Genomic DNA, 230,686 nt, shown 5'->3' with positions numbered 1-230,686 from the left:
CTGACCGTCGTGACGGATCGCCACGCCACCCTCAAGCATGCCTTGCAAGTGCGGCGCACTGAGGAAGGCGATGCGGCCACCATTGATCATGTCTTCAAAAACCTTGCTGTCCCGCCGGCCCATGGCGGCGGTGCGGGCTTTTTCGGTGGCGATGTAGGCGGACAATGGCGAGGCCCCGTCCAGGCGCAACAGCCCCAAGGGATGCCCGCCATCGTCGACCACACAGACCGATACGGCCCATTGACGCTGGTGGGCCAGCTCTTTGGCTGCTACCAGCAACTGGGCAACGTCCTGTTCGGTGAGTACCGCTTTGGTTTTCATGAGTCACTCCGTGCTGTGCAGCGTGAGGCCCGTCAGCCGACGCTGCGGGCGATGGACACGGCGATGGTCATTCGCCATAGATATCAAAATCGAAGTACTTCTGGCGAATCCGCTCGTAGGTGCCGTTGGCGCGAAGGGTCGCCAGCGCCTGGTTGAAACGGCCCGCCAGCGGATCATTCTTGCGCACGGCGATTCCAATGCCCGTGCCGAAGTATTGTTCTTCGACGAAGTTTGGGCCAACAAATTCGAAATCCTTGCCTTCAGGACGCTTGAGCAGGCTTTCGTCGATGGCCACCGAACTGGCCATCGTCGCGTCCAGGCGTCCGCCCAGCAGGTCGAGGAAGACTTCGTTTTGCGAGCCATAACGGATCACCTCGGCCCCGGCCGGGGCAAATTTGTCGGTAACGTAACGATCGAAGTTGGTCGCCCGCTGCACGCCGATCCGCTTGCCTTTGAGCTGCGCGGGAATATCCTGGATGCCACTGCCCTTGCGAAACACCAGCCGCGCCGGAATCCGATAATAACGGTCGGTGAAGTCCACCGACTTCATCCGCTCCGGGGTGATCGACATGGAAGAAATCACCGCGTCGACTTTTTTCACCTTGAGCGCCGGGATCAAGCCGTCGAACTCCTGCTCCTGCCAGACGCAACGAACCTTCATCTCGGCGCAAAGCGCCTGGCCGATGTCATAGTCGAAGCCGACGATGGCGTTGTCCGGGGTTTTCGAGGCGAAGGGTGGGTATGCCGCCTCGATGCCGATGCGCAGCGAGGTTTCGGCGGCGTGCAGATTGGCGCCGAATGCCAGCAGCGAGACGAAGCCCAGCTTGAGTGCAATGCGTTTAACGTTCATTCATTAGCTCCGGATGCGATGTTATTGATTTCGGACGCTCCACGGGAAGTCGTCCGTTATGGCAGCAGCAATCTGAACAGGCGCGGGCGACCACTCTGGCGGTGGTCTTGCCCGATAGCGGCACAGCGGCGTCCGGCGGTCCTACACCGCCGCGGTCACGATCAGTTCCAGCAGGATCTGCGGGTCATCGAACGCCACCTGTGCGGTGGCTCGCGCCGGGGTGTGCGCGGCGTCGACCCAGTCGCTCCAGATCGCGTTCATCGCAGCGAAATCGCGGCCCATGTCTTTCATCCAGATCTGCACGCTGAGCAGGCGGCGCTTGTCGCTGCCCGACGCGGCGAGCAATTCGTCGATCCGCTGCAGCACCTGGCGGGTCTGGCCCTGGATGTCCTGGTTGCAATCGGCGGCGACAATGCCGCTGAGCCAGGCCACGCCGTTGTGCACGACGCTGCGGCTCAGGCGCGGGTTGCTTTCGATACGTTGAATGGTCATGACGGTTCCTCGACGCAGTGACGTTCGCCGGCCAGTTGGGCCAGCGTGATGGGTTTGAGGGGGGGACGGATGCGGTAGTAACCGACTTCAGCGGGCGAAACGCGGCGCTGGGCGGCGATGATCTGGGTGACGCTCAAGCCGCATTGGCGCCCTTGGCACGGACCCATGCCGCAACGGCTGAAGGCTTTGGTCTGGTTGGGACCCAGGCAGCCGAGGTCGACGTAACGGCGGATAGCGCCAGCCGTGACTTCTTCGCAGCGACACACGATGACGTCGTCGGGTGGGACGCAACTTTCTGCCGGGGGGCGATACAACGCATCGATCAAGGGCCGCGCAGCACGAGCACGACGCAGGCCTTTCTCAAGGCCGCGTGCTCCACGGGAAACACCGGCAATCGCCATCGCAGCGAGTCGCCCTTCCAGGCGCGCCACCTGCGCGCCGCCAATCGCAGCGCCGTCACCGGCGATGAAAATGCCCGGCGCACTGGTTTGGCCAAAGCCATCGCGCCGTGGAATCCAGCACAGTTGCGCCTCGCTCCAGTCATGCTCCAGGCGCAACGACCAACTGATCTGCGTGTGCGGCACCACGCCCTGGTGCAATAAAATCAATCCTGCGGGCACTCGCACGTGCTGCCCTCCACTGTCGAAGCTCAGTGCGCTGGCGCAGTCCTCACCGTCGACGCACAGATTGCGGGCACCGCGATAATGGCGGATGCCGCCACGCTTCAACTCAGCCAGCAGCCCCACGCCCTTGAACAAGTCGCGCCAGCCGCGCAACGCACCGGGAATCAGTCGCCAGGCCCGCAGCAGCTCGCGACGGTGGCTGGTATCGACCAGCGCCTCGACGGCAATGCCGGCGCGCAGGTACTGCGCCGCCAGCAGGTACAACAGCGGACCGCAACCCGCCAGGACCACCGGCCCAGCCGGTACCAGCGTCGCGCTCTTGAGCAGGATCTGCCCCGCACCGGCCGTCATGACCCCAGGCAAGGTCCAGCCGGGAATTGGCATCGGCCGTTCGAAGGCGCCCGTGGCGATCAGCAGATGGCGCCCGCGCAAAACCTCTGCGCAGCCGTCGATCAGGTAGTGCACCTCACGCTGGGGGGTGACTTGCCAGATCGCCGCGTTGGGCAGGTAACGAGCCCCGCATTGGAGAAAATCCGCCGCCAGCTGCGCACCGGCGCTGTAGTCTTCGCCCAGCACCGCGCGGCTGCGGGCATCGGCTTGAAGCACTTGGCGATAAATCTGCCCGCCAGGACTGGCCTGCTCATCCAGCACCACGACCGACAATCCATGGTCCCTGGCCTCGATGGCGGCGCTCATGCCGGCCGGTCCGGCACCGATGATGATCAAGTCGATCACGGCGTTACTCATCGGTCCCCTCCTCGTTCGGCGCCAGGCTGACGGCGCCGCGTTGGCGTTGCACACGCATGCCCGGGCGCACCGCCACCAGGCACGACTGGACGTTGGCCTGGCCGTCCACTTGCACCAGGCATTCGAAGCACACGCCCATCAGGCAGTACGGCGCAGCGGGCCTGCCGCTGACAGCGCTTTCACGGGTGTGCCGGACTCCGCTGGCGAGCAGCGCCGCCGCAAGGCAGACATCACCCGGCACGCTCAAGGGCTTGCCGTCGAACTCGATCAATACCTGGTTCTGCGAGACGGCCAAAGGCCGGAACAGGCTTTCAGCCGACATGACGCACCTCGGTTGGCGAATTGAAGCGCTGCAGGCCGAATGGCTTGACGGCTGGGTCATCGAACTCGCCGGCAATCCACGGGGCCAGGCGCAGGGCGTGAACAGCGGCCAAGGTCACGCCGCTGTGGCAACTGACGACCGCCAGGCCCGGGCAGCCTTGGGGCATTTCGTAAATCGGAAACCCGTCGGCGCTCATCACCCGCAACGCGCCCCAGGCCCGTACCAGGCGTACGTCACCCAGCAGTGGGAAACACTGCACGGCGCGTCGGGCGATCGCGGCCATGACCTGGCTGCCGGTGCTGTCGTCGAAGCCGGCCGACTCATGGGAGTCGCCCAGTTGCACGGTGCCCTCGTCGGTCTGGCGCACATACGTCGTGGGGTAATGGAGAAACGGCTTGAGTCGTTCGGTCACCAGGATCTGCCCGCGATTGGGTTGCACGGGCACGTCCAATCCGACCCTTTCGCCCAATGCTCGATTGCCCAGGCCCGCGGCCAGGACAACCTGCGCGGCAGACCAGCGCTGATCGGCGGCGCGCAGTTGCAAACCCGTGGCGTGCGGTTCGATGGCCTCGACGCGGTGACCATTGATCAACGTCACGCCACGCGCTTTGCAGGCCGCATGCAGCGAACGCAACAGCTTGAGCGGATTGACGTGACCATCCATGGGCGAGAAACAGCCGCCCACCACGTCGGGGCCGATACCCGGCAGACGGCCGCGCAGTTGTGCTCTGTCCAGCAGCTCATAGGGATAATCCCCGTCGAGGGCCTCGCGCAGCCAGGCCAGGCGCGCGGCCTCCTCGGTCATTTCCGCATCGCTCAGGCACAACTGGAAACCGCCCTGCTGGCGCAGATGGATATCGATACCCGTATCGGCTTGCAGCGCTTCGGCGAAGCGCGGCCACAGCGCCACCGAATCACGGGTCCATTGTGCATACGGGCTCATTCCATAGCCCTTGCCCTGGACCCAGAGCAAACCGAAGTTGCCACGGGCGGCGCGAATCGCGTCGTCGCCCTCGTCGAGCACGCTCACCTTGCGCCCGAGCAGGGCCAGGCCATAGGCAATGGACATACCCACCAGGCCGCCACCTACGATGATCACATCAGTTTTTTGCATGACTGCTATATCGCTGTTCCAAAGGCCTTGAAGTACGGCGAAGCGCCGATTCATGGCCGGGCAAGTTCATGCGATCGATCCTAGGACGCTGCCACGCTCATTAAAAATGCTTTATTTTTGATAGCTCATGTCTTTTTGTTATGGGTGAGCATCCTTATGAACCTCCGCCAGCTGGAAGCGTTTCGCGCGGTGATCCTCGGCCAGACGGTGACCCGCGCCGCTGAAATGCTGCACATCTCGCAACCCGCCGCGACCCGGCTGATTGCCAGCCTGGAAGAAGACATCGGCTTCAGCCTGTTCGACCGTATCAAGGGCCGGCTGCAACCGACCGCCGAGGCCATGACGCTGTATCAGGAGGTGCAGCGCTCGCTGCTGGGAGTGGAGCGGATCGCGCGCACGGCCCAGGACATCCGCAACCTCAAGCGCGGTTCACTGCACATTGCCTGCGCGCCGGCCATGGGCTTGTCGTTCCTGCCGCGGGCGATTGCCGCGTTCATGGCCGAGCATGAGCAGGTGCAGATCTCGCTGGTGGTGCATTCCTCGCGGGAAGTCGTCGACCTGGTGGTAGGCCAGCGCTGTGACCTGGGCCTGATCGTCCTGCCCAATACCTACCCGAGTCCCCGCGCCGAAAAGCTGCTGGCTACGCGCATGCTCTGCGCGCTGCCCGCCGGCCATCGGCTACAGGACCGCGCGTCCATCAAGCCGGAAGACCTGCAGGGCGAACGGTTCATTTCCTATCCGCAATCCATCGGCTCCCGGCAACACATCGACGCGATTTTCGCCGCTCACGGCGTCGAGCGTGAGCTGCGCCTGGAAACCCAATTGTCCCAACCGATGTGCACTTTTGTTGAGCAAGGCCTGGGCGTCGCCCTGGTGGACGCCATCAGTGCCGTTGAATACCGCGGCAACGGCATCGTCTTCCGTGCCTTCGAACCGGCCATTGAAATGGACTTCAGCATGCTGCTGCCGATCCATGGACCGCTGTCGAAACTGCAGGCGCGCTTCCTCGAACACATGCAGCGATTCATCGAGGCGCAAGTGCCGGCGGCCTATCGGTTTTAAAGCCGTCAATGGATCCATTGATAAACACCGATCATCTGCGCAACCACCAAAATCGTTGACAAGCAAATTAGTTAAGAGAGTTAATGGATCCACAGATAAAAACAAAACCAGCCTGGAGATCCCTCTCATGTACCCCAAGAACGCCTGGTACGTTGCCTGCACCCCGGACGAGATTGCCGACAAGCCGCTGGGTCGGCAGATCTGTGGCGAGAAAATGGTTTTCTACCGCGGGCAAGCCGGCAAAGCCGCCGCCGTCGAGGACTTCTGTCCCCATCGAGGCGCACCGCTCTCGCTCGGTTATGTCGAGAATGGCAACTTGGTCTGTGGCTACCATGGGCTGGTCATGGGCGACGATGGCAAGACTGTCGAGATGCCCGGGCAACGGGTTCGGGGATTTCCTTGCAACAAGACCTTTGCCGTGCAGGAGCGCTACGGGTTTATCTGGGTCTGGCCGGGTGAACAGGCATTGGCCGACCCCTCGCTGATCCATCCTCTGGAATGGGCGGAGAACCAGGAATGGGCGTATGGCGGCGGCCTCTTCCATATCCACTGCGACTATCGCCTGATGATCGACAACCTGATGGATTTGACCCACGAAACCTACGTGCATGCCTCGAGCATCGGCCAGAAGGAAATCGACGAGGCACCGCCAGTGACCACGGTCGAAGGCGACGAGGTAGTCACTGCCCGCCACATGGAAAACATCATGGCTCCGCCCTTCTGGCGCATGGCGCTGCGCGGCAACAACCTGGCCGACGACGTGCCGGTGGATCGCTGGCAGATCTGCCGATTCACCCCGCCCAGCCACGTAATGATCGAAGTCGGCGTGGCCCATGCCGGCCACGGTGGCTATCACGCCGCGCCGCAATACAAGGCGTCGAGCATCGTCGTCGATTTCATCACGCCGGAAACCGAGACCTCCATCTGGTACTTCTGGGGCATGGCCCGCCATTTCCAGCCTCAGGACGACGCGCTGACCGCGAGTATTCGCGAGGGCCAGGGCAAGATCTTCAGCGAAGACCTGGAGATGCTCGAACGCCAGCAGCGCAACCTGCTGGACCATCCGCAACGCAATCTGCTCAAGCTCAACATCGATGCCGGCGGCGTGCAGTCGCGTCGGGTACTGGAACGCTGGATCGCCCGCGAGCGTGAGCAAGAGGCCGCCCTGATCGCCAGTACCCGGCAGCCGCAACACGCGGAGCAACGGCCATGATCGAAGTCCAGGTCGCGGCACGCACTATTGAAACCCCGGACATCTGCAGCTACGAGCTGACCAGCATCGACGGTCAGCCACTGCCGGCGTTTACCGCCGGCGCCCATATCGACGTGCATTTGCCCGACGGGCTGGTTCGCCAGTACTCGCTGTGCAACCACCCGGAGGAACGGCATCGCTACCTCATCGGCGTGCTCAGGGATCCCTCGTCGCGAGGTGGCTCACGCAGCCTGCATGAACAGATCCAGCCGGGCGCACGGCTGCTGATCAGCGAACCGCGCAACCTGTTTGCCCTGGCACCTGCGGCCCGGGGCAGCCTGCTGTTTGCCGGCGGCATCGGCATCACGCCGATCCTGTGCATGGCCGAGCACCTGGCCCAGAGCGGCGCTGCGTTCGCATTGCACTACTGTGCCCGGTCCCGGGACCGCGCCGCTTTTGTCGAACGCCTGGAGCAGTCGCCTTACGCCGACCGGGTATTCCTGCATTTCGATGAAGAACCCGTCACGGCACTGGATGCCATTCGGGTACTGGCTTCGCCCAGCGCCGACCTGCACCTGTATGTCTGTGGTCCCGGCGGGTTCATGCAGCGCATCCTCGACACCGCCAAGGCCCAGGGCTGGCAGGAACCCAATCTGCACCGGGAATACTTCGCCGCGGCGCCGATCGACACCACGGCCGATGGCCGCTTCTCGGTGAAGCTTGCCAGCAGCGGCCAGGTTTTCGAGGTGCCGGCGGACCGCAGCGTGGTCCAGGTGTTGGAAAGCCATGGCATCGAGGTTCCGATTTCCTGCGAGCAAGGCGTCTGCGGCACCTGCCTGACCCGCGTGCTGGAAGGCGTGCCGGACCATCGGGACATGTTCCTGACCGAAGCCGAGCAAGCCTGCAACGACCAGTTCACGCCGTGCTGTTCGAGGTCGAGGACGCCGTTGTTGGTGCTGGATCTGTGAGTACCAATCCTATGCGGGGTCTCTAAAACACCCTAATACCTTGTGGGAGCGAGCCTGCTCGCGAAAGCGGTCTGTCAGAAAACAGTGATGTTTCTGAACTGACGCTTTCGCGAGCAGGCTCGCTCCCACATTAAAAGGTCATTCAGTTCTAAGGATCACCTTCATCCGATCATCCGCCAGCGTCGAGCCAAACACCTCGGCGTAGCGCAGGGTCGCGTTGGCGTGCTCGCGCATGATCGCCTCGGCCCGGGCGCCCTGGCGATTGACCAGCGCATCGAACACCGAATGATGCTGCATGTGGGCATAGTTGAAGCGCCGGTATTCGCCGGCCATGTTCTGGCGGTCGACCGCCAGGGCCGTGACCGAGGCGAACGGCAGGTGATCGTTGCGCGCCAGGGCGTCGGCGATGGCCGGGTTGTGGCTGCCCTCGACGATTACCTGGTGAAAACGCATGTTGAGGTCGTGATAGACCTCCAGGTCCTCTTCGGTCACATAACCTTTGGCGAACAGTTCATCGCCATCGACCAGACATTGCTCAAGCGCCCGGCGAGCCTCCTCGGACAAGCCGCGTTCGGCGGTTTGCCGGGCAGCCAGGCCCTCCAGCACCCCACGCACTTCCACCGCGCCGGCAATCTCCTCGGCGCTGACCGAGCGCACCTGGAAACCCCGCCCGCCAAAACGCACCAGCAGCCCTTCCTGCTCCAGGGTGCGAAACGCCATGCGCACCGGCATCCGCGAGACGCCGAACAATTGCGCCGTTGGAATTTCCATCAAGCGCTCCCCCGCCGCCAGTTCGCCTGAAGCGATCATTCGACGCAACGCGACCAGCACCGTTTGGCCGGGCTTACTCATTCAGGTGATATCCAGAGAAGAGAGAGCCGCCATAGTAATTGCAATCAAATGTGGGAGCGAGCCTGCTCGCGAAAGCGGTGGTTCAGCAATATCCAATTCTCGCTGATACACCGCATTCGCGAGCAGGCTCGCTCCCACAGGGTTTGGTGTTAATTGCCGGCGCGCAGGACCGTTGGGTCTTCTCCCCGATACAGCGCCTCGACCTTCGCCGCGCGCCATTGCAACACGGCGCGCTGGTTGATCGAGCCCTTGTCGGTGATTTCGCCACGGTCGATGGAAGCGGGTTCGTCGAGCAGTGCGATCCACTCCACACGACTGGCGTTGCCGTTGGCTTCGCGGTTCAGGCGCTGCAACCAGTCGGCAAACCACTGGCGCACCGGCGGGCTGGCCAGGACCTCGGCGTCGCTGGCGTCCTGCGCCAGGCCCGAGAGGCGCCGGCAGTCATTCAGGCGCGGGAATACCAGCGCACCCAGGTGCGGGCGGTCCGGCGCCGTCACCACCAGGTCCTGGACGTACGGCGTGCCCTCCAGCACCGCGCGGTTGCGCAACGGCCCGACGCTGACGAACACGCCGGAGGACAATTTGAAGTCTTCGGCGATGCGCCCGTCGAACATCAGCCCCAACTGCGGGTTGGCGGCATCGGCCAGCTTGATGGCGTCGCCCGAACAATAGAAACCGGCCTCGTCGAACACCTCGGCGGTCTGCTGCGGCGACCGCCAGTAGCCGGGCATGATGTGTGGCCCGCGAAAGCGCCCTTCGAACTTGCCGTCCACCGGCACCATCCGCACTTCGCAACCTGGCGCCGGCAAGCCGATGTAGCCGGCCATGGACAGCGGCCCGGTGGTGAAGGTGCAGGACGGCGACGCTTCGGTCATGCCCAGGCCGGCCATCATGCGGATGCGCTCGCCGCAATGCTGCTCGGCCACCTTGTCGAGGCGATCCCAGGTGCTCTGCGAAAGCCCCGCCGCAGCGAAGAAGAACAAACTGATGCGTTTGAAGAAGCGCTCGCGCAACTCAGCGTCCTGTTCCAGCGCGCTGACCAATTCTTCCCAGCCCTTGGGCACGGTCAGGTAAGCGGTTGGGGAAATTTCCTTGAGATTGCGCAGGGTTTCGGCGAAGCCCTGGACGGTGGGTTTGCCATCGTCCAGATAGAAGGTGCCGCCGTTGTACAGCACGATACCGACGTTATGGCTGCCACCAAACGTATGGTTCCAGGGCAGCCAATCCACCAGCACTGGTGGTTCCTCGCCAAACACCGGGAAGGTCTGCAAGAGCATCTGCTGGTTGGCGCAAAGCATGCGTTGGGTGGTGATCACCGCCTTCGGCAGCTTGGTGGAGCCGGAGGTGAACAGGAACTTGGCGATGCTGTCCGGGCCGGTGGTGGTGAAGGCCCGCTCGGCCTCGCTGCCGCCCGGCTGCGCCAGCAGGCTGGCGAAGCTTGTCCTGGCGCGGCCGGGTATTTCTCCGCGCACGCTGACCAGGGGGATATCCATAGGCAATACCGCATTGATCGCGCGCTCGAACGGCGCGGCCTCGCTGACAAATACCAGCCCCGGCTGCAACAGGTCGCAGACGTGCCGCAGCTTGGCGAAATCCTGGGACAGCAACGAATAGGCCGGCGACACCGGGCAATAGGGAATCCCGGCGTACATCGCGCCCAAGGCCATTTGCAAATGCTCGATGTCGTTACCCGAGAGCAGCGCCAGGGGTTTTTCGGCCGACAGGCCATAACGAAGCAGGCCTTGGGCAATGGCCCGCACGCTGTCGAGCATTTCGGCATAGCTGACGTGACGCCAATCGCCTTGGTTTTCGCGAGCGGCAATGAACGTCTGGTCCGGTCGCACCCGGGCCCAGTGCACCAGGCGATCGAGCAGGCGCGACGGCAACGGCGCCAAGGGCTCCAGGGAGCGCATCTGCAGGATGCCCTGCTCTTCCTTCACTTCAACGGCTGGATGCCCGATCGACACCTGGCGATAGCGCGCAGGTTCGGGCCGGGAGGATGATCTGAACTCGGAACTCACGGTGCATCTCCTCCATCAAGGCACACTCGGGTCGCTTGACGCGAGCGGAGCGTGGCAGCGTCTGGCTGCGGCCTTGTGATTGTCATGTCTGGCCTGCATCGGGCGATGGCTCGGGCGGCCCATCGCCGGCGATGCGACGGATTTTCAGATCGGGTAATGCCGTGGGCCGTTCTGCATCGTCACCCAGCGCAACTGGGTGAAATGCTCGATGGCGGCCTTGCCGCCAAAGCTGCCGTAGCCGCTGGACTTGACCCCGCCGAAGGGCATTTGCGCCTCGTCGTGCACGGTCGGGCCATTGATGTGGCAGATGCCGGATTCGATTCGTTGGGCCAGCGCCAGGGCGCGACTGGTATCGCGGCTGAAAATCGCCGCCGACAGGCCGAACTCGGAATCGTTGGCCAGGCGCAGCAACGCTTCGTCACCGTCGCCGCGCAGCAACACCGCTACCGGGCCGAAGGACTCTTCACGGTACAGGCGCATGTCCGGGGTGACCCCGTCGAGCAAGGTCGGCTGAAGGATGCTGCCGTCCAGTTGGCCGCCGGCGACTAGTCTGGCGCCTTTGGCCAGGGCATCGTCGATCAGGCCTTTGATGCGCAGTCCGGCGCTGGTGTCCACCAGCGAGCCCAGCACCGAATCACCCGCGGCAGGATCGCCGGCGCGCAGGGTCGCGATCTTCGCGGTCAGTCGGGCGACAAAGGCATCGGCCACGCTCGCGTCTACGATCAGGCGCTCGGTGGACATGCAGATCTGGCCCTGGTTGAAGTAGGCCCCAAACGCCGCCGCCTGCACCGCTGCGTCAAGATCGGCGTCAGCGAGCACCAGCAGCGGTGCCTTGCCGCCCAGCTCCAGCAATGCCGGCTTGAGATGACGCGCCGACAGTTCGCCGACGATGCGGCCGACGTGGGTCGAGCCCGTGAAGTTGACCCGCCGTACCGCCGGGTTGGCGATCAGGCGCTCGACAATGGCCGGCGCATCCGTGGGCGCATTGCAGATGACATTGACCACACCATCGCCCAGGCCGGCGTCCTGCAGCACCTGGCCGATCAGGCGGTGCACGGCCGGGCTGACTTCCGAGGCCTTGAGTACCACAGTGTTGCCGCACGCCAGGGGCATGGCGATTGCGCGGGTGGCGAGAATGACCGGGGCGTTCCACGGCGCGATGCCCAACACCACGCCACAGGGCTGACGCAAGGCCATGGCGAAGCTGCCGGGCACGTCCGAAGGGATGACTTCGCCATTGATTTGCGTGGTCATGGAGGCGGCTTCGCGCAGCATGTTTGCCGCCAGATGCACATTGAAGCCGTACCAGTTGGCCATGGCGCCGGTTTCGCCAGCGGCGGCAATGAATTCGCCGCTGCGCGCCTGCAACTGCTCGGCCGCGCGCAACAGGCGGTTGCGACGTTCATTGGGCGCCAGCGCGGCCCAGGCCGGGAAGGCAGCGTGTGCGGAGGCCACGGCGGCGTCGGCATCTTCCAGCGTGGCGGCGGCCACGCGGGACACCACTTCACCGGTCACCGGGTTGCAGCGCTCGAAGGTCCGGCCATCGCGGGCCGGGCACGACTGGCCGCCAATCAACAGGGGCACGTCCAGCATGGTGATTCCTCTTTATTGTCTTTATCGGGAACACGTTCACAGTAGCGCCGAGGGCCTTGGACGAACAACCTGCGGGCCCACGATGGCGCCCGCCGCGCTGTCGTCTCAGCGTTTGTAGGTTTGCAGGCCCGGCTTGATGCTCTTGTCGTCCAGGAACTGCTTCATGCCCTGCTCGCGGCCGCCCTCGGTGTCGAGCAGGCGCGACTGGTCCAGCTTGGCGTAGAGGTAGTCCTCGTTCTGCTCCCAGGTCAGCTCGCGGCAACGCTTGAAACCATGCTTGGCCGCGCGCAGCACCACCGGGTTTTTCTCCAGCAGGTTGCGCGCCAGCTCCACGGTGACCTCACGCAGCTGTGCCAGGGGTACGCTTTCATTGACCAGGCCCATCTCCGCGGCTTTTTTCCCGCCGAAGGTCTTGCCGGTCATGATGTAGTACAGGGATTGGCGATGGCCCACGGTATCGGCCATGGCTTTGCTCACGAGGTTGCCGGGCGGGATGCCCCAGTTGATTTCCGAAAGGCCGAAGGTGGCTTCGTCGGCGCAGATCGCCAGGTCGCACGCCACCAGCGGGCTGAAGCCGCCGCCGAAGCACCAGCCGTTGACCATGGCAATGGTCGGCTTGGCGTACATGCGCAGCAGTTTCCATTGCCATTGCGAGGCTTCGCGACGGATTTTTTCCTGGAGGATTTCCGGCCCGGCATCCACTTCGCGGAAATATTCCTTGAGGTCCATGCCGGCGGTCCAGGCCTCCCCCGCACCGGTCAGCACCAGCACGCCAGCGGCGGGATCCTGTTCCAGGGTCTCCAGCACATCGATCATCTCGCGGTTGAGGGTCGGGCTCATGGCGTTGCGTTTTTCCGGGCGATTGAGGGTTACCCAGGCGATGCCTTCCTCGATGTCGACCTTGACCGTTGTCCAGCGACCTTCGTAGTTGCTCATGGCGCGTGCTCTCTTGTTCTTGGCTGAAGATGGAGAAAAACTAACCTTGAATATTAGTTATGTCAATTAACTATTAATCGATTTATCTGTATTTTCCTGACGGCCCGGATCCAGAGCTGGAGAACAAAAATACCGGCGACCGTAGCCACCGCGCGGCAACCCCGGCAAACTGGATAGCCTTGTTAATCACTGACCTTGAGGATGCACCTTTCGATGGCCAAGTCTTCCAAGCTTGCCGAAGCCGCCGCCGCGCCCCTGGCCGACGGTACCGACACGCAGGCGCCGCTGGATTCCGCGCTGGATGACCTGATCGGTTACGCCTTGCGTCGCGCGCAGTTGAAACTGTTCCAGAACCTGATCAGCCGTCTTGCTGTCCACGACCTGCGACCGGCCCAGTTCTCGGCCCTGGCGATCATCGACCAGAACCCCGGCCTGATGCAGGCAGACCTCGCCAAGGCGCTGGCCATCGAGCCACCGCAAGTGGTGCCCTTGTTGAACAAACTGGAAAGCCGCGCCCTGGCCGTACGGGTGCGCTGCAAGCCGGACAAGCGCTCCTACGGGATTTTCCTGAGCAAGACCGGCGAAACCCTGCTCAAGGAGCTCAAGCAGATCGCCGCCCAGAGCGACCTGGACTCCACCGCCGCCCTCAATGGTGCCGAGCGCGAGGAACTGCTGCGGTTGCTGAAGAAGGTTTACCAGTAAGGAACCTCACTCCTCCCTGTGGCGAGGGAGCTTGCTCCCGCTGGGTTGCGCAGCGACCCCAACACAGTGGACGCGGTTTGCCTGAAGCGCCGCGGCCAATAGCTTGGGGCTGCTGCGCAGCCCAGCGGGAGCAAGCTCCCTCGCCACGAAAGCTCGTCAATGACGGCTTCACTGGCTTCACCAGATCGGCACGCTGTACGTCACCAGGAACCGGGTCTGGTTTTCATCGCGAAACGCCGCCGTTCCCGGAAAGTCGTTTCGGTAGATCGACTTGCGCGCCAGCAGGCCGACGTTTTTCAGCGGGCCGCTCTGGATCACATAACCCAACTCCATCTGGAACTCACGCTCCTTGCGATCCTCGGCATTGAGGGCCGCCAGCTCGATATGGTCGCCACGCACGTAACGCAACCGGGTCCGCAAGCCAGGCACGCCAACGGCGGCGAAGTCGTAATCGTGGATCGCTTGCCAGGTGCGCTCCTTGGCATTAAGAAAGTCCGAACTCATGGTCATTTCACTCAAACCCATCAGCTCGGTGCCGGACACATAGGGCGTGGCCGTATCGCCGCTCGAATGCATGTAGCCCAGGCTGACGCGATGCCCGCCCAGGCGATAACCGACCAGCGCCGAGACGTTGCGGTTATCCACCTTGCCAGCCTTGGCGGCGCCCTCCTCGCTGCTGAAAAAACTCCGTAGATCGGTGGTCAGCACGCCATCACCCAATGGCAGGTTGTGCAGCAATGCCAAGGTATTCTGCTGGTACAGATCGGCAACTTCGGCGTGGTAGATGCGCAGGCCCAGATCCTTGTTGACCTGATAATCGCCTCCCACGTACGCCATGTGCGACGAGGTCGCCGCGCCGTTGAAACGACGATTGGGCGAGGCGATGCTCATGGGCTGGTAATCGGTGGAATCGCGCCGGGCGATGCGATCGATGTAACCGGTGTTCAGCGTCAATCCGTCGATGTCCTTGGAGCTCAGGGTTGTCCCGCGAAAGGTCTGCGGCAATAGCCGCGACGGACTGGCGAAGGCAAACGGCAGGAAAATCGAGACATCGCCGGTCTTTACCGTGGTTTGGCCGAAACGCAACTTGCCGGTCACGCCCAGCCGCGAGTACTCATCCGCCGCGCGCTTGTCGCTGCTCGACACCGGCAACAGTTCGGTGCCGCTGCGGTCCGGCGAGGAGTCGAGCTTGATGCCCAGCAGCCCCCTCACATCCAGGCCAAATCCGAGCGTACCCGGGGTGAATCCCGACTCGACGTTCATGAACACGCCTTGGGCCCACTCCCGGGCCGCAGTCTTGGCGCCGTCGTCCTTGTAATCGCGATCCATGTAGTAATTTCGCAGGGTCAACGTGCCGTGGCTGTCGTCGATGAAACCTTCGGCCAGCGCCACGCTGCAAAGAAGACTCAGCCCGGTTCCGGCCAACCAGTGAACGAGCGGTGAAACAGGGATCGCCGCCTGGGCGTCCCGGATAATATCTGGCATGTTCGATGTCCGCTTTTTTGTTGTTGTTTTCTATCGAGGCAACCCCGAGTGGAGGGCTGTGCGGACAGAGAATGGAAACGGCCCGGTACTTCGTCAATCGACAATGTCCGATAATCGAACGTTAATATGATTAACCAATATGACGACTGTTTGTCCTATAGATACCAAACTGCTGAATTTCCAAGAGAAACCAAAGATTTCGCGGGTTTGCTCCTCGCGATTCATTTTTTAGTTAGCTTTGTTAATCTTAATCCCGCGCTGCGGGGTTCCCTTCGAGCCGCAGTCCCGACAAAAACAATAAGAGGATTCGCCATGAACCATCCGCCGCGTCGTGCGACGTTGACCATTGCCCTGTGTTTCATCGTCGCGCTGATCGAAGGCTTTGATCTTCAATCGGCCGGCACCGCCGCTGCCGGCTTGCGACAGACCTTCGCCCTGGACCCGAAGATGATGGGCTGGGTCTTCAGCGCGGGGATCATCGGCCTGCTGCCAGGTGCGTTTTTCGGCGGCTGGATTGCCGATCGCATCGGCCGCAAGAAAATCCTGATTGCCGCTGTCCTGCTGTTCGGCGTGTTTTCCCTCGGCACCGCGTTTGTCGAGCAATTCTCCAGCCTGCTGCTGGTGCGCTTCATGACCGGCCTGGGACTGGGCGCCGCCCTGCCCAACCTCATCGCCCTGTGCGCTGAAGCCGTGGGCGAACAACGCCGTGGTACCGCCATCAGTGTCATGTACGCCGGGGTTCCGCTGGGTGGCGCGCTGGCGGCAGTGGTCGCCATGACCTTTGGCGAGCACTGGCAAATGACGTTCTTCATCGGTGGCCTGGCGCCCTTGCTGGTAGTGCCGTTGATGCTGTTGTGGCTGCCGGAGTCCAGTGCTTTCAAGCAGATACGACACGTCGCGGGCGAAGTCCGTGGTTCGACCGGTCAGGCGCTGTTCGGCGAAGGCCGGGGGCTGACAACGTTGGGCCTCTGGTTGAGTTATTTTTTCACCCTGACGGTGATGTACATGCTGCTCAACTGGCTGCCTTCTTTGCTGGTGGAACAGGGTTTCAGCAAACCCCAGGCCGGCCTGGTGCAGATGCTATTCAACATCGGCGGGGCCCTGGGATCGTTGATCGGTGGGCTGTTGCTTGACCGTTTCAACGCCGTCAAGGTAGTGCTGTTTGTCTATGCCGGCCTGCTGAGCGCCCTGGCCGGGGTCGGTTTGTCGGTGGGCATCATGCCGATGGGCATCGCCGGGTTTGCCGCCGGGCTGTTTGTCATGGCGGCGCAACTGGTGCTTTATGCCTCGGCGCCGCCCTCCTACCCTACGGCGGTGCGCGCAACCGGCGTCGGTGCAGCCGTTGCCATCGGGCGCCTGGGCTCGGTGGCCGGGCCTTTGGCCGCCGGCCAGATCCTCGCGGCCGGCGGCGGGACCACTGCGGTATTGCTGGCGACCTCCCCTGGATTGGTGGTGGCGACGTTGGCCATCCTCAGCGTGATCCGCCGTTCGGCCGGGCCACGGTTGGCCACGGCAGAGCCGGTGGCGCAGGAATCCTGACGGGGCTATTGCTCCCACATCGGACTTTCGGCGGTCATGACAAAGGTCTACGCCAAGTTCCCTTGTGGGAGCGAGCCTGCTCGCGAAAGGGCCTGCACGCTCAGCCTGTTCACCGACTGACGCTCCGCTTTCGCGAGCAGGCTCGCTCCCACAGGATCACCGTTTCAGCCCCTCACCCAGCGCTCCCGCCGGCTCAGTTCAGGCTTCTTTTCAAACACCTTCCGCGGCAACAGCCACCATGCCAGGGCCGGCAGCAGGATCAGGGCGCCAAGCATGTTCACCAGGAACATGAAGGCCAGCAAAATCCCCATGTCGGCCTGGAACTTGATCGGCGAAAAAGCCCAGGTCGACACCGCCACCGCCAATGTCATGCCCGTCAGCAACACCACTTTGCCGGTGAACAACAGCGCCTGGTAGTACGCCTGGGCCAGGGTGTCGCCGGCACGCATGCGCGCCAGGATCACACTGAGCACATAGAGCGCGTAATCGACGCCGATGCCCACGCCCAGGGCGATGACCGGCAGCGTCGCGACTTTCACGCCCATGCCCAGCCCCACCATCAGCGCCTCGCACAGAATCGAGGTGAGCATCAGCGGCAGCATCGCGCAGAGGGTGGCGCGCCAGCTGCGGAACGTCAGCAGGCATAACAGGCTGACCGCGCCGTAGACCCAGAAGAGCATCTCGCGCATGGATTTCTTCACGACGATATTGGTCGCCGCTTCAATCCCCGCACTGCCGGCCGCCAGCATGAACTTGACCTCTGGCAGCTGATGTCCGGCGATGAACTGCTCGCTGGCCTCCACCACGCGGTTCAAGGTGTCAGCCTTGTGATCGGCCAGGTAGACGTACAGCGACAGCATCGAGCAGCCCTGGTTGAACAGCTCTCGCGGCGCGCGGGTTTGCACGGCGCCCAGCGCGCCGTCGTTGGGGATCAGTTCATACCATTTGAAATTGCCCTCGTTATACCCGGCCGTGGCGATCTTGCTCAGCGCCGCCATCGAGGTGGTCGATTCCACGCCGGGCAATTGCTCCAGTTGCCAGGCCAGCGCGTCGACCGCGGACAGGCTGGCGTAACGGGTGCACTGATCCTCCGGGGTCTTGATCATGACCACGAAGATGTCCGAGCTGGCCGCATAGTTTTGCGTCATGAACAGCGCATCGCGGTTGTAGCGCGAGTCGGCACGCAGCTCCGGAGCCCCGGGGTCCAGGTCGCCGATTTTCAGGTGCAGGCTCACGGCAAAACCAGACGCCGCCAGCAGCAAGCCAGCCAGCATGGCGCCAATGGCCCAGCGCCGCTGGGTGAACAGATCAAGCACGCGCCACAGCGGATGTTTGATCTGCGCTTGCTGTTCGGTGGTTTCCGCACTCAGGCTGCGTTGCGCCGCTGCCGGGCTGACGCCGATGTAGCTGAGCAGGATCGGCAAGAGGATCAGGTTGGTGAAGATCAGCACCGCCACCCCGAGGCTGGCGGTGACCGCCAGGTCCTGGATCACCCGGATGTTGATCAGCAGCAACACCGCAAAGCCCACCGCATCACAGAGCAAGGCGGTGATGCCGGCGGCGAACAGCCGGCGGAAGGTATAACGCGCGGCAACCACCCGGTGGGTGCCCCGGCCGATGTCCTGCATGATGCCGTTCATCTTCTGCGCGCCGTGGCTCATGCCGATGGCGAACACCAGGAACGGCACCAGTGCCGAGTATGGGTCCAGCTCGTAACCGAGCAGTGCCAGCAGCCCCAGTTGCCAAAGCACGGCGGCCAGCGAACAGGTCACCACCACCAGGGTGCTGCGCGCACAACGGGTGTAGCCAAACAGCACCATCACCGTCACCAGTACCGCCACCACGAAAAACAGCAGGACCTGGGTCATTCCCTCGATCAGGTCGCCGACGATCTTGGTAAAGCCGGTGATATGGATCCGCAGGTCGTCGGTCTGGTATTTGTCTCGCAACGCCTCCAGTTGCCGGGAAAACTCACCATAGTCCAGCGCCTTGCCCGTCTGCGGGTTGATCTCCAGCAGCGGCACGAAGATCACACTGGACTTGTAGTTGCCGGCGATCAACTGGCCGACTTCACCGGAACGGCCCACGTTGGTGCGCACCTGTTCGATGCTGCTGGCCGAGCCGTCGTAATCGTCAGGGATCACCGTGCCGCCATCGAGCCCCTCCTCCGTCACGGCGGTCCAGCGGGTGGTCGGGGTCCATAACGATTTCATATAGGGGCGGTCGACGCCCGGTAGCAGATAGAGCTCATCATTGAGCCTGGCCAGAGTATCGAGATAGTCCTTGGTGAAAATGCTGCCCTGCCTGACCTCCACGGCGATACGCAGCGAATTGCCCAGGCCACTCAACTCACTGCGATTCTCCAGGAAGTTGGCGACGTAGGGATGCCCGGTGGGAATGGTCTTCTCGTAACTGGCATTGATACCGATGCGCGTGGCTTGCCAGCCCAGCACCAGGGTCACCAGCAGGCACAGCAGGATTACCAGCGGCCGATGGTTAAAAATCGCCCGCTCGGCGAAATTGCCCGACGCCCGGTCGAAGTCTTCCTGGCGGCCGATCACGGTTTGGATTCTGTCGTCTTTCAAGTTTGACTCCTGTTGCACGAGCCGTGGCCCATAGCGCTACACCGTGAAGTTTCAAGGTTTACTGGAGCCTCGCGGATCCTGGTCGGCGGCCACGCCGCTCAAACCGACGCTGGCGAGGCTGCCATCGACCGCCTGTTGCACGGCGGCAACCGTGCCACCGCTGCGGCTCTGACGCTTGTCAAAGCTGCGGCCCTGGTCATGGCTGAATAAAAACTCACCGCCCTGGCTGGCCAACAACAGGCTGCCGTCGCGCAGCTCAAGCGCTGCCGCCAGCGTCGACTCGATAGCGGTCTCAAGGCGTCGCCAACTGTTGCCTCGATCGTCCGACCACCAGGCATTGCCACGCAGACCGTAGGCAATCAAGGCCCCATCGCGGGTGCCGAGCAGGCCAAAAAAACTGCCTTCATAAGGTGACTTCAAGGCGTGGAACGACTGTCCGCCATCGCTCGAACGCAACAGCAGGCCGCGCTCTCCCGCCAGCAGCAGGTCCTTGCCCACGCCGCGGACGCCATACAGATTCAAGCCCTGCGGGTTGTCGACATGACGCATCCACGGCTGCCAGCTACGCCCACCGTCGTCGGTACGGTAGATCTGGTTGTAGGCCCCCACGACGTAGCCGTGCAGGCGATCGATGAAGTACAGGTCAAGGAACGGTTTATCCGGCCCGTCGGCGAGCATATGCCGAGCCTGCGTCAACTGGCTGGCACCGCCGGGTTCATTGGCATCGCGCTCTGCAACCTGCATCGCGAGGGCGATCGCACGCTCACCGTCGAGTTGCTTTTCCCAGGTTTCGCCGCCGTCCCGGGTGTGCAGCACCACGCCCAGATGACCGACCGCCCAGCCCTGTTCGGCATCGACAAATTGCACCGCCGTCAGGCTGACGCTGACCGGCACCTTGGCCTGGCGCCAATTCATTCCGGCATCGTCGGAAAGCAGCACGATCCCGCGCTCACCGACCGCCACCAGGCGCTCACCGGCCCGGGCCAGCCCGAGCAATACCGCGCGCGGCGCCTTGGCCGTTGGCAGCGCCGGTTGCTGCAGTACGGCCAAGGTCGTGGCCTGCGCGACCCAAGGCACGCCCGCCCACAGGCAACTCACCAGGGCACAAACTGCCCATAGCGGACCGCGGTTCGCGAAGATTTTTTCAACGTTCATATCATCATCCCGCCTGGAAAATCGTCAATGGCCGCGCCGAACTCCCTCGTCACGGCCACCACTGGTTCAACGCATGTTTTCGTTGGCCATGGCATCCGGCGTGAAATAGGACGCTGAAGGCTTCGCGACCTTCTGGTATTGGACTGTCAGGTCGTTGCTCGACGAATTGAGGAAGTAGGCCCCGGTGTCGAGGTTGTAGCTGCCCCACATGACCTGTGCGGTAAGGGCCGGCAGGTCCGGTGCCAGCAGCGTCAGCGAATACATTTGCCGACCGAGCTTACCCTGGGCGTCATAACCGTCGGCCATCAGGATCTGCCAGGAGTCTTCGTCGACGTAGTAAGTGCGACGCGGCACGACATGGCGCTTGCCAGACTTGAGCGTGGCCTCGACGACCCAGACCCGATGTTTCTCCCAGCGCACCAGGTCAGGATTGAGGAAGCCGACCTTGACCAGCTCGTCGCTCTTGGCCAGCGCGGCGCGGTTATTGTTGTAGGGGACGATCAGTTCTTTTTTACCCACCAGCTTGAGGTCATAACGATCGGTGGGCCCGAACAGCATGAACGCCTCGTCGAACAGGCCGACGCCGGAGGTCACGAAGTCCGGTGTGTCGTAGGCAATGTTCGGTGCACGACGAACCCGGCGTTGACCGACCAGGTACTGCCAGGCCGCACGATTGGCCGGGTCCAGGTCCCAATGGGTCATCAGGCCCTCGCCAGCCTTGGACGATGGCAATTCGGTGAACAGCTTGCCCAGCAGGTACTTGCCCGAATAGTTTTCCAGGCTGCCGCCTTCGACGTAGTAGGGAAACTGATAGGTGTACTGGGCCCGGGTCGCCTGGACTTTCTTGCCACCGGCGGTCATCAGCCAGGTATCGAACGGCGAGCTGATGGTGTCGCCGCCCTGCCAGGACAACCGATAGTTCCACAGCACCTGCGCACCGTTCTCAGGGATCGGGAACGGGATGCCGCCATAGGCGTTGGAGACTTTTTCGCTGTCCACGTCCAGTGCGGCGCGCGTGGCATTCTTGCTGGTGTTGTCGTACACCCATTGCGGCGCGGCGGCCGAGCGATGAGTCGGGTACACATCCAGGCGATAGTCCGGATATTTTTTCAGCAGCAGCTGGGTGCCCTCGGCCAGTTGGCCGGCGTACTGCGTCATGTTCGAGGCCTTGATCGAGTACAGCGGTTTCTCGCCGGCGAATGGATCGGGGCGCTTGTCACCCGGTTTGTAGCCGGGCGCGACCTGGGTATAACCGCCCTGCCAGGCCGGGATGCTGCCATCGGCGTTGCCGGCGCGCTCACCACCGAAGGGGGTCAGATCGGTTTTCAAGCGCGCGGCCTGCTCAGGCGATACCGCCGCCTGCGCCAGGCTCATGCCGGCCAAGGCAAGGGCGAGGACGCAGGTGTTCAGGAATGCTGGGTTCTGCATGGCGAATCCACCTTGTTAGAATGAGGTTTTCACATAGAGCGAGACGAAGTCGCGGTCGGCCAACGACTGGCCGTAACTGAAATTGCCGTCCTCGCGCAGCCCGGCCTTGGGTGCGCCGAAGAAGTTCACGTAATTGAGGCCGACATCCCAGCGCTGCAGGTAGGTGGCTTTGAGGCCGACGCTCCAGTCGCCGGAATGGGTATTGCCGAAGCCGGATTTGTTCACTGCCGATGAACGTCCATCAAGCACGATCCCCATGCCGACCGGCACGGTGAGGTCGATCCCGTCGACGATCTGGAAGTACGCCGGTTCCATCAATACTCGCAACGCCGTGGCATCCCGGGTGGTATTGGAATCCAGCGCCGCTGCGTTCTCGGTCACGCTCAGGGTGCGGTTCCAGGCCAGCTCGGCCAGGGCCGAGCCGCCATCCCAGAAAGCGGTGGGCGACAACAGGTAGATCGCCGACAGATTGACGTGCGCGGTCTTGCCTCGGGCGAACAGCGCATCGTCGCCGCCATCGGCCTGCATACCGGGGGTCACTACTTGCAGGTTGCTCACCAGCGGCGCGTTCCAGCGCACCGACGATTCACCGGCAAAGTTGAACGGACCGTAAGCGGTAGAAAAGCTGACGCCGGCGGTCTTGATGTCTTCGGCGTAGACCTGGCGATAGGAGCCGAGGATCGGCAGTCCGCTGGCCGCAGCCGCCGGACCGTCCAGGTAGGCATACAACCCGATCGGCGCCTTGTCGTGATACTGGGCCGCGTAGAAACCCAGCTCCAGCTCTGTGCCGGCCGGCTTGAAGCGGATCTGCATACCGCCCTGCCCCGAATTGCGCGGTTTCAGGTCGCCGCCATTCACCGTGTCGTTGCCGAATACCTCACGCAGCGGACCGCTGCCGTAACCGATGGCGTCGGCGTCGCTCAGGTAGCTGCCAGCGCCGGGCAGGTTGGAACGTTCCCACTCGAACTGATAGTAGGCGCCCACCGACAGCTGCGGGTTGATCTGCAACTGCCCGGAAATCTGATTGACCGGACGCAGGATCTCCTTGAACTGTGTGCCCGGCACGCTGAGCAACTTGACCACATCGGTCGGCCCCTGGGCATTGGCAATGCCGTTGCCGCCGTAGAACAGGCTTTCGCCGTAGATCAGGCTGTGGCGTCCAAGACGCGCCACGCCTTGGGAGTTATCCCCGAGGTCTCCGCGCAGGAACACGAAGGCATCGAGAATCTCAGCGTCGCGTCCATGCAGCTCGCGGGTTTCGCTGAGGAAATGTGGCTGCTCGCTGCTGTCGGTGTCCTGGTTGTAGATATCGTCGTACCAGGCCGCGCCGCTGACCCGCAGCCCGTAGTTTTGCCGGCTGAGGTCCATTTCGGAAAACAGGTCGAGACGGTTGGAGACCAGGCCGCGACTGAAGTTCTTGTCGCCCTGGCTCTGGATCGAGGGGTACAGGCCATTGGCGGTCGGCGCGTTGACCAGACGGCTGTCCTGTCCGTGCAGGCGCCAGGCCTGGCTGTACTTGATGGTGTTGTCCCAGCGCAGTTTCCAGTCGGAGTCACCCAGGTCCATTTGCATGGCCTCGGCCCTCTCGCCCATCACACCGCTGCTGCAAAGCGCCAGGAATAGCGCGCAATGCTTGAAACCAAAGCTGTCTTTGAGGTTATCCATGGGGTGCTCTCATTATTGTTATTGTTTGGCATGGCTTTGCTGCAACCCGCTCGGGTGGCGGCTTGGGTTCTCACACGTAGGTGGAGGCCAATCCACCATCGACGGGCAGGTTGACGCCGTTGATCCAGCGCGACTCGTCGGCACACAGGAAGGCGATCACCGCCGCTACCTCATCGGCGTAGGCGGGACGTTTCATGCGATGGGCATCGGCCTGGGTCCGAGCCTCGCCGAGCATGCTCACGAAGTCGTCGAGGATGGGCGTGAAGACCGGCCCCGGCGCGACACAGTTCATGCGCACCGAATGCTCCAGGAACCAGGGTTGGGCCTGCAGGTAGGTCCAGACGATCAAGGCTTCCTTGAAATACTGGTAGCAGGTCTGGTCCGGCACCGGGTGGTCAGCCAGCCAGGCTTGCCCGGCGGCAAACCCTTCGCTGCGCGCCAGCGCCTTGTGCTGCTCTACGCGTAGCGGCCATTCGGCGCCAAGGATCGAGGCGATATTGACAATGCTGCCGCCCGCATTGATGCGTGGCAGCAACGCCTGGCTGAAGTGGCGCAATCCGAGGTAGTTGACCCGCGCCAGCAGTTGCGGATTGGCGGTGCCCGGCACCCCGGCAATATTGCACAGGCTATCGAACCGTGCGGGTAGCTGCGGCAGCAGGCGGTCGATGTTCTCGGCGCTGCTCAGGTCCCCCTGTACAAAACCGTCCAGGGTCTGGTGCGGCGCCTTGAGGTCCACGCCGATTACCTCGGCGCCGTGGGCACGCAGCAGGCTCGCCGTGGCGGCACCGATGCCCGACGAGACGCCGGTTACCAGTACAATCTTGTTGTCGAGTTTCATGTTGAGTCCTCTTGTTATTTTTATCTGCCCCGTTGAAACCGACCGGTCAGAACGGATAGACAGGCGCCTTGTCCTTGACCGTGACCCACTGCCACTGGGTGTACTCGTCCCAGTCCGCCGGGCCGCCGACGCTGCCGCCATTGCCCGAAGCGCCGCGCCCACCGAACGGGTTGATGCACTCGTCGGCGACAGTCTGGTCATTGATGTGCAGCATGCCGCACATCAACCGCTCCCCAATGGCCATGGCCCGGCCCACCGACGGTGAAATGACCGCCGCCGACAGGCCGTACTCGCTGCGATTGGCCAGCTCGATGGCTTCCTCGTCGCTGGCGAAACTGACCACGCTCGCCACCGGACCGAAGACTTCATCCTCGAAGGCACGCATGCCCGGCTTCACGCCGCTGAGCACGGTCGGTTGATAAAACAAACGGTCGTAGTTACCGCCGGTTTCCAGCCTCGCCCCGGCGCGCACGCTGTCATTGACGATGTCGTGCACGCGCTGCAACTGGCGTTGGTTGATCAACGGTCCGAGCGCGGCTTCCTCGCGGGCGGCGTTGCCGACGGTCAACGCCTGGGCTTTATCCACCAGTTTCTGAGTGAGGGCCTGAGCAATCGACTCATGGGCGAGGATCAACCCGGTGGCCATGCAGATCTGCCCCTGATGCAACCAGGCGCCCCAGGCCGCGTTGCGGGCCGCGAGGTCCAGGTCGGCGTCTTCGAGGACAATCAACGGGTTTTTGCCGCCCAGCTCCAGCGCGACTTTCTTGAGGTTGCGCCCGGCCACTTCGGCCACCTTGCGACCGGCGCCGGTGGAACCGGTGAAGGCGATCATCTTGACGTTGGGATCACGGCACAGCGCTTCCCCGGCGTCGGCCGCACCGGGCAATACCTGCAACAAGCCTTTGGGCAGGCCTGCGGCTTCGAAGAGACGGGCAATCAGAAAACCGCCACTGACCGGCGTTTGCGGATCCGGCTTGAGCACCACCGCATTGCCCGCCGCCAGGGCCGGCGCCACGGAGCGCATCGACAATACCAGGGGAAAGTTGAACGGCGAGATCACTCCGATCACACCATGGGGCAAGCGCCGCGCATAAGACAGGCGCCCTGCCTCGCTGGGCAGCACCACGCCATGGGCCTGAGACAGCATGCCGGCGGCCTGATGCAACAGGACGATCGCCTCGCGCACCTCGTGTTGGCCCTTGAACAATGCCGCGCCGGTTTCCCGTGCGACGTACAGCGCCAGTTCCGCGAAGGAGCGTTCGGCGACGTCAGCCGCCTTGCGAAAGATCGCCGCCCGTTCCCGTGGACCGAGGGCGGCCCAGGCCGGTTGCGCCAGGGCCGCATCGCGACTGGCCTTGGCGATATCGGCAGCATCGGCCGAAGCACTGCGCATCAGCGCCTCACCGGTGGCCGGCTCGATGATAGTCAGCAACGGGCCCGAGGCAGGCACCCAATTCCCGTTGAAGACACATTCGGACGCGATCACCTGGGCTAGCAGGTGGTTTTCGGATGCAGACATTTAAAGCTCCCGGCTCTTTGTTGTTGTCATCGTTTGCCACGCCTTGCCGACGCTGGCGCAAACGCCGTAGGAGTGGCTGAGCAAGCCGTGTGCCGAATTCACCCGCGGTCCTGCACAAACTTGGCGCAAGGCTCTGGATCAAGGCTCTCCGGCTGGCAAAGGGCAGCGTTGCTGGCGTCGAACCAGCCGCTGGCCGATCGCCACTTGTTCATTTGATAAAGTTATGCTTAATAACTATCTGACCAGGTGTTCATTTCGACTACCACCTCAGGGGCAATAACAATGAATAATCCCCACTGTCCGCTGCCGGAGCGGATCGCTGCCGAGCCTTTTCGTCCACGCGGCGATAGCAAGGAACTGAGCGACAGCAGCTCGCCAACCCCGGCAGAACTGACCAACTGCCTGTTTTTCTCTCCCGATGACGGGCGTATCTGGCTCAACGACCAACGCATGTTGTTGCTGCACAGTTCGTCCTTCGGCGCGTTGCGTCGGGAAATCATCGAGCGCCAGGGACTGGAGCAGGCCCGAGGCATGCTCACCCGCACCGGCTATTGCTCCGGCGCCCGGGACGCCCGGCTGATTCGTGAACGCTGGCCCCACGCCGACGCAGCCGCGGTGTTTCGCGCAGGCACGCACCTGCATACTCTCGAAGGCATGACCAAGGTCGAGCCGCTGCATTTCAAGTTCGATGCGGAATCGGGGTTTTACGAGGGGGAGTTTCTCTGGCACCACTCCTGCGAAGCCGACGAACATATCGCCGCCTATGGCACCGGGCAGGATCCGGTGTGCTGGACCGAGCTGGGTTACGCGATCGGCTTCGTCAGCGGGTTGTTCGGGCAACTGGTGGTCTTTCGCGAAGTGGAATGCCGGGGCATGGGGCATGAGCGCTGTCGTGTCGTCGGCAAGACCGCCGAGCAATGGGGCGATATCGAGCGCGACCTGAGCTACCTCAATGCCTCGCAACCGGCTGCGCCTTTACCGTCCGGCGCCAGGCCCGATCCCATGACTGCCAGCGACCCGCTGCCTGACAGCGAACAACCGCTGATTGGCGCCAGTGCGGCGTTCAACGCGGCGACGCTGGCTCTGCAGCGGGTCGCCCTGACACCGGCCACTGTACTGGTCACCGGCGAGTCTGGCGTGGGCAAGGAAATGTTCGCCCGTCAGTTGCACCAACTGAGCCGGCGCCGCCAAGGGCCGTTCATCGCCCTCAACTGCGCGGCAATACCGGACAACCTGATCGAAGCCGAACTGTTCGGCGTCGAGCGCGGTGCCTATACCGGCGCCACCCATTCACGCCCCGGCCGTTTCGAGCGGGCCGATGGCGGTACGTTGTTCCTCGATGAAATCACCTGCCTGAGCCTGGCCGGCCAAGGCAAGCTATTGCGCGCGTTGCAGGAGCGGGAAATCGAGCGGGTCGGTGGCGGCCATGCCATCAAGGTCGACGTGCGAGTGGTCGCGGCGACCAACCTCGACCTGCGCAAAGCCGTGGCCCAAGGCGAGTTTCGCGAGGACCTGTTCTATCGGCTCAATGTCTACCCCATCGCCCTCCCGCCCCTGCGCGATCGCCGCGATGACATACCGTTGCTGATCAATGCCTTCCTCAAGCGCTTCTGCCTGGAATACGGCCGTACACCGGTGGGCCTGACCATGCGCGCCTTGAAGATGCTGCTGCGCTACGACTTCCCTGGCAACGTGCGGGAACTGCAGAACCTCATCGAACGCGGCTTGATTGCCAGCGAAGAAGGCCAGGCCATTGACCTGGTGCATCTGTTTCGTGACGAGCGATTGCCGGCGGATGCGTATTCGGTGGACGGCAATGGCGGGCTCACGTCATTGGCGCCGGCCGCGAGCGACGCTACGGCGAAGGCGCCGTTGTTGCCGTCCCTGAGCCAATGGGACGCGGACTTCTCCATCGATGGCCTGGAGTCGCGCCTGATCAACGAAGCCCTGCAACTGAACAGCGGCAACCTGGCGGCGGCAGCCAGGTCGCTGGGCTTGAGCCGGGCGCAGTTCGCCTATCGGTTGAAGAAACACCAACGCAATATCGACGAATAAACACAGAACCCGTGGGAGCGAGCCTGCTCGCGAAGACCTCGGCCACCATAAACCCCGTGGCGAGGGAGCTTGCTCCCGCTGGCCTGCGCAGCAGGCCCCTGCATTTCTTCAGGCAGACCGCAGTAGCCTGTTTACGACTGCTGCGCAGCCGAGCGGGAGCAAGCTCCCTCGCCACGGGGGCTGCGTCCGCCTAATCCGTCGTGCTCGCCGCCAGCACACCCAGGGTCCGGCGCTCGGGATTCCAGATGCTCAGGCACCACACCCCCCACCACTCCAGGCCATCATCGAAATAGTCGCTCCAGGGATCCGGGGCGGGATCGGGCTCGTCGCTGGCCAATCCGTTGAAGTTGAAGTTGTCGACCCAGTCCAGCACCATCACGCCGCTATCCGGCACAAGTCCGAGCAGTTCAAGCCACTCTTTGAACAGCGCCTGGGGCGTGTCGTTGTTGAAGCGGGTGCTGTAGGGCGGCTCGCAAAACGCGTCGTACAAGGCATAGGCTTGCGGGTTGCGTTCAGTCTTTCCCGCGCGCATGAGGCGAATGACCTGATCCTGACTCAGCGCCTTGGGAACGGCCTTGCTCAGGTCCCAGCGCATGCTCGGTGGGGCGATATCGGCATAGCGCGGATCAAGGCGCAGTTGGCGATCTCGCTCAAGCCATTGTGCCTCGATGTGCTGGAACAGTCCGTCCACGGCCTGGCGGTGCAGCGACTGATCGACGATTACACCCGCCTCGGGAGCAAGTACCAGGAATTCGAAAGCACAACCGGCCGCCTCCATTCGCTGGCGCAACGCTTCACTGGCTGCCTGCTCGACAATGCTCAACATGCTGGCTCCGCTAACCTTTCACGCACACGACCTGACGCAGCGTATGCAGCACTTCGACAAGTTCACGTTGTGCATGCATTACCTTGTCTATGTCTTTGTATGCCATTGGAATTTCATCAATCACCGCAGCGTCTTTCCGGCATTCCACATGGGCAGTGGCGCGGACCTGATCCTCGACGCTGAAACGCTTTTTCGCCTCGGTCCGGCTCATGACCCGGCCGGCACCGTGGCTGCACGAACAAAACGATTGCTCGTTGCCCAGGCCGCGCACGATAAAACTCCTGGCGCCCATCGAACCGGGGATGATACCCAACTCGCCTTTCCTGGCCGACACCGCGCCCTTGCGTGTTACCAGTACGTCGTGTCCGAAGTGTCGCTCTTTCTGCACATAGTTGTGATGACAATTCACCGCTTCCAGCGCCACTTCGAACGGTTTGCCGATGACCTGCCGGGCGGCGCGTATCACCGCGTCCATCATCAAGGCCCGGTTCTGCCGGGCGAAATCCTGGGCCCAGCCCACCGCTTCGACATAGTCGTCGAAATGCCGGCTGCCCTCCTCGAAGTAGGCCAGGTCACGGTCTGGCAGATTGGCGAGGTGCTGGCGCATGTCGGCCTGGGCCAACTGGATGAACAGATTGCCGATGGCATTGCCCACGCCCCGGGAGCCGCTGTGCAACATGAACCAGACCCGGTTGGCCTCATCCAGGCACACTTCGATGAAATGATTGCCGCTGCCCAGCGTACCCAGATGCTGCCGGTTGTTGGTGCGGGCCAGCTTCGGGTATTTGTCGGTAATCGCCTTGAAGCGCGCGGCCAGCGCGACCCACGCCTGGTCAGCCTCGCGTGGGACATTGCTCCAGGCGCCCTTGTCGCGTCCGCCATGGCTGAGGCTGCGCCCATGGGGCACGGCTTTTTCGATAGCACTGCGCAGGGCCTGGAGGCTGTCCGGCAAATCGGCGGCATCGAGCGAAGTGCGCGCGGCGATCATGCCGCAACCAATATCCACCCCCACCGCCGCCGGAATGATCGCGCCTACGGTGGGGATGACACTGCCGATGGTCGACCCCTTGCCCAGGTGCACATCGGGCATCACCGCCAGGTATTTGAAAATGAACGGCATTTTTGCCGTGTTCAGCAATTGCTGGCGGGCTTCGGCCTCCACCGGCACGCCCTGGGTCCAGAGTTTGATGGGCTTGCCGTTGGCGACTTCCAGCAGTTCGTAGGTTTTCTCGTGCATGGTCGCGGTTCTGTTCAATGACGAGCCGCGCTTGATTGCCGGCTCACAATTTCGACACTGGGCATGAACGCAGATTCAGCGAGGATTTGTCGAATGCGGTTGCGTGTCTGGATGTGGCGAGCCGGAAATAACGCCCCGGCGATAGTCGCTGGGCGTCTGGTTCATCTCAATGCGGAAATGCCGATTGAAGTTGGACAGGTTGTTGTAGCCCACCTCAAAACAGATGTCAGTCACCGCCATTTCGCTCTGCGAAAGCAGCCGGCAGGCGCGCTGGACCCGGAGCTTGCGCATCAGGTCGATGAATCCGTGGCCGGTGATGCGCTTGAAGAAGCGCGAAAAACCAGGTTCGCTCATGCCCAGTTGCCGGGCGATCACCGACAGACGCAGGTCGCCGGTCAATTCGGCTTGCAAATATTCGAAGGCTTTCTGGATGCGCGCCGAGGTGCGCTCATCGAGCGTCGGCGCGTAGCAAGGGCTGGCCAGGCAGAAGACATCGCTTTCGCAGGCGCGGCCAAGGGTGTCGAGCAGTTGGAAAAACAGCGCCAGCCGCGCCAGCCCCTGGGCCGGGCCGATCGCTTCGAGCAGGTGCGCCGCGTGCCGCGCGGTGTCGCCGCTAAAGGCCAGGCCACGGCGTGCCTGGTCGAACAGGCGTTGCAGGTTTCCCAGTTCCGGCAGTGTCTGACGCAGGGCCATCAGGGTTGCTCCGTCAAACTGCAACACCACGTCGCGCCCAGCCAGATGCTCGCCAGGCGCCAGGTCGCCCATCCAGTCGTGGGGCAGGTCCGGACCGATCATCGCCACATGGCCGGGCCCAAACGGGCCGATGTAGTCACCCGCCAACAGCTTGCCACTGCCCCGACGGATCAAGTGAATTTCAAACTCCGGGTGGTGATTCCAGCGCGCCATGGGATAAGGATAGTCATGCTCGTACCAGCGGAAGCTGTTCTCCGGCTCCGGCAGGATGACTTCCAGCTCGGGCGGCTGCTGGCCGTAAAGGAGCGCTCGGTGATCAGGCATGTTGCGCCTCTCTTATCGTTATGGACCGCACCATACGCCGGCTGCCCAGCGGTCGCCAGCTTCGCCTTGACGCGCCACCGATACTTTTTTAACCGACCGGCTGGAAGGTTAAAAAAGTATCACGCGACGATCCTCTGCGTGTTTGTCGACCTTCGGTGGCACTGCTGTAATCCCCATCGACAACGACGGATCCGTCCTGCTGCCCAAGCAATGACGGTTCATCCAATACCCGTGGCGAGGGAGCTTGCTCCCGCTCGGCTGCGCAGCAGTCGTAAAACCGATGAATGCGGTTGACCTGACGAAACGCATTGGCCGTTTTTGGGGTTGCTGCGCAACCCAGCGGGAGCAAGCTCCCTCGCCACAAGGGTTCACCGAACCTCATTTTTATTATCAGAACAGGACCATCCCCCATGAAACGACTGCAAGGAAAAAGCGCACTGATAACCGGTGCCGCCCGTGGCATCGGCAGGACATTCGCCCAGGCCTATATCGACGAAGGCGCGACCGTGGCGATTGCCGATATCGATCTGGACCGGGCCCAGGCCACGGCCAGCGAACTGGGCGACAACGCTTACGCGATAAAAATGGACGTGACGGACCAGGTCTCGATCGACCAGGCGATCGACGCAGTCGTCGCCCGGACGGGAAAGCTGGACATCCTGATCAACAACGCGGCGCTGTTCGATCTGGCGCCCATCGTCGAAATCACCCGGCAGAGCTATGAGCGGCTGTTCTCCATCAACGTGGCCGGCGCCCTGTTCACGCTGCAAGCCGCCGCCCGGCAGATGATCCGCCAGGGCCACGGCGGCAGGATCATCAACATGGCGAGCCAGGCCGGCCGGCGTGGCGAGGCCTTGGTGGCGGTCTATTGCGCCTCGAAGGCGGCGGTGATCAGCCTGACCCAGTCCGCCGGGCTGGACTTGATCAAGCATCGGATAAACGTCAACGCCATCGCTCCTGGCGTGGTGGATGGCGAGCACTGGGACGGCGTCGACGCGCTGTTTGCGCGCCACGAGAACCTGCCCCTGGGGGAAAAGAAGCGTCAGGTCGCTCAGCAGGTCCCCTATGGCCGGATGGGTACTGCCCAGGACCTCGTCGGCATGGCGGTTTTCCTGGCCTCGGCTGACAGCGAATACGTGGTGGCGCAGACCTATAACGTCGACGGCGGTAACTGGATGAGCTGACGCATCGCAGGTTTTACGGCCTTGAGACGATGAAAATGGACCTATTCGCCTGAAAATTGATCCCACTACTTGAGGAGCGTCCCGAACGGTACCAAACGGTGCCGTCCCTGGGATTTCAAAAGAGCGTGAATACCGTTGCCCCAGCGGGGCAAAAATTGCGCATCATAGGCGCCGTCCGCTCAAGGGAGATTTACATGCGTGCGATTTTTTCCGTCATGCGTCTTGCCGCGCTGTCGCTGGGGCTGACGTTCGCCGTCAGTGCGGTAGCCACCGAAGAGACGAAACTGGTCGAGTCCATCAACCTCTACCGCAGCCAGTCCCAGAGCTGCGCCGGCCAGGCGTCCCTGGAGCTGCCGCCGCTGGCGATGGATTCGCGGTTGATCCTGTCGGCCAATGGCATCGGCGATCTGCAACAGGCGTTGGCCCGGGCGGCCTATCCGATGGTCAACGTGCAAGCGATCAGCCTGTCCGGGCCGCGCGACGCGCAAGCGGCGATGAAGGCCGTGCAGGAAAGTTTCTGCCAGGTCGTGCTGGACCCGCAGTTCATTGACGTCGGTGTCAGCCGACTGGACCGCGAATGGCGCATCGTCCTGGCTCGCCCGCTGTTGTCGGCGCGACTGGGCGATTGGCAAGCCGAGGGCCAGAAACTGCTCAAACTCATCAACAGCGCCCGCGCGCAACCGCGCCGCTGCGGCACCGAGGCCTACACCGCGACCACTCCGCTGGCCTGGAACGCCACCCTGGCCCTGGCGGCGGTGAATCACACCCGAGCCATGGCCAACAACAACTTCTTCGACCACAAGGACCGCGATGGCCGCACACCCGGCGACCGCGCCGAACTGGCCGGCTACCTGGGCCAGGCCATCGGCGAAAACATCGCCGCCGGGCAAGACACGGCTTTGAAAGTGGTGGACGGCTGGCTGGCCAGCCCCGGGCATTGCGCCAACCTGATGAACCCGCAATTTCGCGAACTGGGCGCCGGGTATGCGGTGGACCCGAAAAGTGATGCGGGGATCTACTGGACGGCGATGTTTGGTACGCAATGACCGGTGCTGACCGGGCTTGCGCCTTCGCGAGCAGGCTCGCTCGCACATTGATCGCGGCGTACCCTATGACGCTTCAGGGGCTCTTCTGTAGGAGCGAGCCTGCTCGCGAAGGCGGCAGACCGCCCCACATCAAGCGCCCGCCTCATCCTCCCGTAAAACCCGCCGCACATGTCCCATGAACTGGCTCAACGACGGCGATTGTGCCACCGGCTTGCGCTGCAACAGCCCGATCGAGCGCTTGGCCGGCTGATCGATTGGGGTTACAGCGCACTGTTCGCCGATGTTGAACACCGCCGTGCAACTGGCCGGCAATAAAGAGAATCCCAGCCCCTCCCGTACCAGCGCCGTGGCCGTGCTCATATGCGCCACCTCCCAGGCTGGGATTGCATCCACGTTCAAATAGCGCAGCGCCGCGTCAGCCAAGGGCCGGATGCTCGTGTCAGGCGTCAGGGCAATGTAGGGCTGCTGCGTCCACTCCTCCTGGCCGTCACCCTGCGAGGGCTTGTGGCTCAGCAGTACCAGATTGTCATCCAGCAGGCGCTCGAAGCTCAGCCCAGCCAGGTCGTCAGGCAGCGAACTGATGCCGGCGTCTACCTCGCCGCGCTGCACCCAGCCGAGGATTTCTCCGGCGCGGCCATCCAGCAGGCTCACCGTCACACCGGGGTTTTCACGCTGGAAAGCAGCCATGGCGATCGGCAGAAACGACGCGGCAGCCGTGGGCAAGGCCGCGAGCCGAAGCGTGCCGCGACTCAGGCTCAAGGTGTCGCGAGCATCGCGCACGGCATCGTCCATGTCCCGCAGCATGCGCCTGGCCTGGGGCAGGAAGTGCTCGCCGGCTGGCGTCAACTCGACGCTGCGGGTATTACGCGCAAGCAGCTGCAACCCCATGCTCTCTTCCAGTTTGCGGATGCTGTAGCTCAGCGCCGGTTGTGACAGATGCAGCTGTTCCGCGGTGCGGGTGAAGCTTGAAGTCTCGGCGATGAGGATGAAGGCTCGAAGCTGTCGGAAAGAAACGTTCATGACCGGCTCATAAAATTACTGGATCAATTGATTCTATCTTTAAAATTCACAGATTAATTCTGTCTCTCCACTATGGGGCCACCCTTCAGTGGAACACGAACATGACAAAAACAATTCTCGTCGGGTGTGGCGCAGGTTTTGCCAATGATCGGCCCGACGCCGCGCTACGCCTGGCCCAGGACCTGGCGCAACGCAGCGGCCAGCGCTACATCATGCTGGAGCTGCTGGCTGAACGGACCCTCGCCGAGGCGCAATTGCGCAAGCGCCTCGATCGACGGTCGGGCTATTCAGCGCGTCTGTTCGACTTCCTCGAACCCATGCTGGACATTTGCATCGAAGCCGGCATTGCGATCATCACCAACGGCGGCGCAGCCAACCCCAGGGCCGCCGCGCAACGGTTGCGCGACGAATTGGCCGGCCGTTTCCCGGCGCTGAAAATCGCCTGCGTACTGGGCGACGACCTGCTCGAAGAAACGCCTCCGCGCTATGAACGATGGCTGTCGTCGAGTGCCGATGAACAGCCTGTTTCGGTGAACGTCTACACCGGGGCCGACGGCATCGTCCAGGCATTGGCCGAGGGCGCTGGCATCGTGCTGTGTGGCCGGGTTGCGGATCCGTCCCTGGCGGTAGGCGCGATCCGCCATGGGTTGGGTTGGAAGGCCGACGATTGGCAAAAAATGGCCGTCGCGACCGCCGCCGGACACCTGCTGGAATGCTGTGCCCAGGTCACTGGCGGCTATTTCGCCCATCCCGGAATGAAAGACATCCCGGATCCGGCCAACCTCGGCTGCCCGATCGCCGAAATTCACCAGGACGGCCGCTTGATCATCGGCAAGACGCGCAACAGCGGCGGACGAGTCAGCGAGCAGACCGTCAAGGAGCAATTGCTTTACGAAGTCCATGACCCGCGACGTTATCTGACGCCGGACGTCGTGCTGGATCTGGGCGCCGCCCACGTACAGGACCTGGGGAACGACCGGGTGGAAGTCACTGGCGTGATCGGCCATCCGCGCCCCGACACCCTCAAGGGCTTGGCGGGGATGCGCGGACTCTGGTTCGGCGAGGCCGAGATTTCCTATGCAGGCCCCGGTGCCGTGGCGCGTGCCGCCCTGGCGCGCGACATCCTGCTGCAGCGTTTCGATCGTTTGGCGCCAGGTGTACAGCCCTGGATCGACCTGTCGGGAGTCGCCAGCCTGTTCAACGACCAGGGTGGCCGTTATCTGCAAAAACAACTGGCCCAGGCGCCTTTGCTGGAGGACGTGCGGGTGCGTATCGGCCTGACCCACACTGACCGATCGCTGCTCGAAACCCTCTTGGCAGAGGTCGAGTCGCTCTACACCAACGGACCGGCTGGCGGCGGTGGCGTCCGGCGCCACCTCGCAGAAACCGTTACCACCCGCAGCTTCCTGCTGCCGCGTGATGAAATCCATACAGCCCTGGAGTGGTACTGATGAGCCTGGTCACCCTCGCCGACTTCGCCCACGCCCGTGCCGGCGACAAAGGCAACATCCTCAGCATCGCGGTATTTCCCCACGACCCGGCCCATTATCCCTGGCTGCTTCGGGTGCTGACCTGCGAGCTCGTCGCCGAGCAGTTCGCGACGCGCCAGCCCTCCAGGGTGCATCGCTATGAACTGCCGAACCTGAATGCGTTGAACTTTGTGCTCGAGGACGCCCTGGAAGGCGGCGTGAATCGAAGCTGCGGTCTCGACCGCCATGGAAAAAGCCTGAGCTACCTGCTCCTGGCCTTGCGCCTGCCGGGACCGGAAGACTGACCGACTCGCCGCCTGCAACACCATCCGACAACAATAAAAAGAGAGGCTGCAACATGATTACAACCCTGGGTTTCCTGATGATGCTTGCCATTATCGGGCTGATATTGCTGCGCCGGATCAGTCCGGTGGTGGCGTTCACCACCCTTCCCGTGGTCGTCTGCCTGCTCGCCGGCTTCAACCTCGCGCAGATCGGCGAGTTCATCAAGGCCGGCCTGGTCACCGTCGCGCCGACCGCCGCGCTGTTTCTGTTTGCCATCCTGTTCTTCGGCATCATGCGCGACCGTGGGTTGTTCGATCCGCTGGTCAACCTGTTGATCCGCAGCACGGGCGGCAAGCCCCTGGCGGTGGCGCTGGTTACCGTTCTGGTGACTTCAGTGGTGCATCTGGATGGCGTCGGCGCCGCGACGTTCCTGCTGACGATCCCGGCACTGCTGCCCTTGTACAAGCGCCTGAACATGAGCCCGACGATGCTGTTGTGCCTGGTGGGCACCACGGCCGGGGTCATCAACATGGTGCCTTGGGGCGGAACGACTGCGCGGGCCGCTGCCGTGTCGGGGCTCGATGCCACCGAGCTGTGGCTGGGGTTGCTGCCGGTGCAGATGGTGGGCCTGGTGTGCATGCTCGGGGTGGCGACGATACTGGGGTCGCGCGCCCAGCGGCGCCAACCGATGTCGCTGGGTGCGGCCGCGACGCGTGACATGGACGACCTGCAAATGCAAAGCCGCGAATTCAGTCTCTCTCCCCGGCAGCTGCGCTACTGGCTGAATGTGGCCCTGACCGGCGGCATTCTGCTGTGCCTGTTTACCGGTATCTTTCCGCTGTACGCCTGTTTCATGGTCGGATTGGGCATCGCCCTGCCCTTGAACTTCCCATCCCTCGACGCCCAGGCCGAACGCCTCAAGGCCCATGCGTCCGATGCGTTGCAGATGGTTCTGGTGATGATGGCCGCCGCCGTGCTGCTGGGCGTGCTCTCCGGAGCGAAGATGTCAGACGGCATGGCCTTGGCGCTGATCGACATCCTGCCCGCCGGTGCTGCCCAATACCTGCATGTGATTGTCGGGTTCTTCGGCGTCCCGCTTGGAATGATCTTCTCGCCGGACGCCTACTATTTCGCCCTGCTGCCAGTGATCAAGGACGTCGCCATCGCCGCTGGCGTTCCTCTCGAAGCGGTGGCCCGGGCCATGCTGATCGGTGAGAACACCGGCTTCTCCATCAGCCCGGTGGTACCCAGCGTGTATCTGGCCCTGGCACTGTCCGGCGTAGAGTTGCGCAAGCACATGGCCTACACGTTTTTCTGGGCCTGGGGCGTCAGCCTGTTAATGCTCGCCTTTGCCGTGGCAACCGGGGCTGTTCAAGTGTGAAACTCAAGGGTGGGCTTGGAAGATCAGCGACCGATGTACCCCCGAGCCCGCCCTCACCCCATCGCCAACGGCCAGCGCGACCGAGCCGAACGGCATGGCCGCATCGCCGCAGGCAAATATGCCCGGCACGCTGGTTTCCCGGGTCATCGGGTCACTCTGGATGAACGCGCCAAGCGGACCCTCTTCAAACGCGCAGCCCAGGGCTGCCGCGAGTGGACTGGCAACCCGCGTACGCGGCAAGACGAACAGGCCGTCGATGGCGACCACCCGACCGTTGGCCAGTACCACGTCGGCCCGCTCGCCTTCGATACGCGCCACTCGCTCGGTCACTACGGTGACGCCACGCTGATCGAGGCTCGCCTGTTGCTCCGGATCAAGCGCCAGCACGCCATTGGTGAAGAACGTCGTCGGCCCCCAGTCGGGCAGCATCTGGGCGTGGTGCAGTGACATCGGCGAGGTTGCGAGAACGCCGATCGGCCCTTGGTCCAACTCGTAGCCATGGCAATACGGGCAATGGAAGACGCTTTTGCCCCAGCGCTCAGTCAGCCCGTGCACGTCGGGCAAGTCATCAATCACGCCTGTGGCCAGCAACAGCCGGCGAGAACGGTAACGCAGGCCGTTTGCGGTCTCGACAATAAAAGCCTCGGCATCCCTGCTGGCTTGGGTCGCGGTGTCGCGAACCCATTCAACCGTCGGGTACGCCATGAGCTGAACATGGGCGTCGCCGGCTATATCGCCTGGGGCACGACCGTCCTGCCCGAGAAAACCATGGGATGTCGCGGCGAAGCGGTTGCGACGCTCACCCGCGTCGATCACCAGCACCTTGCGCCGGGCGCGGGCCAGTTGCAAACCCGCGGACATACCGGCATAGCTGCCGCCTGTAATGATGACGTCGTATTCCATGGGCGATCTCCAAGAGTGGTTTCGATGGCACGGCAAGTCTCGACACATCGTAAGTTTCTTGAAAAGCCACTGTCAACAGTCTCGTAACTTTTGCGATTACGGGTAATACTCACCCCCGCCCCAGTCATGGAATCTGTCAGCCCGATGAGAAACGACACACGCCTGTCCCGCATGCTCCATGTATTGATCCACATGGACCGCCACCAGCAATCCGCCACCTCCGACACCCTCGCGCAGATGCTCGGCACCAACCCGGTGGTCGTGCGCCGGACCATGGCATTGCTCAAGGAACAGGGTTACGTCACATCGGAAAAGGGCCATCGCGGGGGTTGGGCCCTGGCCAAGCCACTCTCGGAGATGACGCTGCTGGATATTCATCAAGCGTTGGGCAGCACATCGATCTTTGCGCTTGGCCTGTCGACCGACCACCCGCAATGCCTGGTGGAACAAGCGGTGAATGCGGCGCTGACAGACGCCTTCGACGAGGCCCAGGCGTTGCTGCTCAAGCGTCTGGGCAGCATTACCCTGGCGCAGTTGGCCGAGGATTTTGATGCGCGGTTTCGGGGCGCCCACGAGGTCGAGCCTCACCACTGATCCCTGTGGGAGCGAGCCTGCTCGCGAAGACGGCAGCACATTCGACATTTAAGTAAACTGACACAACGCTTTCGCGAGCAGGCGCTCCCACAGGGAGGGCGAGCCTGCAAATGAAAACGCCGCTCAATGAGCGGCGTTTTTGTACCTCACCAGACAGCGTCCGGTTTACAGCGCCATGTCGGCCGCTGGGTTGGCCTCGCGAGGAGCAGCCGGTTGGGCCGGTGCTACCGCGGTGCCTGGCTTGCCGATAGCCGGAGGCGGATCCAGTTGCAGGAGTTCGCTGGTGTAGGCCCATTCCTGTGCGACGCGCTCAGGATTGTCGTTCAGCTTGGTGCCGTAGCTCGGTACGATCTGGCGCAGTTTTTCCTGCCAGGCCGGGGTGGCTACCTTGTCCTTGAAGACCTTCTCAAGCACGGTCAGCATGATCGGTGCAGCGGTCGAGGCGCCTGGCGAGGCACCCAGCAGACCGGCGATGCTGCCGTCCTGGGAAGCGACGACTTCGGTACCGAGTTTCAGCACGCCGCCCTTCTCTTCGTCACGCTTGATGATCTGCACGCGCTGGCCGGCTTGCCACAGGCGCCAGTCTTCCTGCTTGGCGTCCGGGAAGTATTCCTTCAGCGCGTTGAAGCGGTCGTCATCCGACAGCATCAGCTGGCCGGCAAGGTATTCAACCAGTGGGTACTGTTCGATACCGACCTTGGTCATCGGCCACACGTTGTGGGTCGTGGTGCTGGTCAGCAGGTCGAAGTACGAACCGTTCTTCAGGAACTTGGTGGAGAACGTGGCGAATGGGCCAAACAGGATCACGCGCTTGCCGTCGAGCACGCGGGTGTCCAGGTGCGGAACCGACATCGGTGGCGCGCCAACCGAAGCCTTGCCGTACGCCTTGGCCAGGTGCATCTGGGCGACGGTCGGGTTTTCGGTTACCAGGAACGAACCGCCCACCGGGAAACCGGCGTATTCACGGGCTTCCGGAATGTCCGACATCTGCAGCAGGTGCAGCGCGCCGCCACCGGCACCGATGAACACGAACTTGGCGTCGGTCTCGGTTTCGGTACCGTCTTTCAGGTTCTTGTACGAAACGCGCCAGGAGCCATCCTCGTTGCGAGTGATGTTTTCCACTTCGCTGGACAGCTTGAGCGAGAAGTTCGGCTTGGTTTGCAGGTGGGCAGCGAACTGGCGGGTGATTTCGCCGAAGTTCACGTCAGTACCCAGCGGGCTCCAGGTAGCCGCGACTTTCTGGCTCGGGTCACGCCCTTGCATCATCAGCGGAACCCACTTGCTGATCTGCGCAGGATCTTCGGAATACTGCATGCCGGCGAACAGCGGGCTGGCCTGGAGAGCGTCGTAACGCTTCTTCAGGAAGGCGATGTTCTCGTCACCCCACAGGAAACTCATGTGCGGGGTGGAGTTGATGAACGAGCGCGGGTTCTTCAGCACGCCGTTCTTGACCTGCCAGGACCAGAACTGACGGGAAATCTGGAAGGCTTCGTTGATTTCGATAGCCTTGGAGATGTCGACCTTGCCGTTCTTGTCTTCCGGCGTGTAGTTCAGCTCGGCCAGGGCGGAGTGCCCGGTACCGGCGTTGTTCCAGCCATTGGAGCTCTCTTCGGCAACACCGTCCAGGCGCTCGACCATTTCCATGGTCCAGCCCGGCTCCAGCTCATTGAGCCAGACGCCGAGGGTCGAACTCATGATGCCGCCGCCAATGAGCAAGACATCCACTTTTTTCGGCTCGGCGGCGTGCGTGGTCGCAAGACCCATCGCCATCGCCAGGCCCAGCAGCGCCGTATGTGTTTTCTTCAACATGTGTGTATCCCTAGGGTGGAACGCCATTCCGTCCCCCAATCCTGTTCGAGCAGAGTCCGCACCCATGCCGGCATGGCCAGCGGGCGGGGATCGATGGACTGGAGGAAGGACCTACAGGGGCCGAGCAATATCGGCCTCACATTTATGTCTCTCCGGCGCTGACTTCTTGTAGGTCTTGGCTTCAGCTGGGTGAGGGACACTGCAAAACGGTCTGGATCGGGCCTGCCAAGGCCGTGCCCGATTGTCGCAGCGGGGGGAGTTTACAGAAGGAAATAAGCAGACCGAAGCGCATTTTTGCATTCGAGGTAAAAACGCCGACCAAATGACGGCGTTTTAATGGCTCGGTTGCGCGCCGTGAATACGCGCTCCGCCCCGAAATCAGAGGTACTTGAGGATCGCGATGTCGCGCCGACGTTGTTTCAACGCTGCGAACCAACGCGTTGGAAAAAACAGGACGACACTCAACAACACGCTCCACAACCAGACCATCGGCAAGTGGTCGAAGCCGAAATAAGCGCCCTGATTGGTGCCCCAAATAAACACCGCCACCAGGTACATGGCCTTCAGCACGTACAGGTGCAGCAGGTAGAAGAACATCGGCGCGCCGCCATAGATGGCCAGAATCGCGATGCCGCCCTTCTCCTGGGCTTTTTCGAAAAGCGCCAGCAGGATCAGGCCCACCGCCAGCGTCGGCATCAGGAACATCAGTGACGGCGGGTACTTGGTCGCGCTCATGAAACTCATGAAGGTGCGCAGTGCATCTCCGGCCTGGACCCAGGGTTTGTCACCGTAGACGTTGAGATAACGGATAAACACGAACGCCACCAGCAAGCCGATGCCTACCTTGAGCAGGCGCCGCACTCGCGTGGCCGCTTCGATGTCCTTGCCGAACCATGGCCCGATCGCCCAACCCAGCAGGATCACGCCGATCCATGGCAACACCGGGTAGGTGGTGCGTGCCCGGGTGAACTCGGTGATCTCGATGAACGACCGCTGATGAAGAATCGACCACGGCACAAAAAACGGCGAGTCCGGCCCCAGCACCACACCATCCAACAGGTTATGCCCGGCAACGATGGCCACGCCCAGCACGATCAGCCAGCTGCGTTTGAAGTGCAGCAACGCCGCCAGGGCGATCATGCAGATGCCGATGCACCAGATGACCTGCAGCCACAAAGTCTTCGGCGGAAACTCGGCGTTCCAGGCGAAACAGACGAACGTGAGCTCCAGGAACACCAGGAACAGACCGCGCTTGAGCAGGAACACCGAAGTCTCGCTGGCGGTGTGTTTCTGGCTGTAGAGCCAGGCCGACAAACCGGTAAGGAAGATGAACACCGGCGCACAGAGCGTACTGAGCAGACGAGTGAAAAACAGGTCCGGGGTCACGCTCAATGCATCGATCGGGTCAGTGACCTGGCGGTGCAGCAGGAAGGTTTCGCGGACGTGGTCGACCAGCATCAGCAACATGACAAAACCCCGCAAGGCATCGATGGCGAGCAGGCGCGTCGCGGTTGTTGCGGTACTGGAGGCGAAGGTTGGAGCGATGACAGCGGACGGGCTTGTCGCGCTTGGGGATAGGCTCATGGCGATACTCAGGAGTCGGGGGCTTTGCAGGATCAGGAATGAGAATTCCTGCCAAAAGAAAGAGGATAACATAACACGATTGTTATCCATTCCGATGCCTTTGTGGGAGCGAGCTTGCTCGCGATGGCGGTGGGTCAACCGGAACATGTTTGCCTGACACTCCGCTATCGCGAGCAAGCTCGCTCCCACAGGTTTAATTGAAGACCGACTACCCCAACAACTGGCTCAACACCGCCCGCAACTTGCCCGGCTTGACCGGTTTGTTGAGCAGCGGCGCATTCAGCTTGCGCAAGGCACGGCGGCACTGGTCGCTGCGGTCGGCGGTGATGATCACAGCGGGGATCGCTTGCTGGAAATGTTCGCGCAGGTGCTTGACCACCTCGCAGCCGACCACCCCATGGTCGAGGTGAAAATCCGCCAGGATCAGCTCCGGTGCGCGGCCTTGCAGCACATCGAAGGCGCCCGCTTCGTCGGTGGCGGTCAGCACTTCGCACCCCCACTGCCCCAGTAGTGCCGCCATGCTCTGCAAAATGCTCAGCTCATTGTCGATGACCAGTAACCGGCGCCCAGGCAACGGGTTTCCGGCGACGGCCTGAGCAGGCGCGTGGGTCAGGGGCAGTGGCTTTTCGGCAGACAATGGCACCTCGATGCTGAACACCGAGCCGCGTCCCGGCCGCGAACGCACCCGCACCCGGTAGCCGAGGATATGAGCGATACGCTCGACGATCGCCAGCCCCAGGCCGACGCCCTTGCGGTCCGCCGCGCGGCCGACATCCAGTTGGTTGAACTCGAGGAAAATCGATTCCAGACAATCGGCGGCAATGCCTCTGCCCGTGTCCCAGACCTCCAGGCTCAAGCGCCCTCCCCGTCGCCGCGCCGCCAGGAGGATGCCGCCCTGGTCGGTGTAGCGACAGGCGTTGCTCAGCAGATTGCGCAGGATGCGGGTCATCAACCGCAGGTCGGTCAGCACCGCCTCATCGGCGAATCGCACGCGCAATTCCAGGCCCGCGGCGCCGGCCACCGATTGGAATTCCGAAACCAGCGGCGCGAGCAGCTCATCCAGCCGATACGGCGCCGGGTCGGGTTTTACGGCGGCCTGGTCGAGCCGGGAAATATCCAGCAGGTCGGTGAGCAGGTCCTCGGCGCCTTCGAGCGCCTGGTGCGTGCGTTCCACCAGCAGATGCTCGGCGGCTGGCATCTGGCGTTCACGCAATGTAGCAATCAGCAACCGAGCGGCGTTGAGCGGTTGCAGCAGATCGTGGCTGGCGGCGGCCAGGTATTTGTCCTTGCTGCGGTTCGCGGCCTGGGCGGCGTCCCGGGCATCGCGCAGCTGTTGCTCAACCAACTCGCGCTGGGCGATCTGCTGTTGCAGGTTGTGGTTGGCCTCCAGCAACGCATCGGTGCGCTCCGCCACCCGTTGCTCCAGTTGGTCGTTGAGTTGCTGCAGATGCTGGCGGGCCTGTTCCAGTTCGGCGAGACGCGCCGCCAGCTCCGGGTAATGGCTCTTGCGCGTCGAATGATTGCCCAGTCCAAGCAGCCCGGCGAGGGCCTTTTGCTGTTCGTCAGAGGGCTTCGCCATAGACGACCTCGACATCCCGCTGGCTCGACTCGCGTGGATTGGTGAGGATGCACGGGTCATGCATCGCGTGTTGCGACAGGAACGGGATATCCGAGGTACTCACCCCATGCAAGCCGAGGGTTTCGTGGAAACCGATGGTGTGCTTGAGGGCAATCAGGTGTTCCACCAGCCGCGTGCGGATCTGTCGATGGTTGAGCCCGCGACAATCAATGCCCAGGGTTTCGGCAATCACCTTGAAACGCTCCGGCGCCGAGTTGTAGTTGAACGCCACCACATGCTCCACCAGCACCGCGTTGCATAAGCCATGGGGCAGGTCGAGGAAGCCACCGAGGCTGTGGGACATGGCATGCACCGCGCCGAGGATCGCGTTGGAAAACGCCAGCCCGGCCTGCATGCTGCCGAGCATGATTTTCTCGCGCAGGGCGACGTCGGCCGGGTTGGCGATCATCTGCACCAGATGGGTGTTGATCAGGCGCATCGCCTCCAGCGCGTGAGGATCAGTCAACGGCCCGTGGCCGGTGGAGACGAACGCCTCGATGGCATGCACCAGCGCGTCGATACCGGTGCAGGCCGAGAGGAACGGGTCCATGCTCAAGGTCGTCTCCGGATCGATCAACGACACATCCGGCACCGCCGCCTTGCTGACAATGGAAAACTTCATGCGCTCCTGCTGGTTCGAGATGATCACGAACTGCGACACATCGGCCGAGGTGCCGGCCGTGGTCGGGATCAGGATCAGCGGCGGGCTGGGTACCTGCAGGGTGTCGACGCCTTCGAATTCGAGGATGCTGCGACCGTGGGCGACGACGATGCCGATCGCCTTGCCACAGTCCATCGGGCTGCCACCACCGACCGCGACGATCACGTCGCAGTGGTTTTCACGGTACGTCTCGGCGCCGAGCATGACTTCCTCGACCCGTGGGTTGGGCGAAACGTCGCTGTAGATGCAGTAATCGATGCCCAGGGCTTGCAGGCTGGCTTCGACATCACCGACCCAACCGGCGGCGATGACCCCGGGGTCAGTGACCACCAGCACCTTGCGGGCGCCGAAGGTCTTGGCGTAGTTGCCGACATTGTGCCGGCAGCCGGCACCGAACATGATTTCAGGAGAAACGAACTTGCGCAGCGGGCTGAGGCTCATTTTTTCAGGGGGGCTCATCGGTAAGCCTGTTGTTATTGTCGTGGGATACCTTGAGCCTAAAGCATCGCGCCGTGAATGCAATCCGACCAATGGGTAGCCCGGCCCGAACGCGTCAGGCCGGGCCGGCACTCATCGGTTGGCGAAGTACATCGTCACTTCAAAGCCGATACGCAGGTCGGTGTACGCGGGTTTAGTCCACATGGGTCTTTCCTCTTCTTGTACCGGGCGATTCCGGCAGGTTCATTAATGCACGGGGGCGGCCTGGGGCCGAATGCTACTTTCGAAGGAGTGCACGGGGTGCGTTGGTATTAGCAACAGCGATTGCCGTGGCGAGGGAGCTTGCTCCCGCTGGGCTGCGCAGCAGCCCCAAAAATAGCCGCTACACAGTCAATGCTTTGCCTTGAAGAAGGGGGCCGCTTCCGCGGCCCAGCGGGAGCAAGCTCCCTCGCCACAGGGCTCAGTCAATGGATGCGGCGAGGATCAGAAGAACCCCAACGGATTGACGTCATAGCTCACCAGCAGGTTCTTGGTCTGCTGATAATGGTCGAGCATCATCTTGTGCGTCTCACGCCCGACGCCGGACTTCTTGTAGCCACCAAACGCCGCATGCGCCGGGTACAGGTGGTAGCAGTTGGTCCAGACGCGTCCGGCCTTGATTGCCCGGCCCATGCGGTAGGCGCGGTTGATGTCGCGGGTCCAGAGGCCGGCGCCGAGGCCGAACTCGGTGTCGTTGGCGATGGCCAGGGCTTCGGCTTCGTCCTTGAAGGTGGTCACGCCCACCACCGGCCCGAAGATTTCTTCCTGGAACACGCGCATCTTGTTGTGGCCCTTGAGCAGGGTCGGCTGGATGTAATAGCCGCTCGACAGGTCGCCTTCAAGGCGTTCCGCCGCGCCGCCGGTGAGCAATTCGGCACCCTCTTCCCGGGCGATGTCCAGGTACGAAAGGATCTTGTCGTACTGCTGTTCGGACGCCTGGGCGCCGACCATGGTTTCGGTGTCCAGCGGGTTGCCGCGCTTGATCTGCTGGATCTTCTTCAGCACCACTTGCATGAATTCGTCGTAGATCGACTCCTGGACCAGCGCCCGGGATGGGCAGGTGCAGACTTCACCCTGGTTGAAGAACGCCAGCACCAGGCCTTCGGCAGCTTTTTCGATGAACGCCGGTTCGGCCTGCATGATGTCTTCGAAGAAGATGTTCGGCGACTTGCCTCCCAGTTCCACGGTGGACGGGATGATGTTTTCGGCGGCGCATTTCATGATGTGCGAGCCGACCGGGGTGGAACCGGTGAAGGCGATCTTGGCGATGCGTTTGCTGGTGGCCAGGGCTTCACCGGCTTCGCGGCCGAAGCCGTGGACGATGTTCAGGACGCCGGCTGGTAGCAGGTCGGCGATCAGCTCGGCGAACACGGTGATCGACAGCGGCGTCTGCTCCGCCGGCTTGAGCACGATGCAGTTGCCGGCGGCCAGGGCCGGGGCGAGTTTCCAGGCGGCCATCAACAACGGGAAGTTCCACGGGATGATCTGCCCGACCACGCCCAGCGGTTCATGGAAATGGTAGGCCGTGGTCAGTTCGTTGATTTCGGCGGCCCCGCCTTCCTGGGCGCGGATGCAGCCGGCGAAATAACGGAAATGGTCAGCCGCGAGCGGTACGTCGGCATTGAGGGTTTCGCGCACGGCCTTGCCGTTGTCCCAGGTCTCGCTGACCGCGAGGAGTTCCAGGTTCTGCTCGATACGGTCAGCGATTTTCAACAGCACCAGGGAGCGATCCTGGACCGAGGTTTTGCCCCAGGCGTCGGCAGCGGCATGGGCGGCGTCCAGGGCCTTGTCGATGTCGGTGGCGCTGGAGCGCGGAAACTCGCCGATGACTTCGCCGTTGACCGGCGACGTGTTGGTGAAGTACTCAGCGTGGACCGGCGGAACGAATTCGCCGCCGATGAAATTGCCATAGCGCGGCTTGAAGGAAACGACGGCGCCTGGGGTTCCGGGTTGTGCGTAAATCATGATGGGCCTCTGCCTGGTCGATGCCTGTCGCGGGACAGGCGATAGGCCGATGGTAGAGAGCCCCGCGCGGTGGACGAATGCGTCATTGGCAGGGGGCGCTCTCGTTATTTGGTCGTAGGTTTGTGGACTTTCCGAAAGAACGGGAACGAGCGCTGCTCTTGTGGCGAGGGGATTTATCCCCGCTCGAGTGCGCAGCACTCGCAGAAGTTTTGGAGCCGCTTCGCAGCCCAGCGGGGATAAATCCCCTCGCCACAAAGGCAGCACTTTACTCAATGACAACTCAGCGCTTGGCCACCAGCTCTTTCGGCAACTTGAACGTCCAGAGCATGCCGCCCTGGTTGAAGTCCTTCACGCGCTTGGCCACTTCGCCGCCCCACAGCGGTACCGCGCCGCCCCAGCCGGAGACCACCGAGACGTACTGCTCGCCGTCCATCTCCCAGGTAATCGGCGAGCCGAGCACGCCGGAACCGGTCTGGAACTCCCAGACTTTTTCCCCGGTCTTCGCGTTGAAGGCTTGCAGGAAACCTTCAGGCGTACCGGTGAATACCAGGTTGCCCTTGGTGGTCAGCACCCCGCCCCACAGCGGCGCGAAGTTCTTGTGGCGCCAGACTTCCTTGCCGGTCTTCGGGTCGATGGCCCGCAGCACGCCGATGTAATCCTCGTTCAGTGGCTTGATGGTGAACCCGGCCCCGAGAAACGCCGCGCCTTTCTTGTAGGCGATGCCCTCGTTCCAGATGTCCATGCCCCACTCGTTGGACGGCACGTAGAACAGACCGGTGTCCTGGTTATAGGCCATCGGCATCCAGTTCTTCGCGCCGAGGAACGCCGGGGCGACAAACACCGAACTCCCCTTGGCTTCGCTACCCGGTGCGCCCGGACGGCTCGACTCCACGTAGATCGGTCGCCCGTCCTTGTCCAGGCCGGAGGCCCAGGTGATTTTGTCCACGAACGGGAAACCACGGATGAACTTGCCGTTGGTGCGGTCGAGGACGTAGAAGAAACCATTACGGTCGGCCGTCGCCGCCGCCTTGATCTCCTTGCCACCCTCTTTGTAGTTGAACGAGATCAGCTCATTGACGCCGTCGTAGTCCCAACCATCATGTGGCGTGCTCTGGAAGTGCCACTTGATGGTGCCGTCGTCCGGGTTCAACGCCAGGCGCGACGAGGAATAGAGGTTGTCGCCAGGGCGCAGGTGGGAGTTCCACGGTGCCGGGTTGCCGGTACCGAACAATAGGAGATTGGTTTCCGGATCGTAGTAACCGCCCAGCCAAGGCGCGGCACCGCCGGTTTTCCATAGATCGCCGGGCCAGGTCTTGCCGGCCTCGCCGCCGGAGATACCATTCTCCACGGCCTTGCCGTCCTTGTAGACGTAGCCCATGTGGCCTTCCACGGTAGGCCGGGTCCAGAGCAGTTCGCCGTTTTTCGGGTCGAAGGCGCTGATCTGCCCAACCACGCCGAACTCGCCGCCCGCCACGCCGGTGATGAGCTTGCCATTGACGACCATGGGCGCGGCGCTGATGGAATAACCTTCCTTGTGGTCGGCAACTTTCTTGCTCCACACCACCTTGCCGGTGTCCTTGTTCAAGGCCACCAGCTTGGCGTCCAGCGTGCCGAAGAACACCAGGTCGCCGTACAGCGCCACGCCACGGTTGATCACGTCGCAGCAGGGACGGATGTCATCGGGCAAGCGCGCATCGTATTGCCAGAGTTTCTTGCCGGTGCGTGCGTCCACCGCGAACACCCGTGAATAGGAGCCGGTGAGGTACATCACCCCGTCCTTGATCATCGGCTGGGCTTGCTGGCCGCGCTGTTTTTCGCCGCCGAAGGAAAACGCCCAGACCGGCCGCAGGTCCTTGACGTTGTTCACGTTGAGGGTGTCGAGCGGGCTATAGCGCTGGCCCTGCACACCGAGGCCGTTGGTCACGATTTGCTGTGGGTTTTTCGGGTCCTGGAGAATTTCCTGGTCGGTCACGGCGGCCAAGGCCGAGCCGGACAGCAGCATGGCACTGAGCAGCAGGCTCGCGGCGAAGGATTGGCGACGTGCGGGATGAGTCATGACGGCTACCTCTGCGGTTATTGTTATACCCGGGAAATTTTCCCGGTCTGCCACAGATTCTTGGGCTCGGCGCCGTCGCCAACAATTGCCCGCAATGTTGAGTTTTCTAGTTCCTTGGTACATGTGGAGTAAACAAATACCCCCGTGGCGAGGGAGCTTGCTCCCGCTGGGGCGCGCAGCGGCCCTAAGATAGCCGGTCAACATTGATAACCAGGGTGACAACAGAAGGGCTGCTGCGCAGCCCAGCGGGAGCAAGCTCCCTCGCCACGGGGATGAGTGATCAGTCAGGGTTTTGGGTGTCCACCCGCCTCATCCCCGCCCGCTCGTAACGCGGGTAAAGATGGCTGACGCTGCGAATCAATTCATACCGGCTCAGGCTGATCGCGGCGAAGCGCTCGGGGATAGGGCTGCGGATCATCTCGGCCATGTCGTCGCCCCGGGCCGCGCCGTCGCGCATCAGTTGGTCGAGCCAGCCGAGGTAGTCGCGCATCTGCGCGAATGGCCGGGCATCCGCCGCCAGCGGACCATGTCCGGGCACGATCTGCTTCCACGGCAGCCCCTCCAACATATCCAGATCCTTGAGCCATACCTCCAGGCCGGGGCTGTTCGGGGTGGTCAGCGCTCGCTCATAAAACACCAGGTCGCCGGCAAACAGCACGCCCGTGGTTTCATCAAGGATCGCCAGGTCCGCCCTGGTATGCCCGGCCAGCGCCAGCAAGCGCAACGAATGCTCACCCACCTGCAGCGTGCCGGGGCTCAACGCCTGCGTCGGCAGCACCACCTCGGTGCCGCGCATCCAGTCGCCCACCAGCCGGTACATGTTTTCCGCCATCGCGTCGCCCTGCTGTCGCAGCAGATCGGTGGTGCCGGGCAGCGCCCCGATGGGCACATCGCTGAAGGCCTGGTTGCCCAATACATGGTCAGGGTGATGATGAGTCAGCAGCACCTGAGCCACCGGCTTGTCAGTCGTTGCGGCGATGGCCTGGCGCAGCGCCTCGCCGTAGCGCTTCGACGGTCCGGTGTCGATGACCACCACGCCGGCCTCGGTGACGATGAACGCGGTATTGACGATATTGCCGCCGTTGGCCTTGGCAAAATTATCCGTGCTGCCTTCCAGCAGCCACGTGCCCTCGGCGATCTGCCGTGGCTTGAGCGAATACTCGGTGTCGGACCAGGCCGGCAGGCACAGCCCAAGACAGATCAGCAACAACCAGCGCATGGCGTGCTCCTTGTGGTCAGGGAATGGCAGCTTCGAACTCGTTGCCGCTGTTGTCGCGCAGCAACAGGCGGGTCTGTCCCGGGCCCTGGATGTCGAAGCCCAGGGAGGGGTTTTCGCTGACCGCCGGAAACAGCTCCAGGCGCGCCAACAGCTTGCCGTCGGCATCCAGCAGCCGAGCCTGGTTGATGAAAAACTCCGGGATGCCGCTGACCAGGCCGTTGTCCATGGGGTGGGCAACCTGCAGACGCAGGCGACTCGAATCGCCCCGCGGGTAGCGACCGCCCAGCACTTCGCCCAAGTGCTCCTCCCAACCCGGTTGGGTGCGCACGACGCTGGGCGCGGTGCAGCCGCCACCCGCCGCGTCGATCAGCGTCGAACCGACGTGCCACAGCCCGTCGCGGGTCTGCACCGCCGCACGCAATGGAGTGGCTTGCTCGATGCGAATACGGATCGACAGCCAGGGCAGCACCCGTTCCGAGGGCTGGAAGTCGACAATCTTCGGCAGCGGGTTCAATTCGGCCCAGGCCAATATACGCACGACGTCACCGGTAAAGGCGCGGGCATCGATTTCCAGCGGCACCTGGCGCGCGTCTTCGGCAAACGGTGGCGCCAGCAGCCGGACTCGCTCGTCGAACACGAACGGCGCGTCCGCCAGCAGTTGCTTGTGATAGAAAGCCCACATCACGGAAGGCACCGGGTCCTTTCCCGGCTCGATAGCGCTCGCCATCAACGGCAGGCAACACCACAGCAGGCCCCACGCTCGCCAGTTCATCGCTGCGCTCCTATTGATACATGTCCGGCACTTCGTAGCGCAGGCCATAGCGGGCATACACGGCCTTGAGGCTGCCGTCGCGGATCAACGCTTCCAAGGCTTCCTCCACCGCATAGGCCAGTTGCCGGTTGCTTTCGTGCACGGCCATGCCGATTTCCCAGCGCTGCTTGCCCATGTTCGGATAAGCGTTCTCCGCCAGGGCCAATTGCGGATCAGCCGTCCGGTGCACTTGCCAGTCGATTTCCCCGCGCATCGCCATGACCGCATCGACCGCCCCGGCCTGCATGGCGCCGAAGGCCTTGGCAACGCTGGGGTAATGGCGGGTCTTGGCACTGAGCATGCCGTTGAACACGGACGTCAGGTAGAACGACGGCACGCTGTCGACTTCAACGCCAATGGGGTGTTGCTGGAACACCGCAACGCTGCCCACCGAGTCCAGTCGACGCCGGTCGTACGCCACTTGCCAGCATTCCTGCTGATACGGACCGAACATCACGACCTGGGCGTTCTCCAGCTCGCCAACGTCGTTGCGCCTTTGCACATAGTCATGGTCATAAGGCACTCGCATCATCAGATCGGCCAGTTGTCGATCGTGCAGCGGACTGCTGCGCCAGATGTAGTCGCGCAAGTCGTCGTCGAGCTTTTCGCCGGGCGGTGCCCAGAGCAATTTCAGCCGTACCCCCAGGGCCTTGGCCAGGGCCTGCGCCAGCTCCACGTCAACGCCCCGCGGCTGGCCCTGGTCTTCAAAGCTGTAGGGGGCAAAATCCTTGTAGACCGCGACCTTCAATTCACCGGCGGCAATCATCTGGTCATAGCTGCGCACCTGCGCCTGCACCGCCTGGCCACATAACAGCAGGCTGCACATCACCCACGCGAACAGGCGCATGACAATCACTCCTCGACGTGCACGCTGTCCAGGTAGGTACGCACCGCCCACAGCGCTTCCTGGCTCAGGTAATCGGCCATTTTTGGCATATACACCCGGCCATCGCGCACCGCGCCATGGCGCACGCGTTCGACAAACCATTCATCGCCAGCCTCGGCGGCGTCAAGCATGCGCAAATCCGGGGCGATACCGCCGGACTTGGCCTCAAGGCCATGGCAGGCCGCGCAGTTCTGGTTGTAGGCCGAGGCGCCGATCTCCACGGCTTTTTCGCGTTCGGGAGAATTGCGATACGGGTTCTGTGCCGCCCAGCCGTCGGCATCCAACGGCAGGTTGGTGTCCTTGATCGGCGTCAGCCCTTGGGTTTCCACTGCCTGGGGCACTACGTTGCCATGGGCCCATGCCGAGCCTGCGCCAGTCAGCCCTATCAGCAATGCGCTAGCGATGATGGCGTTGCGTTTTGTTGTCATTGTTATGCCCTCGAAATTGCACGCAAGACCTCTTCACAGAGGCCGTGCCGTCATCTTAGGAAGCGCCCGCCGCCGGCCGAATGCTGCTTTGGTGGCCGGGGTCTAGTTCCTTGGTAGCGGGCCATACGACGCAAGTCGCAAAGACAGGCGCTTTGGGAAGTCTTCCCGGCAAGGGCGGGACTTTTTCCGTATCGGACAAAGCTTGCGAGACCGACCCTAGTCAGGCCAAAACCTCACTGGGAAATCCCACCATGACAATAAAAACGCTACCTGCCCTCTCCTCCCTGAGCGTTGCCTTGCTGCTCGCCGGCGGCCTGTCCCTGGGGCCGCAGGCGCACGCCGCCGTGACCTGGGAAGACATTGCCAACGATCACCTGACGACGAAGGACGTGCTGCAATACGGCATGGGCACCAACGCCCAGCGCTGGAGTCCGCTAGCCCAGGTCAACGACAAGAACGTGTTCAAGCTCACCCCGGCCTGGTCCTACTCGTTCGGTGACGAAAAACAACGCGGCCAGGAATCCCAGGCGATCGTCAGCGACGGCGTGGTGTATGTCACCGGCTCCTACTCCCGGGTGTTCGCCCTCGACGCCCGGACCGGCAAACGCCTGTGGACCTACAACCACCGCCTGCCGGACAACATCCGGCCCTGCTGCGATGTGGTGAACCGTGGTGCGGCCATTTATGGCGACAAGATCTACTTCGGGACTCTGGACGCACGGGTGGTTGCCCTGGACAAGAACACCGGCAAGGTGGTCTGGAACAAGAAATTCGGCGACCACGCCGGCGGCTACACCATGACCGGCGCCCCGGTGCTGATCAAAGACAAGGCCAGCGGCAAGGTCCTGCTGATCCACGGCAGCTCCGGCGACGAGTTCGGTGTCGTCGGGCAACTGTTCGCCCGCGACCCGGACACTGGTGAAGAAGTCTGGATGCGGCCGTTTGTCGAAGGCCACATGGGCCGCCTCAACGGCAAGGACAGCACGCCGACCGGCGACGTCAAGGCGCCCTCCTGGCCTGACGACAAAACCACCGAGACCGGCAAGGTCGAGGCCTGGAGCCACGGTGGCGGCGCGCCTTGGCAGAGCGCCAGTTTCGACCCCGAGACCAACACCATCATCGTTGGCGCGGGCAACCCCGGCCCGTGGAACACCTGGGCGCGCACCGCCAAGGACGGCAACCCGCATGACTACGACAGTCTCTACACTTCGGGCCAGGTGGGAGTCGATCCAAGCACTGGCGAAGTGAAGTGGTTCTACCAGCACACGCCCAACGATGCCTGGGACTTCTCCGGCAACAACGAGCTGGTGCTGTTCGACTACAAGGACAAGGACGGCAAACAGGTGAAGGCCACCGCCCACGCCGACCGCAACGGGTTTTTCTACGTGGTGGATCGCAACAACGGCAAGCTGCAGAACGCTTTCCCCTTCGTCGACAACATCACCTGGGCCAGCCACATCGACCTGAAGACCGGTCGGCCCGTGGAAAACCCCGGCCAACGTCCGGCCAAGCCGTTGCCAGGCGAAACCAAGGGTAAACCGGTGGAGGTTTCGCCGCCGTTCCTGGGTGGGAAAAACTGGAACCCCATGGCGTACAGCCAGGACACCGGGCTGTTCTATGTGCCAGGCAACCAGTGGAAGGAGGAGTACTGGACCGAGGAGGTCAGCTACAAAAAAGGCTCGGCCTACCTGGGCATGGGTTTTCGCATCAAGCGCATGTACGACGATCACGTCGGCAGCCTGCGGGCGATGAACCCCACCACCGGCAAGGTGGTGTGGGAGCACAAGGAGCCGCTGCCGTTGTGGGCCGGTGTGCTGGCAACCAAGGGCAACCTGGTGTTCACCGGCACTGGTGACGGTTTCTTCAAGGCCTTCGACGCGAAAACCGGCAAGGAGCTGTGGAAGTTCCAGACCGGCAGCGGCATCGTCTCCCCGCCCATCACCTGGGAACAGGACGGCGAGCAGTACATCGGCGTGACCGTCGGTTATGGCGGCGCCGTGCCGTTGTGGGGCGGCGACATGGCCGAACTGACCAAACCGGTGGCCCAGGGCGGGTCGTTCTGGGTGTTCAAGATTCCGAGTTGGGATAAAGCGACGGCGCAGAAATAACCCTGACCCAACCTGAGCCCTGCCCCCACCACAACCCCTGTGGGAGCGAGCTTGCTCGCGATGGCGGTCGTTCAGTCGATATTTATGTTGACTGACACTGCGCTATCGCGAGCAAGCTCGCTCCCACACTTGCCCGAGTGTAGGCCATGAAACCACTGCCCTTGCTGCTTCTGCTCCTCGCCGCCGGTGCCAACGCCGACGACACCCCTCTGACCATCAACGGCTGCCTCATCGCCGAATCCAGTCAATGCCCTGGCGCTAACCTGCGGGGCGCCAACCTGGCGAGCCAGGACCTGCGCAAGATGAATCTCGCCGGTGCCGACTTGCGCGAGGCCGACCTGCGTCATGCGCGGCTGGACCTGGCCAACCTTGAAAAGGCGCAGCTCCAGGGCGCCAACCTGAACCGTGCCAGCCTGCAACAGAGCAACCTGCGCCTGGCGGATTTCAGCGGCGCCACGCTCAAGGCAATCCAGGGATGGGGGCTGTTCGCCCAGGGCGCACAGTTCCAGCGGGCCGACCTGAGCGGTGCCTACCTACAGTTCGCCCGTTTGTCCGGGGCTCGCCTGCACGAGGCCAACCTGCAAGCCGCCGACCTGGAGATGGCCTGGCTGAGCAAGGCCGACCTCAAGGGCGCCGACCTGCGCGATGCCAACCTGCAAGAGGTCAAGCTCGCTGAAAGCAACCTGGAACAGGCCAACCTGAATGGCTCGCGCCAGCATTACGGGAATTTCCAGGATGCGAATATGCAGGACTGCATCGATTGCCCCACAAGTTGGGATCACTGAGACCGTGGCGAGGGAGCTTGCTCCCGCTGGGGTGCGAAGCGCCCCCAAAACCAGACACCTCGGAATGTCAGGCCCGTTGAATGGATCTTGTTAGGGCCGCTTCGCAGCCCAGCGGGAGCAAGCTCCCTCGCCACGGGGACCAGCATTTCACCCAGCCACGCGCACCACGCCCATATCGATTCCCAGGTGGACCAGTTCGGCATGGGAGCTGACCTGCAGCTTGCTCTTGAGCAGCGTCAGATGGTTGGACACGGTCTTGGCGCTGATGCACAGCTGTTCGGCGATGGTCCGCGCCGGGGTGCCCCTGGCGAGCATGACGAAGATCTCCAGTTCGCGCTGGGTCATCGATTGCAGGCGCGGGTCCGCATCGGGCCGGGTGCTGGCGCAGGCCAGTTGGGTCGCCAGGGTCTGCTCGATATAGGCATGGCCGGCCAGCACCCGGCGCACCGCCTCCAGCAATATCTGCGGTGCCGAGTTTTTGGTCAGGTAACCCGCTGCGCCGGCGTCCAGCGCCTGGCGCACGAATGGCAGTTCGTCGTGCATGCTGAAAAACAGCACGCGCAGTTGCGGCAAGCGTTGACGCAGGCGGCGGGTGGTTTCCAGGCCGCTGATGCCCGGCAGGCTGAAGTCCATGATCACCAGGTTCGGCACCTGTTCCTGCACCTGGCTCAACGCTTCTTCGCCCGAGGCCGCTTCGCGCACCAGCAGTTCCGGCATCAACGCTCGCAACAGGCTGGCGTAACCTTGCCGAACCACAGCGTGATCGTCCACCAACAAGATGTTCATGAAGCCTCCAGGGGAATGTTCAAGGCCAGCGCCCACCCGGCGCCGGGCTGGCTGATGATGCGCAGCTCACCACCAAGGCTGCGGGCCCGTTCGGCCATCGAATGCAGGCCGACACCCGCCCGGGCCGGTTGCTGCGCGCCACGTCCGTTATCGCGCACCAGCAGGCGCAGGCGGCCGCTGCGGTGCTGCAAGCGAATCCGTACCTGACTGGCGTTGGCGTGCCGGGCGATGTTGGTCAGTGCTTCCTGCAACAGGCGATAAAGGTGGGCCTTGTCAGGCCCGGTTATCGACGGCGACGCTCCATCGACTCGCAACTGACAGGCGATCCCGTGTCTGTCCTGCCACTGCCTCGCGAGCAGCCCGATTGCCTCGCACAACGGCAGGTGCTGCAGCACCACGGGATACAAGTCGTGGACCAACGCGCGAAAGCCTTGTTGCAGGTGATCGCAGTGTTCTTCCAGTTCGTTTGCCGTCTGCTCCAAGGCTGGCGGCTGATGGATGAGCAGGCGCAGCAGACAGGCCCGTGCGCGAATACCGGCCACGTATTGGCCAAGGTCATCATGCAGTGTCTGCGCCAGGCGCGTGCGCTCCTGTTCCTGCACGGCCAGCAGTGCCTGGGTCAGCCGGGTGTTGTCCGCGCGGGTCTGGGCCAGGGCGGCGGTCATCCGATTGAAATGCTCCGCCAACTGCTGGGCTTCCGAAACGCCTTCGGTGCGCAGGCTGACCTGCAAGTCCCCGGCGGATACCTGGCGCATTGCGTGGAGCAATTCATCCAGCAAACACACGCCCCGGCGCACCGCCCAGCGAATCACCAGCAAACTGACGAGGAGTGCCATCAGGCAGACGCCGAACAGTTGCGCCAGGGAATCGAGGATCTCGTCGATTTCATCCCATGGGTCGACAGCGATCCAGGCCCGACGTCCATCCTGCAGGACCACCATCTGCGCAGCCGGGCCTTCGGCCAACAGTTGGCGACCCAGCCAGGCCTGCAATCCGGGATCGTTCGCCGGGGCATTCTCCCCAGGCGCCAGCCAATGCACCCGCACGTGACGCAGGCTGCCGGTGAGCCGCGATTGAAGGCTGGTCGGGTCGCGCTCGGCGGTTTCGCGCAGGTAATGCACCACCGACTCGGCCGATTGCAGTTCGCGCTGCACATCGGCGGTGGCCTGGTGCAGCAGCAGCGTCGCGCAGGCCACGGCGACCAGGGCAAAGAACACCGTGACCCAGAGGTTGATTCGCCAGAGGGCGGACATGGCTAGCGCCCCGATCCCTGGTCTACACCGGGCCCCTGTGGGACACCGGACCTCTGTGGGACACCGACACCCTGTGGGAGCGAGCTTGCTCGCGATAGCGGCGGCGCATCCAACATCAAGGTCGGCTGAACCACCGCTATCGCGAGCAAGCTCGCTCCCACAGGGATGGTCTTATGCCTGTCAACCCCGATCAGGCTCAGGATCAGCAACAACGGCAACAGCAGCGTCTTGAGTATCCGCACGATCCGTCCGCTCCCTGATGAATCACGATATCGCCATCCTAAAACCCCGACGCCCGCGCCGAGCTACTACCTTGGTACTGCCCCGGCGGTACTTTCTGCATATTTCCCCGCAACCCTGGCCTTCCTATGCTGGCGCTACCTGCAATGGAGGATGTCATGCGCCGGCTCGCACGTTTTGCCCTGGTTTATCTGCTGGCTACGACCACCGCTCAGGCCGGCGATGCCGTGGCGTTGCAAGTGCGCATCGGCTACCTGGGTTATCGTCCCGATCCCGGCCCGCTGCTGTCCAATGTGATTGCCGAACCCACCGATGCCGGGCTGCGCGGCGCCGAGCTGGCGATTGTCGACAGCAACAGCACCGGACGTTTTCTCAAGCACGACTACCGCCTCGAAAGCGCCACCGTAGACAGCCCCGAAGCGCTGCTCCAGGCCGCCCGCGCCCAGCACGATCGGGGCCTGCGGCTGTTCGTGGTGAATGCACCCGCTACCAGCCTGCGCCAGCTCAGCGCCGCCCTGCCCGACAGCCTGCTGTTCAACGCCGGCAGCCCCGACGACAGCCTGCGCACCAGCGACTGCCTGGGCAACGTGCTGCACACCCTGCCTGATCGGGCGACACTCGCCGATGCGCTGATCCAGTTCAGCGTCGTCCGCAAATGGCAGCGCGCCTTGCTGATCGTCGGCCAGACACCCGCAGACCAGGCCTACGCCGCCGCACTGCGCCGGGCGATGAAGCGTTTCGGCATGAAGATCGTCGCCGAGAAACCCTGGCAGTTCGACAACGACCAGCGCCGCAGTGCCCAGGCCGACATGCCGCTGTTCACCCAGACCGCCGAATACGACGTGGTGCTGGTGGCCGACGAGCGCGGCGATTTTGGCGAGTACGTGCCCTACCAGACGTGGTACCCGCGCCCCGTAGCCGGCACCCAGGGACTGACCCCGACCGGCTGGCACAAGACCGTCGAGACCTACGGTGCGGCGCAGTTGCAAAAGCGCTTCGAAGCCTTGGCCGGGCGCTGGATGAACGACCGCGACTTCGCCGCCTGGATCGCCGTGCGCAGCATCGCCGCCGCCGTCGGCAAACTGCGTCGGGATGACCCGTTCGCCATCCGCCAACTGGCCCTCGGCGACCAACTGCCGCTCGACGGTTTCAAGGGCCGCAAGCTCAGCTATCGCCCCTGGAACGGCCAATTGCGTCAACCGATTGCGCTGGTCCAGCCACGCGCCCTGGTCAGTACCTCGCCCCAGGACGGGTTCCTGCACCCCAGCAATGAAATGGACAGCCTGGGCTACGACCGGCCCGAAGTCAGCTGCCGCTACCCCTGATCAATAACAACAACAAGGAAAACGCCATGCGCCGCTCCCTGCTTTGCCAGATCCTAGCCTTCGGCGCTGCGTTGATCGCGGCGGGCCCTGCCGTCGCCGCCATCGCCTGGGTCTCCAACGAGAAAGACAACAGTCTGAGCCTGATCGATATGCAGAGCCTGGAAGTCGTCGACACCCTGCCGGTGGGCCAGCGCCCTCGGGGCTTGCTGCTGTCCCATGACAATCGCCTGCTGTACATCTGCGCCAGCGATTCGGATCGCGTCCAGGTGATGGACGTTGCCACCCGCAAGATCATCAAGGAGTTGCCCTCCGGCAAGGACCCGGAACAGTTCGCTCTGCACCCCAACGATCGCTGGCTCTATGTCTCCAACGAAGACGATGCCCTGGTCACGGTGATCGACACCGAAACCTCCGAAGTACTCGGCCAGATCGCTGTGGGCGTCGAGCCCGAAGGCATGGCCGTCAGTCCCGATGGCAAGTGGGCGGTCAATACCAGCGAGACCACCAACATGCTGCACTGGATCGACACCAGCACCCAGACATTGGCCGACAACACCCTCGTGGACCAGCGGCCGCGCTTCGTCGAATTCAACCGCGACGGTACGCAGCTCTGGACCTCGGCCGAGATCGGCGGCACCTTGAGCATTCTCGACGTCGCCACCCGCCAGGTACTCAAGACCCTGACCTTCCAGATCAAGGGCGTGCACCCGGATAAGGTCCAACCGGTGGGCATCAAGCTCAGCGCCGACGGCAAGCTGGCATTCGTCGCCCTGGGCCCGGCCAACCATGTCGCGGTGATCGACGCGCAAACCTTCGAAGTGCTGGATTACCTGCTGGTGGGTCGACGGGTCTGGCAGTTGGCATTCACCCCGGACCAGAAGCAACTGCTGGCGACCAATGGCGTCAGCGGCGATGTCTCGGTGATCGACGTGCAGAGCCGCAAGGTGCTCAAGTCGGTGAAAGTCGGACGTTATCCGTGGGGCGTGGTGGTCACGCCATGAACGCCTTGGAGGTCAGCGACCTGAGCTTTGCCTACGGCGCGCGCGAAGCCCTGCGCCAGATCAGCTTCAGCCTGCCCGCCGGACGCTTCGCCGCGCTGCTCGGGCCCAACGGTGCCGGCAAGTCGACGCTGATTGCCTTGCTGACGCGCCTGTACGACGTGCAACGCGGCGAGATCCGGGTCGGCGGTCACTCGTTGCAGGGTGCGCCACGCCAGGCCTTGCGCCAGTTGGGGGTGGTGTTCCAGCAAAGCACCCTGGACCTGGACCTGAGCGTCGAACAGAACCTGCGTTATCACCTCGCGCTGCACGGCTTTGCCCGGCGCCAGGCCGACGTCCGGATTGAGCTCGAACTGGCTCGCCAGCACCTGACCGAACGGCGTCACGAGCGGGTGCGCAACCTCAACGGCGGGCATCGGCGCCGGGTGGAAATTGCCCGCGCGCTGCTCCATGAGCCGCGCCTGTTATTGCTCGATGAGCCGAGTGTCGGCCTCGATCCGGCCAGCCGTCAGGCCCTTGGAGAGCATATCCGCCAACTGTGCCGCGAACAGAGCATCAGTGTGCTCTGGACCACGCACCTGCTGGACGAAGTGCAGCCTCGCGATGACTTGCTGATCGTGCATGAAGGGCGGCTGGTCGCCAGCGGTCGCGCCGAGACGGTGAGCCTGGAACATGGCGGCAGCCTCGGCTCGGCCTTCCATCGATTGACCACCCCGGGGGTGGCCGCATGAATGCGTATTGGCAATGTTTCAGCGGCATGGTGATGCGCGAATGGCTGCGCTTCGTGTTGCAACGCACGCGGTTGCTCAGTGCCCTGGTACGGCCGTTGTTATGGCTGCTGGTGTTCGCCGCCGGCTTCCGGGCCGCCCTGGGCATTGCGATCATCGCGCCCTACGACACCTACATTCCTTATGAGGTGTACATCGTGCCGGGGCTGGCCTGCATGATCCTGCTGTTCAACGGCATGCAGGGCTCACTGTCGATGGTCTATGACCGGGAAATGGGCAGCATGCGCGTACTGCTCACCAGCCCCCTGCCCCGGGCCTTCCTGTTGGCGAGCAAGTTGCTCGCGACTTCGCTGATCTCGCTGTTGCAGGTCTATGCCTTTCTCGCTATCGCCTGGTTGTATGGCGTCCAGCCTCCGGCCACGGGCCTGCTGCTGGCGCTTCCGGCGTTGCTGCTGGTGGCCTTGATGCTCAGTGCCCTCGGCTTGTTGCTGTCCAATGCGATCCGCCAGTTGGAGAACTTCGCCGGGGTGATGAACTTCGTCATCTTCCCGATGTTTTTCCTGTCTTCGGCGCTGTACCCGCTGTGGAAAATGCTCGAGGCCAGTCCGTGGTTGTACTGGCTGTGCGCGGTGAACCCGTTCACCCACGGCGTGGAGCTGGTGCGCTTCGCCCTGTATGGGCAATTCAACCTGCTGGCAATGTCGGTGTGCGTGGGTCTGAGCCTGGTGTTTGCGTTGCTGGCGGCGTGGACGTTCAATCCGCAGCATGCGGCATTACGCAAGGCGAGTTGAGCAGCCGATACGCACGACCCCTTGTGGGAGCGAGCTTGCTCGCGATGGCGACGGTTCATTCAATAACGACATTGACTGATAAACCGCTATCGCGAGCAAGCTCGCTCCCACAGGGTCTGGGTGGGTACATCCGTTGGAAATTACTACTTTAGTACCGGTTTTCCTGTCTATGGTCGCATTCACAAGACCTCGACCGTGACATGTAATGGGCGCATAACAAGAAGGATAAAACCTATGCCCCGTTTGCTCGCGATCGTCTTGCTGGGCCTGTCGCTGAATGTCGCGCAGGCCGACACCTCGCTGTTTTCCCCGCAGGGCTTTCGCATCACTCAATACCGCAGCCCGACGCCCGCCTCCGCAGACAGCGCGCAAACCGTCGACACCGAAGCCTTGCAGCGCCTGCTAAAGCAAACGCCCGCGCCAGTGCTGATCGACGTCTACCGCCGGCCCTGGGTCCAGGGCCGGTTCATCGACACCGAACCCCATGCCAACCTGCCCGGCAGCTTGTGGCTGGCCAACACCGGCGACGGCGAACTGGACGCGACCTGGCAGGACTACTTCACGTTTTACCTGCGCAAAGCCACCGCCGGCCAGGCCGATCAACCGCTGGTCTTTTACTGCCGCTCCGATTGCTGGTTGAGCTGGAACGCGGTAAAACGCGCCGCCGCCTTGGGCTATAAACATCTGTATTGGTACCGCGACGGCCTGGATGCCTGGGAGGCGGCCAACCTGCCCCTGCAAGCGGCCCGCCCCGAACCCTTGCCCTGAATGGCCGAGAGCCGTGCAACTGCCCCAACACGACAATAACGAGGTGAATGGCCATGTATAAAATCCTGATAGCCGACGATCACCCACTGTTTCGCGAAGCCATCCACAACGTCATCAGCGACGGTTTCGCCGGGAGCGAGGTGATGGAAACCGCTGACCTGGACAGCGCCCTGGCGCTGACTCGCGAACACGATGACCTCGACCTGATCCTGCTCGACCTGAACATGCCCGGCATGCACGGCCTCAATGGCCTGATCAACTTGCGCAACGAGGCACCGACCATCCCGGTGGTGATCGTGTCCGCCGAGCAGGACAAGCAGATCGTCCTGCAGGCCATCACCTATGGCGCGGTGGGTTTTATCACCAAGTCGTCGCCGCGCGCGCAGATGACCGACGCCATCGAGCAGATCCTCAATGGCAACGTGTACCTGCCGCCAGACATCATCCGCACCCAGAAGAGCCCGACGGGCCGGCGCCTGAACGAGACCCCGGCGTTCCCGCCGGAACTGCTCCAGGCCTTGACCCGCAAGCAATTGCTGGTGCTCGAACGCATGACCAAAGGCGAGTCGAACAAGCAGATCGCCTACACGCTGGACATCGCCGAAACCACGGTCAAGGCCCACGTCTCGGCGATCCTGCGCAAGCTCAACGTGCATAACCGGGTGCAGGCGATTCTCAGTGCGGGGGATATCGATTTCGGGGCTTACCTGCGGCGTTGAACCGCGCTCTGGAGAAGATCGCCCGTGGCGAGGGAGCTTGCTCCCGCTGGGCTGCGCAGCGGCCCCAAACCCAGGCAACGCGGTGTGTCAGTCTGGTTGATTTGAATGGATGGGAGCTGCTGCGCAGCCCAGCGGGAGCAAGCTCCCTCGCCACAAAAAGCGGTTCTTCTCAACGGCTGGTTGCCTGGCCCAACAAATGACTCATCGCAATCTTCAGCTTCATCGGCCGCACCGGCTTGTGCATCAGCGTGTGCCCGCGCTCGCGGATCTGCTGCTTGAGTTCGTTGCTGTAGTTGGCCGTGATCATCATGGCCGGGATCGGTGAGGTGCGGCAGGCGTTGATCCGGGCCACCGCGTCCATGCCATTCTGATCGTGGTCCAGGTGATAGTCGGCAATCAGCAAATCCGCCTCGGCGCGGCAATCGTCCACCTGGCGTGCCAGGTCCTGTTCCGACAGTGCAGTCACCACGCGGCAGCCCCAACCTTCGAGCAAGGTGCGCATGCCGGCACAGATCGCCGCGTCGTTATCCAGCACCCAGACCCGCGCGCCACGCAGGCGTTCGAGCATCGGCTCGCTCATATCCAGGCACGCCAGCGGCTTGGGCGCGGTGGCGCTGAGCGGAACCTCGATGGCAAACACCGAGCCCTGGCCCGGCCAGGAGCGGACCTTGATCGGATGCCCGAGGATCCCGGCGATCTTCTCGACAATCGCCAACCCCAGGCCGAGTCCGCGATCCTGGTCCGGGCGCTGGACGTCCCCACGCTTGAACTCCTGGAAGATTTCCTCCAGCCGATCCTGGGCAATGCCGATACCGGAATCCCAGACTTCGATCGAGACACGGTTACCGTGACGTCGGCAACCCAGGACCACCCGCCCGTTGGGGGTGTAGCGAATGGCGTTGCTCAACAGGTTGCGCAGGATCCGCGCCAGCAACTGGATGTCGCTGCGCACCAGCACCGAACAAGGCACGAAGCGCAACGCCAGGCCCTCGCTACGCGCAACCTGAAGGTATTCCGCGGCCAGGGTGTCGAGCAGCTCACTGAGGGCGAACGGCGCCACGTCGGCCTTGATCACCCCGGCATCCAGCTTGGAAATATCGACCAGGGTGCCCAACAGGTTTTCCACGTCCTGCAGCGAATTGCTGACGTTGCGCACCAGTTGCGCGTTCGCCACCGGTTCGCGGCGTTCGAGCAAGGCGCTGGTGAACAGCCGCGCCGCGTTCAACGGTTGCAGCAGGTCATGGCTGACCGCGGCGAGGAATTTGGTTTTCGACAGGTTGGCCCGCTCGGCCTCGCGCTTGGCTTCGCGCAGGCGCAGCTCGACCCGGCTGCGTTCGTCGATCTCGCGTAGCAACTGGTCGTTGAGCGTGGTCAGCTCGACCGTGCGCTCCTGCACGCGCTGCTCCAGGTTCTGGTAGGCCTGATGCAGGGCCTCGGCGGTGCGGCGACGTTCGGTGATGTCGCGGATCAGCACGAAGATGCCCACCACCTCGCCGTTGGCCAGCCGATTGGGCACGTAGGAGCGCAGCATGTAGCGCTCCTGGTTGTTGATGTTGGTCTCGGCGAATTCGAAGGTCACGCTCTCCCCGGCCAACGCTCGGGCCACGTAGGCTTCCAGGCGCTGGTAATGCTGCTCGCTGTGGGCTTCGCGCAGGCTTTGGCCGAGCATCACTCCCCGCGGCCAGCAATACCACTGCTCATAGACCTTGTTGGTGAATTCGTAGACCAGGTCGGCGTTGAGGTAGGCGATCAGTGCCGGTACGTGATCCGTGATCAAGCGGATCCAGCGCTCGCTTTCGCTCAGTGCCTCGGCATGCTGGTAGCGCTCGGTAATGTCAGTGAAGGTATTGACGTAGCCGCCGGTCGGCAGCGGATGGGTCCGGATCTCCAGGACCCGGCCATCGGACAGGCGCTGTTCGCACTCCTGGATCAACCGCCCATTGCCGTCGCGACTGGCCGGCGTCAGCAGTTGCAGCTCACTGTCGGCGATCACCTCGTTGAATGGCCGATGAGCCGCCACCGGCGCCAGGCCGCTGAGTTCCAGGAAGCGCCGGTTCCACAATTCCAATACGCCCTGGGCATTGACCATCGCTACGCCCTGGGACAGGTTGTCCACCGCGCGCTGCAGCAAGTGGGATTTCTGCGCGATGGCTTGCTCACGGCGTACGGTTTCGCTGAGTTTGACGTCAGTGATATCGGTAAACAGGAACACCCGTCCGCCCTCCTGGGTCGGCCGTTCGCTGACCTGCAGCCAGCGGCCGTTCTGTAATCGGTACAGCACCGGCTCATCGGGCTGGCCGCGGGTTTCTTCGCTGAACAGGCCATTGGCGGTCATCAGGCGCTTGACCTCGCCAAGGCGCATCCCCGCGATGATCCGCACCCGGCTGTGGGCCCAGAACGCCTTGAAACGGCTGTTGAAGAGGACAATGCGTTGCTGTTCGTCGAACAGCACGAACGCATCGGAAATGCTCTCGATCGCATCGATCAGATGGCGATGGGCGGTTTCCGCCCGCAGCCGGGCTTCGCCCAGCAGATGGTTGCCGGCCTTGAGCTCGGCCATCGCCTGGTTCAAGGCGTCGGTGCGCTCGCGGACCTGTTCGGCCAGCACCACCGAATGCTGGAACGCTGCGTACGGGTCGCTGCCACGGGTCACGCCGGATTCGACCCGCTCGATCAGCGCCGCGTTGATGCGCCGCAGCTTGTGGTTGTCGTGTTGCAGGGCGGCGATCTGTGCCTGCAGTTCAGCGATGACCGGGGACGCGATGACGGGCAATGGCAACTCCGGTGAAGGTCTGGTTGATGTGCATGCCATTGAACTGTTCTCCATAGGTGTTGAACCCCATCACCCGTTGTTCGCGCAGGAACTGGCCGATCTGCTCCAGGCCAGCGCTGTCTTCCAGCTCAAGGCGCCTGAGGAAGCAGTCGCAGCCGATGGTCAATAACAAGTCACCCAGGCGCTCCTGCAAGCCGTCAAACAGCGCTTGCAGGTTTTGCAGCAGAGGCCCCGGGCGCATGGCCGTGAGCACGATGCCGTTCTCTACGGCGCAATAAAAACTCAGGCTCAGGTCCGAGTGGACTTGCTGGATCGCCCGCACGTAGTACTGATCGTTGATGCGCACGGCCAATGGGTGGGCGGCAAATATCCGGTAATTCAGCGCGCTGACCGGCACACCGATATGCCGGGCGTATTCTTCGGCGGCGGGTTCGGCATTGAGCTCGTAGACCCGCCGCGAGGCGCTGTCGGCGCCGGTCACCACCAGCTTCTCCTGGCGAGGCAGGATGTGATGGGTGGTGAACACCTCGAACTCCAGCCAGGTATTGATCAGCACCACCACGGCGGCGCCGCTGTGGAACTGGCCTTCAAAGTAGACGTGGGTGTGGGTCAGGTAATTGTCATCGCCGGCCGAGCCACCGAAATGCGGGATGTCGCCCAAGGCTGCGCTCAACGCGGCCAGTACCATTTCCTCGCGACTGGACAGGCCGTCGAGCAAGGTCAAGGCAAAACTGTGGCCCTTGATCGGCGCCAGGACGTTGCTGCGACAGCCACCGGCCAGTCGCTCGACCATCTGCTGGGCGTCGATCAGGCTGAAGTGCTCCATCTCGCCGATCAGCTCGGCGGCAATGGAAAAATGCCGATGATCGAACCCCACCGCCGTCACGCAGTTACGACCGTAGCCCTGCGGGGTGATTTCCCCGGCGCTGGTGCAACCGACCAGGCGAATCCCGCCGAAACTGCGAGACAGCGCCTGGCCCAGGGCCGGCAAGTTGTATTCGGCGGAACAGAAAAACAGCACGAAACCCAGGTACGGGTGCAACAGCTGTCGCGCCAGTTCCTGGGCCACTTGCTCGACATCCGTTGCCTGGGACATGGCGCTGACCACACCTTCGCTCTGGGCCTGCTGCATCTGCGCCTCCGACGGTGCGTGATAGAGCCCTGAGTGTACGAACCCGCGCCCGGCGGACGAATGCTACTTGGGTAGCGGGTGGACACTTCCATGGGAGGAGAACCGTGGCGGCCCCGACCGCGATGCGCACGGCAGGGGCTGCCACGAAAACCTGGATTGATGCTTTTGTGGCGAGGGAGCTTGCTCCCGCTGGGGTGCGAAGCAGCCCCGAAAATCTGACTGAATGAGCCTGATATACCTCAATCCCAGTTCAAGGGGCTGCTGCGCACCCCAGCGGGAGCAAGCTCCCTCGCCACGTGCCTTACCAGGTCAGCACGGCCCCCACCGCAAAGGTGTCGGTGTCTTCGTTCTGCGCGCTGGTGTCGTGGCCGTTGATTTCGAACTGGTTGTATTCGGCGACGAGCTTGAGGTTGTCGTTGATGTCATGAAACAGCGCGACACCGCGAGTCTCGTAGTCGGCACCGCTGCCGACCACTCCGTTGCCGTCGTCCTCGGTCTTGCCGTAGGACAGCGCCAGGCGATTCTTGCCGAGCTTGTAGGAGCCTTGCAGCAGGTAGCCCTTGCTGTCGACGTTGCGCAGCGTGGCCTCGCCGGCGTTATTGGTGAAAAACGGGTTGATGCCCTTGGCCTGGAACCCGGAGCCGGTGAGCGAGAGCCCGCCCATCTTCGCTTGCACGCCATAACCCAGGCCTTTGGAGGTGACCGATTCGACACTGGTATCGGTGTTATCCGAGGTCTGGTAACTGCCGTTCAGCCAGCTGTAGATTTTCGCCCCGCCGAGATCGAACTGATAGGTGACCTCGCTCTCGGTACGCGGGTTTTCCTGGTAGGCCTTGCCGGTGGCGCTGCTGTCGTTGGTGTCCACCGGGTCCATGATGCCCACCGCCACACGCAACCCGTCCATCACCGGAGTACGATAGGTGATCTGCGAAGTCGGGAACGGGTATGGGTAGCCGCTGCCGATATTGCCGAACGACACCCCGCCGCCGTCCACCAGGCCGAGGGTGTCGCTGACCTGGCCGTAACCGGCGAGCAACTCATCAAGCAAGATGTTGGAACGGGCAAACAGGCCGAAGTCCTTGCCGATCAGCACCTCGCCCCACTCCGGATTGGCGACGGTGCCGTAGAACTGCCGCACGTCGATGGCGGTGTCGGTGCCGTTGGTTTCGCTGTCGTTGATGGTTACCCAGAACGAGGCACGGGCGCCGAGCTTGAGGTCTTCGACCTGCTTGCCCATGTTGAAGCCCAGGTAGTTGGGCAAAAAGCCCATCTTGACCCGCGACTGGCGTCGGTCGAACTGCTCCCCCGCCCGGTCCACGTCGCTGTTGACGTAGAAGGCGTTGATGTAGCCATCGGTGGAGAAAGTGGTCTGGTCCTTGTCGTACAGCATGATTTCGGCTTGCGCCCAGGGCGTCAGGCCCAGGCTCGACAGGCCGGCGATGACCGCAGGCAAAAAACGCAGGCAGGTATTCTTATTGTTGTGCATGGCGCGCTCCGCAACAGGGGACGGGATGTCGGAGGCGATTATCGAAAGGCACCCGGGCGGGTCATACGCTGCCTTGGAGGGGATTGCCGGCTGCTTTGGCAGCGCCGGCACGGCGCAGCAGTTTGGGTGTAAGACGGCGAGGCTGGCGGGCGCGGTACTTTGGGTGGGGGCCGCTGGGTGGTCTGAGCGATCAGTTCATTGGGCAATGGTACCGAGTTGTCTGGTCTAGGGGCTGCTACGCAGCCCAGCGGGAGCAAGCTCCCTCGCCACGGGATTGCGCCCGTCCTCAAGCTTGAAGCCATACCCAGCTCTTGTGGCGAGGGAGCTTGCTCCCGCTGGCCTGCGCAGCAGGCCCCCCTTGGGAAATGTTAGAACCGCGGTTTGACCGTGGTCCAGTCCGGCCGGTAGCGCCGCATCTGCCGCACATCGTCGCGCTGGCGAATGCCGCAACTGAGGAACTGCTCATGCAGCTTGCCCAGTTGATCGCGGTCCAGCTCCAGGCCAAGGCCCGGCGCCCGGGTGATCTTCACGCAACCGTCGACAAATGCCAGCTTGCCGCCCTTGATCACTTCTTCATCCGGTTCCTGCCAGGGGTAATGGGTATCGCAGGCGTAGTCCAGGTTCGGCACCGAAGCCGCCACGTGGGCCATGGCCATGAGGCTGATGCCCAGGTGCGAGTTGGAGTGCATCGACACGCCCAGACCAAAGGTCTCGCACATCTTCGCGAGCATCTGGGTATCGCGCAGCCCGCCCCAGTAATGGTGGTCAGCCAGGACAATCTGCACGCTGTCCTGCGCCACGCTGCGGCGGAATTCGTCGAAGTCGGTGACCACCATATTCGTCGCCAGCGGCAGGCCCGTGCGCTTGTGCAGCGCGGCCATCCCTTCGAGCCCGGGCGTGGGGTCTTCGTAATATTGCAGGTCATCACCGAGCAGCTCGGCCATGCGGATAGAGGTCTCCAGCGACCAGTTGCCATTGGGATCGATGCGCAGCGGCAAGCCAGGAAAAGCCTGTTTCAAGGCCTTGATGCAGGCCACTTCATGCTCCGGCTCCAATGCCCCGGCCTTGAGCTTGATGCTCTTGAAACCGTACTCCTCGATCATCCGTCGGGCCTGGGCGACGATCTGCTGCTCGTTCAGCGCTTCACCCCAACTGTCCGCGGGATACGGTGAATCGATGTGCTCGGCGTATTTGAAAAACAGGTAGGCGCTGAACGGCACTTCGTCGCGGATCGCACCGCCCAGCAAATCCACCAGCGGCACATTCAGGTAATGCGCCTGCAAGTCCAGGCAAGCGACTTCGAAAGCGGAATAGGCATTGCTCACTGCCTTGCTCGCATGGGAGCCCGGCGCCAGTTCCGCCCCGGCGATGCTCGCCGGTTTGTGGGCAGCCACGGTGGCCTGGACGATAGCGCGCAACTGGTTGAGATTGAACGGGTCGAGGCCGATCAACTGGTTCTGTACCTGCTGCTGGATCGCCAGGGCCGGCGCATCGCCGTAGCTCTCGCCGAGGCCAATGTAACCGTTGTCGCTTTCGATCTCGATGATCGAGCGCAGCGCGAACGGCTCATGAATGCCGCTGGCGTTGAGCAAAGGTGGGTCGCGAAAAGCGATGGGGGTCACGGTAACGCGTTTGATCTTCATGCAGCGGCTCCCGATGGGCCAGGTTTCAGGGCTTGAGATTTGTTCAGCAGGTCAGCTTCGATCGAGTCTTCAAGCTGGCCGGACAGCGCGCCAGGTTTGCCGCGCCCCGGTTGGGTCCGGGCGAAAAAGATCACCACGGCGGCAACCAGCGAGGTGATCGCCAACCCATACAGGCCGCCTTCGATGGAACCGGTGGTCTGCTCCAGGAATCCGAAGGCCGTCGGGGCGACGAAGCCGCCGAGGTTGCCGATGGAATTGATCAGGGCAATCACCGCCGCCGCGATGCGGGCGTCGAGATAGCCTTGGGGGATCGGCCAGAACAGCGCCGAGGCGGCCTTGAAGCCAATGGCCGCGAAACAGATGGCGACGAAGGCAAAGATCGGCCCGCCGGTGGTGGACATGAACATGCCGAACGCGGCGATCACCAGCGTCACCGCGACCCAGGCCTGCTGGAACTTCCACTTGCCGGCCAGGGCAGCGAAGCCGTACATCGCGACGATGGAGATGATCCACGGAATCGAGTTGAGCAAGCCGACCTGGAAATCCCCCAGGTTGCCCATCTTCTTGATCATGCTCGGCAGCCAGAACGTGGCGCCATAAATGGTCAGGGCAATGGAAAAATAAATGAAGCAGAACAGCACGATCTGCCGGTCGGCGAGCAATTTGAACATTGAAGGCTTGATGACCTGGGCGGCTTCCCGCGCCCGCTGCTCTTCGGCGATGGCGGCGATCAACACGGTTTTTTCTTCAGCGGTCAGCCATTTGGCCTGGCTGGGGTGCGATTGCAGCCAGAACCAGACAAACCCGCACAGCACGATGGACGCGCCCCCTTCGATCAGGAACATCCATTGCCAGCCATGCAGGCCCAGCCCGCTGATGTGCAGCAAGGCGCCGGATACCGGCCCGGAAATCACCGAGGCGATCGCCGAACCGCTGAGGAAGATCGCCATCGCCTTGCCGCGCTCGTTGGCCGGCAACCATTGGGTGAAGTAATAGATGATGCCGGGGAAGAAGCCCGCCTCCGCCGCGCCCAGAATGAAGCGCAACACATAAAAACTGGTTTCGCCACGCACGAACGCCATGGCCATGGCCGCCGCGCCCCAGGTGAACATGATTCGCGTCAGCCAGGCCCGGGCGCCGTAGCGCTGCAAGAGCATGTTGGACGGCACCTCGAACAGCGCGTAGCCGATGAAGAACAGCCCGGCACCGAGGCCATAGGCTGCTGCGCCAATGCCCAGGTCGGTTTCCAGATGGCTGCGGACGAAGCCGATGTTGACGCGGTCGATGTAGTTGACGATGAACATCACCACCACCAACGGCAGGACGTGACGTTTGACCTTGGCCGCGGCGGTGGCCAGGGTCGAGTCCGATACGTGATTCAAGGGTGCCTCCCAATCTTGTTTTTGTGGGGCTTTGTGCTTTTGCGAGGAGCGGATTGATGATGGACGCGAGGGATTGTTCCCGTCTAATCTAACTTGGCACTTGATTGATACCAGGATTGAATCAATGTTTGAACTGGCCCAACTGCGCTGCTTCACCACAGTGGCAACCGAACTGAATTTCCGCAGGGCCGCCGAACGCCTGAACATGACCCAGCCGCCCTTGAGTCGACAGATCCAGTTGCTGGAGCATCACCTCGGCGTCGAGCTGTTTACCCGCAGCACCCGCAGCGTCGCCCTCACCGCAGCCGGCCGGGCATTTTTCATCGAAGCGCAGAACCTGCTGCAACAGGCGCAACAAGCCGCCGAGGCCGCCAAGCGTTTTGCCCAGGGCGATATCGGCTCGGTCACCATCAGCTTCGTCGGCAGCGCGGTGTATGAATTCCTGCCCAAAGTCATTGCCGAGGCGCGGCTCAAACAGCCACAGGTCAAGATCGTCCTCGCGGAGATGAACACCTACCAGCAGCACGAAGCCTTGCGCGCCCGGCGCATCGACCTCGGCATCGTTCGTTCGCCGTTGCTGGAAACCGGCTACGCGACCGAATGCCTGGTACGCGAGCCGTTCGTCCTGGCCGTGCCGGCCGGCCATCCGCTGGCCAGCGCCGAGTCTGTCAGCGTGCAGGATCTGGACGGGCAACCGTTCCTCATGTACTCCCACTCCGCCTACCCACCCTTCAACGAACTGCTCACCGGCATGCTGCGCTCGGCCCGCGTCGCCCCGCAGTTCGTGCAATGGCTCGGTTCATCGCTGACCATCCTGGCACTGGTCAACGCCGGCATGGGCGTGGCGCTGGTGCCCCGGTGCGCGACCAGCGTGGTGTTCAAGCAAGTGGTGTTTCGCGAGATCGACCTGGGCGAAGGCGTGCAAAGCGAACTGCATCTGGTGTGGCGGGAGGATAACGACAATCCGGCGTTCACGATGCTGTTGGAGGGGATTCGCGGGGCGGTTCGGGAGGGGTTGTAAGAACATTTACGGGACCACGTGGCTATTCCAGTCTTTCCTGACAAGTTGTACGATGACCGACGAGAGCTCACGCCTCGTTCCTGCATACCTACAACAACAAGGAAATTCTCATGAAAAAAGCGCTATCGGTCATCGGCTTCCTGTGCCTGTTCAGCGGCTACGCCGCAGCCGCCCCCGCCTCGGCTGAAAAAGAGGTTGCCGAAGCGGTCGACCACCTGACCCAGGCCATGCTGCACAAGGACATTCCCCAGCTTCAGGCGCTCGCCGGCGAGAACCTGACCTACGGCCATTCCAGCGGCAACATCCAGGACAAGAAAGCCTTCATCGCCGACATCGAAACCGGAAAAAGCGCGTTCAAGACCCTGGAGATGAAGAATCAGAAAATCACCCTGTCAGGCGATGTGGCCCTGGTGCGCAATCATTTTTCCGCGCAAGCACTCAAGGGCACCGAAGTGATCCCGACGGAAATCGAGAACTTCCAGATCTGGCAGAAGCAGAATGGGAAGTGGCTGCTGATCGGGCGTCAGGCGTTTCGGTTCTGATCGCGAGTAGCGTTATTTGAAATATTGGTGATCCATCGTGGCGAGGGAGCCCGCTCCCTCGCCACGGGGAATCCGGCCAGGCCGGGCGCCTGCTTCAGCCCTCGGCCCATTGCTGCCGATACCCCAACAGAAAATCCACAAACGCCCGCACTCGCTGCGGCACGTAACGGCCGTGGGGGTACAGCAAGGTGAACGGGCGCGAGCGTCCCGCGAACGGCGCCAGCACCTCCACCAGTTGCCCGTTCGCCAATTCCTTTTCCACGATGAATCTGTAGGTCTGGAACAATCCCGCGCCATGCCTGGCCAGCGTTACGCCGCCCAGCACATCATCGGAGCAGCAATACCCGCCCTGCCCGAACACCTCCTTCTCCTTGCCCTCGACATTGAACAGCCAGGAGATACGCCGCCCGCTGCTGGGCAGTTCGAACTGGATGCATTCGTGTAAGTCGAGGTCTTCCAGGGTGAGCGGCGTGCCGGCCCGTTGCAGGTACTCCGGGGACGCAACCACCACCAACCCGGCGTCCTCCAGCAACCGGGCGATCATCGAAGAATCCGGCTGGGCGCGTACCCGTATCGCCAGGTCATAACCTTCGGCAACGAAGTCAATGTTGCGGTTGCTCAGGTGGACATCCACGCTGACCTGCGGGTACAACGCGCGAAATGCCGGCAGCAGCGGCAGGATGCGATGATGACCGTAAGTCGTGGGCACGCTGATGCGCAGTTGCCCGGACGGCACCGTTTGCGCGCCCATCACTTCCTGTTGCGCCTCGACCAGTTGCGTCAACGCCTGGCGACATTGCTCAAAAAAGGTCCGGCCGGCATCGGTCAGCCGGATGCTTCGAGTGGTACGCACGAACAGCCGCGAACCCAGGCGCTCCTCCAGGCGAAAGATTGACCGGCTCACCGCCGCCGGAGTCACCCCGGCCACCTGGGCGGCCGCCGTGAAGCTGCCCGCCTCGGCCGCCAGGCAGAACAATTCGATGCTGCCCAACTGCAAATCTTCGAAATGCCGCTTCATGATTCATTACACCGCGTATCAACAGAAGATTCCCGATGCCTGTTTATCAGCCCGTGACGTATAAATACAGTGGTCATCGATTGCGCGGCATCTGCTGCGCACGTTCCTCAACTGGAGTGCATCATGCCTTTCGTCAATGTTCGTATCACCCGCGACGGCGTTACCCGCGAGCAGAAAGCCCAGGTCATCAGCGAAATCACCGAGACCCTGCAGCGCGTGCTGGGCAAGGACCCGCACCTGACCCATATCGTGATCGAGGAAGTCGACACGGATAACTGGGGTTACGCGGGCATGACGACAACCGAGTATCGAAGCAAGCCCAAGGAATGACGCTTCATCCCTGACGAGCCCGGTCCGAATGACCGGGCTTTTTTCTGCCCACAAATATCCAATTGTGGGAGCGGGCTTGCTCGCGAAAGCGGTGGGTCTGTCAAAGCGATGTTGGATGTACCGCCGCCTTCGCGGGCAAGCCCGCTCCCACACAGGCTCGCTCCCACAGGGAAAGTTGCGCCAATCGCGGCCATTGATTACACCAAGTATCAACTCAAGTACCAGAACCCCCATTTATCAAACCCGAGCGCATCAATAACCTGATCTCAACCCCCGCCAACCCAGGCGCAGCGGTTCTAACCCAACGTGATCAGGAGTCAACATCATGAGCAATCGGAAAACCGTCATCATCACCGGCGCGTCCAGCGGCATCGGCCTTGGCCTGGTCAAGGCGTTCCTCGCTCGCGGCTATAACGTGGTGGGCAATGCCCGCTCGCAATCGGGCCTGGACGACGCGGCCGGCCAGCTCGGTCACCCGGCGGGCTTCATCGGCGTGGCCGGTGACATTGCCGCCCCGGCAACCTCTACCGCCCTCGTCGGCAAAGCCATCGAAGTCTTCGGCGCGGTGGACGGGCTGGTGAACAATGCCGGGTTCTTCCTGCCAAAACCCTTCATCGAATACAGCCCCCAAGACCTCGAATCGCTGTTGGACACCAACCTCAAGGGGCTCGTCTACGCCAGCCAGGCTGCTGCCGCACACATGATCAGTCGCCGCCAGGGTTTCATCATCAACATCTCCGCCTCGGTGGCCCTGCAACCGAACATCCAGGTGCCGGCAGCGCTGCCGGTGCTGATCAAGGGCGGCGTCAACCAGATGACCCGTGCCCTGGCGCTCGAACTGTCGCCACACAACATCAAGGTCAACGCGGTAGCGCCTGGCATCATCGACACGCCGATGCATGACCCGGCCAATCGTGACTTCCTCAACAACCTGGCCCCGGCCGGTCGGGTAGGCACCATCGACGAGATTGCCGAAGCGGTCCTGTACCTGGCCGGTGCCGATTTCACCACTGGCGCGATCCTGCCGGTGGACGGTGGGATGAGCACCGGCAAGTGGTAAAAAACAAAACCCCGAAGGCGAAACCTTCGGGGTTTTTCGTGCAGCTTGGCCTGGTCGCTACAGCGTGTAGGAAATACCTGCCTGCACGGTGCGCGGCGCGCCCGGATAGGCGTACACACCACCAAACGCGCCCTCCTCGTAATCCGCATCGAACAGGTTCTTGAGGTCGAGGTTGAGGCGAATGCGCTCGTTGACCTTGTAGTAGCCGAGCAGGTCAACCACCGTGTAATCGTCCATGGTGAAGGTGGTGGCCGCGGTGTTGCCGGCCCGCTCGTCGACGTACCTGGCGCCCAGGCCAAGGCCCAGTCCCTTGAGGCCGCCGTCCTGGAACTCGTAGACGTTCAACAGGCTGACGGAGTTCTTCGGCACGTTGAGCAAGCGCGTCCCCGTCGGGATGCTGACGTCCTTGGTCACTTCGGCATCCACATAGGCGTAGCCGCCAATCACGCGCCACTCCGGCGTCAGGTTGCCCGCCACGTTCAGGTCGAAACCACGGCTGCGCACCTCGCCGGCCGCCACGCTGAAGGTCGAATCCAGCGGATCGGGTGTCAGCACGTTGCGTTTTTCGATCTGGTATATCGCCGCATCGACGCTCAACTGACGATCCAGCGCCTCCCATTTGATGCCCATTTCGTAAGACTTGCCTTCCTCCGGCTTGAACCCGCCCCCTTCGCGGCTGGCGCCGTTGTTGGGTTTGAACGAACGGGCGGTGTTGGCATAGACGGCGACCGTGTCGGTCAGGTCATAGATCACGCCCAGGCGTGGGGTGACGGCGTTGTCGGTGACGTCCCAGTTGCGGCTGCCGGGACGCGCCTGGGGAACGAAGGTTTCGTACTCATGCTCGAACCGCTCGAACCGCGCACCGGCCAGCATCTTGAGACGCTCGGTCAACGCCACTTGGTCCTGGATGAAAAAGCCGAAGGTCTTGAGGTTTTCCTGGTCATTGGTGGGCGTGCGGGTCAATGCCGGGCGCGGCTGCCCATACACCGGATCGAAGATGTCGATCGGATACGCACCGGCACCGGCAGCAGAGCGCTGGATGATCGACTTATAGTCGTAGTCTTCATACTCGACGCCGGTCAACAGCGTGTGCTCGAACCCGCCGGTGGAGAAATGCCCGGTGAGATTGAGCTGCGTATCGCGGTCAGTCCATTCCAGTTTGCGATAGTTGAAGTTGCGCCCCAGGGTCCGCCCATCGGCGCCGATGCCGTTGGCTTCGACGGCGTTGCCCTGCAACGTGCCGTCGAGCCACTGGGTGCCGCCGGCGAGGGTCCAGTCGTCGTTGAGCATGTGCTCGAAACGCACCTGCAGCATGCTGTTGTCATTGTGCAGCTTGCCGGCGTCTTTCTCACCGAAGAAGGTATCGCGGGACGCCGTGCCGCGCTGGCCGGGATAATGGGTCAAGCCACGGTCCAGCGGATGATTGTTGCGCATGAAATCGCCTTCGAACGTCAGGCGCGTGGTGTCGTTGACCTGCCAGGTGACCACCGGGGCGATGCCATAACGCTCGGTCTCGACGTGATCGCGAAACGTATCGCCGCCCTCGCCGATCACGTTCAGGCGATAAGCCAGGCGCCCTTCTTCATCCAGCGGCCCCGACGCATCCAGGGTGCCGCGACGCATGCCCTGGTCAGTGACCTGGCTGCCCAGGGTCACCGTGCGCTCGGCCAGCGGTTGCTTGGATACGATATTGAACGTGCCACCCGGGTCGCCACGGCCATAGAGCATCGTCGCCGGGCCGCGCAGTACCTCCAGCCGCTCGATGGTGTTGGCATCCGGCATGTTCGGATAGCCGCGGTTGATCGGAAAACCGTTACGGTAGAACTCGCCCGTGGTAAAGCCGCGCACCGTAAAGGTGGTCAGGCCCTGGCCGCCGAAGTTGTTGGCCCTGCCGACGCCACCGGCGTAATCAAGGGCATCCTGAAGACGCGTGGCGCTGAGGTCCTCCACCACATCGCGGGATACGACGGAGATCGATTGTGGGGTTTCATGAATCGCGGTGTCGGTACGCGTGGCACTGGCCGAACGGGTCGCGTGGTAGCCCTTCACCGGCCCCTGCGCGGTCTCGAAGTCCGAGGTGCCGACGATATCGGTGGCTTGCAGCTCCAAAGGCGCCCTGTCCGTCGTGCCGGGTTCTTCTGCCCAGGTGGAAATGGAATAAGCCTGAAGCACACACAGAGAAACGAGTATCCGACGCATCGACACACAATCCTAACGAAAGAACGCCAGCCTGGAGACCGGCAGGAATAGGTCGCGAAAGATACAGCAACTCATTCCTATTTGACATCTATTCCCATTAGCACTGCCGTTCCAACAGTCGATTCCTGTTCAATTTCGCGGAAAAAAGCCTGGGCACGAGCATCCTGGGTATACGCCACGTTCAGGCGCAACCAGTCACTGCCCTCCCCGTTCGGCAAGAACGTCGCCCCCTGGGACAACTGCACCTGTAATTGCTCGGCGATCCGTTGCACGCGCGCCGCCGGCACATGCCGGGGTCGCGCCCAGATGAACAGGCCACCCGAGGGCTCGGCAAACACTTCCCAAAGGGCCGGCTCAAGCTGGCGCAACGTGCTTGCCATCTGCTTGTTCAAACGCAGGCGCAAGCGCTGGATCAACTTGCGATAAGCGCCGTTGGCCAACAGCGTCGCCACGACGTTTTCCGCCAGCAATGAACAGCCGATGCCGGTCACCATCTTGATTTCAGCCAGGCGGTTGATGATTTCCGGCTGGGCCACTACGTAGCCGACGCGTAATGAACTGGACAAGGTCTTGGAAAAACTCGCCAAGTAGATCACCCGGTCCAGGGCATCGAGGGAAGCCAGGCGTGAGGTCGGACCGTTCTGGAAGTCGGCGTAGATGTCGTCCTCGATGATGCGAAAGTCATGCAGCGTCGCCAGTTGCAGCAGGCGATAAGCAACGCTCGGCGCCAGGCTGGTGCCGGTGGGGTTCTGGTACATGCTGTTGACGAAGAAGTACTTCGGCTCATGCGCGCCGAGCAAGCGCTCCAGGCTCGCGACGTCCGGGCCCTGCGCGGTCCTCCGCACCGCCAACGTCTTGACCCCGTGCAGCTTCAGCAGGTTGAACAGGTTGTAGTAACCGGGGCTTTCCACCAGTACCAGGTCGCCGGGTTTGAGCAACGTGCGCACCAGCAGGTCGAGGCCATGACTGGCGCCCTGGGTCGTGATGATTTGCGCCTGGTCGACGTGAATATCGATCAGGCCCAGGCGCTTCTGGATCTGCAGGCGCAGAGGAGCGGAGCCCAGCGGGGTGCTGTAGTTGAACAACGCATGACTGTCGCAGCGCACCACCTGGCGGATCGCCTGGCCCAGGTCGCTGTCGTCGCGCCAGGCGTCCGGCAGCCAGCCGCACCCCAGCTTGAGTTGGGTCGATGGGTTATCGAACAGTTTCCAGGCGACAGCCTCCTCGGCTTCCGGGGCCAACGCCTCGGGGCGGCGTTGCGCCACGAAAAACCCTGACCCATGCCGGGATTCCAGTACACCGCTGGCGACCAGTTGGTCGTAGGCCTTGATCACGCTCGACAGGCTCAAGCCATTTTCCGTCGCCAGTTGGCGAATCGAAGGCATGCGGGCGCCAGGGCGAATGCCGTGGACGTTTATCCAGTCGCTGACGCTGGCGACGAGTTGCCGGACCAGGGACCCCGTAGCGTTGCGATTGATGTTCAGGTCCATGACACGGGCTCTCTGCAAGTGTTCTTGAATTTCGCGAAAACAGTTAAACATAAAAGGCCTCCGTCTGTTCCTTGTTTGCCTGCGGGACGGCCGCGATAGTTCGCCGAGACTCCGCACTCTCAAGGAACGCTCTTGAACGCATCGCAACGACACTCATGGGGCCTGGCATTCGGACTGTGCCTGATCACCCTGGCGGTCAATCTCCAGGCGCCGCTATACACCACCTATGCGCAGCTTTCCGGCTATGGAGCCGGCGCCACGGCGGTGGCGTTCTCCGGTTATGTGCTGGGGGTGTTGCCGGTGCTGCTGGCCTTCGGCGGCTTGGCCGACCGGGTGGGCCGCAAACCGTTGATCATCGCGGCGCTTGCCCTGTCGATGCTGGCGACGCTGGTCACCGTGTTCTGGCCCAACCTGATCGCCCTGGGTGTGGCGCGCCTGATGATGGGGGTCGGGACCGGGCTGGCCTCGGCGACCGCGACCGCCTATATGACGGAACTGCTGGCAACCGCCGACAGCCGTTCACCGGCCAACCGGGTCACGGCCAGCACCTCCCTGGGTTTTGGCCTGGGCGCGGCGCTGACCAGCCTGTTTCTTTTCGCCTGTCCCAGCGTTACCCCTGGCAGTTTCTGGCTGCAGTTGGTGCTGGCTGGCCTGGCGCTGATCGTGGTCTGGCGGCTGCCCGACCCCGCCGTGCGAATCGAGCAGGCGCCGCTGCTGCGCCTGCCGCTGTTTCCCGCCGGCAGCCTGCCCTACAGCTTTTCCATGCTGCTGGCCTGGGCCACTTCCGGGCTGGTGATCGCGATCCTGCCGTCGGTGCTCGCCAGCCACGATTTGCAGCGTTGGTCGGGATTGTCGACGTTTACCGTCATCAGCTGCGGCCTGCTCTTCCAGCCCTGGGTGCGACGCATGCAACCGGCCAGAGCTACCGGCTTGGGCTTGTTGGTCTTGCCGTTGAGCTATGCATTGCTCGCCTGGGGCGCGAGCATCGGCTCCCTGGCCGCGGTGCTGTTCGGGGCCCTGGGCGCCAGTAGTGCGTGCTACGGCTTTTTGTACCTCGGCGGGTTGTCGGCCGTGACCGCCATGGCCGGTGCGCAGAAAGCCCGGGGCAGCGCCGGTTTTTTCCTGTTCGCCTACGTCGGATTCAGCATCCCGGTGGTGGTGACCGGGTTGCTGGCCGATCGTTTCGGCGCTGACATGGCGCTGCTGGTGTTCGGCCTGGCACTGCTGGCGGGCGCAGCGGTCACCGGGTTGCTGATCGTTCGCAGCGAAGCTTTCATCGCTCAGCCATGCCATGGCTGATCTCGCCACACCAGCGCTCGACATCGCCGCAGGCAAAGTCGTATACCATATCCCCAAATCAGCCCGAACGACCTGCCGCCGTGACATTATCCAAGTTCAACCTGCCCGACCTGGGCAACACCCCTTCCACTTCGGAAATCATCACCCGTCACCTGCGCGATGCCATTGTGGCCGGGCATTTTGCCGAAGACGAGCCGATTCGCCAGGACGACATCGCCCGGCAGTTCAATGTCAGCAAGATCCCCGTGCGCGAGGCCCTCAAGCGCCTGGAGGCCGAAGGCCTGGTGATGTTCCAGCGCAACCGCGGGGCGATGGTCACGCGGATTTCCGAAGCGGAACTGGCGCAGATGTTCGAGGTGCGGATGCTGCTCGAAGATAAGGTCCTGCGCCTGGCCATTCCCAACATGACCGAAGCGACCTTTGCCCGCGCCGACAGCATCTGTCGCGAGTTCATCGGCGAAGATGACGTCGGCCGCTGGGCCGAGCTCAACTGGCAACTGCACGCCTGCCTCTACGAACCGGCGCAACGGCCGTTCATGGTCGGGCTGATCCGCTCGGTCCACGACAAGCTGGAACGTTACCTGCGCATGCAGATGAGCCTGTCGGCGGGCAAGGAGCGCGCCGACCACGAGCACCGGGAAATACTCGACGCCTGCCGGGCCGGTGATGTCGAACGCGCGGTGAAGCTGCTGGACGAACACATCGCCGGAGTCTGCCAGACCCTGTTCGAATTCCTGCCGTCGAGCCGATGATGCCTTCGCGCTGTGCCGATTTCGTCACGAGCGACAGATAAAACCCTCAAGCCGCCAACCCTCGGCGCGGGCCACGCTTGCGTTCACTCACCTGAACGGACGTGGCGCCATGAAACGCATCACTGTGATCGACTCCCACACCGGCGGCGAACCGACCCGATTGGTCACCGCCGGTTTCCCTGACCTGGGCCAGGGCAGCATGGCCGAGCGCAGGCAGCGCCTGGCCGAACAGCATGATGCCTGGCGCACCGCGTGCGTGCTGGAACCCAGGGGCAGCGATGTGCTGGTGGGCGCCCTGCTGTGTGAACCGGTGGACCCGACGGCCTGTGCCGGAGTGATCTTTTTCAACAACAGCGGTTACCTGGGCATGTGCGGCCACGGCACCATCGGCCTGGTGGTGTCATTGGCGCACCTGGGCCGGATCGGCCCCGGCGTGCATAACATCGAGACGCCGGTGGGCACGGTGCAGGCCACTCTGCACGAAGATCGTTCGGTCAGCGTGCGCAACGTGCCGGCCTACCGTTATCGCCAGGCGTTGCGCCTGGAAGTGCCCGGCATCGGTCCGGTGGTGGGCGACGTGGCCTGGGGCGGCAATTGGTTTTTCCTGATCGCCGACCACGGCCAGCGGGTGGCGGGCGACAATCTCGATGCCTTGACCGCCTACACGTTCGCGGTCCAGCAGGCTCTGGAACAGCAGGGCTTTCGGGGCGAGGACGGCGGGCTGATCGATCACATCGAACTGTTCGCCGATGATCCCGATGCCGACAGTCGCAACTTCGTGCTCTGCCCCGGCAAGGCCTATGACCGCTCCCCTTGCGGCACCGGCACCAGCGCCAAACTGGCGTGCCTGGCCGCCGACGGCAAGTTGCAACCGGGACAGATCTGGCGTCAGGCCAGTGTCATCGGCAGTGAATTCGAAGGCTCCTACGAGCGTTCAGGCGAGCGCATCGTCCCGACCATCCGCGGCCGCGCCTACATCAGCGCCGAAACTACGTTGATCATCGATCCGGACGACCCGTTCGCCTGGGGCATTCGTCCGTGAGCGAGGGTCCTGTCGCCGATGTCATCGTCATTGGCGCCGGCATCATCGGCGCGGCCTGCGCCCGGAGCTTGGCCCTGCGTGGCTTGCGGGTGCTGGTGCTGGACGCCGGCTGGCACGGCGCCACGGCGGCCGGCATGGGGCATCTGCTGGTGCTCGACGACAACCCGGCGGAGCTGGCCCTGAGTCAATATTCCCTGCGGAGATGGCGCGAGTTGGCCCCCGCCTTGCCTGAGGGCTGCGCCTGGCGCAATAACGGCACACTGTGGCTGGCCGCCAACGCCGAAGAGATGGCCGTGGCCCACGACAAGTACCTGAATCTGATGGCCCACGGCGAAGCCTGCGAACTGCTTGGCCGGGCCGCTTTGCAGCAGCGCGAACCGGAACTGCGGACGGGACTGGAAGGCGGGCTGCTGATCAAGGGCGACGGCATTCTCTATGCGCCCGCCGCCGCCCGCTGGATGCTCGATCACGACAACATTCGCCAGCAACGTGCCGAGGTCAGCGAAGTGGACGGCCTCCGCGTACGACTCAGTGACGGTCATTGGCTGAGTGCCGAAGCGGTGGTGCTCGCCAACGGCATCCAGGCCACCGACTTGTGCCCGGAGCTCCCGATCGAACCCAAGAAAGGCCACCTGTTGATTACCGATCGCTACCCCGCCACTGTCACCCACACCCTGGTCGAACTGGGTTATGTCACCAGCGCCCACAACGCCAGCGGGCCATCGGTGGCCTGCAACATCCAGCCGCGCCCGACCGGACAACTGTTCATTGGCGCCTCTCGGCAATTTGGCAACATCGATCCGCAGGTCGAGGGCTGGATGCTGGCGAAAATGCTCAAGCGCGCCGTCGATTACATGCCTGGCCTGGCGCATCTCAACGGCATCCGCGCCTGGACCGGTTTTCGCGCGGCGAGCCCCGACGGCCTGCCGCTGGTGGGCCAGCATCCGCAACGCAAGGGCTTGTGGCTGGCGGTGGGTCACGAAGGACTCGGCGTCACCACCGCGCCGGCGACGGCCGACCTGCTGGTCGCGCAACTGTTCAACGAAACCGCGCCGCTGGCCGCACAACCTTATCTGCCGCAACGTTTCCTGGGAGAAGCTGCCCATGCCTGAAGCCCTGAACCTCTCTCCCGTGGCGAGGGAGCTTGCTCCCGCTGGACTGCGCAGCGGTCCCAATACGTTGCTAGCAGGTTACCCAGGCACACCGCGTGTACTGGTTTTGCGGCGGCTACGCCACCGAGCGGGAGCAAGTTCCCTCGCCACGGTGGGTTGCTCCAGGCTCTATCTGGCTGAAGGGTAAGAGACCATGCTTGAACTCTGCATTGATGGACGCAAACTCTCGATCGCTGAAGGCTCCACCGTCGCCGCGGCTTTGGCCTTGGGCTCCGATGGCTGCAGCCGAACCTCGGTGACCGGCCAGCGACGCGCGCCCTTGTGCGGCATGGGCATCTGCCAGGAATGCCGGGTGCTGATCGACAGTCGTCGGCGCCTGGCCTGCCAGACGCTGTGCCGTGATGGCATGCAAGTGGACACCCGGGCATGAATGAATCCACTGACATTCTGATCATCGGTGCCGGCCCTGCCGGAATGGCGGCGGCGCTGGCGGCGTCCAGCAGCGGCGCGCGCATTGTGCTGCTCGACGACAACCCGGTCCCCGGCGGACAGATCTGGCGCGACGGGCCCCAGGCCAACCTGCCCAAGCAGGCACGGCGCTTGCGGGAACGTGTGCGCGCTTGCACCAATGTGTCCTGGCGCATGGGCGCCCGAGTGATCGCCAGCGCCGCCGATAAAACCCTGCTGGTAGAAGACGCCGAGCAGGGTTGGCTGATCGCTTATGACCGCTTGATCCTGTGCACCGGAGCCCGTGAACTGCTGCTGCCCTTCCCTGGCTGGACGCTGCCCGGTGTCACCGGCGCCGGCGGCCTGCAGGCGTTGATCAAGGGCGGCCTGCCGGTGCGTGGCGAACGTTTGGTGATCGCCGGCAGCGGGCCGCTGCTACTTGCCAGTGCGGCCACGGCGAAACATCACGGGGCGCAACTGCTGCGAATCGCCGAGCAAGCCAACCGCGCCGCCGTGGCGGGTTTCGCCGCGAATCTGCCGCGCTGGCCGGGCAAATTGTTGCAGGCGTTCAGCCTGTTTGATGCGCACTACCGCACCGGCAGCCACATGTTGGAGGCATTGGGGAAGGACAGACTCGAAGGCGTGCGGCTGTTGCAACACGGCAAAACCGTTGAGCTGGCCTGCGACCGGTTGGCCTGTGGCTTCGGCCTTATTCCCAATACCCAGCTGGGCCAGGCTTTAGGCTGTGGCCTTGATGGACAAGCGCTTGCGGTCGATGCCTGGCAAGCCACGACTCGCGTTGATCATTACGCCGCAGGTGAATGCACCGGTTTCGGCGGCAGCGAACTGGCCCTGGTGGAAGGCGCCATCGCTGGCCACGCCGCTGTCGGCGATACCCCGGCCGCCGAGCGTCTGTGGCCTGGTCGTGCACGCTGGCAAGGTTTTGCCCGGGCCTTGAACACTGCCTTTGCCCTTGATGCCCATTTGAAGAACCTGCCCCAACGCGACACCTTGGTCTGCCGTTGTGAAGACGTGGCCTATGGTGAGCTGAGCGATTTTGAGAACTGGCGTGAGGCAAAACTGGCGAGTCGTTGCGGCATGGGGGCGTGTCAGGGCCGGGTCTGCGGTGCGGCGCTGGAGCATCTGCTTGGCTGGACGCCGCCTGCTCCTCGCCCGCCTTTCAGTCCGGCGCGGATTGAAACGTTGCTGAGGTTGGAAGATCTCCCGTTCAGTCGAGAACGGCCCTGTGCTTGAAAAAAAAGAATTCCACGCCCGTGCCAAGGTCTGTAGAGCATCAACGGCAAGAGGAAGAAATGCGTGGATTATCTGGGATGGGTCCAATGGCCCGCGATGGCGGTAACGGTATTGGCCGCATGGCTGATCGGCTCACGCCAACCCCGCCGGCGGGTCGCTGGGTTCAGTTGTTTTATCGTCAGTAACATTCTCTGGGTGGTGTGGGGTCTGCACACCGATGCCTATGCGCTGATCGTCCTGCAGTTCTGCCTGTGTGCGATGAACCTGCGGGGCTTCAAGAAAAATACCCAGTAGCTGCGCAAGTCGTTTTGCTGGCGAGGGAGCTTGCTCGCGATGGGTTGCGCAGCGACCCCAAGACGGTTTATTTCATCGTCTGCCCAATCACCTGCACCAGATCAATCTGCTTGAACGGCTTGGTCAGCCGTGGCAACTGCGTGGCGAAGCCTTCCAGGCGCTCGGCGTAGCCAGTCGCCAGGATGATCGGCAGCGTCGGCTGACGGTCGCGCAGCAGTTTCGCCAACTGCGCACCGTCCATCTGGGGCATGGCCATGTCGGTGATCACCAGGTCGATATCCGGGTTGCGCTCATACAACTCCAGCGCCTGGGGGCCCGACAGCGCGCAAAGCACCCGGTGGCCCAGGTCTTCGATCAGCAACCGCGTGCTGGTCATCACCAGGCTGTCATCGTCGACCACCAATACCAGCAGCGCGTGGACAGGTGGCGTAGCTGTCTCTACTGCGGGCGGCTTGTCCGTGGTCGACTCATCAGCCACCGGCAACCACAGCTCGGCGGTGGTACCGACGCCTTTTTCGCTCTTGAGGATCAGCCGTCCGCCCAGTTGCTCGGCCAGACCATGCACCATGGACAATCCCAGGCCGGTGCCCTTGCCCACGCCCTTGGTAGTGAAAAAAGGATCCACGGCCGAGGCCAGCGTCATTTCGTCCATGCCATCGCCTTCGTCGGTGAGCGACAGGCAAATGTATCGCTCGTTGCCCAACGGCCTTCCTGGACCACCGGCCTGGCTACCCAGCCGCTCCTGCGCCTCGATCAAGATCCTGCCGCCCTGGGGCATGGCATCCCGGGCATTGGTCGCCAGGTTGAGGATCGCCAGTTCGAGCTGGTTGACGTCGGCCAGCACCGGCGACAACGCCTCGGCAAATCGGGTCTGGATATGAATCGACGGGCCCATCGAGCTTTGCAGCAGGCCGCTGATGCCTTGCACCAGCGTCGCCAGCTCCACTGGTTCGGAGCTGAGCTTCTGCCGACGGGCGAACGCCAGCATGCGCTGGGTCAGGGAAACACCGCGAAGCGCCCCCTGGACGGCGTTGTCCAGCAGTTGGGTGAGTTTTGGTTCGCTGGGCATGCGCTTGCGCATGATTTCCAGGTTGCCGAGGATCACTGTCAGCAGATTGTTGAAATCGTGGGCGATGCCGCCGGTGAGCTGGCCGATCGCTTGCAGTTTCTGCGCTTGAAACAGTGCCTCGCGAGCCTGCTCCAAGGCCTGTTGCGCCTGCGTGGCATCGGTAATGTCGCGGGTGATCTTGGCAAATCCCAGGAGTGTGCCGGTATCGCTGCGAATCGCATCGATAACCACATGAGCCATGAAGCGCGTGCCATCCCTGCGCACGCGCCACCCCTTCTTTTCAAAACGGCCGACGCTGGCGGCGATGCTCAGGGCCCGCTGCGGCTCACCGGCCTCCCGGTCTTCGGGGGTGTAAAACATCGAGAAGTGCTGGCCGATCGCTTGGGCCGGCAGGTAGCCCTTGATCCGCTGCGCACCCTGGTTCCAGTTGGTCACCTGCCCGTCCGGATCAAGCATGTAGATGGCGTAGTCGGTGACGCTTTGCACCAGCAGGCGGAACTGTTGCTCGCTCTGCTTGAGGGTTTCCTCGGCCATCTTGCGATCGGTCAGGTCCCGGGTGATCTTGGCGAAACCGAGCAGTTCGCCGCTCTGGCTGTCGATGATCGGGTCGATGACCACATGGGACCAGAACAGCGTGCCGTCCTTGCGCACCCGCCAGCCTTCGCCTTCGAAACGCCCCTCGCGCACCGCCGTATCGAGGGCTAGTTGCGGCAGCCCGGCGGCACGGTCCTGATCGGTGTAGAACCGGGAAAAGTGCTGGCCGAGGATCTCGGATTCCTCGTAGCCCTTGAAGCGTCGAGCGCCAGAGTTCCAGCTGGTGATGATGCCGGACGGGTCGGTCATGTAAATGGCGTAGTCGACCACGGCATCGATAAGCAGCCGAAAGCGCTGTTCTTCGTTGATGCGGGTAGTCTTTGGGTTGTTCTCAAGCATGTTGGCCGAGGGATCAGAGGGATTTGTGCGGAGTATGGAACAACTGCAGCCCGAGTAAAAACCTGATTTATGTGGGGCTATGCAGACCCTTGTGGGAGCGAGCCTGCTCGCGAAGCGGTTGAGCCAGCCTGCGAAGGTGCAAGAGGGTCCGACGCCTTCGCGAGCAGGCTCGCTCCCACAGCTGGAGTATCTCGTTCCTGCCTGACGGTCCACCACTGCGGCAATAATCGTTGCACCTTGGCCTCGCCAAAGCGGTCGTCGATCAGCATCACCACGCCGCGATCCTGCTGGGTTCGGATGACCCGGCCAGCGGCCTGCACGACTTTTTGCAGGCCGGGATACAGGTAGGTGTAGTCATAGCCGTCGCCAAAGATCGTCGCCATGCGCTGCTTGATCTGTTCATTGACCGGGTTGAACTGCGCCAGCCCGAGGGTGGCGATGAACGCTCCGATCAGCCGCGAGCCTGGCAGGTCGATGCCCTCGCCGAACGCGCCGCCCAGCACCGCGAAGCCAATGCCCTGGCTGTGCTCCATGAAGCGTTCGAGGAACGCCTGCCGCGGCGCCTCGCCCATGCCGCGCGATTGCGTCCAGGTCGCAATATGCGGATGTCGCTCGGCCAACAATCCGGCCACCTGTTGCAAGTAATCGAAGCTGCTGAAGAACGCCAGGTAGTTGCCGGGACGCTCGGCGAACTGGCGAGCCATCAGCGCGACGATCGGTTCAAGGGAGCCCTGGCGATGGGCGAAGCGGGTGGAGATCCGGCTGACCACCTGGACATCCAGCTGTTCGGCCTGGAACGGCGACTCGACATCGATCCATACCGTGTCCGCGGGTGTCCCCAGCAAATCGGCGTAATAGCGCCGCGGGCTCAGCGTCGCGGAGAACAGTACGCTGCTGCGCGACGCCGTGAACCTGGGTCGCAGGAAACCGGCCGGCACCACGTTGCGCAGGCACAGCGTCGACAGGCTGCGCTGGCGGCTGGATTCGCGCTTGTGAATATCGAACAGGAAATGCTCATCAAATGCCTCCGCCACGCGACCGAACTGCAACGCATCGAAATAAAACGCTTGCAGCTGACTGTCCAGCCCTTGGGGATGGTCATTGAGGTAATCGCCGATGGCGCTGGTGCACGTTCCCAGTGCCTGAAGCAGTTTCTCCGGTGGTTTTTCATACGCCTGGTAGGCGGCAATTTGCGGCTCGTGCAAGGCGTTCCACTGACGGCTGACCTTGCGCAACGCTTTCTTCAAAGGCTCCGGCGCCGTTTTCAGCACCGTCGCCAGCGCAAGCTGGTCCAGGCTCGCGCTGTACATCTGGCGCCCTCGCTCCACCAGGTTGTGGGCTTCGTCCACCAGGGTCGCGACGGTCCAGCCATTGGCCTGGGCGAGGCCGAAGAGCAAGGCGCTGAAATCGAAGTAGTAGTTGTAATCCGCCACCACCACGTCGGCCCAACGGGCCATCTCCTGGCTCAGATAGTACGGACAGACTTCGTGGCTCAAGGCGATGTCGCGCAACGCCGCCTGGTCGAGCAGCGTGACCTGGCTCGCCGCAGCCCGGGCCTGCGGCAGGCGATCATAAAACCCCCGGGCCAGCGGGCATGATTCGCCGTGGCAGGCTTTGTCCGGATGTTCGCAGGCCTTGTCCCGCGCGATCATTTCCAATACCCGCAGCGGCATCGCCGGGGCGTTGTTGGTGATCAGCCGGGCCGCATCCAGGGCCAGCCTGCGTCCGGGGGTTTTTGCCGTGAGAAAGAACACCTTGTCCAGACGCTGCGGCGCCAAGGCCTTGAGCATGGGGAACAAGGTGCCGACGGTCTTGCCGATGCCGGTGGGCGCCTGGGCCATCAGGCAGCGCCCGGTGCTGACCGCCTTGAATACCGATTCAGCCAGGTGCCGTTGCCCTGGCCGAAAGCCGGCGTGGGGAAACGTCAGCGCCTGGGCGCCCAGGTTACGCGCCTGGCGATGGCGCATTTCCTGTTCGGCCCACGCCAGGAACCGAGCACACTGCTGCTCGAAGAACGCCTGGAGCTGCGAAGCTTCGCAGCTTTGGGTCAGGCAGGTCTCCTTTTCACTGACGATGTCGAAATAGACCAAGGCAACGTCTATGCGCGGCAACTGCAACTTGTCGCACAGCAGCCAGCCATAGATTTTCGCCTGGGCCCAATGCAATTGGCGGTGGTTGTCCGGTTGCTTGCTCAGGTCGCCCCGATAGGTCTTCACTTCCTCCAGGCGATTGCGGGCCGGGTCGTAGCCGTCGGCCCGCCCCTTGACCTTCAAGGTCTGGTAGACGCCTTCCAGGCTGACTTCGGCCTGATAGCCCTCCTGGCGCCGTGATGCCACGGTACGGTGGCCGACGATACCTTCCAGGGCGGTGGGTGACGGCGTGAAACGCAGGTCGAGATCGCCGACCTTCGCGGTGAACTCGCATAACGCCCGCACGGCAATACTGTAGCCCGGCATCTCGGTCACGCGCCCTGCTCCGCCCATTGAACATAACAGACGGCGACGGGCATCCGGTGTTCGTGGCAGAACTCCAGCCAGCGCAGTTGGTTATCCTGCAGGCGATCGCCGGGGCCTTTGACTTCGATCATGCGGTAGGTCTTGTGCTGCGGCCAGAACTGGATCAGGTCGGGCATGCCGGCGCGATTGGCCTTGATGTCCAGCAGCAGACGGCCGAACCAGTGCTTGAGGTGTTCGGCCGGCAGACAGTCAAGCGCCTGGTCCAGCAGGTCTTCGGACAGTGCGCCCCAGAACACGAACGGTGACTGCACGCCCCATTTTTCCGCGTAACGTTGACGGATGGTCTGCCGATAGCGCCCGTCGTCCAGCTCGGCGAAACAGGCCGCGAACAGTTCGGCGCGACGGTCATGGAAATCTTCGTTCAGCAGGTCCACCGGCCCGCGCTGGAACGGGTGGAAAAAAGCCCCCGGCAGCGGCGCGAAAATCGCCGGCCAGCACAACAGGCCGAACAGCGAATTGACCAGGCTGTTCTCGACGTAATGCACCGGGGCGGCTTCGTCATGCAGATGAGCCTGGACGTAATATTCCACCGACAACGTCGGGTCGACACGCGGCAGATGCAAGTCCAGTCGCTCGACCTCCCTGGCCACGGCACGGGCCACCGGCGGCCCGCCCAGTTTGCGCCGCAACCGGGGCACGATCCGCAGCAAGGCCTGGCGCTCGGCAGCGCTTTGGGGCGCCTGTGCCGCGGCTTCACCCAGTTCGAGGGCCAGGGCATATTCGCCGATGCGCTCCAGCACGCGGATCATTCGCAGTCGCGCGCCGGGGTAAGTACAGCCGCGATAAAGACTCAGGGCCTGGGCAAAATCACCGATGCGTTCGCAATGCTGGCCGATCTGGAACAACAGCTTGCCCCGGCGCCGCTCAAGCCAGGGATTGTCCAGCTCCAGGGCATTGACCCGGGCGATGATCGGTTCGAGCGGTTCGCCGGCGTCGAAGCGTTGCTGGCATTCATGCAGGAAGACACAGGCATCGATGTCCTCGCGGCTGCGCAGCCCCCGGGACTCGGCGCTGAACTCAACGGCTTCATAGACAAAGATACCCAGGTCCGCCAGCACGAACTCCGACCAGTCCTGATAGAGATTGCCGAAGAACATCAACCGCAAACGGTCGCACAGCCCCATCACCGTGAGGCTGTACAGCCGCTCTTCGAGCTGCGGGCACCAGGCGCGAAACGGCTGCGGCTGGCCGTCCTGATCACTCAGGGTCTGCAGCCATTCGGATTTGCGTGCCTTGGGTTGCTCGATCAGATGCCCCAGGCACAGAAGTATTTCCGGCTTGAGCAGCACCTCGAACAGTTCGACAAAGCTCAGGCACGCCTGCTCTTCGACCCAGCCCAGCGCCAACAACGGCGCCACGGCGTCGGCGATGTCGCCAATTTCCGCGTAGCGCAGTTTGGTGTGACGAAAGTGCAGGCCCTTGCGCATCACCATCCGCACCAGCAAGCCTTGGGCCGGACGCGGCAAAGCGATGAAATCATCGATAAACCGCTGCTCTTCGACACTCAATACGTCGGCATAGCGTTGCGTCAACCAGGCGAGGACCCGCTGGAAGTTGTTCAGGTAATAAAAGGGGTCGTCAAGGGGATTGGCTGTCACGAAAAAAAGCGCCACGCATGCTGAAACACTGGTTATGCGTACAGATATCAGCTACTCGCGGCCCAGGCAACTGCAAAAGATGAGCGGTCGCCTATATTTAAAGGAGAAATCCTTCCCTGTGCGATGAACTTTCCTACAACAAGCGAGACCAATGGCGGTTAACTCAGTGATGGCCCGGTCGAATCAGCCGGGCTGCGTCCTTTCGAAAGAGGTTATGGATATGAACATCAGGTTTCTCGGCCTGCCCTTGGTCGTCACCGCGCTGCTGGCGCTGGCCGGCTGCGCCTCTCCGACCGTGGTGACCTTGCAGAACGGTACCCAGTATTTGACCGAGGACACGCCGAACACCCGCACCGCCGATGGCTTCTACGAATTCGAAGACATTTCTGGCCGCAAAGTCCGGGTCCGCGCCGATGAAGTGGCGACGATTCGCAAGGAAGACTGAACCGTTTCCTCCAGGCTTATTGCCCCCCAGGTTTTTTGCGCGCGTATTGATCCGCGCAAACCTCTCTCATGCAACCTCTTAACCAGCGATGCACCGGATCGGCATCCATACGCGGGTGCCAGAGCATCGCGATAGTGAACCCCGGCAGCGCAAACGGCAGCGCGAAACTGTGCATGCCGGTGCGCAAGCGGGTGGTGTAGCGCTCCGGCACGCTGGCGATGAGGTCGCTGGACCGGGCGAGCCCCAGCGCAGCGGAAAACCCCGGGACGCTGGTGATGATTTCACGGGACAGACCCAATGCCCCCAATGCCTGATCCATCGGTCCATGATCGAGGTCGTGCAGGGACACGCCGATGTGCGCGCCCATCGCATAATCGGCAGCGCTCACCTCGATCTGGCTCAGCGGATGCCCCGGGCGAACCACGCCGATGAGGCGGTCTCGAAACAACGCCTGCGTGCGCAACTCCGGACGGGTGCGCTCATCCACCACGGCGGTTTCCAGATCCACACTGCCCTCGCGCAGCGCGGCGCTGTCCTTATCGGCCTTGTCGACGAAACACAGCCGAACCCCTGGCGCCTGTTCGCTGACTCGGGCAATCAGCTCCAGCGCGAAATTCTCCACGAAGCCTTGCCGGGTACCCAGCGTGAAGGTTCGGTTCACTCGACGCAGATCCGGCGCCTGCTCCGGGCGCAGCGCGGCCTGGGCGTCCTGGACCAGTTGACTGACCTGCTCGCGCAACGCCAGCGCGCGCGGAGTTGGCACCAGACCCCGCCCGGCACGCACCAGCAACGGGTCGCCAGTGGCCTGGCGCAACCGCGCCAATGCCCGGCTCATGGCCGAAGGACTGAGGCGCAGCCGGCGCGCCGCACCAGCCACGCTGCCTTCGGACAGCAGCACATCCAGGGTGAGGAGCAAATTCAAATCGGGTGCGGACATTGACGGGACTCGATCACAGGTGGCGTTGTGTGCAGCTATAACATGCAACTGCTGCGTCTTCCGCCATGTTATGCCTCGGCGTACCGTTCTGACAGCTGCGCCGAAGGAGCCGCAGACAGAGAGGACACGATGAAACCCGTTACTGCAGATCAGCCGTCAACAAATGCCGACAATCCACCGCAGCGCAAGGCACATGGGGCCATGGCCAGCCTTGCACTGGCAACGCTGCTCGCATCCCTGGGCGCCAGCGTCGCCAGCGTCGGCTTGCCGGTGCTGGCCCAGGCATTCGATGCGTCCTTCCAACTGGTCCAGTGGGTGGTCCTCGCCTATCTGCTGGCGATCACCACGCTGATCGTCAGCCTCGGACGCTTGGGCGACCTGATCGGGCGCCGCAAGCTGCTGCTGGCGGGCATCGCGCTGTTCACGCTGGCTTCGGCCCTGTGTGGCCTGGCGCCGTCGTTGTGGCTGCTGATCGCTGCCAGGGCCCTGCAAGGCGTGGGCGCGGCCATCATGATGACGTTGACCCTGGCCCTCGTCGGCGAAACGGTCGACAAAGCCAGGACCGGCAGCGCCATGGGTCTGCTCGCCACGCTGTCAGCGGTCGGCACCGCCCTCGGGCCGACCCTTGGCGGCATATTGATCAGCGGGTTCGGCTGGCAGGCGTTGTTTCTGATCAACGTTCCTCTCGGGTTACTGACGCTGTTGCTGGCCTGGCGCTTTTTGCCTGCCGGATACCCGGCGCAAAAGACCGGGCGCGTGGGTTTCGATGGCCTGGGCACGCTCCTGCTGGCTTTCACACTGGGCGCTTATGCCCTGGCCATGACACTCGGACGTGGGAGCTTTGGCGCACTGAATATCGGCCTGTTGCTGGCGGCGGTCCTGAGCGGCGGATGGTTCGTCCGGACGCAGCAACGACTCGCGTCGCCGCTGATCCCGCTGCCGATGTTTCGCGACCGCCTGCTCGTCTCGAGCCTGGCTGCAAGCGCGCTGGTCGCCGCGATCATGATGGCGACCCTGCTGGTCGGCCCGTTCTATCTCGCCATCGCCCTCGGGTTGCCTCCGACAACGGTGGGCCTGGTGTTGGCGGCAGGGCCGTGTGTCGCCGCCCTCGCCGGCATGCCCGCCGGGCGGCTGACGGACCGTTTCGGCGTGCGCCTCTTGCGTCTTGTCGGGCTGACGACCCTGGTGTTCGGCTGTCTGCTGCTGTCGCTGGTTCCTCCCGCCTTGGGCATAGCCGGTTATGCCGCGGCCATTGTAGTCACGACACTTGGCTATGCGATGTTCCAGACGGCCAACAATACATCGGTCATGGCCGAGCTCCCCGCCCATCAGCGGGGGGCCATTGCCGGCTTGCTCAACTTGTCGCGCAACCTGGGATTCCTTACTGGCGCATCGGTGCTAGGTGCAGTCTTCGCCAGCGCTTTGCCGACGAACGGTATCGGCGCTACAACACCCGAGACTGCGGCCCACGGCTTGCACGTCACCTTCGCCATTGCCCTCGCAATAGCGGGCCTGGCACTGCTGATAGCGCTGAAATACCGCGATCCAGAGCCGTCGTCCCAACGGCAATAAACTTCACGCAACCGATGATGGCATTCTGAACATTCCCGGTTAAGTCATGATCCAGATCAAAAAAACTGAACCAATCGCCAAACGGACTGAAAAAATCCACATCAGCTTCATTTTCCGGTGCTATTTTAATTCTCACTGGTAGGGCCATGATGGCTCTTCCTTCCTGACATGAGCAAACGGAAGCGCTTGATGAAGAAGGCGGGCTACAGATGAATAAAGGATCTTTCAGCAAGGTTACGTTCCCCAACGCCTGCCAATTGATGCGCTGGCATTTCCATCCCATGGGCTTCGAGGCCAGCATGGATGCGCCGGGCAGCATGGTTGCCCGGCTGTTCGACCGTGCCAGCGGCGAAACCATGATCGCGATTGCAGGCATCCCCTGCGCCACCGTGATGAACGCGCCCGATGTGGAGCGGATCATCGAAGCGGTGGAAGCCGAGCTTGAAGCCTTCGTACCGCCGGTTGGCTTGCGACGATTCGCTTCCTGAACAAAAAGCCCACATTCACTGATGCGGTTCATTCAAGGCAATCGACAAACCCGTGGCGAGGGAGCTTGCTCCCGCTGGGCTGCAAAGCGGCCCCAAAACCTGCCAATGCGGAGTATCAGGCACACCGCACCCGTAGGTTTACGACTGCTCCGCAGCCGAGCGGGAGCAAGCTCCCTCGCCACGGGCTTTTTTGTGGCTATCGGGCAACTGACACGTATCAGCCGCGCGCACGGCGATGATCGACAAAGAATGGCTTGCCCGCCGCGACACGGTCCGAGGCTCTGGGCGCGTTGGCGGCTTGACTGTCCTGGCCGTCCACATACCAGTAGCAATGCTGCACCGCCCGCGTGATCCCCACGTATGCCAAGCGCAGAATCTCATCTTTTTGCGCCGTGTCGTACGGTTCGGTGTCGCCGTCCTGGCCCAGCCCGGCCATCCGGTAGACCTGGTTCTTGTACGGCGAACTGGTTAGATGCTGGCAGTCACCCAGCAGGAATACCGCATCCGCCTCAAGGCCTTTCGCGCTGTGATAAGTCATTTGCCTGAAGCGCCTCATTGGCATCGGCAAGCTAGAATCAACATTAACTATTGGCTGAATATGCTTTTCCAACAGTGACTTATCGCTACTTCTTCGATACAGCATCAAGATCGAATCACCCTTCCGGTAATGCTCATCAAGCCGCCGCGCCAACCCCTCGTCATCCCGATCCAGCACATTGACCGGACTTGGCGTTCGTGACACGCCGCTGGCCTTGGCTTTTTTGCCAGGCATGGCCTCCGCCGCGCGCACGACATGCTCGGCGGCGTCGATGATGTATTGATGGCTGCGGTAGTTTTCGGTGAGCATCACCCGCGTGCTGGCCGGGGACGGGAATTGCTTGTTGAAAGCCATGAAAAAACTTGGCGAACTGCCGCGCCAGCCATAGATCGATTGCCAGTCGTCACCCACGCACAACAGCGAAGAACGCTGGGCGGCGCGCCCCACGTGCAGGGCAGTACCGCGCCTGCGCACTTCGCGCAGGCTCGCTCGGATCCAGGAGACGATCTGCGGCGAAACATCCTGGAACTCGTCGATCATCAAGTGGGCCATCGGCCGCAACAGCGCGTCATCGAGCAGCTTGAAGTTTTCCTCTGAATGCTCGCTGAACAGCGCAAACATGCGGTTGTAGGTCATGACCGGCGGCGACTGGTCGAGCAGATGATCCTCGAAAGCGCGCCAGAAGCGGCTCAACGCTTCGAAGAAATACCGATCGGGATCGTCATGGGAGAAACTCATCTGGCCCACGGCATCAGGGACATCCAGGCCGAGATTCTCGATGAACCCTGCCGCCGCGACAAAACAGTCCAGCAAAGGGGCGGAGCCCAGCTCTCCCTTGACCTTGTAATCGAACCCCGGACCGGCACTGGCCTCCCCGGCCAACGAGGCCAATACGCGCCTGGACTCCTCATAACTATCTAGCCATATCAAAGGTTTACGGCAGAAAGCTTGAAACAGGGTCCGCTTTACAGCCCATTCCGCGCGCAGGCTCAGCTTGGCGCCGGGCCGGCTGAGCTGAGAATCCTCACGTGGATCGAAACCCAGCATTACCCAGGCGTCCAGCGACGGAACGTAACCGTGGCAATGAAACCTGGAACCATTGACTTCGAAGGCCTGGCGTTTCGGCTCGATCCCCTTGAGTGGCCAGGCGCCCGCCTTGAACCAGAGATCCTCGATCGCGTCGCACAGTGCTTCGTCGCGCTGGGCCGCCAGTTCAGTCACGGCTATCCGCTTCTGCACATCCGGGTGATCGCGCTCCAGCGTCTTGAGCTGCAAGGCGTGCCGGGAAAGCGGCTTGATCAGCTCGCGGAAACGCTCGTCACGCTTGTAGAGGCTGTGATAACAGGCGTTGAGGTGCTGGCGCTGGACCTCGTTGATGCGCAAGTCGAATGGGCTGGCCAAGGCGCCATCGTCATTTGGCCCGGCGCGAAGGCTCAGCGCCTCGAAGGCCTGGAGCCGTTCGAATCCAGGCAGGCTGCGCACCATGGGCAGGATTCGTGAGTGGAACGTGCGCACCAGCTCGCGTGCCTGCGCCAGGCTGATCGCATGCCCCCAAAGCGCAAACATGTCGATGAGCTTCTGCATGAAGTCCTTGCGCGATTCGCGAGTAAACGTGACCACGGTCATCGAATCCAGCTCGAACCCCAAGTAATGACAGAGCAGCACGATGCGCAGTACCAGCGTTGTGGACTTGCCTGCGCCTGCTCCCGCGACGACCGACGTCGCCGGGGTATCGCTGAAAATCATCTTCCACTGCGCGCTGCTGGGTTGCGCGTGCGCCGGTAGCAGGCGCGCGACGTCGGCCTTGATGCGCTTTTTCAGTTCGGCGGTAAGCGGCAGGCGCCAGTCATCGAACAACAGATCGTCGACTTTAGGCTCCGGATGCTCGGTGCTGCGCGAATCCCTGATGAGCAGGACCTGACGCCCCTCTTCCAGGCCTTCGGCCTTGCCTTCCTTGAAACCATAATCAAAACCCGCGGTGTGCCCGCTACGAAAGCCATCGGCTTGGCCATGCAACCAGGACGCCCGATGCTGGGCGCGCAGGCGCGTCAGGCCATGACCAAAAAATCGCGCAGCCAGGCGCTTGAGCCAGGGCATCTGGGCCAGTGGCAGGAGTTCGGGAGGAAGATCGGGAGTGTGTTGCGACACGCTGAAGGACTCCGGTGTTCAGAACCATGAGGGCTATGGTGTCTGGATTTGCAGCCGGATTCCAGCCAAAAGCTTTGCTGTCAGCCATTTAGACGATGAAATGAAAGTGATATGGCAGGTTGGTATTGCGCTATTTCAGGGGACTATGCCCTTCGCGAGCAGGCTCGCTCCCACAGTCAGATTACCTGTGGGAGCGAGCCTGCTCGCGAAAAGGACTCGATCACTGCCCGGAAATCGCGCCATCCACGAGCGCCTGGGCCTCGACCACCAGCTGTTTCAGGTGCTCGTCGCCAATAAAGCTTTCGGCGTAGATTTTGTAGATGTCCTCGGTGCCGGACGGACGCGCGGCAAACCAGCCATTTTCGGTCATGACTTTCAGGCCGCCGATGGCCTGGTCGTTACCCGGGGCGTGGCTGAGGATGCTCTGGATCGTTTCGCCCGCCAGTTCAGTGGACTGGACCTGATCCGGCGACAGCTTGCTCAGCAGCGCTTTCTGCTGCGGGCTGGCCTTGGCATCGACACGTACCGAGAACGGCTCGCCCAGCTCGTCCGTCAGGGCGCGATAGGCCTGGCTTGGGTCGCGACCGGTGCGAGCCGTCATTTCAGCGGCCAACAAGGCCGGGATCAGCCCATCCTTGTCGGTGCTCCATACGCCGCCATCCTTGCGCAGGAACGAGGCTCCGGCGCTTTCTTCGCCGCCAAAGCCAAGGGAACCATCGAACAGGCCGTCGGCGAACCACTTGAAGCCCACCGGCACCTCATAGAGGCGGCGGCCCAGGCGCTTGGCCACGCGGTCGATCAGGCCGCTGCTGACCACGGTCTTGCCGACCGCCGCATCGGCACGCCATTGCGGCCGATTCTGGAACAGGTAATCGATGGAGACCGCCAGGTAATTGTTCGGCGCCAGCAAGCCGCCACTCGGCGTCACGATGCCGTGGCGGTCATGGTCCGGGTCGCAGGCGAAGGCCACGTCGAAGCGCTCCTTCAAACCGATCAACCCTTGCATGGCGTGGCTGGAGGACGGGTCCATGCGGATCTGCCCGTCCCAATCGACCGTCATGAAGCGGAAGGTGGAATCCACCTGGGTGTTGACCACTTCCAGGTCCAGTCGATAGTGCTCGGCGATGGCGGGCCAGTAGCGCACGCCAGCGCCGCCCAGCGGGTCTACGCCCAGGCGCAGCCCTGCACCACGGATCGCGTCGAAATCGATGACGTTGCCGAGGTCTGCCACGTAGGTATTGAGGTAATCGTGACGGTGAGTGGTTTGGGCCTTGAGTGCCTGTTCGTAGCTGATGCGCTTGACGCCGGCCAACTGGTTGGCCAACAGCTCGTTGGCCTTGGCTTCAATCCATTTGGTGATATGGGTATCGGCCGGACCGCCATTGGTGGGGTTGTATTTGTAGCCGCCACTTTGTGGCGGATTGTGCGACGGCGTAATGACGATGCCGTCAGCCAGCCCAGTGGTCCGGCCACGGTTGTAGCACAGGATGGCGTGGGAAATCGCTGGCGTCGGGGTGTACTCGTCACCCTCGGCGATCATCACGGTCACGCCATTGGCGGCCAGCACTTCCAACGCGCTGGCTCCCGCCGGAGTCGACAGTGCATGAGTGTCGATACCGACAAACAGCGGTCCGTCGATGCCCTGGGCTTCACGGTACAGGCAGATCGCCTGACTGATGGCCAGTACGTGCCATTCGTTGAACCCCAGATCGAACGAACTGCCACGATGCCCGGAAGTGCCGAACGCGACACGCTGGGTCGCAATCGAGGCGTCGGGCCGGCCGGTGTAATACGCCGTCACCAGTCGCGGGATATCGATCAACAACTCTGCCGGCGCCGGCTTGCCCGCAAATGGACTGACTGTCATGCAAAACCTCGGAATGGAGTGGCTCGGAAAAATGAAGGCAGTTTACTGACAGTTCGACCATCACGCGACGGGTTCGATCCATCGCCCCGCGATCAGGATTGTTCGAGCCTCAAGGCCTCGGCCAATGCGCTGAAGGCCGCTTCCCGGCCGCCCACGCCGTCGAGAGCATGAGCCAACCGAAAATGCTGGTCATATCGTCCTTGGGTGCTGAACAGCTCTCCCGGCGCGATGACGATTCGCCGGGCGAGCAGCCGTTGGAAAACCCGCCGCAGATCGACCTGGCGTGAAGAGCGTACCCAGATTGTTGCGCCGCCCTCGGGCTCCTCCCATTGCAGGCAGTCTCCGACTCGCTCGCGCAACAGTTGCGTCGCCGACGCGGCGCTTTCGCGTAGCAGGCGTCGCAATACCAGTAGATGCTGGTCGATCCGGCCATTGTTGTATAAACGCGCAATCGCTTTCTGGCGAATCGGCGAAAGACGAAATGCGCGCAACAGGAAATGACGCTGCAACATCAGCGTCAGCTGGCGCGACAGCACATAACCGTAGGGCGCCTCGGGCCCTATGGTTGTCTCGAAGGTGGAATACACGATCAGCCGGTCCGGGTCGAGCCACTCTCGAAAAGGCAACGCGCCGGGCTCGAATACCAACTCCGTATGGCTGTCGTTCTCCAGTACCCACGTGCCGTACTGCTCCAGCAGACGCGCCAGTGCCCGCCGGTCGGCTGCACTTTTCAACCTGCCCCTGGGCATGCTCAACACCGAAGACACCACCATCAGGCATACCGTTTCATTCGCCAGCAACCGCTCCAACTGTTCAATATCGATTTCCCCCTCGGCCAGCAAGGGCAGCTCGATAACGCGGATATCGGCCGCTTGCAACAAACGCAGGACGGTCCATTCGCAGGGCGACTCCACGAGCACCGTGTTGCCCTTGAGTGCCAGCACCGCAATCAGGATTTCCAGAACGCCGCGCAAGTCAGCGCCGATGTAGACGTCATCGGCACTCCAGCATCGCGACGGTGAAGAGGTGTAGCGTGCCGCCAGTGCGGTTCGCAACTCCTGCTCTCCCCAGGGCTGCAGGGGATGTTGTGAAGCGCGCGGGTACTGGCGCAGGAGCTCGCGTTCAAGCAACAGAAGCGGACTGTCGAGCGGCTGCAACGAAGCCGGTTCATCACCGCTGAGCACCAGCATGCCTGGGCGACGCGCGTTGACGTACAGGGTCTCCAGCAAATCATCGCCATCGCCAAGAGTGGACACGCTGACCATCGGCAATGCGTAGTATCCGGACTTGGCAATCGAATAGACCCGCCCTTCCTTTTCCAGCAGGGAATAAGCGTACTGGATGGTGGATATGGAGACATTGAGGCGCTCGGCCAACTGCCGCAGTGACGGCAGACGCACCCGAGCATCAGCGCCCAGCTCATTGATCAGGTTCGTCAGGTACCGATAAACCGCCTGGTAGGTGAAGTCTGTTTCACGGTGGCCCTTCATAAGACCGGTCCACCGAACCGAACCCTCACCAACCGGGCCTGGGTGTTCACGACAAAATACGTCAAACCCCGTCCCTCAGCGCCGCGCTGCACGTTCGCCGGGATCATCGGCGCCTTGCCCGCCCTGGTCCGTATCAGCGCGTTCCATGGCCGTTTGCAGGTCCGCCCGGATGATCTCCGGCTCCGGCGTGGTGATTCGGGCCCGGTACAACTTGCACAGCATCGCAACGGGCAGGCCACTGACATCGACCATCCAATGCGCCACCTGATCCGTGACCGGGCCGCCCCGCAACGCCCTGTGCAGGTCGGGCATGCCCACCAGCATGCCGGGATGACAGCACCGCAGAAAATGCTCCAGGCCGGCGCCCTTTTCAACGAAGGGCGCAAACAGCATGCACACCAGTTGCGTTTCGTTCAGATTCAGATTTTTTTCCGTTTCCAGGGCGATCACGGTTCGACGCTCGGGAATCTCCGACGGTGAACCCAACAGCCCCTGGACCTGCTGGCAGACGGGCTCCGGCATACGCTTGCGGTGCATGACCATGATCATGCGTTGCACGTAATCGGTGTAGCCAGCCGCATAGCCGCGCTCCTGCTGATGACAGGCCTGCAAGCCACATAGATGGGCCGAGAGGTACGGGCTCAGGTATTCATGCTCGAGCGATGGCGCAACCAGCTCATCGGAGCTGACGCCGAGGAATTCGCTGAACAACGCCCAGTTGCTCTCCTCCAGCCGCTCGGTGATCAGATCATCAATACGGATGTGCCCTACTTGCCGGCAGGCCTCCAGCCGCCCTTCGGGTTGCCAGACACCCAGGTGCTCCTGGCCATAAAAACGCCGGAACAGGTCACTGCCCAGGAAATCGAGTTGGGCAAACAGGCCGTCGAATCCACCCACGGGCTCAAACACCAGACCGATCTTGCGGGTCGCCCGGCGCAACCCGGACAGGAACTGCTTTTGCTGGCGTGGCGTGTCGCAACTGACCCATGAATCCACGCCCGCATCCCAGCGAGCCATGTTCTTGTAGAACTCCGCCATCGCCAGGTAGCCTTCGTCGCCCACGCCCAGGAGACTGTCGGAGGAACGCAGGTGCCCAAGCATCAGCATGTCAGTGCGATTGGCCTCGCGCCCTTGCGCCGATAACGGCTTGGAGCGATCAAACGGCACCACCTCTCGATTGTCCGCCATCAGCAGCTCTACCCGTGGATCGTCGTAGAGGAACAGAGCGCTGTAGCAACAGTGAATATTCTCCAGGGTGGCCTGGGTCATCTCGCCCAGGCGTGGCGTGGCGACGCGCAGGTCGAAAGTCGTCGGATGCCGGCCAGCAATGCTCAACTGCGCGGCGCGCAGGGCCGTCAGCGCATAGAACCCCTCCCGACTGCCATCCTGGGCCACCAGCACCCGATAGGTGCCAATTCGTTCAATACCGCCAGCGGCGACGATCAATCGCTGGACCAGAAGCTGCAGTGCGGTCCGTTCCGCACGGGAATAAAATTCCAACAAGCGTTGCAATACCTGTTGATATACGTAAGTCATTGCTTGTTGATGAATTGCACTCATAACTTTTACCTAAAATCCGTTTATCGACGTCGCACCCACACCACGTTGATTGCTCGACGCGCCAGTCGGGTGAATGCCTTTGCCATTTATTAAGAGTATTGACGATACACTTTGCTTTCGCGCGATGTAATTAATCTACACAAGTATGGATCGTGCCCCCTGTTTTTTTCTTCTCGCCAAAAGCACCCGTATTCATTGGTCTTAGCCCACCTATCAAACCGTCCTAGGAGATTTCTTACAGCGTCCCACAGACAATGGAGACAGAAAATAAGGAACATGCCGAGCCAAGATATCTTCTTCAAGTCAGCAGGCGACCAAGAGTAAACAACACCCCGGACACTTTAAATAGGAACAAGAAACAGCAGACGGCCGCGCAAACGAGTGCTGCGCAGCAATTCCTCCTTGAGTTCGAAAGTCAGTATTCAATTATCAAGACTTGAGTAATGATTAAAAGATACAGATTGGCGGCAAAAACCAGTTCAGTTGCTTTTTGCAAGATGCCGCCTTTCGACAGCCGGGAGTAAACGGCGTCGTTGATTCGTGCGCAGCCATGCGCAGGCCTGCTGAAGGACAGACACACAGAACGGTCAAGAAGACTGGCCAGGGCGGCCGAAAACAGCGCAAGAGTCGAAACGATGACTCTTGCGCAAGAGAGGAAATCAGGCGGGATCGACTACCTGGAGGGCAACGCGTTCACGGCAAGGGCATTCGCCCATGTAACGATGGGCCTCGACGAACTCGGAGAACGGGAACACCCGAGTCTTGAGGGGCAACAGGACACGGTCGGCGGTCAATTGGTTGATATCACGCAACGCCCGCTGCAACGCGACCTGGTCCTGAAGAATACCCAGCTCCGGCTTGCCGGTGAAATTGCCGATGCAGTGGACAAAGAACTGGATGTTCTTCTGGAACGCCGCGCAGGCTGGAAACGGCGTCTGGTTGCCGCCCTGCAAGCCATACAGCACCAGGCTGCCACGGGGCGCCAGGACATCGCCAAGCAGCGACATCTGTGGCCCGCCCAAGCCGTCGAACACCACATCGACGCCACGGCTGTCGGTGAGCTTGTTGATTTGCATCAACAAGTCCTGCTCTTCGGTGACGATGACTTTTTCGGCGCCCAGCGACAGCAGGTATTCACGCTCTTCAGCCGTCTTGGTGGCGGCGATCACCCGCACGCCCAACGCCTTGCCAAGTTGCACGAAGGAAGGACCGGCGCAATGGCTGGCATCGGTCACCAGCGCAAACTGCCCGGGCTTGACCCTTGCCAGGTCCATGTAGGCGAAATAGGCGATCAGCAGCGGCGTGTAATGGACCGCGGCCTCGATCGGGCTGAGCACGTCGGGATAGCGGGTCAAAGCGGTGCGCGGCAGGACGATGACCTCACCGTACACCGGATAATCGTTCGGGCTCTCGGCGGGGAAGCTGGCGACTTTGTCGCCCACGGCCAAGTCATCGATCCCGTCGCCGACGGCTGTCACCACGCCGGCCATTTCATGGCCCAGGCCTGAAGGCAGGCGCGCCTGGGACGATGCCAGGTTCTGGCGCCACAGGGTGTCGTACCAACTGATGCCGATCGCTTCGACGCGGACCTGCACTTCTCCTGGCGCAGGAAGAGCCGCCGCATGCTCTTCGCATTTGAGCACCTCGGCACCACCAAACTTGTGAAAACGGATCGTGCGGGACATCGCAAACCTCGTCAAAGTAACCTCTAATGCCATGAACTCTATCCGGGCTTTGTAGCCAAGACCATCAGTGGCTATTAATAGTCGACATGCCTGTCATTGATTCCGCAGCAAGAAAACTGAACCGGCCCTGTAGGACCCCGCCCTGAAAAATGCAATTAGCCGGTGCAGAGTACCAGCCTTTCCCCGTAAGATTCATGCCGGCCATTGTTCCCATCTGGCCGCCCACGTCAAGCTTGCCGAATCTGCCAGGACCCCAGATGAATCGTAATGACCTGCGTCGTGTCGACCTGAACCTGTTGATCGTGTTCGAAACATTGATGCATGAGCGCAGTGTGACCCGCGCCGCCGAGAAATTGTTCCTCGGCCAACCGGCCATCAGCGCCGCGCTATCGCGCCTGCGCAGCCTGTTCGACGATCCGCTGTTCGTGCGCACCGGGCGCAGCATGGAGCCCACCGCGCGGGCGGTGGAAATCTTCGCCCTGCTCTCTCCGGCCCTGGATTCGATTTCCACGGCGGTCAGCCGGGCGGCGGAATTCGATCCGGCCACCAGCACCTCGGTCTTTCGCATCGGCCTGTCGGATGACGCCGAGTTCGCCCTGCTGCCGATGCTGCTCAAGCGCCTGCGGGCCGAAGCGCCAGGCATCGTGCTGGTGGTGCGCCGGGTCAATTACATCCTGATGCCGGGCTTGCTGGCCTCTGGCGAAATCTCCATCGGCGTCAGCTACACCGACGACCTGCCGGCCAACGCCAAGCGCAAGGTCTTGCGGCGCAGCTCGCCGAAAGTGCTGCGCGCCGACACCGCACCGGGACGTCTGACGATAGACGAATTCTGCGCCCGCCCCCATGCGTTGGTGTCCTTTGCCGGCGACTTGAGCGGGTTCATTGATGAAGAGTTGGAAAAGCTCGACCGCAAGCGCCATGTGGTATTGGCCGTACCGCAGTTCAACGGCCTGAGCACGCTGTTGTCGGGCACCGACATCATCGCCACCGTGCCCGACTACACCGCCGAAGCACTGACCGCTGCCGGCGGCGTGCGCGCCGAAGACCCACCGATCCCGGTGCGCAGCTTCGAACTGCACATGGCCTGGCGCGGCTCCCAGGACAACGACCCGGGCGAACGCTGGTTGAGATCGCGGATTCAGATGTTTTTCGGCGACCCTGACAGTCTTTAGCTTTCGTCAGGCAGGCTGTTCATCTGATCATTTCCGCCTTTCCACACACCATGGAGCTCCATTCACTTCCAGTTGATTGCTTCGTTGGGGGCACATCTGAGGGCATGCTTTGGATGTTTGAAAAGGATGCCCCCAGCCCCGAGATGGCCCAGCTCCGCGAACAATTGGGCTTCTTGGTAATTCTGACGTGTGCCTGGCGGTGTCCTTTTGGTTTTCCGCGATATCACGGAACCGAAACATAAGAAATCAAGAGGCCACCCGCCTCAACGGCTGACCTTACAAGTTTTATGGCGACAGACTTGGACGTTGGTGTGAAGGTTCGATGCCCGTAACTGTCCAATGGGACAAGTGGGTTGGTCTCGGGATAATAAGCAGCGGCCTGGCCTGGAGGTATGTCGTATGCGATGAGTGTAAAACCGGTCACCCGACGCTCTCGCTTATCCGGCCACAGCGAGACAATATCGACCTGTTCTCCCGGTTCAAATCCTAGCCGAGTGATATCTTCAGCGTTTACGAATATGACTTGTCGAGTACCGTGAACACCGCGATAACGGTCATCGAGCCCATAAACAGTCGTGTTGTATTGGTCGTGAGAACGAAGGGTTTGCAGAAGAAGGTCTGCCCGATCGCCGGTTTTTTCTGCGAGAGAAATAATCTGGTCGCCCGGCAACCGGTTCGAAATGAAGCGCGCCCTGGATGTCGAAGTGCGCCAGATACGCAGAGCAACGTCGTTGCCTAAGTGAAATCCGCCACGCGCTTTAAGTCGCTCGTTGAAACCAACGAACCCGGGAATGACGTCGGTAATCAGCGCACGAATCCGACCGTAATCCTCTATCACCCAACTCCAATCTATTGGATGCGTGCCTAATACCGCTTTCGCCAGTCCCGCAACTATCGCCGGTTCGGACTTGAGTTCAGACGACTGGGGGCGCAAAGGACCGTGAGATAGATGAACCATGCTGAACGTATCTTCGACCGTGACGCCCTGTGGACCCGATGCCTGCATGTCGGTTTCAGTCCGCCCCAGGCAAGGCAGGATAAAAGCGTGTTTGCCAGTAACCAGATGACTGCGATTGAGCTTTGTGGAGATGTGCACGGTTAATTCGCAGCGCCTGAGCGCTGCATGAGTACGAGGCGTGTCCGGCGTTGCCTGCGCAAAATTTCCGCCCAGACCAATAAAGACTTTCGACTTGCCTTCCTCGAACGCCTTGATGGCGGCCACCGTGTTATGCCCTGAATGACGCGGTACCTTGAAATGAAAGCGAGCTTCAATGGCATCCAGCAGCCATTCAGGTGGAAGCTCATTGATCCCCATCGTGCGATCGCCCTGGACGTTGCTATGGCCACGCACAGGACATACGCCAGCGCCTGGGCGTCCCATGTTCCCGGTCAGCAGTTGCAGGTTGATCACCTCCTGGATGATGGCGACCGAATGGGCATGCTGCGTCAAGCCCATGGCCCAACAAACGATCACATTGCTCGCCTTCCGGTAGACGCGCGCAGCCGCCTCTATGTCCTCCAGCGTCATGCCCGACAACGCTAGAATCTCGTCCCACTGCGTCGACTCTACGGTCTCCACATACTCTTCCAGACCCGAGGTATGTTCTTCGATGAAGCGCTGATCAAACACCGGCTCTGCGCCGTTCGCTTGCGCTAACCTTTCCCACTGCAAAAGGAATTTCGCCATCCCGCGCATAGCCGCCATATCACCGCCCAAGGCTGGACGAAAATACGCTGTACTGGTCGGCTTCGATCCATTACTCAACATTTCCAGCGGATGCTGAGGATGCTGGAATCGTTCGAGGCCGCGCTCCTTCAGGGGATTGAACACGACAACCTGAGCACCTCGATTAACCGCTTCGCGCAGGGTCTCCAGCATCCGCGGGTGATTGGTTCCGGGATTCTGCCCCATCACGATAATCGCATCGGCCTTGGCGAAGTCCTCTAGGGTCACCGTCCCCTTCCCCACGCCCAAAGATTCATACATTCCAATGGCGCTGGCTTCATGGCACATGTTGGAGCAGTCCGGGAAGTTGTTCGTGCCATAGGCCCGGACGAACAGCTGGTACAGAAATGCGGCTTCATTACTGGCCCGGCCCGACGTATAAAACTCGGCCTGGTCTGGGGACTCCAGCTGATTTAGCTGTTGGGCGATGAAGGCAAACGCCTCATCCCAGCTCACTTCAACGTAGTGACCGGAAGCCGCATCGAACTGCATCGGGTGCGTCAAGCGCCCTTGGTGCTCCAGCCAGTAATCGCTTTGGCCGGATAACCAGGAAACGCTATACCTTCTGAAAAATGCCGGTCCCGCGTGCCGGGTTGTTGCCTCCCAGTTCACCGCCTTCGCACCGTTTTCGCAGAATTTGACTGGGCCCTTTTCAGGGCTCTCGCCCCAGGCGCAACCGGGGCAATCAAAACCGTTTCCTTGATTGACCTTCAGAAGCGCGCGGACATTCCTCATCGCGTTACCGCTTCGCACCCAGTATTTCGCAACGGATACCAGTGCTCCCCATCCTGCTGCGGGGCCGAGGTAAGGTTGATAGCGCTTTTCGAGGCTCATGCCATTTTTCCTCCCGGATGTGTGACGCTCAGATGTTCTCTGTCTCGGGGTGCAAAATCTGCCCTTCGCTGCAGATGATCAATGAGGCACTTTGCTGAATAAGGCATTTGAAAAGAACTTGAATTTGCTCACCGCAGTAATGACGATTGCGGTCTTCCTCATTAGTCCATACACCGGCAATGGACCATTGAAATGCATTTTGCTGCCAATACGTTAAAGCGTAATCAATGCATCCGGGAAGCAATGCGAGGCGATCAAGGGCACCTTGTACTTCCAGGCAAGGCAGAGATGGGCACACATGGAAGTGCACCCTGATTTGATTGTAACTTTCGAAACCTTGCTCTTCCGATGGCTGACTCATTAAACACCTCACAGATTTTCTCAACGCATTCAATTGACAATAAGCCGCTGCAGAAGGATCACTCTGCAGGTTGGTCAGTGAGTGAACCCTTTCGTCGTTGAATCATATTTGCGCGTCGCCGAAAAGAGAACGCACGCCGACATTTAGGACTTACACGAATTTAGCGCGAATACCGCCGGCCCTTCAAAACCGGGGCGCTAATTGATTTGCATCCTTGGGGTGTAGGTCCTAATCCGCAGCGCACCTGTATTTTCAACTTCGACTAGTTGATGCTCATTACAGGCCTGCAACCGGTGCAGTGACTGACAGGTAAAGGCGATAGCCCATCTGCACCTGTTTCTTATCCGACATCTCTAATTAGCCGCGTTGCCAGGATCCACTATGAAAAATTTAGCGATCATTATTCCGCCAAGACGGATTGACGCGCCGATGCTCATGTCGTGTCTGGGTGTATGGCGCAAAGAATACAACCTGAGGATCTTTTCCGTCGACGTCCGTAATACGGACGGAATGGCCTTTGAAAACATTAAGGCGCATGACCTCGAAGAAATGCATAGCGAATGTTTCGATGCCATCGCTGTTATGGACGGAGCTGGAACTAAAGAGTACCTATGGGACAACATCGATGTTATCGCCCAGCTACAGAAATTCGATAAAGCCCGCAAGTTGGTTGCCGGGATTGGTCTGGGCTCGATAGTGCTCGCACAAGCAGGAGTTCTGGTTGGCAAAGAGGCAACCACCGGCAATTCGGTGGAATTGGTGATTAAGCTGAAAAGCTACGGCACGATATTTATTCCCGATGATGTTGTGACATTGAAATGGGTCATTACCGGTAACGGAAAAGATGTGGCAGCTTTTGCACACGCCGTATCGATCTGGCTCCGAACGTCCCTTCGGCAGACTATTAAGTAGCGTCGGCCAGACTTCAAAACATACACCACCCGCAATCAGCATGAGGATTGAGACATGAGCTCTATTATATCTACGCAGGGCGCCATAACCGGAGATTTAGCAGGCAAGAACATTGTTGTCTTTGGCGGGACCTCCGGCATTGGCTTGGCTGCAGCGACTCAGGCCAAGGCCCGCGGTGCAAAAGTCATTGTCCTGGGTATCGATCCGCAGCGCGCAGAGCAAGCCGCCCAGACCCATGAGTTCGACGGCTGGCGTTCGGCAGATATCACCCAACCCGAACAAATCCGCGCCGCTCTGGCAGACATCCCGAAGGTCGATCACCTGGTGCTGTTGGCCGGTACCTTCGTCGCCGGCAAAGTGCTTGAAGCGGACATCCCGTATTTGCAGCGCGCTTTTGACGAGCGAATCTGGGCATCGATCCATGCCTTGCGGGCGCTCGGTGATCGCCTTTCCAAACAGGGTTCCGTGACGTTCATTTCAGGTGCATTAGCCGATCGACCAAACGCTTACGGCACCGCGGTGCTCGCTGCTGCATCAGCGGCCATGGAAGCACTAGCCCGCGGCCTCGCTTTGGAACTGGCGCCCATTCGGGTCAATACCCTGTCTCCGGGTCCGACAAACACGCCGATTCTCACGAAAACCTTGGGCGATGCCCGCGATGGCTATGTCGCCGCGTTGGAACAAGCCCTGCCGCTGCATCGCCTCGGCACGGCGGACGAAGCAGGTGCAGCCGTTGTGTTTTTGATGAGCAACGGCTTTATGAACGGCGCCACGATCAATGTCGATGGCGGTTCGCGGTTGGTTTGACGTCGAGAGACCCCACGCGCTGCGTCGTGCTGACGTCGCCATGTCGTATTAGAAAGAGGAAACCATGATGAGTAATGTCGTTCTTGTGACCGGAGCATTAACCGGAATTGGTCGAGCCGTCTGCCTCGCATTCGCCCGCAACGGTGCATCAATCGTGGCGACCGGCAGGCGAGCCGAAGCTGGCGAATCGTTGCGTAAAGAACTGCTCGAGGCAGGGGCGGCAGATGCTGACTTCGTTAACGTCGATGTTCGATTCGAGAACAACGTGGTGACGGCTGTGGAATTTGTAGACGCCAAATACGGGCGCCTGGATGTTGCCGTAAACAACGCTGGCATCGAAGGTACGTTCACTGACATCGACCAGATCACCACAGAGATCTACCGCGAGGTGTTCGATACCAATGTGCTGGGGCTGGCGCTCAGCATGAAGCACGAGTTGATCGCCATGAAACGGCAGGGCTTTGGCAGCGTCGTCAACTTGTCGTCAATCGGCGGAAGTGTCGGCTTTCCCGGCAGCGCCCTCTATGCAGCCAGCAAACACGCAGTGGAGGGACTGACCAAGTCTGCCGCGCTGGAGGTCGCCGCGACCGGCATTCGAGTCAACTGCGTAGCTCCCGGCCCTACGAACACGCCAATGCTTCACAGGTTGGCCGAGGTGGGTCTCACCGAAGAAGCATTGAGCGGCCTGATACCTGCCAAACGTCTTGGGACCACTGAGGAGGTGGCTCAGACGATCCTGTTCCTCGCCTCCGGCGCAGCCAGCTTCGTAACGGGACAGAGTCTAGCCGTAGATGGCGGCTATCTCGCCCAGTAACCCATCCACATAAGACTGAGTGGGCGACGCCGATAGCCGCCCTCCTCCTTACACACTTCATATAAACCAATAGCTTCAGGAGGCAACATGAAACACGTAGCGAAAGCAGTGCCGGCGATGATCGCCCTATCGGTTGGGTCCGCAATGGCCGCTGTAACCCCAGTACCGGAACATCAAACCCAAGCCTTTCTGAATGCACTGGCGGCAGGAGGAGGAAAACCTCTGGAGCAGTTGAGCCCCAAAGAAGCCCGCGCGGTTCTTACGGGAGCACAAAACTCGGTAAAGGTCGATATGTCGGGCGTTGAGGTGAGTGACAAGACCATCACCGCCGATGGCAAAACCATCAAACTGACGGTGGTGCGGCCTGAAAAAGTAAAAGGCGAGCTTCCAGCCTTCATGTTCTTTCATGGTGGAGGCTGGGTTCTGGGGGATTACCCAACGCATGCGCGTCTGATTCGTGATCTGGTCGTCTCTTCCGGCGCCGTTGCGGTGTACGTCGATTACACACCGTCCCCTGAAGCACATTATCCTACTGCCATTAACCAGGCTTACGCCGCCACCAAGTGGGTGGCCGAAAACGGCAAACAGATCAACGTGGATGGCAAGCGCCTGGCGGTGGCCGGCAACAGTGTCGGCGGTAACATGGCCGCCGTCGTGAGCCTGATGGCTAAAGAAAAAGCCACCCCAAAAATTCGGTTCCAGTTGCTCCTCTGGCCGGTCACCGACTCCAACTTCGAGACGGACACCTACAAGCAGTTCGCTGAAGGCCATTTTCTGACCAAGAACATGATGACCTGGTTCTGGGACAGCTACACAACCGACCTGAATGCCCGGGCCGAGATTCATGCCTCCCCGCTTAGGGCCAGCATCGATCAGTTGAAAGGACTTCCACCTGCCCTGGTGCAAACCGCGGGACTGGATGTCCTGCGCGACGAAGGCGAAGCCTACGCGCAGAAGCTGGACGCGGCCGGAGTCGATGTCACGGCGGTTCGCTACAACGGCATGATCCATGACTATGGCCTGCTGAACCCATTGAGCCAGGTGCCTGAAGTCAAGGCGGCCATGAGGCAGGCGGGTACAGAACTCAAGGCTCATCTGAACTAAGCCTCCGGCATGTCGCTCACCCTGATGGGTGCGGCATGCATCAAATTGCAAACCCGCCCTGTCCTAGACCCGAAAGGCCTCTGGCAGGACGGGACAAAAAAGGCACTCGCCATGACAAACCTGACGCACAAACGCGCCACCGTTAACGGTGTACGACTTAACTACGTTGTTGCCGGAAAAGGCCCGGTAGTCCTCTGCATGCATGGGTGGCCACAAAACCATAGAGAGTTCATGCCTGTCATCGACAGGCTTGCCCAACATTACACGTTCATCGCCCCTGATCTGCGTGGTTTCGCCGACAGCGATAAGCCTTACCAGGGTTACGACCCCATCAATATCGCCAAAGATATGCTCGGCCTGCTGGACGTCGAAAAGGTCAATAGCTTCCACATTCTGAGTCACGACCTGGGAGGTCCACCCTCGGTCGCCCTGGCCTACCTGGCGTCTGAACGTGCCTTGTCACTGGCAACCATCGAGACACCTTTTTTCGGCCTGGATTTTCCAGGGTATGTCGATCCTCGGGTGCCTTATTGGCATCTGAGCATGCACATGAACATGGACATCACCCGGGCGCTTATTGAAGGCCGGGAAGATATCTATCTGCGGCATTTTTTCAGGGATTTTGCCTACAACCCAACGGCGATGCCCGAGAGCGACATTGACTATTACGTTATGCAGATGCGGCAGCCGGGCAATCTCCGCGCGAGCCTGAACCATTATGGGTATATCCCCGAAATGGCAGAACAGACCGCGCAATTGACCCGGGAAAAACTGAAGATTCCGATGTTGGCCTGGGGTGGCGAAGTCTCTTTTGGTGACCATTGCCATACCTGCGCTCAACACATCGCTTCCTCTGCAAAAGGTGGCGTTATAGAGAAGTGCGGACATTGGGTATTCGAAGAGCAGCCTGAATTTATCAGCGCCGAGCTCCACCAATTCTGGCGGGGCGTAGCCACTTGACCACCTGTTTCACAGCGCAGGTGAAAGCGCGAATACACCACCGGCCTGGAGGACCACGTCGTGAACATTGAATGGCTGTGCGCCCTCCTCGGGGCGATATTAATCGCGGATATCATTGGTTGGTGGGTTGTTCCCCGAAGGCTGCCCGGTCTGCGCGTGGGCATTGGCATTTGTCTCTACACCGGTTACAGCGCATCCATCCTTCTTTCAGGCTACTCACCGCTGCAACCGGTACGCGACGCTGATTCCGGCTCCTGGCAGTTAACTGCTTCACTGTTGATGATCGCCTGGTGGTTTTTAAGCGCCCGGATGCTGACGCAATTGCTCGGTGCAATTCTGATATCCAGGACCGAAGGCGGAGGGCGCCTAATCAGGGAAGTGCTCGGCGCCCTGATTTTCCTGGTCGCCACCGTTGCGGCTGCAGCCTATGTACTGGAATTACCCGTAAAAGGGCTGCTGGCCACTTCTGGTGCGCTGGCCATTATTGTCGGCCTGGCGTTACAAAGCACACTCAGCGATGTGTTTAGCGGGATCGTCCTGAATGCCACTCGGCCCTATCAAGTGGGCGACTGGATTCAAATCGATGGCATGGAAGGCCGGGTCACCGATATCGATTGGCGGGCGACGTTGTTGCTGACCTCCCAAGGCAGCACCGTAGTCATCCCAAACTCGGTTGCGGCGAAAACCAAAATACAAAACATGAGCCGGCCTGAAGACCAACACGGGGTGACGATAAGCCTGCATCTGCCCCTTCGATTTCGGCCTGAGCGCATCCAGGACATATTGGAGCAGGCGCTGCTGGGTTATTCCGCGCTACTGCCAGCTCCTGCGCCAAAGGTAATCCTCAAAGGCATCACCGAAGGCTTACTGGAGTATGAAGTCATCGGTTTTGTCGGCACGCCTGCCGAAAAAATCACCGCACGCAATCGCCTTTACGACATCACTTATAGGCATTTGCGTGCATCCGGAATTGATATTGCCGACGCCACGGAGATCCCTGCACCCAAGATCACGCGCTTCGTCCTGGACGACGTGCGCATCTTCGCAAGCTTCACGACAGAGGACAAAGATCGTCTGGCAATGAACCTGCAATCATCTCATCTGGCGGCCGGCGATTTTGTGTTGAAAGCCGATGAGATCAGTGAACAGCTATTGGTCATCGGCAGTGGTGTGGTGTCCGTCCAGTTACGCAGTGGGAACAACTGGGTCGAAGTCGCGCGAATGGGACCAGGAGAAGTATTGGGTGAAGAAGGCGTCATGGATAACAAGCCAAACGGAGCCCAGTTCATCGCGCTCTCAGTCGTCAAGGTCCTTCAACTGCATCGGGATGAGGTGCGTCAGTGCATGGGTGAGAGATCGCAACTACGCACGTCTCTGACCCGCCTGCAAATGGTACGTCATCAGCATGCCCGCTCCATTCTTTTGCAGAAAGCACCGACGGCGATGCCCGGAGGTTTTCTGAAATGGTTGAGGCTCCACTGAGCCATTTCGTGAGCGATGGAATAACAGGCGCCCTGCTACGTCTTCCTTATCGAGACTTAACTGGAGAAATCAACGTGTCGATGTTTGAAAAGAAACTGCTGTGTTGTCTCGCCCTGGCGTTTACTGGCTGCATTTTAAAAGTGCACGCCCATGAGCTCCACGAGCCGCTGCAGGACAGCGCAGTAACAGCTGAAGCCTCATTCATTGCAGAGAATAATACTGCCATGGAAAAGATGATGGCAGACATGGGCGCAACGCCCACTGGCAACATTGATCGTGACTTTGTCACCAGCATGTCTGCCCATCATCAAGGCGCCATCGACATGGCAGTGACCCTGCTCAAGTACGGCCAAAACGAACAACTCAAGCGCATGGCGCAGGAAATCATCGTCGACCAACAACAGGAAATTGCGGCGATGCGCCAGGCTTTGGGAGATCCCCTGCCACCTTCAGTGGCGTCGCCTACACAACCATTGGTTTCCAAACCGTAATCCTCTGTTAACGGCCATAAAGGTACTCACATGAGACTACCCACTGCGTTCATCGCCGGTGCATTGCTTACCGGCCCGGCATTCGTGTTTGCAGGCCAAGCCCCCGGCCAAGCATCTTCGAAAGACATTCCAATCAGCCATCAAGATCGCGTTTACGCAGCAGAGCAATTTTCCAACACGCTGTCGGTCACCGATCCAGTTGATAACAAGTTACTCGGGGTCATCAGCCTGGGTGATATGCAGCCAGGCAACTTAAGCCCGCTCTATCGCGGTGAAGTATTGGTACACGGCTTAGGGTTTTCGCCGGATCATAAAACGCTGGCGGTGGTATCCATCGGCACCAACTCAGTCTCGTTCATCGATACCCGCACCAACACCGTGAAGCACAAAACCTACGTAGGCCGGGCGCCGCACGAAGCCTTCTTTACACCAGATGGCAAGGAAGTCTGGGTGACCGTGCGCGGCGAAGACTATGTGGCGGTCCTGGACGCTCACACCTATAAAGAGAAACTGCGCATCCAGACGCCGGCCGGCCCCGGCATGCAGATTTTTTCGCCCGATGGTAAGTACGGCTATGTTTGCTCGTCATTCAATCCTGAAACAGTAGTGGTCTCGGTAGAGACTCACAAGATCGTCGGTCATGTCGAACAAGCAAGCCCGTTCTGCCCGAACATCGCGGCATCGCCGGACGGCAAGCAAGTCTGGTTCACGCTCAAGGATGTCGGCAAAGCGCAGGTATTCGAGGCAACACCACCGTTTCGGCTCATCAAGACATTGGACATCGGCCCAATCGCCAACCACGTCAACCTGGTGACGAATGCCAATGGATCCTTCGCTTACATCACCGTAGGCGGGCTGAACGAGGTGCAGGTATATCGCACCGACACCTTTGAAAAGGTCGCGACGATTGCAGTGGGAAATCTGCCTCACGGCATCTGGCCATCGGGGGATGGAACTCGCATCTATGTGGGGTTGGAGAACGCCGACGCATTCGCAGTTATCGATACGCTGCAAAACACTGTCATTGCGACCATCCCGATTGGCCAGGCGCCACAAGCCGTCGCCTATGTTCCGAATGCAGTGACGCAAGGTCAGGGCACGGACAATCTCAAGCCTTTGGGTACAGCCGGTCAGGCCACGCACCTGACGCTTGGTTCGGTGAGCAGCCCTGCAGACAAGGCGCCTACAAGTGTGACGCTGTTCAACCAGGGCCTGACCCAGGTATTGCAAGCAGCGGTGACAGGCCTTGAACCAAAACAACCCTATACCCTGGCGTTGGCTGAAAAGCCCGACGGTGGCGGCAGGCTGCAACCGCTCGCAATGTTCATGACCAATCTGGCTGGCTCCGCCATCGTGAACACCACCGGTCCTATTCGCCAGATCGTGCAGGACGATGCGCAAGAGCAGCGCCGCTTCCTGGTAATTCTGGCCGGCAAACCGGACCAACCTGGTCCATTGGCGCAAGTGCAAACCAGCGTCACTCAATAAACTTCCAGCGACCTGCATGCCGTTCCCACGGCAACGTCATGCAGTCGCAGATAGCGGCTTTCATATTGTCAGCAGCCATCACACCTGGACACTAACGCATCGAGAGAGCGACATGATAAAGCACCCATCCTGGCCGCCACTTACAGAGCTGCCGAAAAACACCATTACGCCGGTTGAATATAGCTACGAACAATTGAAGCGCAGCGATATCGAGCTTTTATGCGAACTGATCAAGTCGTGGTACCCGGACATCAGTGTGGGCTCGGGGAAAAAGTACATTGACCCCAAATTTTACGGAACAAAAGTCTACTTTCCAGGTGAAGAAACAAAGGACGTCATCGTCTACATCGGTCGACACGCCGAGGAAATTGTTTGTGCCTTGTGTCTGGAAGTGGATCGAGACGCGCTGACCCTGCATAGCCGCTATGGCGTGTGTGCTCCACAGCATCGGGGCACTGGCGCGACACTTTTTGCGGCTTACATTGTGGACGCCCTGGCTCAACCGATGGGAATCGCAATGGCGTATTCGTACGTAACAATGAAGTCAAAAGCGATGCAACAATTTACCGAGCGTGCAGGGTTCGAGCCTGTTGGCATCCTGCGATTTTCCGATGTCGAGCTGGATGAACGCGGCGAAACCCAGCATGTCACTGAAGCGGTTTACGCCAAATACTTCAAAGAAATCGAAACACTCCAGAGCGTATCTGAAGCGAACATGACGCCCAAGCTGAAACGGCTTTGGGATGTGCTTTATGCCTGAGCAAGCTCAAGGTCTTCGGCCTCCCCTTAACGCTGGGCATTGGCAGCTGATTCGACTATCAAATCCCAGGGAGCAGGCGTTGGAAACACGTCCTGGAGAAAGTCTACAAAGGCCTTCACGTTTGGATTGCCCCTTCGGCTTTCGGGCCAAAGAGCGGTGATCATGAACCTGTCCACCGCATATTCGGGAAACACAGGTACCAGCTCACCACGCTGCACATAAGGTGCGGCAACGTACGTCGGAGAGATACCAATACCGCCGCCTGCCGCGAGCGCCATTCCCACGGCATCGCTCACATCAATGGTCATGGTGGCGTCGGGGGTGATCTCGACGACTCGCTCCCCCACCTGGAACGGCCAGCGCAGCGCCTGCCCCGAACTCTGGTAACGAAAATTGATGCAATCATGGTTTACGAGATCATCGATGTTGCGAGGCTTACCCTTTCTGGCGAGGTACCCGGGCGATGCAAAGGCGCAAATTCGATGAGGTCCCAGAGGCTTGGAAACGAGTCGGGAGTCAGCCAGATTGCCGACCCTGATCGCAACATCTATCCCCTGCTCGATTATGTCGGAGAATTGATCGCCGAGTCGCAGGTCCACCACCACCTTCGGGTAACGCTCACGAAAGGCCGGAAGCGCCGGAGCGAGGATATTGACCCCTATGGGAAGCGGCGCAGTCACCTTCAAGGTTCCTGACGGCTCACCTCTGGACGCAACCGCAGCCTGCTCGATGTCCTCGATTTCCCGGATCACGCGCAACGCACGCTCGTACAGCTCGCGCCCCTCGGGGGTCAAGGTCAGCGAGCGGGTGGTACGACTGAAGAGGCGCAGGCCAAAATGCTCTTCCAGTCGCTGAACACTTTTGCTGACGGCCGACGGCGACACGGAGAGATCCCGTGCAGCGGCTGTATAGCTGCCTAGCGATGCCGTGCGGGCAAACGCAATAAGACCTGTCAGGCGGTCCAAGCCTATTTGTGCTTTCATGGCACAAGAGTAACCACTTAAGACCCTATTATCAACCTGAATGGATGCGCATACGCTGTTCTCCACAGCATCAATTCGATGCCCAGAGGAGCAACAGCGATGTCTGACATTTCCAGCACTGGCCCTATCGACGTACAACCCCACACCCTGCGCAATCGCACCGTGGTTATCGTCGGCGGCACATCCGGTATCGGCCTATCAACTGCCATTCAGGCCAAGGCGGCCGGTGCAAAGGTCTTCGTGATCGGTTCCAACCCGGAACGGGCGCGGCAAGCCGCCCATACCCATGAGCTGGATGGCTGGCGTGCGGCTGATGTCACCCAGCCCGAACACATCCAGGCTGCTCTGGCCGACATTCCAAAGGTCGACCACCTGGTGCTACTGGCCGGTACTTTCGTCGCCGGCAAAATCCTCGAAGCGGACGTTGCCTATTTGCATCGCGCGTTCGACGAGCGAATCTGGGCCTCGGTACATGCGTTGAGGGCCCTTGGCGACCGCCTTTCCAAAGACGGCTCCGTGACTTTTATTTCCGGTTCACTGGCAGACCGCCCCAATGCATATGGCACAGCGGTGCTCGCCGCCGCGTCAGCGGCCATGGAAGCGTTCGCCCGTGGCCTCGCCCTGGAATTGGCGCCTGTGCGGGTCAACACCCTGTCTCCAGGCCCTATCGACACGCCCATCCTCGCCAAAGCCATGGGTGAGGCGCGTGATGGTTTTGTCGCCGCACTTGAGCAAACCCTGCCGCTGCATCGCCTGGGCACCGCCGACGAAGCGGCTGCAGCGGTGCTTTTCCTGATGACCAACGGTTTCATGAACGGCGCCACGATTAACGTCGATGGCGGCGCACGCCTGGTTTAAACCCGACAATTTTCGTTAGCCAAAAGGAGGTCACATGACCACACTATTCGAGCCGCTTCGCCTGGGTGCTCTTACCCTGCCCAACCGCATCATCATGGCGCCGATGACCCGGGCCAGGGGAACCCAGAATCACGTTCCTACCCCCATCATGATCGACTACTACAGCCAGCGAGCGACTGCGGGCCTTATCATCAGCGAGGCGATAGGCATCAGCCAGCAAGGGCTGGGGTGGGCCTACGCAACGGGCATCTGGTCCGCCGAACAAATTGCCGGGTGGCGGCTCATCACTGACGCGGTGCACGCTGCCGGGGGCCGGATAATCGCTCAGCTGTGGCACATGGGCCGGGTGGTTCATCCCAGCTTCCTCGATGGTGCCCAACCCATAGCCCCCTCGGTGACAACAGCGCCTGGGCTGGCCCATACCTACGCAGGGAAACAACCGTACTCCCAGGCTCGAGCTTTACCGCTCGAAGAGATACCATCGCTGATTGGCGATTTCGCCCAGGCAGGCCGGAACGCCTTGCTGGCCGGGTTTGATGGCGTACAGATTCACGCCGCCAACGGCTATCTGATCGATCAGTTTTTACGCGACAGCGGCAACTTTCGCACCGACGCTTACGGAGGATCGATTGAAAACAGGGTCAGGCTGCTCAAGGAGGTCACGCAAGCGGTCGCCGACGTCGTAGGCGCAGATCGGACCGGCGTTCGATTGACGCCCAGCAGTCATGACCAGGGCGTGAGGGACAGTAATCCTGTGCCTCTGTTTATCCACGCCGCTGAAGTATTATCCGAGATTGGCATCGCCCATCTCGAGCTTCGCGAGCCGCCGGCTGACGGGAGTTTCGGTGTGTCGGAATACCCGCCAAGCGCCGCCGTCATTCGTAATGCCTTCAAAGGCTCGCTTATCCTTAACTCCGATTACGATTCGGCTCGTGCCCAGGCAGTTGTGGAAGCGGGTGTTGCCGATGCGGTCGCGTTCGGACGTCCATTTATCGCTAATCCCCAGCTGCCAGAGGTACTTCGCCGTCGCTTGCCACTGAGGCAAGAGGATCGTTCAACGTGGTTCAGCCAAGGGAAGGAAGGGTACACCGACTATCCCGGGCTTGGTGACTGGCCAAGTGGAGCATGACCAGGCGGCCATGGGGTATCGAGCGATTGCCGGCGCACGCCTAGGCGTGCGTCACTAGAAGTGCCTCGCACTTTTCTTTCAGGTACGCGTAAAGCAACCGAAGAGCCGGGGTAAACTGCTTCCTGTGTGGGCAGACGAAACTTAAAGGATAAAGCTCACCTGAAACCTCAGGGAGTAATACCTCCAAGTGGCCTGCCTTTACGTCTTCACATACGTCCATCCATGACTTATACAAGATCCCCTCACCGGCGATGGCGCAACGTCGAATGACATCTGCGTCATCACTGAGAACAGGACCGTTGACAATAACAACATCATTCTCCGGCACCTTGGGAAATATCCATCTGTCGTACAGTTTTCCATTCATATGGAAGCGAAGACACGCATGGTTTCTAAGGTCTTCCACGCACTCGGGGCGGCCGTGTAGCGCTATGTAAGCCGGCGAGGCAGCCAATACACGGCGATTGGTCGGCACCAATGGCAACGAAATGAAGTCGGCGTTTTGCACCGTGCCATACCTGACGGCCACGTCGATAGGATCGCGAAAGATGTCCGAGACGCTATCGGACAACATCACTCGGAGCACCAGACCAGGGTTGTCTCGTCGAAAATCGATCAGCCAGGGAAGCAACACATTTCTCCCGAAGTCCGAGGCACTGGCGATCTGCAAAACCCCATGGAGTTTCAGATCGTCCTGCTGTAACCCGGCTCTCCCCTCGCTGAGCGTATTCAGCACATCCCGAGCATAAGGCAGATAACGCTCGCCCTCTGCGGTAAGGCGCAGACTTCGTGTTGATCTCGCAAACAGGCGCGTATCAAGTTCGCACTCCAAGCGCTTGATAGCGGCGCTGATTTGAGCAGGAAAGAGATCCATCTCCCTGGCCACGGCGGAAAAACTGTCAACTGTTGCAACACGCACAAAAATGGCTAGGTCGTTAAATCTGATCATTACTGCGCTCTCTTAATATGAAACCTATAGACATTTAATTAAAAGTCCATATAAGACGGCAGAACAAAAATGGGTATTCCACGTGAGGCATAATTTTTTGATCATTTGCTTTAATCAATTCATGCACGTTAACCGGATATTCAATTTACGAGGCAGCGCGCAACGTCGTCACAGCCTGTATGCGCACTCCACATCCGGACGCCAAGCGTTTCGCAGGGTTGATCAACAGTAGTCGCGCGCTACTTGAAGAACATCTCTCTTCCATCAATCACATGCGTAGGCGTCTAAATTAGGGGTTTCTGGAAGCCAGGGAAATGCGACCAGATGGAATTTCAGACATGCCGCGATGGCACAAATGGGTTCGGTCACCGGTCCTGCCCGCCGCAGACGGTGTAAGCTATTTGGCACTAACGCTGATCTAACATGCCGAGGAATGCGGGTTCGGCTTCTGGAAAGCGCGTCGCCCACTGCGGCGAGCCACTTGTGTAAGTGCTTAAAAGCCTTGTCGGGGACCAAGGCAACAAGTAGGCATGGCTGCTAGCAAGCGCGCAGCGCCAGAGTTAGCAGCACGCTCGAACTTCCTTATCCAGAAGAGCTTCCATAGGCCAAACGTATCACCCCCTGGCTCTCAACTGGTTGACCAACGCTTCCACCAGCGGATTCGGACGCAGCGTATTCCAGGCCACGGCAGTCGTGACGACATTGAGTTTCTGGCTCAGCGGGCGCAATACCACGTTGCTGGGCGCCAGTTTTTTCAGCGACGCCGGTACCAACGCAATACCCTGGCCACAACTGACGAACGCGATTTGCGATGCCACCGAACGGACTTCGTGCAGGACTCGCGGAGAAAATCCGCTGGCGCGGCAGGTGGCAATCAGACTGTCGAAATACACCGGGCTGACCTTGCGAGAAAACATCACTAACGGTTCGGTAGCCAGGCTGGCCAGGCTGATTCGCTTGCGTGATGCCAATGGATGATCGACGGGCAGCGCGACCATCAGGCGATCTTCCGTTAATGGAAATGATTGGATCGACGCGCCAAAGTCACCGTCGAGGCGAGCAAAGGCCAGATCGATGTCTCCCGCTTCCAGCGCCGGAATCGCCTCGACGCTGTCGATTTCCCGAACGGATACGGTGAGCTGCGGATACTGGGTTTTCAGTTGCTCGATAACGCCAGGCAGAACATCGAACATCGCCGTGGAAATCGCGCCGATGGTCAGCATTGCGGACTGCCCCGCCACCGCCTCTTCCACCGCGAGCTCCAAACGCTGCAGTTGGTCGGCAAATTTGCGCACGGCTGGCAGAATCGCAGCGCCGACCGGGGTCAACCTGGCACCACGGCGCGAACGTTCGAACAGCGTGACTTTGAGTGCTTGTTCAAGGATCTGGATTTGCTCGCTCAACGGTGGCTGCGACATGCCAAGGCGTTTGGCGGCGCGGCCGAAATTCTGTTCCTCGGCCACTGCCAGAAACAACCACAGATGACGAATCAGGCGAAAGTTGATCATGGGATTCCATAGGTTCAACGTATGTAATACATCCGTGATTCGTAATATACCTATCAAATCCTCTCGCTGACACTGGGCTCCTCCGCTATCAAGGGGCTCCTCCATGAATCAAGCTCATTTACTCCAACGCCTGGCATTGCTGGACACCAACACCGTGTCCGATGCACTCGATTTCCTCGGTTTGCCCGGCGCCACCGTCGGGCTGCGCCCGCTCTGGAGCTGCCCGAAGATCGTCGGCCGCGCCAGCACCGTGCTGCTGGCGGCAAAGACCGACAACGCCCCGACGGTGCACCTGATCACCCCGGTTATCGAACGGATCGACAGCGAAGACCGGATTTTGGTGATCGCCGGCGGGCTTGACGGTGTGTCCTGCTGGGGCGACATCCTCGCCAACGCGGCGGTGGGCAAGCAGATACGCGGCACGGTGATCGATGGCTACAGCCGTGACATCGACGGCAGCGCGACGATTGGGTATCCGGTGTATGGCCGGGGCGTGACCATGGTCAGCGCGCGCAATCGGGTTATCCAGATCGATTCGGCCGTGACCCTCGACATCGCCGGCGTGCCTGTCAGCGAGGACGACTTTGTCATCGCCGACAGTTGCGGGACCGTCTTCGTGCCCCAGGCCCATATCGAAAAAGTGCTCGACCTGGGCGAACGCATCGCCCGCCGGCAGGACGGTATGGTCGAGGCCGTCCGGGGCGGCCGCTCGGTCGCCGAGGTCATGCATGACCGCCAGTTCGAAGCCATCCAGGTGGAGCACGCACGATGAATGTCACAAACGAGGCAGTCGACGTGAACATCGATATCCAACGCTTGAATCCACGTCTGGCGAGTGCCCAGCCTTCAGCGACCTACCGCATCATGGATCGGGTGGCGGAACGCCGGGCGCAAGGCGCGAACATTATCTCCCTGTGCGCCGGCGAGCCGGATTTCGATACGCCAGAGCACATTCGCCAAGCGGCGATCAAGGCAATTGAGCATGGCCACACTCGCTACACCCAGGTGGCCGGCGTACGCTCATTGCGTGAAGCGGTGGCCGCCAAGTTCCGCCGCGAAAATGGCTTGGACGTTGACTGGCAAGACACCCTGGTCTGCAACGGCGGCAAGCAGGTGATCTACAACGCGCTGGCCGCAACGCTGGACGAGGGCGATCAAGTCATCGTGCCGGCGCCCTATTGGGTCAGTTATCCCGAAATGGTCCAGTTGTGCGGTGGCGAGCCGCGGATCGTGACGTGCCACGCCGACAGCGGCTTCAAGCTGACGCCTGCGGCATTGGCCGAGGCGATCACGCCAAAGACGCGATGGCTGCTCCTCAATTCACCGTCCAACCCGACCGGGGCCGTGTACAGCCGCGACGAGTTGCTCGCCTTGGCGCAAGTGCTACTGGCCCATCCCCACGTACTGATACTCGCGGATGACATCTATGAGCACCTGATCTTCGACGATCAGGTCTTCCATACGCTGGCAGCGGTGGAACCGCGACTGGCCCCGCGAACCCTGACCATGAACGGCGTTTCCAAAGCCTACGCCATGACCGGCTGGCGCATCGGTTTTGTCACCGGGCCGCGCTGGCTGCTGCAAGCCATGGAGAAGCTCCAGGGCCAGCAAACCTCGGGGGCCTGCTCCATTTCCCAGCAAGCGGCACTGGCCGCGCTGACCGGCCCGAAGGATTTCATCCACCTAAGCCGCGCCGCGTTCCAGGGACGTCGCGACATGATGGTCGCGCTGCTCGATGCCACGCCGGGCCTGGAATGCGCCAGCCCTGGCGGCGCGTTTTATGCGTTCGCCTCCTGCGCCGGCCTGATTGGTCGCACCACGCCTGCAGGACGGCGGTTGGTCACGGATGAGGATGTCGCCCACGCCTTGCTCGATGAAGCGAACGTGGCGGTGGTCCATGGCAGCGCGTTCGGCCTCGGCCCCTACCTTCGCATCGCCTACGCCCTGGATGATGCGTCCTTGCGCCGGGCCTGCGAGGCGATCCGGTGCTTTTGCGAGGCCTTGCGCTGACAGGGCCGGACGAACAGACTCGGCGGATCGGCATCGAATCACTTCCAACGGGTCTGACTGCGCATGATTACCTTCAAACAACTGGAAGCGATCTATTGGATCGTCGAGCTGGGCAATTTCGAGTCGGCGGCCATGAAGCTGAACATGTCCCAGTCGGCCATCTCCAAGCGTATCCAGGAACTGGAGGAGGTTTTCGACATGCCCATCTTCGACCGTTCCAGGCGCAGCGCCCGGCTCACCGAGAAAGGCGCCGAGCTGTTCGAGGAAGCGTCGCAGATCCTGCGCCAGCGCGACTTTCTGCTTGAGCGCATCAGCGCCAAGGAAGTGCTGGTCAGGCGCTTTCGTATCGGCGTGACCGAACTGACCGCCATCACCTGGTTGCCGGCGCTGATCGAAGCCATTCGCAGCGCCTACCCGAAAGTGGTGCTGGAACCTTCGGTGGAGCTCAGCACTGAACTGGTGGCCAAGCTGGAGAACGATCAGCTCGACTTGATTATCGTGCCCGACATTTTCGCCGACGCGCGCTTCGTCAGCACGCCGCTCAGCTCGGTGGAAAACGCCTGGATGTGTGCGCCCTCGCTGCACCAGGGCGGCGCCAGCGTGAACATGCAGACCCTGTCGTCGTACACCGTGCTCACCCAAGGCGGCAGCTCCGGCACGGGATTGATCTACGATCGCTGGCTCGCCCAGAACGACGTGCGCCTGAACCGCACCCTCAAGAGCAACTACCTGATCGCCCAGTTGGGCCTGACCCTCTCCGGCGTCGGCATCAGCTATTTGCCGCGCCAATGCCTCTCGCCGCTGGTCGATCAGGGACGGTTGCAGGTGATCGAAACCGAGCCCGGGTTGCCGCCGATCCACTACATCGCCGCACACCGTGCCGACCGGCTCCAGGGCCTGAGCGTCGAAGTCGCGCGCCTGGCCGCCGAGCTCTGTGATTTCAGCAAGATGGTCTGGTAATCCCGCACCCGAAAGGAGAAAAAAAGTGATGGGGTTGCATAGATAAATATCGCTAATCCTGGCCAACGACCTTTCTTAAGATGCGCTTATCGCCCGCCAGGGTTATCCGTAAGTGAGGTCGCCATGTCATTGCCCGGTTCACGCATCCACCCTTCTCCACCCCAGGCTCCGGACTCGTTACTGGATGCCTTCCGGTCCGTTGTCACGCCCCATATCAGCGACAACCTGGGACGCCACATCGGCGCTCGGGGCCTGACGCGCTACAACCTCACCGGCAAGCTGGTGGGCACCGCGCTCACGGTGAAAACCCGCCCTGGCGACAACCTGTACATCTACAAGGCATTAACCCTGATCGAACCGGGCCATGTGCTGGTGATCGACGCCCAGGGAGACGCCACCAACGCCGTGATCGGTGAGCTGATCAAGCTCTACGCGCAGCAGCGCGGCTGTGTCGGCTTCGTCGTCGATGGCGCCATTCGCGACGTCGCCAGCTTCCAGGACACCCCTTGCTATGCGCGCAGCGTGGTGCATTGCGGCCCTTACAAAAGCGGCCCCGGCGAGATCAATGTGCCGGTCTCGATCGGCGGGATGATCGTCAACCCCGGCGACATCCTGGTCGGCGACGAAGACGGCCTGGTGGCGTTTTCTCCAGACGTCGCCGAGGAGCTCCTGCGCAAGGCCCATGAACACGACGCCCATGAACAGGAAGTCAAAGCCGAAATCGCCACCGGGGCGATCGATCAGTCCTGGCTGGACAAGGTGCTGGAAAAAGCCGGGCTGGCGAACTGACGCCCGGTTTACCGGTGCGCTGGCGATGACCCCAGCCGCACCAAGAACCGCTTGACCAGACAACCGATAAAAACAAGGTCCGCTTCCATGTCCATGCCCGAAGTCTTGAAGCCTGCGGTGCGCAGCAGATACCGCTGGGTCGTTGCCGCGCTGATTTTCCTGATCTACACCATTGCCGCCGCCGACCGCGCCAACCTCGGCGTGGCGCTGCCTTTCATCCGTAAGGAATTCGAGATGAGCAACGCCGAAGCGGGCGGCCTGATGAGCCTGTTCCTGCTGGCTTATGCCATGGCACAGATTCCTTCCGGTTTCGCCTTCGGACGGTTTGGCGTCAGCAAGATTCTCCCAGGCGCGATGATCCTGACCTCGGTGATGACCGGTCTGGTCGGCACCGCTGGTTCGTTGCTGGCGTTGAAACTGTATCGCCTGGGCCTCGGCCTGGCTGAAGGTCCATTGCCGATCAGCATGACGACCACCATCAACAACTGGTTCCCACCACGGGAAAAAGGCACGGCGTCGGGCATCTTCCTGTCTGCCGTCAAATTCGGCCCGGTGATCGTGCCGCCACTTTGCGCAGTGATCATCTCCGTCTGGGGCTGGCGAGAGATCTTCTACTTCTTCGCCATACCGGGCATCGTCCTCGCCGTGGTCTGGTATTTCATGGTGGCGGACCATCCGTCCCGCAGTCGCTTCGTCAACGAAGCCGAACTCAACTACATCGCCGACGACAAACCCGTCGCCCAGGCCGCCGAGGCCGTGCGGCCACCGGAACCGCCGGCGTGGGTCAAGAAACTCGATCGGTTCATTCGCACCCGTGATGTGGTTGCCCTTGAAACCAACCGGCAGGTGTTCAAGTCGTGGAATATCTGGGGCTGCGCCACCAGCTATTGTTTCCAGCTCGGCGTCTCGAGCGTGCTACTGGCCTGGATTCCGACCTACTTGATGACCGTCAAACAGTTCTCGATCATGAACATGGGACTGGTGTCGGCCGCACCGTGGGTAGGCGCCGTGCTAGGCAACCTGCTCGGCGGCCTCTGCTCGGACCGGTTGATGGGCGGTCGGCGCAAACCCGGCATGCTCCTGTCAGCGCTGGGCACCTCGGTGATGATGTACCTGCTGATCAACTCTCCCGCCGAGCCCCTGCCCTATGGGCTGCTGCTGATGCTGACCGGCGTGGTCCTCAGCCTCGGGTTTTCCTCCTACATGGTTTACCCGATGGGGCTTACCACCAAGAAAACGTTCCCCATTTCCAACGCCGTGGTGAACATGATCGGGCAACTGGGCGCGGCCGCGACGCCGTTCATTACCGGCCTGTTGCTGGACAACTATGGTTGGAACTATGTGTTCGCCTGGTTGGCGATCGGCTCGTTCATCAGCTTCATCATCCTGCTGACCATCGCCGAGCCAAGGCCCGCCGCCGCCCGTGCCGATTGACGCATCCAACCACCCGTGCGCAGCGCCTTGAGCTGCGCTGATTTGAAGAACAAGAGGAATTATTTATGTCTCCCGAAGACCAGGAACTGGTTGCCCTGTTTGAAGGCCTGGATACGCCCGGTGTGTCCGACGCCCTGGATAAACTCGATCTGCCCGGACAGTGTCTCGGGGTCATGCCGCTGGATAACTACCGTCAGGTGGTGATCGGCCCGGCATTCACCGTGCGCTACGTCAGCGCCAGTAGCCCGCCGGGAACGGTCGGCGACTTTATCGAGGATGTCGCCGAAGGCGATGTCGTGGTCATCGACAACGACGGGCGCACCGACTGCACAGTCTGGGGCGACATCATGACCCAATATGCCAGCAGCAAACGCATCGCCGCGACGGTGATCGATGGTGTGTGCCGGGACGTCAGCAAGGCTTTGGGCGACGGGTATCCGGTCTTCAGCAAAGGCCGGTTCATGCGCACCGGCAAGGATCGGGTCGAAGTCGCCTCGGTCAATCAGCCGGTGTCCATCGGCCAGGCCCGGGTCTGCGCCAGGGACATCGTAGTCGCCGACGCCAACGGCGTGGTGATCGTTCCTCGAGAAAGGGCCCGTGAAGTGGCCGCCTGCGCCCGCTCGATCGAAGAAGTGGAATCGCGTATTCGTGCCTTGCTCGCTGAAGGCAAATCTCTCAAGGACGCCAGAACAGCACTGAATTACCACACCTTGCAGCGCAAATCCTGACCCCGCCCGGACGTCTTCCCTGTTGCCCTCACGGCCTGCCCACGACAGTGCAGTGTGAGGGCTATTTATATTGCCGCCATATGACTCAATCTCGGAAAAAACGCAGAGCCTCCAGGGCATCAGCCAGGCGTGGTGGCCAACAACAAAGAGTCTCTGCGTTAAACCTAACCTAGTTCACGGCTGAGTTGCTCACGATCCAGAGCCCCATCCCAGCGGGCAATGAACAGCGTGGCGACACCGTTACCGATCACATTGATCAGCGCGCCGCCTTCGGAGATAAACCGGTAGACGCCTAGCACCAGTACCAGGCCTGCCGCCGGTATTACATCGATCGAACCGAGGGTTGCCGCCAGGGTGATGAACGCGCCTCCGGTCACACTCGCGGCGCCCTTGGACGTCAGCAACAGGATCAGTAACAGCGTTACTTGATGATAAAGAGACACGTCGATGTCCAGGGCCTGGGCAATGAAGATCGCCAGCACCGTCATGTTGATGCAACTGCCGTCAAGATTGAAGCAGTAGCCGGAAGGTACCACGAGGCCGACGGTGGACTTCTCGCAGCCGAGCTTCTCCAGCTTGCCCATCAGGCGCGGCAACGCCGACTCCGACGAGGAAGTGCCGAGCACCAGTACCAGCTCTTCGCGGATGTATTTGAGGAACTTCCACAGGCTGAAACCAGCCAGCCGCGCCACCAGATTCAGCACCACGAATACGAATACCAGCCCGGTAAGGTAGTAACACACCAGCAGGTTCACATAGGCCCCGAGCGATTGCACGCCGTACTTGCCCACCGTGAAAGCCATGCCGCCGAAGGCTCCCAGGGGAGCCAGGTACATGACGATCTTGAGCATGCGAAAGAACGCCTTGGCCACCAGGTCGATGGTATTGAGCAGCGGCTTGCCAGTCTCGCCCAACAATTGCAGGCCGAAGGCGAACAGCACCGAGATGAATAGCACTTGGAGGATATCGCCCTCAGTAAACGCGCCGAACACCGTGGTCGGCACAATGTGCGTGAGGAACCCGACCACGCTTTGATCATGGGCCGCCTTGGTGTAGCCCGCGATAGCCGAAGCGTCGAGGCTGGCCGGGTCGATGTGCATGCCGATACCTGGCTTGAGCAGGTTCACCCCGATCAAGCCGATCACCAGGGCTATGGTGGTCAGCACCTCAAAGTAAATCAGAGACTTGAAACCGATACGCCCGATGCGCTTAAGGTCCTGCATGCCGGCGATACCGCTGACCACCGTGCAAAATATGATCGGTGCTATCAGCATCTTGATCAGCTTGATGAACGTATCGCCCAAGGGTTTCATCTGCTCACCGAGACCGGGGCTGAAGTGACCGAGGATCACCCCCAGCACGATCGCTGCGAGGACTTGCACGTAGAGGTGCTGGTAAAACGCTTTGCGCCGTGGAAGCGGTTCATCCACGGATTCGACTGACGAGCTGATTATTTTTGTCATGGCTCTGCCTTATGGGGCTGTAATTGGGGGAGCTGAAGGTTCAAGTCACCACGTTGATCGGTTGATGGGCGGCGAACGCCGCTATATTGGCTGCCAGCACGGCTTTGAGCCGCTCGACACTGCTTTGGCTGGCCCAAGCGACGTGGGGCGTAACCAGCAAATTGGGATGTTCGCAGTGCAGCAAGGGATGGTCGGATTGGGGTGGTTCCACCTGGAGTACGTCCAGTGCAGCCCCGCCCAATCGGCCGCAGGCGAGCCCGTCGAGTACGGCGTTTTCATCTACCAGTGCACCGCGTGCGGTGTTGATGAGCAAGGCACCGGATTTCATCCGTGCGATCTCGGCGGAACCGATCAGATTACGGGTCTGCGGCGTCAATGGACAATGCAAGGTCAGCGCATCGGCGTTGGCCAATACCGTGTCGAACGCCGTGTAGCCTTCCCTCACCCGCGACGCGCCACGGTGTTCTGCAAACAGCACGGTGATGTCCAAGGCCTTGGCCAGGCGCGCCACGCGGCTGCCGATATCACCACGGCCGATGATACCCAGGGTCGAGCCTTGCAGGTCTTGGACCGGCGCTGCATGCACGCAGAAGTGGGACGACTGTGGCCACAACGTGGTCGACGCCGCACGATACGCCATGAGGTGACGACGTAGCGCAAACAGCGAACCGATCACCGCTTCAGCCACGCTGACCGCGCTGTATGCCGGCACGTTGCACACCGTCACGCCTTGATCACGGCAAGCGGCAATATCGATGCAGTCGTAGCCAGTCGCAGCCACACAGATTAGCTTCAAGCGTGGCAGTTGCCCCAGGGTAGCTCGGTCGATGCGTACCTTGTTGGTAATGGCCACATCGGCTTCGGCCAACGCTTGCACAACCTGGTCGGGAGTGGTTTTTTCTCGTTCAGTCCACGCGCTGGCCTGGGCCGGGCGCGCCAATGGCGACGGCAAGCTTGCACCGTCGAGAAACACGATATTCATACGAGCACCTGTTCAGAAATTTCGATGAGGTTCAGGTCCGGGTCGCGCACATACACCGAACGAATCGGCCCAGTGGCGCCTGTACGCGGCACCGGGCCTTCGATGATCGGCCAGGCCTGGGCCTGCAGATGGGAGATCACTTCCTCCAGCGAGGTGCTAGTGACAAAACACAGATCCAGCGCACCGGGCACCGGCAGATGGGCCTTGGGCTCGAATTCTTGTCCACGCTCATGCACATTGATTTTCTGGTTGCCGAAGCGGAACGCGAGTCGGCCGTTGCCAAAGCTCTCCAGGTGCATGCCCATGACGCGAATGTAAAAGTCTTTGCAGGCTGCTACGTCGATCGTGGTAAGAACCAGATGGTCTAGATGATCAATCATGGGGTGCGCTCCAGTTCAGCGTTGGCCACTTGCTTGCTTAGGCTGTGTACGTGATCGGGGATGGGATGCAGGTCCAGGCGTTTGCCGGCTTTGAGGATCTGGCTGGGGATGTCATGACCAATCAGACCGGGCAACTGGGCGGACGCCGCCAGTACGCGGTCCAGGTTCATGCCGGTGTCGTAACCCATCAGGTCCAGCATGTGCACCAGGTCCTCCATGCACACATTACCGCTGGCACCTGGGGTATACGGGCAACCGCCCAAGCCGCCCAGGGATGCATCAAAGCGGTCGATGCCGGCCTGCAACGCCGCCAGGGTATTGGCCAGGGCCATGCCACGCGTGTTATGAAAATGCAAAGTCAGTTGCAACTCAGGAAAGCGCTCGCGCACCTGGCGCGACAACGCCTCCACTTGCGAGGGATAGGCCATGCCGGTGGTGTCACACAAGGTGACGCCACGCACGCCCAATTCGGCGAAACGCCCGACCCAACCCAATACATCGTCGGCCGGCACGTCGCCCTGCATCGGGCAGCCAAATACCGTGGACAGCGACACGTTGACCGCCACCGGCCCGCGCCCAATTACCCCCACCACATCTCTGAGCTGGGCGAACGACTGTTCACGCGTCATGCGCAGGTTGGAGCGGTTATGCGGTTCGCTCACCGACATCACCAGGTTGGCTTCGTCGATTCCACACCCCAGCGCTCTTTCTGCCCCCCGAATGTTGGGCACTAGCACCGTGTATTCCACATCTTTATGCCGCTGAATCGCGGCCATCACGGCCTCGGCGTCGCGCAACGCGGGAATGGCCTTGGGCGAAGTGAAGGAAGTCACTTCGATCTTGGCGTAGCCGCACTGGCTCAGCGCATCGATCAAGGCGATTTTCTTTTCGGTGTCGATAAAGGTCTTTTCGTTCTGGAAGCCGTCACGAGTCGCGACTTCCTGCAGGTATAAGCGTTTCATTGAGGTACTCCTGGTTTCAGATGAGGCCGCGAGCACGCCAGGCTCTACGGGTCGGCGCATCGATACCGATGCTCTCAAGCACCGCATCTGTGTGTTGTCCAAGACTCGGCGCACGCGAACGCACACGGCCGGGCGTGGCCGTCAACTTGGGAACGATGCCGGGCAAGGTGACGGCAGTGCCGTCGTCCAACTGGCTGGCGAGTAGCATGTCGCGTGCCTGGTAATGGGAGTCGGAGGCAATGTCGGCGGCGTCATAGATCTTGCCGGAGGGGATGTTGGCGTCCTTCAACGCGGCGAGCGCATCATCAAGGTTCCGCTCGGCCGTCCACGTGGAAATTGCCGCATCAATGCGCGCCACATGGCGCACACGGCCATCGTTCTGCGCCAGTTCCGGGTCCTCGGCCAAGTCCGGGCGTTCGATCTTTTCCATCAGGCGGCGGTAGATGCTGTCGCCGTTGCCCGCGATCAATGCGTACTTTCCATCCTTGCAACGGTAGGCATTGGTAGGCGCAATACCCGGAAGGCTGCTACCGGCCGGCTCGCGCACCGTGCCAAACACCGAATACTCAGGAATCAGGCTTTCCATCATGTTGAAAACCGACTCATACAAAGCCACATCCACCTGCTGGCCAACACCGCGATTTTGTTCGCGATGGCGTAGTGCAAGCAGCACTCCGATCACACCATGGAGTGCGGACAACGAGTCGCCTATCGACACCCCGACCCGCACCGGGGTGCGTCCTAGCTCGCCGGATAGGTGACGCAAACCGCCCATGGCTTCTCCGATAACGCCGAAGCCTGGCAAGTCGCGATAAGGCCCGGTCTGGCCGTAGCCGGACACCCGCAGCATCACCAGGCCAGGGTTGATAGCGAACAGCTCATCCCAGCCCAACCCCCATTTTTCCAGTGTTCCAGGACGGAAGTTCTCGATCAGGATGTCGGCGCCCTTGACCAGCCGCTTGACCACCTCCCGGGCTTCGGCCTGACGAAGATCGAGGGTGACAGATTGCTTGTTGCGCGACTGGGCCGCCCACCAAACTGACGTACCGTTGTGCAGCAAGCGCCATTTGCGCAGGGGGTCGCCGGTGACCGGCGGTTCGATCTTGATAACTTCAGCGCCGAACTCGGCGAGGATCTTGGCGGCGAAAGGCCCGGCAATCAGTTGGCCCATTTCGACCACCTTGATGCCTTCTAGCGGTAGGCTCATGACGTTTTCCGTTCTTGTTGGAGGTGATGGTCGGATAATCCACTCAAACGCACGGCGTGAGAATTTCAAAGATTTCCACTACTCTTTCCAAACTGGAAACACAGAGGTGGATATGTTCAATTTGTTGCAGCTCGATTTGGTGTCGCTACGCCTGTTGGTATTGACCGCCAAGACGGAGAACCTGACCCAGGCCGCAAACAGTGCGCACATGACCGTTTCCGCAGCGAGCAAGCGGCTAGCTGAACTTGAAAGGGTGACCCACTGCACCTTGTTCACCCGCATGGCCCGAGGACTGCAGCTCACTCCCGCTGGGCGCGGCCTGGCAGAACATGCGCGGGCCATCCTCGACGTCGCACAGCAGATGGCCCACGACGCCACCGACTACGCGAATGGTGTTCGCGGCCATGTGCGGTTGTTTGCCAATACCTCGGCAGTGATCCAATTCCTGCCGCATGACCTGGCGATATTTCTGGCGGCCAACCCCCACGTACGTATCGAGCTTGCGGAAGCGCTCAGCGACAGCACCATCCATGCGGTGGAAAGCGGCCAGGCCGAGATAGGAATCTTTGCCGACAATGCGCCTGCTCCCGGGCTGCAAATGCAGCCCTATCGACGCGACCGCCTCGTGGTGCTGGTGCCCCAAGCCCACGAGTTGGCGCAGCGTGCCGCCGTGACCCTGGCTGACACGCTGGACTTTGATTACGTGGCTTTGAATCAGGGGAGCTCACTGCTGCGTCGCATCAACGACGCCGCTGCCAGCACTGGGAGGCTGCTGAAAGTACGGATTCAAGTCAGCAGTTTTGACGGTATCTGCCGCATGATCGAGGCTGGATTGGGCATTGGCATTCTGCCGCTCGGGTCGGTCCATCCCGAACTGCTCGAATCGAAGCTACGAGCGATACCGCTGGAGGGGGCCTGGGCGACGCGTACGTTATATGTCGGCGTGGCTGACGCCTCGCGTCTGTCACCGGAAGCAATGAACTTATATAACTACCTCGGGAGTCTGGAGTAGGAAATAGAGTTGACCGAAATCGGAGTTAAACGCTATCCCTTCTGGCGCCGTCTTGATTGACCATGCAGCGAGCTTGTGTCAGTTGCTTTTCCTTAGCGGTCTCCGCAGTCGGTAGCTGGCGCCTGGTTGCGTGGTGTCAATCATTGTCAGCGGCTTCAGGCGCAATACGATCTGGTTACTCAGGGCCTCAGCGGCAGGAGTCGTCACTCGCGATCACTCGCACACTCGGTTCGAATTGGGGCAAAACTGGGGGCACAAGTCGATTTTTTCAGGCTGTAACTACTAGAGCAAGTCAAAATGTTTTTTGGCTTGCCTGAGAGTCTTTAGACGTCGTCTGGCAGGCTGTTCGGCTGATCATTTCTGCCTTTCCACAAACCATGGAGCTCCATTCACTTCCAGTGGATGGCTACATTGGGGGCACATCTGAGGGCATGCTTTGGATGGTTTGAAAAGGATGCCCCCAGCCTAAGGCCAAGTGGGCTATTGATGAGGATACCTCCCACCGGACACTCTGCGATTCGATAGGCCGGCCTGAAGCTATCAGCGGAACGGCGGGCACTGATCTGCAGGTCGCTTTATTACGGGCGGATGACTTTGAACCTTGCTGATTGGCGCCGAGTCAGCCATCACCTGATCGCCGGATATCGGCCCCAAGCTATTCCCCTGAGCGAAGATGGCATAATATGCCAACAATCAAAAGTACCTGTTTGCATAGAACTGGAGCTAGTTATGGCGACGCGAAACGTTGTGCTCACCCCTCACCAGGAACAGGTTATCCATGACTTGGTGCAGTCCGGTCGTTATCAGAATGCCAGCGAAGTGATGCGAGAAGGTTTACGTTTATTGGAGCAGCGCGTCGCCGAAGACACCGCCAAAATTGAGGCCCTGCGTCAGGCGACCTCAATCGGCATCATGGATCTTGAGCACGGGCGCGTTACTCAGGTGAACGAAGGGGATCTGGAGCACTACCTCGAGGGCTTGAGCCTGGAGGCAACCCTCCCTGCGCGCGAGAAACACTGAGCATGCCGCAGTTTCGGATTTCCAACCCGGCGCGCGCCGACATTGTCGACATTCTCAGGCTTTCGCAGACGCAGTTCGGCGATCAAGCTCGTCAGCGCTACCAAGCGCTGATCCTCGCGGCGCTGCAAGCGCTTGCCGACACGCCTTATCGCATCGGCAGCCACGACCGCGATGAGCTTGCACCGGGCCTTCGCAGCTATCACCTCATCTATTCACGCCTGCAGGCCAAACAAACCCATGGAACGGTCAAAAGCCCACGCCATATCGTGTTCTATCGTGTGGCAAACGACGACGTGATCGAGGTCGTCAGGCTCCTTCATGACGCCATGGAAGTGCAGTTGCACTTGCCTAACGATTGATCAGCAACCTGGCCCAACGGCTTAACTGGCCGGGAATAGCGAACTATCCGGAAACCTGCGGTTTACTTGCCCAGAATGTTCTTCAACGCAGCGGTGTGGCCGGCCGGGTCGTTTACGCTGGACATCACTTCGATGATAGTGATGTTCTGATCGTTCATTGTCATCAACGAGGCCATCAGTAGTTTCAGGCCGTTGAAATCGTCGGTGCCGTCCAGGCGGTACATCTTCAAGCCGTTCACCTGAATGGTCTTCTCGCCAGTCATGCGAAAGTTGGCTGACGCGGCCTGCTGCTTTTCCTTCACGGTATCCACGGCAAGGCGAAACGCGGCGTCCGGGGTGGTGCCCGCAGTCGGCGCCGGACCTTCGGTAACGATGATGGCCCGCTCGCTTTTCGGATCGAAGTACATCGTGCCGCCGTTGTCGCTGTTCAAGGTACGGGCCTCGACGCCGTTCAGCACGAACTTCAGCTTGCCGCCTGCAAGGGACACCGCTTGCGTGTCCGATGCCGCCGTAGCGGTTTCTTCAGGCGAGGCAGCAACGGCCATGGTGGCCACGCCGCTCAAGGCAGCAAGCACGCACAAGGAACGGGTCCAGCCCAACAGCAAATGCTTCGACATTCATAGCGCCTTTGTTTTCAGGCCGTCGAATACCGACTACCTGTCGTGCGAACAGCCTAACTTACTTGCCTGCTCATTTGCCCAGGATGTCGCTCTCAGCCCTGGCTCATATCGCTCTACTGCTCAAGACTCGCCGGAGGCGCCAAGCGCGCCCTGCCATGTCGCATGCTGCAAGATACAGCGGTCCATCAGTCGAATTTGACCAGATCTTTGAAGATCAGTTTGCCCCAGCTATTTCCACGCGCTTGTACAAGCAGTCCTCCTTCCGAAAGCCCACCCAGCCTGATGGGGGCGAATCCGAGGTTTTCCGCAAGCGCACCCACCTCCTCCGCTGCGTCCTCATCGTCGCTGGCCAGGAACACGACTCTCCTGCCGCCCTGTACCGTCGGATTCTGCTCGAGGACAGTGGCGATCAAATGGTTGAATCCCTTCACCAGCCTGGCTCCCTCGAAGGCATGTTCGACCACCTTGGAAGAAGGCAGGCCCCCGAGTTCTTCAGGGGATACACCATAGGCATTCGTCACATCGATAATCGTCTTGCCCTCCCAGCTCGGCAGCGCCTTCGCAACGTCCCGGTGCGACTCGTAGCGAACAGCCAAAAAGATGATGTCCGCCTTGACTGCCTCCGCCAGTCGTTTGGGAATGATCCCCGGGCCAATCGCGGCCGCATCGGATGCAAAGCTTTCAGGGGCACGGGTGGTTGCAACAGAAACCTCGATGCCGCTTCGGGCGAATGCATTGGCAAGCGCCTGGCCGATCTTGCCGAAGCCGATAATTGCGTAGCTCATGGTTTTTCCTCAGGTGACTGCGCCCTGCGGGCTCCGAATCTGGAATGGAGCGACTGGCCGGGCGCGAACAATCAGATTTGCGCCAAGCCGCCGTCAACGGCAACTTCGCTGGCGGTCATGAAGCTGCTGTCTGCTGATGCCAGGAACGCAGCGGCTGCGCCGATTTCTGCTGGATCGGCCATGCGCTGGAGCGGATTCATCGAGGCGAAGACCTTCATGCCCTCCTCGCCCAACGCTTCCTCCGCCAGTTCGGTCGCCGTCGGCCCAGGCGACAGCACGTTGACCCGGATGCCAGTGCCCTTGAGGTCCTCCGCCCAGGTCCGAGCGAGGTTGCGCACGGCCGCCTTGCTCGCGCTGTAGACGCTGAATGCCGGAGCCCCGGTGGTGCCGGCGCTCGAGCCGGTCAGGATGATCGAGCCACCCTCGCCCATCAATGGCAGCGCCTTCTGGACCGTGAAGATCGCTCCCTTGACGTTGGTTTCGAAGATTTCGTCAATGTGCTCGGCGGTGATCTGGCCGAGAGCCTGTGGGCTTCCCGCCCCGGCATTGGCGAAGACGATGTCGAGGGTCCCGCGTTCGGCCTTCACTGTCGCGTAGAGTCGGTCGAGATCGGTCGGATCGGAAACCGACCCCTTGACTGCGCGGGCATTCGGGCCAAGCTCGGCCACGGCGGCGTCCAGCGCTGACTGGCGGCGGCCAAAGATGAAGACAAAGGCGCCCTCCTCAATGAAGCGCTTGGCGGCAGCTCGACCGATGCCGGTAGCGCCGCCGGTGATCACTGCGGTCTTTCCATTCAGTCTGGTCATGTCGTGTCTCCTCGTAGGCGTTGTACGCAAGCAGGAAAACTGATTGCTTGAGAACGAGGATGAAGCCCTGATAACCTAAGGACAAGTATGCACCTTTTGGTAAGTATCAAAAAATGACGACGTCTCCTGAAATCTGCGACACCGGATGCGGGCTCAATGCCACGCTACGCATCATCTCGGGCAAGTGGAAACCGCTGGTCCTGTTTTTTCTGCGCAACGGCCCGAAGCGCTACGGCGAACTCAAGCGCCTGATCCCAGGCGTCAGCGACAAAGTGCTGATCCAGCAATTGAAAGACCTGGAAGCCGACCGCGTCCTGGCACGGACCGACTACAAGGAAGTGCCGCCACGGGTGGACTACGCACTGACTCCGCTGGGTGGCAGCCTGGCCGAAGCAATCATCCCTCTGTGCACATGGGGGACCGAACATGCGGCGGAAATGGCAAGCATCTTCGCCGAACGCGACGCGTTACCTTCGCAAGAACCTCAGGAATCGCCAGATCGACAAACTGCCTGACAGCCATCATCTGCGGCTGTTCCAGGAGGCGTGGCGGTCGTTACTTCCCGATCCCCATCAACAGGTCGAAAAGCAATTGCGCCACCGGAGACAACGTTCGTCCACGACGCGATATCAGCCCCAGGGTTCGGCTGATCGCCGGATTCGTCAGCGGGCGCGTGACCAGGGTCGCATGCCCTTCCGCCGGCATGGCCAGCTTGGGCACCACACCCACGCCCAGCCCCGCCTCTACCAGGCTGACAAGCGCCGGAACGTGCTTCACCTCACAAAACGACCGGGGCCGGATATCGCGGTTGGCGAGCGCCTGGTCGATGAGGAAACGGTTGCCGCTGCCCTGCGCCAGGCTGATGTAGTCCACCGTTGTCAGGTCGTCCCAAGTCAGTGATTCGCGCTCGGTCAGCGGATGGCCGACTTGCAAGGCAACGACAAACGATTCCTCCAGCAACGGCTGGAACACCACGTCGGCATCCTGGGTACCTATGTAGGTCAGGCCAAAATCCGCCTCTCCCCTGGCCACCACCGTCAGGATCGCAGACGACGACTCATCGATGACCCGCACCCGGATTCCCGGGTATTTGGCGTGGTATTGCCGAATGACATCCGGCAGGAAATACGCCACCGCCGAGGGTACGCAGGCGATGGTGACTTCTCCGGAAAGTCGGTAGGCCAGGTCGTGAAAACCGATCAGCGCATTTTCCAGTTCGTTCAGCACATTCCGCGCGCGGGGCAGAAAACCACGGCCGATGGTAGAGAGTTCCACTCGACGGGTGGTGCGCTCGAACAACTGCACCCCCAGGGCCAATTCAAGTTTGTCGACCCGACGCGACAGTGCGGATTGCGACAAATGCAGCGCCTGGGCAGCCGCGCTGAAACTGCCCAGATCCGCTACAGCGAGAAAACCGCGCAGATCCGCGAGATCGAAATTCATGCGCTTCCCTCATAGATCGAACTTTTATTTGCATTTCTCTTTTTAATCAGCGACCGGCAACCTGTCAACTCAGTCGAATCCATGAGCCATTTCCATGCACAACAAAAACGAATCCACTGATGTTGCCCTTGCAGATCTCCGCCAATTGGGGCGCCTTGCCTTCCAAGGCCTGGGGCTTACGCCAGAAGCCGCCGAACAGGTCTGTGAGGTGTTGGTGCTTGCCGACTTGTTCGGTTTGACCACCCACGGCCTGAGCCGCATCGAGTCCTATGGCGAGCGCCTCGAGTCCGGCGGCATAAGCGCCGCAGCCGAGCCGACCGTGGAAGCGCTTGCCTCTGCGATCGCACGGGTCGACGGGCGCAATGCCGTCGGCCCGTTGGTCGGCATGACAGCGCTGGAGGCCGGAATGAAGATCGCCCGGCAGTTCGGCATTGGCCTGGTCCTGGCGCGAGGCAGTAATCATTTCGGCCCGGTCTCGCCCTACTCCTACATCGCGGCCGAGCAAGGCTTCGCCAGCATCATCGGCAGCAATGCGACCACCACGATCGCGCCTTCGGGCGGCAGCGATGCACGCCTGGGCAACAGTCCTCTGGGGTTCGGCGTACCAAATCCGGATGGCAATCATTTCATGCTGGACATGGCCATGAGCGTGGTCGCGCGGGCCAAGATCCGCAACGCCCTCACCCGCCAGGAAAGCATTCCGGACAACTGGGCAACGGACGTCAACGGCAGGCCCACCACTGATCCCCGCGCAGCCTTGGAAGGCTTCCTGTTACCCATCGGCGGCCACAAGGGCTACGGGCTCGCGTTGGTAGTTGACCTGCTGGCGGGGCTGCTCTCGAACGCGGCCTATCTGACCCATGTGAAATCCTGGGTCGATGCGCCGGATGAGCCACAGAACCTGGGGCACTTCTTCATCCTCATCGATACGGCACGCCTTGGCTCCGCTGACTGGCTGCAGGAGCGCATGAGCGACTTCGCATCGATCCTTCATCAAAGCCCCCCCATCGAACCCGCGTCGCCGGTCATCGTTCCCGGGGAGATCGAACTGAAGAAGATGCGGCGCCATTTGCAGGAGGGCGTCCCGGTGGATGCCGCCACCTGGCGGCTGTTGGATCAATACGCAAGTCGGGTGGCCTGAGATGACTTCATCAACGGACAACCTTGCGGCCATCTTCAGCCCCACTGGCGTGCTGCGCGCATCGATCAACGTGGGCAACCCCATCCTCGCGCGGCTGGACGAAGCCGGGAACGCGGTCGGTGTTTCGGTCGATCTGGCCGCAGCCTTCGCCGACGAGCTCGGGCTGCCGCTTGAGCTGCGCGTATTCAAAAGCGCGGGGGAATCCGTCGCGGCGGTTTCCGAGGGCCGAGCCGACTTCGGCTTCTTCGCGATCGACCCACTTCGCGCCGAACAACTGGCCTTTACCGAACCCTATGTGCTGATCGAGGGCTGCTACCTGGTCAGGGAAGACTCGCCTTTGAGCGACATCAACCAAGTGGACCAGCCAGGCCTGGCGCTGGTCGTCGGCAAAGGCAGCGCCTATGACCTGCACCTGACGCGGGAGCTCAAGCACGCCACGATTATCCGCTCACCGACTTCACCGACCGTGGTCGATATCTTCCTCGCCGAGCATGCCGATGTGGCGGCAGGCGTAAAGCAACAGCTTGAGTTCGATACCACACGCTTCCCCGGCCTGCGCCTGTTGTCGGGGCGTTTCATGGAGATTCGCCAGGCCATGGGAGTTCCCCATGCCTATGGCAAGGACGCCGCCGAATGCTTGCGACGATTTGTCGAGCGGGCCAAGGCCAGCGGCTTCGTGGCCGAGGCCATCAAGCGCCACGGCATCGTTGGCGCCACGGTCCCCGGCTGACTACCCCCCAAACGTCTTGCGTCCTATCCAATAAAAACAAGAGTAACTGACATGTTGGCATTCCTTGGCTTATCGATGGTCGTGGTATTTACCTACCTGATCATGGCGAAGCGACTTTCGCCCATCGTTGCGCTGATCGTCGTACCGGTGGTCTTTTCGATCCTCGCGGGGTTCGCGCTCACCACCGACAAGATGATGCTCGACGGCATCAAGATGGTTGCCCCATCGGCAGCGCTGTTACTGTTCGCGATCCTGTTCTTCGGCGTGTTGTTCGATGCCGGACTGTTCGACCCGATGATCAAGACGATCCTGCGTGTTGTGAATGGCAATCCGGTCAAGATTGCCGTCGGTACGGCCATTCTCTCGTTGACCACCGCACTGGATGGCGACGGCACGACCACCTACATGATCACTTGTGCAGCGATGCTGCCGTTGTACAAACGCATCCAGATGAACCCGATGATTCTCGCCAGTATCTGCGTGCTTTCGCTGAGCGTGATGGGCGGGATGACACCGTGGGGCGGGCCGGCGACTCGGGTCATCGCGGTGCTCGGGCTGGACGCCGCGGAGTTCTTCATTCCGCTGTTGCCGACCATGGCCATCGGCGCCGCCGGGGTGCTTTACATCGCGTATGTACTGGGACGGCGCGAGGTTCGGCGGATCGGTGTGGTGACGCTGGCCAGCGGTGGAGATGACTGTTACATAGATTCCATCGTCGGCCAGGGTGAGCATAAAAAACCGAAGAACGTGGTGCCCAACCTGATACTGGTATCGATGGTGATGGTCTGCCTGGTCACCGGACTGCTGAATTCGGTGATCAGTTTCCTGCTGGGATTCGTGATCGCCCTAGTCATGAATTACCCGAATCTGAACCTGCAAAAAGAGCGAATGCTCGCCCATGCTGGCAATGCCATGGTCGTTGTCTTGCTTGTATTCGCAGCGGGGGTGTTCGCGGGCATTTTCTCGGGCACAAAGATGGTCGATGCGATCGCACAGTTGATGGTGAACACCATCCCGGCTTCCTGGGCGCATCTGTTCCCGCTCGTGGTGGCGATTACCAGCATGCCGCTGACCTTTTTATTGTCCAACGACGCGTATTACTTTGGTGTCGTGCCCATTCTGGCCAACGCCGCAGCGGCATACGGCATCAGCCCCATGGAAATCGCCCGTGCTTCGGTACTGGGCCAACCTGTGCATCAGATCAGTCCGCTGGTGGCATCGACTTTATTGCTGGTCGGCATGATTGATCGGGACCTTGGAGACTTCCAAAAGAGCACCATCAAATGGGCGGTATTACTCTCGCTCCTGATGACATTCGCCTCATTACTGACGGGAGCGATCACGCTGTTTACTTGAGAGCAAGGGCAGCCTGCCAAGGAAGTCAACCACCGAGGCTCAAGATCCCGTCAGCAAATTTTCCTGGCGCCTCTTGAGGCACGTTGTGGCCAATGTCTTCCAGGATTTCCCGGCGATACGACCCGGTAAAATGACGGGCGAATGGGTCCTCCTCGGCAGGCGGATCAACCGCATCAGCGCCACCCTCCAGAACCAATGAAGGCACCCCGATCCCGGGTTGTGCGGCAAGCCGGGATTCTATGTCCCGATAGGCTGGATCTCCCTCGACCAATCCGAAACGATGACGGTACGAGTGTGTTACCACGTCAACAAAGTCGTCGTTCTCAAACGCTGCAGCGGTCGTTTCGAACGCCTCCTGGGTGAACCTCCAGGTGGGCGACCACATGCGCCATAACAAGCGGCAGAAATCCTTTCTGTTCGAGGTCAATCCAGCGCGACCACGGCTACCGTGAAGATAGTACTGATACCAGAGGAGGTGCTCAGCCTCGGGAGAAACAGGCTGGTGCGCTTCAGCGATATTCTGAATACTGTAGCCACCACAGCTGACCAAACCGCTTACCCGTTCCGGCCATAGCGCGGCGACGATGCAAGCCGCTCTTCCGCCCCAGTCATAACCCGCAAGTACAGCTTTTTCGATTTTCAGTGCGTCGAGAAAAGCCAACAGGTCGGCTCCTATTGCCGCCTGCTCTCCAGAGCGCATTGTCTGCTCATCCAGGAATCGGGTGGGGCCGTAGCCACGAAGGTAAGGCGTCAAGCATCGCTTTCCAGCTGAAGCCAGGATCCTGGCGACTTCATCGTAGGCATGCACGTCATAGGGGAAGCCGTGGAGCAACACCACGGGGGCCCCGTCGACCGGACCGACCTCCAGATAGGCGATTTCCAGAACACCGGCTTTAACAGTTTTCAACATTGCCTCCTGCGTGGCACCTGCGATCGAAAAATCGGACCAGGAAAAACACGCCCATGCTCAATGAATCGATAACCTCGCCTTCCATCAGAAGCGAGAAGCGTCCCGCCCGGAATCGACGCCAGCGCACCGCCGATTGCGCCAGGAGAACCTTCAGGCATGGGCGCAATCAGGAATGGCGGCGCGGGCAGTATGGGAGGGCAATTCCGCGAACAGCTCCTGATACTCCGCGGCAAAATGGCTGAGGTGATAAAAACCCCATTGGGCGGCGGCGTCGCCGATCGACAGATGGGACGCCCGGGTAGACATCAAGGTCCGGCGCACACCGTTGAGCCTGACGGAGCGCAGATAGTTGATTGGCGTGGTCTCGGCAACCGAGCGGAAGCTGTTCTGCACGGTACGCCGGCTCACCTGGAGGCGCTGGCAGAGGTCGTCCACGCTGGGCACGTTGTTCAGTTCCGCGGTCGCCAGACGGTGGCATTTTTCGACAATGTAACTGCGCGTCGAGCTTGGCGTGCGCTGCTGCTTGTCGCAGGCCGGATCGGTCATCAGTTGCAGCAACTCGCCGAGCATGGCCTGTTCCAGCGCCAGCTCGCGATCTTGCGTCGGGTCGAGCTCTTCGCTTGAGAGAGCCAGGGAGAATGCCGCCAGCATGCGACGGCGGGCGTCGGCATAACGTTGAGTGGGCAGCCTGATGACCGGCTGCCACAGCAATTGACCGATTTCCTTTGCCGAGGTGGTTTGTGCCAGCGCCTGCTCGAACCATTCGCGCTCGAAGGTAATGGCCAGCAGCTCCATGCCCATCGGCATATGGAACATGAACTCCTCGCCCCCGTGCAGGAAGAACAGGCTGCTGTCGTCGACCTCCCGCCCTTGCATCCGGATCGAACCCGGAACCGTGATGGGCACGGCGAAACACATCTTGCCCCGGGGCGCAACGCCGTGCTGCACGACACGCTGGTTGATCTTCTCGCGAAATACGTGGCAGCGCGCGGTGCTCAGCTGTATGAGCGAGCTCTCGGCCGAGCCGGCGGTCAGTTGGTTGTAATCCTGATTCCACTCCTGGACGGTAGCGGCGTGGACATGAATATCGCGGAAATGGCTGATGTTGTGGTTTTTCATGATGACAAAAGCCTCTGCCGATATTCTTGTTTTTGGGATCGTCTTTGTGCGCAATATTCTCACGATAGGAGAATTCTGCAAATTTATTTGATTAGCTGTCAGCACTCATGCCGGAACGCTTGTGGCGGCCAGCCAATGTGCCGATTCGGGCTACCGGCCGCGCACGGGCGACGGGGATGATCGGGACACTGAAACCGACATCCTGAGAGACCGTCATGAGTGAAGCCAAACTTGAATCCCTGCATTTTGCGGATGCCCCGCGGATCACCTCCGCCATTCCCGGCCCCAGGACCATCGAGGCCCTGGCGTTATCGGCGCGTACCGAGTCGATGGCGCGCGGCGGCGGACGCATGCCCGTGGCCATGGACCGGGCTTTTGGCGCGACCTTCAAGGACCCCGATGGCAACACCTATATCGATCTGTCCGCCGGCGTGGGCGTCAGCAGCGTAGGCCGCTGCCATCCGAAGGTGGTGCAAGCGATCCGTGAACAGTCCGAAGTGCTGATGCACGCCCTGGAAGTGAACAGTACCCGGCGCACCGAACTGGCGGCGAAGATTGCCGAAATCGGCCCTGACGGCTTGCGCGGCGATTGCATAACGTTCTTCACGCAAAGCGGCAGCGACGCGCTGGAAGCCGCGGTCAAGTTCGCCAAGCGCATTACCGGGCGGCATCAGATCATCGCTTTCCACGGTGGCTATCACGGCGTCTGGAACGCCTCGGGCGCGCTGACCACTGGCACGGCCTACCGCAAGGGCTACGGTGCCCAGATGGGCGGGGTCATTCATGCGCCCTACCCCTACGCCTATCGTTTTCCCTTCGACACCACGCACAAAAGCGCCGAGCAGATCGCCGGCGAATACGTGGATTACTTGCTGAACACCCCTTACACAGCGGCCGATGACGTGGCCGCGGTGATCGTCGAACCGGTCCAGGGCGAAGGCGGCTACGTGCCCCCGTCGCCAGAGTTTCTGCAATTGTTGCGCAAGGCCTGCGACCGCAGTGGCGCGTTGCTGATCGTCGATGAAGTGCAGTCCGGCGCGGGACGCACCGGCAAGATGTGGGCGGTCGAACATTCAGGCGTGAAGCCCGACATGCTCACCTTCGGCAAGGGCATCGGCAGCGACCTGCCGATGGCGGGCCTGATCATGCGCTCGGACCTGGCGGCGGCGATTCCTGACGGCTCGGTGCCCAATACCTTTGCCGCCAACTCACTCTCGGCGGCCGTGGCGCTGACCAATATCAGCATCCTCCAGGACCCCGAGCTCGACCTGCTCAACCGCGCCCACACGCTCGGGCTGGAAGCACAGGAACGCATCCGCGGTTTCGACAGCCCGTTCATCGGCGAGGTACGCGGTCGCGGCCTGATGATCGGCATCGAGCTGGTCGAGGACCCGGTCACCAAGGCGCCGCTGGCGCCGGCCAGGATCGGTCAACTGATGGGCTACCTGCTGAACCACGGCGTACTGATGATTCCCTGCGGTCGCTACAGCAACGTGATGCGGGTGATGCCGTCGCTGACGATCCCACGCTCGCTGTTCTTCAAGGCCCTGGACATTTTTGGCGACGCCCTGGCCACCCTCAAGGCATGACCGTCCACTTCACTTTATTACGGACTGCAAAATGACCCAGCACTTCAAACACTTCATCGAAGGCGCGGCCGTCGAAGCCTCCGACGGTCGCCGCATCCCCCTCGTCGACCCCGTGACGGAACAGGCCTACGGCAGCTCCGCACGCGGCACCGCCGAGGACGTCGACCGTGCGGTGAACGCTGCGCTCGACCAACTTGAGCGTGGCGCCTGGAGTCGGCTCGACGGCGCCCAGCGCGCGCGACTGCTGTCGAAACTGGCTGACCTGGTCGAGCGCGACACCGAACAGCTCGCCGACCTCGACGCCAATGCCATCGGCCGCTCCCCCCTCGAACCCCGCCGAATGGACATCCCCAACGCCGTTGCGAATCTGCGCGCCGCCGCCGGCTGGGCCAATCAGCTGGAGGGCCGGACCATCCCCTCCGGCGGCTATTTCGGCACCAGGACCCTGTCGTATACGGTGCGCGAGCCGGTGGGCGTGGTCGGCGCCATCGTCCCCTGGAACTCGCCGCTGATGATCACCGTCTGGAAGCTCGCCGCGTTACTCGCGGCAGGCTGCACGGTGGTCATCAAACCTTCGGAAGAAACCCCGCAATCGGCCCTGCACCTGGCGGCGCTGGCCCAGGAAGCGGGCTTCCCAGACGGGGTGATCAACGTGGTGACCGGTTACGGCGATGAAGTCGGCCGTGCCCTGTGCGAACATCCCCACGTCGCCAAGATCAGCTTCACCGGCAGCCCCGAAGCGGGTCGCGAGATCCAGCGCACCGCCGGTGTGCTGTTCAAGCGCGTCGCCCTGGAGCTGGGCGGCAAGAGTCCGCAGATTGTCTTCGATGACGCACCCTTCGACGATGCGCTGCATGGCTGCTCGCTCGGCCTGTTCGTCAACCAGGGACAGATCTGCGCGGCCGGCTCGCGCATCCTGGTCCAGCGCGGCATCGCCGAGCGCTTCGCCGCGGCGCTTGCCGATGCGGCACGAGCGGTCAAGGTCGGCGATCCTCGGCAAGCTGACATACAGATGGGCCCCGTGGCCAAAAAGGCCCAGTTCGAGCGCGTCAACCGGTACATCCAACTGGGCATCGAGCAAGGTGCCACGCTGTTGGCTGGCGGCGTATCGACGCCAGAACGGGGCTGGTTTGTCCAACCGACCATCTTTGCCAATGCACGCAATGACATGGCGATCGCCCGGGACGAGATCTTCGGCCCGGTCGGCACCGTGATCACTTTCGACAGCGAAGAAGAGGCTCTTGCCTTGGCCAACGATTCGGCCTACGGCCTCGCGGCGACGGTCTGGACCAACGACCTGGCAAAAGCGCATCGCGTGGCTGGCGCGGTGAAGGCCGGCGCCGTGGGCGTCAACTGCTGGAGCCCGCAGGACGCCAACCTGCCTTGGGGCGGGGTGAAAGCCAGCGGCATTGGCCGGGAAGGCGGATTTGCCGGCGCGTTGGCCTACACCGAAGAAAAAGTCATCACCGTATTGCTGCCCACCTGATAGCCATCCCTGCACTGACCGAGCGACCCTCGATGCGCTGATTACCCGAGGGTCGCTCAGGTGCATTTTTGTTACCGATGGAGAGACCGTGATGAATCCGGTAAATCAAACACCTGTTGATCGGTATCCTACGTCCCTGCGACTCCTGCATTGGGCGCGCGCCGTGCTCATAGCAGGCCTGCTCTGGGCAGGCTGGCACATGACCGGGCTGGATGACGAAGTCGCGAGCAAATACGAGCTTTATTATCCGTGGCACAAATCGTTCGGGGTGTTGGCATTCTTGCTGGTCCTGGTCCAGATCGTCTTGCGCGTGCGAACCCCCAGGCTGCCGCAGCCGCCGGAATCATTGGCGCGCTATGAACGGGTTTCCTCAAGACTCGCCCACCGTACCTTGTATGCGCTGCTGGTGATCGTGCCGTTGATGGGCTATTCGATGTCGAGCACCTACACGATGAGCGACGGGGTGTTCTTCTTTGGCGTGAACCTCCCGGAGCTGCTTGGAAAAAATGACGATTGGTTCGTCGTTTTCCAATGGCTGCACAAGGTGCTCGCCTACACGCTGCTCGGCCTGATCCTGCTGCACGTTGCCGGCGCGCTCAAGCACCGGTTCCTCGACCGCGATCCCCGAAGCGACGTGCTGCGCCGCATGCTCTGACGGCTTTCAAACCCTCGTCGGACACCGCGGGAGGCCTTGATTATGCGTTCACATCCACGACCGTACGCCCGCGCACCTTTCCTTCCAGCACTTGAGCGGCGACCTGCGGAACCTGCGCCAGGCCGACGACCTGGGTGGTCCGGGCGAGCTTGTTCACATCGAGATCCCGGGCCAGTCGCGACCATGCCTGCAGGCGTACGTCTTGCGGAGCGTTCACCGAATCGATACCGGCAAGGGTCACGTTGCGCAGGATGAAGGGCAGCACCGAGCCGGGCAGATCCGCCCCCTGCGCCAGGCCGAAAGCGGCGACAACGCCACGATATCGAGTCTGTGCCAAGGCATTGACCAGGGTATGGCTACCGACCGAATCGATGACGCCGGCCCAGCGCTCCTTGGCAACCGGAGCACCCGGCTCGGACAAGGTGTGGCGATCGATAATCTCGCAGGCGCCTAGATCGCGCAGATAATCGGCTTCTTCCGGGCGGCCGGTCGAGGCAATCACCCGATAGCCCAGGCCTGAGAGCAGCGCGATCGCCACCGAGCCCGCTCCACCATTGGCGCCGGTCACCAGAACGTCGCCACGCTCAGGCGTCAGGCCACCGTGCTCCAGGGCCAACACACTGAGCATCGCGGTGTAGCCGGCGGTGCCGATGGCCATGGCCTGGCGGGTCGAAAAAACCTCCGGAACCTTCACCAGCCAGTCGCCGCTCACGCGCGCCTTCTGGGCAAAGCCGCCGTGGTGGGTCTGGCTCAGCCCCCAGCCGTTGAGCAGCACCCGATCGCCAGCCTGGAAACCGGCATGACTGGAACTCTCGACAACGCCGGCAAAGTCGATGCCGGGAATCAGCGGAAATTGGCGGATCACTGGTGTGCGACCGCTAAGCGCCAAGGCGTCCTTGTAATTGACGGTGGAGTACTCGATCGCGACGGTGACGTCGCCGGCCATCAGGTCCTCATCCTTGAAGTCGACCAGGCTGGTGGAAATCACATCAGCGGTTTTGGTGCAAAGCAGCGCTTTGAAGGTCATTGTTGTTTTCCTCTTCATTCTGAGCGGGTCGGGGCCAACGCAGCGAATGCGGGCGCTGGCCCAGCTGGCAGTTCACGCGAGCTGCAGGGCCTTGCGGATGCCCGTGTCCAGCACGCCAGCCGGCGCGAAGCGACGCATGAACTGCAACTGCGCGGCTGTCTTGCCGGCGGTGTAACGCAGCTTCGGCCGCTCGGCGCGAGCAGCCTTGAGCACCACGTCAGCCACCACGTCGGGGCCCTCGGCGGTCGCCATTGCCTGGTTGACGACCTTCGTTACCTTAACCCGAATGTCCTCATACACGTCCAGCTTGGCGTCGGCCTGCAGGCTGTTGCTTTCGAATGCCGTGCGCGTATAGCCGGGCTCGATGACGACCACCCGGATGCCATGGGTGCGCAACTCGTGGTCCAGCGCTTGGGAATAGCCATCCACCGCATGTTTGCTGGCCACGTAGAGCGCCACATAAGGTACGGATACGACACCAAGAATGGAGCCGATGTTGATGATTCGACCGCTGCCCTGACGTCGCATGTGGGGCACAACGGCGCGGGTCATGCGCACGACACCGAGAAAATTGGTATCGAAGACGGCCTTGGCCTGCTCGATCGAGCTTTCTTCCGCCGCGGCCGGAGCAAGCCCGAAGCCGGCATTGTTGACCAGCAAATCGATACGCCCTTCCCGGCGCAGCAGCTCGGCGACAGCGGCGTGGACGCTGGCGTCGTCGGTCACGTCCAGCGCCAGCATCGAAAATGCCTGATGAAGCGCCGGTGTACCTCGCCGGCTAGTGCCATATACGGAGTAGCCAGCCGCCGCGAGTCTGTTCGCAATGGCCTCCCCGATGCCGGACGAAGCGCCGGTCACCAACGCTACGGGTTTAATGGTGGTCATACAGTGTTCCTCTGGCTGCCTGGCGGGATCCGGCATCAACGCGTGTCGGGAAACTCTATGATGATGATCATAATTATAGACGTCAATACTTTTGATTTCGACTGACATCTAATTTACGAGAGCGACAGGCGGGCATAATCACCAGCGGCAGATCGACGCGGTGCAGTGCGTTGAGGGAGAATCGTCGTCGGCCCGCGCCGCTAGGCGCTTGGAAACGCAGGGTGATGGTGAGGGGAGGACCGCTGGCTCGATGGAGAGGCATGCGCCCCTCCACCTCAGCCGTTTACTCTCGCGCTTGTATCAAGCCAGCAGATCGTTCGAGCTCAAGGAATTGACGCCTAGCAACTGAATCTCGAAATCCGCGTTCAGGTCGCCATTGACGTTGCCATAAAGCACATGGTCGACGAAGCGTAATTGCCCGGCCCCGGTAAAATCAGCCGAGTCGATAAAGCTGAACGTGTCGTTCAGCGCGGTCAGTGTGTCGGCATCCAATCCCGAAAGATCGATTTTATCGCCCTGCAGAGCGCTGAAATCAAAAATGACATCACGCGCGCTACCGCTGCCCAGGTCATCGAGCGCAGTGAAAACAAACTGGTCGGCTCCATCGCCACCGATGAGGGTGTCTGTTCCAATCCCGCCGATCAGTATGTCATTGCCAGCGCCGCCTTCGAGCTGGTCGTTGCCGGCACCACCTTCCAGGGTGTCCGCACCACCAAGGCCATCGAGTACGTTGGCTGCGCTGTTACCGGTCAGTCTGTTGTCCAGCCCGTTGCCGATAAGCGTGAGGGAGTCGGTATAGAGCAACTGGCCGTCTTCGATATTGGCTGACAAGGTGTAGTCCACGGAGGTGCGGATCAGGTCATGACCTTCGTCGGCAAGCTCGACGACCGTGTCGCCAGCATTGTCGACCACGTAGTTGTCATCCCCCAGGCCGCCTATCAGCGTGTCTTGCCCCGCCCCACCATTGACGACGTTGTTGCCGGCGTTGCCGGTCAGCACGTTGGACAGTTCGTTGCCGCCGGCATTGACGTTGGCGTTGCCGGTCAACGTCAGGTTTTCCAGGTTGTTGCCCAGTCGCCAGGCCACCGATGAAACGACCGTGTCGATTTCATCGGCCACGGTGCTCGCTTCATTGACGACATCCCCGACGTTGTCGACCACGTAAGTATCAGCACCGGCGCCCCCTTCCAGGGTATCCGCACCAGCAAGGCCATCGAGTACGTTGGCGGCGCTGTTACCGGTCAGCTTGTTGTCCAGCGCGTTGCCGATAAGCGTGAGGGAGTCGGTATAGAGCAACTGGCCGTCTTCGATATTGGCCGACAAGGTGTAGTTCACCGACGTACGGATCAGATCATGACCCTCGTCGGCAAGCTCGACGACCGTGTCGCCAGCATTGTCGACCACGTAATTGTCATCCCCCAGGCCGCCTATCAGCGTGTCCTGCCCCGTTCCACCGTTGACGACGTTGTTGCCGGCGTTGCCGGTCAGCACGTTGGACAGTTCGTTGCCGCCGGCGTTGACGTTGGCGTTGCCGATCAACGTCAGGTTTTCCAGGTTGTTGCCCAGTCGCCAGGCCACCGATGAACGAACGGTGTCGATTTCATCGGCCACGGTGCTGGCTTCGTTGATGACATCGCCAATGTCGTCGACGAGGTAGGTGTCACCACCAGCGCCGCCGGTCAGGGTATCCGCACCACTGCCGCCGTCGAGGATATTGGCCTCGGCGTTCCCGGTGATGCGGTTGTTCAGCGCGTTGCCGGTTGCATTCAGGTTGCCGCTGCCGATCAGCTTCAGGTTCTCGAAGTTGGCACCCAGGGTATAGCTGACGGTTGAAAGAACACTGTCGATCTCCGTGAGCGAAGCATCTCGCTCGATGATCGTGTCGGACAGGCTGTCGATGTAATAACTGTCGTTGCCGGCACCGCCGTCGAGGATGTCCGCACCGCCGAGGCCGTTGAGCACGTTGGCGGCACTGTTACCGGTCAGTCTGTTGTCCAGCGCGTTGCCGATAAGCGTGAGGGAATCGTTATAGAGCAACTGGCCGTCTTCGATATTGGCCGACAAGGTGTAGTTCACCGAGGTACGGATCAGGTCATGACCTTCGTCGGCAAGCTCGACGACCGTGTCGCCAGCATTGTCGACCACGTAGTTGTCGTCCCCCAGGCCGCCTATCAGCGTATCTTGCCCCGTTCCACCGTTGACGACGTTGTTGCCGGCGTTGCCGGTCAGCACGTTGGACAGTTCGTTGCCGGCGGCGTTGACGTTGGCGTCGCCGGTCAACGTCAGGTTTTCCAGGTTGTTGCCCAGTCGCCAGGCCACCGATGAACGAACGGTGTCGATTTCATCGGCCACGGTGCTGGCTTCGTTGATGACATCCCCGACGTTGTCGACGAGGTAGGTGTCACCACCAGCGCCGCCGGTCAGGGTATCCGCACCACTGCCGCCGTCGAGGATATTGGCCTCGGCGTTCCCGGTGATGCGGTTGTTCAGCGCGTTGCCGGTTGCATTCAGGTTGCCGCTGCCGATCAACTTCAGGTTTTCGAAGTTGGCACCCAGGGTATAGCTGACGGCTGAAAGGACACTGTCGATCTGCGTGAGCGAAGCATCTCGCTCGATGATCGTGTCGGACAGGCTGTCGATGTAATAACTGTCGTTACCGGCGCCGCCGTCGAGGGTGTCCGCACCACCTAGGCCGTTGAGTACGTTGCCCAGTTCGTTACCGATCAGCGTGTCATCGTAGGCTGAACCGACCGCATTCTCGATTTTTGCGCCATAGGCAATCGCCAACCCTTCGTTGAAGAGAGACAGTGTGTTGACGTTCAGGAACGCCTGGCCGATCTTGCTGAACGCGCCCTCATTCAGATTGATGCGTACCGCTGCCTCCTGATTACTCGCGTCGATGGTGTCATTGCCACCCGCATCCCAGATCGTCTCGAAAACCGACTGGCCAGCAGCCCAGCTATAGGTGTTATTCCCGGTCTGCCATTGGTTATTCGCCCCATAAAGGCTCTGTATGGCGGCGATGTCGAGCAGCATCGGCGTGGTCGGTTCATAGAGGTACGGGTCGTTGTAACTCATGACCGTGTAACGTACGTCGTCGAACTCGGTAGCAAGCACGGTGGGGTTGAAGCCGCTAGTGGAAAACGGATGTTTGAGGCCCAGCGCGTGCCCGATCTCATGCACAAAGGTCAAGTAGTCGTAGGAGCCTTTGACGGGCGCTGGATCATTCGTCGACGGGCCAATCCAGACATCGCCGGCAGTAGGGCTGGTGCCAGGCATATAAGCCCAGGCGGCGACGCCGTCATCCATCCCTTGGTAACCACCAAATCGCAAGTCACCGACATTGCTGAAGGATTCGCCAACCTGCGTGAACTGAATGTTGGCAACCGAACTCCACGCACCCAGCGCGCTGACGACGCTGTTCTGCTGGGCCGGGGTCAGGACATAGGTGGCCAGGTCCTCGTTGTTGTTGCTGTAATCGAAGGTGAAACGTGAATTATCGGTAATGAAGCTGTACGTCAATGAGGTAACGGGCATGCCATTGTTCGTTGAATTGCCTGACCAATAAGTGCCGTAAAGCAAACTATCGACTTGCGCATTGCCGGTCAGGCTGGCAGACGAAACAGATGAATAACCGAAAAATGGACTGGGCATGGGAGCTTCCTGTGGGCAATCTGCGGTCTATCCTGGATGCGACCGCTACAAAGGGATCATTTTGCATCAGAAACTGACGCATTAATATCATTTAGCCATTATTGTGCCGAACGGTCTGACCAAGGCGCAACCAGCCAGTCATTGGCCTTGCGGATATCCTCGTCTGCCAATCTTCCACTCCAGCGATGCAGCACGAGCAGACTGGTCACGAAGCGGTATTGGGACTGATAGAAATCGCGTCGTGCGCGAAACTCTTCCTGGATACTATCCAGCACGTCCACGGCATGCTTGACGCCGTAGTTGAAGGCTTTCTCGGTAGCTATTCTGGACTTTTCCGCGGACTCCAGGGCGCGTCGGGTCGCCTTGATACGGCTGAGTTCGGCCGTCATGCCCAGATAGGCAGTGCGAGTTTCCTTGATGACCTGGCGGCGCAAGGCCTCCAGTTCCTGCTGGGCGACCTCCTTGTCACTTTCCGAACTGGACACCCGCGCGCGGGTGGAGCCGCCACTGTAGAGGGGCACTTGCAAATCAAGGGAAGCGACCAGGTTATCCGTGCGGGGAGTCAAGGCACCTTCGTAGCCGATGTCACTGCGTTGCGCCGTGAGATTCAGGCCCAGCCTGGGCAGATGACCGGCCCTGGCTTCACCAACAGCCGCCTCGGCTGCAAGGATACTGTGTTCGCGGGCATGCAGTGCCGGGTTGCTATCGAGCGCTGCATGCACCCAATAGTCCTGTGCTTGCGCCGGCAGGCTGAAGGCAGGATTCTCTGCGATGCGCTTGAACGGCTCATGGACATCACGCCCCACCAGCTCGGAAATAGCCTCACGACTGATCGCGACCTTGTTGCTGGCTTCGATCTCGTCTGCCTTGAGCGTATCCACGCGGGCCTCGAGATCAAGCCTGTCGGTTACCATCGCCATCTGGCGCGCATACAAGGCATTTATTCGCTTGAGGTTGCGCTCGGTTGCGTCCAGTTCACTGCGCACCAGAGACAGTTCATCCTCGGCCGCGAGAACGGCAAAGTAGCGTTCAGACAAATCGATACTGGCCTGCACCTGGGTGTCGTCGGATTCGTATTCACTCTGCCGGGCCAACTCCACATATTTGCGGTAGCTGCGCCAGACCTGCGGATCGTAGATTACTTGGTTGAGCACCACGGCCATGCGCTTGCCGTTGTACTGGATGCGGCTGACATCATCGTCACGCCGGCTGCGATTGACGCTACCGCTGGCGTTGAGCTGCGGCAGCAGTTGGCCGAACGCGGCGCGCTCGTTGCCCTTCCCGCTGCGAATCAAGGCCTGTGCTCGCAGAACGCGTGGATCGGCGCCCTGTGCTTCCTGATGCAATTGCCACAGATCCACGTGGGAAGACGTTGGCGCGCTGTCCGCAAGGGCGCCGAGCGGCGCGAGGATCGCGCACAGGATGATCAGAGATCTCATGTCAATCCTCGATCATCGAACGGGCGAAAGCATTGCTGGCAGGCTGCATCAGGTACTCCAACAACGTCCGCGCCCCTGTGTTGATCAGCACTTCGACCGGCATCCCCGGCACCAGGGCACGATTGCCCAGCGCCTGGCGCCCCTTGTCGGTCAACGCTACACGCGCCAGGTAATAAGCAGTGCCGGTGTCCTGGTTGACCAGACGATCCGCCGATATCTGCACCAGTTGCCCTTCGATGACAGGCGTGGTGCTGCTCTTGAACGCGCTGAAGCGAATGTCCGCCAGCCTGCCCGGCGCGATACGGTCGATGTCCACGGTCGAAACCTGCGCCTCGACAATCAGCTCTTCATTGGCCGGGACAATGTCCAACAGGGCGGTCCCAGGGCTGACCACGGCGCCCAGGGTGTGCACGGTCATCCCTATGACCCGGCCTGACTCCGGGGCGAGGATGTCGGTGCGCTGGTCGCGATCCTGCAAGGTGGCCAGTCGTTCGCGCAACTCGTAGGCCTTGCTTCGCGCTTCACCCAGCAAACCTGCCACTTCACTGGCGAAGGTTTTTTTCAGCTGGAGAATCTTCAGTTGCGCTTCGTCCGCATGGACGCGCGCTCGTGCGCTCTCCGACTGGCTTTCGGCTATTTCGGCCTGCAAGCGCGACAGGCTGCGCTCCTGCTCGCGCAGACGTTGTTTATCCACGTAGCCTTCGGCCAACAATGCACGCAGGTCGGCAATCTCTTCTTCATAAGACGTGGCCAGCGCTTGCTTGCTCGCGACGATGGCCTTATAGCCTCGAATCTGCTCTTCGATCTGGCCGATGGACTTCTCCTGCAAGGCAATTTCGCCCTGCAGCGAGGTCCTTCGGGCCTGGAAGATCCGCGCTTCACTGTCGCGGGCTTCGTGAACGCGCGGGTCGGCGGGGTCGAGGGTGGACACGGCCAGCGGCTCCGGCAACGCGTCACGCTCCGCCACCAGTCGGGCTTCGAGTTCGAGCGCAGCAATCAATTGGCTGCGCATCGCCTCCATCTCCGAACGGGCCTGGGTATTGTCGAGCACCAGCAGCACATCGCCCGCTTTCACCAGGTCACCCTCACGCACACGTAGCTCGCGCACGATGCCGCCTTCCAGATGCTGCACAGTCTTGCGATAGCTTTTTACCGTGACCACACCCGGCGCGAGGGCCGCGCTGTCCAGCGGCGCCAGGGCCGCCCAGCCGCCAAACAGGCCAAAGGTGACCAGCAGCAAGGAGTAACCGATGCGCCGTACCGGCCTGTCATCTATGGCCAACCCGGCCACATCAACGGAAAACTGCTTACTGTTTTGCATAACGCTGCCCATCCGCATCCTGCGGCTCAATGGCTCCAGCCTGGCGAGCCGCAGGCGTAGCGCCCTGCAGCCGCGCCATGACACTGTCGCGAGGCCCGAACAGGCTCCTTTCGCCATGGTTGAGAACCAGTAATTTATCCACCTGGGCCAATATCCCGGATCGATGGGTAATGACAAACACCGTGGCCCGGCTCTGCCTGAGCTTTCGCAGCGCCTCGGCGAGCATCTTTTCTCCGGCGTCGTCCAGGTTGGAATTCGGCTCATCGAGCACTACCAGGCGCGGTTCGCCGTACAAGGCGCGGGCCAGCCCGACACGCTGGCGCTGCCCGCCGGACAGTCCACCGCCGTTGGCACCAATCAGCGTGTCGTAGCCATCGGGCAATTGCAGCACCATCTCATGCACCCCGGCCATGCGTGCGGCGGCGACCACCGCAGACGCGTCCATCGGGCCGAAACGCGAAATGTTCTGGCTGATGGTGCCTTCGAACAGTTCGATGTCCTGCGGCAAGTAACCGATATACGCACCCAGCTCCTCCCGGCGCCATTGGCTGATGTCCGCGCCGTCCAGGCGCACGGTGCCGGTCAGGCTTGGCCAGATTCCCAGCAACGCCCTGGCCAGCGTCGATTTGCCTGCCCCACTGGGGCCAATGATGCCCACTGCTTCTCCAGCAGCTACGTTGAAGTCCAGGCCACGGATAATCGGTTTACGACTGCCCGGAGAACCGACCGAAAGGCCCTCGACGCGGACCGTGCCCTCCGGCGCAGGCAGTGACATGCGCTCCGGATCCGCGGCGTGCCTGGCCAGCAACTCATGCAGTCGCGCGTATTGCGAGCGTGCGCCCAGGAAGTTTTTCCACACACCAATCAACTGGTCGATAGGGGCCAGCGCCCGGCCCAGCAAAATGGAGCCGGCGATCATCAGTCCGGGCGTGATTTCATGATTGATCGTCAAGTAAGCGCCCAGGCCCAACACCAGCGATTGCACAATCTGGCGGAACGTCCTGGATATCGCCGCAACGGTCGTGGCGCGGTCGCTGGCCAGGCTTTGCAGGGATAACACTGTATGGACCCGCCTGCTCCAGTGTTCGCGAAGGCTGGCAAGCATGCCCATCGACTCGACCACCTCGGCATTGCGCAAGCTTTTGTTGGTAAAAGCGGTGGCGGCCATCTGCTCGCGATTGGCATCCTGCAGCGGCACTTGCGTGAGCTTTTCGTTGACGAAGGCCAACGCCCCCAGCAGGACCGCGCTCAACAACCCCATCCAACCGTACCAGGGATGGAAGATGAACATGACGGCCAGATAGATTGGAATCCATGGCGTATCGAAAAACGCAAAGAGACCGTTGCCGGTCAGGAACTGGCGCAACGCGTTCAGGTCGCTCAATGGCTGTGCTGTGGCGTCCATGCCGCTGGTATTGAGTGCCTGCCTGAAACTGGCGTCGAACAGACGCTGCCCCAGCAGCGTGTCGAGGCGCGTGCTGATTCGTACCATGATCCGCGAACGAACCCATTCCAGGCCGCCCATCGTGCTCATCAACAGCAACATGATCAGCGTCAGCATCAACAGGGTGGACAGGCTGGCGCTGGCTACCGCGCGGTCATACACCTGCAACATGTAGAACGAGGGGACCAACATCAGCAAATTGACGAAAAAACTGAAAAAGGCCACGGAAAGAAAGCTGCCCTTGCATGCGGCAAGCGCGCCTTCCAACTCGGTCCGGGTGTGGGCTGACATGGTTCATTCCCTGAGGTCCGCTTATGTTCAAACCTGCGAGGATCGTAGGGAGTACAGATACACGAACGCCTTCAAAAACAGTCGCAGGACAGGTCGCAAAGGCCTGCGCGACAAAGATTATGTGCGCTGTATCGGCAAACACGAGCAGTTCTGTAGGGAAACTTTTCAGCTGCAACAACCGGCTATTAATTACGAGCCCGCAGGCTTTCGCCGGCAGGATGATCTATACCTACAGGTGTACGCACCCGGGCTACACGACAATAAAGACATGCCCGGGAAGCACGGCCGAACCGCAAGGGAAACACCGCCCTCCCCGGCACTGGCCTGAACGATAATGTTCCCTGCGCCGCGCATGTAGAATGGCGGCCCTTTTTTCAATGCCTGAAGTATCGACCATGAGCCGGATTCCACGCGTATTGAATGGTCGTCCCAAGGCACTCTGGCGGCTCTGCTTTGCGCTCTTGTCATTGGTTATCCTTCATGCGCACGGTGAGCCACAAGTCATCGAGCTGCACATCCCGGACGCACCTCCGCTGACGTTCATCAACGACCCCAGGGGGTACGGCATCGTCGGTGACGTCGCGGTGCAGGCGATTACCCGGGCCGGGTATACGCCAAAGATCCACCTGCTGCCTTGGGCAAGGGCACAAAAACATGTCAGCGAAGAACACGACTACCTGATAGCTCCCTTGTCGCGCATTCCTGTGCGCGAGGATCGCTTCACCTGGATCGCTTCGATCATGCCCATGGAGCGCGCCTTCTTCAGCCTCGACCGGCAGGTCACCAGTTTCGCCCAGGCGAAAGCAACCTACCGCAAGATCGGCGTCGGCCTGGGCAGTGCACAAGAGGACATCCTGCGCGCCGAAGGCTTCAGCGACGAACAGATCTATCCGCTGGCCATCGGTGACAACCCTGCCCAGATGCTGCTGATGGGGCGTATCGATGCCTGGTTCAACGGTGTTCCGGAGAGTCGCTATATCTGGCCGAAGGTGTCCAGCCGCACACTGCTGATGAGCCCGGTTGGCAGCAGCGCCGACCTCTATCTGGCGTGTTCCAGGCGCTGCTCCGAAAAAATCGTCGAAGACTTGCGTGGGGCCGTCGAGGCGCTGCGCAAGGACGGCACGATCAAGCGGATACGTGAGGTATATCTGCCTGACTAAGTAGCCGGCTGGCACCGATCCACTGCACAGTTGCCGTATGCCATGGCTCATCAATGACTTATATCATTCCGAATGATAGTTACCTTTGCTTCATTCGATTCGTTCCTTTCAGCCTTGCCACGCATCATCCGCCCATCTCAATACACTTGGCGGATGCTATCCATGGAACATTCACTTTCTAAATTGCGCTTTCCCCTGGCACTGTTGGCAGTGCTGGTGATCAGCGCGTGCGGCAAGACCCCCGACACGGCAGCTTCGATGCCGGCGGCCAAAGTCAGTGTGGCCAAGGTACTGGAGCAACCCGTCAACGAATGGGACGAGTTCACCGGGCGCCTCGAAGCGCCGGAAACCGTCGAGATCCGCCCGCGGGTTTCCGGGCAGATCGATGAAGTGGCCTTCACCGAAGGCGCGCTGGTCAAGAAAGGCGACCTGCTGTTCCAGATCGACCCGCGCCCGTTCCAGGCTGAAGTGCGTCGTCTCGAAGCCCAGCTGGCCCAGGCTCGCGCCACCGCGACGCGCAGCGAGAACGAGGCCCAGCGTGGCGAACGCCTGCGCTTGAGCAATGCGATTTCAGCTGAACTGGCGGATTCGCGCACCACCGCAGCCCAAGAAGCCCGCGCCGCCGTGGCCGGCATCCAGGCGCAACTGGACCTGGCCAAGCTGAACCTCAGCTTCACCCGGGTCACCTCGCCCATCAACGGCCGTGTCAGCCGGGCGGAAATCACCGCCGGCAACCTGGTGACCGCCGACGTCACGCCGCTGACCAGCGTGGTCTCCACCGACAAGGTCTACGCCTACTTCGACGCCGACGAGCGCGTCTTCCTCAAGTACACCCAACTCGCCCGCCAGGGCCAGCGCGGCCAGGCCACGCCGGTCTACATGGGCCTGTCCAACGAGGAAGGCAACCCGCACCTGGGCCAGATGAACTTCGTCGACAACCAGGTCAACCCGCAGACCGGCACCATCCGTGGCCGCGCGGTGTTCGACAACAAGGACGGCGCCTACACCCCTGGCCTGTACGCCCGACTGAAACTGGTGGGCAGCGGCACCTACTCCGCCGTGCTGATCAACGACGAAGCCGTCGGCACCGACCTGGGCAAGAAATTCGTGCTGGTGATGGACGCCGACAACAAGCCGGCGTACCGCGCCGTCGAGCTGGGGCCGAAGATCGAAGGCCTGCGTATCGTGCGCAACGGCCTGAGCAAGGACGACACCATTATCGTCAAGGGACTGCAACGGGCCCGTCCGGGTTCGCCGGTCACGCCTGAAACCGTGCCGATGGCCAGCGAGCAGACACTCGCCGCCCTGGCACAACAACGTAAAGCGCTCGAAGCCAGCAACCTGCCCCAGGTCGCGCCCAACAAGGCAGCGTCCGGCTCCGCAGGCAAACTGGCCTCTGCGTCCCCACGCGGCTAAGGGACTGAACTCAAGATGAAATTTTCCCAGTTCTTCATTTCGCGGCCGATCTTCGCAGCGGTGCTCTCGCTGCTGATCCTGATCGCCGGTGCGATCTCGTTGTTCCAGCTGCCGATCAGCGAATACCCCGAAGTCGTGCCGCCGACCGTGGTCGTGCGCGCCAACTTCCCCGGTGCCAACCCCAAGGTCATCGGTGAAACCGTAGCCGCGCCTCTGGAACAAGCCATCACCGGCGTCGAGAACATGCTCTACATGTCCTCGCAGTCCACCGCCGACGGCAAGATCACCCTGACCATCACCTTCGCCCTGGGCACCGACCTGGACAACGCCCAGGTGCAGGTACAGAACCGCGTCACCCGCACCGAGCCCAAGTTGCCGGAGGAAGTGACCCGGATCGGCATCACGGTGGACAAGGCGTCGCCCGACCTGACGATGGTCGTGCACTTGACCTCGCCGGACAAACGCTACGATATGCTTTATCTGTCCAACTACGCCTTGCTCAACATCAAGGATGAGCTGGCGCGCCTCGGCGGCGTCGGTGATGTGCAGTTGTTCGGCATGGGTGATTATTCGCTGCGGGTCTGGCTGGATCCGAACAAGACTGCGTCGCGCAACTTGACCGCTACCGACGTTGTCACGGCGATCCGCGAGCAGAACCGCCAGGTTGCCGCCGGTGCCCTGGGTGCGCCTCCAGCGCCGAATGCCCAGGCGTTCCAACTCTCGGTCAACACCCAGGGTCGCCTGGTCAGCGAGGAAGAGTTCGAGAACATCATCATCCGTTCCGGCGCCAATGGTGAAATCACTCGCCTGAAAGACATCGCACGGGTGGAGCTGGGCTCCAGCCAATACGCCCTGCGTTCGCTGCTCGACAACCAGCCGGCGGTGGCGATCCCGATCTTCCAGCGCCCGGGTTCCAACGCCATCCAGATTTCCAACGATGTGCGCGAGAAAATGGATGAGCTGAAAAAAGGCTTCCCGGCCGGCATGGACTACAGCATCGTCTACGACCCGACGATCTTTGTGCGCGGCTCCATCGAAGCGGTAGTGCATACCCTGTTCGAAGCGCTGATCCTCGTGGTGCTGGTGGTGATCCTGTTCCTGCAGACCTGGCGCGCCTCGATCATCCCGCTGGTGGCGGTGCCGGTGTCACTGATCGGTACATTCGCGGTCATGCACCTGTTCGGCTTCTCGCTCAACGCCCTGTCGCTGTTCGGGCTGGTACTGGCCATCGGTATCGTCGTGGATGACGCCATCGTGGTGGTGGAGAACGTCGAACGAAACATCGGCCTCGGGCTTACGCCGGTGGAAGCCACCAAGCGCGCCATGGGTGAAGTGACCGGCCCGATCATCGCCACGGCGCTGGTGCTCTGCGCGGTGTTCGTTCCCGCCGCCTTCATCAGTGGCTTGACCGGGCAGTTCTACAAGCAGTTTGCCTTGACCATTGCCATCTCGACGGTGATCTCGGCCTTCAACTCCTTGACCCTGTCGCCAGCCCTGGCCGCGGTATTGCTCAAGAGCCATGACGCGCCCAAGGACCGTTTCTCGCGGCTCCTCGACAAGATCTTCGGCGGCTGGCTGTTCCGTCCGTTCAACCGCTTCTTCGACCGTGCCAGCCACAGCTATGTAGGCGCCGTCGGCCGCGTGATCCGCAGCAGCGGCATTGCCCTGATCCTTTACGCAGGCTTGATGGTGCTGACCTTCTTCGGTTTCTCCAACACGCCAACCGGTTTCGTGCCTGGCCAGGACAAGCAATACCTGGTGGCCTTCGCGCAACTGCCGGACGCCGCCAGCCTGGACCGCACCGAAGACGTGATCAAGCGCATGTCCGAAATGGCCCTCAAGCAGCCGGGCGTTGAAAGCGCGGTGGCCTTCCCGGGCCTGTCGATCAACGGCTTCACCAACAGCCCGAACGCCGGCATCGTCTTCGTGACCCTCAAGCCTTTTGATGAGCGCAAGGACGCGAGTATGTCGGCCGGTGCCATCGCCGGTGCGTTGAACGGCCAGTATTCGGAGATCCAGGAAGCCTACATGGCGATCTTCCCGCCGCCGCCGGTACAGGGCCTGGGCACGATCGGTGGTTTCCGCCTGCAAATCGAAGACCGGGGCAACCTGGGCTACGACGAGCTGTACAAAGAGACGATGAACATCATCACCAAGAGCCACAACGTGCCGGAACTGGCCGGGTTGTTCACCAGCTACACGGTGAACGTGCCTCAGGTCGATGCCGCCATCGACCGTGAGAAAGCCAAGACCCACGGCGTAGCGGTCAGCGACATCTTCGACACCTTGCAGATCTACCTGGGCTCGCTGTATGCCAACGACTTCAACCGCTTCGGCCGTACCTACCAGGTCAACGTCCAGGCCGAGCAGCAGTTCCGCCTCGAGTCGGACCAGATTGGCCAGCTCAAGGTGCGCAACAACCGTGGCGAGATGATCCCGCTGGCGACCTTCATCAAGGTCAGCGACACCTCGGGGCCGGACCGCGTGATGCACTACAACGGCTTCATCACCGCTGAAATCAACGGTGCCGCCGCCCCGGGCTACAGCTCCGGCCAGGCTGAAAAAGCCATCGAGAAACTGCTCAAGGACGAATTGCCCAACGGCATGACGTACGAGTGGACCGACCTGACGTACCAGCAGATTCTTTCGGGCAACACCGCGTTGTTCGTGTTCCCGCTCTGCGTATTGCTGGCGTTCCTGGTGCTCGCGGCCCAATACGAAAGCTGGAGCCTGCCTCTGGCGGTGATCCTGATCGTACCGATGACGCTGCTGTCGGCGATTACCGGGGTGATTCTCTCCGGTGGCGACAACAACATCTTCACCCAGATCGGCTTGATCGTACTGGTCGGACTGGCCTGTAAGAACGCGATTCTGATCGTCGAGTTCGCCAAGGATAAACAGCTCGAAGGCATGACCCCGCTGGCTGCGGTACTGGAAGCTTGCCGCCTGCGTCTGCGGCCGATCCTGATGACCTCCTTCGCCTTCATCATGGGCGTGGTGCCCCTGGTGCTCTCCAGCGGCGCCGGTGCGGAAATGCGCCACGCCATGGGTGTCGCGGTGTTCTCGGGCATGCTTGGGGTAACCTTCTTCGGCCTGCTGCTGACCCCGGTGTTCTACGTATTGATCCGTAACTTCGTCGAGCGCAGCGAGGCCCGCAAAGCGGCCCGGGCCTTGAAACTGGAGGCGCAACAATGAGTTTGAAAGCGTTCGTGCCAAGCCTGCTGGTCCTGGCGTTAAGCGCCTGCGCCGTGGGCCCGGACTACCAGGCACCGAAAACGGAGGCGGCCAACATCACCGCCGCCACCGACGGCGCCGCCGGCCAGAAGAACTTCGACCGCGCGCGGTTCGAAGGTATCTGGTGGCAGCAGTTCGACGACCCGACCCTCAACGCGTTGGTGACTCGCTCCCTGGACGGCAACCGCGAGTTGCGCGTGGCCTTCGCCCGCCTGCGGGCCGCCCGGGCGATTCGCGACGACGCCAGCAATGATGCAATGCCGACCATCACCAGCCGCGCCAGTAGCGAGCTGGGCAAAGGCCAGAACCCGATGGGGCAGACCGACGACCGGGTCAACTCCGAGCGTTATGACCTGGGCCTGGACATGGCCTGGGAACTGGACCTGTTCGGCCGCATCCAGCGCAACCTGGAAGCGACCGATGCCGACCAGCAGGCCGCCGAGGCCGATCTCTATCAGTTGCAGGTGAGCATGATCGCCGAACTGGTGGACGCCTACGGCCAGCTGCGCGGCGCCCAACTGCGTGAAAAAATCGCCCTGGCCAACCTGCAGAACCAGCAGGAGTCGCGCAAGATCACCGAAAGCCTGCGTGATGCCGGCGTCGGCGATCAGCTCGACGTGGTGCGTGCCGACGCGCGCCTGGCCGCGGTGGAAGCCAGCGTGCCGCAACTGCAAGCCGAACAGGCGCGCCAGCGCAACCGCATCGCGACATTGCTGGGCGAGCGTCCGGACAAGCTGAGCGTGGACCTGAGCCCTAAACAGCTGCCGGCGATTGCCAAGGCACTGCCGATTGGCGACCCCGGTCAACTGCTGCAACGCCGTCCGGATGTCCTGAGTGCCGAGCGTCAACTGGCGGCTGCCACGGCGCGCATCGGCGTGGCCAAGGCCGACCTGTTCCCAAGGGTCAGCCTCAGCGGTTTCCTCGGTTTCACCGCCGGACGCGGTTCGCAGATCGGTTCCTCGGCGGCCAATGCCTGGGCGCTGGGTCCAAGCATTACCTGGGCTGCGTTCGACCTGGGCAGTGTGCGAGCGCGCTTGCGCGGTGCTAGCGCCGAGGCTGATGGCGCCCTGGCGAACTATGAACAGCAGGTGCTGCTGGCCCTGGAAGAGTCGGAAAACGCCTTCAGCGATTACGGCAAACGCCAACAGCGGCTGATCTCGCTGATCCGCCAGAGCGAATCGAGCCGCGCGGCCGCCGACTTGGCCGAGATCCGTTATCGCGAAGGCACCGAGGACTTCCTCGTGCTGCTCGACGCCCAGCGCGAACGCCTCGCTGCCGAGGACAGCCAGGCCCAGGCCGAAGTGGATCTGTATCGCGGCATCGTCGCGATCTACAAGGCCCTGGGCGGCGGCTGGCAACCGGAAACCGTCGCCAGCAACTGAGCCCTCCCCAACCGAGCTCCTTTGGTTGGCCGCAACCAACCAATCCCTTTGCCCCGCGTCTCATTCGGTCGCGGGGCTTTTTTGTTCATCGACCAGCGCTTTTGGAAAAGCCTGTTGTGGGAGCGAGCCTGCTCGCGATGAGGCCAGCCCAGATACCCCGTGGCGAGGGAGCTCGCTCCCGCTCGGCTGCGCAGCAGTCGCAAAACCGGCTGACGCGGTCTGCCTGAAGACAGCCAGGGCCGGCTTTGCCGGCCAGCGGGAGCAAGCTCCCTCGCCACAGGGTTGTCTGATATATCGGGTCCCTGGCGATGAAATGTCATTGCCTGTCCCACCGCCATCGCGAGCAGGCTCGCTCCCACAGATCCCCCACCGCTATTCAGGTTTGACTCAAGCCCGGACCTGACCGAAGCTTGCGACACTTCACGCTTCTGGTTACGGATTACCTGAATGTCCTCGTCTCGTCGCTACCTCCTTCTCAGCCTTGCCGTCGTCCTGGCCATCGGTCTCGTCGCGATATGGCTACGCAGCACCGCGCCGCAAATCCCCGAAGCAATCAAACGTGGTTACAGTGAGGCCCTGGACAACGCCCGCAACGGGCAGCCCGGCGCGGCGCGGATGCTTTACCAGCAACTGGGACGCCCGGACCTTTCACCCAAGCGCCGCGTACGCTTGCACGCCGAGCTGCCCAACTACCCGAGCCCCCAGGCCCTGAAACTGGCGCAAGCGGACTTGCACAGCGAATCGCCGCAGGTGCGCCGCGCGGCCATCGACAGCATCGTCGGGCTGGTGCCGAACGCTCAGCGCAGCCTGTTGCTCGGCCCGCTCCTGGAGGACAACGAGCCGGACGTCCGGTTTGCCGCCGTGAATGCCCTGCTGGGTCTTTCGCCAGATGAACTGGGCCTGTATTTCGGCGCGATGCAGATCGCCGCCGACACCTGGAAGCAAGTGCTCAACGACGCTCCACCCACCACCGAGTCCCTGTATCAGCTTGCCCGGCTGTACCTGCATAACGCTGATCTGGAAAAAGCCCAGCAGGCGCTGGAGCAGGCCCTGCGCCTGCAGCCGGACAACCTGCCGGCGCTGGTCATGCAGGTCGATGTGCTGGACCGACAAGGCCAGGCCGAAGCTGCACGCCAACTGCTCGCCCGGCAGTTGCAAACCCAGCCGGCATCGGCTTATCTGCAACATGCGCTGGGCATGTGGCTGCTCCAGCACGGGCAGACCGAATACGCCGTGCTTGGCCTGGCCAAGGCGGTGGAGCTTGAGCCTGAGAACCGGCACTACCGCTATGACCTGGCGACCACTTTGCACGCCGAGCAGGAGGTGGAAGCCGCGCAGAAACAGCTACAGGAAATCGTCCAGCGCTACCCCGCCGATCGCAAGGCGCGGGTATTGCTGATCAATTATTGGAAGGAGACCGGTCAGTTGCAGCATGTCCAGGTTTTATTGGCCCAACTGGAACAACTGAACCCCGACGACCCAGCGATACAACAAGGCCTGTAGGCCCATTCGCGCGGGTGGAAAGTTGTGCAGCAGTGCGCGTTTTGTCAAAGGAAGCGGAACCGCCATCACTGCCAAAGGTCAAGTGTTCAGGCAGTTCATTTTCAGGCGATACCCCGCCTGCTGCCCACTTCCCTAGTCATGAGAGGGTTATTTTTGATTACATCTAACGAGTCGATCAGCGCAAAAGCCGCCACCGGGATCGAAGGGCTGGACGATGTCCTTTCCGGTGGTTTGTCCCGGGGTCACGTGTTTCTCCTGGAGGGAGAGCCGGGCACCGGTAAAACCACGGTCGCGTTGCATTTCCTGATGGCCGGCGCCAAGGCCGGCGAACGCTCGTTGTATATCACGCTGTCGGAAACCGAGCGTGAATTGCGTCAGGGCGCGGCCTCCCATGGATGGACGCTCGATGAGAGCATCCACATCTTCGAGCTGACCCCGCCCGAGAGCCTGCTCAACGCCGATCAGCAGCAGAGCCTGCTGTATTCCTCCGACCTGGAACTGGGGGAAGCGACCCGGCAGATCTTCGAAGTGGTGGAGCGCATCAAGCCGACCCGGGTCGTGCTGGACAGTCTTTCGGAGATCCGCCTGCTGGCGCAAAGCTCTCTGCGCTACCGTCGGCAGATCCTCGCGATCAAACACTACTTCGTGCGTTATGACGCCACGGTCCTGCTCCTGGATGACCTGACCACTGAATCCCTGGACAAGACCGTGCACAGCGTGGCCCACGGCGTCATCCGCCTCGAGGAACTGACCCCCAACTACGGTGCCGAACGGCGCCGGCTGCGGGTGGTCAAGTATCGCGGGCAGAAATACCGTGGCGGCTACCACGATTTCACCATCATGAGCGACGGCCTGCACGTCTTCCCTCGCCTGGTGGCCGCCGAGCATCGCGGCCAGTACCTGCGTCAGCAGCTGTCCAGCGGCATCGGCGAAATGGACGCCCTGTTGGGCGGTGGCATCGAGACCGGCTCCAGCACGCTGATTCTCGGTCCGGCCGGTACCGGCAAATCGCTGATCTCGTTGATCTTTGCTGCAGCTGCCGTACGCCGCGGAGAAAAAGCCGCGCTGTTCATCTTCGACGAAGAGCTGGGGCTGCTGTTCGAGCGCATGAAAAACATCGGCATCGATCTGCACGAATTGCAAAAAACCGGCAACCTGCTGATCGAGCAGGTCGATGCCGCGGAGCTGTCTCCGGGTGAGTTTTCCCATCGTGTGCGGCGTTGCGTCAGTGACGGCAACATCAAAACCGTGGTGATCGACAGCATCAACGGCTACCAGGCCGCCATGCCGGAAGAAAATGCCCTGGTCTTGCATATGCATGAGCTGTTGCTCTACCTCAACCGCAAAGGCGCGGCGACCTTCATGACCGTCGCGCAGCATGGTCTGGTGGGCGACATGCAGGCGCCAGTGGACATTACCTACCTCGCCGACACCGTCATCCTGCTGCGTTACTTCGAAGCGCTGGGCAAGGTTCGCCGGGCGGTTTCCGTTATCAAGAAGCGCACCGGCGCCCATGAGTCGACTATCCGTGAATATCGCATCAGCAAGCTGGGCATGACCATCGGCCAACCGCTGGAAGCATTCCAGGGCGTGTTGCGTGGCGTACCGACCTATATGGGTGCGGACAACCCATTGCTTGAGGATGGCACTCCGTGACGTCGGCCGAGCCACTGTCCGAGCGGGCGCTGATTCTCGCGCCGCTCGGACGGGACAGCCAGATTGCCCTGATGATTCTGAAGGAAGCCGGTTTCAACGGCCTCGTTTGCAGTCATCTGGGCCATTTATGCGAAGAATTGGGGCAAGGCGCAGGCCTTTTGGTGATTTCATCGGAAGCCCTGGTCGGGCCGGATCTGGAAACCCTGTTCCAGCACATCGAACAGCAGCCGGCCTGGTCCGACTTGCCGATTGTCCTGCTGACTCATCACGGTGGCCCGGAGCAGAACCCGGTGGCACGCATCGGCGTCCAGCTGGGCAACGTGACGTTCCTGGAGCGTCCGTTCCATCCGGTGACGCTCGTCAGCCTGGTGACCACCGCGCTACGCGGACGCCGCAGGCAATACGAAGCGCGGGACCGGCTGATCGACCTGAGCAACAGCGAGCTGCGCCTGCAAACAACCCTCGAAACCCTGGAACAACAGGTCGAGGAGCGCACCGCCCAGCTGCGACATAACGAAGAAGCCCTGCGCCAGTCGCAGAAAATGGAAGCAGTCGGCCAATTGACCGGCGGCATTGCCCATGACTTCAACAACATGCTCACCGGCATCATCGGCAGCCTCGAATTGCTGCGCCGACGCCTGGCGCGCGGCCGCACCGAAGACCTGGACAGCCTGATCGACCTGGGCGTGACCTCGGCCAATCGCGCGGCAGGCCTGACGCATCGGCTCCTGGCCTTCTCCCGGCGGCAATCGCTGGACTCCAAGGCTGTGCAAATGAACACGCTCGTATTGTCCATGGGCGAGTTGCTGCAGCGTAGCCTCAACGAGAGCATCCGCCTGGAAATGCAACTGGACGAGCAACTCTGGATCGCCGAAGCCGACCCCAATCAACTTGAAAGCGCCCTGCTCAACCTGGTACTCAACGCCCGCGATGCAATGCCGGGTGGCGGCAAACTGCTGGTGCAGACGTTCAATCGATACCTGGACACCGGCTTCACCGACGCCTACACCAACCTGGAGCCCGGGGACTACGTGGTATTAAGCGTGCAGGATAGCGGATGCGGCATGCCGGAATCGGTGATGCACCGTGCGTTCGATCCGTTCTTCACGACCAAGCCGATCGGCCAGGGCACCGGCCTCGGCCTTTCGATGATCTATGGCTTCAGCAAGCAGTCCCGTGGCCACGTGACCATCGACAGCGAGGTCGACAAAGGCACCACCGTGAGCCTTTATCTGCCGCGCTTTGTGGGCGAGGAGATACACGAACCAGCCGCCGTCACCCAGCAGGCGCCTTACGCGCAGAATGGCGAAACCGTGCTCATCGTCGAAGATGATGCGGCGGTGCGGGTGTTGGTCAGCGCGGTGCTGAGCGAGTTGGGCTACGCCTTCGTCGAGGCCGGCGACGCAAACGCGGCGATGCCGATCCTGCAATCGAACCAGCGCATCGACTTGTTGATCAGCGATGTGGGCCTGCCCGGCATGAATGGGCGGCAACTGGCGGAAATCGGCCGGCAGATCCGCCCCGATCTGAAAGTGCTGTTCATCACCGGTTACGCCGAACACGCGGCGGTGCGCGGTGGTTTCCTCGACCCAGGCATGCAGATGATCACCAAGCCGTTCACGTTTGATCTGTTGACGGCGAAGGTGCGGGAGATGATCAAGGTTTGACCCCTTCGCGAGCAGGCTCGCTCCCACAGGGATTGCTGTGTGCCGTGAGGCCTGTGTCTGCCCGAAATCCAATGTGGGAGCGAGCCTGCTCGCGAAGACTGAGTGTCAGTCAATGCAGATGTTGGCTGGACTGGCCCCTTCGCGAGCAGGCTCGCTCCCACAGGGATTGCTGTGTGCCGTGAGGCCTGTGTCTGCCCAAAATCCAACGTGGGAGCGAGCCTGCTCGCGAAGACTGAGTGTCAGTCAATACAGATGTTGGATGGACTGGCCCCTTCGCGAGCAGGCTCGCTCCCACAGGTATTGCTGTGTGCCGTGAGGCCTGTGCCTGCCCAAAATCCAACGTGGGAGCGAGCCTGCTCGCGAAGACTGAGTGTCAGTCAATGCAGATGTTGGATGGACTGGACCCTTCGCGAGCAAGCTCGCTCCCACAGGTATTGCTGTGTGCCGTGAGGCCTGTGTCTGCCCAAAATCCAATGTGGGAGCGAGCCTGCTCGCGATAGCGGTGGGTCAGCTACGCAAATGCTTGCATGTGCCCGCTGTTGCTCTTGCTCTTGCTGTGCTTTTGATCTTGATCTCAGCGCCCCGTTAACCACGCTGGCCGAACGCAGGCATTGTGCAGTGGGCATCCCGGCATGGATGCCGGGATAGCCGCGCTGGGCCAGGGACGGCCCTTCGCGGCGGGCCCACGGAGCAATGCCGGAGTGAGGGCACACCGAGCCTGGGCGAGGTGCCGAGTGGTGGGGCAAAGCCTTTTTGGTTACTTTTTTGGCGTCTGAAAAAAGTGACCCGCCGTAAGGGCGGAACCCTAAGCGGCCGTCACGCAAAAAATGGATATACACCCAAGCCCAACAGCGAACCGCCCGGCTGAACTACGACAACATCCCCTGCATGATCTTCTGCAACACATCCAGATCAAACGGCTTGTCCAGAATCGGCGCCTTGCGCGTGATGGGGCTATCGGTCTCGCGCACTTCCTGAGCATACCCACTGATAAAGATGACCTTCAGGTCCGGACGCAACCTCACCGCAGGCTCAGCGATCTGCACCCCGGAAATCCCCCCCGGCAGACGGAAGTCGGTAATCATCATGTCCAGGTGAGGCTTGCTCGCCAGAATCTCGAACGCCTGCTCGCCGTTTTCAGCCTGGAGCACCCGGTACCCTTCGCCAGACAGGTAGGCCGACAGCACCATCAGGATCGACGGATCATCCTCGACAATCAGTACAACGTCTTGCGCATCTTCACTCATGAGAAGCCTTTGTTGGATCAATCGCTGCTGATACGACCTTGGGGCCACTCAGAGGTTGCGTCCGTTCGCCAGTTTTCTGAAAAGGCAGACAAACGCGAAACAACGCCCCTTCGTTGAGGCGGCTATTGACCGTGATGATACCGCCATGGGCGGTGACAATCTGCTCGGAGATGAACAAGCCCAGCCCCAGGCCAGCGGTGGCGGCCTTGGACGATACCCGCTCGAACTGCTGGAAGATGCGCTTCTGGTTCTCTTCGCTGATGCCGATACCGTGATCCTGCACTTCGATGCAGGCGTGGTCGGGCGTCTGGTAGACGCGCACTTCGATCGGGCTCTTGCTGCCATAACGCAACGCATTGGTCAGCAGGTTCGAGACCACCTGCTCGATGCGAAACTCATCCCAGTGCCCTTCCACCATAGGCTCGGCGGTACAACTCACGGAGCATTCGGCGGCAGCGATCTGCGGCTGGAAGTTGCGCAGCAGGTTCTCCACCAGCGCCGTCAGGTTGAAGCGGGTCGGACGGATGGACAACTTCCCGGTGCGAATCCGGGACACGTCCAGCATGTCCTCGATCAAGCGGATCAGGCTCTTGATCTGGCGCTCATCGCGTTCAACCATCGCCTTGATCTTGTCCAGGGTGAACGCCGAGGCGTTGTCGCGCGCCAAGTGCATCTTGCGCAACTGCGTTTCCAGGATCAGGCCGTTAAGCGGCGTGCGAACCTCATGGGCGACGATCGACATGAAATCGTCCCGCATGCGCACCGCCTGCTCGAGCTCGCCACGGGTGGCTTGCAACTGCTGGAGCAATTGCTCCTGCTCCCGGCGACTCTGCTCGAGAGCGAGCACCTGCTCCTTCATCGCCTTGCGCTGGCGATAGAGCTCGACGAACACGCTGACCTTGCTTTTGACCGCGTGGGTGTCCAGCGGCTTATGCAGGAAATCCACCGCGCCGCTTTCATAGCCGGTGAATGCATAGTTGCGCTCGCGGCCGGCGGCGCTGACAAAAATGATCGGGATGCTGCGGGTCTTTTCCGTGCCGCGCATCAGCTCGGCCAGTTCGAATCCGTTCATGCCCGGCATCTGCACATCAATGATCGCCAGGGCAAAGTCGTGTTGCAAAAGCAGCGACAGCGCTTCATCCGCCGACAAGGCCTTGAGGACCTCGCGGTCTTCGCGCTTGATCAGCGCTTCCAGGGCCAACAGATTCTCAGGCAGATCGTCGACGATCAGCAGTTTGGCTTGAATATCTCTTGGCATGTGGTTCATTCCAGCCCGGCCAGCAACTGGCCGATGCCCTGTAAAGTTAGGATATGGTCGGGCTCATGCAACGTAAGCGCCGCTTCGGGCATGGTGGAAACCTGTGCCTCCTTCGGGTCCTGGACGACGGTGATGCCGCCCAGCTCTTTCACTCTGGCCAGCCCCCTGGCGCCGTCACTGTTGGCACCGGTCAGGACCACTGCCAGCAGACCAGGACCATAGACATCGGCGGCCGACTCGAACAACACGTCGATCGATGGCCGCGAATGGTGCACCGGCGCTTCAAGGCTCAGTGACAGGCTGCGATCAGCCTCGATCGACAGGTGATAACCGGGCGTTGCGACATACAACGTGCCCGGGCGTATGTCCTGCTTGTCCTGGACTTCTTCGACGGGTATCGCCAGGCGATGACGAAACACCTGGGCCAACTGGCTGTTACGTTCGTCGGGCAAATGCAGCACCACGAGGACAGGCAGGCTGAAGCCCTTGCGCAGCGGCGTGAAGATGTTGAGCAGCGCCTCGACGCCTCCGGCGGAAGCGCCGACTACGATGGCCTCGATCAGGGGCCTGGATCTGTCCGTCATTGGGCTCATAACTTGCGATAGATCCGTTCCTGTTTGACCAACGGCTCGAACTGCTTGCCGAAAGCCGAAAAATCCAGTGTTTCCTTACTGCCCAGCACCAGGAAACCACGATGGCAGAGGGACTCATGAAACAATCCAAATGCGCGATCTTGCAGCTTTTTATTAAAATAAATCAATACGTTACGACAGGAAATCAATTGAGTTTCGGAAAACACACTGTCCGTCGCCAGGCTGTGATCGGCAAAGGTCACGTTCTGACGCAGGGTTTTGTCGAACATGGCGTAATCGTAGGCGGCCGTGTAGTAGTCGGCAAACGAACGCCGGCCTCCGGCGAGCTGGTAATTCTGGGTGTAGGCCCGGACATTCTCCAGGGAAAAAATGCCTTGCTTGGCTTTCTCCAGTGAACGCGGGTTGATATCCGTGGCGTAGATCAACGTGCGGTCCAACAGCCCTTCTTCGTGCAGCAGGATCGCCATCGAGTAGACCTCTTCACCGGTGCTGCAACCGGCGATCCAGATCTTGATCGAAGGATAGGTCTTGAGCAGCGGCACCACTTCCTCGCGAATGGCCAGGAAGTGCGCAGGGTCGCGAAACATCTCGCTGACCGGAATCGTCAGCAGTTGGAGCAATTGCATGAACGCGCTCGGGTCGTGCAGTACGCGCTCTTGCAGGGCCGAGATGGTCTTGCATTCGAACTGATTCAACGCATGCAGGACCCGGCGCTTGATGGAGGCGCCGGAATAGTCACGAAAGTCGTAGCTGTACTTCAAATAGATCGCTTCGATCAACAAACGAAGTTCGATGTCAGTGTTTCGTTCCACTAGATTCTTTCCATATTCGGCAACCACACGCGAATCAGTGAGAACAGGCGATCCAGGTCGATCGGCTTGGCCAGGTAATCGTTGGAGCCCGCCGCCAGGCAACGCTCCTGGTCATCCTTCATGGCCTTGGCGGTCACGGCGATGATCGGCAACTTGCGCCAGCGCGGGTCCTTGCGGATCAGCGCGGTGGCTTCAAAGCCGTCCATCTCGGGCATCATCACGTCCATCAGCACCAGATCGATATCCTCGACTTCGTTCAGGCGTTCGATCGCTTCGTAACCGTTACGGCCGATGACCACGACGGCGCCTTTCGCCTCCAGGGCGCTGGTCAGGGCGAAAATGTTGCGCACATCGTCGTCCACCAGCAGCACCTTGCGGCCTTCGAAAACCTTGTCGCGGCTGCGGGCGGTCTGCAGCATCCGCTGTCGTTCATGGGACAACCGCGATTCGACTTTGTGCAGAAAGAGTGTGACTTCGTCCAGCAAGCGTTCTGGCGAACGCGCGCCCTTGATGATGATCGAGCGCGAGTATTTGCGCAGTTCGGCTTCTTCATCACGGGTCAGGTTGCGCCCGGTGTAGACGATCACTGGCGGAAACGAGCAGATCTCCTCGCTGGACATGCGCTTGAGCAAGTCATTGCCGAGCATATCCGGCAGCTTGAGGTCGATGATCATGCAGTCATAGACATGCGTGCGCAGCAGGTCCAGCGCCTGCTGAGCCAGGCCGACCGCGGTGATCTCGATGTCATCGTCGCCGATCAGCCGGGTAATGCTGTCGCGCTGCAAGTCATCGTCTTCCACCAGCAGCACGCGCTTGACCTTCTGGGTCAGCTTGGCTTCCAGGCGCGCGAAAACGTCCTTGAGCTCTTCTCGGGTCGTCGGTTTGACGGCATAACCGATCGCGCCCATGTGCATCGCCGCTTCGACGCGGTCCTCGACGGAAATGACGTGCACCGGGATGTGCCGGGTCTGGGCCTGCTCCTTGAGCCGCTGCAACACAGTCAGCCCGGAATGGTCCGGCAAACGCATGTCCAGCAGGATCGCGTCCGGGCTCAGTTGCAAGGCCAGGTCAAAGCCTTCGTCAGCGCCATGGGCGACCAGGCACTGATAGCCCAGTTCATGGGCCAGATCGAACAGGATACGGGCGAACTTCGGTTCGTCTTCGATAACCAGAATGCAACGGGTAGCGAAAGGCGCCTTGTCCCGGTCATCGGCAAATTGCGGCACAGGGGTTTCCACCTCGGCGACCAGTGTCGGAGCCGGCACATGGGCCGGGGCAGTGGTCGTCGGGGTGAACGCCATCGGTTCGACAGGCGCCTCCCCTGGCTCGACATAACGCCCAGGCATCACCAGCACACTGCCCTGCCCCGGCTCGCTGGAGACCGAGATCGAGCCGCCGAGCAACGTCGCCAGGTCGCGGGAAATCGACAGCCCCAGGCCGGTGCCGCCGTAACGCCGATTGGTGGTGCCGTCGGCCTGGCGGAACGCCTCGAAAATACTCTGCTGCTGGTCGGCGGCAATGCCGATCCCCGAGTCGCGCACCATGAACGCGATACCCGCGCCGGGCTGGCCGGTGACAGTCAGGCAGACGGAACCCTGCTCGGTGAACTTCACCGCATTGGACAAAAGGTTCTTGAGTACCTGCTCCAGGCGCTGGCGATCGGTATACAGCATGGACGGAGCGTCAGGCTGCAACTGCACCTCGAAACTCAGGCCCTTGTCTGCCGCCAGCGGCTTGAACATGTCCCGCAGCCCTTCGACCAGGCGAGGCACGCTGGTGTTTTCCGGGCGCACCTCGAGTTTTCCGGCCTCGACCTTGGAAATGTCCAGGATGTCGTTGATCAGGTTCAGCAAGTCATTGCCGGCGGAGTAGATCGACTCGGCAAACTTGACCTGTTCGTCGCTGAGGTTCCTCTGCGGGTTTTCCGCCAGCAGCTTGGACAGGATCAACGAACTGTTCAACGGCGTGCGCAGCTCATGGGACATATTGGCGAGAAATTCGGACTTGTACTTGCTCGAACGCTGCAGCTCTTCGGCGCGCTCCTGCAATTGGATCTGGGCCAGGTTCAACTCGCTGTTCTTCTGGTCCATGGCGTCGCGCTGCTCGGCCAACTGCTCGTTGGTCTGCTCCAGTTCCTGCTGCTGGGCTTCCAGGTGGGCCTGGGATTCCTTGAGGATGCGCGACTGTTCCTCGAGTTCTTCGTTGGCTGTCTTGAGTTCTTCCTGCTGCACCTGCAACTCTTCGTTAAGCTGCTGGGTTTCGGCCAGTACTTCCTGCAGACGCTGACGGTAACGGGCCGCTTCGATGGAGGTGCCGATATTGCCGGCCACCAGTTCCAGCAACTCGATGTCCCGCCCGGTCAGGGGACGCAGGAAGCCCAGCTCGATGACACCATTGATGCGGTCGTCGTCACGGGTCGGCACCACCATCACGCAGTTGGGCAACCCTTGGCCCAGCCCTGAGCTGACCTTGAGGTAATCGCGTGGCACGTCATCCAGACGGATGAGCCGCCCTTGGCGCACGGCCTGCCCGACGATGCCTTCGCCGTCCATGACCATCTGGTGCTGTTCGTCGTCTTCCCGGGACATGCCATAGGTGGCGATGCGCTTGAGCACGCCGTTTTCTTCCCGCGCATACAGTGCGGCAACAACGCTGCCCAGGTACTGGGCGCAGAATTGCAGGATGTTGCGCCCCAACAGATTCAGCGTCAGTTGGCCGAGCACCTGCTCGGCCAGTTGAGTCTGGCCGTTGCGCAACCACGCCTGCTTTTCCAGATGCAGGGCGCTTTCTTGCTGGACTTTCAGGCTCGCGCTGTAGTTGCTCGACAGGGCCAACAGATCGCGCCGCCCCACGTAGGCCAGCAACCCGCTGATGGCCGCGACGAAGAGCAAATACAGGGCAATGCTCCAGAGCGTGGTGGTACGCACCTGCTCGTTGCGCTCGGCGCGCAACTGCTGCTCGGTTTCGACGATGTCTTCGAAGGTCGTGCGGATCTCGTCCGTCAACCGTTTGCCACGCCCCTTCTTCACCGCGCCGCGGTAATCACCGCTGCTGCGCTGCAGGTCGATCATGCCCTGGGCATAGTTGGCCCATTCTGTCTGCAGTGCCTGGACCTTACGCAGGCGATCGGTCTGGACGGGATTGTCGGCTGTCAGTTCCAACAATGTATCCAGGGCCACGGCGATGCGCGGCTTGGCCACCTCGTAAGGGTCGAGGAAATGCTCGTCGCCGCTCAGCAGGTAACCGCGCATGCCGGTTTCCAGATCAACGCTCAGCTTCAGCGCTTCATTGGCATTGTTGATGACGCGATCGGTGTGCCCGACCCACTGGATCACCGACAGCAAATAAGTGATCAACACGATGAAAAACACCGCGCTGAGTGCACCCATGCCCAGCGGCAGGCTGATATTGCGGCTCAGGAGCTTGCGAAAACTTTGTTCGTCGACCGAAGACGAAGGAGTCATGGAAAAGGCCTTGGTGGACAGTTGAAGACGATGGAGTTTGCCCAAAAATACGGGTTGGATCCACACATCTGACAAGGCAATGCCACAATTTCCTGACGGTACGACCGGGTCATAAGGATGCGACTATCCTTGTCAGCTCTTGTACTATAGATCCTTTCTTGTACAACCTCGGGAACTTGTACCGCTTCGCTACTTACTCATGCATACGGCTATTTTTTGCCGCGCCCCTACCGATTCCATCTTCCGAGAAGTCTATTATGTCCGTCCCCGCTTCTGGCACCCCCTCCACCATCCTGGTAGTCGAAGACGACAACATCGTGCGCATGTTGATTGTCGATGTGCTGGAAGAACTGGAATACAAGGTTTTGGAAGCTGACGGCTGCGAGCAGGCACTTGAGTTTCTGAACGATGACGCTCAGCCCATCGCCCTGATGATGACGGACGTCGGCCTGCCGGTCATGGACGGCCGCGAACTGGCGAAACGGGCCCAACTGGCCAGGCCAGGGCTGCCGATCCTGTTCGCCAGCGGTTATGCCGAAAGCATCGATGTGCCCGAAGGCATGAACGTGATCGGCAAACCCTTCTCCATCGACCAACTGCGCGACAAGGTGAAAAAGATTCTTTCTTGAGCCCAGGCGCATTCTTGGTCACTATCGGCGCCCCGCGCGCCGACCGCGCCTGACCCGCCTCAAGGAATGTCCCTCATGTCTCATCCCACCGCCACCAAAGTCCTGGTGATCGGCTATGTCTGGCCCGAGCCACGCTCATCGGCGGCCGGTGGGCATGTCATGCAGTTATTGGAGGCTTTTCTCGGGCAAGGCTGGGACATCACTTTCAGCAGCCCCGCCAGGCCCGGGGAAAACCGCGCCGACCTGATCGCCCTGGGCATCCGCGAGGTACCGATCGAGCTCAATAGCAGCAGTTTTGACGCATTCGTCAGCGAACTCGCGCCCGATGTCGTCCTGTTCGACCAGTACATGATGGAAGAACAGTTTGGCTGGCGAGTCGAGAAGCACTGCCCCGACGCCCTGCGCGTGCTGGAAACTTCCGATCTGCAAAGCCTGCGCCACGCGCGGCATCAGCGCTTGAAGGATCGCTTGAAAGCCGATGAAACCTGTGAGGATTTCAGCGACCTGTTCGCCCCCGCCCTGCGCGAAGAATTCGAGCTGATGGCCGACACCGACCTGGCCAAGCGCGAGATTGCCGCTCTGTATCGATGCGATCTGAACCTGATGGTGTCCGAAGTCGAGATCGAACTGTTGGTGGAGCACTTCAAGGTGCCCCGTGAGCTGTTGCTCTGGTGCCCATTGATGCTCGACCTGCATGAGCAAGCCTTCGTGCCTTTCGAAGAACGGGCGCACTTCCTCAGCATCGGCAATTTCCGCCATGCACCGAACTGGGACGCCGTACTCTGGATGAAAAATGCCGTGTGGCCGCTGATTCGCCAGCGACTGCCCGGTGCACAGCTGCACCTGTATGGCGCCTATACCCCGCCCAAGGCCGCAGCGCTGCATAACCCGGCCCAAGGCTTTTACATCATGAACTGGGCGGAGGATGCCTTGCAGGTCATGTCCGCGGCGCGCATCTGCCTGGCCCCCCTGCGTTTCGGCGCCGGTATCAAGGGCAAACTGATCGAAGCCATGCTCTGCGGCACGCCCAGCGTCACCACGCCCATCGGTGCCGAAGCCATGCACGCCGGCATGCCCTGGCCCGGTGTCATCGCGCAGAGCGCCGAGGACATCGCCAACGCCGCCGTACAGCTGTATAGCGATCAGGCACGCTGGGCCGATGCCCAGGACGCCGGGCTGGCTTTGCTGGCGGCGCGCTTTCGCCGGCAGGTGCACGGCCCGGCGCTGATCGAGAGCATCAATGCCTGTCGTGCCGATCTGGCGCGCCGGCGCCGGGACAACTTCACCGGCAGCATGCTGCGCCATCACCAGCACAAGAGCACCCAGTACATGTCGCAGTGGATCGAAGAGAAGAACCGCAACAGCTGACAGGCCTTCGTCCCGGGGCTGGAACCTGCGCGGCGAAGGGGGCATTATCCAGCGGCGATAACAATAAAAGCGCCAGGCCCATGACCCGAACAGCCAGAGTCACCGACCCTTCCTACGAGTTGATGGACGACCACAACGGGCTGTCCATCATCTATCGCCAGCACGGCTTTCCTTGCCCGCTGGTGCGCTGGCATTTCCACAAGGAATACGAGCTGCACCTGATCGTCGCCAGTTCGGGCAAAGTCTTCATCGGCGACTACATCGGCAATTTTTCTCCGCAGTCGCTGTTCCTTACCGGCCCCAACCTGCCCCACAACTGGATCAGCCAGGTGGCCGAGGACGAAGTGGTGCCCAAGCGCGACATGCTGGTGAATTTCACCGATGAGCTGTTTGAAAGCGGCAATCAGGTGTTCGCCGAGCTCAAGACCCTCGCACCGCTGCTGGAGCGTGCCCAGCACGGCATCGAATTTCGCTGTAAGCGCACCATCCGCCAGGCCATGACGTTGATGCAACGCATCGCCGACGCCCAGGGCATGAGCCGGCTGGGCTACTTTTTTATCCTGATGGAGCTGCTGGCGGCCTGCGACGACTTCCAGCTGCTTTCGGGCGCCACCACACCACACGCGGCGGACGAGCACAGCATCGACCGCACCAACCGCGCGGTGGATTACATCTTTGCCCATTACGCCAGGGAGTTGCCCCTGGAAGAAGTCGCCGAGCACCTGGGCATGAAACCCACCTACTTCAGCCGGGTTTTCAAGCAAGCCACGGGGCGTTGCTTCATCGAATTCGTCAATCGCCTGCGCATCAGCAAATCTTGCGAGCTACTGGCCGATGGCGACAAACCAGTGACCGATGTGTGCTTCGAGTCGGGCTTCAACAATATTTCCAACTTCAACCGACGCTTCCAGCAACTCAAGGGCATGACCCCGTCGCACTACCGGCGGCTGGCGGTGCAGCGGTTGACCGAGCAGAACCAGGCCTGATCTCTACCTTGCCTGCTCTTGAGTGCAAAAAAGTATCAGTAAAAGTGCGACGAATGATTTGTCATGCAATCCATTGAGGGCTGTAATCAGCGCACATTCTTCCTCTCATCTGGAAGACACAAAAACAATAACTGTCCTTCTGCAGCCCGTGGGCGCGGAAAAGGAGTGCGCGATGAAACCTTCGGTAAAAGCTCTGCTTGTCTCCACCTGCATGACCCTCAGCAGCGTCAGTTTCGGCGCGCAAACCCTGACCATTGCCACCGTCAACAACAGCGACATGATCCGCATGCAAAAGCTTTCGAAGACTTTCGAGGCCGAGCACCCGGACATCACGCTGAACTGGGTGGTGCTCGAAGAAAACGTCCTGCGCCAGCGCCTGACCACGGACATCGCCACCCAGGGTGGACAGTTCGACGTGCTGACCATTGGCATGTACGAAGCCGCACTGTGGGGAGCCAAGGGCTGGCTGGAGCCGATGAAGGACCTGCCGGCGTCCTACGACCTGGAAGACGTCTTCCCTTCCGTGCGCGATGGCTTGTCGGTCAAGGGCTCGTTGTACGCCCTGCCGTTCTATGCCGAAAGCTCGATCACCTATTACCGCACGGACCTGTTCAAGAACGCCGGGCTGAGCATGCCTGAGCACCCGACCTGGACCCAGATCGGTGAATTCGCGCAAAAGCTCACCGACAAGTCCAAGGAACAGTATGGCCTGTGCCTGCGGGGCAAGGCCGGTTGGGGCGAGAACATGGCGCTGATCACGACCCTGGCCAACGGTTTTGGCGCGCGCTGGTTCGATGAGAAGTGGCAGCCGGAGTTCAATGGGCCTGAGTGGAAGGATGCCCTGAACTTCTACGTCGACAACATGAAGAAATCCGGCCCGCCGGGCGCGTCCAGCAACGGCTTCAACGAGAACCTGGCCCTGTTCAACAGCGGCAAGTGCGCGATTTGGGTCGATGCCAGCGTCGCCGGCTCGTTCGTGACCGACAAGACCCAGAGCAAGGTGGCCGATCACGTCGGGTTCACCTTCGCCCCCCACGAAAAAACCGACAAGGGCACTTCGTGGATGTACTCCTGGTCGCTGGCCATCCCGACCAGTTCCAAAGCCAAGGACGCCGCCAAAGTCTTCACCACTTGGGCAACGTCCAAGGAATACGGCCAACTGGTCGCCAAGACCGACGGCATTGCCAACGTACCGCCAGGCACCCGCGCCTCGACCTACAGCGACGAGTACATGAAGGCCGCGCCGTTTGCCAAGGTGACGCTGGAGTCGTTGAAAGTCGCCGACCCGAAAGCACCGACGCTCAAGCCCGTGCCTTACATCGGCATCCAACTGGTGACCATTCCTGAATTCCAGGCCATCGGCACCCAGGTCGGCAAGTTCTTCTCCGGCGCGCTGACCGGCCAGCAGAGCGTGGACCAGGCATTGACCGCCGCGCAGTCCACCACCGAGCGCGAGATGAAACGCGCCGGGTATCCCAAGTAAAGACTTGTAAATATCCATTTGTGGCGAGGGAGCTTGCTCCCGCTGGCGGGCAAAGCCCGCCCTGGCGATCAGAAAGATTGCCTATCGGCATGGGCCCGCTGCGCGGTCCAGCGGGAGCAAGCTCCCTCGCCACAGGGAATGTGTCGCATAAGAGTAAGCGCTCATGAATAGCTCAACGACAACAGTCAAAGCTCCCATCGAAATAGCTCCGCCAGCCCGCAAGATCCGCCTGGCCAACCCCGGCTGGTTCCTGGTCAGCCCGTCGGTCGCCTTGTTACTGCTGTGGATGATCGTGCCGCTGGGCATGACCGTCTATTTCTCGATGATCCGTTACAACCTGCTCTACCCCGGTGAAAACGAATTCGTCGGGCTGGAGAACTTCACTTATTTCCTGACCGATTCGGGCTTCATGCCCGGCGCCACCAATACCCTGCTGCTGGTGGGCAGCGTGCTGCTGATCAGCATCGTGCTCGGCGTGTTGATCAGCGCGTTGCTGGAGGCCAGCGAGTTTTTCGGTCGCGGCATCGTGCGGGTGTTGCTGATCTCGCCGTTTTTCATCATGCCCACCGTCGGTGCGCTGATCTGGAAGAACCTGATCTTTCATCCGGTCTCCGGCATCCTCGCCTCGGTGTGGAAGCTCTTCGGTGCGCAGCCGGTGGACTGGCTGGCGCATTACCCGTTGCTGTCGATCATCATCATCGTGTCGTGGCAATGGCTGCCCTTCGCGATCCTGATCCTGATGACCGCCATGCAGTCCCTCGACCAGGAACAGAAAGAAGCCGCGCGCCTGGACGGTGCCGGACCGATCGCGATTTTCTGGCACCTGACCCTGCCACACCTGGCGCGTCCGATTGCCGTGGTGCTGATGATCGAGACGATTTTCCTGCTGTCGGTGTTCGCCGAGATCTTCACCACCACCAACGGTGGCCCTGGCTACGCCTCCACTAACCTCGCCTACCTGATCTACAACCAGGCGCTGGTGCAGTTCGACGTCGGCATGGCGTCAGCCGGTGGCCTGATCGCCGTGGTGATCGCCAACATCGCCGCCATCATCCTGGTCCGGATGATCGGCAAAAACCTCACCGACAAGCATTGAGGCCGTCGCCATGACTCTTCAACAATCCCGTCGCCTGCAAAGCCTGCTGCTGGGCACGTTGGCCTGGGCCATCGCGATCCTGATCTTCTTTCCGATCTTCTGGATGGTGCTGACCAGCTTCAAGACTGAAATCGACGCCTTCGCCACGCCGCCGCAGTTCATCTTCGCGCCGACGCTGGAGAACTACCTGCACATCAACGAGCGCAGCAACTACTTCAGCTTCGCCTGGAACTCGGTGGTGATTTCCTTCAGCGCCACCGCCCTGTGCCTGCTGATCGCGGTGCCGGCGGCCTACTCCATGGCGTTCTACGAAACCCAGCGCACCAAAGGCACGCTGCTGTGGATGCTCTCCACCAAAATGCTGCCGCCGGTGGGCGTGCTGATGCCGATCTATCTGCTGGCCAAGCAGTTCGGCCTGCTGGACACGCGCCTCGCGCTGATCATCATCTACACGCTGATCAACCTGCCCATCGTGGTCTGGATGATTTACACCTACTTCAAGGACATCCCGCGCGACATCCTAGAAGCCGCGCGCCTGGACGGTGCCACCCTGTGGCAGGAAATGGTCCGCGTGCTGCTGCCGATCGCCAAGGGCGGCCTCGCGTCAACGGTGCTGCTGTCGCTGATCCTGTGCTGGAACGAGGCGTTCTGGTCGCTCAACCTGACCTCATCCAAAGCCGCGCCGCTGACAGCACTGATCGCCTCGTATTCCAGCCCCGAGGGCCTGTTCTGGGCCAAGTTGTCCGCCGTCTCGACCCTGGCCTGCGCGCCGATCCTGATTTTCGGCTGGATCAGCCAGAAACAGCTGGTGCGCGGTTTGTCCTTCGGCGCGGTGAAGTAACGCGCCCTACACAGTCATCAGAAGTGGAGGCCCATCATCATGGCCAACCTGAAAATCAAGAATCTGCAAAAAGGCTTCGAAGGCTTTTCCATCATCAAGGGCATCGACCTTGAAGTGAACGACCGCGAATTCGTGGTCTTCGTCGGCCCCTCGGGCTGCGGCAAGTCCACGCTGCTGCGGCTGATCGCCGGCCTGGAAGAAGTCAGCGACGGCACCATCGAGCTGGACGGCCGTGACATCACCGAAGTCAGCCCGGCCAAGCGCGACCTGGCGATGGTGTTCCAGACCTATGCCCTGTACCCGCACATGAGCGTGCGCAAGAACATGTCCTTCGCCCTCGACCTCGCCGGTGTGCCCAAGGCCGAGGTGGAAAAGAAAGTCAACGAAGCGGCGCGCATCCTCGAACTGGGGCCGATGCTGGAGCGCAAGCCCAAGCAGCTGTCCGGCGGCCAGCGCCAGCGCGTGGCGATCGGCCGGGCCATCGTGCGCAACCCGAAAATCTTCCTCTTCGACGAGCCCTTGTCGAACCTCGACGCCGCCCTGCGCGTGCAGATGCGCCTGGAACTGGCGCGCCTGCATAAAGAGTTGCAAGCAACCATGATCTACGTGACCCACGACCAGGTCGAAGCCATGACCCTGGCCGACAAGGTGGTGGTGCTCAACGGCGGGCGCATCGAGCAGGTCGGCTCGCCGCTGGAGCTGTATCACCAGCCGGCCAACCTGTTCGTCGCCGGGTTCCTCGGCACGCCGAAGATGGGTTTTCTCAAGGGCAAGGTCACCGGCCTGGACGGCCAGGGTTGTGAAGTGCTGCTGGACGCCGGCACCCGCATCAGCCTGCCGCGCAGCGGTGCCAACCTGAGCGTCGGCGGCGCGGTAACCCTGGGGATTCGTCCGGAACACCTGAACCTGGCGCAACCGGGTGATTGCACGCTGCGGGTCACCGCCGATGTCAGCGAACGCCTGGGCAGCGACACCTTCTGCCATGTCGTCACCGCCTCCGGCGAAGCCCTGACCATGCGCGTGCGGGGTGACCTGGCGAGCCGTTTCGGCGAGCAGCTGGAGCTGCACCTGGACGCCGAACACTGCCACCTATTCGATGCCGAAGGCGTGGCGGTCTCCCGCGCGCTGCGCGCTGCCGCCTGATTGCCGAGATTTGCGATGAAACTCAACCGACAGAACCTGCACAACCTCAACGCCGAGGTCGCCCTGCCCGCTTACAACCTGGGCGACCGCCGCCAGGGCATCGCCCACATCGGCGTCGGCGGTTTCCACCGTGCGCACCAGGCGTATTACACCGATGCGTTGATGAACACCGGCGAAGGCCTCGACTGGGCGATCTGCGGCGTCGGCCTGCGGGCCGAAGATCGCCGGGCCCGGGATGATCTGGCTGGCCAGGACTACCTGTTCACCCTCTATGAACTGGGCGACACCGATGACACCGAAGTCCGGGTCATCGGCGCGATCGACGACATGCTGTTGGCCGAGGATGGCGCCCAGGCGTTGATCGACAAACTGGCCGACCCGCAGATCCGCATCGTCTCGCTGACGATCACCGAGGGTGGTTATTGCATTGACGACAGCAACGGCGAGTTCATGGCCCATCTGCCGCAGATCCAGCACGACCTGGCCCATCCGGACGAACCGCAGACCGTGTTCGGCTTCCTCTGCGCCGCGCTGGCCAAACGCCGGGCTACGGGGACGCCGGCGTTCACCCTGATGTCCTGCGATAACCTGCCCCACAACGGCGCCGTCACGCGCAAGGCGCTGCTGGCGTTTGCCGCGTTGCGAGACCCCGAACTGAGACATTGGATCGAGCAGAACGTGAGCTTTCCCAACGCCATGGTCGATCGCATCACCCCGATGACCAGCAGCGCCCACCGCTTGCAGCTGCACGACGAGCATGGCATCGACGACGCTTGGCCAGTGGTCTGCGAACCCTTTGTGCAATGGGTGCTGGAGGACAAGTTCGTCAATGGTCGCCCGGCCTGGGAGAAGGTCGGCGTGCAGTTCACCGATGACGTTTCGCCCTATGAAGAGATGAAGATCAAGCTGCTCAACGGCAGCCATCTCGCGTTGACGTACCTGGGTTTCCTCAAGGGGTATCGTTTCGTCCACGAAACCATGAACGACCCGTTGTTCGTGCGCTACATCCGCGCCTACATGGACCTGGACGTGACGCCACAACTGGCGCCCGTGCCGGGCATCGACCTGACGGAATACAAGGACACCCTGGTGGAGCGCTTCTCCAACCAGGCCATCGCCGACCAGTTGGAACGGGTGTGTTCGGATGGCTCGTCGAAATTTCCCAAATTCACCGTGCCGACCATCAACCGCCTGATCGCCGACGGCGGCCAGACCCGCCGCGCGGCGCTGGTGGTGGCGGCCTGGGCTGTTTACCTCAAAGGGGTAGATGAAAATGGCACGACCTATTCGATCCCCGATCCACGCGCGGCGTTCTCCCAGGCGCTGGTGGCTGACGACGCGCTGGTGACCCAGAGAATGCTTGCAGTGGAAGAAATTTTTGGCACGGCCATCCCCAGTTCGCCCGAGTTCGTGGCAGCATTCGAATGGTGCTGCAACAGCTTGCGCGAGCAAGGGGTGACACGAACACTAGAGCGGATTCTTGCTGACGCGGACTGAGCGGGCACACTCCGCTTTTGTGGCGAGGGAGCTTGCTCCCGCTGGGTTGCGAAGCGACCCCCTGAGTTTGTCAGGCTCACCGCGCTGCCAGGATTGGGGCTGCTGCGCAGCCCAGCGGGAGCAAGCTCCCTCGCCACAGGTACTCCATGATCCTGACCATATGTCCCTGACCATAACGTAATCAAGCTGCTGATCCGAGGATTTCCATGGCAAACCAACAGCTGTTCCTGGGCATCGACTGCGGCACCCAAGGCACCAAGGCGCTGATCCTCGACTCGATCAGCGGCCAGGTACTCGGCCAGGGCGCCGCCGCCCACGACATGATCAGCGGTGCCAACGGCCGCCGGGAACAAGACACCCGGCAATGGCTCGACGCGTTCACCCAGGCCACTCGCCAAGCGCTGGCGGATGCAAAGGTCGATGGCCAGTCGATTCTCGGCATCGGCGTCTCCGGCCAGCAGCACGGCCTGGTATTGCTCGATGAGCAGGGCCAGGTCCTGCGCCCGGCAAAACTGTGGTGCGATACCGAGACGACCGCGGAAAACGATCGTCTCCTGGCGCATCTCGGCGGTGAAGAAGGCAGCCTGGAACGCCTCGGCGTGGTGATTGCGCCGGGCTACACGGTGTCCAAACTGCTCTGGACCCGGGAACAGCACCCGCAGGTTTTCGAGCGGACCGCCAGCATCCTGCTGCCCCACGACTTCCTCAACTACTGGCTTACCGGGCGCCATTGCAGCGAGTATGGCGATGCCTCGGGCACCGGCTACTTCAACGTCCGTACCCGCCAATGGGATCGCGCGCTGCTGCGCCATATCGACCCCAGCGGCCGGCTGGAATCGGCCTTGCCCGAGCTGATCGAGGCCCATCAGCCAGTCGGCAGGATTCTGCCCGAGATCGCCGCACACCTGGGCCTCAACCCCGACGCGGTGGTCGCCAGTGGCGGCGGCGACAACATGATGGGCGCCATCGGCACCGGCAACATCCAGCCCGGCGTGATTACCATGAGCCTCGGTTCCTCCGGCACGGTGTATGCGTATGCCGCCGAGCCCGTGGTCAGCCCGCAAGCATCCGTGGCGACGTTCTGTTCGTCGAGCGGCGGCTGGCTGCCGTTGATTTGCACCATGAACCTGACCAACGCCACCGGAGCGCTGCGCGAGCTGCTGGAACTGGACATCGATACGTTCAATACCCTCGTGACCCAGGCACCGATCGGTGCCGAGGGCGTGTGCATGCTGCCGTTCCTCAATGGCGAACGCGTCCCCGCCCTGCCCCATGCCACCGGCAGCCTGCTGGGCCTGACGACCACCAACCTGACCCGGGCCAACCTCTGCCGCGCGGTGGTCGAAGGCACGACCTTCGGCCTGCGCTATGGCCTCGACCTGCTCCGTGCCAACGGGCTCAAGGCCCAGAGCATTCGCCTGATCGGCGGCGGCTCGAAGAGCCCGGTCTGGCGACAGATCGTCGCCGACAGCATGGACACCACCGTCATTTGCACCGAACAGAGCGAAGCCGCTGCCCTGGGCGGGGCGATCCAGGCGGCTTGGTGTCATGGCGCCGGGCAAACATCCCTGGCCGACCTGTGCGAGCGCTGCGTCAAACTCGACCCGGCCAGCGAAACCCGGCCCGTCGCCGCGCACGTCGCGGCGTCACAACAAGCCTACGAACGTTACCGGCAACACGTCGCAACCCTTTGAGAGCAGGCAATTATGTATCTGGTATGTGGTGAAGCGCTGTTTGATTTCTTCAGCGCAAACGAAGCGCAGACTCCGGCTTCGCAAGTGAACTTCAAGGCGCTCGCCGGTGGTTCACCGTTCAACGTGGCGGTGGGCTTGCGTCGACTGGGGATCGAGTCGGCGCTGTTTACCGGGCTGTCCACCGACTATCTGGGCCGGCGCTTGAAACAGGTGCTGGTGGACGAAGGCGTCAGCACTCAGTTTGCCCAGGACTTCGAGGCCCCCACCACCCTGGCCATGGTCGCTGTCGGCGCCAACGGCTCGCCCCACTACAGCTTCCGTGGCGAAAGCTGCGCAGACCGGCAATTGCGCGTGGAGCATTTGCCGACGCTGGGCCCGCAAGTGCGCGGCCTGCATGTGGGTTCGTTCTCATTGGTGGTGCAACCGGTGGGCGATACGCTGCTGGCACTGGTACAACGCGAAAGCGGCCGACGCCTGATCAGCCTCGACCCGAACGTGCGGCTCAATCCGCAGCCAGACATCGAGTTGTGGCGTTCACGCATCGCGACGCTGGTGGAATACGCCGACCTGATCAAGGTCAGCGATGAGGACCTGAGCCTGCTCTACCCTGACCAGGACCCACACGAAGTAATTGGGGGCTGGCTGGAGCACCGCTGTCAGTTGGCCTTCCTCACCCGTGGCGGCCAGGGCGCAACGGTGTTCAGCCGTCAGCATGGCGTATGGTCGCTTCCCGCCTGCCCGGTCCAGATTGCCGATACGGTGGGCGCGGGCGACACGTTCCAGGCTGCGCTGATCGCTTGGCTGACAGAGCAGCAGTTGGATGATGTGCAGGGTTTGCATTCGCTGAGCGCGGAGCAGATCGGGGAGATGCTCCATTTCGCCATGCGCGCCGCGGCACTGACGTGCGGTAAAGTCGGGCCAGACCTGCCCTATCGGCAGCAATTGGTCTGAGAAAAATCGAAAGCTGGACGCCGGGTTCGAACAACATCGGACCCGGTCGTCAGGTTTGCAAAGGTCGGGCGGTGCTTAACGCCCGCTCATCCGGTGTTGCTGGTGGAAATAGTTCCCGTGGCCGTGACCCTGGCCACGGTCGAGTTCGGTACGCAGTTCCGCAATCAGATCGTTGATGGCGCGGCAGCCGGTGAGCTTGGTGGCGTCAATATCGCTCTTGACCAACGCCACGCGGTCGGTCTGGTGGTCGTCGTAGATTTTAACGGTCATGGACAGATCAGGTGACAAGGTGCATTGCGAGCGTTTGGGCAGCAGGCTGCTTTCAATGATGTTTCGCATTTCGAGGGCAGATAAAAACATGGCAACTCTCTCCTTTTGAGGCAGCCAATTCATGTTCACGACGGCGGTATTTTCGTCCGATTCTTCCCTGCGGACAGGACTTCGAATGCCGTGCCGTTCGTTCATTTTGGCGTTTTCTGGTGTTGGAGCCCGTCATCGGACTCGGGTATCAACTCGCAAAAAATATGCCCGTAAATCAGTACAGCGACACCGTTACAAATCAATTACTTAGCAGTCAGGTCCAACGCAACGGCCATGCAAAATGCAAGGAAACGGTGTTTTATCCATGCAAACTGCATCGCGCCGCTCAACTTGCCAGGCTGGAGATTAGCCACTATTTCGACTTCACGGGCGGGCACCCGTCGGCTACTTCAAAAAACATGATGCGCGGGAGCACCTCAAGACGCAGCCACTGCCGCGCGCTCTGCCACGTGGCCCAAGCTGTCGAAGTTGATGTTTGCGCCAGAGTTGATCGCCACCAGTGTCTGGCCCTGCGCTCCGCTGTCCGTCACGTAGCGCTTGATCCCCGCCACCGCCAGGGCGCCGGACGGCTCGGTGATCGAGCGGGTGTCGTCATAGATATCCCGGATCGCGGCGCAGAGCTGGTCGTTGCTGACGGTGATCACTTCATCGACACAGAAACGACAGATATCGAAGCCATGGGCGCCGATCTGCGCGACGGCCACGCCGTCGGCGAACGTGCCGACGCTCGCTAGCGTCACCCGCTTCCCTGCTGCCAGTGCGGCCTGGAGGCATGCGGAGTGTTCCGACTCGACGCCAATGATGCGCACCTCCGGACGCAGGTATTTGACGTAAGCCGCCACCCCGGCAATCAAGCCGCCACCGCCGACCGGAACAAAGATGGCATCCAGCTGACCTGGATGCTGGCGCAGGATCTCCATCGCGACGGTTCCCTGCCCGGCGATGACTTGCGGGTCATCGAACGGCGAGACGAATTCCCGCCCGGTCTGCCGAGCCAGGTCCAGGGCGAATTCCAGGGCGAATGGAAAACTCTCACCGTGCAGCAACGCTTCGGCCCCGCGACTGCGCACGCCCAGTACTTTCAGTTGGGGCGTCGTGCGCGGCATGACGATGCACGCCGAGATACCCAACGCTTGAGCCGCCAGCGCCACGCCTTGGGCGTGGTTGCCCGCCGATGCGGTGATCACGCCACGGCTGCGTTGCTCGGGGGTCAGTTGCACGAGCTTGTTATAAGCGCCGCGGATCTTGAACGAGAACGTCGGTTGCAGGTCCTCGCGCTTGAGCAGAATTCGATTGCCCAAGGCCTGGGACAGCGCCGCAGCCGCTTGCAGCGGCGTGGGCACCGCCAGTTCGTACACCGCAGCGGCAAGGATCTTCTTGACGTAGTGCTCCAGCAGCGTCTGCTCGGGGCTGGTTGGGGTCATGGCTGTCTCCTGGTCGGGTAAGGCCCTGGAGACAGAAAGAAAAAACCCGCCTCTAGGGCGGGTTGGGTGCAGTCGTCAGCTAGCCCGCCAGATAAGGAATGGCGGTAATAATGCTTGGCTGGCTGCGCAGTGCGGTGGAAGTCATGGCTGGAAACTAGCCGCGAGGGGCCGGGAAGTCAATGGAAATCCCCGGCCTCCGTGATCCTTTGACGCTTTTGATCCTGTGGCGAGGGAGCTTGCTCCCGCTGGGTTGCGAAGCAACCCCAAGATCGGACACTCGGTGTGTCAGGCTCATCGCGTTGCCTGCATGGGGCTGCCACGCAGCCCAGCGGGAGCAAGCTCCCTTGCCACAAAAAGCTTCATAACATGCTTATTGCTTCAGCCCGACCTTGTACAGCGCACCGTCATCGTCGTCTGTCAGCACATAGAGGAAACCATCCGGCCCCTGGCGAACGTCGCGGATCCGCTCCTTGAGCTCGCCGAGCAAGCGTTCTTCATGGACAACCTTGTCGCCGTCGAACTCCAGGCGAATCAGGTCCCTGGAAACCAGCGCCCCGACAAACGCGTTGCGTTGCCAGGCCTTGAACCGGTCATTGTCGTAGAACGCCATGCCGCTGAGCCCTGGCGATACCTGCCAGACGTGATGGGGACCGACGGTACCCTTCGCGGTCTTGCCTTGGGCCTCGGGAATCGGCGCGCCGGAATAGTTGTCGCCATGAGTCGCCAACGGCCAGCCATAGTTCTTGCCGCGCTCGATGATGTTCAGCTCGTCACCGCCCTTGGGGCCATGCTCATTCTCCCAGAGCGTGCCATTCCAGGGATTGAGCGCGGCGCCTTGGGGATTGCGCAAGCCGTAGGACCAGATCTCGGGACGGACGTTTTTCTGCCCCACGAAGGGGTTGTCGTCCGGCACCTTGCCGTCGGGATAGATCCGCACGATCTTGCCTTGCAGCTTGTCAAGGTCCTGTGCGGTCGGACGGTCGTTGTTTTCGCCCAGGGTGATGAACAGATAGCCGTCCCGGTCAAATACCAGGCGCGAACCGAAATGGTTGCCCGTCGAGAGCTTGGGTTGCTGGCGGAAAATTACATCGAAGTTGTCCAGGCGCGTCATGTCGCTGGACAACTGGCCACGGCCCACCGCCGTGCCGGCCTTGCCATCCTCGCCCGCCTCGGCATACGACAGGTAGACGGTGCGATCCTGTTTGAAGTCTGGAGACAGCACAACATCCAGCAAACCACCCTGCCCCTTGGCCCAGACCTCGGGAACACCGCTCAACGGTGCAGACAATTTCCCGTCGGCCTTCACCCATCGCAGGTTACCGGGACGCTCCGTGACCAGCATGCCCTGCTGCTCCGGCAGGAACGCCACGGACCAGGGCCGCTCCAGCCCCCGGGTGACCGTGGTGACTTCGACGGTGCCATCCTCGGCCTTGAATTGCTGGACTGGCGCGGCAGAGGCCGGCGCTGAAAGGGCCAGGACAGCGCTGGCGCAAAGTGTTGCCAGGAATGTTTTACGCAACATGCACACTTCCTTCTGTGGTGGTGTTGATCGGCACGGTGTCTCAACGATTGCCGTTATTGGTGTGCCGGGGAGGCGTCGGCGCCTCGATGGTGGGGCGTGGCGAACCCGATGGCGGCCCGGAACGCGGGTAGCCGTTGCCGATGCCGCCATTCTCCAGGGTCGGCGGTCGGGGAACCGGAACCGTCGGGTTGTTCCGTATGCCTGGCACGTTGGGCTGGGTGCCCTGCATGCTGTTCGGGTTGGCCCGGCGAATCGGGCTGTTGTAGGGATTGTTGTTGCCCGGCAGGTTCTGCGCCACAAGTACTGGATCCGCACCGGGCGCAGCCGCTTGGGCAGTGGCCGCCGTCAGCAGCACCGAGATGGCGAGTATCAGCCTGTTCATCGAGACCTTCCTGATTTCATGGGTACGGCACCCGCATTTCGAAAACACGCTACGCCGCAGGTTCGCGGTTGTTAAGCAAAATATCCTCATGAAGATGTAACCAGGCGTCTCCAACTCAGCGCCCCTGGAGGACCCCAACCGCAGCCAGCCGGCGCCCGGTGGAAACTTTTCCAGAGACCCAAGGGTCACCAGAGAGACTATTCACCGGCAAGGAAACTCCACCATGGCACGGGCTATCTGGAAAGGCGCAATCAGTTTCGGGCTGGTCCACATTCCCGTGGCCCTGGTGTCAGCCACCGCGTCCCAAGGCGTGGATTTCGACTGGCTGGACAAACGCAGCATGGACCCGGTGGGCTACAAGCGGGTCAACAAGGTTACTGGCAAGGAGGTGACCAAGGACGACATCGTCAAAGGCGTGGAATACCAGAAAGGCCAATACGTGCTGATCAGCGAAGAGGAGATTCGCGCCGCCCACCCCAAGTCCACCCAGACCATCGACATCTTTTCCTTCGTCGACAGCGAGAAGATCCCGCTGCAGAACATCGAAAAGCCGTATTTCCTCGCACCTGACAAACGTGGTGGCAAAGTCTACGCCCTGCTGCGCGAAACCCTGCTCAAGACCAACAAGGTCGCGCTGGCGAATGTGGTGATGCACACCCGCCAGCACCTGGCGGCGCTGATGCCCCTGGAATCGGCGCTGGTGCTGGTGCTGCTGCGCTGGCCCGCCGAAGTCCGCGAACTCGACGTCCTGGAACTGGGCGACGAAGTCACCAACCCGACGCTGGCGAAGGGCGAACTGGACATGGCCAAACGGCTGGTGGAAGACATGAGTGGCGACTGGGAACCCCAGGCGTATCGCGACAGTTTCCAGGAAAAGATCATGGAACTGGTGGAGAAAAAAGCCACCGAAGGCCGGCTCGAAGCGGTGGAAACCGACCCCGGCGAAGAACAGCGCAAAACCGCCGACGTTATCGACCTCACCGAACTGCTCAAGCGCAGCCTCGGCGGCAAGGGCAAGACGGCGGAAAAGCCTGCCGAAAAGCCTGCGGCAAAATCGACCAAGACGCGCAAATCCGCTCCTGCTAAAAAAGCCACCAAGGCCTCCCGGGGCTAACCCCCGGGCGCCTGTAATACAAGGGAATCTGTCATGGCCAAGGCCGAGAGTGAATATGCCCGCCTGTCCGCCGTGGAGGCGGATGAACCAGCGACTCGTAGCCGTACCCGCCGGAATGCGCAGGCCGACACGGAGCGAATCCCCGAACGTCTGTCGCCGCAGTTGGCGACACCGGTGGAGCAACCGCCGGCCGGTGAGTGGCGCTATGAAGTGCAGTTTCATGGCTACCGGTTGATGGCGCGCATCCAGAACGGCGAGGTCCGGCTGTTCAATCGCCACCATGCAGACTGGACCGATCGCCTCGCGCTGCACGCCGATGCCCTGGCCCAGTTGAATCTGGGCGACAGCTGGCTCGACGGCGAACTGGTGCTGCTCGATGAGACCGGGCATTCCGACTTCCCTGCCCTGCGCCAGGCCTTCGAGATCGGCCGCAGCGTCGACATGCTGTATTTCCTTTTCGACGCACCGTTTCTCAATGGCGTCGACCTGCGCGACAAACCGGTTGAAGAACGCCGCGCAGCCTTGAAAAATGCGCTCAAGAGCAACCCCAGCAAGCGCCTGCGGTTCTCCGAGGCGTTTTCCGCCAGCCAGCATGACATCTTCGAAAGCGCCAGCGCCCTGTCACTGGACAGCGTGGTTGGCAAGCGTCTGGGCAGCCCTTATGCCTCGGGACGGAACGCCGATTGGGTCAAACTCAAATGTCGGCTGCGCCAATGCTTCGTCATCGTCGGGTTCACCCGCCCGCAAGGCACGCGCAACGGCTTCGGCGCACTGTTGCTAGCGGTCAACGGGCCGTCGGGGCTGGTCTATGCCGGCCGGGTCGGCACGGGCTTCAGCCAATCCCAACTCAAACAACTGCATGAACAGCTATGTGCCTTGGAACGTGAAACGTCGCCACTCGACCAGCCGCTCAAAGGCGCACCGGCGCGCGGCGTGCATTGGGTCGAGCCGACGCAGGTCTGCGAAATCGAATTTGCCGAATGGACCCGCGACGGGCTGGTGCGTCAGGCGGTGTTCCTCGATCTGCCCGGCGACCGGCAGGTCAGTCGGGTGACGCGTGAACAACCCATGCCCATCAAAGCCACACCGCCCAAGCCCAAACGCCGCGGCAAGGCCGACACCGCGAAAGTCGACGGCGTGGTCATCACCCACCCGGACCGCGTCGTCGACAGCGTCAGCGGTGTGCAGAAAGCCGAACTGGCCCAGTATTACCTGGACATCGCCCCCTGGATCCTGCCGCATCTCAAGTTGCGGCCGGTCTCCCTTGTGCGGGCGCCGGAAGGGATTGGCGAGGAGCTGTTTTTTCAGAAGCACGCCGATCGCCTGGAAATCCCCCATATCAGGCAACTCGATCCGGCGCTGGACCCGGGCCATGCCGCTTTGATGGAAATCGACAGCATCCATGCCTTGGTCGGCGCGGCGCAGATGGGCGCGGTGGAACTGCACACCTGGACGGCGACCCATGACCGGATCGAGACGCCCGATCTGTTTGTGCTGGACCTGGACCCGGATCCGTCATTGCCCTGGAACGCCATGCTCGACGCGACGCGCATGACCCTGTCAGTACTCGACGAACTGGGTTTGCAGGGGTTTCTCAAGACCAGCGGCGGCAAAGGCATGCACGTCATCGTGCCACTGGCGCGAAGCGAGGGGTGGGACGTCACCAAGGCCTTTGCCAAGGCCATATCGCAGTTCCTGACCCGGCAGATGCCGCAACGGATCACCGCGACCATGGGCCCGAAAAACCGCGTGGGCAAGGTCTTTATCGACTACCTGCGCAACGCCCGTGGTGCCAGTACCGTCGCCGCTTATTCGGTGCGTGCCCGGCCGGGCCTGCCGGTTTCGGTACCGATCGCCCGGGACGAACTCGCCGGCCTGCGCAACGCGCAGCAATGGGATATCCATACCGCGCTGGAACGGGCCAAGGGCCTGGGCGTCGATCCGTGGGAAGGCTACAACCATCGCCAACGGATCACGGCGAAGATGTGGGAACAGTTGGAGGCTGAAAAACCGGGCGGCTGAACCGTTCAGATCCAGATGAAGATCGCCAGCAGGCCGCCAAAGAACGCCCATTTCTGCAGGTAATACAGCTTGCGATTGCGCTTTTTCAGCGCTTTGCCTTGCAGGCGGATCTTGTACAGCCGGGAAAACGCCCGGTTCAGGCCACCGGTCCGGTCCCCGGCGTCATTCGGCGCGCCAGCAGCGGCCATCACGGTACGGCTGAACCAGCGATTGAAGGCGGTGGCCCAACGAAATCTCATCGGCCGCTCCACGTCGCAGAACAGGATGATGCGGTTCTGTGCCGTGGTGTTCTCGGCGTAATGGATGAATGTTTCGTCGAACACCACCGCCTCGCCGTCGCGCCAGTGATAGGCCTCGCCGTCGACATTGATGTAGCAGCCGGCGTCGTTGGGTGTCTGCAGGCCCAGGTGGTAGCGATAAGACCCGGCATACGGATCACGATGACGCACCAGCTTCGAACCCGGCGGCAGCTCGGCGAACATCGCGGCCTTGATCGAGCCGATGCTCTGCACCAGTTCGGTGGTGCGCGGGCACAGCTTCATCGCCGAGGGATGGCTGTCGCCATACCACTTCAGGTAGAAGCGCTTCCAGCCAGTCTTGAAAAACGAGTTGAAGCCCACGTCGTCATATTGATCGGAGCGCTTGATCTCCCCCGCTTGCAGCAGGCTCTGGCCTTCGGCGCGGATCTCTTCCCAATGGGCCTGCAAGGGGCTCAGGTCGGGAAATTGGGCCGGGCTCAGGAAAGGCCTGTTGGGCAGTTTCGAACACAGGTAGAGCAGGCAATTGATCGGCGCAAGGAAGGATGAGTGATCGCTCAACTGGCGCCCGAATTTATGCCGCACGCGCCCGCGCAGGTGCACATAGCCAATGGAAAGTACGTAGATTGCGACAATAATGAGCTTCACGGATTCGGTCAGGGTCCAGAAGTGAACAGGCTGCTTCTCCGGGGCCAGCCAAGCGGCAAGGGAGATGGCGTCGAGTGAGATGGCATTTTAGCCACAGTTGCCGATTTAAAGTTATCCCTGCGTTGTGAAAAACTGTCTTGCCTGGGTTACACCCTATCGTTAACGCGGCCAGATCAGTACAATCGCCGCCAACTATCAAGCGCCCCCTCTGGCTGACACCGGCAATCCCGGCTTCGGCGCATATCCACTCGGGCCAGGCGCTCCGTATGCAGCTGTCCTCTATATGCCGGATGGACCCTTGCGCCAGTGACCGCCAAGCTGCTTGAGCGGTCGGGACTTGCGCAAACAGGTACTGAACAGGTACTGCCGCACCCTTAGCTACTCTGAATGTTCCGCAGGATAAACCTTTGATCTCTACAGCTAACATCACGATGCAGTTCGGCGCCAAGCCACTGTTCGAAAACGTCTCTGTCAAATTTGGCGCGGGTAACCGCTACGGCCTGATCGGCGCCAACGGTTGCGGCAAGTCGACCTTCATGAAAATCCTCGGCGGCGACCTCGAGCCGTCCGGCGGCCAAGTGATGCTCGAACCGAACGTGCGCCTGGGTAAACTTCGCCAGGATCAGTTCGCCTACGAAGAATTCACCGTGATCGACACCGTGATCATGGGTCACGAAGAGCTGTGGAAGGTCAAGGCCGAGCGCGACCGCATCTATTCGCTGCCGGAAATGACCGAAGAAGACGGCATGGCCGTGGCTGAGCTGGAAACCGAATTTGCCGAGATGGACGGCTACACCGCCGAATCTCGCGCCGGTGAACTGCTGTTGGGCCTGGGGATTGGCATCGAGCAGCATTTCGGTCCGATGAGCGAAGTGTCGCCAGGCTGGAAACTGCGTGTGCTGCTGGCCCAGGCGCTGTTCTCCGACCCGGAAGTGCTGCTGCTCGACGAGCCGACCAACCACTTGGATATCAACACCATCCGCTGGCTGGAAAACGTGCTGACCCAGCGTTCGAGCCTGATGATCATCATCTCCCACGACCGTCACTTCCTGAACAGTGTCTGCACCCACATGGCGGACCTGGACTACGGCGAGCTGCGCCTGTTCCCGGGCAACTACGACGAATACATGACCGTGGCGACCCAGTCCCGCGAGCAACTGCTGTCGGACAACGCCAAGAAGAAAGCACAGATTTCCGAACTGCAATCGTTCGTCAGCCGCTTCTCGGCCAACGCCTCGAAAGCCAAGCAGGCCACCTCGCGCGCCAAGCAGATCGACAAGATCCAGCTGGCCGAGGTCAAGCCATCGAGCCGCGTCAGTCCGTTCATCCGTTTCGAGCAGACCAAGAAGCTGCACCGCCAGGCGGTCATCGTCGAACGCATGGCCAAGGGCTTCGACGGCAAGCCGCTGTTCAAGGATTTCAGCTTCACCGTCGAAGCCGGCGAGCGCGTGGCGATCATTGGCCCGAACGGCATCGGCAAGACCACCTTGCTGCGCACCCTGGTCAATGAACTGGAACCGGATGCCGGTACCGTGAAATGGACCGACGCCGCGGAACTGGGCTACTACGCCCAGGACCACGCCCATGACTTCGAAGATGACGTCAACCTGTTCGACTGGATGGGCCAGTGGACCCAGGGTGGCGAGCAGTTGGTTCGTGGCACCTTGGGCCGCATGCTGTTTTCCAACGACGAGATCCTCAAGTCGGTCAAGGTCATCTCCGGTGGTGAACAAGGCCGCATGCTGTTCGGCAAGCTGATCCTGCAAAAGCCGAACGTGCTGGTGATGGACGAACCGACCAACCACCTGGACATGGAATCCATCGAAGCGCTGAACCTGGCGCTGGAAAACTATCCGGGCACGTTGATCTTCGTCAGCCACGACCGTGAGTTCGTATCGTCCCTGGCAACCCGCATCATCGAGCTCAGCGCCGACGGCGTGGTCGATTTCAGCGGCACCTATGACGACTACCTGCGCAGCCAGGGCGTGTTGTTCTAAAACAACTGCAAGCTGAAAGTAAAAGCCCTGTCCATGTGATGGGGCTTTTTCATTCCAACGGCACAGAACCGGATGCCCCTGTGGCGAGGGAGCTTGCTCCCGCTTGAGTGCGAAGCGCTCACCAAAAGGGCCGCTACGCAGCCCAGCGGGAGCAAGCTCCCTCGCCACGGGAACCACAACACACGAGAACCGTTAGCCTGCTTCCTTTTCTCCCCCGCACGCGCCATGATGAAGCACTCTTACCGCTGCCCGCGAACGAGCCGCCATGCCAACGCCCCAGCCCGCTCCCAGTTCCCTGTCGATCACCTTGCAGATCGTCTCCATCGTTTTTTATACCTTCATCGCCTTCCTCTGCATCGGCCTGCCGATTGCCGTGTTGCCTGGGTATGTCCATGAGCAACTGGGCTTCAGCGCGGTGGTGGCCGGGCTGACCATTGGCTCGCAGTATCTGGCGACCTTGCTCAGCCGGCCCATGGCCGGGCGACTGTCGGACAATGTCGGCACCAAGCGGGCGATCGTCTACGGTCTGGTGGGCATCCTGCTCAGTGGCGTGCTGACGCTGTTGTCGACGCTGCTGCAAAGCTTTCCGTTGCCCAGCCTGTTGATCCTGATTGCCGGGCGTTTGCTGCTCGGGGTCGCCCAAGGCTTGATCGGGGTCGGCACCATCAGTTGGTGCATGGGACAGGTCGGCGTGGAGCACACCGCCCGTTCGATCTCCTGGAACGGCATCGCTTCCTATGGCGCCATCGCCATCGGCGCACCGCTGGGCGTGGTCATGGTCGGCGGCCTGGGCTTCGCCAGCCTGGGCATCGCCTTGTCGTTATTGGCCGGCGGCGCATTGCTGCTGATTCGCAACAAACCCTCGGTGCCGGTCGTTCGCGGCGAGCGCCTGCCCTTCTGGGCCGTGTTCGGACGCATTGCACCGTTCGGGACAAGCCTGTGCCTGGCCTCGATCGGCTATGGCACCCTGACCACCTTCATCACCCTGTTCTACCTCAGCCGAGGCTGGACCGGCGCCGCCTGGTGCCTGACCGTTTTCGGCGTTTGCTTCATCCTGTCACGGTTGCTGTTCATCTCCAGCATTGCCCGTTTCGGTGGCTTCAATTCGGCCATCGTCTGCATGAGCATCGAGACCCTGGGCCTGGTGCTGCTGTGGCTGGCGCCGTCCACCGCATTCGCCTTGCTCGGCGCGGGGCTGGCGGGCTTCGGGTTGTCGCTGGTGTACCCGGCGCTGGGCGTGGAGGCCATCAAGCAGGTGCCCAACAGCAGCCGCGGCGCCGGCTTGAGTGCCTATGCGGTGTTCTTTGACCTGGCACTGGCGATTGCCGGACCGTTGATGGGCGCGGTGGCATTGAACCTGGGCTACTCGTCGATATTTTTCTTCGCCGCCTTGCTGTCGATCATCGGCCTGGGCCTGACGCTCGTGTTGCGTCGGCGAGCCGAAAGCCCGCATCACTGATCGGCTGTCCGCAGGCCCGCGCGGGTCGGTTTTCCCAGCGCCTGGCTGAAGAAGCGACTGGCTTCGGTAATCATCGTGCGGTGGATGTCCTTGCGATCAACGCCGTCGGCATCGGTGCACAGCGCCGGCATCGCCGCGATCTGCTCGTCCGTACAGGGCGCCATGAAAACAAAGTGCCCGGCCCCGGCCAACGTCTTGAAATCCGGCGCGGTAGGCAGCTTGCGCGCCAAGGCCGCGGCGTTCTTGTCGAAAGCCACCAGTTTGTCGCCGTCGCCGCTGTAGAGCAGCACCGGCACATGGACATCGGCCAACGTGTGCCGACCGAACTTCAAACTCAACGGCGCCATCAGCAACAGCGCGCGGACCCTGGGATCGGCCACCGGATACAGGTCATCACGGTCGGCAATCAGCTCACCCTGGGTATTGCAGGCGTCACGGTCATCCGGTCGCTCCTGGCAATAACGGCGCAGGCGATTGAGGTCCGGCGTGGCGCCAGACAGGATCAGCGCGGTTTCGCCACCGGCCGAATAGCCGATCACGCCGACCTGCCCGGCGTTGACGAAGGGCGCCAGCATCGGGTCGTTCAGCGTCGCGGTGATGGCTTCGGAGATCTGGATCGGCCGCCCGTACAAGTTACTCAGCGTACCGAGCCGGCTGTGATCCTGGGCGTTATCGCCGGGATGAATCACCGCCACCACGACGAAGCCCTTGCGGGCCAGCGACGTGGCCAGATCGTGCAGGGCCAGCGGCGTGCCGGTATTGCCATGGGACAGCATCAGCAGCGGAAACCGCCCGATGGCGATCTGTGCATCCGCCGCCGCATCGATCTGGTAGCCGCCCAACAGACTGGATTGCTCCTTCGCGGTGGAGGGGTAAAAGGCGATGGCATGCATCGGCTGGTGGTCCAGCGGATCAGGAAAATCCAGCTCATGAAAGCCCGCGCTCCAATGCGGATGTGGCGCCGGCGCGGCCTGCACCGAACCGAGACCGCTCACCCAGCAAAACAGCAGCAGCGCACCAAGACGCATCATCGAATAGTCCACCTTCACCCACCCACCAGGAGCCACGTCGCTCGCCGCTCCGGCCATGCACGACCTGCGCCATGTTTCCCAGCGCCAAATGCAGGAAAACCCTGCACCCCAGCCATCCGATGACGACGAGAATACAGGGTTTTCCGGAGGTTGCCCGTAGAGCTTGATGCCTCGATGCAAGCCTTACGCAGCGGCGAACTGCTGGCTGATCTGCAGCTTGGCCTCGCTGATGGCCTTGGTGCGCATGTCGTCACCGTAGGCCAGGCCTTCGGCGCGAACAAATTCGATGTCGGTGATGCCGAGGAAACCGAACATCAACCTCAGGTATTGTTCATGCCCCACGCTGCTCGGTTGACCGGCGTGCAGGCCGCCCGAGGTGGAAACGATGACCAGCTTCTTGTCGCCACACAGGCCTTCCGGGCCGGCTTCGGTGTAGCGGAAGGTCTGGCCGGCCACGGCGATACGGTCGATCCAGGCTTTGAGTTGGGTCGGGATGCTGAAGTTGTACATCGGTGCTGCGATCACCACCGCGTCGGCGGCGAGGAACTCGGCCAGGGTCGACGCGCTGAGGTCAGCTTCGTGCTGTTGAGCGGCATCGCGCAATTCGGCGCTGGTGCCGGCAGCGACCAGGGTCTGCGCAGAAAAGTGGCTGATGGCGTCAGCGGCCAGGTCACGATAGGTGACGTTGATAGCTGGCTCGGCGGTTTTCCAGGCTTGCACCAGTTCACGGCTCAGTTGGCGCGAAGCGGAGTTATCGCCGAGGATGCTCGAATCGATGTGCAACAGTTTCATGTGAATGCTCTCCAAGTGAGGATCGCAACCAGGCGATCAATTGAGAACAATCCTATCGATGAAGCCAATCCGAGATAAGTCTGCAAGAATGTGATGGTTCGTTCCACTGACAGGACAATCGATTCGCCATGCAAGACCTTAATAACCTGTATTACTTTGCCAAGGTGGTTGAAGCCGGTGGCTTCGCGGCCGCCGGGCGCTTGCTGGGCATCCCCAAGTCACGCTTGTCACGGCGAATCGCCGAGCTCGAAGAGCGCCTTGACGCCCGACTGCTGCAACGCACCACCCGCCAGTTGAAGCTGACCGCCGTGGGTGAACGTTACCTGCGTCATTGCCAGGCCATGTTGCTGGAAGCGGAAATGGCCGACGAAGCGGTGGCGAGCATGTCCAGCGAGCCCCGTGGGCGTTTGCGGGTGTCGAGCCCGGTGGGCCTGGCGCACCAGTTCCTGCCGGTGATCATCGAAAGCTTCCTGGCGAAATACCCCCAGGTGCAGTTGGAAATGATCCTGCTCAACCGGCGCGTGGATCTGATCAGCGAGGGCATCGACGTGGCGTTGCGCGTCCGTGACCTGGGCGACGAAGACCCGCTGCTGATGACTCGGCGCTTGCGCCAGGCGCGCCTTACCCTGGTTGCCAGCCCGGTGCTCATTGAAGGGCGGCGGATCGAAACTCCGGACGACCTCAGGCAATTGCCGGTGCTGGGAGCGCTGGAGGCGGACCGTCTGGTGCATGTGCGCTTGCTCAGTACCGCAGGGCAAAGCGTCGAGCTGGCCTTGGAGGCGCGCCTGGGCATCGACGACTTTATCGTGCGGCGCGCCTGCACCCTGACGGGTCTGGGCTTTACCCTGTTGCCGAGCATGTATTGCGAAGAAGAACTGCGCGACGGTCGACTGGTGGAGCTGTTGCCAGGATGGTCATCACCGGATGGCTGGCTCCAGGCGGTCTATCCTCACCGGCGCGGCATGCTGCCGGCGGTGCGCGCGTGGATCGATCATCTGGTGGAAGCTTTTGCACAATGTGGAGACAGGACGATATGAGCTTGAGCGAAGAGGACGTCGCGCAATTCTGCCTGGGCTTGCCGGGCGCCCGGGAAGACTATAAATGGGGCGGCGTGCGGGTATTCTCGATCGCCGGCAACAAGATGTTCGCCTTGCAGAACCTGCGGGGGAATTCGTTGGCGTTCAAGGTCGACAAGGACCTGTTTCTCGGCCATTGCGACCGCCCCGGCATTCATCCGGCGCCGTACCTGGCCAGGGCCCAATGGGTCATCATGCAAGTGCCCTACCCGCTGGGCGAGGAGGAGCTGCGCAGTTTGTTGCGACGTTCCCATCAGTTGGTGGTCAGCAAGTTGCCCAAGCGCACGCAGGTTGGGTTGTTGCTGTAGCGGCTCAGCCGGGGTGCAGCCGCTGCATACCAATGTGGGAGCGAGCTTGCTCGCGATAGCGGTGCCACAGCCAGTGAAGATGTTGGATGTACCGGCGTCATCGCGAGCAAGCTCGCTCCCACAGGGAACGCATACCGATCAGAACAACGCCAACAGACGGCCACCCAGGAACAACTGGTCGATCCAGAATCCCTGGTGCAACACCACGATGAACCAGAACACCACTTGAAACGACACTTTGCGGGTCTTGTGGCGAAACACCTGCTGGGCCAGCAGTGCGCCCGGCCAGCCACCGGCGAGTTCGACCGCGTGCAGGATGTTTTCCGGCGTGCGCCAGGCATCGGCGCGTGCCTTGCGCTTGTCGCTCCAGTAAAGCAGGAACGCCACGGCACTGACGACTCCGTAAGCCGTCATGGGCACCCACGACTCGCCCCGCAATCCGAGCAGCAGCGAGCCAAACAGCGGCAACGCGCACAGAATCGCAAATACCGTCAACTTGAGGCGCAGGTTCTGCACGGCCCCGCCGGTGTTACGTGCGACTCGCCTGGCCGATTCGTTCAAGGCCGGGCAGCCGTCCAGTCGACCCAGCCGAATTGCCAGGTCGCCAGGATCAACAGGCCGAACGCAATCCGGTACCAGGCGAACACCGCATAACTGTGGCTGGCGATGAAGCGCAGCAGGCCCTTGACCGCGATCATGGCGAAGATGAACGCGGTGCTGAAACCGATGGCAAACACCGGGAAATCCGCCGGGACAAACAGCTCGCGGTATTTATAACCCGAGTAGACCGCCGCGCCGACCATGGTTGGCATGGCCAGGAAGAACGAGAATTCGGTGGCGGTCTTGCGCGACAGGCCGAACAGCAGGCCGCCAATGATGGTTGCACCGGAGCGAGAGGTGCCGGGAATCATCGCGATGCACTGGGCCAGGCCGACTTTCAGCGCATCCTTCCAGGTCATGTCATCCACGGTTTCGGCGTGCACCGTGTGCTGGCGCCTCTCGGCCCAGAGCATCACCAGACCACCCAATACCAGCGCGGTGGCGACCGTGATCGGGTTGAACAGGTAATGGTGGATCCAGTCGGCCAGCAGTACGCCCAGTATCACCGCAGGGAAAAACGCGATCAGCAGGTTGGCGGTGAAGCGGCGAGCGCCGGGCTGGGTCGGCAGGCCCAGCACCACGTCGAAGATCTTGCGCCGAAACTCCCAGACCACCGCCAGGATCGCACCGAGCTGGATGATGATGTTGAACGCCATCGAGCGCTCCCCACCGAATTCGAGCAAGTCGGCGACGACGATCTGGTGCCCCGTACTGGAAATCGGCAGGAACTCCGTCAGCCCTTCTACCACGCCAAGAATCAATGCCGAAAAGGCCGTCCACAAATCCATTCATCCCCCAAAAAAGCCTGTCGTTTCAGGCCTTGTCGCTATTCAAATGTTACGCAGGTGCACGCAGCGGCTGCACGATAACCGCGACCTTGCAAAAAAAACCAATGAAAAATCAGAAGCGACTCAGGTTTTGCGCTGCGGGGCCGAAATCCTATCAGACAAGCCCTGATAACGCTGCCGCGTTATGACCCAGGTCAATCGCGCGTAGACGTCGAGCGTTAAAGTGCCGCCGTCGTTAATGACAAGAATAAAAACCGGAGTGACAGCGTATGAATAGCTTGCGCAGTGTATCGATCAGCCGACGCCTGTGGCTCATCCTGGTCGTGGCCATCGTGATGTTGTTCACGCTGGGCGCGTTCATGCTAAAGCAGATCCACATCGATCTGTATCAGGCCAAGGTGCAGAAAACCCAACATGTGGTGCAGACCGCCAGCGGCGTACTGAGCTATTACCATGGCCTGGAGACCGCCGGTACCCTGACGCGCGAGGCGGCGCAGAAGCAGGCGCTCAGCGCGGTGCGCGGCCTGCGTTATGACCACAATGACTACTTCTGGATCAATGACCTGGCGCCGGTCATGGTCATGCACCCGACCAACCCGAAACTTGAAGGGCAGAACCTCTCGGCCATTCGCGATCCGAACGGTTTTGCGCTGTTCAACGAAATGGTCGCCATTGCCAAGGCCAAGGGTGCGGGCATGGTCGATTACCTTTGGCCCAAGCCCGGCGCCGAGGCACCGGTGGGGAAAACGTCCTATGTGAAGCTGTTCGAGCCTTGGGGCTGGATCATCGGTTCGGGCGTGTACGTGGATGATGTACAGGCGGAATTCCAGTCCCAGTTGATCAAGGCTTGCTTGATCGGCTTGGCGATCACCTTGTTCATGGGCCTGCTGTTGACCCTGATCGTCCGCAGCATCGTCCGGCCCTTGCAGGAGACAGTCAATGCCATGGCCAACATCGCCAGCGGCGAGAGCGACCTGACCCGCACCCTCGATACCCATGGCCAGGACGAAGTCACGCAATTGGCCAGGCACTTCAATGCCTTCACCGCCAAGCTGCGCCAGGTGGTGGGTCAGTTGCAGGTCTCAGCCAGTGAGTTGGGGCAATCGTCCAGCGACCTGGGCAACGACGCCGCCCAGGCCCAGCAGCGCAGCCAGCAGCAATCGCAACAGATGGAACTGGTAGCGACCGCCATCAACGAAGTGACTTATGGCGTGCAGGATGTGGCGAAGAATGCCGAACACGCCGCCAGCGAAATGCGCGACGCCGAATCCCAGGCCCAGCAGGGCCAGGTGAACATCGACGGCAGCCTGCAGCAGATCGACCGGCTCTCCCAGACCATCGACCAGGCCGTGGAAGTGATCCGCACCCTGGCCAGCGAAAGCACCCAGATCGGCAGCGTGCTGGAAGTGATCCGTTCGATTGCCGAGCAGACCAACCTGCTGGCCCTCAACGCCGCCATTGAAGCCGCCCGCGCCGGCGAGCAAGGTCGCGGTTTTGCCGTTGTGGCCGACGAGGTGCGCCTGCTGGCCCAGCGTACGCAGAAGTCCACCGCTGAAATCCAGGCGATGATCGAGCGCCTGCAAAATCATTCCGAAGCCGCGGTGAAAGTCATCAGCGACAGCAGCCGTGCCTCGCAGCTGACCATCGAGCAGGCCGGACTGGCCGGCGCCAGCCTCAATGCCATCGGCCAGGCCCTGCGCAACCTCAACAGCCTGAACGCCTCCATCGCCAGCGCCACCCTGCAACAGGCGCATGTGGTGGAAGACATCAACCAGAACGTCACCCAGGCCGCTGGCCTGTCCCACAGCACCGCCATGGCCGCGGAACAGTCCAGCGTGGCAAGCGCCCGCCTCAAAGGCCTGAGCGAACAACTGAACGGCCTGCTCAAGCAGTTTCGAGTCTGAGGCTGGTGGTCCCACAGTGGTTTTGTGTTGGCCCCAGATTTGGTGCCCACCACAAAATTCCCTGTGGGAGCGAGCCTGCTCGCGAATGCAATAGCATATTCAGCACTGATGCAAGCTGACCCGCCACCTTCGCGAGCAGGCTCGCTCCCACATTGGTTTTTGTGTTGGCCCTGGATTTAGTGCCCACCGCAAATCCCCTGTGGGAGCGAGCCTGCTCGCGAAGGCGATAGCACAGCCAGCACCAGGATTGGAGCTCCGCCCGCCATAACGTTTACAATCCCTGCCCCCTTCGTCTTCCCCAAGGAACCGCCATGTCCGGGCTTGAACTGTTTGCCGCAGCCCTCGGCGTGATCGCTGTCTGGTTGACCGTCAAGCAGAATCCCTGGTGCTGGCCGATCGGCCTGGTCATGGTGCTGCTGTACAGCTGGTTCTTCTTCGACGTGAAGTTGTACTCCGACATGCTCTTGCAGATGGTCTACGCCGTCCTGCAACTGTATGGCTGGTGGCAGTGGACCCGCGCCGGACACAATCACCATGGTCGGCAGGTGACGTATCTGGGTACGCCGTCAGTACTGTTCAGCCTCGCCATCGGTGCGACGGGCAGTCTGATGCTCGGGGCGGCCATGGCGCATTGGACCGACGCCGCCCAACCCTGGCTCGACGCGGCGCTGACCGGTTTCAGCCTGGTGGCCCAGTGGTGGATGGCGCAAAAGCGTGTGCAGTGCTGGCCGCTGTGGATCGTCCTGGATGTGATTTTCGTCGGCCTGTTCGTCTACAAGGGCCTGTACCTGACCGCCGCGCTTTATGCGCTGTTCACTCTGCTGGCGGTGCAAGGCTGGCGGGAATGGCGCGCCGACCCGGCCCTGCGCACATGAAAGTAGTGGTACTGACCGGCCCGGAATCCAGCGGCAAAAGCTGGCTGGCCGGGCAACTGCAGGCGCATTTTGGTGGTTTGCGGGTGGACGAATACGTGCGCCACTTCATGGAGCAAACCCAGCGTGATACCTGCCTGGCCGACATCACCCATATCGCTACCGGGCAACTCGCCTGGGAAGACGCGACTCGCGCCCGGCAGCCGGCGCTGCTGATCCTCGATACCCATCTGTTGAGCAATATCCTCTGGAGCCAGACCCTGTTCGATGATTGCCCGGATTGGCTCGAACCCGCCTTACTGGCGCGCCATTACGATTTGCATCTGCTGCTCAGCCCCGAGCAGGTCGAATGGGTCGGCGATGGCCTGCGCTGCCAGCCAGCGCTGACGGAACGGCTGGCGTTTTTCGAGGCGATCGAGCACTGGCTGATGCGCCATCGGCAAGCGTTCCTCAAAGTCGAGGGCGACTGGGCGCAGCGGCGCGAGCAGGTGTTTGCAGCGGTTTCGCAGCTCCTCCAGGCTCGATGATGTTTCATCCCTGAAACATCACGACTGCCTCAAACCCGGATCCAGGGCCACCTCGCGGCGTTCCGGCCCTGACTGTCAAGTCACTGAAACACCGTGCCCCAGGGCTCAAATCATAGCCAAACGACAGCAGATGGCCCTTTGCAGCCCATGAGGCTGTCTCAACGATGAAACAGGTTTCGCGATGGAAACCTTACCCATCAGCCAAGCCATTGAATCCATTGGTTTTCCAGAATCCGGCACAACACCTGCTCTTTCCCTTCGCAACGCTGACTAGGGCCAGCGTCCAGTGAACAAGGAAATGATGTCATGGGGACTTTCAACAGAAGCTTGACCTGTCTGTTAGTGATTGGCTGCGCCGCCGGTGCGACGCTCAGCTTACCGGCCCAGGCCGAGGGTAACGGCGTCATCGTACTCGACCGCGACGTGCAACCGGTTCATTTCGGTCGCAATGGCGGCAAAGACCCCTACCCGACCACCGTCAATGCCAATCCGTCCGTCCGGATCAACCAGGCGACCGCCAGTACCGAGCTCAGCGACGGCGAATTTGCCGGTGTCGCCAGCGGCTCGACAATCCGCAACACCATCACCCCGAACACCGGCGTGCAGGGCGTCAATGTCGTGACCAACCCCAACGGCATGCCGGGCATGAGTGCCGGCCACGGTGGCGGCAGCGGTGGCGGCAGCGGTGGCGCCATCTCGGGCACCATCAACCGCTCGCTGAGTTCCGGCCTGGCCCCTCTGGGTCGGTTGGCGGGAGGCCAGTGAGATGAATCCAACCTGGCTCATGGTTGCCCTGCTCGGCAGCTCCACCGTGCTCGCCGCCCCGGGCGTGGCGGTGGTCAACCAGGCCGACCTGGAAAATTCCGGCGGTCGTTACACCGGTAATTTCAACGTCAACCAGGCGGCCGGCGACCAGACCCAGCAGACCAACACCCGCGCCATCGCCATCGGCACCGATGCCCACGCAAGCACCGTCGTGCACCAGCGCCTCGATACGCCGGCCAAGCCGGGGATGAACGCGAGCGCGCGTATCGGCGGCAATTCTTTCACCAATGGCAACGGCGTACTGGGCGTCAACCAGTCCGCCGGGGCCAACAACCAGATGGCCAATGTCATGCGAGTGGGCATCAGCGCCCACCCGCAGAGCATGGACGACAGTGCCCTTTCCCAACAGAACGTGGCGCTGGTACCGAACTCGGGAGCAACTGACACCCCAACCGGCAGTCGCCAGGTCGCCACCAGCGACCAGGCCTTCACCGGCAGCCGAGGGGTGATCCAGGTGAACCAGAGTGCCGGGGTGGGGAACCGCATGGCCAACACCCTGAGCATCCGGGTCGCAGACTGATCCGGCGCAGTGGATAAGAACGTACCGACACTTAACCAACGACACGCAAGGAGAAACACCATGAAACCTACAATGGCGCTCAAACCATTGGTTTTCGCTCTCGCCGCTGTCATGGCAATGGCTGCGCAGGCCGGCGGAAACGGCCACGGCAACGGTCATGGCAACCACGGCCCTCAAGGGCCAACGCTGGATCAATTGCTTTCCATCAGCGCCGGCGCTGGGGCCACGGTGCTGGACGAGCAGAACAGCGATGGCAACGTGGTAACCAACCAGGCCACCCGCAACACCGCTGAAGCCACTGATTCGCTCAACGGCAGCAACGGCAACATGGGCGCCAACATCGCCGCCGGCGACGGCAACCAGCAAGACAATGCCGCCGCCCTGGCCACCGCCGACGAGAGCTTCATCTTCGGCGCGGCTGTCGCAGCGTCCAGCGCCACACAAGTCAATAACAACAACTATGTGAAGAACAACTCGACGCAGAACAACGCCTCGCTCACCAGCGCGGGCAACAACGGCTCCGGCAACATCGGCATCAACGTGACCGCCGGCAACTTCAACCAGCAGAAAAACAACCTGGCCATCGCCGTATCGGGCGGCCGCGTCGCCCAGGCTTCCGCCGCGGCCGACCAGTCCTCCACCGGCCTTGTCGTCGACAACAAAGGCGTGCGGACCTACAAGACCGACACCCTCACCAGCACCTCCGAGGCTTCCGGCACCTTCAAGGCCAAAGGCACCGGTACCGTCGAGGATGACGGCGGCTGGGGCAACAAGGGCGGCTACGGTGGTGGTCACGATGACGACAAGTTCAAGTTCTCCGCCGTGGGCACTTTCGAACTGGCCGGCAGCAATACCCAACAGGTGCTGACTCGCGACGGTTGGAAAAATCCGGTCTACAACAACGCCACCATGACCAACTCCATGAACGGCTTCTCCGGTAACGGCGGCGCCAACGTGTCGGCGGGCGTGGGCAACCAGCAAAGCAACTCGCTGTCGATTGCTGCCGGCTGCAAGGCTTGCATGTAAAAAAGTACCACTGTGGGAGCGAGCCCTGCTCGCGAAGGCATTGGATCAGTGACCTTGGTGTTGCCTGACACACTGCTATCGCGAGCAGGCTCGCTCCCACAGGGGCTTTTCCCTGGGTATCACTAGGCGTATCGACCATGCGTGCGACTGCCCTTTGCCTGTTGGTTTTGCTTGCCGGCGTGACCGAAGCCGCGCAGATGCCGGTCGCCGCCCTGCTTGGCGGCATGCTGGTCTACAAACCCGTGCAAAGCGTACGCGAGCGCAAGTTCAGCGACATCGTCGAGCAGAAGACCGATTTCAGTTGTGGCGCCGCGGCGCTGGCCACTGTGTTGCGCCAGGCCTATTGGCTGGACGTCGACGAAGAGCATGTCATCAAGGGCATGCTGGTTAATGCCGACCAGGATCTGGTCCGCACCCAGGGTTTCTCCATGCTGGACATGAAGCGCTACGTGGAAACCATCGGCATGCGCGCCCGCGGCTATCGGATACCACCGGAAAAACTCGCCGCGGTGACGATCCCGGTCGTGGTCCTGATGGAAATTCGCGGCTACAAGCACTTCGTGGTATTGCAGCGAGCGGACAAGCGATGGGTGTATATCGCCGACCCGGTGCTTGGCCACAAACGCTACGCCCATGACGAATTCGTTAAAGGCTGGAACGGCATTGTCTTCGCCATCGTCGGCCCCGGCTATGACAAGACCAACGCCTTGCGCAGCCCTCCGCAACCTCTGACAGCGCGCAACAAGCTGGACGGTTTTAATCCGGTCAAGGACGCGGAACTGATGGATTTCGGCTTCATCCAGAGCGACTTTTTCTAATCGCCGAACAACTGCCAATAAAAAACAAAAGGAGCAGGACGCTCCGGGAGCAACAGATGAAACGCTCATACTGGCTCACGCTGGCCTGCCTGGCCGCAACGACGTCGGGTCTTGCCCACGCCGGTTTCAAACCGATCGAAGTCCAGGACCAGGAGCTCGCCGAGCTGCGCGGTCGCTACGTCATGCCCGGACGAGTCATCAGTTTTGGCATCGTCATGAGCAGCACCTGGCGCAACGCCAGTGGCGACCTGATCGGCGCTTCCAGTTCCATGCAGATCCAGGCTGCAACGGTCAAACCGCAGTTCTACGTCTCCACGATCAAGCAGACCGGCAACGGCAGCGCCCCGGAACAGGGTGGCGGCACAATCACCGGCGGCGCCGGTCTCGGCTCGGGCCAGGGCGTAACCCAGAGCGTGCGCGCCGCCGGCGACAGCAACAGCGCGTACAACAATGTCAGCATCAACGTAAAAGAAAGCAGCCAGGCACCTGCCCTGGCGCCCGCCCAAGGCCAATTGCTCGACAAGGGCCAGACCATCAGCGGCAGCAACGCCGCCGGCAGCGTGGCGGTCACCGCCACCGGCAGCGGTGTGCAGATGGCAATCCAGGCCAACCACAACCAGGGCAGCACCCTGCAACAGGTTGCCCAGGGCGGCTTGCTGCAAAACACCCGCCTGCTGGGCAACGGCAACCTGGTCAACAACATGACCCAGCTCAACGTGGTGCTGAACAGCAACGGCCCCAGCGCCGGGGCATTGGACTGCAACCTGACGCAGCTGCGTGGCCTTCGAAACCTCGGATATTGAACTACGCTGATCTCCGATCATTGGGCTAACTAGGGACGGCATATTTCATGTATCGATCCGTATCGTTGCGCGCTGTGATGTGTTTAAGCACGATGTTTCCGGCGACCGTGCTGCAAGCGGCACCCGACGCGGACATCGAGGCCCTGAAGCAAGAACTTCTCGAGCTCAAGCAACGCTACGAGGTCCAGCAAAAAGCCCTGGCGGTACTCGAACAACGAGTCCGCCAGGTCGAGGATCAACCCGCCGCCCCGCCGCCCAAGCGCCTGGCCAAATCTCCCGCCGACATGAAAGGCAACCAAGGCGTGGCCGGCAGCGGCGCGGCAACGGCGGGTGGCAGTGGTTACGGGCAATCCCTGGCCGACGACTCGCAACCGGCCCAGAGCGTCTCCAACCTGTATGACGAAGCCAGCGGCTTTTTCGGCGGCGGCAAATTCAGCTTCGAAACCGGCGTGACCTACTCGCGCTACGACACCCGGCAACTGATTCTCAACGGCTTCCTGGCCCTGGATTCGATTTTCCTTGGCAACATCAACCTGGACCGGATCAAGGCGGACACCTGGACCCTGGACCTTACCGGTCGCTACAACTTCGACAATCGCTGGCAGTTCGACCTCAACGTGCCGGTGATCTACCGCGAGTCCACCTACCAGTCCGGTGGCGCCAACCAGGGCGCGGCCGGCGTCACCAGCGAAGAAACGGTGACCCGCGACCCCACCATCGGCGACGTCAATTTCGGCATTGCGTACAAGTTCATGGATGAATCGGTCAACAGCCCGGACGCGGTGGTGACTCTGCGCGTCAAGGCACCCACCGGCAAGGATCCGTTCGGCATCAAGCTGCGCCAGTCCCAGGCCAACACCAACCTGTTCGTGCCGGAAGACCTGCCCACCGGTAACGGCGTGTGGTCGATCACGCCCGGGATATCCCTGGTCAAGACCTTCGACCCGGCAGTACTGTTCGGCAGCCTGTCCTACACCCACAACTTCGAAGAGTCGTTCGACGACATCAGTTCCACCGTCAACCAGGAAGTGCCAGGCAAGGTGCGCATCGGCGACAGCTTCCAGATCGGCGCGGGCATCGCCTTTGCCCTGAACGAGAAGATGAGCATGTCGTTCTCGGTCTCGGACCTGATCCAGAAGAAAAGCAAGCTCAAGCAGGACGGCGGGGACTGGGAATCGGTGGTCTCCAGCGACGCCAACGCCGGGTACTTCAACATCGGCATGACGGTGGCCGCCAGCGACAACCTGACCATCGTGCCCAACCTGTCCATCGGGCTGACCGACGATGCGCCGGACTTCACCTTCAGCCTGAAATTGCCGTATTACTTCTAAGGCAGGTCCCATGTGGGAGCGAGCTTGCTCGCGATGAAGCCCTCTCAGCCAGCATTAATGTTGACTGGAGGACCGCTATCGCGAGCAAGCTCGCTCCCACAGGTTTTGCGCAGGCGCGGCTCTAACGAATCTGATGCTTGTGCAACAGCCGATAGAACGTCGGCCGCGACACGCCCAGTACGCGGGCCGCCACGCTGAGGTTATCGCTGTGGCGGTTGAGCACATCGCTCAACGCCTGGCGCTCGGCGCGGGTCTTGTAGTCTTCCAGGGTCCCCATCGGTGCGGCGACGCCCTGCTGGCCGACAAGGCCAAGGTCGCGAGCCTCGATCTGCCGTCCTTCGGCCAGCACCAGGCCGCGACGGACGCGGTTGGCCAGCTCCCGCACATTGCCGGGCCAGTCGTGCATGCCCATCGCCACTAGCGCGTCCTCGCTGAAACTGCGCGGCCGGCGACCGGTTTCGTGACTATAGAAATGGGCAAAGTGGCTGGCCAGCATCGACAGGTCGCCATGGCGATCGCGCAGCGGTGCCATGACCACTTGCAAGACGTTGAGGCGGTAATACAGGTCCTCACGAAAACGCCGATGCTCGATGGCCGCCTCCAGGTCGACATGCGTCGCCGCCAGCACCCTCACATCGACGGCAATCGGTTGGCTGCCGCCTACACGCTCGATGTGCTTTTCCTGCAAAAAGCGCAGCAGGTTGGCCTGCAGCTCCAACGGCAGATCGCCGATCTCATCGAGAAACAACGTGCCGCCATGAGCGGCTTCGATCCGTCCGATCTTGCGTTGATGAGCGCCGGTGAAAGCGCCCTTCTCGTGGCCGAACAGCTCGGACTGGATCAGGTGCTCGGGGATCGCGCCACAATTTATGGCAATGAACGGCTTGTTACGCCGGTGCGATTGGCAATGCAGGGTGCGCGCGACCAGCTCCTTGCCCGTGCCGCTTTCACCACGAATCAATACCGGCGACTCGGCGGGGGCCAGCTTGCCCAATAATTTGCGCAGTTCGCGAATCGGCTTGCTGTCGCCCAGCAGCTCATGTTCAGGCTGATTGATGTGAACCGCGCCCCGGCCCCTCAACCGCGCCATGCCGAACGCCCGGCCCAATGTCACCTGGACGCGGGAGACATCGAACGGCAAGGTATGGAAGTCAAAAAACCATTCGCAGACAAAATCGCCGACGTTTTGCAGGCGCAGCACTTCCTGACTGAGCACGGCGATCCACTCGGCGCCGCTGCGGCGAATCAATTCCTTGACGGCCTCGGGACGCTCCAGGTGAAAAGGCTGCAGGCGCAACAAGCCGACGTCACACGTCCGGTCGCTGGCGTGTTCCAGGGAGCAGCTGTCGACGTCCCAACCGATGTCGCGCAGGCCCGGTAACAGGCGATAGCAATCATCGCAAGGATCGACCACGAGCAGACGACGCAACGCACTGGTTTCAATCACGACTGATCCTTGGCGCCAAAATAAGGAAATATGATTAGAAACAGGCGTTTGGCGAACCTGCATGTAACAGTAGCAAGAACTTGACACTTGCTTGTATCGATTAGTTATCAGGACATCAGAGAACCGGTTATAAGCGAGCGTTTCGTTAGTTCACCTCGCTGCGAATCTTTCATCCCCCTTTCAAACAAAAGTCCGAAAGCCTGGTCTGAAAGAAAATCGAAATTTATTCATCGATTGTGTGACCTGCTCCCGGGTTCGGGACATCAGTACAAGTAACCAGCCGCACGGTACGCCCAACCGACGGCAGATCATTTGATTGGGCACTATTGAGAGATAACGCCATGAACGCCCCGCTCCGTATCAACGAAGCTCTTTTGATTGCCGACCGCGCATTCCGTCCTTTCCAATGCGTGGCCTGGGCCCCACAAGACGGTAACGGCGAACTCAGCCTGACCGTCATCGACCGCACCAACACCCACATCGGCCGGACCCAGATCCCCAGCAGTGCCTATACGGACCCGGCGCAACTTGCCGACCTGCTCAAGCAGGCCCGTGCCGAGCTGAGCCAGGAAGGCTATAAACTGCAATCGTGGTCGATGCCGGAATAACTTTCCTGCAAGAAAGACCGGGTCTTTCTTGAACACAAAAAACGGCGCTTTCCATTTCTGGACAAGCGCCGTTTTTTTGTAGATGACATTACCCTATGCTGCGGGCTTGTTTCTTCATGCCTTGGAAGAAGCGCAGAACCGCAGCACCAGAATGCCCGCGAGCGCGGCCAGGGTGGAACCGGCCAATACGCCAACCTTCACCTCATCAATCAGTAACTGCGCGCCGGGGAACGCCAGGTTGCCGATAAACAGGCTCATCGTGAACCCTATCCCGCACAACAACGCCACGCCGTACACCTGCCGCCACGAACTGTGGGTCGGCATTTGCGCCAGGCCTGTCTTGATCGCAATCAGCGCGAAGGTGAATACACCCAGCTGTTTGCCCAGCAACAATCCCGCAGCGACCCCCAATGGCACCGGTTCAAGCAGAGTGCTTAATGACACACCCGCCAGGGAGACGCCAGCGTTGGCGAAGCCGAAAACCGGCATGATGAGGAAAGCCACCCACGGCGATAAGCGCTGTTCAAGCCTGAGGGAGGGAGAATCCGCTTCATCGGCGTCTTTGTTCAGCGGGATGCAAAAGGCAAGTGCGACGCCTGCCAGTGTTGCATGTACACCTGATTTGAGAACCAGTACCCACAACACCACGCCTAAAACCAGATAGGGCAGCAGTCTCGTGACTCCGGCCTTGTTCATGACCAGCAATACCGCAATGACCCCAGCGGAGGCCGCTAACATGGTCACGTCCAGGCCGCCGGTATAAAACACCGCAATGATAGCGACCGCGCCCAGGTCATCCAGAATGGCAAGCGCAGAGAGGAAGACCTTCAGGGAGAGCGGCACTCGATTGCCCAGCAACGAGAGCACGCCCAGCGCAAATGCAATGTCGGTTGCCGCGGGAATGGCCCAACCGGCCAGCGTTTCGGAGGAGTTCCTGTTGATCCAGGCGTAAATGAGGGCGGGGACGATCATGCCCCCCAGCGCAGCGAAACCCGGCAACGCCCTCTGGCTCCATTTGGCCAACTCGCCTATCTGCATCTCACGCTTGATTTCGAGGCCGACCAACAGGAAGAATATCGCCATCAATGCGTCGTTGACCCAGTGCTCCACGGACATACCCAGAAAAGAGGCATGCAGCGCGCTGGTGTAACTGGCGAACAGTGGGCTGTTTGCTACGATCAGCGCGGCGAGCGCTGAAAACATGAGCACGATGCCGCCCGAAGACTCCGATTGCATGAAGCGTTCCAGTGGCGTGGCCATGCGCGTATCACCGCCCTGATTTGAGCTATTCCCCATTGTTTCCTCCCGTAATCCGATCAGCGTCGGATTCTACTCAATACTTGAGCCACCGGGGCAGTTGTCTTACAACTTGGCGAAAACAATATTCAGCTCAGGGGTGGAGATGTCAGCGCGGCAGGATGTACCGCTCGATCGCCAGTGCCGCGCCGTCCTCGGTATTGGCGGCGGTGATCACGTCAGCCTGACGCTTGATCGCCTCTTCCGCCTGCCCCATGGCAATCGACAGCCCCGCGCGATGGAACATCGCCGGGTCGTTGCCACCGTCCCCCATCGCAGCGGTCTGTTCCAGCGGCACGCCGAGGAATTGCGCCAGGGTCGACAGGGCTTCCCCTTTGTTCGCTTTCATCGCCGTCACGTCCAGGTAGATCGGCTGCGAACGCGAGACCTGGGCCTGGCCCTTGAGCAGCGGATGCAAGCGAGCCTCCAGTTCGACCAGGAGATCGGTATTGGCGCTGGTCGCAACGATTTTGTCGATGCGCTCAAGGTAAGGCTCGAAGCTTTCCACTTCCAAAGGTGGATAACCCAGGCCACGGGTTTCAACCGGCACCATCGGCCCGTGGGCATCGCGCACCAGCCACTCGCCATCGGCGAACACCCAGACCTCGATGCCCGGCTGATCGGCGTACAGGGCCAGGGTGCTCAACGCCGCTTCAGGCGGCAAGTAATGAACGGCGAGAAAACTGCCATCGGGGTGCACCAGCGTACCGCCGTTGAACGCCGCCGTGGGCAGGTCGACGCCCAGGGCTTCGATCTGCTGCAACATCGCCCGGGGCGGACGCCCGGTGGCGAGGCTGAACAGCACGCCGGCCTCGCGCAAGGAGCGGACGGCTTCGATGGTGCGCTGGCTGAGGCTGTGGTCAGGAAGCAACAACGTGCCGTCCATGTCACTGAGCAGGAAGCGGATAGGACGTTTCAACTGATCAGTCATCCGAGGCCATGCCAGACGCGACCATCGCGAGTCAACAGGTCGTGGGCGGCCGCCGGGCCATCCTCGCCAGCCTGGTACGGCTGGACGGTTGCATCCTCTCGCCAGGCATCAAGGAACGGCTGCACCGCGCGCCAGCCGTTCTCAATATTGTCGGCACGCTGGAACAGCGTCTGGTCGCCCGTCAGGCAATCGTAGATCAGGGTTTCGTAACCCGTTGACGGCTGCATTTCAAAGAAGTCCTTGTAGGCAAAGCCCAATTCGATATTCGCCATGTCGAGTGCCGGCCCGGGCCGCTTGGCCAGCAGGTCGAACCACATGCCTTCGTTGGGCTGAATCTGGATTCTCAGGTACGTAGGTTGCAGTTCGTCGACCTCGGTGTCACGAAACTGCGCGTAAGGCGCCGGCTTGAAGCAAATGACGATTTCCGTGTCACGCACGCTCATGCGCTTGCCGGTGCGCAGGTAGAACGGCACGCCTACCCAACGCCAGTTATCGATCATGACCTTGAGGGCAACGTAGGTTTCGGTGCTGCTGTCGGGCGCTACGTTGGTTTCCTCGCGGTAACCGCTGACGGGGTTGCCGTTGATCTCGCCCGCCGTGTACTGGCCGCGCACCGAGTTGGCCCGCGCCTGCTCGACCGACCAGGGCCGGATTGCGCCCACCACCTTGGCCTTTTCGCCTCGCACCGCGTCGGCGCCGAACGCGGCCGGCGGCTCCATCGCAACCATCGCCAGCAACTGGAACAGGTGATTGGGCACCATGTCCCGCAGGGCACCGGTATGTTCATAAAAGCTGCCACGGGTTTCCACGCCGACGGTCTCGGCGGCGGTAATCTGTACGTGGTCGATGTAGTGATTGTTCCAGAACGCCTCGAACAGGCTGTTGGAGAAACGGCTGACGAGAATGTTCTGCACCGTCTCCTTGCCCAGGTAATGGTCGATCCGGTAGATCTGTTTTTCACTCATCACCTTGAGCAGGCAGGCGTTGAGCGCCTCGGCGGTTTGCAGGTCGGAGCCGAACGGCTTTTCGATCACCACGCGCCGGAAGGCGTCATCCTGCTCTTGAAGCAGCCCGGCCGCGCCGAGGCGGCGAACCACTTCACTGAAAAAGCGTGGCGCGGTCGCCAGGTAGAAGACCGCATTGCCGGTGCCGCTGGCGGCGATCTTCGCCGCCAGCGCTTCGTAAGTACTGTCATCGAGAAAATCACCCTGGACGTAACTGATGCCCCGGGCCAGCTTGGCCCAGAGCACCGGATCGAGCGCGTGGTCGGGGTCGCCGCCCTTGCTCGCCGCTTCGTTACGGATGAAATCCTCGAGTTTTTTTGCAAAATCCACGTCGCTGATGGCGTTGTGGTCGACACCGATGATCTGCAGGCCATCCCCCAACAGCCCGTCACGACTCAGGTGGTAAAGCGCCGGCATGAGCAAGCGCTTGACCAGGTCTCCATGAGCACCGAACAGGAACAGCGTGGTCGGTGGCGCGGGTTCTGCCTTGGACTTCCTGCCGATCGAGGTCATTTTTTCGGCGTCTCCACGTGGCCACCGAAGCCAAAGCGCATCGCCGAGAGCATCTTGTCGCCATACGTGGCTTGCTGGCGTGAACGGAAACGGGCGAACAGCGAACTGGACAGCACCGGCACCGGCACCGCTTGTTCGATGGCCGCTTCGATGGTCCAGCGCCCTTCCCCGCTATCGGCGACTTCGCCGGAGAAGCCATCCAGCTTCGGATCGCTGGCCAACGCATCCGCGGTCAGGTCCAGCAGCCAGGACGAAACCACGCTGCCACGCCGCCAGACTTCGGCGATATCGGCCAGGTTCAGGTCGAAGCGCTGCTCCGGTGGCAGGCTTTCGCTGGATTTGGTCTTGAGGATGTCGAAGCCCTCGGCGAAGGCCTGCATCATTCCGTATTCGATGCCGTTGTGGATCATCTTGACGAAATGACCGGAACCGGCCGGGCCCGCATGGATGTAGCCGCGTTCGGCGCGGTCGTCGTCAGACTTGCGGTCACGGGTCCGCGGGATATCGCCCATGCCCGGCGCCAGGCTTTCAAACAACGGGTCCAGGCGCCGCACGACTTCGGTGTCGCCGCCAATCATCATGCAATAGCCGCGCTCAAGGCCCCAGACGCCGCCGGAGGTACCGACGTCGATGTAGTTCAAGCCTTTTTCCGACAGCGCCTGGGCGCGTCGGATGTCGTCCTTGTAGTACGTGTTGCCGCCATCGATGATGACGTCCCCTGGCTCGAGCAGTTCGCCAAGCACGTTGATGGTGTCTTCGGTGGGTGCGCCGGCGGGCAGCATGACCCAGACAGCCCGAGGCTTCTGCAGCCCGGCGACCAGCGCCGGCAGATCCGCGACGCCCGTCGCGCCTTCCTGGCTCAGGTTTTCGACAAAAGCGGCATTGCGGTCATAGACGACGGTGGTGTGCCCATTGAGCATCAGGCGCCGCGCAATATTGCCGCCCATGCGGCCCAGTCCAATGATCCCGAGTTGCATGTGCTGATGCTCCCTACTACAAATAAAGGTGTGTCAAAGGTTTAGCTCAAGGTGACTTGTGGAGGTTAGTCCAGAGCATTGCCGCATAGTTTCCGGGTAAATCGCCCGATCACAAAGGATAACGTTCAAAAACCGGTCGAAGACACGCCGACCATGAAAAATAAAAAAGTTCCATCAACGGGCAAAAGTATTCAGAATTGGTGCCGATAAAGAATTGTCGCCAAGAAACTGACGACATCTCTCTAGTTGATGTAGCCATTTGCGAGGTGAGCAATGGGCCCTGTCGTTACCGCACGTCCTCCACAAACCCTTTATGTGACCATTCGTCGCGACGAATTACGCCTGCTGAAGGAAGAGCGTGATCTGCTGCTTGATGAAGTGACGCAGTTGCGCATGCAGTTGCAACACGCACAGCTCTCACACCAGGGCCAGGCTTTGGCTCGCTGATCCTGTCCTCCGGGCAAGACACTTTGGTGACGCCGGGCAAACCGGTGTCACGCTGACAAAAACACCGCACAACCTGTGGTGAGGAAGCTTGTTCCCCATCACAGAATCGCCCCTGCAACCCCGCCCCCAGGTGCGCGCGACCTTTTGTAGCTGAAAAACTCACGAAGTTTTCACACCTGGTCCGTAATAATCCTGCAATCACAAATAGTTACGGCGATGGCCCGTGCGCACCAGTCCGGTGCCGGCAGTCTCGTCGGTGAACGCTGGAGCGCTTGATGAGTGTGTTCAAACGCAGCAAAACGACTGCGAAAGGTTTCGATTGGGCCGGGTTCGGCTGGCTGTTTCTGTTCTTCTGGTATTTTTCCGGCATCACCCAACTGCTGATCCTGTCGAGCGGCACCGCCGGGTTCGCCGGGTTTCGCCAGGCCTTCGTGATGAGTGCGTTGTGGTTGGCACCGCTGCTGCTCTTCCCTGCCCGCACCCGCCTGCTCGCCGCGATCATCGGGATCGTGCTCTGGGCTTGCTCCATGGCCAGCCTGGGCTATTTCTTCATCTACCAGCAGGAATTTTCCCAAAGCGTCATCTTCATCATGTTCGAGTCGAACGTGTCCGAAGCTGGCGAATACATGACCCAGTATTTCGCCTGGTGGATGGTGCCGGCGTTCCTGGCGCATACCCTGGTCGGTTACTTCCTCTGGACGCGCCTGCGCCCGGTCTACCTGCCACGCAGCCAGGCCTGGGCGGCAGCGCTGGTCATCATGGTGGCCGTGGTCGGCTACCCGCTGACCAAGCAGACCCTGCGCACTGGCAGCCTGGCCAAGGGCTTCGAGAAGTTCGAGAGCCGCGTCGAGCCGGCGGTGCCCTGGCAGATGCTGGTAGCGTACCGCCGCTACACCGAACAGCTGGAAAACATGCAGGGCATGCTCCACAGCACCAGCAAGATTGCGCCCCTGCGCAACCTTCAGGACACCATGGCCAATGAGCCGGCCACCCTGGTGCTGGTCATCGGCGAATCGACCAACCGTCAGCGCATGAGCCTGTACGGCTATCCGAGAGAAACCACGCCAGAACTGGACAAGCTCAAGGACCAGCTCTCGGTCTTTGACAATGTCATTACCCCGCGCCCCTATACCATCGAGGCCCTGCAGCAGGTACTGACGTTCGCCGACGAGGAGAATCCGGACCTTTATCTCAGCACGCCCTCGCTGGTGAGCATGATGAAACAGGCCGGCTACAAGACGTTCTGGATCACCAACCAGCAGACCATGACCAAGCGCAACACCATGCTCACGACGTTTTCGCAACAGGCCGATGAGCAGGTCTACCTGAACAACAACCGCAACCAGAACGCCGCACAGTACGACGGCGACGTGATCGAGCCCTTCAACAAAGCCTTGGCCGACACCGCGCCGCGCAAGCTGATCGTGGTGCACCTGCTCGGCACTCACATGAGTTATCAGTACCGGTATCCGCCGACCTTCAACAAATTCACCGACCGCCAAGGCGTGCCTGCCGGGGTGCGTGACGATCAGGTGCCGACCTACAACAGCTACGACAACGCGGTGCTGTACAACGACTTCGTGGTGTCCAGCCTGATCAAGGACTACGCCAAGAGCGACCCCAACGGCTTCCTGCTGTATCTGTCGGACCACGGCGAAGACGTCTTCGATTCACCGGGCCATGGCACCCTGGGCCGCAACGAGGCCAAGCCAACAGCGCCGATGTACACCATCCCGTTCATGGCGTGGGCCTCGCCGAAGTGGCGCGAAACCCATGACTGGAATTTCGCTGGCGACCTGTCGCGGCCCTACAGCAGCTCGCACCTGATTCACACCTGGGCGGACATGGCGGGCTTGAGCTTTGATGAGCTCGATCGCAGCAAGAGCCTGGTCAACGATGACTTCAAGGCGCGGCCGCTGTTGATCGGCAACCCCTACCAGGACCAGCGCAAGGGGCTGATCGATTTCAGCCTGATGCAGCCCAAGGGCCCTGCTGGCCAGGTCGTGCAGAAGTAGTCGAAAAGCCACAGCCCGCATCTGGAGTAATGCGGTTCACTTGAGGCAATCCCGTGGCGAGGGAGCTTGCTCCCTCGCCACGGGTTCTTAAGTGAACCTCATGACGCCCCTAGAGGGGCTTGATCCAGAACAGCATGCGCCCGTGGGCCGGGTCGAACATGCCGGCGGCAAAGCCGAACTTGGCATAACTGGCCTGGGCCACGGCGTTGCCTTCCAGCACTTCCAGGGTGATCTTGCAGCACCCGCGCTGGCGGGCGATGTCTTCGACTTTCTGCAGCATCTTCTGGCTCAGGCCCAATCCACGAAACGCCGGCATCACGGCAACATCATGGACATTCACCAAAGGCCGGCAAGCGAAGGTCGAAAACCCCTCGAAACAGTTGACCAACCCCGCCGGCTCGCCATTGACGAACGCCAGCACACTGAACGCGTGGGAACGCTTGGCCAGCTCTTCAGGCAGATGGGCCAGCACCTCGGCCGGCAGCGAGTGCCCTCCGCCCATCGGATCCTCGGCATAACCGTTGAGCACATGGCAGATCGCTTCGGCGTGGACCGGGTTGGTGTAGCTGGCTTGCAGTACAAGGATATCCTTGGCTTCTTCCATGATCTTCCATCTCGTTTCGATAAGGCCGACGGCTTGGCGTCGGCAGGGTCGGGTCAGGCGGGCTGACCAAAACGTTGCAGTTGCATTTCCTGAAGGCGACTGAGAGTACGGCGAAACGGGAATTGCAGATAGCCCTGCGTGTACAACTGGTCCATCGGCACCTGGGCCGACAGGTACAACGGCACTTTGCGGTCATAACATTCGTCGACCAAAGCAATGAAACGCCGTACGCCGTCGTCATGAATCGACAGCTGCGGCAGCTCGCGATCACCGGCCTCGACCCGCTCGACCCCGTCTTCGGTGCCTCGGGCAATACGCCCTTCGCGTTGTTCGGCGCTCAGACAGGGTACGTCACTGAGCAGAATGGCCTTGAAACGATCGCACAGCGCCATGAAATCCAGCGCCGAGAACGGCTGCTCGCAAAGATCGGGGTAACGGCTCCACAGCACTGTATCGCTGGCCTGGACCGGAACGATCTGGCGATGGCCGACCTCAAGCGCCTGGTTGCGGGTTTTCTGCCCGGCGCTCAACTGGGCGAAAACCTCCGCCAACGGATCAGGCTGGGCCGGGTCACGCAGCCAATAACGCTGCTGCAAGGCGCCCGGGTGCTGGCGATGATCCTGCCAGCCATTCACCGGCACGACCTGCATGTACTGCTTGATGGCCGTGATGGTCGGCAGGAAGCGCTCACGGTTGTGACCGCTGGCGTACAGCTCATCCGGCGGCAGGTTGGACGTGCTGACCACCACCATGCCCAGCTCGAACATCACCTGGAACAGGCGGCCGAGGATGATCGCATCGCCGATGTCGGTCACGAACAACTCGTCGAAGCACAACACCCGCACCTCTCGGCTCAGCTCCCGAGCCAGGGCCTGCAACGGATCTGGCGTGCCGGTGAGCTGGAACGAGCGCTGATGCACCCAGGCCATGAAATGATGGAAATGCTGGCGACGGGCCGGAACCTCGAGGCTTTCATAAAAGCGATCCATGAGCCACGTCTTGCCCCGCCCGACCGGTCCCCACAGGTAAACACCCTTGATTGCCTTGCGGCCTTGGTGCAGCGCCTGGTGGCACTGCTCCAATGCCATGATTGCCAGCTCCTGGGCTTCGTCCTGGACGAATCCGTGGTGTTCGATGGCATGCTGCCAGGCGCTCAAGGGGGAAGTGAAAGTCATGCGACCCGGGTCCGGAAGGCGAAGGTCTGGAGTATGCCATGCAGCAGGATCCGAGAAGTATTTCATGATTCACCACAGATCCCGTGGCGAGGGAGCTTGCTCCCGCTGGGTTGCGTAGCAGCCCCAAGCTTTGCGGTCGCTGCGCAACCGAGCGGGAGCAAGCTCCCTCGCCACAAAAGTCAGGCGGAAATATCCAGCCGACTGATCTTCCCCTGCTCATCGAGCCGGAAGGTGTAGCGCAACTCCAGTGGACTGCCGGGAAAGGTTCCGGAGATCAGGTTATGGACCAGCACCTTTCCGGTGCGTTGCTGCACGTTGAGGACTTCGACCCGCGGTTGGTAACGGCGCGCGGTATCTTCCATCCATTGGGCGATGGCCTGGGTACCGACCCGGTGGTTGCCTTCATCGAACACATTGGCATCCTCGGCGAAGAAACGCGTCACCGCCGAGCTGTCGCGAGCATTCGCGGCAGCGATGTAGCCGGCGATGGCCGGGGCCAGGGAAGAGACGGGATTGGACATGTCAGGGGGCTCCTTGTTGTATCGATCCGGAGCCATCCTAGAACAGCGCTGTGTCAGTTTTTGTCAGGAGTAAAACGCCCCGCCTCATCGAGATTCATCAGCGCCAACCAGGCTCGCAGCAAGTCGCTGCGCCTGCCGGGGTAGCGCTCGCCCTGGACGCTGGCTGAGGCAATCCGGTCGGTACGAAACGTCCGATAGGCACCGCGTAGTTCGCACCAGGCCACCACCACCCGCGCCTCATTGAAAAAGCCCAGGGCCAACGGCCAGATCAACCGCTGGCTGGGGGTCTTGTTGACGTCGGCGTAATCGATGTGCAACTTGGCTTGAGTGCGAATGGCCTGGCGGTAGACATTCAGCTCGACGGCGTTCTGCGGATAACCGTAACCCGGTGGGCCGGGCAATACCGTGGGGTTGTGCAAGGCATCGCGCAAACCAGGGGCCAACACCGCCTCGACCTTTGCCAAAGCGTCGGCGGCGGCCTTGCCCAACACCTCATCGCCACGCTGGTCGACGTAGCGCAAGCCCAGCACGATGGCCTCGATTTCATCGGCGGTGAACATCAGCGGCGGGAGGAACAGGCCGCTGCGCAGCACATAACCTATGCCCGCCTCGCCCTGGATCGGCGCGCCCAGGGCAGTCAGTTCGGCTATATCGCGATAAAGCGTGCGCTCGGACACCTTCAGCTCGGCCGCCAGCGTCGCGGCGGTAACCGGGCAGCGCTTGCCCCGCAAGACTTGCAACAAGGTCAGCAGCCGAGTGGTTCGCGACACGATGGCGGATCCAGGGAAAAGATGAAGCAGATTAGCAGAGGCTGGTGTCAGAAACTGTCAGCAGCCGTACCGCCGTGACATCAATCCCTGTGGCGAGGGAGCTTGCTCCCGCTCGGTTTCGTAGCAGCCGCAAAAAAAACGGGGCCGCTGCGCAGCCCAGCGGGAGCAAGCTCCCTCGCCACAGGGATTCATGCGTCGCCAGGTGATAGGGTTGTAACCAATAATCCACATGCGAGAACGTCCATGCGCAGAATCCTCGGCTTGCCCCTCATCCTGATACTGCTCAGCCTGAGTGCCTGTGCCCTCTTCCCGCACCGCGACCCGCTGAATATCAACGTGGTCGGTATCGAGCCACTGCCCAGCGAGGGTCTGGAGATGCGCTTCGCGGTGAAACTGCGCTTGCAGAATCCCAACGAAACCGCCATCGACTACAGCGGTGCGGCATTGGATCTGGAGGTCAATGGCCGCACGTTGGCGACCGGCGTCAGTGACCAGAGCGGCTCGATCCCACGCTTTTCCGAAGCAATCCTGAGCATACCGGTGAGCATCTCGGCGTTTTCAGTGATCCGCCAGACCCTGGGCCTGAGCCAGACCCAGAGCCTGGACAACCTGCCCTACGTGCTCAAGGGCAAACTCGCCGGCGGCTTGTTCGGCACCCTGCGCTTCGTCGATCGCGGAACCCTTGATCTGCCAAATTCCGCAGCCACCTGGTGAATCATGCAATGAAACGCACGCCCGGCTTGGCTCGCTCATCCACCACCAGCTCGAATACATCGGGCCGGGCGTAGTGCCCGACCACGTCATAGTCGTAACGCGCCCGTACCAGCTCATCGGTATCGATTTCAGCAGTCAGCAATCCGACGACCCCCTTCAACGGCCCGGCCAGCACGTCGCCCATGGGCCCGACAATCACGCTGCCGCCCGCGATCAACGGCCGCTCCGCCGGCCAGTTCGCCACCTCGATACCCAGCTCTGCCGGCGAGGCCTGGACCTGGCAGGCACTGACCACAAAGCAACGCCCTTCATGAGCGATATGCCGCATGCTCACCTGCCACATCTCCCGCTCATCCACCGTCGGCGCGCACCAGACGTCCACGCCCTTGGCATACATCGCGGTGCGCAGCAGCGGCATCATGTTTTCCCAGCACACCGCCGCGCCCACGCGCCCGACCTGGCTGTCGATCACCGGTAACGTCGAACCGTCGCCCTTGCCCCAGATTAGCCGCTCAGTGCCGGTGGGCATCAGTTTGCGATGCCTGGCGACCAGGCCGGCGTCCGGTTCAAAGTACAGCGCGGTGCAGTACAGCGTATTGCCGGCGCGCTCGATGACGCCCAACACCAGGCTTGCCCCGGTTCGCGCCGAAAGACCCGCCAGCGCCTCGGTTTCCGCACCGGGCACGTCGATGGCGTTGGCAAAGTAGCGGGCAAACGCTTCGCGCCCTTCCGGTAGCCGATAGCCGAGCTGGGTGCCAAAAGTCTCGCCCTTGGGGTAACCGCCCAGCAGCGCCTCGGGCATGACCACCAGGCGTGCACCGGCCTCACGAATGGCATCTTCGTAGGAAAGAATCTGCGCGAGGGTTTCACCCTTGCCGCCTGGCAGCGAGCCAATCTGCAGGGCAGCCACAATGGATTTGGGCATGGTCTTCAACTCCGTGATTTCAAGTGTTGCTGATTCTCAGGCGCCGACGGATCATGAATAAAGCCCTGTCCGCTGCTAAAAGATATGAAGCAAATGAATATCGTCGATGTAGACCTGAACCTGCTGAAGACCTTCGAAGCCCTGCACGACGAATCCAGTGCAAGCCGCGCCGCCCTGCGCCTGGGCGTCACTCAATCGGCCATCAGCGCGGCGCTGCGAAGGCTGCGAAGCGTGTACGACGATCAATTGTTCGTGCGCACCGGCCGCGGCCTGGCGCCGACATTGCGGGCCAACCAACTGAAACCGGTGATCAGCGAAGCGTTGGACAAATGCCGCCAGAGCCTGGCGATGATCGATCCGGGCGCCAGCCACTACGAGGGCCGTTCAGTCATCGTCGGGCTGTCGGATGATTTTGAAATTGCCTATGGCCGGCGATTGATCGAGGAAGTTGCGCGACGAGCGCCGGGGCTGCGCTTGATCTTTCGCCAGACCCACAGCCAGATCGTCGGTCGCGCCTTGATGGAGCGCAGCCTGGACCTGGCGATCACAGCGGGGGGATTTGCCGAACGGCTATTGAGTCGCCAGGTCCTCGGCGAAGGCGGCTACGCCTGCCTGGTGGACCCTGCCAGCCTGACGGAGGAGCAGCAACGCCTGAGCCTGGAAGCGTTCGTGACGCGGGAGCATCTGCTGGTTTCATCGGGCGGTTTCATCGGCATCACTGATGAAGGACTGGCCGCACTCGGCCTGCGCCGGCGGGTGGGCGCCTCGACCACTCACTTCGCCGCGCTGCCGTTCCTGCTCAAGGGCAGCCAGGCCGTGGCGACCATTCCGGACCATGCCGCCACGGCCATTGCGGCGCTCAGCGGCCTGTCGCTGTTGCCCTGCCCGCTGGCGTTGCCGCGCTACCCGATCGAGCTAGGGTGGCGGACCCATGCGCAGCGGGACCCGGCCGCGGACAAAGTGCGCGAGGCGATCATTGCAACGTTCAGTTGAGGTTTATTTGTTCGCGGCCATCAGCCGATTGACCTCGCTGCGTACCATGTTGGCGTACTCCGGAGGCGACATGCCGTCCAGCTCGGCGCGCACCCACTCGGCCCATTTGCCCTTGCGCTTGGAGCGTTCGCCAAACAACCGCGCAGCGTCACCCTTGGCCTTGCCCAGGTTGTTTTGCCACAGCTCGAAAAGTCGGGATTTTTCATCTTCCAGCGCCGCGCGCTCGGCCAGCGGCTTGTCAGCCAGATTGAAACTCATGGGGAATTTCCTGTTGCGTAAATAGGCGCCATCTTACACCTTGCACAGAAACGTCTTAACCATGATTTTTGCCAGCGGCCTTGGGCCATGCCAACTGCTGCAACTTTTGCCCAAGCGCAACACTCCATTGTTCACTGCCATCAACCTCAAGGAGTACTTCAATGGCTCGCACAAGCGCCGCGCAAGCGAACGGAGAGCAAATCAAGGATCAAGCCTTCAGCGAACTGAAAGCGTTGATCGAGGAGTCGGAGAAGCTGCTCAAGAGCGGTGCCGCCCTGGTTGGCGAGGACGCGGAGAACCTGCGCGAGCAGATTTCACAGAAACTGCGCCAAGCCCTGGATTCGGTCGCCAGCGCTCGGGAACGCACGCGCCCGATGGTTGATGCCACGCAGGCTTACATCGGCGGCCATCCCTGGCAGACCGTAGCGATTTCCGCGGGTTTCGGGCTCGTGGTGGGCTTGTTGCTGGGACGCCGTTAAGCCCCAGCCAAAAAAGCCTATAGCCCCGCCAACTCGCGCAGTTGGCCCAGTGTCTGCTCGTCCAGCACAATCCCTTGTTCGCTGGACTTGCTGCGCTCACGGTGTCGGCGATCCCCTGGCAACCGACGCAATCCGACACCGTGCATCTGCCTGACCAATTCTTCGCTGCGTGAAGCGAAATCCTGGCCGGCGGCCTTGCTCGGATCGATCACGATCAACAACTGTCCGGTCCAGGGAGTCTTGGCTCCGGGATGGTTGTGCCAGTCGAACTCGAACGAAAAGTTGCCTCCCGTCAGCGCGGCCGCCAGCAGTTCCACCATCATCGACAAGGCCGACCCCTTGTGACCGCCAAACGGCAGTAGCGCGCCGCCCTCCAGAATCGCCTTCGGATCACAGGTCGGCTGACCGAGGCTGTCCACCCCCATGCCGGGAGGCAATCGCTCACCTTTGCGCGCGGCAATCTGCACGTCGCCATGGGCGATGGCGCTGGTAGCGAGGTCGAAAACAATCGGCTCGCCGCCGTTGCGTGGGGCGGCGAAAGCAATGGGATTGGTACCGAACAATGGCCGATCCGCGCCATGGGGCACCACACAGGTCATGCTGTTGACCACGCTCAAGGCCACCAGGCCTTCATAGGCGAACGGCTCGACATCCGGCCACAGCGCGGCGAAGTGGTGAGAGTTGCGTATCGCCAGCACCGCAATACCGGCGCTGCGAGCCTTTTCCACCAGCAACGGGCGGGCGGCGGCCAGGGCGGGCTGGGCAAAGCCGTTGCAGGCATCGACCCGGACGAACCCGGACGCAACATCCTCGACGATCGGCACGGCCTGGCCGTTGACCCAGCCGCTGTTCAACGTCGAAACATACCCGGGCATGCGGAACACCCCATGGCTGTGGGCGCCATCGCGTTCGGCGCCGGCGCAGTTCTCGGCCAGGGTGCGGGCGACATCGGTCGAGGTGCCATGACGCAGGAAAATCTGCTCCAGCAAGCTCACCAACGCTTCATAGGACAATGTGCAAGGACCGGCAGGATCGGGTAGCGCGGGCATCTGAA

At 61.5% G+C, this 230,686-nt stretch carries 200 protein-coding genes (1 of these 200 running past the window's edge); 100 read left to right on the top strand and 100 right to left on the bottom strand.

Annotation, left to right across the window (positions count from 1 at the left end; all coding sequences use genetic code 11):
* The 6 genes from J3P96_RS13155 to J3P96_RS13130 all read right to left on the bottom strand — a co-directional run.
* On the bottom strand, positions 1–321 hold the 5' portion of the coding sequence (locus J3P96_RS13155; protein WP_434600846.1) for a GlcG/HbpS family heme-binding protein. It extends 105 nt beyond the left edge of the window; only the first 321 of its 426 coding nucleotides appear in the window; its start codon is at positions 319–321; its stop codon lies beyond the left edge, outside the window.
* Between the two features lie 67 nt (positions 322–388).
* On the bottom strand, positions 389–1,171 hold the full coding sequence (locus tag J3P96_RS13150) for an ABC transporter substrate-binding protein (protein ID WP_434630907.1): 783 nt from the start codon (positions 1,169–1,171) through the stop codon (positions 389–391).
* 141 nt (positions 1,172–1,312) lie between these two features.
* Positions 1,313–1,663: a RidA family protein gene (locus tag J3P96_RS13145; RefSeq protein WP_434600848.1), complete on the bottom strand. Its 351-nt coding sequence runs from the start codon at positions 1,661–1,663 to the stop codon at positions 1,313–1,315.
* Positions 1,660–3,033: an FAD-dependent oxidoreductase gene (locus J3P96_RS13140; protein WP_434657764.1), complete on the bottom strand. Its 1,374-nt coding sequence runs from the start codon at positions 3,031–3,033 to the stop codon at positions 1,660–1,662. The genes J3P96_RS13145 and J3P96_RS13140 overlap by 4 nt, the downstream gene beginning before the upstream one ends.
* Positions 3,026–3,355 (bottom strand): (2Fe-2S)-binding protein, encoded by a 330-nt coding sequence (locus J3P96_RS13135; protein ID WP_434657761.1) that lies wholly within the window; start codon positions 3,353–3,355, stop codon positions 3,026–3,028. Before J3P96_RS13135 ends, J3P96_RS13140 begins: the two co-directional genes overlap by 8 nt.
* A complete protein-coding gene (locus tag J3P96_RS13130) occupies positions 3,345–4,469 on the bottom strand; it encodes an NAD(P)/FAD-dependent oxidoreductase (protein WP_434657758.1) in 1,125 nt (374 codons plus the stop codon). The genes J3P96_RS13135 and J3P96_RS13130 overlap by 11 nt, the downstream gene beginning before the upstream one ends.
* Positions 4,470–4,625: 156 nt before the next feature.
* Between J3P96_RS13130 and J3P96_RS13125 the strand changes: the two genes are divergently transcribed.
* From J3P96_RS13125 to J3P96_RS13115, 3 genes are all read left to right on the top strand, one after another.
* Positions 4,626–5,531, top strand: coding sequence for a LysR substrate-binding domain-containing protein (locus tag J3P96_RS13125; protein WP_434630892.1), 906 nt, complete (start codon positions 4,626–4,628; stop codon positions 5,529–5,531).
* Between the two features lie 127 nt (positions 5,532–5,658).
* Positions 5,659–6,744: a Rieske 2Fe-2S domain-containing protein gene (locus tag J3P96_RS13120; RefSeq protein WP_434657755.1), complete on the top strand. Its 1,086-nt coding sequence runs from the start codon at positions 5,659–5,661 to the stop codon at positions 6,742–6,744.
* Positions 6,741–7,691 carry a PDR/VanB family oxidoreductase gene (locus J3P96_RS13115; protein WP_434657752.1) on the top strand — a complete coding sequence of 317 codons (951 nt, stop codon included), beginning with the start codon at positions 6,741–6,743 and terminating at the stop codon, positions 7,689–7,691. The genes J3P96_RS13120 and J3P96_RS13115 overlap by 4 nt, the downstream gene beginning before the upstream one ends.
* A gap of 138 nt (positions 7,692–7,829) precedes the next feature.
* Here J3P96_RS13115 and J3P96_RS13110 read toward each other — a convergent pair whose 3' ends face one another.
* From J3P96_RS13110 to J3P96_RS13095, 4 genes are all read right to left on the bottom strand, one after another.
* A complete protein-coding gene (locus J3P96_RS13110) occupies positions 7,830–8,543 on the bottom strand; it encodes a GntR family transcriptional regulator (protein ID WP_434657749.1) in 714 nt (237 codons plus the stop codon).
* Between the two features lie 149 nt (positions 8,544–8,692).
* Positions 8,693–10,564, bottom strand: a complete 1,872-nt coding sequence (locus J3P96_RS13105) for a feruloyl-CoA synthase (RefSeq protein WP_434657746.1) — start codon at positions 10,562–10,564, stop codon at positions 8,693–8,695.
* 144 nt (positions 10,565–10,708) lie between these two features.
* Positions 10,709–12,157, bottom strand: coding sequence for an aldehyde dehydrogenase (locus J3P96_RS13100; protein WP_434657744.1), 1,449 nt, complete (start codon positions 12,155–12,157; stop codon positions 10,709–10,711).
* 105 nt (positions 12,158–12,262) lie between these two features.
* On the bottom strand, positions 12,263–13,093 hold the full coding sequence (locus J3P96_RS13095; RefSeq protein WP_305500902.1) for a p-hydroxycinnamoyl CoA hydratase/lyase: 831 nt from the start codon (positions 13,091–13,093) through the stop codon (positions 12,263–12,265).
* A gap of 213 nt (positions 13,094–13,306) precedes the next feature.
* Between J3P96_RS13095 and J3P96_RS13090 the strand changes: the two genes are divergently transcribed.
* Positions 13,307–13,795 carry a MarR family winged helix-turn-helix transcriptional regulator gene (locus J3P96_RS13090; RefSeq protein WP_434574059.1) on the top strand — a complete coding sequence of 163 codons (489 nt, stop codon included), beginning with the start codon at positions 13,307–13,309 and terminating at the stop codon, positions 13,793–13,795.
* A 177-nt stretch (positions 13,796–13,972) separates the two neighbouring features.
* Here the strand turns inward: J3P96_RS13090 and J3P96_RS13085 are convergent, their stop codons facing one another.
* A complete protein-coding gene (locus J3P96_RS13085; RefSeq protein WP_434657741.1) occupies positions 13,973–15,280 on the bottom strand; it encodes an OprD family porin in 1,308 nt (435 codons plus the stop codon).
* A gap of 312 nt (positions 15,281–15,592) precedes the next feature.
* On the opposite strand from J3P96_RS13085, the gene mhpT reads away from it, so the two are divergent.
* Positions 15,593–16,819 carry a 3-(3-hydroxy-phenyl)propionate transporter MhpT gene (mhpT, locus tag J3P96_RS13080; RefSeq protein WP_434657738.1) on the top strand — a complete coding sequence of 409 codons (1,227 nt, stop codon included), beginning with the start codon at positions 15,593–15,595 and terminating at the stop codon, positions 16,817–16,819.
* A 164-nt stretch (positions 16,820–16,983) separates the two neighbouring features.
* Here the strand turns inward: mhpT and J3P96_RS13075 are convergent, their stop codons facing one another.
* The 6 genes from J3P96_RS13075 to J3P96_RS13050 form a co-directional block, all read right to left on the bottom strand.
* On the bottom strand, positions 16,984–19,404 hold the full coding sequence (locus J3P96_RS13075; protein ID WP_434600857.1) for an efflux RND transporter permease subunit: 2,421 nt from the start codon (positions 19,402–19,404) through the stop codon (positions 16,984–16,986).
* A gap of 51 nt (positions 19,405–19,455) precedes the next feature.
* Entirely contained in the window at positions 19,456–20,559 is a 1,104-nt protein-coding gene (locus tag J3P96_RS13070) for a WD40/YVTN/BNR-like repeat-containing protein (protein WP_434600858.1), read from the bottom strand.
* A gap of 66 nt (positions 20,560–20,625) precedes the next feature.
* Positions 20,626–21,987 (bottom strand): DUF1329 domain-containing protein, encoded by a 1,362-nt coding sequence (locus J3P96_RS13065; protein WP_305500892.1) that lies wholly within the window; start codon positions 21,985–21,987, stop codon positions 20,626–20,628.
* 15 nt (positions 21,988–22,002) lie between these two features.
* The gene (locus tag J3P96_RS13060; RefSeq protein ID WP_434657734.1) at positions 22,003–23,652 is read right to left on the bottom strand and encodes a DUF1302 domain-containing protein; all 1,650 of its coding nucleotides are present in this window, start codon (positions 23,650–23,652) and stop codon (positions 22,003–22,005) included.
* A 70-nt stretch (positions 23,653–23,722) separates the two neighbouring features.
* Positions 23,723–24,490: a coniferyl-alcohol dehydrogenase gene (locus tag J3P96_RS13055; protein WP_434574049.1), complete on the bottom strand. Its 768-nt coding sequence runs from the start codon at positions 24,488–24,490 to the stop codon at positions 23,723–23,725.
* A 46-nt stretch (positions 24,491–24,536) separates the two neighbouring features.
* Entirely contained in the window at positions 24,537–26,009 is a 1,473-nt protein-coding gene (locus J3P96_RS13050; RefSeq protein ID WP_434657731.1) for a benzaldehyde dehydrogenase, read from the bottom strand.
* Between the two features lie 282 nt (positions 26,010–26,291).
* Between J3P96_RS13050 and J3P96_RS13045 the strand changes: the two genes are divergently transcribed.
* Positions 26,292–28,064: a sigma 54-interacting transcriptional regulator gene (locus J3P96_RS13045; RefSeq protein WP_434657729.1), complete on the top strand. Its 1,773-nt coding sequence runs from the start codon at positions 26,292–26,294 to the stop codon at positions 28,062–28,064.
* A gap of 190 nt (positions 28,065–28,254) precedes the next feature.
* Here J3P96_RS13045 and J3P96_RS13040 read toward each other — a convergent pair whose 3' ends face one another.
* The 3 genes from J3P96_RS13040 to J3P96_RS13030 all read right to left on the bottom strand — a co-directional run bounded on the left by J3P96_RS13040 (position 28,255) and on the right by J3P96_RS13030 (position 31,144).
* On the bottom strand, positions 28,255–28,890 hold the full coding sequence (locus J3P96_RS13040) for a hypothetical protein (protein ID WP_434657726.1): 636 nt from the start codon (positions 28,888–28,890) through the stop codon (positions 28,255–28,257).
* Positions 28,891–28,900: 10 nt separating this feature from the next.
* A complete protein-coding gene (locus J3P96_RS13035; RefSeq protein WP_434657723.1) occupies positions 28,901–30,127 on the bottom strand; it encodes an RtcB family protein in 1,227 nt (408 codons plus the stop codon).
* A gap of 75 nt (positions 30,128–30,202) precedes the next feature.
* On the bottom strand, positions 30,203–31,144 hold the full coding sequence (locus tag J3P96_RS13030) for an AraC family transcriptional regulator (protein WP_434657720.1): 942 nt from the start codon (positions 31,142–31,144) through the stop codon (positions 30,203–30,205).
* Positions 31,145–31,554: 410 nt separating this feature from the next.
* On the opposite strand from J3P96_RS13030, the gene J3P96_RS13025 reads away from it, so the two are divergent.
* Together J3P96_RS13025 and J3P96_RS13020 are read left to right on the top strand one after the other, a co-directional pair.
* Positions 31,555–32,328 (top strand): L-iditol 2-dehydrogenase, encoded by a 774-nt coding sequence (locus J3P96_RS13025; RefSeq protein WP_434657717.1) that lies wholly within the window; start codon positions 31,555–31,557, stop codon positions 32,326–32,328.
* A gap of 194 nt (positions 32,329–32,522) precedes the next feature.
* The gene (locus tag J3P96_RS13020) at positions 32,523–33,374 is read left to right on the top strand and encodes a CAP domain-containing protein (protein WP_305500875.1); all 852 of its coding nucleotides are present in this window, start codon (positions 32,523–32,525) and stop codon (positions 33,372–33,374) included.
* Between the two features lie 129 nt (positions 33,375–33,503).
* Here J3P96_RS13020 and J3P96_RS13015 read toward each other — a convergent pair whose 3' ends face one another.
* Entirely contained in the window at positions 33,504–34,394 is an 891-nt protein-coding gene (locus tag J3P96_RS13015) for a LysR family transcriptional regulator (RefSeq protein ID WP_434657714.1), read from the bottom strand.
* Positions 34,395–34,495: 101 nt separating this feature from the next.
* On the opposite strand from J3P96_RS13015, the gene J3P96_RS13010 reads away from it, so the two are divergent.
* From J3P96_RS13010 to J3P96_RS13000, 3 genes are read left to right on the top strand one after another with little or no spacing between them, the layout of a single operon-like run.
* Entirely contained in the window at positions 34,496–35,845 is a 1,350-nt protein-coding gene (locus tag J3P96_RS13010) for an acyclic terpene utilization AtuA family protein (protein ID WP_434657711.1), read from the top strand.
* Positions 35,845–36,168: an AtuA-related protein gene (locus J3P96_RS13005; protein WP_434657709.1), complete on the top strand. Its 324-nt coding sequence runs from the start codon at positions 35,845–35,847 to the stop codon at positions 36,166–36,168. The genes J3P96_RS13010 and J3P96_RS13005 overlap by 1 nt, the downstream gene beginning before the upstream one ends.
* 53 nt (positions 36,169–36,221) lie before the next feature.
* On the top strand, positions 36,222–37,529 hold the full coding sequence (locus J3P96_RS13000; protein ID WP_434657707.1) for a CitMHS family transporter: 1,308 nt from the start codon (positions 36,222–36,224) through the stop codon (positions 37,527–37,529).
* Between the two features lie 3 nt (positions 37,530–37,532).
* Here J3P96_RS13000 and J3P96_RS12995 read toward each other — a convergent pair whose 3' ends face one another.
* Entirely contained in the window at positions 37,533–38,432 is a 900-nt protein-coding gene (locus J3P96_RS12995) for an NAD(P)/FAD-dependent oxidoreductase (RefSeq protein ID WP_434657704.1), read from the bottom strand.
* Positions 38,433–38,576: 144 nt separating this feature from the next.
* On the opposite strand from J3P96_RS12995, the gene J3P96_RS12990 reads away from it, so the two are divergent.
* Entirely contained in the window at positions 38,577–39,026 is a 450-nt protein-coding gene (locus J3P96_RS12990) for an Rrf2 family transcriptional regulator (protein ID WP_434574027.1), read from the top strand.
* A gap of 165 nt (positions 39,027–39,191) precedes the next feature.
* Here the strand turns inward: J3P96_RS12990 and mqo are convergent, their stop codons facing one another.
* The 11 genes from mqo to pedF all read right to left on the bottom strand — a co-directional run bounded on the left by mqo (position 39,192) and on the right by pedF (position 52,540).
* Positions 39,192–40,835 carry a malate dehydrogenase (quinone) gene (gene mqo, locus J3P96_RS12985; protein ID WP_434657702.1) on the bottom strand — a complete coding sequence of 548 codons (1,644 nt, stop codon included), beginning with the start codon at positions 40,833–40,835 and terminating at the stop codon, positions 39,192–39,194.
* A gap of 378 nt (positions 40,836–41,213) precedes the next feature.
* Positions 41,214–42,419, bottom strand: a complete 1,206-nt coding sequence (locus tag J3P96_RS12980; RefSeq protein WP_434657700.1) for a DUF1624 domain-containing protein — start codon at positions 42,417–42,419, stop codon at positions 41,214–41,216.
* Between the two features lie 208 nt (positions 42,420–42,627).
* Positions 42,628–43,998, bottom strand: a complete 1,371-nt coding sequence (locus J3P96_RS12975; protein WP_434657698.1) for an ATP-binding response regulator — start codon at positions 43,996–43,998, stop codon at positions 42,628–42,630.
* Positions 43,982–45,139, bottom strand: a complete 1,158-nt coding sequence (gene ercA / locus J3P96_RS12970; protein ID WP_305501237.1) for an alcohol dehydrogenase-like regulatory protein ErcA — start codon at positions 45,137–45,139, stop codon at positions 43,982–43,984. The genes J3P96_RS12975 and ercA overlap by 17 nt, the downstream gene beginning before the upstream one ends.
* 129 nt (positions 45,140–45,268) lie before the next feature.
* Entirely contained in the window at positions 45,269–45,340 is a 72-nt protein-coding gene (gene pqqA / locus J3P96_RS12965) for a pyrroloquinoline quinone precursor peptide PqqA (RefSeq protein ID WP_003243383.1), read from the bottom strand.
* Between the two features lie 279 nt (positions 45,341–45,619).
* On the bottom strand, positions 45,620–47,140 hold the full coding sequence (gene exaC, locus J3P96_RS12960; RefSeq protein WP_434657696.1) for an acetaldehyde dehydrogenase ExaC: 1,521 nt from the start codon (positions 47,138–47,140) through the stop codon (positions 45,620–45,622).
* A gap of 280 nt (positions 47,141–47,420) precedes the next feature.
* A complete protein-coding gene (locus J3P96_RS12955; RefSeq protein ID WP_434657694.1) occupies positions 47,421–49,196 on the bottom strand; it encodes a PQQ-dependent methanol/ethanol family dehydrogenase in 1,776 nt (591 codons plus the stop codon).
* 280 nt (positions 49,197–49,476) lie between these two features.
* Entirely contained in the window at positions 49,477–50,415 is a 939-nt protein-coding gene (locus J3P96_RS12950; protein WP_434657692.1) for a quinoprotein relay system zinc metallohydrolase 1, read from the bottom strand.
* A 16-nt stretch (positions 50,416–50,431) separates the two neighbouring features.
* The gene (locus J3P96_RS12945; protein WP_434657689.1) at positions 50,432–51,187 is read right to left on the bottom strand and encodes a quinoprotein dehydrogenase-associated SoxYZ-like carrier; all 756 of its coding nucleotides are present in this window, start codon (positions 51,185–51,187) and stop codon (positions 50,432–50,434) included.
* Positions 51,188–51,197: 10 nt separating this feature from the next.
* Positions 51,198–52,073: a substrate-binding periplasmic protein gene (locus J3P96_RS12940; protein WP_434657686.1), complete on the bottom strand. Its 876-nt coding sequence runs from the start codon at positions 52,071–52,073 to the stop codon at positions 51,198–51,200.
* A gap of 5 nt (positions 52,074–52,078) precedes the next feature.
* Positions 52,079–52,540, bottom strand: coding sequence for a cytochrome c-550 PedF (gene pedF, locus J3P96_RS12935; protein ID WP_434574013.1), 462 nt, complete (start codon positions 52,538–52,540; stop codon positions 52,079–52,081).
* A 251-nt stretch (positions 52,541–52,791) separates the two neighbouring features.
* Between pedF and exaA the strand changes: the two genes are divergently transcribed.
* Complete coding sequence (gene exaA, locus J3P96_RS12930; protein ID WP_434657683.1) at positions 52,792–54,648, top strand: quinoprotein ethanol dehydrogenase; 1,857 nt, start codon at positions 52,792–52,794, stop codon at positions 54,646–54,648.
* A 146-nt stretch (positions 54,649–54,794) separates the two neighbouring features.
* Positions 54,795–55,433: a pentapeptide repeat-containing protein gene (locus J3P96_RS12925; protein WP_434657681.1), complete on the top strand. Its 639-nt coding sequence runs from the start codon at positions 54,795–54,797 to the stop codon at positions 55,431–55,433.
* 147 nt (positions 55,434–55,580) lie between these two features.
* Here the strand turns inward: J3P96_RS12925 and J3P96_RS12920 are convergent, their stop codons facing one another.
* Both J3P96_RS12920 and J3P96_RS12915 read right to left on the bottom strand, forming a co-directional pair.
* Positions 55,581–56,219, bottom strand: coding sequence for a response regulator (locus tag J3P96_RS12920; RefSeq protein WP_434657679.1), 639 nt, complete (start codon positions 56,217–56,219; stop codon positions 55,581–55,583).
* Positions 56,216–57,472 (bottom strand): histidine kinase, encoded by a 1,257-nt coding sequence (locus tag J3P96_RS12915; protein WP_434657677.1) that lies wholly within the window; start codon positions 57,470–57,472, stop codon positions 56,216–56,218. The genes J3P96_RS12920 and J3P96_RS12915 overlap by 4 nt, the downstream gene beginning before the upstream one ends.
* Positions 57,473–57,870: 398 nt before the next feature.
* On the opposite strand from J3P96_RS12915, the gene J3P96_RS12910 reads away from it, so the two are divergent.
* The 6 genes from J3P96_RS12910 (at position 57,871) to J3P96_RS12885 (ending at position 63,041) form a co-directional block, all read left to right on the top strand.
* Positions 57,871–59,037 (top strand): ABC transporter substrate-binding protein, encoded by a 1,167-nt coding sequence (locus tag J3P96_RS12910; RefSeq protein ID WP_434657675.1) that lies wholly within the window; start codon positions 57,871–57,873, stop codon positions 59,035–59,037.
* Positions 59,038–59,063: 26 nt separating this feature from the next.
* Positions 59,064–60,038, top strand: coding sequence for a YVTN family beta-propeller repeat protein (locus J3P96_RS12905; RefSeq protein WP_434657672.1), 975 nt, complete (start codon positions 59,064–59,066; stop codon positions 60,036–60,038).
* Complete coding sequence (locus J3P96_RS12900; protein WP_434657669.1) at positions 60,035–60,766, top strand: ABC transporter ATP-binding protein; 732 nt, start codon at positions 60,035–60,037, stop codon at positions 60,764–60,766. Before J3P96_RS12905 ends, J3P96_RS12900 begins: the two co-directional genes overlap by 4 nt.
* A complete protein-coding gene (locus J3P96_RS12895; protein WP_434657667.1) occupies positions 60,763–61,554 on the top strand; it encodes an ABC transporter permease in 792 nt (263 codons plus the stop codon). The genes J3P96_RS12900 and J3P96_RS12895 overlap by 4 nt, the downstream gene beginning before the upstream one ends.
* 234 nt (positions 61,555–61,788) lie before the next feature.
* On the top strand, positions 61,789–62,322 hold the full coding sequence (locus tag J3P96_RS12890; protein ID WP_434600884.1) for a PQQ-dependent catabolism-associated CXXCW motif protein: 534 nt from the start codon (positions 61,789–61,791) through the stop codon (positions 62,320–62,322).
* Between the two features lie 53 nt (positions 62,323–62,375).
* Positions 62,376–63,041: a response regulator transcription factor gene (locus J3P96_RS12885; protein ID WP_305500841.1), complete on the top strand. Its 666-nt coding sequence runs from the start codon at positions 62,376–62,378 to the stop codon at positions 63,039–63,041.
* Between the two features lie 169 nt (positions 63,042–63,210).
* On the opposite strand, the gene nahK is transcribed toward J3P96_RS12885, so the two are convergent.
* From nahK to J3P96_RS12860, 5 genes are all read right to left on the bottom strand, one after another.
* Positions 63,211–65,853 carry a hybrid sensor histidine kinase/response regulator NahK/ErcS' gene (gene nahK, locus J3P96_RS12880; protein WP_434657665.1) on the bottom strand — a complete coding sequence of 881 codons (2,643 nt, stop codon included), beginning with the start codon at positions 65,851–65,853 and terminating at the stop codon, positions 63,211–63,213.
* Positions 65,783–66,946 carry a nitric oxide-sensing protein NosP gene (gene nosP / locus J3P96_RS12875; RefSeq protein WP_434657662.1) on the bottom strand — a complete coding sequence of 388 codons (1,164 nt, stop codon included), beginning with the start codon at positions 66,944–66,946 and terminating at the stop codon, positions 65,783–65,785. Before nosP ends, nahK begins: the two co-directional genes overlap by 71 nt.
* A 301-nt stretch (positions 66,947–67,247) precedes the next feature.
* The gene (locus tag J3P96_RS12870; protein ID WP_434657659.1) at positions 67,248–68,432 is read right to left on the bottom strand and encodes a porin; all 1,185 of its coding nucleotides are present in this window, start codon (positions 68,430–68,432) and stop codon (positions 67,248–67,250) included.
* 368 nt (positions 68,433–68,800) lie between these two features.
* Positions 68,801–70,075: a glucarate dehydratase family protein gene (locus J3P96_RS12865; protein ID WP_434657656.1), complete on the bottom strand. Its 1,275-nt coding sequence runs from the start codon at positions 70,073–70,075 to the stop codon at positions 68,801–68,803.
* Positions 70,072–71,379: an MFS transporter gene (locus J3P96_RS12860; RefSeq protein ID WP_434658162.1), complete on the bottom strand. Its 1,308-nt coding sequence runs from the start codon at positions 71,377–71,379 to the stop codon at positions 70,072–70,074. The genes J3P96_RS12865 and J3P96_RS12860 overlap by 4 nt, the downstream gene beginning before the upstream one ends.
* A gap of 202 nt (positions 71,380–71,581) precedes the next feature.
* Here J3P96_RS12860 and J3P96_RS12855 point away from each other — a divergent pair, with 202 nt between their 5' ends.
* Both J3P96_RS12855 and J3P96_RS12850 read left to right on the top strand, forming a co-directional pair.
* Entirely contained in the window at positions 71,582–72,478 is an 897-nt protein-coding gene (locus tag J3P96_RS12855) for a LysR substrate-binding domain-containing protein (RefSeq protein WP_434630777.1), read from the top strand.
* Positions 72,479–72,588: 110 nt separating this feature from the next.
* Positions 72,589–73,020, top strand: coding sequence for a nuclear transport factor 2 family protein (locus J3P96_RS12850; protein ID WP_434657653.1), 432 nt, complete (start codon positions 72,589–72,591; stop codon positions 73,018–73,020).
* Positions 73,021–73,114: 94 nt separating this feature from the next.
* On the opposite strand, the gene J3P96_RS12845 is transcribed toward J3P96_RS12850, so the two are convergent.
* On the bottom strand, positions 73,115–74,038 hold the full coding sequence (locus J3P96_RS12845) for a LysR family transcriptional regulator (protein ID WP_434657651.1): 924 nt from the start codon (positions 74,036–74,038) through the stop codon (positions 73,115–73,117).
* Between the two features lie 123 nt (positions 74,039–74,161).
* Between J3P96_RS12845 and J3P96_RS12840 the strand changes: the two genes are divergently transcribed.
* Together J3P96_RS12840 and J3P96_RS12835 are read left to right on the top strand one after the other, a co-directional pair.
* Positions 74,162–74,368: a tautomerase family protein gene (locus J3P96_RS12840; protein ID WP_030140737.1), complete on the top strand. Its 207-nt coding sequence runs from the start codon at positions 74,162–74,164 to the stop codon at positions 74,366–74,368.
* Between the two features lie 325 nt (positions 74,369–74,693).
* The gene (locus J3P96_RS12835) at positions 74,694–75,428 is read left to right on the top strand and encodes an SDR family NAD(P)-dependent oxidoreductase (protein ID WP_434657649.1); all 735 of its coding nucleotides are present in this window, start codon (positions 74,694–74,696) and stop codon (positions 75,426–75,428) included.
* A gap of 57 nt (positions 75,429–75,485) precedes the next feature.
* Here the strand turns inward: J3P96_RS12835 and J3P96_RS12830 are convergent, their stop codons facing one another.
* Together J3P96_RS12830 and J3P96_RS12825 are read right to left on the bottom strand one after the other, a co-directional pair.
* Positions 75,486–77,627 (bottom strand): TonB-dependent siderophore receptor, encoded by a 2,142-nt coding sequence (locus J3P96_RS12830; protein ID WP_434657646.1) that lies wholly within the window; start codon positions 77,625–77,627, stop codon positions 75,486–75,488.
* A gap of 77 nt (positions 77,628–77,704) precedes the next feature.
* Entirely contained in the window at positions 77,705–79,117 is a 1,413-nt protein-coding gene (locus J3P96_RS12825; RefSeq protein WP_434657644.1) for a PLP-dependent aminotransferase family protein, read from the bottom strand.
* 132 nt (positions 79,118–79,249) lie between these two features.
* Here J3P96_RS12825 and J3P96_RS12820 point away from each other — a divergent pair, with 132 nt between their 5' ends.
* The 7 genes from J3P96_RS12820 (at position 79,250) to J3P96_RS12790 (ending at position 85,317) form a co-directional block, all read left to right on the top strand.
* Positions 79,250–80,416 (top strand): MFS transporter, encoded by a 1,167-nt coding sequence (locus J3P96_RS12820; RefSeq protein ID WP_434657641.1) that lies wholly within the window; start codon positions 79,250–79,252, stop codon positions 80,414–80,416.
* An 80-nt stretch (positions 80,417–80,496) separates the two neighbouring features.
* Positions 80,497–81,168, top strand: coding sequence for a GntR family transcriptional regulator (locus tag J3P96_RS12815; RefSeq protein ID WP_305500821.1), 672 nt, complete (start codon positions 80,497–80,499; stop codon positions 81,166–81,168).
* Positions 81,169–81,277: 109 nt separating this feature from the next.
* Complete coding sequence (locus tag J3P96_RS12810; protein ID WP_434657639.1) at positions 81,278–82,210, top strand: 4-hydroxyproline epimerase; 933 nt, start codon at positions 81,278–81,280, stop codon at positions 82,208–82,210.
* The gene (locus tag J3P96_RS12805) at positions 82,207–83,322 is read left to right on the top strand and encodes an NAD(P)/FAD-dependent oxidoreductase (RefSeq protein ID WP_434657636.1); all 1,116 of its coding nucleotides are present in this window, start codon (positions 82,207–82,209) and stop codon (positions 83,320–83,322) included. Before J3P96_RS12810 ends, J3P96_RS12805 begins: the two co-directional genes overlap by 4 nt.
* A 193-nt stretch (positions 83,323–83,515) precedes the next feature.
* Positions 83,516–83,752, top strand: a complete 237-nt coding sequence (locus tag J3P96_RS12800) for a 2Fe-2S iron-sulfur cluster-binding protein (RefSeq protein WP_305500815.1) — start codon at positions 83,516–83,518, stop codon at positions 83,750–83,752.
* Positions 83,749–85,023: an FAD-dependent oxidoreductase gene (locus J3P96_RS12795; protein ID WP_434657633.1), complete on the top strand. Its 1,275-nt coding sequence runs from the start codon at positions 83,749–83,751 to the stop codon at positions 85,021–85,023. The genes J3P96_RS12800 and J3P96_RS12795 overlap by 4 nt, the downstream gene beginning before the upstream one ends.
* A gap of 63 nt (positions 85,024–85,086) precedes the next feature.
* Positions 85,087–85,317, top strand: coding sequence for a hypothetical protein (locus tag J3P96_RS12790; RefSeq protein ID WP_305500811.1), 231 nt, complete (start codon positions 85,087–85,089; stop codon positions 85,315–85,317).
* A 67-nt stretch (positions 85,318–85,384) separates the two neighbouring features.
* On the opposite strand, the gene J3P96_RS12785 is transcribed toward J3P96_RS12790, so the two are convergent.
* From J3P96_RS12785 to J3P96_RS12775, 3 genes are all read right to left on the bottom strand, one after another.
* Positions 85,385–87,319, bottom strand: a complete 1,935-nt coding sequence (locus tag J3P96_RS12785) for a PAS domain S-box protein (protein ID WP_434657631.1) — start codon at positions 87,317–87,319, stop codon at positions 85,385–85,387.
* A gap of 77 nt (positions 87,320–87,396) precedes the next feature.
* The gene (locus J3P96_RS12780) at positions 87,397–89,775 is read right to left on the bottom strand and encodes an ATP-dependent DNA helicase (RefSeq protein ID WP_434658160.1); all 2,379 of its coding nucleotides are present in this window, start codon (positions 89,773–89,775) and stop codon (positions 87,397–87,399) included.
* 5 nt (positions 89,776–89,780) lie between these two features.
* Positions 89,781–91,433, bottom strand: a complete 1,653-nt coding sequence (locus J3P96_RS12775) for a VRR-NUC domain-containing protein (RefSeq protein WP_434657628.1) — start codon at positions 91,431–91,433, stop codon at positions 89,781–89,783.
* A gap of 220 nt (positions 91,434–91,653) precedes the next feature.
* Here J3P96_RS12775 and J3P96_RS12770 point away from each other — a divergent pair, with 220 nt between their 5' ends.
* Positions 91,654–91,878, top strand: coding sequence for a YgdI/YgdR family lipoprotein (locus J3P96_RS12770; protein ID WP_434573973.1), 225 nt, complete (start codon positions 91,654–91,656; stop codon positions 91,876–91,878).
* Positions 91,879–91,894: 16 nt separating this feature from the next.
* Here the strand turns inward: J3P96_RS12770 and J3P96_RS12765 are convergent, their stop codons facing one another.
* A complete protein-coding gene (locus J3P96_RS12765; RefSeq protein WP_434657626.1) occupies positions 91,895–92,815 on the bottom strand; it encodes a LysR family transcriptional regulator in 921 nt (306 codons plus the stop codon).
* A gap of 129 nt (positions 92,816–92,944) precedes the next feature.
* Here J3P96_RS12765 and J3P96_RS12760 point away from each other — a divergent pair, with 129 nt between their 5' ends.
* Together J3P96_RS12760 and J3P96_RS12755 are read left to right on the top strand one after the other, a co-directional pair.
* Positions 92,945–94,387: an MFS transporter gene (locus J3P96_RS12760; protein WP_434657624.1), complete on the top strand. Its 1,443-nt coding sequence runs from the start codon at positions 92,945–92,947 to the stop codon at positions 94,385–94,387.
* 209 nt (positions 94,388–94,596) lie between these two features.
* The gene (locus tag J3P96_RS12755) at positions 94,597–94,875 is read left to right on the top strand and encodes a DUF1652 domain-containing protein (protein ID WP_003201764.1); all 279 of its coding nucleotides are present in this window, start codon (positions 94,597–94,599) and stop codon (positions 94,873–94,875) included.
* A gap of 217 nt (positions 94,876–95,092) precedes the next feature.
* Here the strand turns inward: J3P96_RS12755 and J3P96_RS12750 are convergent, their stop codons facing one another.
* From J3P96_RS12750 to J3P96_RS12730, 5 genes are all read right to left on the bottom strand, one after another.
* Positions 95,093–97,561: a UvrD-helicase domain-containing protein gene (locus tag J3P96_RS12750; RefSeq protein ID WP_434657621.1), complete on the bottom strand. Its 2,469-nt coding sequence runs from the start codon at positions 97,559–97,561 to the stop codon at positions 95,093–95,095.
* 220 nt (positions 97,562–97,781) lie between these two features.
* The gene (pgm, locus tag J3P96_RS12745) at positions 97,782–99,428 is read right to left on the bottom strand and encodes a phosphoglucomutase (alpha-D-glucose-1,6-bisphosphate-dependent) (protein ID WP_434657618.1); all 1,647 of its coding nucleotides are present in this window, start codon (positions 99,426–99,428) and stop codon (positions 97,782–97,784) included.
* Between the two features lie 92 nt (positions 99,429–99,520).
* On the bottom strand, positions 99,521–100,918 hold the full coding sequence (locus tag J3P96_RS12740) for a PLP-dependent aminotransferase family protein (protein ID WP_434657616.1): 1,398 nt from the start codon (positions 100,916–100,918) through the stop codon (positions 99,521–99,523).
* 75 nt (positions 100,919–100,993) lie between these two features.
* Complete coding sequence (locus tag J3P96_RS12735; RefSeq protein ID WP_434657614.1) at positions 100,994–102,478, bottom strand: hypothetical protein; 1,485 nt, start codon at positions 102,476–102,478, stop codon at positions 100,994–100,996.
* A 659-nt stretch (positions 102,479–103,137) separates the two neighbouring features.
* Positions 103,138–104,163, bottom strand: a complete 1,026-nt coding sequence (locus tag J3P96_RS12730; RefSeq protein WP_434657612.1) for a zinc-dependent alcohol dehydrogenase family protein — start codon at positions 104,161–104,163, stop codon at positions 103,138–103,140.
* A gap of 257 nt (positions 104,164–104,420) precedes the next feature.
* On the opposite strand from J3P96_RS12730, the gene J3P96_RS12725 reads away from it, so the two are divergent.
* Positions 104,421–105,335 carry a LysR family transcriptional regulator gene (locus J3P96_RS12725; RefSeq protein ID WP_434657610.1) on the top strand — a complete coding sequence of 305 codons (915 nt, stop codon included), beginning with the start codon at positions 104,421–104,423 and terminating at the stop codon, positions 105,333–105,335.
* Between the two features lie 223 nt (positions 105,336–105,558).
* On the opposite strand, the gene J3P96_RS12720 is transcribed toward J3P96_RS12725, so the two are convergent.
* Positions 105,559–107,895: an FdhF/YdeP family oxidoreductase gene (locus J3P96_RS12720; RefSeq protein WP_434657607.1), complete on the bottom strand. Its 2,337-nt coding sequence runs from the start codon at positions 107,893–107,895 to the stop codon at positions 105,559–105,561.
* A gap of 28 nt (positions 107,896–107,923) precedes the next feature.
* Positions 107,924–108,256 (bottom strand): hypothetical protein, encoded by a 333-nt coding sequence (locus J3P96_RS12715; protein WP_434657605.1) that lies wholly within the window; start codon positions 108,254–108,256, stop codon positions 107,924–107,926.
* A 381-nt stretch (positions 108,257–108,637) separates the two neighbouring features.
* Here J3P96_RS12715 and J3P96_RS12710 point away from each other — a divergent pair, with 381 nt between their 5' ends.
* From J3P96_RS12710 to J3P96_RS12670, 9 genes are all read left to right on the top strand, one after another.
* The gene (locus J3P96_RS12710; protein WP_434657603.1) at positions 108,638–109,168 is read left to right on the top strand and encodes a DJ-1/PfpI family protein; all 531 of its coding nucleotides are present in this window, start codon (positions 108,638–108,640) and stop codon (positions 109,166–109,168) included.
* 54 nt (positions 109,169–109,222) lie between these two features.
* A complete protein-coding gene (locus tag J3P96_RS12705; RefSeq protein ID WP_434657600.1) occupies positions 109,223–109,975 on the top strand; it encodes an SDR family oxidoreductase in 753 nt (250 codons plus the stop codon).
* Between the two features lie 64 nt (positions 109,976–110,039).
* Complete coding sequence (locus J3P96_RS12700; RefSeq protein ID WP_434657598.1) at positions 110,040–110,789, top strand: SDR family NAD(P)-dependent oxidoreductase; 750 nt, start codon at positions 110,040–110,042, stop codon at positions 110,787–110,789.
* 87 nt (positions 110,790–110,876) lie between these two features.
* The gene (locus J3P96_RS12695; protein WP_434657595.1) at positions 110,877–111,893 is read left to right on the top strand and encodes an alpha/beta hydrolase; all 1,017 of its coding nucleotides are present in this window, start codon (positions 110,877–110,879) and stop codon (positions 111,891–111,893) included.
* 9 nt (positions 111,894–111,902) lie between these two features.
* Entirely contained in the window at positions 111,903–112,853 is a 951-nt protein-coding gene (locus tag J3P96_RS12690; protein WP_434657592.1) for an alpha/beta fold hydrolase, read from the top strand.
* A 60-nt stretch (positions 112,854–112,913) separates the two neighbouring features.
* Positions 112,914–114,335 carry a mechanosensitive ion channel domain-containing protein gene (locus J3P96_RS12685; RefSeq protein WP_434657589.1) on the top strand — a complete coding sequence of 474 codons (1,422 nt, stop codon included), beginning with the start codon at positions 112,914–112,916 and terminating at the stop codon, positions 114,333–114,335.
* On the top strand, positions 114,317–114,826 hold the full coding sequence (locus J3P96_RS12680; protein WP_434657587.1) for a DUF305 domain-containing protein: 510 nt from the start codon (positions 114,317–114,319) through the stop codon (positions 114,824–114,826). Before J3P96_RS12685 ends, J3P96_RS12680 begins: the two co-directional genes overlap by 19 nt.
* Before the next feature lie 30 nt (positions 114,827–114,856).
* On the top strand, positions 114,857–116,314 hold the full coding sequence (locus J3P96_RS12675) for a YncE family protein (protein ID WP_434657585.1): 1,458 nt from the start codon (positions 114,857–114,859) through the stop codon (positions 116,312–116,314).
* A gap of 112 nt (positions 116,315–116,426) precedes the next feature.
* Positions 116,427–117,074 (top strand): hypothetical protein, encoded by a 648-nt coding sequence (locus J3P96_RS12670; protein WP_434657582.1) that lies wholly within the window; start codon positions 116,427–116,429, stop codon positions 117,072–117,074.
* Positions 117,075–117,100: 26 nt separating this feature from the next.
* Here J3P96_RS12670 and J3P96_RS12665 read toward each other — a convergent pair whose 3' ends face one another.
* Complete coding sequence (locus tag J3P96_RS12665) at positions 117,101–118,057, bottom strand: LysR family transcriptional regulator (protein WP_434657579.1); 957 nt, start codon at positions 118,055–118,057, stop codon at positions 117,101–117,103.
* A 99-nt stretch (positions 118,058–118,156) separates the two neighbouring features.
* Here J3P96_RS12665 and J3P96_RS12660 point away from each other — a divergent pair, with 99 nt between their 5' ends.
* On the top strand, positions 118,157–118,915 hold the full coding sequence (locus J3P96_RS12660; RefSeq protein WP_434657576.1) for an SDR family oxidoreductase: 759 nt from the start codon (positions 118,157–118,159) through the stop codon (positions 118,913–118,915).
* Between the two features lie 34 nt (positions 118,916–118,949).
* Positions 118,950–120,044, top strand: coding sequence for an alkene reductase (locus J3P96_RS12655; RefSeq protein ID WP_434657574.1), 1,095 nt, complete (start codon positions 118,950–118,952; stop codon positions 120,042–120,044).
* Positions 120,045–120,084: 40 nt separating this feature from the next.
* On the opposite strand, the gene J3P96_RS12650 is transcribed toward J3P96_RS12655, so the two are convergent.
* Together J3P96_RS12650 and J3P96_RS12645 are read right to left on the bottom strand one after the other, a co-directional pair.
* The gene (locus tag J3P96_RS12650) at positions 120,085–120,993 is read right to left on the bottom strand and encodes a LysR family transcriptional regulator (protein ID WP_434657571.1); all 909 of its coding nucleotides are present in this window, start codon (positions 120,991–120,993) and stop codon (positions 120,085–120,087) included.
* 614 nt (positions 120,994–121,607) lie between these two features.
* Complete coding sequence (locus J3P96_RS12645; RefSeq protein ID WP_434658157.1) at positions 121,608–122,501, bottom strand: LysR family transcriptional regulator; 894 nt, start codon at positions 122,499–122,501, stop codon at positions 121,608–121,610.
* Positions 122,502–122,604: 103 nt separating this feature from the next.
* Here J3P96_RS12645 and J3P96_RS12640 point away from each other — a divergent pair, with 103 nt between their 5' ends.
* The 6 genes from J3P96_RS12640 (at position 122,605) to J3P96_RS12615 (ending at position 128,422) form a co-directional block, all read left to right on the top strand.
* Entirely contained in the window at positions 122,605–123,273 is a 669-nt protein-coding gene (locus J3P96_RS12640) for an RraA family protein (RefSeq protein ID WP_434657568.1), read from the top strand.
* 23 nt (positions 123,274–123,296) lie between these two features.
* The gene (locus J3P96_RS12635; protein WP_434658155.1) at positions 123,297–124,511 is read left to right on the top strand and encodes a pyridoxal phosphate-dependent aminotransferase; all 1,215 of its coding nucleotides are present in this window, start codon (positions 123,297–123,299) and stop codon (positions 124,509–124,511) included.
* A 63-nt stretch (positions 124,512–124,574) separates the two neighbouring features.
* Positions 124,575–125,471 (top strand): LysR family transcriptional regulator, encoded by an 897-nt coding sequence (locus J3P96_RS12630; RefSeq protein ID WP_434600923.1) that lies wholly within the window; start codon positions 124,575–124,577, stop codon positions 125,469–125,471.
* Between the two features lie 123 nt (positions 125,472–125,594).
* Positions 125,595–126,260 carry an RraA family protein gene (locus J3P96_RS12625; RefSeq protein WP_434657565.1) on the top strand — a complete coding sequence of 222 codons (666 nt, stop codon included), beginning with the start codon at positions 125,595–125,597 and terminating at the stop codon, positions 126,258–126,260.
* 87 nt (positions 126,261–126,347) lie between these two features.
* A complete protein-coding gene (locus tag J3P96_RS12620; RefSeq protein ID WP_434657563.1) occupies positions 126,348–127,694 on the top strand; it encodes an MFS transporter in 1,347 nt (448 codons plus the stop codon).
* 65 nt (positions 127,695–127,759) lie between these two features.
* On the top strand, positions 127,760–128,422 hold the full coding sequence (locus J3P96_RS12615; protein ID WP_434657560.1) for an RraA family protein: 663 nt from the start codon (positions 127,760–127,762) through the stop codon (positions 128,420–128,422).
* 164 nt (positions 128,423–128,586) lie between these two features.
* Here J3P96_RS12615 and dctA read toward each other — a convergent pair whose 3' ends face one another.
* Genes dctA through J3P96_RS12590 form a run of 5 tightly spaced genes read right to left on the bottom strand, consistent with a single transcriptional unit; the run spans position 128,587 to position 133,416 of the window.
* Entirely contained in the window at positions 128,587–129,885 is a 1,299-nt protein-coding gene (gene dctA, locus J3P96_RS12610; protein ID WP_434657557.1) for a C4-dicarboxylate transporter DctA, read from the bottom strand.
* A 40-nt stretch (positions 129,886–129,925) separates the two neighbouring features.
* Positions 129,926–130,867: a D-2-hydroxyacid dehydrogenase gene (locus J3P96_RS12605; RefSeq protein WP_434657554.1), complete on the bottom strand. Its 942-nt coding sequence runs from the start codon at positions 130,865–130,867 to the stop codon at positions 129,926–129,928.
* Entirely contained in the window at positions 130,864–131,247 is a 384-nt protein-coding gene (locus tag J3P96_RS12600; protein WP_434657552.1) for a VOC family protein, read from the bottom strand. The genes J3P96_RS12605 and J3P96_RS12600 overlap by 4 nt, the downstream gene beginning before the upstream one ends.
* Positions 131,244–132,209 (bottom strand): hydroxymethylglutaryl-CoA lyase, encoded by a 966-nt coding sequence (locus J3P96_RS12595; RefSeq protein ID WP_434657550.1) that lies wholly within the window; start codon positions 132,207–132,209, stop codon positions 131,244–131,246. Before J3P96_RS12595 ends, J3P96_RS12600 begins: the two co-directional genes overlap by 4 nt.
* Before the next feature lie 16 nt (positions 132,210–132,225).
* Positions 132,226–133,416 carry a CaiB/BaiF CoA transferase family protein gene (locus tag J3P96_RS12590; protein ID WP_434657549.1) on the bottom strand — a complete coding sequence of 397 codons (1,191 nt, stop codon included), beginning with the start codon at positions 133,414–133,416 and terminating at the stop codon, positions 132,226–132,228.
* A 112-nt stretch (positions 133,417–133,528) separates the two neighbouring features.
* Here J3P96_RS12590 and J3P96_RS12585 point away from each other — a divergent pair, with 112 nt between their 5' ends.
* The 3 genes from J3P96_RS12585 to J3P96_RS12575 all read left to right on the top strand — a co-directional run bounded on the left by J3P96_RS12585 (position 133,529) and on the right by J3P96_RS12575 (position 135,807).
* Positions 133,529–134,428 carry a LysR family transcriptional regulator gene (locus J3P96_RS12585; RefSeq protein WP_434630701.1) on the top strand — a complete coding sequence of 300 codons (900 nt, stop codon included), beginning with the start codon at positions 133,529–133,531 and terminating at the stop codon, positions 134,426–134,428.
* Positions 134,429–135,157: 729 nt separating this feature from the next.
* Positions 135,158–135,448, top strand: coding sequence for a type II toxin-antitoxin system ParD family antitoxin (locus tag J3P96_RS12580; protein WP_434657546.1), 291 nt, complete (start codon positions 135,158–135,160; stop codon positions 135,446–135,448).
* 2 nt (positions 135,449–135,450) lie between these two features.
* Positions 135,451–135,807, top strand: coding sequence for a type II toxin-antitoxin system RelE/ParE family toxin (locus tag J3P96_RS12575; protein WP_434657543.1), 357 nt, complete (start codon positions 135,451–135,453; stop codon positions 135,805–135,807).
* A gap of 62 nt (positions 135,808–135,869) precedes the next feature.
* Here J3P96_RS12575 and J3P96_RS12570 read toward each other — a convergent pair whose 3' ends face one another.
* The 3 genes from J3P96_RS12570 to J3P96_RS12560 all read right to left on the bottom strand — a co-directional run bounded on the left by J3P96_RS12570 (position 135,870) and on the right by J3P96_RS12560 (position 138,018).
* Complete coding sequence (locus tag J3P96_RS12570) at positions 135,870–136,424, bottom strand: hypothetical protein (RefSeq protein ID WP_434657541.1); 555 nt, start codon at positions 136,422–136,424, stop codon at positions 135,870–135,872.
* A 188-nt stretch (positions 136,425–136,612) separates the two neighbouring features.
* Positions 136,613–137,212, bottom strand: a complete 600-nt coding sequence (locus J3P96_RS12565) for an NADPH-dependent F420 reductase (protein WP_434657539.1) — start codon at positions 137,210–137,212, stop codon at positions 136,613–136,615.
* Between the two features lie 71 nt (positions 137,213–137,283).
* Positions 137,284–138,018 (bottom strand): SDR family NAD(P)-dependent oxidoreductase, encoded by a 735-nt coding sequence (locus J3P96_RS12560; RefSeq protein WP_434657537.1) that lies wholly within the window; start codon positions 138,016–138,018, stop codon positions 137,284–137,286.
* Positions 138,019–138,131: 113 nt separating this feature from the next.
* Here J3P96_RS12560 and J3P96_RS12555 point away from each other — a divergent pair, with 113 nt between their 5' ends.
* Positions 138,132–138,533: a winged helix-turn-helix transcriptional regulator gene (locus tag J3P96_RS12555; RefSeq protein ID WP_434657535.1), complete on the top strand. Its 402-nt coding sequence runs from the start codon at positions 138,132–138,134 to the stop codon at positions 138,531–138,533.
* A gap of 40 nt (positions 138,534–138,573) precedes the next feature.
* On the opposite strand, the gene J3P96_RS12550 is transcribed toward J3P96_RS12555, so the two are convergent.
* On the bottom strand, positions 138,574–139,461 hold the full coding sequence (locus J3P96_RS12550) for a LysR family transcriptional regulator (protein WP_434657533.1): 888 nt from the start codon (positions 139,459–139,461) through the stop codon (positions 138,574–138,576).
* Positions 139,462–139,555: 94 nt separating this feature from the next.
* On the opposite strand from J3P96_RS12550, the gene J3P96_RS12545 reads away from it, so the two are divergent.
* From J3P96_RS12545 to J3P96_RS12535, 3 genes are read left to right on the top strand one after another with little or no spacing between them, the layout of a single operon-like run.
* Positions 139,556–140,602 (top strand): Ldh family oxidoreductase, encoded by a 1,047-nt coding sequence (locus tag J3P96_RS12545; RefSeq protein WP_434657530.1) that lies wholly within the window; start codon positions 139,556–139,558, stop codon positions 140,600–140,602.
* A 1-nt stretch (position 140,603) separates the two neighbouring features.
* On the top strand, positions 140,604–141,332 hold the full coding sequence (locus J3P96_RS12540; RefSeq protein WP_434657528.1) for an ABC transporter substrate-binding protein: 729 nt from the start codon (positions 140,604–140,606) through the stop codon (positions 141,330–141,332).
* A 51-nt stretch (positions 141,333–141,383) separates the two neighbouring features.
* Positions 141,384–142,688 (top strand): CitMHS family transporter, encoded by a 1,305-nt coding sequence (locus tag J3P96_RS12535; RefSeq protein WP_434657526.1) that lies wholly within the window; start codon positions 141,384–141,386, stop codon positions 142,686–142,688.
* A 25-nt stretch (positions 142,689–142,713) separates the two neighbouring features.
* On the opposite strand, the gene J3P96_RS12530 is transcribed toward J3P96_RS12535, so the two are convergent.
* Both J3P96_RS12530 and J3P96_RS12525 read right to left on the bottom strand, forming a co-directional pair.
* Positions 142,714–143,598 carry an alpha/beta fold hydrolase gene (locus J3P96_RS12530; protein WP_434657523.1) on the bottom strand — a complete coding sequence of 295 codons (885 nt, stop codon included), beginning with the start codon at positions 143,596–143,598 and terminating at the stop codon, positions 142,714–142,716.
* Between the two features lie 150 nt (positions 143,599–143,748).
* Complete coding sequence (locus J3P96_RS12525) at positions 143,749–144,717, bottom strand: helix-turn-helix domain-containing protein (RefSeq protein ID WP_434657520.1); 969 nt, start codon at positions 144,715–144,717, stop codon at positions 143,749–143,751.
* A gap of 215 nt (positions 144,718–144,932) precedes the next feature.
* Here J3P96_RS12525 and J3P96_RS12520 point away from each other — a divergent pair, with 215 nt between their 5' ends.
* From J3P96_RS12520 to J3P96_RS12510, 3 genes are all read left to right on the top strand, one after another.
* The gene (locus J3P96_RS12520; protein ID WP_434657517.1) at positions 144,933–146,306 is read left to right on the top strand and encodes an aspartate aminotransferase family protein; all 1,374 of its coding nucleotides are present in this window, start codon (positions 144,933–144,935) and stop codon (positions 146,304–146,306) included.
* 31 nt (positions 146,307–146,337) lie between these two features.
* Complete coding sequence (locus tag J3P96_RS12515) at positions 146,338–147,792, top strand: aldehyde dehydrogenase family protein (protein WP_434657514.1); 1,455 nt, start codon at positions 146,338–146,340, stop codon at positions 147,790–147,792.
* A 91-nt stretch (positions 147,793–147,883) separates the two neighbouring features.
* Entirely contained in the window at positions 147,884–148,447 is a 564-nt protein-coding gene (locus J3P96_RS12510) for a cytochrome b (RefSeq protein ID WP_434657511.1), read from the top strand.
* 40 nt (positions 148,448–148,487) lie between these two features.
* Here J3P96_RS12510 and acuI read toward each other — a convergent pair whose 3' ends face one another.
* The 6 genes from acuI to J3P96_RS12480 form a co-directional block, all read right to left on the bottom strand.
* The gene (gene acuI, locus J3P96_RS12505) at positions 148,488–149,474 is read right to left on the bottom strand and encodes an acrylyl-CoA reductase (NADPH) (RefSeq protein WP_434657508.1); all 987 of its coding nucleotides are present in this window, start codon (positions 149,472–149,474) and stop codon (positions 148,488–148,490) included.
* 72 nt (positions 149,475–149,546) lie between these two features.
* Positions 149,547–150,359, bottom strand: a complete 813-nt coding sequence (locus J3P96_RS12500) for an oxidoreductase (protein ID WP_434657505.1) — start codon at positions 150,357–150,359, stop codon at positions 149,547–149,549.
* A 300-nt stretch (positions 150,360–150,659) separates the two neighbouring features.
* The gene (locus J3P96_RS12495; RefSeq protein ID WP_434657502.1) at positions 150,660–154,013 is read right to left on the bottom strand and encodes a M10 family metallopeptidase C-terminal domain-containing protein; all 3,354 of its coding nucleotides are present in this window, start codon (positions 154,011–154,013) and stop codon (positions 150,660–150,662) included.
* 98 nt (positions 154,014–154,111) lie between these two features.
* The gene (locus J3P96_RS12490; RefSeq protein WP_434657500.1) at positions 154,112–155,452 is read right to left on the bottom strand and encodes a TolC family protein; all 1,341 of its coding nucleotides are present in this window, start codon (positions 155,450–155,452) and stop codon (positions 154,112–154,114) included.
* A 1-nt stretch (position 155,453) separates the two neighbouring features.
* Complete coding sequence (locus tag J3P96_RS12485; protein WP_434657497.1) at positions 155,454–156,773, bottom strand: HlyD family type I secretion periplasmic adaptor subunit; 1,320 nt, start codon at positions 156,771–156,773, stop codon at positions 155,454–155,456.
* Complete coding sequence (locus J3P96_RS12480; protein WP_434657494.1) at positions 156,760–158,508, bottom strand: type I secretion system permease/ATPase; 1,749 nt, start codon at positions 158,506–158,508, stop codon at positions 156,760–156,762. The genes J3P96_RS12485 and J3P96_RS12480 overlap by 14 nt, the downstream gene beginning before the upstream one ends.
* A 395-nt stretch (positions 158,509–158,903) precedes the next feature.
* On the opposite strand from J3P96_RS12480, the gene J3P96_RS12475 reads away from it, so the two are divergent.
* From J3P96_RS12475 to J3P96_RS12445, 7 genes are all read left to right on the top strand, one after another.
* Complete coding sequence (locus J3P96_RS12475) at positions 158,904–159,668, top strand: substrate-binding periplasmic protein (protein WP_434657492.1); 765 nt, start codon at positions 158,904–158,906, stop codon at positions 159,666–159,668.
* Positions 159,669–159,830: 162 nt separating this feature from the next.
* Positions 159,831–161,084 carry a multidrug efflux RND transporter periplasmic adaptor subunit MexE gene (gene mexE / locus J3P96_RS12470; protein WP_305500743.1) on the top strand — a complete coding sequence of 418 codons (1,254 nt, stop codon included), beginning with the start codon at positions 159,831–159,833 and terminating at the stop codon, positions 161,082–161,084.
* 15 nt (positions 161,085–161,099) lie between these two features.
* Positions 161,100–164,279: an efflux RND transporter permease subunit gene (locus J3P96_RS12465; RefSeq protein ID WP_434657489.1), complete on the top strand. Its 3,180-nt coding sequence runs from the start codon at positions 161,100–161,102 to the stop codon at positions 164,277–164,279.
* Positions 164,276–165,700, top strand: coding sequence for an efflux transporter outer membrane subunit (locus J3P96_RS12460; RefSeq protein ID WP_434600942.1), 1,425 nt, complete (start codon positions 164,276–164,278; stop codon positions 165,698–165,700). The genes J3P96_RS12465 and J3P96_RS12460 overlap by 4 nt, the downstream gene beginning before the upstream one ends.
* Before the next feature lie 447 nt (positions 165,701–166,147).
* Positions 166,148–167,203 (top strand): tetratricopeptide repeat protein, encoded by a 1,056-nt coding sequence (locus J3P96_RS12455; protein WP_434657486.1) that lies wholly within the window; start codon positions 166,148–166,150, stop codon positions 167,201–167,203.
* Positions 167,204–167,356: 153 nt separating this feature from the next.
* The gene (locus J3P96_RS12450) at positions 167,357–168,859 is read left to right on the top strand and encodes an ATPase domain-containing protein (protein ID WP_434657483.1); all 1,503 of its coding nucleotides are present in this window, start codon (positions 167,357–167,359) and stop codon (positions 168,857–168,859) included.
* Positions 168,856–170,526, top strand: a complete 1,671-nt coding sequence (locus J3P96_RS12445; RefSeq protein ID WP_434657480.1) for a response regulator — start codon at positions 168,856–168,858, stop codon at positions 170,524–170,526. Before J3P96_RS12450 ends, J3P96_RS12445 begins: the two co-directional genes overlap by 4 nt.
* Positions 170,527–171,395: 869 nt before the next feature.
* Here the strand turns inward: J3P96_RS12445 and J3P96_RS12440 are convergent.
* Genes J3P96_RS12440 through J3P96_RS12420 form a run of 5 tightly spaced genes read right to left on the bottom strand, consistent with a single transcriptional unit; the run spans position 171,396 to position 177,900 of the window.
* Positions 171,396–171,773 carry a response regulator gene (locus J3P96_RS12440; protein WP_434573902.1) on the bottom strand — a complete coding sequence of 126 codons (378 nt, stop codon included), beginning with the start codon at positions 171,771–171,773 and terminating at the stop codon, positions 171,396–171,398.
* A complete protein-coding gene (locus J3P96_RS12435) occupies positions 171,766–173,031 on the bottom strand; it encodes a hybrid sensor histidine kinase/response regulator (RefSeq protein WP_434657477.1) in 1,266 nt (421 codons plus the stop codon). The genes J3P96_RS12440 and J3P96_RS12435 overlap by 8 nt, the downstream gene beginning before the upstream one ends.
* A 5-nt stretch (positions 173,032–173,036) precedes the next feature.
* Positions 173,037–173,624 (bottom strand): chemotaxis protein CheB, encoded by a 588-nt coding sequence (locus tag J3P96_RS12430; protein WP_434657475.1) that lies wholly within the window; start codon positions 173,622–173,624, stop codon positions 173,037–173,039.
* Positions 173,621–174,436, bottom strand: coding sequence for a CheR family methyltransferase (locus J3P96_RS12425; RefSeq protein WP_434573896.1), 816 nt, complete (start codon positions 174,434–174,436; stop codon positions 173,621–173,623). Before J3P96_RS12425 ends, J3P96_RS12430 begins: the two co-directional genes overlap by 4 nt.
* Positions 174,436–177,900, bottom strand: coding sequence for a response regulator (locus tag J3P96_RS12420; protein WP_434657472.1), 3,465 nt, complete (start codon positions 177,898–177,900; stop codon positions 174,436–174,438). Before J3P96_RS12420 ends, J3P96_RS12425 begins: the two co-directional genes overlap by 1 nt.
* A 257-nt stretch (positions 177,901–178,157) precedes the next feature.
* Between J3P96_RS12420 and J3P96_RS12415 the strand changes: the two genes are divergently transcribed.
* From J3P96_RS12415 to J3P96_RS12370, 10 genes are all read left to right on the top strand, one after another.
* On the top strand, positions 178,158–178,529 hold the full coding sequence (locus J3P96_RS12415) for a response regulator (protein WP_434657469.1): 372 nt from the start codon (positions 178,158–178,160) through the stop codon (positions 178,527–178,529).
* A gap of 75 nt (positions 178,530–178,604) precedes the next feature.
* Positions 178,605–179,897 (top strand): glycosyltransferase, encoded by a 1,293-nt coding sequence (locus J3P96_RS12410; protein WP_434657466.1) that lies wholly within the window; start codon positions 178,605–178,607, stop codon positions 179,895–179,897.
* Positions 179,898–179,977: 80 nt separating this feature from the next.
* Positions 179,978–180,883 carry an AraC family transcriptional regulator gene (locus J3P96_RS12405; RefSeq protein ID WP_305500721.1) on the top strand — a complete coding sequence of 302 codons (906 nt, stop codon included), beginning with the start codon at positions 179,978–179,980 and terminating at the stop codon, positions 180,881–180,883.
* 172 nt (positions 180,884–181,055) lie between these two features.
* Positions 181,056–182,366 carry an ABC transporter substrate-binding protein gene (locus J3P96_RS12400; protein WP_434657463.1) on the top strand — a complete coding sequence of 437 codons (1,311 nt, stop codon included), beginning with the start codon at positions 181,056–181,058 and terminating at the stop codon, positions 182,364–182,366.
* A gap of 163 nt (positions 182,367–182,529) precedes the next feature.
* Positions 182,530–183,462 (top strand): carbohydrate ABC transporter permease, encoded by a 933-nt coding sequence (locus J3P96_RS12395; RefSeq protein WP_434630638.1) that lies wholly within the window; start codon positions 182,530–182,532, stop codon positions 183,460–183,462.
* 10 nt (positions 183,463–183,472) lie between these two features.
* Entirely contained in the window at positions 183,473–184,303 is an 831-nt protein-coding gene (locus tag J3P96_RS12390; RefSeq protein ID WP_014338173.1) for a carbohydrate ABC transporter permease, read from the top strand.
* 39 nt (positions 184,304–184,342) lie between these two features.
* Positions 184,343–185,446, top strand: coding sequence for an ABC transporter ATP-binding protein (locus J3P96_RS12385; RefSeq protein ID WP_434600949.1), 1,104 nt, complete (start codon positions 184,343–184,345; stop codon positions 185,444–185,446).
* A gap of 15 nt (positions 185,447–185,461) precedes the next feature.
* Positions 185,462–186,943 carry a mannitol dehydrogenase family protein gene (locus J3P96_RS12380; RefSeq protein WP_434657461.1) on the top strand — a complete coding sequence of 494 codons (1,482 nt, stop codon included), beginning with the start codon at positions 185,462–185,464 and terminating at the stop codon, positions 186,941–186,943.
* A 206-nt stretch (positions 186,944–187,149) separates the two neighbouring features.
* Complete coding sequence (gene xylB / locus J3P96_RS12375; RefSeq protein WP_434657459.1) at positions 187,150–188,637, top strand: xylulokinase; 1,488 nt, start codon at positions 187,150–187,152, stop codon at positions 188,635–188,637.
* A gap of 12 nt (positions 188,638–188,649) precedes the next feature.
* A complete protein-coding gene (locus J3P96_RS12370) occupies positions 188,650–189,588 on the top strand; it encodes a carbohydrate kinase family protein (protein WP_434657457.1) in 939 nt (312 codons plus the stop codon).
* A gap of 75 nt (positions 189,589–189,663) precedes the next feature.
* Here the strand turns inward: J3P96_RS12370 and J3P96_RS12365 are convergent, their stop codons facing one another.
* The 4 genes from J3P96_RS12365 to J3P96_RS12350 all read right to left on the bottom strand — a co-directional run bounded on the left by J3P96_RS12365 (position 189,664) and on the right by J3P96_RS12350 (position 193,237).
* A complete protein-coding gene (locus J3P96_RS12365) occupies positions 189,664–189,948 on the bottom strand; it encodes a DUF1652 domain-containing protein (protein ID WP_434605157.1) in 285 nt (94 codons plus the stop codon).
* A gap of 377 nt (positions 189,949–190,325) precedes the next feature.
* On the bottom strand, positions 190,326–191,333 hold the full coding sequence (gene ilvA, locus J3P96_RS12360; RefSeq protein ID WP_434657454.1) for a threonine ammonia-lyase, biosynthetic: 1,008 nt from the start codon (positions 191,331–191,333) through the stop codon (positions 190,326–190,328).
* A gap of 370 nt (positions 191,334–191,703) precedes the next feature.
* Complete coding sequence (locus J3P96_RS12355) at positions 191,704–192,855, bottom strand: PQQ-dependent sugar dehydrogenase (protein WP_434657451.1); 1,152 nt, start codon at positions 192,853–192,855, stop codon at positions 191,704–191,706.
* Positions 192,856–192,895: 40 nt separating this feature from the next.
* Positions 192,896–193,237 carry a hypothetical protein gene (locus J3P96_RS12350; protein ID WP_434657449.1) on the bottom strand — a complete coding sequence of 114 codons (342 nt, stop codon included), beginning with the start codon at positions 193,235–193,237 and terminating at the stop codon, positions 192,896–192,898.
* A 223-nt stretch (positions 193,238–193,460) separates the two neighbouring features.
* Here J3P96_RS12350 and J3P96_RS12345 point away from each other — a divergent pair, with 223 nt between their 5' ends.
* Positions 193,461–194,351: a Ku protein gene (locus tag J3P96_RS12345; RefSeq protein ID WP_434657448.1), complete on the top strand. Its 891-nt coding sequence runs from the start codon at positions 193,461–193,463 to the stop codon at positions 194,349–194,351.
* Positions 194,352–194,384: 33 nt separating this feature from the next.
* Positions 194,385–196,373, top strand: a complete 1,989-nt coding sequence (gene ligD, locus J3P96_RS12340) for a DNA ligase D (protein ID WP_434657445.1) — start codon at positions 194,385–194,387, stop codon at positions 196,371–196,373.
* A 5-nt stretch (positions 196,374–196,378) separates the two neighbouring features.
* Here ligD and lpxO read toward each other — a convergent pair whose 3' ends face one another.
* Positions 196,379–197,278 (bottom strand): lipid A hydroxylase LpxO, encoded by a 900-nt coding sequence (lpxO, locus tag J3P96_RS12335; protein ID WP_434657443.1) that lies wholly within the window; start codon positions 197,276–197,278, stop codon positions 196,379–196,381.
* 407 nt (positions 197,279–197,685) lie between these two features.
* Between lpxO and J3P96_RS12330 the strand changes: the two genes are divergently transcribed.
* Together J3P96_RS12330 and J3P96_RS12325 are read left to right on the top strand one after the other, a co-directional pair.
* Complete coding sequence (locus tag J3P96_RS12330; protein WP_215005954.1) at positions 197,686–199,275, top strand: ABC-F family ATPase; 1,590 nt, start codon at positions 197,686–197,688, stop codon at positions 199,273–199,275.
* Positions 199,276–199,540: 265 nt separating this feature from the next.
* The gene (locus J3P96_RS12325) at positions 199,541–200,734 is read left to right on the top strand and encodes an MFS transporter (RefSeq protein WP_434657440.1); all 1,194 of its coding nucleotides are present in this window, start codon (positions 199,541–199,543) and stop codon (positions 200,732–200,734) included.
* Here the strand turns inward: J3P96_RS12325 and J3P96_RS12320 are convergent.
* Together J3P96_RS12320 and J3P96_RS12315 are read right to left on the bottom strand one after the other, a co-directional pair.
* Positions 200,728–201,765 carry an alpha/beta hydrolase family protein gene (locus tag J3P96_RS12320; RefSeq protein ID WP_434573861.1) on the bottom strand — a complete coding sequence of 346 codons (1,038 nt, stop codon included), beginning with the start codon at positions 201,763–201,765 and terminating at the stop codon, positions 200,728–200,730. The genes J3P96_RS12325 and J3P96_RS12320 overlap by 7 nt on opposite strands.
* Before the next feature lie 183 nt (positions 201,766–201,948).
* Entirely contained in the window at positions 201,949–202,557 is a 609-nt protein-coding gene (locus tag J3P96_RS12315) for an FMN-dependent NADH-azoreductase (RefSeq protein ID WP_434657438.1), read from the bottom strand.
* Between the two features lie 128 nt (positions 202,558–202,685).
* On the opposite strand from J3P96_RS12315, the gene J3P96_RS12310 reads away from it, so the two are divergent.
* Together J3P96_RS12310 and J3P96_RS12305 are read left to right on the top strand one after the other, a co-directional pair.
* Positions 202,686–203,594, top strand: coding sequence for a LysR substrate-binding domain-containing protein (locus tag J3P96_RS12310; protein ID WP_434657436.1), 909 nt, complete (start codon positions 202,686–202,688; stop codon positions 203,592–203,594).
* A complete protein-coding gene (locus J3P96_RS12305; protein WP_434657434.1) occupies positions 203,591–203,941 on the top strand; it encodes an MmcQ/YjbR family DNA-binding protein in 351 nt (116 codons plus the stop codon). The genes J3P96_RS12310 and J3P96_RS12305 overlap by 4 nt, the downstream gene beginning before the upstream one ends.
* Positions 203,942–204,079: 138 nt before the next feature.
* Here J3P96_RS12305 and J3P96_RS12300 read toward each other — a convergent pair whose 3' ends face one another.
* Both J3P96_RS12300 and J3P96_RS12295 read right to left on the bottom strand, forming a co-directional pair.
* Entirely contained in the window at positions 204,080–204,502 is a 423-nt protein-coding gene (locus J3P96_RS12300; protein WP_434657431.1) for a DUF1294 domain-containing protein, read from the bottom strand.
* A complete protein-coding gene (locus tag J3P96_RS12295; protein ID WP_434657428.1) occupies positions 204,499–205,329 on the bottom strand; it encodes an undecaprenyl-diphosphate phosphatase in 831 nt (276 codons plus the stop codon). Before J3P96_RS12295 ends, J3P96_RS12300 begins: the two co-directional genes overlap by 4 nt.
* A gap of 269 nt (positions 205,330–205,598) precedes the next feature.
* On the opposite strand from J3P96_RS12295, the gene J3P96_RS12290 reads away from it, so the two are divergent.
* The 9 genes from J3P96_RS12290 (at position 205,599) to J3P96_RS12250 (ending at position 213,955) form a co-directional block, all read left to right on the top strand.
* Positions 205,599–207,233: a methyl-accepting chemotaxis protein gene (locus J3P96_RS12290; protein WP_434657426.1), complete on the top strand. Its 1,635-nt coding sequence runs from the start codon at positions 205,599–205,601 to the stop codon at positions 207,231–207,233.
* 311 nt (positions 207,234–207,544) lie between these two features.
* Positions 207,545–208,108, top strand: coding sequence for a nicotinamide riboside transporter PnuC (pnuC, locus tag J3P96_RS12285; RefSeq protein WP_434657423.1), 564 nt, complete (start codon positions 207,545–207,547; stop codon positions 208,106–208,108).
* Entirely contained in the window at positions 208,105–208,632 is a 528-nt protein-coding gene (locus J3P96_RS12280; protein ID WP_434657421.1) for an AAA family ATPase, read from the top strand. The genes pnuC and J3P96_RS12280 overlap by 4 nt, the downstream gene beginning before the upstream one ends.
* A gap of 306 nt (positions 208,633–208,938) precedes the next feature.
* Complete coding sequence (locus tag J3P96_RS12275) at positions 208,939–209,397, top strand: hypothetical protein (protein WP_434657418.1); 459 nt, start codon at positions 208,939–208,941, stop codon at positions 209,395–209,397.
* Between the two features lies 1 nt (position 209,398).
* Positions 209,399–209,977: an adhesin gene (locus tag J3P96_RS12270; RefSeq protein WP_434657416.1), complete on the top strand. Its 579-nt coding sequence runs from the start codon at positions 209,399–209,401 to the stop codon at positions 209,975–209,977.
* Positions 209,978–210,037: 60 nt separating this feature from the next.
* Entirely contained in the window at positions 210,038–211,003 is a 966-nt protein-coding gene (locus J3P96_RS12265) for a heme utilization protein (protein ID WP_434657414.1), read from the top strand.
* A gap of 137 nt (positions 211,004–211,140) precedes the next feature.
* The gene (locus tag J3P96_RS12260) at positions 211,141–211,821 is read left to right on the top strand and encodes a C39 family peptidase (protein WP_434657413.1); all 681 of its coding nucleotides are present in this window, start codon (positions 211,141–211,143) and stop codon (positions 211,819–211,821) included.
* Between the two features lie 56 nt (positions 211,822–211,877).
* Entirely contained in the window at positions 211,878–212,624 is a 747-nt protein-coding gene (locus tag J3P96_RS12255) for a hypothetical protein (RefSeq protein ID WP_434630581.1), read from the top strand.
* A gap of 47 nt (positions 212,625–212,671) precedes the next feature.
* The gene (locus J3P96_RS12250; RefSeq protein WP_434573842.1) at positions 212,672–213,955 is read left to right on the top strand and encodes a hypothetical protein; all 1,284 of its coding nucleotides are present in this window, start codon (positions 212,672–212,674) and stop codon (positions 213,953–213,955) included.
* A 121-nt stretch (positions 213,956–214,076) separates the two neighbouring features.
* On the opposite strand, the gene J3P96_RS12245 is transcribed toward J3P96_RS12250, so the two are convergent.
* Entirely contained in the window at positions 214,077–215,402 is a 1,326-nt protein-coding gene (locus J3P96_RS12245) for a sigma 54-interacting transcriptional regulator (protein ID WP_434657410.1), read from the bottom strand.
* Positions 215,403–215,743: 341 nt separating this feature from the next.
* Between J3P96_RS12245 and J3P96_RS12240 the strand changes: the two genes are divergently transcribed.
* Positions 215,744–216,010, top strand: coding sequence for a hypothetical protein (locus tag J3P96_RS12240; protein ID WP_030142711.1), 267 nt, complete (start codon positions 215,744–215,746; stop codon positions 216,008–216,010).
* A gap of 114 nt (positions 216,011–216,124) precedes the next feature.
* Here the strand turns inward: J3P96_RS12240 and nhaA are convergent, their stop codons facing one another.
* The 4 genes from nhaA to gnd all read right to left on the bottom strand — a co-directional run bounded on the left by nhaA (position 216,125) and on the right by gnd (position 220,731).
* Positions 216,125–217,270: a Na+/H+ antiporter NhaA gene (gene nhaA, locus J3P96_RS12235; protein WP_434657408.1), complete on the bottom strand. Its 1,146-nt coding sequence runs from the start codon at positions 217,268–217,270 to the stop codon at positions 216,125–216,127.
* 145 nt (positions 217,271–217,415) lie between these two features.
* Entirely contained in the window at positions 217,416–218,237 is an 822-nt protein-coding gene (locus tag J3P96_RS12230) for an HAD family hydrolase (RefSeq protein ID WP_434657406.1), read from the bottom strand.
* The gene (gene zwf / locus J3P96_RS12225; protein ID WP_434657404.1) at positions 218,234–219,754 is read right to left on the bottom strand and encodes a glucose-6-phosphate dehydrogenase; all 1,521 of its coding nucleotides are present in this window, start codon (positions 219,752–219,754) and stop codon (positions 218,234–218,236) included. Before zwf ends, J3P96_RS12230 begins: the two co-directional genes overlap by 4 nt.
* On the bottom strand, positions 219,751–220,731 hold the full coding sequence (gene gnd / locus J3P96_RS12220; protein WP_434657401.1) for a phosphogluconate dehydrogenase (NAD(+)-dependent, decarboxylating): 981 nt from the start codon (positions 220,729–220,731) through the stop codon (positions 219,751–219,753). Before gnd ends, zwf begins: the two co-directional genes overlap by 4 nt.
* Positions 220,732–221,004: 273 nt before the next feature.
* Between gnd and J3P96_RS12215 the strand changes: the two genes are divergently transcribed.
* Positions 221,005–221,178 carry a DUF6026 family protein gene (locus J3P96_RS12215; RefSeq protein WP_305500661.1) on the top strand — a complete coding sequence of 58 codons (174 nt, stop codon included), beginning with the start codon at positions 221,005–221,007 and terminating at the stop codon, positions 221,176–221,178.
* A 275-nt stretch (positions 221,179–221,453) separates the two neighbouring features.
* Positions 221,454–223,193: a phosphoethanolamine transferase CptA gene (locus J3P96_RS12210; RefSeq protein WP_434657400.1), complete on the top strand. Its 1,740-nt coding sequence runs from the start codon at positions 221,454–221,456 to the stop codon at positions 223,191–223,193.
* Positions 223,194–223,302: 109 nt separating this feature from the next.
* Here the strand turns inward: J3P96_RS12210 and J3P96_RS12205 are convergent, their stop codons facing one another.
* From J3P96_RS12205 to J3P96_RS12190, 4 genes are all read right to left on the bottom strand, one after another.
* A complete protein-coding gene (locus J3P96_RS12205) occupies positions 223,303–223,797 on the bottom strand; it encodes a GNAT family N-acetyltransferase (RefSeq protein WP_434573829.1) in 495 nt (164 codons plus the stop codon).
* A 53-nt stretch (positions 223,798–223,850) separates the two neighbouring features.
* Entirely contained in the window at positions 223,851–224,972 is a 1,122-nt protein-coding gene (gene zapE, locus J3P96_RS12200) for a cell division protein ZapE (RefSeq protein ID WP_434657397.1), read from the bottom strand.
* 179 nt (positions 224,973–225,151) lie between these two features.
* Complete coding sequence (locus tag J3P96_RS12195) at positions 225,152–225,493, bottom strand: nuclear transport factor 2 family protein (RefSeq protein WP_434573825.1); 342 nt, start codon at positions 225,491–225,493, stop codon at positions 225,152–225,154.
* 53 nt (positions 225,494–225,546) lie between these two features.
* A complete protein-coding gene (locus tag J3P96_RS12190) occupies positions 225,547–226,263 on the bottom strand; it encodes a helix-turn-helix transcriptional regulator (protein ID WP_434657394.1) in 717 nt (238 codons plus the stop codon).
* A 243-nt stretch (positions 226,264–226,506) separates the two neighbouring features.
* Between J3P96_RS12190 and J3P96_RS12185 the strand changes: the two genes are divergently transcribed.
* Positions 226,507–226,977: an LEA type 2 family protein gene (locus J3P96_RS12185; protein WP_434657391.1), complete on the top strand. Its 471-nt coding sequence runs from the start codon at positions 226,507–226,509 to the stop codon at positions 226,975–226,977.
* Position 226,978: 1 nt separating this feature from the next.
* Here J3P96_RS12185 and J3P96_RS12180 read toward each other — a convergent pair whose 3' ends face one another.
* Positions 226,979–227,902 carry a carbon-nitrogen hydrolase family protein gene (locus tag J3P96_RS12180; RefSeq protein WP_434657388.1) on the bottom strand — a complete coding sequence of 308 codons (924 nt, stop codon included), beginning with the start codon at positions 227,900–227,902 and terminating at the stop codon, positions 226,979–226,981.
* Positions 227,903–227,986: 84 nt separating this feature from the next.
* Between J3P96_RS12180 and J3P96_RS12175 the strand changes: the two genes are divergently transcribed.
* A complete protein-coding gene (locus J3P96_RS12175) occupies positions 227,987–228,895 on the top strand; it encodes a LysR substrate-binding domain-containing protein (protein ID WP_434657386.1) in 909 nt (302 codons plus the stop codon).
* 3 nt (positions 228,896–228,898) lie between these two features.
* Here J3P96_RS12175 and J3P96_RS12170 read toward each other — a convergent pair whose 3' ends face one another.
* Positions 228,899–229,153, bottom strand: coding sequence for a hypothetical protein (locus J3P96_RS12170; RefSeq protein ID WP_003181187.1), 255 nt, complete (start codon positions 229,151–229,153; stop codon positions 228,899–228,901).
* Between the two features lie 161 nt (positions 229,154–229,314).
* Here J3P96_RS12170 and J3P96_RS12165 point away from each other — a divergent pair, with 161 nt between their 5' ends.
* Positions 229,315–229,632 carry a DUF883 family protein gene (locus J3P96_RS12165; protein ID WP_434573816.1) on the top strand — a complete coding sequence of 106 codons (318 nt, stop codon included), beginning with the start codon at positions 229,315–229,317 and terminating at the stop codon, positions 229,630–229,632.
* Between the two features lie 17 nt (positions 229,633–229,649).
* Here the strand turns inward: J3P96_RS12165 and J3P96_RS12160 are convergent, their stop codons facing one another.
* Positions 229,650–230,681 (bottom strand): Ldh family oxidoreductase, encoded by a 1,032-nt coding sequence (locus J3P96_RS12160; protein ID WP_434657383.1) that lies wholly within the window; start codon positions 230,679–230,681, stop codon positions 229,650–229,652.
* Positions 230,682–230,686: the final 5 nt, after the last annotated feature.

This window comes from Pseudomonas sp. R3-56 (assembly GCF_051132075.1).
Taxonomy (GTDB): Bacteria; Pseudomonadota; Gammaproteobacteria; order Pseudomonadales; family Pseudomonadaceae; genus Aquipseudomonas.
This window is presented reverse-complemented; position numbering and strand designations above follow the sequence as displayed.

Excerpts from the sequence above, each read along its gene's own strand:
- J3P96_RS12900 (WP_434657669.1), top strand. The coding sequence starts at position 60,035 with ATGAACGCCTTGGAGGTCAGCGACCTGAGCTTTGCCTACGGCGCGCGC.
- J3P96_RS12170 (WP_003181187.1), bottom strand. The coding sequence starts at position 229,153 with ATGAGTTTCAATCTGGCTGACAAGCCGCTGGCCGAGCGCGCGGCGCTG.
- J3P96_RS12240 (WP_030142711.1), top strand. The coding sequence starts at position 215,744 with ATGAACGCCCCGCTCCGTATCAACGAAGCTCTTTTGATTGCCGACCGC.
- J3P96_RS13055 (WP_434574049.1), bottom strand. The coding sequence starts at position 24,490 with ATGAAACTCGACAACAAGATTGTACTGGTAACCGGCGTCTCGTCGGGC.
- J3P96_RS12620 (WP_434657563.1), top strand. The coding sequence starts at position 126,348 with ATGTCCATGCCCGAAGTCTTGAAGCCTGCGGTGCGCAGCAGATACCGC.
- J3P96_RS12210 (WP_434657400.1), top strand. The coding sequence starts at position 221,454 with ATGAGTGTGTTCAAACGCAGCAAAACGACTGCGAAAGGTTTCGATTGG.
- J3P96_RS12755 (WP_003201764.1), top strand. The coding sequence starts at position 94,597 with ATGAATAAAGGATCTTTCAGCAAGGTTACGTTCCCCAACGCCTGCCAA.
- gnd (WP_434657401.1), bottom strand. The coding sequence starts at position 220,731 with ATGCAACTCGGGATCATTGGACTGGGCCGCATGGGCGGCAATATTGCG.
- J3P96_RS12380 (WP_434657461.1), top strand. The coding sequence starts at position 185,462 with ATGAAACTCAACCGACAGAACCTGCACAACCTCAACGCCGAGGTCGCC.
- J3P96_RS12250 (WP_434573842.1), top strand. The coding sequence starts at position 212,672 with ATGTATCGATCCGTATCGTTGCGCGCTGTGATGTGTTTAAGCACGATG.
- J3P96_RS12690 (WP_434657592.1), top strand. The coding sequence starts at position 111,903 with ATGTCGCTCACCCTGATGGGTGCGGCATGCATCAAATTGCAAACCCGC.
- dctA (WP_434657557.1), bottom strand. The coding sequence starts at position 129,885 with ATGACAAAAATAATCAGCTCGTCAGTCGAATCCGTGGATGAACCGCTT.
- exaC (WP_434657696.1), bottom strand. The coding sequence starts at position 47,140 with ATGATTTACGCACAACCCGGAACCCCAGGCGCCGTCGTTTCCTTCAAG.
- J3P96_RS12980 (WP_434657700.1), bottom strand. The coding sequence starts at position 42,419 with ATGAGCCTATCCCCAAGCGCGACAAGCCCGTCCGCTGTCATCGCTCCA.
- J3P96_RS13125 (WP_434630892.1), top strand. The coding sequence starts at position 4,626 with ATGAACCTCCGCCAGCTGGAAGCGTTTCGCGCGGTGATCCTCGGCCAG.
- J3P96_RS12315 (WP_434657438.1), bottom strand. The coding sequence starts at position 202,557 with ATGAAACTGTTGCACATCGATTCGAGCATCCTCGGCGATAACTCCGCT.
- J3P96_RS12895 (WP_434657667.1), top strand. The coding sequence starts at position 60,763 with ATGAATGCGTATTGGCAATGTTTCAGCGGCATGGTGATGCGCGAATGG.
- J3P96_RS12290 (WP_434657426.1), top strand. The coding sequence starts at position 205,599 with ATGAATAGCTTGCGCAGTGTATCGATCAGCCGACGCCTGTGGCTCATC.
- J3P96_RS12275 (WP_434657418.1), top strand. The coding sequence starts at position 208,939 with ATGGGGACTTTCAACAGAAGCTTGACCTGTCTGTTAGTGATTGGCTGC.
- J3P96_RS12630 (WP_434600923.1), top strand. The coding sequence starts at position 124,575 with ATGATTACCTTCAAACAACTGGAAGCGATCTATTGGATCGTCGAGCTG.
- J3P96_RS12640 (WP_434657568.1), top strand. The coding sequence starts at position 122,605 with ATGAATCAAGCTCATTTACTCCAACGCCTGGCATTGCTGGACACCAAC.
- J3P96_RS12840 (WP_030140737.1), top strand. The coding sequence starts at position 74,162 with ATGCCTTTCGTCAATGTTCGTATCACCCGCGACGGCGTTACCCGCGAG.
- J3P96_RS13100 (WP_434657744.1), bottom strand. The coding sequence starts at position 12,157 with ATGCTGGACGTGCCCCTGTTGATTGGCGGCCAGTCGTGCCCGGCCCGC.
- J3P96_RS12870 (WP_434657659.1), bottom strand. The coding sequence starts at position 68,432 with ATGCACAACAATAAGAATACCTGCCTGCGTTTTTTGCCTGCGGTCATC.
- nosP (WP_434657662.1), bottom strand. The coding sequence starts at position 66,946 with ATGCAGCAGGCCCAGAGCGAAGGTGTGGTCAGCGCCATGTCCCAGGCA.
- J3P96_RS12570 (WP_434657541.1), bottom strand. The coding sequence starts at position 136,424 with ATGTCGAAGCATTTGCTGTTGGGCTGGACCCGTTCCTTGTGCGTGCTT.
- J3P96_RS12325 (WP_434657440.1), top strand. The coding sequence starts at position 199,541 with ATGCCAACGCCCCAGCCCGCTCCCAGTTCCCTGTCGATCACCTTGCAG.
- J3P96_RS12260 (WP_434657413.1), top strand. The coding sequence starts at position 211,141 with ATGCGTGCGACTGCCCTTTGCCTGTTGGTTTTGCTTGCCGGCGTGACC.
- J3P96_RS12230 (WP_434657406.1), bottom strand. The coding sequence starts at position 218,237 with ATGACTGATCAGTTGAAACGTCCTATCCGCTTCCTGCTCAGTGACATG.
- J3P96_RS13115 (WP_434657752.1), top strand. The coding sequence starts at position 6,741 with ATGATCGAAGTCCAGGTCGCGGCACGCACTATTGAAACCCCGGACATC.
- J3P96_RS12825 (WP_434657644.1), bottom strand. The coding sequence starts at position 79,117 with ATGGACCTGAACATCAATCGCAACGCTACGGGGTCCCTGGTCCGGCAA.
- zwf (WP_434657404.1), bottom strand. The coding sequence starts at position 219,754 with ATGACCTCGATCGGCAGGAAGTCCAAGGCAGAACCCGCGCCACCGACC.
- J3P96_RS12655 (WP_434657574.1), top strand. The coding sequence starts at position 118,950 with ATGACCACACTATTCGAGCCGCTTCGCCTGGGTGCTCTTACCCTGCCC.
- J3P96_RS12865 (WP_434657656.1), bottom strand. The coding sequence starts at position 70,075 with ATGAAGATCAAACGCGTTACCGTGACCCCCATCGCTTTTCGCGACCCA.
- J3P96_RS12680 (WP_434657587.1), top strand. The coding sequence starts at position 114,317 with ATGGTTGAGGCTCCACTGAGCCATTTCGTGAGCGATGGAATAACAGGC.
- J3P96_RS12370 (WP_434657457.1), top strand. The coding sequence starts at position 188,650 with ATGTATCTGGTATGTGGTGAAGCGCTGTTTGATTTCTTCAGCGCAAAC.
- J3P96_RS12740 (WP_434657616.1), bottom strand. The coding sequence starts at position 100,918 with ATGAAGGGCCACCGTGAAACAGACTTCACCTACCAGGCGGTTTATCGG.
- J3P96_RS12215 (WP_305500661.1), top strand. The coding sequence starts at position 221,005 with ATGGGCCCTGTCGTTACCGCACGTCCTCCACAAACCCTTTATGTGACC.
- J3P96_RS13095 (WP_305500902.1), bottom strand. The coding sequence starts at position 13,093 with ATGAGCAACTACGAAGGTCGCTGGACAACGGTCAAGGTCGACATCGAG.
- J3P96_RS12735 (WP_434657614.1), bottom strand. The coding sequence starts at position 102,478 with ATGAGTGCAATTCATCAACAAGCAATGACTTACGTATATCAACAGGTA.
- J3P96_RS12625 (WP_434657565.1), top strand. The coding sequence starts at position 125,595 with ATGTCATTGCCCGGTTCACGCATCCACCCTTCTCCACCCCAGGCTCCG.
- J3P96_RS12305 (WP_434657434.1), top strand. The coding sequence starts at position 203,591 with ATGAGCTTGAGCGAAGAGGACGTCGCGCAATTCTGCCTGGGCTTGCCG.
- J3P96_RS13070 (WP_434600858.1), bottom strand. The coding sequence starts at position 20,559 with ATGAACGTTGAAAAAATCTTCGCGAACCGCGGTCCGCTATGGGCAGTT.
- J3P96_RS12180 (WP_434657388.1), bottom strand. The coding sequence starts at position 227,902 with ATGCCCAAATCCATTGTGGCTGCCCTGCAGATTGGCTCGCTGCCAGGC.
- J3P96_RS12795 (WP_434657633.1), top strand. The coding sequence starts at position 83,749 with ATGAATGAATCCACTGACATTCTGATCATCGGTGCCGGCCCTGCCGGA.
- J3P96_RS13000 (WP_434657707.1), top strand. The coding sequence starts at position 36,222 with ATGATTACAACCCTGGGTTTCCTGATGATGCTTGCCATTATCGGGCTG.
- acuI (WP_434657508.1), bottom strand. The coding sequence starts at position 149,474 with ATGACCTTCAAAGCGCTGCTTTGCACCAAAACCGCTGATGTGATTTCC.
- pgm (WP_434657618.1), bottom strand. The coding sequence starts at position 99,428 with ATGACAGTCAGTCCATTTGCGGGCAAGCCGGCGCCGGCAGAGTTGTTG.
- J3P96_RS12995 (WP_434657704.1), bottom strand. The coding sequence starts at position 38,432 with ATGGAATACGACGTCATCATTACAGGCGGCAGCTATGCCGGTATGTCC.
- J3P96_RS12565 (WP_434657539.1), bottom strand. The coding sequence starts at position 137,212 with ATGAGCTACGCAATTATCGGCTTCGGCAAGATCGGCCAGGCGCTTGCC.
- J3P96_RS13145 (WP_434600848.1), bottom strand. The coding sequence starts at position 1,663 with ATGACCATTCAACGTATCGAAAGCAACCCGCGCCTGAGCCGCAGCGTC.
- J3P96_RS12600 (WP_434657552.1), bottom strand. The coding sequence starts at position 131,247 with ATGATTGATCATCTAGACCATCTGGTTCTTACCACGATCGACGTAGCA.
- J3P96_RS12665 (WP_434657579.1), bottom strand. The coding sequence starts at position 118,057 with ATGAAAGCACAAATAGGCTTGGACCGCCTGACAGGTCTTATTGCGTTT.
- J3P96_RS12430 (WP_434657475.1), bottom strand. The coding sequence starts at position 173,624 with ATGAGCCCAATGACGGACAGATCCAGGCCCCTGATCGAGGCCATCGTA.
- J3P96_RS12385 (WP_434600949.1), top strand. The coding sequence starts at position 184,343 with ATGGCCAACCTGAAAATCAAGAATCTGCAAAAAGGCTTCGAAGGCTTT.
- J3P96_RS13045 (WP_434657729.1), top strand. The coding sequence starts at position 26,292 with ATGAATAATCCCCACTGTCCGCTGCCGGAGCGGATCGCTGCCGAGCCT.
- J3P96_RS12500 (WP_434657505.1), bottom strand. The coding sequence starts at position 150,359 with ATGACCACCATTAAACCCGTAGCGTTGGTGACCGGCGCTTCGTCCGGC.
- J3P96_RS12185 (WP_434657391.1), top strand. The coding sequence starts at position 226,507 with ATGCGCAGAATCCTCGGCTTGCCCCTCATCCTGATACTGCTCAGCCTG.
- J3P96_RS12675 (WP_434657585.1), top strand. The coding sequence starts at position 114,857 with ATGAGACTACCCACTGCGTTCATCGCCGGTGCATTGCTTACCGGCCCG.
- J3P96_RS12810 (WP_434657639.1), top strand. The coding sequence starts at position 81,278 with ATGAAACGCATCACTGTGATCGACTCCCACACCGGCGGCGAACCGACC.
- J3P96_RS12485 (WP_434657497.1), bottom strand. The coding sequence starts at position 156,773 with ATGCAAAACAGTAAGCAGTTTTCCGTTGATGTGGCCGGGTTGGCCATA.
- J3P96_RS12720 (WP_434657607.1), bottom strand. The coding sequence starts at position 107,895 with ATGAGCCTCGAAAAGCGCTATCAACCTTACCTCGGCCCCGCAGCAGGA.
- J3P96_RS12945 (WP_434657689.1), bottom strand. The coding sequence starts at position 51,187 with ATGAACTGGCGAGCGTGGGGCCTGCTGTGGTGTTGCCTGCCGTTGATG.
- J3P96_RS12530 (WP_434657523.1), bottom strand. The coding sequence starts at position 143,598 with ATGTTGAAAACTGTTAAAGCCGGTGTTCTGGAAATCGCCTATCTGGAG.
- J3P96_RS12205 (WP_434573829.1), bottom strand. The coding sequence starts at position 223,797 with ATGGAAGAAGCCAAGGATATCCTTGTACTGCAAGCCAGCTACACCAAC.
- J3P96_RS13035 (WP_434657723.1), bottom strand. The coding sequence starts at position 30,127 with ATGCACGAGAAAACCTACGAACTGCTGGAAGTCGCCAACGGCAAGCCC.
- mqo (WP_434657702.1), bottom strand. The coding sequence starts at position 40,835 with ATGTTGAAGAAAACACATACGGCGCTGCTGGGCCTGGCGATGGCGATG.
- J3P96_RS12270 (WP_434657416.1), top strand. The coding sequence starts at position 209,399 with ATGAATCCAACCTGGCTCATGGTTGCCCTGCTCGGCAGCTCCACCGTG.
- J3P96_RS12715 (WP_434657605.1), bottom strand. The coding sequence starts at position 108,256 with ATGAGTCAGCCATCGGAAGAGCAAGGTTTCGAAAGTTACAATCAAATC.
- J3P96_RS12590 (WP_434657549.1), bottom strand. The coding sequence starts at position 133,416 with ATGAGCCTACCGCTAGAAGGCATCAAGGTGGTCGAAATGGGCCAACTG.
- J3P96_RS12725 (WP_434657610.1), top strand. The coding sequence starts at position 104,421 with ATGAATCGTAATGACCTGCGTCGTGTCGACCTGAACCTGTTGATCGTG.
- J3P96_RS13020 (WP_305500875.1), top strand. The coding sequence starts at position 32,523 with ATGCGTGCGATTTTTTCCGTCATGCGTCTTGCCGCGCTGTCGCTGGGG.
- J3P96_RS12660 (WP_434657576.1), top strand. The coding sequence starts at position 118,157 with ATGTCTGACATTTCCAGCACTGGCCCTATCGACGTACAACCCCACACC.
- J3P96_RS12670 (WP_434657582.1), top strand. The coding sequence starts at position 116,427 with ATGATAAAGCACCCATCCTGGCCGCCACTTACAGAGCTGCCGAAAAAC.
- J3P96_RS12195 (WP_434573825.1), bottom strand. The coding sequence starts at position 225,493 with ATGTCCAATCCCGTCTCTTCCCTGGCCCCGGCCATCGCCGGCTACATC.
- pnuC (WP_434657423.1), top strand. The coding sequence starts at position 207,545 with ATGTCCGGGCTTGAACTGTTTGCCGCAGCCCTCGGCGTGATCGCTGTC.
- J3P96_RS12410 (WP_434657466.1), top strand. The coding sequence starts at position 178,605 with ATGTCTCATCCCACCGCCACCAAAGTCCTGGTGATCGGCTATGTCTGG.
- J3P96_RS12955 (WP_434657694.1), bottom strand. The coding sequence starts at position 49,196 with ATGACTCATCCCGCACGTCGCCAATCCTTCGCCGCGAGCCTGCTGCTC.
- J3P96_RS13010 (WP_434657711.1), top strand. The coding sequence starts at position 34,496 with ATGACAAAAACAATTCTCGTCGGGTGTGGCGCAGGTTTTGCCAATGAT.
- J3P96_RS13130 (WP_434657758.1), bottom strand. The coding sequence starts at position 4,469 with ATGCAAAAAACTGATGTGATCATCGTAGGTGGCGGCCTGGTGGGTATG.
- J3P96_RS12465 (WP_434657489.1), top strand. The coding sequence starts at position 161,100 with ATGAAATTTTCCCAGTTCTTCATTTCGCGGCCGATCTTCGCAGCGGTG.
- J3P96_RS12575 (WP_434657543.1), top strand. The coding sequence starts at position 135,451 with ATGCCGCAGTTTCGGATTTCCAACCCGGCGCGCGCCGACATTGTCGAC.
- J3P96_RS12910 (WP_434657675.1), top strand. The coding sequence starts at position 57,871 with ATGCGCCGGCTCGCACGTTTTGCCCTGGTTTATCTGCTGGCTACGACC.
- J3P96_RS12320 (WP_434573861.1), bottom strand. The coding sequence starts at position 201,765 with ATGATGCGTCTTGGTGCGCTGCTGCTGTTTTGCTGGGTGAGCGGTCTC.
- J3P96_RS12780 (WP_434658160.1), bottom strand. The coding sequence starts at position 89,775 with ATGCCGGGCTACAGTATTGCCGTGCGGGCGTTATGCGAGTTCACCGCG.
- J3P96_RS12435 (WP_434657477.1), bottom strand. The coding sequence starts at position 173,031 with ATGCCAAGAGATATTCAAGCCAAACTGCTGATCGTCGACGATCTGCCT.
- J3P96_RS12255 (WP_434630581.1), top strand. The coding sequence starts at position 211,878 with ATGAAACGCTCATACTGGCTCACGCTGGCCTGCCTGGCCGCAACGACG.
- J3P96_RS12885 (WP_305500841.1), top strand. The coding sequence starts at position 62,376 with ATGTATAAAATCCTGATAGCCGACGATCACCCACTGTTTCGCGAAGCC.
- xylB (WP_434657459.1), top strand. The coding sequence starts at position 187,150 with ATGGCAAACCAACAGCTGTTCCTGGGCATCGACTGCGGCACCCAAGGC.
- J3P96_RS12525 (WP_434657520.1), bottom strand. The coding sequence starts at position 144,717 with ATGAAAAACCACAACATCAGCCATTTCCGCGATATTCATGTCCACGCC.
- J3P96_RS12365 (WP_434605157.1), bottom strand. The coding sequence starts at position 189,948 with ATGTTTTTATCTGCCCTCGAAATGCGAAACATCATTGAAAGCAGCCTG.
- J3P96_RS12760 (WP_434657624.1), top strand. The coding sequence starts at position 92,945 with ATGAAACCCGTTACTGCAGATCAGCCGTCAACAAATGCCGACAATCCA.
- mexE (WP_305500743.1), top strand. The coding sequence starts at position 159,831 with ATGGAACATTCACTTTCTAAATTGCGCTTTCCCCTGGCACTGTTGGCA.
- J3P96_RS12595 (WP_434657550.1), bottom strand. The coding sequence starts at position 132,209 with ATGAAACGCTTATACCTGCAGGAAGTCGCGACTCGTGACGGCTTCCAG.
- J3P96_RS12540 (WP_434657528.1), top strand. The coding sequence starts at position 140,604 with ATGACTTCATCAACGGACAACCTTGCGGCCATCTTCAGCCCCACTGGC.
- J3P96_RS12645 (WP_434658157.1), bottom strand. The coding sequence starts at position 122,501 with ATGATCAACTTTCGCCTGATTCGTCATCTGTGGTTGTTTCTGGCAGTG.
- J3P96_RS13065 (WP_305500892.1), bottom strand. The coding sequence starts at position 21,987 with ATGCAGAACCCAGCATTCCTGAACACCTGCGTCCTCGCCCTTGCCTTG.
- J3P96_RS13015 (WP_434657714.1), bottom strand. The coding sequence starts at position 34,394 with ATGAACGTTTCTTTCCGACAGCTTCGAGCCTTCATCCTCATCGCCGAG.
- J3P96_RS12925 (WP_434657681.1), top strand. The coding sequence starts at position 54,795 with ATGAAACCACTGCCCTTGCTGCTTCTGCTCCTCGCCGCCGGTGCCAAC.
- J3P96_RS12890 (WP_434600884.1), top strand. The coding sequence starts at position 61,789 with ATGCCCCGTTTGCTCGCGATCGTCTTGCTGGGCCTGTCGCTGAATGTC.
- J3P96_RS13135 (WP_434657761.1), bottom strand. The coding sequence starts at position 3,355 with ATGTCGGCTGAAAGCCTGTTCCGGCCTTTGGCCGTCTCGCAGAACCAG.
- J3P96_RS13050 (WP_434657731.1), bottom strand. The coding sequence starts at position 26,009 with ATGTCTGCATCCGAAAACCACCTGCTAGCCCAGGTGATCGCGTCCGAA.
- J3P96_RS12950 (WP_434657692.1), bottom strand. The coding sequence starts at position 50,415 with ATGCGCTGGTTGTTGCTGATCTGTCTTGGGCTGTGCCTGCCGGCCTGG.
- J3P96_RS12495 (WP_434657502.1), bottom strand. The coding sequence starts at position 154,013 with ATGCCCAGTCCATTTTTCGGTTATTCATCTGTTTCGTCTGCCAGCCTG.
- J3P96_RS12345 (WP_434657448.1), top strand. The coding sequence starts at position 193,461 with ATGGCACGGGCTATCTGGAAAGGCGCAATCAGTTTCGGGCTGGTCCAC.
- J3P96_RS12265 (WP_434657414.1), top strand. The coding sequence starts at position 210,038 with ATGAAACCTACAATGGCGCTCAAACCATTGGTTTTCGCTCTCGCCGCT.
- J3P96_RS13005 (WP_434657709.1), top strand. The coding sequence starts at position 35,845 with ATGAGCCTGGTCACCCTCGCCGACTTCGCCCACGCCCGTGCCGGCGAC.
- J3P96_RS12990 (WP_434574027.1), top strand. The coding sequence starts at position 38,577 with ATGAGAAACGACACACGCCTGTCCCGCATGCTCCATGTATTGATCCAC.
- J3P96_RS12850 (WP_434657653.1), top strand. The coding sequence starts at position 72,589 with ATGAAAAAAGCGCTATCGGTCATCGGCTTCCTGTGCCTGTTCAGCGGC.
- J3P96_RS12845 (WP_434657651.1), bottom strand. The coding sequence starts at position 74,038 with ATGAAGCGGCATTTCGAAGATTTGCAGTTGGGCAGCATCGAATTGTTC.
- J3P96_RS13140 (WP_434657764.1), bottom strand. The coding sequence starts at position 3,033 with ATGAGTAACGCCGTGATCGACTTGATCATCATCGGTGCCGGACCGGCC.
- J3P96_RS12455 (WP_434657486.1), top strand. The coding sequence starts at position 166,148 with ATGTCCTCGTCTCGTCGCTACCTCCTTCTCAGCCTTGCCGTCGTCCTG.
- J3P96_RS12405 (WP_305500721.1), top strand. The coding sequence starts at position 179,978 with ATGACCCGAACAGCCAGAGTCACCGACCCTTCCTACGAGTTGATGGAC.
- J3P96_RS12860 (WP_434658162.1), bottom strand. The coding sequence starts at position 71,379 with ATGTTCATCGTCAACTACATCGACCGCGTCAACATCGGCTTCGTCCGC.
- ercA (WP_305501237.1), bottom strand. The coding sequence starts at position 45,139 with ATGAGCCTCAGCCCGCTGCGCAAGTTCGTTTCTCCTGAAATCATGTTC.
- J3P96_RS12440 (WP_434573902.1), bottom strand. The coding sequence starts at position 171,773 with ATGAGTGAAGATGCGCAAGACGTTGTACTGATTGTCGAGGATGATCCG.
- J3P96_RS12515 (WP_434657514.1), top strand. The coding sequence starts at position 146,338 with ATGACCCAGCACTTCAAACACTTCATCGAAGGCGCGGCCGTCGAAGCC.
- J3P96_RS12350 (WP_434657449.1), bottom strand. The coding sequence starts at position 193,237 with ATGAACAGGCTGATACTCGCCATCTCGGTGCTGCTGACGGCGGCCACT.
- zapE (WP_434657397.1), bottom strand. The coding sequence starts at position 224,972 with ATGACTTTCACTTCCCCCTTGAGCGCCTGGCAGCATGCCATCGAACAC.
- J3P96_RS13040 (WP_434657726.1), bottom strand. The coding sequence starts at position 28,890 with ATGTTGAGCATTGTCGAGCAGGCAGCCAGTGAAGCGTTGCGCCAGCGA.
- J3P96_RS12355 (WP_434657451.1), bottom strand. The coding sequence starts at position 192,855 with ATGTTGCGTAAAACATTCCTGGCAACACTTTGCGCCAGCGCTGTCCTG.
- J3P96_RS12855 (WP_434630777.1), top strand. The coding sequence starts at position 71,582 with ATGTTTGAACTGGCCCAACTGCGCTGCTTCACCACAGTGGCAACCGAA.
- J3P96_RS12390 (WP_014338173.1), top strand. The coding sequence starts at position 183,473 with ATGACTCTTCAACAATCCCGTCGCCTGCAAAGCCTGCTGCTGGGCACG.
- J3P96_RS12160 (WP_434657383.1), bottom strand. The coding sequence starts at position 230,681 with ATGCCCGCGCTACCCGATCCTGCCGGTCCTTGCACATTGTCCTATGAA.
- J3P96_RS12730 (WP_434657612.1), bottom strand. The coding sequence starts at position 104,163 with ATGTCCCGCACGATCCGTTTTCACAAGTTTGGTGGTGCCGAGGTGCTC.
- J3P96_RS12705 (WP_434657600.1), top strand. The coding sequence starts at position 109,223 with ATGAGCTCTATTATATCTACGCAGGGCGCCATAACCGGAGATTTAGCA.
- pedF (WP_434574013.1), bottom strand. The coding sequence starts at position 52,540 with ATGACAACAAAACGCAACGCCATCATCGCTAGCGCATTGCTGATAGGG.
- J3P96_RS13120 (WP_434657755.1), top strand. The coding sequence starts at position 5,659 with ATGTACCCCAAGAACGCCTGGTACGTTGCCTGCACCCCGGACGAGATT.
- J3P96_RS12580 (WP_434657546.1), top strand. The coding sequence starts at position 135,158 with ATGGCGACGCGAAACGTTGTGCTCACCCCTCACCAGGAACAGGTTATC.
- J3P96_RS12700 (WP_434657598.1), top strand. The coding sequence starts at position 110,040 with ATGATGAGTAATGTCGTTCTTGTGACCGGAGCATTAACCGGAATTGGT.
- J3P96_RS13090 (WP_434574059.1), top strand. The coding sequence starts at position 13,307 with ATGGCCAAGTCTTCCAAGCTTGCCGAAGCCGCCGCCGCGCCCCTGGCC.
- ilvA (WP_434657454.1), bottom strand. The coding sequence starts at position 191,333 with ATGACCCCAACCAGCCCCGAGCAGACGCTGCTGGAGCACTACGTCAAG.
- J3P96_RS12905 (WP_434657672.1), top strand. The coding sequence starts at position 59,064 with ATGCGCCGCTCCCTGCTTTGCCAGATCCTAGCCTTCGGCGCTGCGTTG.
- J3P96_RS12585 (WP_434630701.1), top strand. The coding sequence starts at position 133,529 with ATGTTCAATTTGTTGCAGCTCGATTTGGTGTCGCTACGCCTGTTGGTA.
- J3P96_RS12710 (WP_434657603.1), top strand. The coding sequence starts at position 108,638 with ATGAAAAATTTAGCGATCATTATTCCGCCAAGACGGATTGACGCGCCG.
- J3P96_RS12310 (WP_434657436.1), top strand. The coding sequence starts at position 202,686 with ATGCAAGACCTTAATAACCTGTATTACTTTGCCAAGGTGGTTGAAGCC.
- J3P96_RS13060 (WP_434657734.1), bottom strand. The coding sequence starts at position 23,652 with ATGGATAACCTCAAAGACAGCTTTGGTTTCAAGCATTGCGCGCTATTC.
- J3P96_RS13150 (WP_434630907.1), bottom strand. The coding sequence starts at position 1,171 with ATGAACGTTAAACGCATTGCACTCAAGCTGGGCTTCGTCTCGCTGCTG.
- J3P96_RS12765 (WP_434657626.1), bottom strand. The coding sequence starts at position 92,815 with ATGTCCGCACCCGATTTGAATTTGCTCCTCACCCTGGATGTGCTGCTG.
- J3P96_RS13030 (WP_434657720.1), bottom strand. The coding sequence starts at position 31,144 with ATGCCTGATCACCGAGCGCTCCTTTACGGCCAGCAGCCGCCCGAGCTG.
- J3P96_RS13085 (WP_434657741.1), bottom strand. The coding sequence starts at position 15,280 with ATGCCAGATATTATCCGGGACGCCCAGGCGGCGATCCCTGTTTCACCG.
- J3P96_RS12550 (WP_434657533.1), bottom strand. The coding sequence starts at position 139,461 with ATGAATTTCGATCTCGCGGATCTGCGCGGTTTTCTCGCTGTAGCGGAT.
- J3P96_RS12835 (WP_434657649.1), top strand. The coding sequence starts at position 74,694 with ATGAGCAATCGGAAAACCGTCATCATCACCGGCGCGTCCAGCGGCATC.
- J3P96_RS12920 (WP_434657679.1), bottom strand. The coding sequence starts at position 56,219 with ATGAACATCTTGTTGGTGGACGATCACGCTGTGGTTCGGCAAGGTTAC.
- J3P96_RS12605 (WP_434657554.1), bottom strand. The coding sequence starts at position 130,867 with ATGAATATCGTGTTTCTCGACGGTGCAAGCTTGCCGTCGCCATTGGCG.
- J3P96_RS12400 (WP_434657463.1), top strand. The coding sequence starts at position 181,056 with ATGAAACCTTCGGTAAAAGCTCTGCTTGTCTCCACCTGCATGACCCTC.
- J3P96_RS12460 (WP_434600942.1), top strand. The coding sequence starts at position 164,276 with ATGAGTTTGAAAGCGTTCGTGCCAAGCCTGCTGGTCCTGGCGTTAAGC.
- J3P96_RS12420 (WP_434657472.1), bottom strand. The coding sequence starts at position 177,900 with ATGACTCCTTCGTCTTCGGTCGACGAACAAAGTTTTCGCAAGCTCCTG.
- J3P96_RS12415 (WP_434657469.1), top strand. The coding sequence starts at position 178,158 with ATGTCCGTCCCCGCTTCTGGCACCCCCTCCACCATCCTGGTAGTCGAA.
- J3P96_RS12560 (WP_434657537.1), bottom strand. The coding sequence starts at position 138,018 with ATGACCAGACTGAATGGAAAGACCGCAGTGATCACCGGCGGCGCTACC.
- J3P96_RS12395 (WP_434630638.1), top strand. The coding sequence starts at position 182,530 with ATGAATAGCTCAACGACAACAGTCAAAGCTCCCATCGAAATAGCTCCG.
- nahK (WP_434657665.1), bottom strand. The coding sequence starts at position 65,853 with ATGGCATGCACATCAACCAGACCTTCACCGGAGTTGCCATTGCCCGTC.
- J3P96_RS13110 (WP_434657749.1), bottom strand. The coding sequence starts at position 8,543 with ATGAGTAAGCCCGGCCAAACGGTGCTGGTCGCGTTGCGTCGAATGATC.
- J3P96_RS12695 (WP_434657595.1), top strand. The coding sequence starts at position 110,877 with ATGAAACACGTAGCGAAAGCAGTGCCGGCGATGATCGCCCTATCGGTT.
- J3P96_RS12295 (WP_434657428.1), bottom strand. The coding sequence starts at position 205,329 with ATGGATTTGTGGACGGCCTTTTCGGCATTGATTCTTGGCGTGGTAGAA.
- J3P96_RS12650 (WP_434657571.1), bottom strand. The coding sequence starts at position 120,993 with ATGATCAGATTTAACGACCTAGCCATTTTTGTGCGTGTTGCAACAGTT.
- J3P96_RS12615 (WP_434657560.1), top strand. The coding sequence starts at position 127,760 with ATGTCTCCCGAAGACCAGGAACTGGTTGCCCTGTTTGAAGGCCTGGAT.
- J3P96_RS12520 (WP_434657517.1), top strand. The coding sequence starts at position 144,933 with ATGAGTGAAGCCAAACTTGAATCCCTGCATTTTGCGGATGCCCCGCGG.
- J3P96_RS12545 (WP_434657530.1), top strand. The coding sequence starts at position 139,556 with ATGCACAACAAAAACGAATCCACTGATGTTGCCCTTGCAGATCTCCGC.
- J3P96_RS12490 (WP_434657500.1), bottom strand. The coding sequence starts at position 155,452 with ATGAGATCTCTGATCATCCTGTGCGCGATCCTCGCGCCGCTCGGCGCC.
- J3P96_RS12165 (WP_434573816.1), top strand. The coding sequence starts at position 229,315 with ATGGCTCGCACAAGCGCCGCGCAAGCGAACGGAGAGCAAATCAAGGAT.
- J3P96_RS12175 (WP_434657386.1), top strand. The coding sequence starts at position 227,987 with ATGAAGCAAATGAATATCGTCGATGTAGACCTGAACCTGCTGAAGACC.
- J3P96_RS12535 (WP_434657526.1), top strand. The coding sequence starts at position 141,384 with ATGTTGGCATTCCTTGGCTTATCGATGGTCGTGGTATTTACCTACCTG.
- J3P96_RS12975 (WP_434657698.1), bottom strand. The coding sequence starts at position 43,998 with ATGGCGAAGCCCTCTGACGAACAGCAAAAGGCCCTCGCCGGGCTGCTT.
- J3P96_RS12830 (WP_434657646.1), bottom strand. The coding sequence starts at position 77,627 with ATGCGTCGGATACTCGTTTCTCTGTGTGTGCTTCAGGCTTATTCCATT.
- J3P96_RS12785 (WP_434657631.1), bottom strand. The coding sequence starts at position 87,319 with ATGCTTGAGAACAACCCAAAGACTACCCGCATCAACGAAGAACAGCGC.
- mhpT (WP_434657738.1), top strand. The coding sequence starts at position 15,593 with ATGAACCATCCGCCGCGTCGTGCGACGTTGACCATTGCCCTGTGTTTC.
- J3P96_RS12480 (WP_434657494.1), bottom strand. The coding sequence starts at position 158,508 with ATGTCAGCCCACACCCGGACCGAGTTGGAAGGCGCGCTTGCCGCATGC.
- nhaA (WP_434657408.1), bottom strand. The coding sequence starts at position 217,270 with ATGGCCACGCCACTGGAACGCTTCATGCAATCGGAGTCTTCGGGCGGC.
- exaA (WP_434657683.1), top strand. The coding sequence starts at position 52,792 with ATGACAATAAAAACGCTACCTGCCCTCTCCTCCCTGAGCGTTGCCTTG.
- J3P96_RS12555 (WP_434657535.1), top strand. The coding sequence starts at position 138,132 with ATGACGACGTCTCCTGAAATCTGCGACACCGGATGCGGGCTCAATGCC.
- J3P96_RS12800 (WP_305500815.1), top strand. The coding sequence starts at position 83,516 with ATGCTTGAACTCTGCATTGATGGACGCAAACTCTCGATCGCTGAAGGC.
- J3P96_RS13025 (WP_434657717.1), top strand. The coding sequence starts at position 31,555 with ATGAAACGACTGCAAGGAAAAAGCGCACTGATAACCGGTGCCGCCCGT.
- J3P96_RS12475 (WP_434657492.1), top strand. The coding sequence starts at position 158,904 with ATGAGCCGGATTCCACGCGTATTGAATGGTCGTCCCAAGGCACTCTGG.
- J3P96_RS12280 (WP_434657421.1), top strand. The coding sequence starts at position 208,105 with ATGAAAGTAGTGGTACTGACCGGCCCGGAATCCAGCGGCAAAAGCTGG.
- J3P96_RS12770 (WP_434573973.1), top strand. The coding sequence starts at position 91,654 with ATGAACATCAGGTTTCTCGGCCTGCCCTTGGTCGTCACCGCGCTGCTG.
- J3P96_RS12915 (WP_434657677.1), bottom strand. The coding sequence starts at position 57,472 with ATGTCCGCCCTCTGGCGAATCAACCTCTGGGTCACGGTGTTCTTTGCC.
- ligD (WP_434657445.1), top strand. The coding sequence starts at position 194,385 with ATGGCCAAGGCCGAGAGTGAATATGCCCGCCTGTCCGCCGTGGAGGCG.
- J3P96_RS12940 (WP_434657686.1), bottom strand. The coding sequence starts at position 52,073 with ATGCGCCTGTTCGCGTGGGTGATGTGCAGCCTGCTGTTATGTGGCCAG.
- J3P96_RS12510 (WP_434657511.1), top strand. The coding sequence starts at position 147,884 with ATGAATCCGGTAAATCAAACACCTGTTGATCGGTATCCTACGTCCCTG.